We start from the raw sequence: 229,973 nt of genomic DNA, 5'->3' as shown, positions 1-229,973 counted from the left end.
CGCCGTGATGTCGCGCATGGCGATTTCCAGGGCGGGGGGACCGATCGGATCGGCGGTGTCGCCGGCGGTGCGCAGCGCCAGCATGATCGCTTCGTCGAACTCGTGGGACTCGCCCTCAAGCACCTCGTCGACGATCTCCGCGAAGCCCCACAGTCCGGCGGCCACCACGAACAGCGCGGCCAGCATCACGAATTCGTTCCATCCGAAGCGGGTGCGCAGCAGCGCAATCGCCTCGCCGAAGGACCTCGGAAGTCTGGATGGCGGCGGAGAAGTGTGCGACATGGAGCCTCGTCGAGCGCTGGCGGCAATATCGATCGTCTACAGACACTTGAGCCGCGATCCAACCCGTGTCCGGCCCCGGGTGGTCACGATCGTCGCACAACGTCTGGAGGAGCACGAACGCCACCATGGCGGACATCGATCAAGAAAGCAGGGTCCGGGTCGATCTGACGGCGGTCGTGATCTCCGTCCACGAGCGGTCCCCCCTCGTCTTGACGGTGGAGCAGGCGCCCGCGCCCGCCCTTCCCTCCGGCCCGCTGCGCTCCGAACACCGCACGCTGCAGGCCGGTCTCAGAAGCTGGGTGGAAAAGCAGACCGGCTACCGGCTCGGCTATGTCGAGCAGCTCTACACCTTCGGGGACCGCACGGCTGCCGGACCCGAGGCGTCCGAGCACTTCGCCCATCGCCGGGTCTCGATCGCCTATCTCGCCCTGGTCCAGAGCCCGGGCAAGCGCGCGCCGATCCAAGGCCAGTGGCGGCCCTGGTACGACTTCCTGCCCTGGGAGGACCGCCGGGACGGCGATCCTCACGCCCTGGACACCGTGATGGCGGAACTCGAGGGCTGGCGCCGCGCCGCCCCCGACCCCTCCCGCGCCGAGCGGATCCGCCTGGCGTTCGCCAGCGAGGGCGGCGCCTGGGACGAGGAGCGCGCGCTGGAGCGCTACGAGCTTCTCTACGAGGCCGGCCTCGTCCGGGAGGCGGCCGCCGACCGCGGTACCGGCGAGCCGGACATGCCGGCCGGCCTGCCGGGGATCGCCATGACCTCCGACCACCGCCGCATCGTTGCGACCGCGGTCAGCCGGCTGCGCGCCAAGATCAAGTACCGGCCGGTCCTGTTCGAGCTGATGCCGCCGAGCTTCACCCTGTCGGAACTGCAGCAGACCGCCGAAGCACTCTCCGGCGTGCCCCTCCACAAGCAGAACTTCAGGCGGCTGGTCGCCGGTCAGGGCCTGGTGGAGGAGACCGGCGAGATCGCCGAGCGCACAGGCGGCCGTCCCGCCCGGCTGGTCCGCTTCCGCAAGGACGTGATGCTGGAGCGCCCCGCCCCGGGCGTCCGCGTGACCGCGAGCCGGCGGGCGAGCTACCCGTGACAGCCAGAGGCGTCGGAGCGCGCATTGATTGCGGACGGACGCTGTACTAACCAGACCCCACCGCGGCCCGTTTTGGCCGCCCTTCCCTCAAGAACCGGACACGAAGCCCCGCCATGACCATCCGTCTGCACGACCAGGACCTGCCCGAGCCGCTCACGGCGCCGAGTGTCGCGGTCGACACGGAGACGATGGGCCTCAATCCGGTGCGCGACCGGCTCTGCCTGGTCCAGATGTCTGTGGGAGACGGCAACGCCGAGCTCGTCCAGATCCGGCAGGGACAGGAAAGCGCGGCCCACCTCACCGCGCTCATGGCCGATCCGAACGTGGTCAAGATCTTCCACTATGCGCGCTTCGACATGGGCACGATCTACAAGACCTTCGGCGTTATGCCGGCGCCGGTGTTCTGCACCAAGATCGCCTCCCGTCTCGTGCGCACCTACACCGACCGCCATGGCCTGAAGGACCTGGCCCGGGAACTGGCCGAGGTCGACATCTCCAAGCAGCAGCAGAGCTCCGACTGGGGCGCTGACACGCTCAGCGACGCCCAGATGGCCTACGCGGCGTCCGACGTCCTCTACCTCCACCGGCTCAAGGAGCGGCTCGAGGTGCTCCTGGAACGCGAAGGCCGCGCGGAATTCGCCCAGGCCTGTTTCGAGTTCCTGCCGACCCGCGTGAAGCTCGACCTGGCCGGCTTCGCCGAAGACGATCTGTTCGCGCATTCGTGACTGCGCATGCGGCGTCCGGAAGCCCTGAGAACGGCGCCGACCGCCGTCCGGCGCAACGTGATCGTCGCAATCCGGGTCGATAGATCGTAGAAGAGTTCCTATCTCGGACGGAACGGGTCGGGCGGATCGCGCCCGAAGGTCCGCTGTGGTCCGCCCGCCCTTTTGCCGCCCTATCCCGGCTATAGGTCCGCCGGGTGACCGGTGCGGCCGTCGATCGGGCAGACCGGCCGGAGATCTCGAGCGCATCCGCCCCGGCGGCTGCGGCTCCAGGGAAGGAACGATGACGACGACCGATATGCGGTTTCTGGAGCACGATGCCGACGCGGAAGCGGAGGATCGCATCCGCGCGCGCGCTTCCGCGCGCCGGCATACACGCTTCGTCAAGACGCTCCGTGTCTTGCTGCCCCTCGGCGGCATGGCAATCGTCGCCCTGATTTTCGGGACCGCCATCGTGAAGTCGTTCCTCCCGGTGGGGGTCGGCACGCTCAACGTGACCAGCGAAGGCCTGGAGATGAACGACCCCAACCTCGCCGGACGGCTCAACGACGGACGCGCCTACAAGGTCAGCGCCGCCAGGGCCATGCAGAGCTTTTCCGACACCTCCCGCATCACGCTCACGGACCTCGTGGCCACCCTGAAGGCGAGCGAGGATCAGGACATCACCGTGAACAGCCGCGGCGGCCTGTTCGACACCGACGACGAGTGGCTCACGCTCTCCGACGGCATCGTCCTGACCACGACGGACGGCTACCGGGCCGATCTGTCGAGCGCTCGATTGGACTTCCGCAACGGCAGCATGGTCAGCGATGAGCCGGTCGCAATCGGATCGGAGAAGTTCGATCTGACCGCCAACAGCCTTGACGTCCAGGAAGAAGGCAAGGTCGTCCGCTTCGTCGGAGACGTCCACCTCACCCTCCACCGCGGACCGGAGACCAGCAGCCAATGATCTTTCGCCGACTGACGCTTCTCCTCGCCGGCCTGCTCCTTCTGGCAGGTCCGGCCTTCGCCCAGTCCACCTTCGAGACCGGCTTCGGCGGTCTCGGCGGCGAGTCGGACGAGCCCATCGAGATCGAATCGGACGAGCTGGAGGTCCGCGACCAGGAGGGCCTCGCGATCTTCATCGGCAACGTGGTCGTGGTCCAGGGCGAGTCGCGGATGAAGACGGCGCAGCTCACGGTTCACTACGACACCGAGAACCAGGAGACAGAGGACGCCGCGCCGGCTGCGCAGGGTCCGGGCGGCAGCCAGCAGATTTCCAAGCTTGTGGCCACCGGCGGCGTCGTGGTCACCACCAAGGAGCAGACCGCGACCGGCAATACCGGCACCGTCGACATGAAGACAAATATGCTCGAGCTGGACGGCGACGTGACGCTGACCCAGGGTCAGAACGTGGTCAACGGCAACAAGCTGATCGTCAACCTCGACACCGGCCACGCCCGGGTGCTGTCCGATTCCCGGGTCCGCGTGCTCCTCGTCCCCAACAGCGCCAACCAGAACTGAGCGGGGGACCGGCGCTCAGGATCCGGGTATCGGAACGCGCGGCGCGTCCTTGACCTTGCGGATGGTGAGCGCGGTGCGGACCGTATCGACGTTGTCGGCGGCGACGAGTTCCTTCAGGACGAAATCGTGAAAGACGGTGACAGTCTCCGCGACGCATTCGAGCATGAAATCGATGTCGCCGGCCATGATCCAGGCATGACGGACGATCTCCCAGCGGGAGACGCTTTCCTCGAACGCGCGCAGGTCCGCCTCGCTCTGCCGGGCGAGGCTGATCATGGCGAAGGCGGAGATGTCGAACCCCAGCTTCTGCTCGTCGAGCAACGCCCGATAGGCCCGGATCGCGCCGCTTTCCTCCAGCGCGCGCACCCGCCTCAGACAGGGCGGTGCGGTGATCCCGACGCGGCGGGCCAGTTCGACATTGGTAATTCGCCCATCGGACTGGAGCTCCTTGAGGATTTTCCAGTCGACGCCATCCAGTCGCAGGGTCATTGTGCTCTTTCCGATCCAGCACGCACCACAAACCCTACCGGCGCGTGCTCCGCAAGGCCGTCACGGCACCATCCGGCGCGCGCGCACGGCAGGCAGGGCGGCACGTCGTGCCGAAAGGCGGAGTGGCACCGGCGCAGCCCGCCTGTCCAAAACCCTTTCCCCTGAGCGCTCCGAATGACGCAGCCCCCCGAAACACTGGTGGTCGTTCCGTCCGGCAAGGTCGGACACGAGGTGCAGTGCCTCGGCGTGGCCGAGGCCCTCGGCGCGTCTGCGGAGATCGCGCGGATCAAGCTGCGCCGTCCCTGGTCGTGGCTCGCCCCGCACGGCCCGCCGCAACCGGACCAGCGGCCCCTTGTGCATACCAACGCCGACCTCGTCCTCGCCTCCGGGCGCCAGGCGATCCCGCTCGCCCGCGCCATCGCCCGCCGCAAGGGACCCCGCCCGCTGGTGGTGGCGATCCAGGCGCCGCGGGCCGATGTCGGCGCGTTCGATCTCGTCTGGGCCAACAGCCACGACCGGCTCACCGGGCCGAACGTCATCCAGACCGTCACCAGTCCCAACCGCCTCACGGAGGCGCGGCTGGCGGAAGCGGCCGCCGCCCTGCGCGCGCGCCTGCCGGACCTGTCCGACCCCTGGACCGGCGTTCTCGTCGGCGGCGCCAGCGGCAGCTACCGGTTCGGTCTCGACGATGCCCGCTCCCTGGGTGAAGCGCTCGCCGCGTTTTCCCGGCGCCATGGGGCGAGCCTGCTGATCACGCCGTCGCGGCGCACCGGTGCGGAGAACGTCGCCGCGATCGCCGCGGCCCTGTCGGACACGCCCCACTGGATCTGGCAGGGCGACGGCGAGAACCCGCTTCTCGGCATCTACGGAGCCGCCGAGGCTTTCGTCGTCACCTGCGATTCCGTCAACATGCTCGGCGAGGCCGCCTTCACCGGCAAGCCGGTCCTTGCCTGGCCGATGCCGGGAGGCCGACGAAAATTTGATCGCTTTCACGCCGCATTGGTTTCCCATGGTGCAATGCACTGGTTCGATGGCAGCCTGCCGAAAGCCAGCTATGCGCCTATGGACGCCACTCGTGAGATCGCGACGGCGATCCGACAGAAACTCGCCGCACCGACCGCGTGACCTGTGGACGCAGTCGGGCCGGCACGGCGGCCACCGGTAGCGTGGGGCGACTTGACAATGCGGTTCGGGCAAAGTCATTCGGGCGGCTTCGGATTGCATACCTATATTGGACGAAGCGCTTGGGCGTGGTGCCGGCAATGAGGTCGGCGATCCGTCCGCACACCACCCCCTTCAGGGAGATCGAGCGATGGGCGACGCGCTCCACACGAAGCTTCTGATCGTCGGGTCCGGCCCCGCCGGCTATACCGCAGCCATCTACGGCGCGCGCGCCATGCTGGAGCCGGTGATCGTGGCCGGCATCCAGCCGGGCGGACAGATGACGATTACGACGGACGTGGAGAACTATCCCGGCTTCGCCGACGTCATCCAGGGCCCCTGGCTCATGGAGCAGATGCGCGAGCAGGCCGAGCACGTCGGCACCAAGATCGTCTACGACCTGATCACCTCGGCCGACCTGTCGAAGCGTCCGTTCACGCTGCAGAGCGATTCCGGGACCGTCTACACCTGCGACGCCCTGGTCGTGGCCACCGGCGCCCAGGCGAAGTGGCTCGGCCTGGAATCGGAATCGATCTTCAAGGGCTTCGGGGTTTCCGCCTGCGCCACCTGCGACGGCTTCTTCTATCGGGAGAAGGAGGTCCTGGTGATCGGCGGCGGCAACACCGCGGTCGAAGAGGCGCTGTACCTGACGAACCACGCCAGCAAGGTGACCCTCGTCCATCGACGCGACTTCCTGCGCGCGGAAAAGATCCTGCAGGACCGCCTGTTCAACCATCCGAAGATCGAGGTGGTCTGGGACACGGTGCTCGACGAGGTGCTCGGCAGCGGCGCCCCGCCCTCGGTCACGGGCGCGCGTCTGAAGAACGTGAAGACCGGCGAGACCCGCGAGATCGCCGTCGACGGCGTCTTCGTGGCGATCGGCCATCAGCCGGCGACGGAGGTCTTCAAGGACCAGCTTCAGCTGAAGCCCTCCGGCTATCTCTGGACCGCGCCGGATTCCACGGCGACCAACATTCCCGGCGTGTTTGCCGCCGGCGACGTCACCGATGAAACCTATCGCCAGGCCGTCACGGCGGCCGGAATGGGATGCATGGCCGCCCTCGAGGCCGAGCGCTTCATCGCCGAACACGCAACCGACGCCGCCGCAGCGGCATGATGCCGGCCGGCGCGCCGCTCAGCGGCCTGCCGGCCCAATAGCAACGACGCAGGGACGAGCGCCGGAAGCAACCGGCGCCCGACGGGGCCGATGGACTGGGACAAACTCAAGGTTTTCCACGCCGCCGCTCAGGCCGGCAGCTTCACCCACGCGGGCGAAGCGCTGAACATGAGCCAGTCCGCGGTCAGTCGGCAGGTTTCCGCGCTCGAGCAGGAACTCGGCGTACCGCTGTTTCACCGCCACGCCCGCGGGCTGGTGCTGACAGAACAGGGCGAGCATCTGTTCCGCACGGCCCGCGAAGTCGTGATGAAGCTCGACGCCGTCCAGGCGCGGCTCACCGATTCCCGCGACCTGCCCACCGGCGTCCTGCGCGTCACCACCACCATGGGCCTCGGGGCGTCGTGGCTCGCGGCCCGCATCAACGAGTTCGTCGACCTCTATCCCGAGGTCCAGCTCCATCTGCTGCTGGACGACGACGAGCTGAACCTCAACATGCGCGAGGCGGACGTGGCGATCCGGCTGCGCCAGCCGGTCCAGCCCGACCTGATCCAGCGGCGCCTGTTCACCGTCCACCTGCACCTCTACGCGTCCCCGGCCTATCTGAAGCGGTTCGGCAATCTGGAAACGCTGGAGGACCTCGACAACCACCGCATCGTCACCTTCGGCGACAGCGGGCCTGCCTATCTGCGCGAACTGAACTGGCTGGAGACTGCCGGCCGCGCCTCGGAACAGCCGCGCAAGCCGATCCTGAAGGTCAACAACGTCATCGCCATCAAGCGCGCGGTCCAGCGCGGCGTCGGCCTGGCCCTTCTTCCGGACTATCTGATCGAGCCGGATTCCGGTCTCGTCCGCCTGCTGCCGGAAGAGATGCTGCCCAGCTATCAGACCTATTTCGTCTATCCGGCCGAGCTGAAGACCACCGCACGGGTGCGTGCGTTCCGTGACTTTCTGGTCGCGAAGGCCGAGGCCTGGACCTACTAGCAAGGCCGGGACAAGGCGAAACCGGCTTTCCTCACGGACACGCGGCACAACAATGACGCGGATCCGGCCGTTGTCTGGCGACAGGCCGCCCGGATCTGGACGCGTTCTCCCACGGAGCGTAGAGGTCAGCCATGGAGCCCGAGACCGAAGACGAGAAAGAGACCGGCACCGAGGCTGAGGGCAAGACCGAGGCTGACACGACGGCCGAGTCTGAGGCTGACACGAACGCTGAGGCTGAGGCGGAGACCGAGGCCGCGCCGATGGCCGAAGCCGGGCCCGAGGACGACGACGCCGAAGCGGTCCCGACGCCGTCCCCGTTGTCCTCCGGGCGCATCGACCTTCTCGACATGGTGCGCGGCATCGCGATCCTGGCGATGGTCGTCTACCACTTCTCCTGGGACCTGAGCTTCTATCAGCTCGTCTCATGGCCGGTTGAGACCAATGCCGGCTGGCAGTGGTTCGCCCGCCTGATCGCCGGCAGCTTCCTCACCGTCGTCGGCGTGAGCCTCGTGGTGGCGCACCAGAACGGCTACCGCTGGAAGGGCTTCCTGATCCGGCTGGGCATCATCGTCGCCGCCGCCGCCGCGATCTCGGGCGCGACCTACTTCGCCTTCCCCAACGCCTGGATCTATTTCGGCATCCTGCACTGCATCGCAGCCGCAAGCCTGCTCGCCGTCCTCACCGTCCGGCTGCCGATCGCCGTTCCGGCCGTGCTGGCCGTCGTCTTCTTCGCCCTGCCCCAGTTCGTGCGCGCCGACATTTTCAACGAGCCCTTCCTGGTCTGGGTCGGGCTCGGCACCCTGCCGCCGCCGCGCGCCAACGACTACGTGCCGATCTTCCCCTGGGTGGGCTGCACCTTTGCCGGCGTGGCCCTCGCCCGGCTGGCGCTCCGCTTCCGCGCCCGGGAAGCCTGGGCCGCCTGGCGCGCCCGCACCAAAGTCACCCGGGCCGTCGCCTGGTCGGGCCGGCAGTCGCTGTGGATCTATCTCGCCCACCAGCCGATCTTGCTGGGGCTCCTGTGGGGCGTGGCGTTCGCGCTCGGCACCGGCGGTGCGACCCCGGCGGCGACCGACGCCCAGCGGGCGAGCTTCATGCGGGCCTGCGTGGATCAGTGCACCCCCCGTGTCGGCGATGCCGGGTCCTGCGAGGCGATCTGCGGCTGTTCGGCCGACAACGTCGAGCAGGCCGGGCTGTGGGAGCGCATGATCACCCAGAACCTGACCTCCGACGACCAGGCGCAGGTGGACGCGATCGTGCGGTCGTGCGGCATGGAAGCCCGGCGCGAAGCGCCCCAGCCCTGACCGTCGGAGCGCCCCGGCCCTGACCTTCGGCCGGACCGCGCATCACCGCTGACGGGACCTGTCAGCATCGGCGGTCGCGGCCCTTCCATCGCCGCGATCATCGGCCCATATTCGGCCCCATGGCCGCACGCTCCTCCTCCCCCCGCCGCTCCAAGTCCGACGCCCCGAACCAGGCCGACACCGCCGCGCCGCCGGAGGAAACCGGCTTCGGCGAGGCGCCTCAGTCCGCGTTCGACGCAGGCGAGGCGTTCACCGGCCCGGTCGGCGACTGGGCCCGCCAGATCGAAGAGCTGGCCGACCGGGAGGCCTCGGCGGAGCCGCCCGATCCCGAGCGCGCGCCCGCCCCGAAACCGAAGGCTCGCGGCAAGTCCGCTGCAAAGAAATCCGACGGCGCCACCAAGACCGCCCGCGGCACCTCCATGGGCGGCAAAGCCACGGCCAAAGAGCGTGCCGCCGGCGGGCTCAATCCCGTCGCCGGCATGGACATCGGCCTGGAAGAGGCCGAGGCGCTTCCCGAATCCGCCGCCACCAAGTCCGTCGCCGCGCTGGAGGAGCTGATCCAGACCGGCCGGCCGGAATTCCAGGACGGCACCTGGATGCCGCACCGCCCGCCCCGCCCGGAAAAGTCCGAGGGCGGCGTGCCCTTGGTGGTGAAATCCGAATACGAGCCGAAGGGCGACCAGCCGACCGCCATCAGGGAGCTGGTCGAAGGCGTCACCGAGCACGAGCGCATGCAGGTGCTGCTCGGCGTCACCGGCTCCGGCAAGACCTACACCATGGCCAAGGTGATCGAGGCGACCCAGCGCCCGGCCCTGATCCTCGCCCCCAACAAGACGCTGGCGGCCCAGCTCTACGGCGAGTTCAAGAGCTTCTTCCCGGACAACGCGGTGGAGTATTTCGTCTCCTACTACGACTACTACCAGCCGGAGGCCTACGTCCCGCGCACCGACACCTATATCGAGAAGGAATCGTCGATCAACGAGCAGATCGACCGGATGCGCCACTCCGCCACCCGCGCCCTGCTGGAGCGCGACGACGTGGTCATCGTCGCCTCTGTCTCCTGCATCTACGGTATCGGCTCGGTGGAGACCTACACGGCGATGACCTTCGCCATCCAGGTCGGCGACAAGCTCGACCAGCGCCAGCTCCTGGCCGATCTGGTGGCGCTCCAGTACAAGCGCGCCGACATCAACTTCGTCCGCGGCACCTTCCGGGTGCGCGGCGACACCATCGAGATCTTCCCCGCCCACTACGAGGACCGCGGCTGGCGCGTCTCGCTGTTCGGCGACGAGGTGGAATCCATCACCGAGTTCGACCCGCTCACCGGCCACAAGTCCGACGAGCTGGAGTTCGTGAAGGTCTACGCCAACTCCCACTACGTCACGCCGAAGCCGACCCTCAACCAGGCCACCAAGTCCATCAAGGCGGAGCTGAAGGCGCGGCTCGCCGAGCTCAACGACGCCGGCCGCCTGCTCGAGGCCCAGCGGCTGGAGCAGCGCACCCGCTACGACCTGGAGATGATGGAGGCCACCGGCTCCTGCCCGGGCATCGAGAACTATTCGCGCTATCTCACCGGCCGCAAGCCGGGCGAGCCGCCGCCGACCCTGTTCGAATATCTGCCCGACAACGCCCTCGTCTTCGTCGACGAGAGCCACGTCACCATTCCCCAGATCGGCGGCATGTACCGGGGCGACTTCCGCCGCAAGGCGACGCTGGCCGAGTTCGGCTTCCGCCTGCCGTCGTGCATGGACAACCGGCCGCTGCGCTTCGAGGAATGGGACGCCATGCGGCCCCAGTCGGTCGCCGTCTCCGCCACCCCCGGCTCCTGGGAGATGGAGGAGGCCGGCGGCGTCTTCGTGGAGCAGGTCATCCGCCCGACCGGGCTGATCGACCCGCCGGTGGAGATCCGCCCGGCCCGCCACCAGGTCGACGACCTGCTCGGCGAGGTCCGCGACGTGGCCCAGGCCGGCTACCGCGCCCTGGTCACGGTGCTGACCAAGCGCATGGCCGAGGACCTGACCGAGTATCTCCACGAGCAGGGCGTGCGGGTGCGCTACATGCACTCCGACATCGACACCCTGGAGCGCATCGAGATCATCCGCGACCTGCGCCTCGGCGCCTTCGACGTGCTGGTCGGCATCAACCTTCTGCGCGAGGGCCTCGATATCCCCGAGTGCGGGCTGGTCGCCATTCTCGACGCCGACAAGGAGGGCTTCCTGCGCTCCGAGACGTCGCTGATCCAGACCATCGGCCGCGCCGCGCGCAATGTCGACGGCAAGGTGATCCTCTATGCCGACCGCACCACCGGCTCCATGGAGCGGGCGCTGGCGGAGACCACCCGCCGGCGCGAAAAGCAGCTCGCCTACAACGAGGAGCACGGCATCACGCCGGAATCGGTGAAGCGCTCCATCGGCGACATTCTGGATTCCGTCTACGAGCGCGACCACGTCCGGGTCGACACCGGCTTCGCCGAGGACGGCTCCCGCATCGGCCACAATCTGGAGGCCACCGTCGAGGATCTGGAGAAGCGGATGCGCGACGCCGCCGCCAACCTGGAGTTCGAGGAGGCCGCCCGTATCCGCGACGAGATCAAGCGGCTGCAGGACCAGGCGCTGGCCTATGCCGACGATCCCGGCACCACGAAGACGTCCAGGGGCGCCAAGGCCGGCGCGCGCGGCGGGTCCGGCGGCGGCTCAGGCCCGGGCGGCGGCGCCGATGCGCCGAAGACCCGCGCCCGGAAGAACACGCTCGACGAGATGACGGTGGGCCGGACAGAAAAGCCGAAGCGCCGGGGCCCGTTGCCGAAGAAGGAGCGGTAGGGGGTAACTCTTACTCCAGCTCTAGATTTTCATTAAACGCCTTGCTCTGCCGCCGAATAAGATAAACACTTACTGCGGAGGCTACCGTAACAACGAGTTCAGCGTCTTCAAATGTGAGCGATCCGCCTTCTCGAACGTGCCTACCTTGTTGTGAGGCGAACCCCCAAAGCTTGTGAAGCGCCCTATCGAGAGGCGGCGTTAGCTTCAGGTTTGGAATAATACTCCCAAGTGTATCACTTGTTTTTCCAATCTCTCTTGCGACGCATTCAAGGGCCGCCATACCGTGTTGCACGGCACCCGTGAGGTCGGCTTCTGGCCTGCGAGACATATCACGTAGCGCCTCGTGGATTTCGTTTGCAGCAATAGGCATCTCAGCGTCTTGCATGACCGATCTTGCCTCTTGAGTGACCAGATCGAAACTCTCCGCCCCCCTGACGGTAATCTCTCCGCCTTTCATTTCCCAGCCGACACCATACTCGCGAAAAAGCTGATTGAGCCTCTTTGCATAAGCATCCTGCTTTTCGCCTGTAACATCATCCGCACCAACCTCGATCCAAAGCTGTTCAGCGATGTCATAAACCTTATACCAGTTAGTATTGTGAATCAGAGAATACACTTCACTTTTGATATTTCCTGCTGACCAATTGTTGGGGTCTGGATGTATAAGGAGGACGTTAGATATGGCACCGCGAACTGCGCCCGGGCTCAACCCCAATGAATAGGCTAACATCAACACGCCATCACGAATTGAGGCAGGAGCATCCTCTCGAATTGTGATTTCGGCGGACGGTCCGCGAAAACCGTATCGATCTGAAAAGCTACTATCTCCGCCCATGTTCAATCCTCATCGTGACTAAAATATCGTTTTTAGAACCTTATCTGACCCCGACAACAAATCTTCGATCTGATCGGCCGTGGGATCCTTCTTTTTTGAGTGATCGCATATATTTCTTATGTCAGACAAATGCTGAATAAATCGCCATTGCGGCAACGAAATAATATCCGCCTCCTTTAGAAGTTCATTAAAATCGGCTATTCCGGGATTTTTCCTTCTTGTACCAAGACCATGCACGCTGCACACTTGGGAAAGATGCTTTTCAAGAACCACGCCACAAATCGCTCCAGCAGCCCTCAAGTAACCCGATTTTGCAAGAGCTCTCGCACTATCAATCTCAGAATCAAATAGATCCGCTTGTACTATGCCTTTAATGTCGACCAGAGAACTTTCAAGCGCCTCTTTAGCTGCCACTACAATCTGCAATTGCTGAACAAAGTCCGGTATAGCCGCCTTACCATCCGCAATCAAACTGCCTCCTCGCCGAACTACAAGCCCCTGAAGATAATCTTTTATCATATAATTCTGAAAATCTATTTCCTTTCGAACCCTTGGGTACTCATAGTACGAAATAAAATCTGAAATCCTATCGGGAATAATTTGCTTAACTAAGGATAAAGATCTCGAGTACCAAGATTGATAACTATTCGTGAACTTCGGCAGTGAATCCAGGAGTTTTTTGGCCTCTTCCTTTCCCAATGCCCCTTCAACGCTATCCCTAAACGCCGTAGGATGTGCTTCATATTGCATTGCCATATGAAGCATTTCGCCAAACTTAACCAGCTCTTCTACTTCCTCTGAGATCTTATCAAACTTTTCAGACATTTAAATTCCCCCTCCTCGCTTCGACGAACTCCGGTAAACTCAAGCTTCAGATAGATGCAATTTAAAGCAAGGGGCGAGGAGATTCACTGAGGCGTCATCCGCCGAGTCAAAACGCTGGATTTATCGAGAAAAGCCCAATGGATTCCCGCTTGCGCGGGATGAGCGGAGATTGGAGGTTGGCGCCGCAGGTGCCCTCGTACCGCAGGTCCATGTATGGTCAGACAACCTCGGCCATGCCGTATTTCTCCCACCAGCCGACGACTGTCGGCCGGCCGGAGGCCGCGCCCGCGCAGCGGCGACCGAAGGAAGCTCGCGTGAGCGCATATAGAACCGGCCGCCCTCGCGGAGCGGTCAGCGCAGCAAACCCGCGTGAGCGGCAAACAAACCGCCCCAAACTCCGCCTGCGCGCCTCCCACCTTCCCCCAACTTATCCCCGCCCCGGAATCCTCCCGTACAGTTCCCGTGTCGCTTGATCCGCGGGGAGCCGTGCCGGACCGTCCGCCACGTGGGTCGAGGATCTGACGGCTTGGCTGCGGCCCGTGTAACGGACGGGCGGGCTGGGTGGGCCGATGGCGTGTGGTGTCTGCCGGGACCAAAGGCGGGCAGCGCCGCGCATGCCCTCGAAGACGCGGTTGTCGCAAACCGCCCCAGTAGAGGTGCGCTGCGATGTGCGCGGCGTCCGCTGCCCGGTGGAGGAGCGGAAGGTCCTAGCCCTTCCCGCTCTCGGAAGAAGGGTGGCTGCATCGGTTCGAACGTCAGGGTGGGGCGCCGAAGGGCGACCGCACACTATAAAATCGGATGGCCGCCGTTTCGCGCCCCACCGATCCCTGTTGTGTGACACTCCGGCCCGCCATGCGGGCGCGGGGGTGGTTGAGTATGCCCGGCCCTCTCCACAACCGCTCATTCCGGCGGAAGCCGGAATCCAGGGCCAAGGGCTCAGTCCCGTCGTGGTGCCCTGGACCCCGGCTTTCGCCGGGGTGAGCGGAGACTGGGGTTGACGCCCGGAAAACCAACTTAAGCCGGGCCGGAACGCACCAATCAGCGGACGACCGTCCGCCGGCCATACTTGGCCGCGCCCGCGCAGCCGGCGAGCAAAGCTCGCTCGGCGTGAGCGCAAACAAAGCACAGCGAACTCGCGTGAGCGAAAACAAACCAGGCCACAAGTCCAGGCCCGTCGTGGTGCCCTGGACTCCCGCTTTCGCGGGAGTGAGCGGAGACTGGGGCTGGCGCCGAGAAACAAACCCCAGCCCCACAGCCGTGCTTTCCCCTCCCCTTTTCATCTCCAGTTGCATAATACCCCGCCTCTCGCGCACACTCGCCTCTCGCGATGACGGGAGGCATCGCGCCGCGACCGGCAAAGGAGACGCCGAAGCTCCGTGCGGGGACCGCGGTCACCAATCCCGAGAAGCGATGTCGAACGGTCCGGCCCGCCGGCCGGCCGATTCCATCACCGGACGGCCCGAACGCGGGCCGTCATCCAGAGGAGACACCCATGAAGAAGACGATCCTGGCAGCCTCCGCCTCCATCATGGCGGTCGCGCTCTCGTTCGGCACGGCCAATGCCGACCCGGCCGGCTGCGACGACGGCGAGACCGTGATCAAGTTCAGCCACGTGGTGGCCGACAGCGGCCATCCGAAGGGCGACGCCGCCCAGCTGCTCGCCAAGAACATCAACGAGCAGATGGAGGGCACGGCGTGCATGGAGGTTTTTCCGAACTCCACGCTCTATGACGACGACAAGGTGATGGAGGCCATGCTGCTCGGCGACGTCCAGCTCGCCGCGCCGTCGCTGTCCAAGTTCGAGGCCTACACGAAGAAGCTCCGGCTGTTCGACCTGCCGTTCCTGTTCTCGTCCATCGAGGCGGCCAACGCCTACATGGCCTCGGAGGACGCCCGGGACCTGCTCGCCTCGCTCGAGGACGAAGGCTATGTCGGGCTCGGCTACATCGCCTCGGGGCTGAAGCAGTTTTCCGCCAACAAGCCGCTGATCAAGCCCGAGGATGCCTCCGGTCTGAAGTTCCGCGTGCAGACCTCCGACGTGGCCGTCGCCATGATCGAGGCGCTGAACGCGTCGGCCCAGAAGCTGGCCTTCAAGGAGGTCTACGGCGCGCTGCAGACCGGCGTCGTGGATGGGCAGGAAAACTCCTGGTGCAACATCTACACCCAGAAGTTCTTCGAGGTGCAGGACGGCATCACCCAGACCAACCACCAGCTGCTGGCCTACGGCGTGATCACCAGCCAGGAGTTCCTGGACTCCCTCGACGACGAGACGCGCACCCAGTTCCTCACGATCCTGACCGACACGCTGAAGCAGGCCAACCAGCAGGTCGCGGACAAGGAGGCCGAGTGCCGTCAGTCGATCCTCGACGCCAACTCGACCATCCGCGAGCTCTCGCCGGAGCAGCGCGAGCCCTGGGTCACCGTCATGAAGCCGGTGTGGCAGGAGTTCGAGGGTGATATCGGCGCCGACGTGATCGAGAAGGCGGCGTCCTACAGCGCCACCAACTAGATCCGCGACCGACCGAAACTGCCGCGGCCGACCCGTCCGTTCGGGCCGGCCGCCACCATCACTGCACAACGGGGAAGCTGGGGAGACACCCGATGGAACTGATGGGCATGACGATCACCCTGCTGGTGATCGTGTTCGTGTTGTTCCTGGCCGAACGAAAATTTCCAGCTTCCGTCGATCGCTTCGAGGAAAACGTCATCGCCATCCTGATGGCGGCGATCACGCTGATTTCCTTCGCCCAGGTGGTCGGCCGCTACGGCTTCAACTCCGGCTGGCAGGGCGCCCTGGAGGCGACGCGGATCCTGTTCGCCTGGCTGATCCTGTTCGGCATGGCCTATGGCGTGAAGACCGGCATCCATCTCGGCGTCGACGCCATCATCCGGATGTTTCCGCGCCGTCTGTTCAAGGCTGCCGCGCTGTTCGGCGCGTTCGCCACCTTCGTCTACGCGATGCTGCTTCTGTATTCCGGCTGGCTCGCGTGGTTCGGTGCCGACGTCTCCACCAACTGGCGCCAGAGCGGCGCCATCGGCTACTGGACCTTCATGTTCGATCGCGGCACCGGCCTCGACGAGCTGCGCTATCCGCTCTGGATGCAGGAAACCTTCGGGCTGCAGGACCGGGTCCAGCGCTGGGTCGCCTATCTGATGCTGCCGATCGGTCTGGCGCTACTGGCCTTCCGCGCGCTCCAGGCCATGGTGCAGATCGCCCAGGGCAAGCGCGAGCTGATCGTCGCCGGCCACGAGGCGGAAGACCTCGTCGCGGAAAACCGCAACGCGGTCAGGGACTGAGCCGGCCATGGAAACGGGCTTTCTCTTCATCGTTCTGTTCGGGCTGCTGTTCCTGGGCGTCCCGGTCGCGATCTCGCTGGGCCTCGCGTCGGTCCTGACAATCGCGCTGCATTCGAACGACTCCATGAGTTCGGTGGCGCTGCAGCTCTTCACCGCCAGCCAGAACTACACGCTGCTGGCCATCCCGTTCTTCATCCTGGCGTCGGCCTTCATGTCGACCGGCGGCGTCGCGCGCCGCATCATCCGCCTGGCGATCGCCACCATCGGCCATTTCCGGGGCGGCCTGGCCATGGCGTCGGTGCTGGCCTGCATGCTGTTTGCCGCCCTGTCCGGCTCGTCGCCGGCAACCGTCGTCGCGATCGGCACCATCGCCATCGCCGGCATGCGCCAGGTCGGCTACTCGAAGGAGTTCGCCGCCGGCGTGATCGCCAACGCCGGAACGCTCGGCATCCTGATCCCGCCGTCGATCGTCATGGTGGTCTACGCCGCGGCCGTGAACGTCTCCGTCGGACGCATGTTCCTGGCGGGCATTCTGCCCGGTCTCGTCGCCGGCCTGATGCTGATGATCGCCATCTACATCGTGGCGCGCCGGCGCAACCTGCCGGCGGAGGAGTGGAAGGGCTTCAAGGAAATCATCGAGGGCGGCAAGGAGGCCGGCTGGGGCGTCTTCCTCATCGTCATCATCCTCGGCGGCATCTATGGCGGCGTGTTCACCCCCACCGAGGCCGCCGCCGTCGCCGCGGTCTACTCCGCCTTCATTGCCCTCTTCGTCTACCGGGACATGGGTCCGCTCAAGGGCGTCCCGTGGATCCTGCCGCACCGCGACCAGCGCGAGCGGATCGGCTTCAAGGCCATGGTCTACGCGGTCGCCTTCCTGTTCGTCTGGCTCATCCTGTCCTTCTTCGCCATGGGCGAGGCGGGAGAGTCCACGATCGGCGTCCGGGTCGTGGTGGGCGCCATCGGGGTCGGTCTGATCCTGATCGCCTATCCGCTCTGGCGCGGCGAGGGCGGGATCGCGACCGTACCTAGCACGCTCGTCCAGGGGCTTTCGATCTGGGGACGCAACCTCAAGGCCATCGGCATCGGGTTCTTCCCGGCGCTCACCCATCAGGACACGCGCAAGGTGATGGTCGACGCGTCCAAGACGACGGTGATGCTGATGTTCATCATCGTCAACGCGCTGCTGTTCGCCCACACGCTCACCTCGGAGCGCATTCCCGACGCGATCACCGAGCTGCTGCTGAGCTACGGTTTCAACTGGTTCACCTTCCTGATCGCCGTGAACATCCTGCTTCTGATCGGCGGCCAGTTCATGGAGCCGTCCGGCCTGCTCCTGATCGTCGCGCCGGTGGTTTTCCCGATCGCCATGGAGCTCGGCATCGACCCGATCCATCTCGGCATCATCATGGTGGTGAACATGGAGATCGGCATGATCACGCCACCGATCGGGCTGAACCTGTTCGTCACCTCAGGCATCACCGGGATGAGTCTCGTTCAGGTCGTCAGGGCCGCGGCGCCGTTCGTCGCCGTGCTGTTCCTGTTCCTGATCATCGTCACCTATGCGCCGTTCCTCTCCACGGCGATCCCGAACGCCCTGATGGGACCCGAAATCGTCTCGCGGTGAGGCGCGGAGCGAAGCGACCGGGACATAAAAACCGTCCGCGCCCGCGCAGCGGCGACCGACGGGAGCTCGCGTGAGCGAGAAAGACTCCTTTCCCGCAAAGCCGGACGGAAAACCGGTTCCCACTTTGTCTCGGGCTTTGCTCCTAGCCCGGCAGGTCGTCGCCCATGCTCATCAGCGAGGCATTGCCGCCGGCCGCCGTGGTGTTGATGGAGATCACCCGCTCGCAGGCGAAGCGCGAGAGATAGCGCGGACCGCCGGCCTTGGGGCCGGTGCCGGACAGGCCCTCGCCGCCGAAGGGCTGCACGCCGACCACCGCGCCGATCATGTTGCGGTTGACGTAGAGATTGCCGGCGCCGGCGCGCCGCCGCATCCACTCCACCTCGGTGTCGATCCGGGTGTGCAGACCCATGGTGAGGCCGTAGCCGGTGCCGTTGATGGCATCCATCACCTGGTCGATCTTCTCCGCCTTGTAGCGGACCACGTGCAGGACCGGGCCGAACACCTCCTGGGTGAGCCGGTCGAGACTGTCGATCTCGAAGGCGACCGGCGCAACGAAGGTGCCCTTCTCCATCTGCGCGGTGGAAGGCGCGCGGGCGATCAGCTTCGCCTCCTTCTCCATGCGGGCGATGTGCGCCTCGAGATTCTCCTTGGCCTCCGCATCGATCACCGGGCCGATATCGGTCGAGAGGTCCGACGGATCGCCGACCTTCAGCTCCTTCATGGCCCCGGCCAACATGCCGAGGGTGCGCTTGGCCACGTCCTCCTGCACGAACAGAACGCGGGCGGCGGAGCAGCGCTGGCCGGCCGACTGGAACGCCGACTGACAGAGATCGACGACGACCTGCTCGGTGAGCGCGGTGGAGTCCACGATCATCGCGTTCTGGCCGCCTGTCTCCGCGATCAGCGGCACGATGGCGCCCTCGCGTTCCGCCAGGGCCTTGTTGATGATGTGGGCGGTGGGCACCGAGCCGGTGAAGCAGACGCCCGAGACGCGGGGGTCCGGAATCAGCGCACCGCCGATCGCCGCGCCGTCGCCGGGCAGGAGATGCAGCACGTCGCCGGGAATGCCGGCCTCGTGCATCAGCTCCACGGCTCGGGCAGCCACAAGCGGGGTCTGCTCGGCGGGCTTGGCCAGCACGCAGTTGCCGGCGGCAAGGGCGGCGGAGATCTGGCCGGTGAAGATCGCCAGCGGGAAGTTCCACGGCGAGATGCACAGGAACGTGCCGCGGCCGGCGAGCCAGTACTCGTCGCGCTCGCCGGTCGGTCCGGGCATCACCTCAGGGCCGGCGAAGTCGATCCGGGCGCGATAGGCGTAGTAGCGCAGGAAGTCGACCGCCTCGCGCACCTCGGCCACGGCGTCGGCCATGATCTTGCCGGCCTCGCGGACGCAGATGGCGCAGAGCTCGGCCATGTTCTGCTCGTAGAGATCGGCCGTGCGCTCCAGAAGAGCGGCCCTGTCGGCGGCATGGGTCGCGTCCCAGGCCGGGAAGGCGCGGGTCGCCCGCTCCAGCGCCTGAGTGGCAAGCTCCGGCGTGGCGTCGGTGACGGTGCCGATGACGCGGGAGTGATCTGCTGGATCGCGCACCTCGCGGGCGGTGCCGTCCTTGAGGGCTCCGCCGACCGACGGCTTGCCGTGCCACTTCGTGGCGGCCACCTCGTCCATCCGCTTGGCGACCGGGGCAAGCACCTGCGGGTCGGTCAGGTCCAGGCCGAGGGAGTTCTCCCGGGCGGTGCCATAGAGCGCGCGCGGCAGCGGAATGTTCGGGTTCGGATAGGACGGGAGATTGCGCGACTGCTGGATCGGATCGGCGACAATGGAATCCACCGGGAGCTTCTCGTCCTGGATCCGGTTCACGAAGGAGGAATTGGCACCGTTCTCCAGAAGCCGGCGGACCAGATAGGCAAGCAGGTCCTCGTGGGTGCCGACCGGGGCGTAGATCCGGCACGGCCGGTTCAGCGCCTTCTTGCCCACGATCTGGGTGTAGAGCGCCTCGCCCATCCCGTGCAGGCGCTGGAACTCGAAGTCGTCGCGATTGCCGGCAAGCTCCAGAATGGTCGCGACCGTGTGGGCGTTGTGGGTGGCGAACTGGGGATAGAAGGCGCCGTTGGCGGCGAGCAGCTTCTTGGCGCAGGCGATGTAGGAGACGTCGGTCAGCACCTTGCGGGTGAACACCGGATAGCCGGGAAGGCCGCGCTCCTGGGCCCACTTGATCTCGCTGTCCCAGTAGGCCCCCTTGACCAGCCGCACCGCCAGCCGCCGGTTGGCGCGCTTGGCGAGATCCTCCAGCCAGTCGATCAGGGCGAAGCAGCGCTTCTGGTAGGCCTGGATGGCGAGGCCGTAGCCGTCCCAGCCCTTCAGCCGCGGATCCAGGGCGACGGCCTCGAACACGTCGAGGGAAACGTCAAGCCGGTCGGCCTCCTCGGCATCGACAGTGAAGCCGATGTCGGCCTCCTTCGCCATGACGGCAAGATCGGCGAGCTTCGGCGTCAGTTCATTCATGACGCGATCGCGCTGGGCGAACTCGTAGCGCGGATGCAGCGCGGAGAGCTTCACCGAGATGCCGGGCGCCTCCATGCCGGACCGGTTTTTGGAGGCCGCGCCGATCGCCTTGATGGCGTTGGCGTAGGACTCGAAGTAGCGGTCGGCGTCCTCCATCGTCCGCGCCGCCTCGCCGAGCATGTCGTAGGAGTGGCGGTAGCCGTCCTCCTCGGCGTCCTTCGCCCGCGACAGCGCCTCCTTGATGGTCCGCCCCATCACGAACTGGCGCCCGAGAATGCGCATCGCCTCGCGCACGGCGCGGCGGATCACCGGCTCGCCGGCGCGGTGAACCAGACGGCCGAGCACCGCGCGCGCATCCCGCCCCTCGTTGTCGTCGAGACGCGTCACCCGCCCGGTCAGCATCAGCCCCCAGGTCGAGGCGTTGACGAAGAAGGAGTCGGATTTCCAGAGGTGGCTGTCCCACTCCGCGCCGCCGATCTTGTCGTCGATCAGCTTGTCCACGGTATGGGCGTCCGGGACCCGCAGCATCGCCTCCGCCAGGCACATCAGCACGACGCCCTCCTTGGACGAGAGCTCGTATTCGTGCATGAAGGCATCGATGCCGCCGCGCCCGACACGGCCGGACCGGACCCCGCGCACCAGATTGCGCGCCTGTTCGGCAATCCGGTCGGCCTGCTCGGCAGGGACGGTCGCGGCGTCGATCAGCCGTCTGGCGACAGTGGCCTCGTCGGCACGGATGTCGTCACGGATGCGCCGGCGCAGCGCGTCGGTCTCAGCGAGCGAGGGGTCGATCAGCATGGAAACTCCCGGGAAGGCCAAAAGGTCGAGCGGTTGCCGGCCATGGTGTCCGGTCATGGCCCGCAGTGCAATCCGCAACGACGCCAAACCCGCATGAGCCGGATCGTCACCGTCCTCGTCGTGCTCGCGATGATCGCCCACGTGATCCGGCCGTTCGGACTGCCCGGATTGTCGCGCCGGTCCGATGCCTGGAAGCTGGCGCTGGTCGGGATCGGCATCGTGCTGCTTACTGCAGCGCTTCGGCCGGAGTAGGGCCGCGCGCGGCACGCTTCCGCCTGCCAAATGCGAACCAAACCGGTTTCCGCGGGTTCTCCGGCCGTGAGGGCACTGACAACCGCGCGGGGACGGACATGCTGAATTGGGTGAGCGACAACAGCAGCGCGCTCAGCGTCGTGATCAATCTGGCGATGCTGATCGTCTGGATCTTCTATCTCCAGATCTTCCTGGTCGCCTATCTGCGCCAGCGCAAACCGAAGATCCTGATCAACCGGGGCGGCGGCACGGGTATGAAGGCCCACTGCATCGTCAGCAACATGAGCCAGGAACCGATCTACGTGCAGAGCATCCTGGCCATCCTGAAGACCGATACACGGAGCTGGATGATGGCGGTGACGGACGTAGAAGGCCTCGACGAGGGCACGCCCCGCGCCAGCGAAGCGACCAACCAGGGGCCCCTGTGCCAGGGCGACCACATGGACATCGGCACGCTCGGCAGCCTGGTCGAACGGACGCGGAGATGCACGGACCTGCCCGATACGGACGAAGATCCGAGCACCGTCTTCAAGGAATTCGAGCTTATCGTGGTGGCCGCCCACAGCTCCGACGCCCTGACCATCGGCGCCAAGCGAACCTTCAACTTCAAGCCGGAGGCACCCGGCGACAGCATCGTGCCTGCCACGGTCGAGACGAAACAGATTTCCGCGATCTGGGAACGCCGCCACGTCCAGCGGCTGCTGCAGGAAAATCTCTAGAGATTCACCGGCTCAGCCGGGGCCATCCAGGCGACAGGAAACCTTTATATTTCAATATCTTGAAACCACCAGGCCTGCGTGCAATCGCTAAGCGATGGCCCGGTGCACCGACGCGATCGCCTCGAGGCATTCATCGTCCTCGACGCACCAGCCGCCGAGGATGTTGATATGGGGGAAGCGCGCCAGCACCGCCTTGTAGAAAGCCCCCAGTTCCCTTGGATGGATGCACGTGCGTGCGAATGAACCGGGAGAGCCGGACGAAGCTCGGGCCTTATCGTTGGCGCGTGTCCGCAGTCCCTGTATCCGGGACGTCCAGGGGTCCTGAAGAACGGTCTCGAACTGGTCGGGCCGAACGCAGCTGATCATGTAATAGGCCGGTCCGTCACCGGTGGCGCGATCGATCTTCTCGATCGCGTCGCCCAGAGGTTCTCCCGACGGAAGCCGGCCTTCGGCATCGCTGCTGAGCGACACGGCAATGGGCACCCGCGCGACCTGAGCCGCGGTGGTCATACCGATGACCTCGTCGGCATCCGTCATGTCGACGGCGGTTACCAGGTCCGCGCCTGCGTCCGCGAGCACGCCGATCTGGGGAGCGTGATAGGCCGCCGCTTCGGACGGGATCATCCTGTCCCCGGCAGCCGCCTCCGGCCAGCGCGGTCCGATGCAGCCGCTCACCAGGACCGGGGTGGCCGACGTCTCCAACACCTGCCGGATAGTCAGGAACGCCTCGACCGCGGTGCGGTTGGCGCTTTCCAGGTCGGCGTCGGTCAGGCCGAGTTCTCCGGCGCGGTCGGGGTTCATCTGCCAGGTCGGACCTTCCAGCACCAGACCGGATGCCGCGGCCTCGGCCACATGGGCGTACCGTCGACAGGACGCTTCGATGCCCGCTTTCACCCGGTCCTCGGCGAACAGGTCGAAGAGATCCGGCACCCCCGTCTCGGCCGCAGCCGGCACCGGGAGCGCCGGATCCAGATCGTCTGCAATCAGGAAAGGCGTGCCCTGAAGCTGAGGAAGAGTGCTGCGATACATCGACATTCCGGAGCCCGCCAAATCAGATCGTGTCACCCCAAACGGCCCCGATAGAGGCCCGTTGTCAGCCCTGCGACAAGAGGAGGCGCGCGTCGGTCCGCTGCGGAGATCCCGGCAGCGAACAGGAAGCCCCCCATCGCCAGTTCCGATCCTTGTGCCCAAATGCGCCCAACACGTGGCACGCCGGGCATGGTCGCGACCGACAGCGAGGAGAGCCGAAAGCCCAATGACGGCGTCTCCCGGACGAGAAGAAATATTCAGAAAATCAGATGCTTGATCCGATTTTCGACGATCAGATCAGTGCCGGCCGGGCAGAGGATGGTTTAGACATCGGGCTGCAGCTGCCAAGTGTATTTTTGTTCATGATAAAGCAAATTCGAGGCTTCTTTTAAAAATTTTGAAAAATACTACAGCTATGCTGAATTGTGCATCCCTGTCCGGCGCGAGAGTGAGCCGAACCGGCTCCAAGGGCGGCCGCAGGCATGGAAACGGTCGGAGGACATCATGCGCAGTTCGAATCAGAAGGCGGGCGTCGGGCTGGCGCTGGGGATCGGCGTGGGAACCGCGCTCGGCGTCAGCTTCGGAGAAACGGCGCTCGGCGTCGCGCTCGGGGCCGGCATCGGCACGGCGATCGCGGCAGCGCTGTCGCACAAGGGCTGAGGCTCTGTCGCGGCCGGCGTGCGCGCGGAACGACGCGCCTTTATCCGGTGGCAGCGCTGGGTTCAGGACATACCGCGCCACGTCTTCAGGAACGGCAGAAAGCCGTCGAGAAAGCGGGTCGTGGCCGGCATGAAGTGGCTGCCATGGTGATACATCGGGTCGAGCGCGGTGACGATCAGGGTGCCGTTCGTGCTCGCCCGGTCCTCGTAGAGGATCGAGCCTTCCTCCCCGACATCGATCAGCGAGCGCGCCCCCGGCGGCGGCGCGAAGTGGCCGTGATGATGCCAGGTCGCGTCGTCCAGGGTGATGTGTTTGAACAGCGGATGATCGGGCGCGACACAGCGCAGGCCCAGACTGCCGCCCTCCTTCCACCACCAGAAATTCGTCGGCGTGTCGGTCCAGGTCACCTGATCGAGCCACTGATGCGGCCCGGTCGAGCCCATCGCGACGAGGGTCCCGCCGCCATCCAGGAAACCGGCGAGCTTGCCCCGGTTCGGCACGAGCAGGGACGGATCGGTGCGGCAGGAGACGATAAGGACGTCGATCCCGGACAGGTCGGCGTCGTCCAGCCGCCGGGCATAGACGATCTCGTCGAAGGCATCGCGGTAGCGCGCCTCGTAGAGGGTGCGGTGGTGGTAGTAGGTGCCGCTGTCGAGCGCTGCGATCCGGTTCATGCACCCCCTCCCTCGCCGCCGCTCCGGGCCCATGCGCACAGCTGCGGCACGATCCGCGCGGCCGTCGTGCCGTCGCCCGCATACATCCACAGATCGTTGCCCGCATGCATGAAGATGCGGCCCCCGCGCGGACGCTCATAGATCCAGTCGCAAGGCGCACGATCCGGCCCGAGCCCGATCAGGGGCACCGCGCCCTCCGGCAGCGGGTTGTGGCCGCGGGCATAGAAGCCGGCGACGTTGCGACGATAGGTCAGGTCGGCCATGTCGACGCCCTCGAACACCGGATGCGGGGTCACGCGGTGAACCTGCAGGTGCTCCAGATCGCCCTTCGGCAGCGGCACGAAGGGCGAGAATTCCGGGAGCATCTTCCAGGCCACGTGGCCGTTGAAGACCAGCGTGCCGCCCTGGTCGAGAAAGGCCTCGATGACCGGGGTGATCTCGCCGAGATAGCGCTGGTCGAGATGGGCCGGCAGGAGCAGTGCCGCGTAGCGCGCGAGCTCCGTTTCGTGCAACTCGTAGTGACCGATCTCGTCGGCGTCGTCGACGAAGCCCATGACGCTCGGCAGATCCCCGCCGGCGCCCTTGATGGGCTTCAGGAACAGGCAGCGGCCCATGGACGGACGCTCCTTCTCGTCAATGCATGGAGAAAAGGAGCGAAGGCGGCGTCCGCCTCCGCTCCCTCCGGTCATTCTCCTTTCGAGACGTTCTTGAAATCGAAGAAAAACCCGGACGGATGAACCCGGTATCCGCCGACCTCGTCGGCTGAGGCGACCACGAACACCTTGTGGACGAGCGGCAGGATCGGGGCGTCGTCCTGCAGGATCTGCAGCGCTTCCCGGTAGGTGTCGTCCCAGGCCTCGCCGCGATCGAGCGTGCGGCCGGTGTCGACCAGTTCGTCGAAGCGCGGATTGTTCCAGCCCTGGTAGTTCATCTGCGCCTTGGAATGGAACTGGGACTTCAGATGCAGGTCCGGATGGCCGGTCATTTCCGGCGTCCAGAAGACGACGGAGACGTCGTAGTCGCCCTTGCGGACGAGATCGAGCATGCCCTCCCAGGTGAAGAGCTGAACGTCGCTGGCAATGCCCTGATTGGCGAGCAGCGCGGCGAGCGCCTCGGTGATCGCCGCCATCTCGGTCCGGCTCGAGTAGGAGAGGATCCGCAGGGTCAGCGGCTCGCCGTCCTTCTGCCACTGGCCGTCGGTCTTGGTGTAGCCGGCCTCCTCGAGCAGCGCTGCGGCCTTGTCCGCATCCATCTCGTAGGGCACGACGCCCTCCGGCACCCAGTCGAACTGGGGCGCGAAGAAGCGCCAGGCCGGCTCGCCGACACCGTCCAGCGCGCCTTTCACGAGGATATCGCGATCGACCAGATAGTTGACCGCCCGGCGCACCCGTGCATCCGCCAGCGGCGTGTCGCCCACCGTGTTGAGGGCGCCGTAATAGAGGCCGGCGGTCGGCTCGGCATAGACCGTGAAATCCGGATCGGCATCGAGACGCGACACGTCGGCCGGCGGAAGGTTCGTGGCGAAATCGATCTCGCCGGTTTCCAGCGCCAGGGCCCGGGCGTTGTGGTCGGGGATGTAGCGATAGACGATCCGCTCCAGCTCCGGCTGATCGCCCCAGTAGCCGTCGAAGCGCTCCACGACGGTGCGGTCCTGCTTGACGTAGTCCACGAACTGCCACGGCCCGGTGCCGACCGGCTTCACGAACTCGCCCTGCTCGTTGAAGGAGGACGGCGCGTAGATGACCGTGAACGCGTCCGTGAGCTGGTTCGGCAGCGCCGCGAACGGCTCGGTCGTCTCGATCTCCAGGGTCAGCGGGCCAGCCGCCTCCATGCGCTCGATGTTGAGCAGGTCCGAGGCGTAGGGCAGCAGGTCGACCACGCGCTGCAGCGAGGCTTTCGCCACCTCGGCGGTGAGCTCCGTGCCGTCGTGGAACTCGACCCCGTCGCGTAGCTCGAACCGCCAGACGGTCGGCGAGACCCGCTCCCAGGACGTGGCGAGCCCGGGCACCAGGGCCATGTCGTAGTCGAGCTTGATCAGCGTATCGAGGATCTCGCTTTCGTTGAAGAACCGGCTGCGGCGCGGCGCCATGGCCAGCGGCAGCGATTCCCACATGGTGCCGACCACGAGCGTGTCTGCGCGCGCACCATTGTCCTGGGCAACGGCGGGTCCACCCGCGAGCGCGGCGACAGCGGCCGCCGCGACCATCGTCCGTTTGAGGAAAGTCATGCGGATCGTCCTTTCTTGGGAGTGAGAGCGAGGGCCTGATCGACGCGCCAGCGGTCGCCGAGCGCGTCGCCGAGCAGGTTGACGGCGACCACGAACGCCATGATCGAGAGGCCGGGAGCGAGCACGAGGCGCGGATAGCTGCGCATGTGGCTGCGCGCTTCCGCGATCATGCGGCCCCATTCCGCTGTGCCGGGCTCGACGCCGAGGCCGAGAAAGCTCAGCCCGGCGAAGGCGAGGATCACCCACGACAGCGAATAGGCCCCCAGCACCAGGAGCGGGCCTCCGACATTCGGAAACAGGTGGCGGAAGACGATCGTGCGCCCCGGCGCCCCGATCGCATGGGCGGCCATGACGTAGGGCTTGGCGCGTTCGACGACGGTCATGTTCCGCACCACCCGGGCGTACTCGGTCCAGTGGACCGCCGTCAGCGCCACCAGCACCGACGCTAGGCTGAGCCCCAGCGTGCCGGCGATCACAAGGCTGACGGCGAGCGCCGGCAGGATCGAGACGCCTTCGACCAGGCGCATGACCAGCCTGTCGAGCCAGCCACCCGCATAGCCCGCCGCCAGCCCGATCACCGTGCCGATCGTGGCGGCGACGACGACGACCAGGCAGGCCGCCGAGACCGTGAGCCGCGCGCCATAGAGAAGCCGGCTCAGCAGACAGCGCCCCAGGGCGTCGGTGCCGAGCGGATAGGTCCAGCTCGGCGGCGCCAGCCGGTTCAGGATATCGGCCAGGTTCGGATCGTGGGGGGCGAGCAGCGGCGCCGCGACGAGAAGGAGCGCGAACAGCCCAAGGCCGACGGCCAGCGAGATGGGGCGGGGAAGTGCCGGCCGGCGTCGCGGCAGGGCGACGCCGGCGCGCAGAACGATCGCCATCACACCACCTCCCCGACGCGCGGGTCGACGGCGGAAATCGCCAGGTCCACCAGCAGGTTAGTGAGGACATAGGCGGCCGCGATGACGAGGAAGCAGGCCTGGATCAGCGGGAAGTCCCGGTTGAGGAGAGACTCCACCAGAAGACGGCCGATCCCCGGCCAGCCGAACAGCGTCTCCACGATGATGACGCCGTCGAAGATGCGGGCGAACTGGAGCCCGGCGAGCGTCAGGATCGCCGGCAGCGCGTTCGGCCCGGCATGCCGGACAAGCGCGGAAATCGGCCGCAGCCCCTTCATGGCGGCCGTGCGCATGTACGGCCGGCCGATCTCGTCGATGAGCAGGCTGCGGATATAGCGCGCGCTCACTCCGCATACCGACGTGCCGATGACGATCGTCGGCAGCACGGCATGCTGCCAGCTGCCGTAGCCGGAGGACGGCAGCCAGCCGAGCATCAGCGAGAAGACCAGCGCCAGCAGCAGCGCGTACCAGAAATTCGGGATCGACATGCCGAGCACCGCGACCACCGCGCTGAGACGATCGAAGATGCCTCCCCGGTAGCGCGCCGACATGAAGCCGATGGGAATGGCGATGAGGAGCGACAGCACCAGGGCCGCCCCGGCCAGAAGCAGCGAGTTTCCCAGCCGCAGCATGATCTCCCGGCCGACCGGATCACCCGTGATCAGAGAGGTGCCGAGATCGCCGGTCAGCACGCCGCCCAGCCAGCGCAGATACTGCAGCGGCAGCGGCTCGTCGAAATTGTTCTGGATCTCGAACGTCCGCAGGGCTTCCGCGCTCGGGATCTCGCCGTCCATCTGCGCCATCAGCAGGACCTCGGCGAAGTCGCCGGGCATCAGGCGCAGCAGGCAGAAGCCGAGAACGGAGACCGCAAGAAGCAGTCCGGTGCCGAATGCCAGCCGCCGCACGATCGACGCAGCCACGAAAGGACCCACCCCCGGAATCTGAGCGAACTCTAATCCGGACTTCTATTGTCATGATTTAGGGCTTTGGGCAATCAGCGGAATGAAGAACGCCCGATCCGGACCGGAAACATCCGGCCGGCCGCCTTGGGCTGGCCGATCGCTCCCGGCGCGCGGAAGGCGGAGAAGAGAGGGGAGCCGCAAACCGACACAAGGCCGCGACCGCGGACGGGCTATCGGCCGCCCGGACGAAGTCGATGGACGAAGCGAATTCGGCGTGATCGGGAAATTGGTGGGCCCGGCAGGACTCGAACCTGCAACCAGACCGTTATGAGCGGCCGGCTCTAACCATTGAGCTACAGGCCCTGCCACACCAAGCCGTCCGTTGATACCACGTCGCATTCGCGTCGCAATCCCGTGAGATGCGACGAAAGAAGGTAAAGTCAACGCGATCAGGCCGGCAGCGCGTCGCGACCGGGCGCCGCTGCCCGGACCGGCGTGTCCGCCGGGCCGATCGCAGGATTTGAATGGAGGACCAGCATGCGTCTCGCCCTTGTTGCCGTTCTGGCCGCAGCTCTCGCAACCACGGCCGGACTTCCCGCCCGGGCCGACGACCCGGCGCGGATGACCGTGACCGGCTACGGCGAAGCGGCCGGCAAGCCGGACATGGCGACGGTCCGCTTGGGCACCGTGAGCGAGGCGGATGAAGCGGCCGACGCGCTGGAAGAGAACTCGCGGAATGTTCAGTCCGTGGTGGACGCGATCAAGCAGGCCGGCATCGAGGCGCGCGACATCCAGACTTCCGGCTTTTCCGTCTCGCCGCGCTACGTCAACCGCGAGAACGAGACCGGCGCGCCGACGATCGACGGCTACCGCGTTTCCAACACGATCACGGCGCGCGTGCGCGATCTGGACAAGCTCGGCACGCTCCTCGACACGCTGGTGAAGGCCGGTGCGAACGACATCGGCGGCATCCAGTTCGAGATCACCGACACCTCCAAGCTGGAGGACACCGCCCGCATCGCCGCCATCGCCGACGCCCGGCACAAGGCGGAGATCTTTGCCGAGGCGGCCGGCGTCGAGCTGGGCCAGGTCCGGTCGATCGACGAGGGCGGCGCCGGCTCGCCGCGGCCCCAGCCGATGATGCGCATGGAGGCCATGTCCGCCTCGTCCGTGCCGGTCGAAGCCGGAGAGCAGACGATTTCGGCCCAGGTGCGGATGGTGTTCGAGATCGAGCCCACGGAGGAGTAGCGCGAGCGCTGGTCGGCCGGCCGGCTCAGGCCGAGCCGGCGGCGGCGGGAAACACCACCGTTTCCGGCGGCGGGTCCTTCCGCTCTCCGGAAACGGCGGCGACCGGGTTCGGCTCGGTCACGATCGCGGTTGCGGCTTCCGCCGCCGGTTCGAACACGTAGAGCGGATCCGACAGGCCGCGGGCGGAGTGCCCGCCGAGGGAAGCGAACGCTCCGTCGGCCTCCCCCAGCCCGCCGACGAAGCTCTCCGACGCCAGAAGCGGCCGCTGCAGCACGCTGCAGAGCTGGGAGATCCGGGCGAGCACGTTCACGTCCCGGCCGACGGCGGTGAAATCCAGCCGGTTGCCGGAGCCCACATTGCCGTAGACGGCCTCGCCGAAGTGAAGCCCGATCCCGAACTGGATCGTATGGGGCTCGCCGTCCACCACGACCGGTTCGATCTCCGTCGCCATGGCGGCCTCGGCGGCGCGCAGGGCCCGCGCGCAGGCATCCGGCGCGCCGACCGGTTCGGCCGGGAAAATCGCCAGCACGGCGTCGCCGATGAATTTCAGGACCTCGCCGCCTTCCGCGACGATCGCCGGCACCACCGCGTCGTAGTAGCGGTTCAGAAGATCCGCCGTCTCCTCCACCGGCAGGCGCGTGGACAGGGCGGTGAAGCCGCGCAGGTCGGCCATCATCATCGCTGCATCGATGCGCACGACTTCGCCGCGATGGACCACGCCGTCCATGATCTGGGCGGCCGGCCCGGTGCCGACATAGGTCGCCAGCAGTTCGTCCAGCGTCCGCCTGAGGCGCTTGATCTCCAGCACATTGGCCAGTGCCGGAAGGATCCGCTTGATCAGCGCCTTGTCGGCGTCGGAAAAGCCCTGGGGCGCCTTGGTGGCGAAGCTCAACGAGTTGGGCGGGCCGACGGTGAACCAGAGCGGCACGACCAGATAGTGCCGGATCTCCTCTTCCTTGAGATCCGGAATGATCCCGAAGCGCTCGTCCGGCGTCTGGGCCACGTCGAGCTCGAGCCATTCGCCGGTGTCGTGGACGACCTTGAAGGGGCTGTGCTCGTAAAACCCCTTGTCTCGGTCGGCATAGTCGTAGGTGAAGTAGCCGATCGGCTGGAACGGCCGCCAGACGAACCCGGCCGCCAGCAGGTTCGGGCTGATCATGCGGAGCGAGATCATCATCCGGTCGAGCGGCATGCCGGCGCGGCGCAGGCGCCAGCCGAGACCGTCGATGAAGGCGCCGGCTTCCAGCCGCGGGGCCTCCTCGACCAGCCAGTCGACGATCACCTCCGGGGCGAGCCGGGAAGCGGCCGGCGAGGTTTCGGAAGACGGCGTCTGATCGGTCATGCGGGTCACGATCTACAAGAACTTCGGACGAATGCAGCGGAACGAGCCGGAACCGGGCGGCACTCCGCGCAAGCACGGCCGAACCCGGCGGGTCCCTGCGGACCCGGCCGGCGGCCACGAACAGCCCCACGACGGGGGCTTCCGGTTCATATGGTTTTTCGCCGGCTTGGTTCCAGAGCCCCGGGGCCGCGGATCGCAACCCTGTGACCGGCGGGCCGGCGGGCTGCGATCATCGGCAGGCGATGCCCGGCCCCCTCACCCGTCCGAAATGCGGCGCGCGATGTGCGCCACGCACTCGGAAAAGGCGGTGAGATCGTGAAACAGAGTGTTCCGATCCCCGGCGGGATGGGCGATCACCGCGCCGCCGGTTTCCGCGATGCCGAGCGGCACCATCAGGTTATCGACCAGGCCGAAATTCTCCACCATCCAGCCGCCGTCAACGTGGGCGCCGACGGCCGGGTTCCGCGGCGCGTGATCGGCGACGCGCAGGTGATAGGGCGACGGATCGTTGGTGTAGCCGTAGACCACCGCGCCTTGCGCCGTGAGAAAGCCGATCTCGAAGGCGGTGCCGGCATCGACGGAGACGCCGCGGAACGGGGTCAGGTTGGCGATCGCGAAGCCGCAGCTCGCCATGGCCTCCCGGTTGGCCGCGTAAATCGCCCCGGCCGCATCGGCCGAGCCGTCCATGACTGGGCCGATCTCCGCATCGAGCGGCGAGACGCCCTCCAGCCCGGCCTCCGCGCACACCGCCTTCTTGGCGGCCAGCACGTCCAGCGCGTCGGGCAGAAAGACCTCGGGTCCGGCGAGATAGATGCGGTGGGTGGTCATGCCGCCCTCGATAGCTGAACGGGCCGGTTCAGGAAAGCACGCCCCGGGTGAGCACCCGGACATGCTCGGAGGTCAAAGGCTCGGCCTCACCACCGGCGATCACGCGACGGACGTCGGGCAGATACTCGCCTGATCCTCCGTCCATTCCGGCGAAAGCCGGAATCCAGGGCGAGATTCTCAGGCGGCAGTCGGATCGCCCTGGATCCCTGCTTTCGCGGGGATGAGCGGAGTTTGGGGCAGGCCCCGTGCGGAAAAGAACCGACGTCGCCGGACTATCCCACCAGCGCGCGACTGCGCGCCGGTCGGTCAGGCCGCGCCCGCGCAGCGGTGAGCGAAGCGAACTCGCGTGAGCGGAAAAGAAACCCCGCGGCGCCAAACCGCAGCTTCGGATACCGCCGCCCTGGATCCCCGCTTTCGCGGGGATGAGCGGAGGTTGGGGCAACCACAGAGTGAACCGGCATGAATTCGCCGGACGACACCCACCAGCGCGCGACCGCGCGCCGGCCGGTCAAGAGGCGAGGAGCGAAGCGACCGGGACGAAAGAACAGGCCGCCCCCGCGGAGCCGGGTCGCGGAGCGACCTCGGCGTGAGCGCTAGATAAACCTAGCTATCCAGGAAGCTCCTGAGCTTCCGCGAGCGGCTCGGGTGCTTCAGCTTGCGCAGCGCCTTGGCCTCGATCTGACGGATACGCTCGCGGGTCACCGAGAACTGCTGGCCGACCTCCTCGAGGGTGTGGTCGGTGTTCATGCCGATGCCGAAGCGCATGCGCAGGACGCGCTCCTCGCGCGGCGTGAGCGAGGCGAGCACCCGGGTGGTGGTTTCCCGCAGGTTCGACTGGATCGCCGCGTCGATCGGCAGGACCGCGTTCTTGTCCTCGATGAAGTCGCCGAGGTGGGAGTCCTCCTCGTCACCGATCGGGGTTTCGAGCGAGATCGGCTCCTTGGCGATCTTGAGGACCTTGCGGACCTTCTCCAGCGGCATCTGCAGCTTTTCGGCCAGCTCCTCCGGGGTCGGCTCGCGGCCGATCTCGTGCAGCATCTGGCGCGAGGTCCGCACGATCTTGTTGATCGTCTCGATCATGTGGACCGGGATGCGGATGGTGCGGGCCTGGTCGGCGATCGAGCGGGTGATCGCCTGCCGGATCCACCAGGTGGCGTAGGTGGAGAACTTGTAGCCGCGCCGGTACTCGAACTTGTCCACCGCCTTCATCAGACCGATGTTGCCCTCCTGGATCAGGTCCAGGAACTGCAGGCCGCGGTTGGTGTATTTCTTGGCGATGGAGATCACCAGGCGCAGGTTGGCCTCGACCATCTCCTTCTTGGCGATCCGGGCCTCGCGCTCGCCCTTCTGGACCTTGGCGACGATCTTGCGGAACTCGGTGATCTCCAGGCCGGTCTCGGTGGCCAGCGTGTGGATCTCCTGGCGCAGCTCGCGGATCGTCTCCTTCTCCTTCTGGACGAAGGGGCGCCAGCCGGGGCTGGCCAGGCTCGCCACGCGCCGCACCCAGTTCGGATCGAGCTCGGAGGCCTGGTACTGGCGCAGGAAGTCCTCGCGCTGCACGCCGTAGCTGTCGGCCAGCCGCATCAGACGGCCCTCGTAGCCGATCAGGCGCTTGTTGATGTCGTAGAGCTGCTCGACCAGCGAATCGATGCGGTTCTGGTTGAGCGACAGGCTCTTCACGTCCGTGATGATGTCGTCGCGGAACTTCTTGAAGCGCTTTTCCTGGCTCGGCGACAGGGACTTGTTCTGCTGCAGCCGGATCTCGACCTTCTGGTCCTGCAGACGGCGCAGCTTCTTGTAGTTCTCGGCGATGTTGTCGAAGGTCTCCAGGACCTTCGGCTTCAGCTCGGCTTCCATCGCCGACAGCGAGACGTTGGATTCGAAATCGTCGTCGCTGTCGTCGTCGCTGTCGCTGTCACTCTCGCTGTCGCTGTCACTCTCGCCCTGGGAGCTCTGCTCGCCGGTCTGGGCCTGCGCCCCCTCGCCCGAAGCGGTCGCGTCCGGCGCGCCCTTGCCTTCCGGATCGGCATAGGTCGCTTCCAGATCGATGATGTCGCGCAGCAGGATCTTGCCGTCGTTGAGTTCGTCGCGCCAGATGATGATCGCCTGGAAGGTGAGCGGGCTTTCGCACAGCCCCTCGATCATCGCCTCGCGGCCGGCCTCGATGCGCTTGGCGATGGCGATCTCGCCCTCGCGGGAGAGAAGCTCCACCGAGCCCATCTCGCGCAGATACATGCGCACCGGATCGTCGGTGCGTTCCGCGGGCTCGCGGGTCGTGGTGGTCTTCGCGACGGCCTGGGTGCCGACCTCGACGAGATCGCCGCCCTCCTCGTCCCCACCTTCCTCGGCTTCGGCTTCTTCCTGTTCCACCACATTGATGCCCATGTCGGAGAGCATCGCCATGGTGTCCTCGATCTGCTCCGAGGTCACCTCCTCGGACGGCAGAACCTCGTTCAACTCGTCATAAGTGACGTAACCGCGCTTCTTGGCGGTCTTGATCATCTTCTTGACGGCGGCATCGGACAGATCCAGCAGCGGTCCGTCGCTCGTCTCCGGCTGAGCGTCTTGGGGCGCTTCGGATTCCGTCGTCTTGGTCGCCATGCCGAGTTCTCCTTATCCCAGTCGCGGTGCCGAAAGGCCGGTCGGCCGCTCGCTGCCCGGGTTTGTTAGCGTCGGACGCAGCCTTAATCGCGCCTGGCGCGCGTCCGGCTCGTCGCTCGTCGATCGTTGCTGTGCGTCACGGAAACCGATCGGATCGCAGATGCCCGTCTGCGGCGCAGGCATCTGGTGATGCAAGCAGTGTGCCCCGATTCGGTTTCCGGAATCCCAATATGCCGATCCTCAAGATCCGCCCCCCAACAGGAACCGTTTACATAGCGTCGCTGTTGAATTTCGCAAGCAGAGTGAATCGGTTGACTCGTCTCACCGCGCGAAATTCTCCGCCTGATCCGTGTGCGATCCGGGCGCCGCGCCTTCAGCCGGGCACGGGAAGCGCCGACGTGCTGCGCGCGGCGTCGGCATTCGCGCCGCGGATCTCCTTGGCCTGATCCGCCAGGTCCCGATCTTCCTCCTGAAAGGCCTGCCGCCGCCGCACCAGCTCGCGCGAGAGCGCCAGAATCCGGGCCTCGCCGTCCGCCGTGAGGTCGGGCCCGGCCTGGGCTATGTCGGTCTCCAGATCCGCCTCGAGCGTCTTCAGATCCAGGCGGTCGAGAAAATGCAGCAGGCAGCGCTCCACATAGCCCTCCGGCGGGGCCGCGGCGACCACGGGAAAGCGCGAGACCAACCGGCCGCCCGCGGGCTCGCTCCCATAGACATCGTCGAACAGCCGGGCGAGGCCCGGGTCGAGCCGGGACCGCACCCGCTCGGCCGGCGGCTCGATCTCGTCCACGGCAGCACCCAGGATCGCCTGTTTCAGCCGCTCGTGGGGCGCGAAGGAGAACGCCACGCGCTCCAGCTGCTCCCAGTGCCGATCCACGAAACCCGGAAAGCCGAGGCAGATGCCGAGCACGATGCGTTCCAGCTCGGCGAGATCGGTGTCGATCGCGAACCCGGTGGCCGCGACCGTGTCCATGGCGCCGCCGCTCTCCCGGTTCGGCTTGCGGCCCGGGCCGCGGAACAGATCGCCGAGGCGCCCGCGCATCTCGAAATGATAGCGCCGGCGGACCCGCTGGTCCTGGATCGCCTCCACAAGCTGCTCGATGCGGGCCTCCAGCGCGGCCTTGCGCTCCGGCGTGTCGAGGCGGCCGGCGCGTCGCTCGCGGTCCCAGACCACGTCCACCAGCGGCTTCGCGGCGGCGATCTGGCTCAGAAAGCCGTCGACGCCGGAGGCCGAAATCAGGTCGTCCGGGTCCTTGCCGTCGGGCAGAAAGCAGAAATTGAACGAGCGCCCGCTTTCCAGAAGCGGCAGGATCCGGTCGACGGCGCGGTTGGCCGCGGAAACGCCCGCCTTGTCGCCGTCGAAACAGATCACCGGCTCCGGCGCGAGCTTCCACATGGCGCGGATCTGGTCCTCGGTGAAGGCGGTCCCGAGGCTCGCGACCACGTGGCGGAGGCCGGCCCGGTGGACGGCGATGGCGTCCAGATAGCCTTCCACCACGATCGCCGCGCCCGCCTCGTGGGCGGCCGAGCGAGCCCGATGGGCATTGAACAGGACCGCCCGCTTGTTGAAGAGCGGCGTCTCCGGCGAGTTCAGGTATTTGGGCTCCTGATCGGCGGCGAGCGCCCGGCCGCCGAAGGCGACGATCCGGCCGCGGATGTCGTGGATCGGGATCATCAGACGGTTGCGGAACCGGTCGTAGGCCGCGCGCCCATCGTCCGGTACGATCACCAGACCGGCTTCCGCCATCTGGCCTTCCGATACGCCGCTGGCTGCGAGATGGCGCTTCAGCGCGTCCCTCGTACCCGGCGCGTAGCCGACCTCGAAGGTGGCGAGCGTGTCGCGGTCGAGACCGCGCCGCTCGGCATAGGCCCGGGCCTCGGATCCGGCGGCGCTGCGGAACTGGTCCTGAAAGAAGCGCGAGGCCATGGCGACCACGTCGGCCAGGCTCGCCCGGACCTCGGCGCGGCGGGCGGCGGCCGGGTCGGGCGCCGGCATCGGCACGCCCGCCTGCTCGGCGAGCTGTTCCACGGCCTCCGGAAAACTCAGCCCCTCCGCATCGGTCAGGAAGCGGAGATGATCGCCCGAGGCCCCGCACCCGAAGCAGTGATAGAAGCCCTTGCGGTCGTCGACGTGAAAGGAGGGGGTCTTCTCCTCGTGGAAGGGGCAGCAGGCCCAGTAGTCGCCCTTGGAGAACTGGGACTTGCGCTGATCCCAGGTCACGCGCTTGCCGACCACCTCCGAGAGCGGCAGGCGATTGCGCAGTTCATCCAGGAATTCAGGCGCAAAGCGCATACGCGTGTCGCTCCGAGAATGGGTCCACACCGCGCAACCACCGCAGGCGCGACCCGAACAGTGCGCCAACCCGGCGGCAAGGTCCACTCCAGACAAGAGCACGCCGGCCCGTCAGGCGAACCTCAAATTATCAGTGGAAAACTGCGGGGAAAAACGATCCGCGCCCGATCGGCGGATCAGCGCAGCAGGTCCTTCACGACGCAGCTCGCGCGTCCGAAGTCCATCTGGCCGGGGTAGCGCTGCTTCAGCGCGGTCATGGTGCGGCCCACGTCGCGCAGGCCGTTGGCGCCGATGTCCTCGACCACTTCCGCGCAGGCCGATCGCATGGCGATCTCGTCGAGCTGGGCCGGCAGCAGGGATCTGATGATGGCGATTTCCTCGCGCTCCTGTTCGGCGAGGTCGATGCGGCCGGAGGCCTCGAAATTGCTCACCGACTCGCGGCGCTGCTCGATCATTTTTAGAAGCAGGTCAAAGACTTCGCGGTCGCCGATGCCCTCTTCGCCGCGATCGCGTGCGGCCTGGTCGCGATCCTTGATCGCCGCCTGGATCAGACGAAGCGTACAGGCGCGTCGTTTGTCCTGGTCGTTGACCGCGCATTTGAGCGCCTTGTTGATCTCATCCCGCATGATCGATCTCGTCAGTCCCTGGGGTCGGCTGCGCAGAAACGGCAGCCCGGCGAGGCGACGTCATGTCGCCCGCGTTAAAGCGTTGAAATTTCTCGCGTTTAGAACTCAGATCGCAAGTTGACGCGCGCCTCTTCATGGCCTAGCGTCCTGACCTCGATCGCCTCGACATCGTCGGTGTTCGCGATCCGACCGCGGCTTCCCTGCCGCGTGTCGACGAACGCGGCGCGTGTATCGCGCGCGTTTCAACGATGCAAGAGGTAATTGGTTCATGTCGTCTCGACAAGACAGCGGCTCCGAGAGCTGGGCTGCGCCGACCACAACGGCGCGCCTGATTCTGGCCGACGGCACCGAAATCGCCGGCTACGGCATCGGCGCAACGGGATATGCCGTCGGCGAAGTCTGTTTCAATACCGCGATGACCGGCTACCAGGAGATCCTGACCGATCCCTCTTATGCCGGCCAGATCGTCACCTTCACTTTTCCCCATATCGGCAACGTCGGCACCAACGACGACGATATAGAAACGGTGAACATGGCGGCGCGTTCCGGCGTGCTGGGCTGCGTTCTGCGCGCGCCTGTGACGGAACCGTCGAACTACCGGGCCACGCGCCATCTTGACCGCTGGCTGGCTGCACGCGGCATCATCGGCATCACCGGCATCGACACCCGCGCCCTCACCGCCCGCATCCGGGAACAGGGCATGCCGAACGCCGTCATCGCCCACGACCCGTCCGGCCGCTTCGATCTCGGCGCCCTGATGGCCGAAGTGAAGGCCTGGCCCGGCCTGGAAGGCATGGACCTGACCCGCGACGTGACCGGCGCCCAGAGCTTCAGCTGGGACGAGACCGTCTGGGACTGGACCACGCAATCCTATGGCCATCAGACGAAGCCGCGCTATCACGTGGTCGCCGTCGACTACGGCATCAAACGCACCATCCTGCGTCTTCTAGCCGATCAAGGCTGTCGCGTAACTGTCGTCCCGGCGACCGCCACGGCCGACGACATCCTCATGCACGAGCCCGACGGCGTGTTTCTCTCCAACGGCCCCGGAGATCCGGCCGCAACCGGCGAGTTCGCGCTCCCGGCGATCCGGCAGCTGATCGAGAAGGACGTCCCGGTGTTCGGCATCTGCCTCGGACATCAGCTTCTCGGGCTGGCGCTCGGCGGCAAGACGGCCAAGATGCACCAGGGCCACCACGGCGCGAACCATCCGGTGAAGGACCACACCACAGGGAAGGTCGAGATCACCTCGATGAACCACGGGTTCGCCGTCGATCCGGACACCCTGCCGGACACGGTCGAGCAGACCCACGTCTCGCTCTTCGACGGATCGAACTGCGGCCTGCGCCTCAAGGACCGGCCGGTGTTTTCGGTCCAGTATCACCCGGAAGCCTCCCCCGGCCCCCAGGACAGCCACTATCTGTTCAAGCGCTTCGTCGACTTCATCCGCGAGCGCAAGGGCGAGCCTGCCGAGTCCGAGTAGGCCCGACGTCCGCTGCCGAACGCACGCCGGCCGCAGAGTCATCCTAGCGTTACAGGAAGCTGTTACCGGCGCGTTTTGGTTCGGTGCCCGGGCGGGCGCCGTCGAACCGGAGCGTTCGGTGTTTCGGGTTCGGGCCGACCAATTGCGTCCGCTCGCCAGCGCGCGAAGCAACGGCGGCGCGAGACAGGGATGGGAGAGGGCTGATGGCGGACTATGTGGCGAGCATGATGGATGCCGCGACGGGCGGCGAGAACAAGTACCCGTTCCAGGGGCCCGACGACCTGCTCGACCGGACCCCGGTGCGCATCATTCGCCACTTCATGGAAATCGTCGACAGGGAACTCCTGCCGGCCGAGCAGATCGACTACGAGCTCAACGCCGCCATGAAGAACCGCCAGATCGGCGTCGTCACCGCGATCGGTTCACTGATCCGGGAGAACGGCGGCGAGATCCCGTTCCTGCTGATGATCTCCAAGAAGTCCTGAGCCGCAGCCGACCGCCGACGGCGACCCTCAGGGATCATCTCTGGAAAAGGTGTCGCATCGGGTGACGTCCCCGGTCTCGAACCCGGCCTGGAACCACGCCTGACGGTCGGCGGAACTGCCGTGGTTGAAGGCGTCCGGCACCACCTGCCCCTGGGTTCGCCGCTGGATGGCGTCGTCGCCGACGGCGGCGGCGGCCCCGAGCGCCTCGGCCACGTCCCCCTCCTCCAGCACGCCTCTCTGCCGCTCGAAATAGGCGAAGACCCCGGCGAAGCAGTCGGCCTGCAGCTCCAGGCGGACCGAGAGCGCGTTCGCCTCCCGCTCGCTCAGCGTCTGCCGAAGCTCGTTGTATTTCGGCAGGATGCCGACGAGATTCTGGACGTGGTGGCCGACCTCGTGGGCGATGACATAGGCCTGCGCGAAGTCGCCGGGCGCCTCGAAGCGCTCCCTGAGTTCGCGAAAGAAGCCGAGGTCCAGATAGACCGTGCTGTCGCCGGGACAGTAGAACGGCCCCATCGCCGCGCCGGCGAACCCGCAGGCCGACCTGACCTGATCGGAGAACAGCACCAGGGTCGGCTCGCTGTAGGTCTCGCCGGAGGCGCGGAAGAGCTCGTGCCACACGTCCTCGGTGTCGGCGAGCACCACCGAGACGAACTGCTTCAGCTCGTCCTCGGGCGCCGACGCCTGATTCTGCGCCGATGTCTCGGGCAACCGGGTCCCGGCGGTCTGCCGATCCGGCGAGAGAGTCCCCTGCAGAAGGTCGACCGGATTGACGCCGAGCAGCCACAGGACGGCGACGATGGCGACCAGGCCGATCAGGCCCCGACCACCGATGCCGCCGGACCCGCCGCCGCGTGGAAAGCTAAGTCCGCCCTTCCCGAGGCCGGAGCCGAAGCCGCCCCGGCCGCGCCGGTCTTCCACATTGCTGCTCTGACGCCGCCCCCGCCACCGCATTGCCTGTCATCCTTCGCATGGACGGATCCGGGCACGGTGTCCGTCGGTCAGTCGTCGGGCGTCCACGGCGTCTTCGGCGCAGGATAGGGCGTGTTCATGATCGCGATCTGATTGCCCATGCGCGTCTGCACCGCCGGACTTACCATCGGTGCGCCGTCCGTTCCCTCGATCGGGGAGAACAGCAGGATGTTCAACGAGCCACCGAACAGAAAGTTGCCGAACCGGGTGACGCCCTTGGTTACCCGGGCGCCCTCCGTGACGGTCGCGTCGAAGACCACCGAGCCGACCGTATCGAGCCCGACCGGGATCGAGGCGACATATCCGGTCAGGGTCTCCGGCGTTTTGCCGGGAAGATTGGCGTACTCGACCTCGATCACCACGACGCCGCGCTGGAAGCCCTGGAACTGGCTGAAGTCGGTTCCCGGCCGGCCGACATTGCCGGACAGCGGCACCCAGTTCGGCCAGTCGCTGTAGCCGTAGGTGCCATAGGCGCCGGGGCTGCCGGCTTCGACGATCTCCGCATAGCGGATCACCCCGTCCACCGGACTGTGGAAGTGGTGGTAGGTGTTCGGCATCAAAACGCAGGACAGCCCGGTCGCCCCGGCGAACTTCGCCTTCAGATCCTCCGGCGCGTCGGCCAGAAGATCCGTCACCGAGATCGGGATGCCCTTCACGTCGAGGACCGTGTCCAGCTGGAGCGGATTGTCGACCAGCTTGCGGGTGACCGGCCCCGGATCCAGCTTCACCGCCTGAACCAGCGGATTCATGATGCAGTCGGTCGGCGACACGATCACATAGTCCCGATCGGGCATTGTCACCGGGCGCGCCGGATAGCCTTCGCTCGAAGAGCCCTTGAGCGCGCGCGCGAAGAAGGCGTTCCAGCTCTTGTACTGATCGGCCTTCTGAAACTCATAGTCCTCGATCTCGAGCCGGGGATCGGCGACCCAGTCGGCCACCGGGCCGGTGGAAGCGGGGCTGTTCATGAAGGCCTTGTAGTCGTCTCCGAACCGGATCAGGAACGTCTTGAGGGTGTCGAGGGGCCGATCGGGATCGGTCGGATCGATCCCCTTGACCATCCGGATGCCGGCCTCGTTGCGGAAATAGAGCCAGGCGAAATACTGGATGGAGTCCAGCGCGTTGTCGTTGGTGCCGACGATCTGCGGCACCAGCGTGCAGACTTCCCGGTAGAACGCGCCGACGGCTTTCGCCAGCCCCTCCCCGCTCCCGGCGCTCGTCCAGGGATTGTCGGTCGATCCGCCATAGGCATAGCCCGGCGGCAGCGGCTGCAGTCCCTCGTACACCGCGTCGAACGCCGCGCGTGTCGCCGCATCGCTGTCATACTGCTGCGACAGATAGTCGAGCGATGACTGACACGGAGAGTCGTTTGCCAGCGCAAGACCGGTGGAGGCCGCCAGAATGGACACAACACCCGCTGCCCGCACACACCATCCCATCGTCGTCTCCCATCCCCTGGTCCAAAGCCTTCTGCCGAGCAAACACGCTTGCCGCGCGAACTGCAATCCGCCGATGGGCACCACGCTGGTGAGCCGGCAATCCGGGCACCGCACGCGGCACGCCATTGCGCTGAGCTTCACACCCGCCCCACGAAGTCGGCCGGACCGAAAAGAGACACTACCGCATCCTGAAAAGATGGATTAGAGGTATCGAAAAGTGCGCTGTGTGCGCATGATCAGAGCCGGAATGGAAGCCGAAACGGTCTGACGAAATGAGGTCACATCGGAACACCGTCTGAGGGTCGGCCGATTCCTTTCTCCGCGGGGCGTCGCGACAGCCAAGCACCCCGGCGGCGGCAGAGGCGGACGCTGGTTCCTGCAACGGGAAGCCTCTTCGCCGGCCCACGCGCGTGTTCAACGATCAGCTTTGAGTACCGGGTGCGCGTTTCATGACAGGATGTGCGCACCTCCTGCATTGGCTCAACGCGCAGGCGCAATTCATGCGCTTCAGTAAGGAGTGAGTTTTGTGACTGACCTGAAGACGAAGGAAATCGACGAAGCCTTCGAGATGGGCCCGGAGGAGTTCCGGGCCTGGCGCAAGTCGTTGGGTCTGAAGCAAAAAGAGGCGGCCGACCGGCTCGGTCTCAAGAAGCGGATGATCCAGTACTACGAGAAGGGCAACCGGGACGGAAAGGCGGTCAAGATTCCCAAGACCGTTCGCCTCGCCTGTTACGCCCTGTCTCACCGCATTCTCGACTTCGACGGCAAGCGGGTCTCCAGCGGCCCCGTCGTGCCCGGAGACGGCCCCGTGATCCTGCAGGCGATCGAGGGCGGCGCAGGCGAAGCCGAAGCGCCCGCGGCCGAGTGACATCCGGGGCCGCTCCGAGCGCCCGGCGGCCCGATGGCGGCGGGAAGCGGGAGACGGCCCTTTCCTGGGCTTGAGAAGTCTTCTATAAGCCCGCGAGTTTAGGGTCGGACCTCCGGCTGCCGGCATGCCGCGCGGACTTGAATTCGGTCGAGTTTGCGCGGCGGGCGGACGTCGAAAGCCCGACCCTTCGGGGTTTCGGTCGTGAACCAGAAACCTGCCCACAGTTTCCCGCAACCGATCGACCGACCGGACCACCCGCGTGTCTCCGGAGGTCGGCCTGCGAGCCCGGATGCCCAAGCGAACCGATCTCCACACCATTCTCATCATCGGGGCCGGCCCGATCATCATCGGCCAGGCCTGCGAGTTCGACTATTCGGGCGCGCAGGCCGTCAAAGCGTTGAAGGAAGAGGGCTATCGGATCGTCCTGGTCAACTCGAACCCGGCGACGATCATGACCGATCCGGAGCTGGCCGACGCGACCTACATCGAGCCGATCACGCCGGAAGTGGTCGCCAAGATCATCGAGAAGGAGCGGCCCGATGCCCTCCTGCCGACGATGGGCGGCCAGACGGCGCTGAACACCGCCCTTTCCCTGAACCGCGACGGCGTTCTGGAGAAGTTCGGCGTCGAGATGATCGGCGCCCGCGCCGAGGCCATCGACATGGCGGAGGATCGCGAGCTCTTCCGCGAGGCGATGGCGCGGATCGGCCTGGAAACCCCGAAGGCGAGCTTCGTCAACACGACCGAGCTGAAGCAGCGCTTCAAGCAGGAATACCTGGCCGCCCGCAAGGAGGTTGAGGACCGTCACCCGGACCCGGTCGAGCGCAAGGCGGCCGTCGCGGCCTTCGACCGGACCTGGAGCGAATCGGAGCGGATGCGCCGCGAGGAGCACCGTCTGACCGCCCAGACCCAGGCGCTCAACGCCTCCAAGGTGACCGGCCTGCCGGCCATCATCCGGCCCTCGTTCACGCTGGGCGGCACCGGCGGCGGCGTCGCCTACACGCTGGAGGAGCTCTACGACCTGGTGCTCTCCGGCATCGAAGCGTCGCCGACGAACGAGGTCCTGATCGAGCAGTCGGTGCTCGGCTGGAAAGAGTTCGAGATGGAGGTCGTCCGCGACAAGGACGACAACTGCATCATCATCTGCTCCATCGAGAACATCGATCCGATGGGCGTGCACACCGGTGACTCCATCACCGTCGCGCCGGCACTGACGCTGACCGACAAGGAATATCAGCGCATGCGCGATGCCTCGATCGCGGTGCTGCGCGAGATCGGGGTGGAGACCGGCGGATCGAACGTCCAGTTCGCGATCAATCCGGTCGACGGCCGCATGGTCGTCATCGAGATGAACCCGCGCGTGTCGCGCTCGTCGGCGCTGGCCTCCAAGGCGACGGGCTTCCCGATCGCCAAGGTCGCCGCCAAGCTCGCCGTCGGCTACACCCTGGACGAACTTGAGAACGACATCACCGGCGGCGTGACGCCGGCGTCGTTCGAGCCGACCATCGACTACGTCGTCACCAAGATCCCCCGCTTCGCCTTCGAGAAGTTCCCGGGTGCGGATTCGGTGCTGACCACCTCGATGAAGTCCGTCGGCGAGGTCATGGCGGTCGGCCGGACCTTCGCGGAATCCCTGCAGAAGGCCCTGCGCGGCCTGGAAACCGAGCTGACCGGTCTCGACGACATCGAGATCGACGGTCTCTCCGTCGGCGACGACCGCAACGCAATCCGCGCGGCCCTCGGCACCCCGACGCCGAACCGGCTGCTCCAGGTAGCCCAGGCGCTGCGCCTCGGCTTCAGCCCGGAAGAGATCCACGACGTCTGCCGGATCGACCCCTGGTTCATCGAGCAGATCGCCGGGATCGTCGCGCTGGAGGACAAGGTTCGCCGTCTCGGCCTGCCCCAGGACGCGGAGGCGCTGCGCCATCTCAAGTCGATGGGCTTCTCCGACGCCCGTCTGGCCAAGCTCGCCGACACCGACGAGGACGCCGTCCGCGCGCTCCGCAACCGCCTCAACGTGCGCCCGGTCTTCAAGCGCATCGACACGTGCGCGGCGGAGTTCGCGGCGCCGACGGCCTACATGTATTCGACCTACGAGCCCGCCATGGCCGGCGCGCTGCACGATGAAGCGGCGCCCTCGGAGCGCAACAAGGTCGTCATTCTCGGCGGCGGCCCGAACCGGATCGGCCAGGGCATCGAGTTCGACTACTGCTGCTGCCATGCCGCCTTCGCGCTCCGCGACGCGGACTTTGAAGCGATCATGGTCAACTGCAACCCGGAAACGGTGTCGACCGACTACGACACCTCCGACCGGCTCTATTTCGAGCCGCTGACGGTCGAGGACGTGCTTGCCATCCTCGAGGTCGAGCAGACCCGCGGCACCCTGCACGGCGTGATCGTGCAGTATGGCGGCCAGACCCCGCTGAAGCTCGCCCAGGGCTTGAAGGCCGCCGGCATCCCGATCCTGGGAACCGATCCGGACAAGATCGACCTGGCGGAGGACCGGGACCGGTTCCAGGGCCTTCTGCACAAGCTCGATCTCAAGCAGCCGAAGAACGGCATCGCCCGCTCGCTGGACGAGGCCCGGGCGATCGTCGCCTCCATCGGCTATCCGGTCGTGGTGCGTCCGTCCTATGTCCTCGGCGGCCGCGCCATGGAGATCGTCCGCGACGAGTCCCAGTTCGAGCGCTACGTCACCCAGGCCGTCGTGGTCTCCGGCAAGAGCCCGGTCCTGATCGACGGCTATCTCGCCGACGCCATCGAGGTCGATGTCGACGCGATCTCCGACGGCGAGGACGTGTTCGTCTGCGGGATCATGGAGCACATCGAGGAAGCCGGCATCCATTCCGGCGACTCCGCCTGCTCGCTGCCGGCCCACTCCCTGTCCGATGCGGCCATCGAGGCGCTGGAGGAGCAGACCCGCAAGCTCGCGCTCGGGCTCGGCGTGGTCGGGCTGATGAACGTGCAGTTCGCCATCCGCAAGGGCGAGATCTACGTGCTGGAGGTCAATCCCCGCGCCTCCCGCACGGTGCCGTTCGTGGCGAAGACCATCGGCGTCCAGATCGCGAAGATCGCCGCCCGGGTCATGGCCGGCGAGAAGCTGGCCGGCTTCGGGCTGAAGCGGCCGCAGCTCGACCACGTCGCGGTCAAGGAAGCCGTGTTCCCGTTCGCGCGCTTCCCCGGCGTGGATACGATCCTGGGACCGGAGATGCGCTCCACCGGCGAGGTCATGGGCATCGACAGCGCGTTCGCGATCGCGTTCGCCAAGTCCCAGCTCGGCTCGAGCACCCGCGTGCCCACCAGCGGCACGGTGTTCATTTCCGTGCGCGACGACGACAAGGCCAAGATCCTGGAGACCGCGCGCCGCCTGACCGATCTCGGCTTCTCGATCATCGCGACGTCGGGAACGCAGCGCTATCTGGCCGAGAACGGCATCGCCGCGCGCAAGATCAACAAGGTGCTTGAAGGTCGTCCGCACATCGTTGATGCTATCAAGAACGGTGAGGTTCAGCTGGTCTTCAACACGACGGAAGGCGCTCAGGCCCTCACCGACAGCCGGTCATTGCGGCGCGCCGCGCTGCTTCAGAAGGTGCCCTACTATACGACGGTGGCTGGCGCCATTGCAGCCTCCAAGGGGATCGAGGCCTACAGCACCGGCGTTCTGGAAGTGCGCCCGCTGCAATCCTATTTCACTCCGGCTGAGTGACGATTGGACGGAGCACGGTCGGCGGGAACGCAGTCCGGGCCGCCGGAGTTGTGTGTGTCGATCGGACCCGGACCCGTGTCCGGCACGAAGAAGGTTTTGATATCGATGGAAAAAGTTCCGATGACCGCTGAGGGATACGCCGCGCTCGAAGCCGAGCTGAAGCGGCGGACGTCCGAAGAACGCCCGCGGATCATCCAGGCGATTTCCGAGGCCCGCGCGCACGGCGATCTTTCGGAGAACGCGGAGTATCACGCGGCGAAGGAAGCCCAGAGCCACAACGAAGGCCGGATCGTCGAGCTCGAGGACCAGATCTCCCGGGCCGAGGTGATCGACGTCACCAAGCTCACCGGCGACACCGTCAAGTTCGGCGCGACCGTCACCCTGGTCGACGAGGACACCGAAGAGGAAAAGACCTACAAGATCGTGGGCGATGCGGAAGCCGACGCCAAGCAGGGCAAGGTTTCCATTTCGTCGCCGATCGCCCGGGCGCTCATCGGCAAGAGCGTTGGCGACACGGTCGAGGTCAGCGCCCCCGGCGGCGCGCGCTCCTACGAGATCCTCACGGTCCGCTTCCTCGCCTGAATCGCGTCCCTGAAAAACGTCAATTGCGTCCTGGTCCCCGTCGTACGACAGTGCGGCGGGGATCTGCTCGTCTGGGGCCGTTTCTTATCGTTCGGATTGGACCAATCCGAACGGGAAATGCTCTGGAGCAGACCCTTTTCAGGGAGGACACCATGATCAGATCCATCGTTGTCGCAGGCTTCGCCATCGCCCTGTCGACGGGCGCGGTGCTCGCCCAGTCCGGACCCCAATCCGAGGCGATCCGTTCGGCCTGCAAGGACGACGTGGAGCGTCTGTGCAGCACGGTCGAGCCGATCGCAGTGCCGGAATGCCTGCGCGAACACGTCGACGAGGTCTCCGACGGCTGCAAGAGCACGATCGCCGAGGTCCAGCGGGAGGACGAGGCGGGCCACGACTGACCCTTGTCGGACCTCCGTCTGCCCCAATCGCGCTTCGTTGTCCGGCAGGTGTCCGGGAAAGCAAGGATTGCGACCGGCCGGCTTCCGCGCCACAGTCTCCGTCCTGACAGGCGCCGCCGGCTGCGATCCTGAGCCGGCGTCGCGTCCGATCCCTCTCTAACCAAGAACAAGGGGCTGAACTCATGAAATCCTTTGCCGTCGCAACACTTACGCTCGCCCTCTCCGCCGGCATGGCGCTGGCCCAGTCAGGACCCCAGGTCCAGGAGATGCGGGCCGCCTGCAAGGAAGACGTAGAAAAGCTGTGCAGCAACGTCCAGCCGATCGAGGTGCAGGAATGCCTGATGGAGCACATCGACGAGGTTTCGGAGGGCTGCAAGGCCACCGTCGCCCGTGTGGGCGAACAGGACACGATGGGTCACGACTGAGCCGATCGGCCGACAGGACTTCACCGGTGGCGGACCGCCCGGCCCGTCGCCAGCACAACGTTGAGGCATGACCAATGATCAGAGTGCTTGCCGCCACCGCCGCGATCGCCGTCCTGACCGCCGGCAGCGCCATGGCCCAGTCGCCGGAGCTGATGGAAAGCGTCCGGGCCGCCTGCAGGGAGGACGCCGAACGCCTCTGCCAGAGTTCCGATCCGACCGCGGTGATGGGCTGCCTGCAGGCCGAGGAAAGCGAGCTCTCCGAGGGCTGCCGGAACGTCATCCGCGAAGAGGAACTCAACGTGGAAGACGGCAACGACTGAGCCATGTCCCGTTCAGACCGATCTGGCCTGAACGGGAATGACATGCCCGAGCCAGCGATATCCCGCCGCCCGGATCGCTCTGAACGCGTGGACGCGTCTTCCGCGATACGTCCCGCCTACTTGATCAGCTGATAGGCCGACAGGGTCAGGAACGGGTCCAGATCGTCCGCCGTCGAGAGCGTCCGGAACAGCTCGATGGCCTCGTCGAAGCGGCCGGCATCGTAGGCCTCCGGACCGATTTCCTTGCGAACCCCGGCCATTTCCTCCTCGAGAAGCTGGAGAAAAAGCGGCTCGGTCACCGACTGGCCGTCCTCGAGCTGGGCGCCGAAGGTCAGCCACTGCCAGATCTGCGAGCGGGAGATCTCCGCGGTCGCCGCGTCCTCCATCAGGTTGTAGAGCGGAACCGCGCCGCGGCCGCGCAGCCAGGCCTCGATATACTGGACACCGACGCGGATGTTGTCGCGCAGCCCCTCGATCGAGCGGGTGCCGGGATGCACCTCCAGGAGCTCGCGCTGGCCCACCAGCACGTCGTCGCGCTGGCGATCGATCTGATTGGGCGCGGGCATCAGGCGGTCGAACACCTCCATCGCGACGGGCACGAGATCGGGATGGGCGACCCAGGTCCCGTCGTGACCGTCGCCGGCCTCCCGCTCCTTGTCGGCCTTGACCTTTTCCAGCGCCGCGGCGTTCGCCTCCGGGTCGCGCCGGTTCGGGATCTGCGCCGCCATGCCGCCCATCGCGAAGGCGCCGCGCCGGTGGCACGTCTTGATGAGAAGCAGGGAATAGGCCCGCAGGAACGCCTTGCCCATCACCACCTGGGACCGGTCCGGCAGCACGTAGCCCTGGTTCCGGCGCAGGGTCTTGATGAAGGAGAAGATGTAATCCCAGCGGCCGGCGTTGCAGCCGACGATGTGGTCCTTCAGCTCGTAGAGGATCTCGTCCATCTCGAACGCGGCCGGCAGCGTCTCGATCAGAACCGTCACCTTGATCGATCCCTGCGGGATGCCGAGGGCATTCTGGGCGAAGACGAACACGTCGTTCCAGAGCCGTGCCTCCAGATGGCTCTCCATCTTCGGCAGGTAGAAATAGGGACCCGTCCCCTTTTCCAGCAGCGTCCTGGCGTTGTGGAAGAAATAGAGCCCGAAATCGACGAATGCGCCTGCGATCGGCGTCCCGTCGACCTCGATGTGGGCCTCGGGAAGATGCCAGCCGCGCGGACGCACCTTCAGGACCGCCGGCTTTTCGCCGAGCGCATAGCGCTTGCCACTGGCCTCGTCGGTGAAGTCGAGGGTGCCGGCCCACCGGCTCTTCAGATTGATCTGACCTTCGATCACGTTCGCCCACGTCGGCGCCGTCGCGTCCTCGAAATCGGCCATGAAGACCTTTGCGCCGGAGTTGAGCGCGTTGACCACCATCTTGCGGTCCACCGGGCCGGTGATTTCGACGCGTCGATCCTTCAGGTCCTCCGGAATGCCGGCGATGGACCAGGTCCCCTCCCGCACGTCCTTCGTGTCCGGCAGGAAATCGGGCAGCGTTCCGCCGTCGAATTCCCGCTGACGGACCTGGCGGGCCTGCAGCCGTTCCTGGCGCTGCTTGTCGAAGTTGCGATGGAGGTCGGCCAGGAAGGACAAGGCTTCCGGCGTCAGGATTTCGTCGTAGCCGGGGCCGAGGGCCGCCTTGATCTCCACACCCTCGACCGATCCGGCCGGTCCTGCGTTGGGCTCCGCCATCGTTGCCTCCTGCGATTTTCTCTGATCCATCGTTCTGAAGCAGGACTAGCATTCCTGACCGGCCGAAAGCAGAACCCAATTGCCGAAAAAACGGAAAAGGTCTTTTGACCGAGCCGACAGGGTGACCGCCGACGACCTTCCGCCGGTGGAAAGGTGCCGGCGGGGCCCCATCTGAACGGAGGCGGGATGCGGCGGCGCCGCCCCACCGCTGGCAACCAGGGACGTCGCGCTCTCGAGCAGGGGACGACCGCATCGCCAGACCGATCGAGGAAGGACAATCGACCCATGGGATGGGACATCCATCTGAGACCGGCCCGCGAAGGCCTCTGCTGTCCGCAGGCGGGCGTCTACATCGATCCGGTGCGGCCGGTGGAGACCGCCATCATCACCCACGGCCATGCCGACCACGCCCGTGCCGGCCACGGCACCGTCTATGCGACCCCGGAAACCCTGGCGATCATGGCGGCGCGATACGGCGCGAACTTCGCCGAGGATCCGCGGCCGCTTCCCTACGGCGAAACCGTCACGATCGGCCCCTACCGCTACTGTCTCCATCCGGCAGGGCACGTGCTCGGGTCCGCCCAGGTGCTGATGGAGACCGACAATGGCCGGGCCGTCGTCTCGGGCGACTACAAGCGGCAGGCCGACCCGACCTGTGCACCGTTCGAGCTGGTGCCCTGCGACCTGTTCGTGACCGAGGCGACCTTCGCCCTGCCGGTCTTCCGCCATCCCGAAGCCCGCGACGAGATCGAGAAGCTCCGCCATTCTTTGTCGCTGTTTCCCGAGCGCAGCCACCTGGTCGGCGCCTATTCGCTCGGCAAGGCCCAGCGGGTGATCGCCCTGTTGCGGGAAGCCGGGCACGACCGGCCGATCTACCTCCACGGCGCGATGGAAAAGCTGTGCGCGCTCTACGAGGACCATGGCGTGGCGCTCGGTCCGCTGCTGCCGGTGAAGGAGGCCGAACGTGATGCGCTCGCCGGCGAGATCATCCTGTGTCCGCCGGGCGCACTCGCCGATCTCTGGTCGCGCCGGTTCGGCGATCCGGTCGCCGCGTTCGCGTCCGGATGGATGCGGGTCCGGGCGCGCGCCCGCCAGCGCGGCGTGGAACTCCCGCTGGTCATTTCCGACCACGGCGACTGGGAGGATCTGTGCACGACGATCGTGGAGACCGGGGCGTCGGAGGTTTGGGTCACCCACGGCCAGGAGGACGCGCTGGTCCACTGGTGCCAGACCCAAGGCATTGCCGCGAAACCGTTGCGGATGGTGGGCTACGGCGACGAGGACGAGGCGGCGGCCTGACCTTTACCCGGTCGCGCATCGACGACGGATACGCGATCAGACGGAGGCGGGCCGAGCGCGCAGCGCGGCCCAGGCGAGCGCCAGCCAGCCGGCGAGAAACGCCGTCCCACCGACGGGCGTGAGCATCACCAATGCCCGACTGCCGGTGAAGCCGAGACTGTAGAGGCTGCCGGAGAAGAGCAGGATGCCGACAAGAAACAGCCACCCCGCCGCACTCACACCCCGGTGCCTCAGGTGCAGCGCCGCCAGTCCCACGACCACCATCGCCACAGCGTGCACCAGATGATAGTGGGCGCCGGTCTGGAAGATGGTCAGATCCGCATCGGGCACCCGGCCCCTCAAGCCATGGGCGGCGAACGCCCCGAACGCCACGGCCAGGAACCCGTTGAGGGCGCCGGCAATGATCCAGATGCGCATGAAAGTCTCCTTCGAAAGCAAAGCCGGGTGACGGGCGGCATGCGACGCGGCCGATCGAACCCGATTCCATCAGACCGCGTTCCAAAACCAAGGTGGCGCGCCGTCGCGGGGATCGGCCGCACCCCTCGCCACGCGCGACCCCAGCCCCTACCTTAGGTCAGCCGGACCGTCGCTCCCCTCCCACCCTATCGGCACGCATGCAGGCTTTCGCGCATCTTCTGGACCGCCTCTCCTACGAACCGCGCCGGCTCGGCAAGCTGCGCCTCATGGAGGCCTATTTCCGCGAGACGCCCGATCCCGAGCGGGGCTACGGCCTCGCCGCGCTCACCGGCGCGCTGAGCTTCCGCCACGCCAAGGCCGGGGTGATCCGGGCGCTTGCCGCCGAACGCACCGATCCCGAACTCTTCGCGCTTTCCTACGACTATGTCGGCGACCTGTCGGAAACGGTCGCGCTGATGTGGCCGACCAGCGCCCAGGCCCATGGCCGCAACGAACCGCCGCCGACCCTGTCGGAGGTGGTCGCCGCTCTCGACACGCTGTCGAAGTCGGACCTTCCCGGCCAGATCGCGCGGTGGCTCGACGAGCTGGACGAGATCGGCCGCTGGGCACTCCTGAAGCTGATCACCGGCGGGCTCCGGGTCGGGGTGTCCGCCCGGCTCGCCAAGACCGCCGTCGCGCGGCTGGGCGACGAGGAGGTCAACGCGGTCGAGGAAGTCTGGCATGGCCTCGCGGCGCCCTACGAGCCCCTGTTCGACTGGCTGGAGGGACGCGGTCCCGTGCCCGCCTTCGAGGATCCGGCCCCGTTCCGGCCGGCCATGCTCGCCCATCCGATCGAGGAGGCCGACTTTTCCGGGCTGGACCCGGCCGACTTCCTGATCGAGTGGAAATGGGACGGCATCCGGGTCCAGGCCGCAGCCGGGACGGACAGCGACGGCCGGCATGTGGCGCGGCTTTATTCGCGCACCGGGGAAGACATCTCCGCGGCCTTTCCCGACCTGCTGGAGGCGCTGTCCTTCGAGGGGTCGGTGGACGGGGAGCTGCTGATCGTCCGGGAGGGCCGCGTACAGCCCTTCAACGTCCTGCAGCAGCGGCTCAACCGAAAGGCCGTCACGCCGAAGATGCAGGCGGAGTTTCCGCCCGTCATCCGGCTCTACGATGCGCTGGTGCTGGAGGGCGAGGATCTGAGGACCGAGCCCTTCGCCGAACGCCGGCGCCGGCTGGAAAGCTTCGTCGGCTCTCTTTCCGACGACCGGATCGACCTGTCGCCGCTGGTGCCCGCATCGAGCTGGCAGGCGGTCGCCGACGCGCGCGGCGATCCGGCTTCGGCCGGGGCGGGAGACGACGCCGACGCGGTTGAAGGCGTGATGATCAAGCGTGCCGACAGCGTTTACGTTCCCGGCCGGCCGAAGGGGCTGTGGTTCAAGTGGAAGCGCGATCCGTTCAGCGTCGACGCCGTGCTGATGTACGCCCAGCGCGGCCACGGCAAGCGCTCATCCTTCTATTCCGACTACACGTTCGGGGTCTGGCGCGAAGCCGAAGAGGGCGGCGACGAACTCGTGCCCGTGGGCAAGGCCTATTTCGGGTTCACCGACGCCGAACTGAAGCAGATCGACGCGTTCGTCCGCCGCAACACGCTGAACCGGTTCGGTCCGGTGCGGGAGGTCGTCCACGACGCCGCCGAAGGGCTGGTGCTCGAGATCGCCTTCGAAGGGCTCAACCGCTCCACCCGGCACAAGTCCGGCCTCGCGATGCGCTTTCCCCGGGTGGCGCGGCTCAGATGGGACAAGCCGCCCGGCGAGGCGGACCGGATCGAGACGCTGGAGGCGCTGCTGCCGAAGGCGTGACGGAAGACGGCCCCGTTGGTCCGCTCAACCCGAGCGGTGAGCGCGGCGAAGCCAGCGCGCGACCACGCGCCGGCCGGCCAAGAGGCGCGGAGCGCAGCGACCGGGATGAAAGAACCGGTCGTGCCCGCGCAGCCGTCGCGCAAAGCGCGACTCGGGTGAGCGAAAAAATCACAACTCCAGCGCGTCGAGGCCGGCTTCGAGATGGTCCGCCAGAAGCGGCATCGACATCAGATAGTGGGAGGTCGAACCTTCGGCGCGCTCCATGGCCTCCGTCCGGGCCTGGTCGAATTCCGCGGCCTCGAAATCCCCCCGGCCGATCCAGGTGACGGCAACGAGGTCGGCGGCTTCGTCGACATTGAGATCGTCGATCAGCTCCTTCAGCTCCTCCTCGGTCAGGTTGCCCTCTTCTTCCTCCTCCAGACCGTCGTGGGCATGACTGCGCTCGAGGGTGTCGGGGTCGAACTCGGTGTCGTGCTCGCCGCCGTCGGTGTAGGTGTCGGTGACCTCGGCGGAGATCGTCCGGGCCTTCTCGACAAGGCTGCGGATGGTATCTGGGGAAATGGTCAGCTCGACGGCCATCTCGGTGTCCTTTCTCGGCTCGACGGTCTGGATCGTCCGACAGATTGCAGGCCGGCGGCGCACTGGCAAGATGGTGCGCCACCCGGGGGCGTGGACGGGCGGAGCGGCAGGTCGCCGCGGCTCAGCTTGACCGCGCCCAACGAAAGGGCTACCTAACCGGTTCCACCGATCCTGAGCGATCACCAAGACGAAGCCGACCCGGGCCGGATCCGGGAGGCCACCACCCGCCAGCGAGTTTCGCCCGCGGGTGCGTTTTGCGTTGGTCGGTCGACGATCTTCACCGATCGGTCGGGGAGCGAACGGAGCGAGGACCGATGTTCGATAGCCTGAGCGACCGCCTGAGCGGCATATTCGACCGGCTGACCCGGCGCGGCTCGCTGTCGGCCGAGGACGTCGACGCGGCGCTGCGCGAGATCCGCCGCGCGCTGCTGGAAGCCGACGTCGCGCTGGAAGTGGTGCGCCCGTTCGTGGAGCGCATCAAGGAGAAGGCCGTCGGCGTCGAGATCATCCGCTCGGTGACGCCCGGCCAGATGGTCGTGAAGATCGTCCACGACGAACTCGTCGCCACCCTCGGCGAAGAGGCCGTGCCGATCGATCTCCATGCGACCCCGCCGGTCGCGGTGATGATGGTCGGCCTGCAGGGTTCCGGTAAGACCACCACCACCGCCAAGATCGCCAGGCGCTTCACCACCCGCGACAAGCGCAAGGTCCTGATGGCTTCGCTGGACACCCGCCGCCCGGCGGCGATGGAACAGCTCAAGGTGCTCGGCGAGGAAAACGGCATCGAGACGCTCAAGATCGTGCCGGGCCAGACCCCGACCCAGATCGCCGAGCGCGCCATGACCGCCGGCCGCCTCGGCGGCTACGACGTGGTCATCCTCGACACCGCCGGCCGGCTGCATGTCGACGAAGCGCTGATGCACGAGATGGCCGACATCAAGCGCATCGCGGATCCCCACGAGATCCTGCTGGTGGCCGACGCGCTCACCGGTCAGGACGCCGTCAAGGTGGCGCGCTCCTTCGACGAGCGCGTCGGCGTCACCGGCATCGTGCTGACCCGTGTCGACGGCGACGGCCGCGGCGGCGCAGCACTCTCCATGCGCGCCGTCACCGGCAAGCCGATCAAGCTGATCGGTGTCGGCGAGCGCGCCGACGCGCTGGAGGATTTCTATCCCAAGCGCATCGCCGACCGCATCCTGGGCATGGGCGACATCGTCTCGCTGGTGGAGAAGGCGGCCGCCAACATCGACCAGGAACAGGCCGAGGCGATGGCCAAGAAGCTGCAGAAGGGCAGCTTCGACCTGGAAGATCTCAAGAGCCAGCTCCAGCAGATGGAGAAGCTCGGCGGCCTCTCCGGGCTGATGGGCATGATGCCCGGCGTCGGCAAGGCGCGGAAGCAGATGGAAGCCGCCGGTGTGGACGACAGGATCGTCAAGCGCCAGGTCGCCATCATCAATTCCATGACCCCGAAGGAACGGCGCAAGCCGGAGCTGATGAAGGCCAGCCGCAAGAAGCGCGTGGCGGCCGGCTCGGGCACCCGGGTCGAGGAGGTCAACAAGCTCCTCAAGATGCACCGCCAGATGGCGGACATGATGAAGTCCATGGGCAAGAAGAAGGGCGGCCTTGCGGGCATGCTCGGCGGCATGGGCGGAATGGGCGGTGGCGGCGGCGCCCCGCAGATGGATCCGGCGGAGCTGGAGAAGCTGGCCAGGCAGGGTGGCATGCCCGGCGGCGGCGGCCTGCCCCCCGGCATGCCGAAGCTTCCCGGCGGCGGCTTTCCCGGCGCTCCGGGCGGCCTTCCGGGACTTCCCGGCGCGGGCGGCGGCCGCTTCAAGCAGAAGAAGCGCTGACCCCGGCTCCCGACGCCTGACGATTTGAATTCAACCGATCCACAGACAGACAGACCATAGAAAAGGACGAACCATGTCTCTCAAGATCCGACTTTCCCGCGGCGGCGCCAAGAAGCGCCCGTACTACCGTATCGTCGTTGCCGACGCCCGCGCCCCGCGCGACGGCCGCTTCATCGAGAAGGTCGGCACCTTCAATCCGCTGCTTCCGAAGGACAGCACCGAGCGCTTCACTCTCGTGGAAGAGCGCGTGAAGCACTGGCTCGATGCCGGCGCGGAACCCACCGACCGCGTGTTGCGCCTGCTCGACGCCGCCGGCATCAGGTCGCGCCCGTCGCGCAACAACCCGAACAAGGGTCAGCCGGGCAAGAAGGCCCAGGAGCGCAACGAGGCGCGCCGTCAGGCCGAAGCTGCCGCCGCCGAAGCTGCCGCTGAGCCGGCGGCCGAGCCGGCCGGCGAGGAAGCCGCCGCCGAATAAGGCGGCTTTCGCCCGCCGATCCGCGCGAGGCCGACACGATGGGCAAGCGGCGCCCCCAGCGTCCTGCAGACGGGCCGGCGGCCAATCCGGCGGCCTACGTGGCGCTCGCCGAGATCGGCGCGGCCCACGGAGTGCGGGGTGCCGCCCGCATCCGCATCTTCGCGGAAGACCCGGACCTCCTGACGGAGTGCGGACCGCTGCGGCTGGCCGACGGCCGGCCGCTCGCGATCGCCGCCATCGAGGCCCAGGGCAACAAGATCGTCGCCCGCTTCGAAGGCGTCGCCGATCGCACCGAAGTGGAAGCCCTGCGCAACCAGACCCTCTATCTCGCACGCGAGATGCTGCCCGACCTCGACGACGAGGACACGTTCTACCACGTCGATCTGATCGGCCTTGACGTGGTCGATACCGACGGCACCGCGCTTGGTCGGGTGCGCACGGTGCAGGATTTCGGTGCCGGCGACCTGATCGAGGTCGAACGAACGGAGGGCAAGAGCGTCTTCGTGCCGTTCACGCTGGCCTGCGTGCCGACCGTCGATCTGGCGGCCGGCCGCATCGTCGTCGAGCCACCGGTCGGCCTGCTCGAGGATGGCGGCGACGCGGACGAGGACGCGGAGACGGAGGACGACGCGTGAGCTTCCGCGCCACGGTGCTCACGCTCTACCCGGACATGTTCCCCGGTCCGCTCGGCGTCTCGCTCGCCGGGCGCGCGCTCGCCGAAGGCACCTGGGCGCTGGACGCGGTCGATATAAGGGACTTCGCGACCGACCGGCACCGCAGCGTCGACGACACCCCCGCCGGCGGCGGTCCCGGCATGGTCATGCGTGCCGACGTGCTGGCCCGTGCGATCGACGCCGCACCGGCCGCGACCGATCACCCGCGCCTGCTGATGAGCCCGCGCGGCAAGCCGCTCACCCAGGACGACGTCAAGCGCTACGCCGGCGGCTCCGGCGTGACCATCCTCTGCGGCCGCTTCGAAGGCGTCGACGAGCGGGTCATCGAGGCGCGCGGCCTCACCGAAGTCTCCATCGGCGACTACGTGCTGTCCGGCGGCGAGATCGCCGCCATGGTCCTGCTCGACGCCGTCGTCCGTCTGCTGCCCGGCGTCATGGGTGCGGCCGATTCCGCCCACGAGGAGAGCTTCGAGGACGGGCTGCTGGAATATCCCCAGTACACCCGCCCGGCCGAGTGGGAAGGCCGGAGCATCCCGCCCGTCCTGCTCTCCGGCGATCACGGCAAGGTCGCCCGCTGGCGCCGGGAACAGGCGGAAGTGCTGACCCGCGCCCGCCGGCCGGACCTGATCGAGCGCGCCTCCCGCTCTGACGGGCGTTCGCGGGACTGACCCCCCGTCGCGGCTCCCGAGCACCCCGGCTCCTTCCGCTTGAACGCCGCCCCGGCTTTTCCCATATTTCCAATCAGGCGCGGACGCCGCAGTCGGGTCCGCTCCAGGAGTCGCTTTGTCGAAAGGACTTGAACGCCATGTCGCGTTTGACGACGTTTTCGAGCCCGTTCCTGCTCGGGTTCGACGATATCGAGCGCGTGCTCGACCGGGTGTCGAAAGCCGCCAATGACGGCTATCCGCCCTACAACATCGAACGTCTTCCCGACGGCGACGACCGGGGAGACATCCTGCGCATCACGCTCGCAGTCGCCGGCTTCCGGCGCGACCAGCTGGACGTGACGCTGGAGGAGAATCAGCTCGTCATTCGCGGCCGTCAGATCGACGACGACAGCGGCCGGGAGTTCCTCCACCGCGGCATCGCGGCCCGCCAGTTCCAGCGCACGTTCGTCCTCGCAGAGGGGATCGAGATCCGCAGCGCGGAACTGAAGGACGGGCTCCTGTCGATCGACCTCATCCGCCCGGAGCCGGAGCGGATCGTGCGCAAGATCGACATCACCGCCCACGACTGACGCGCGCTTGCGCTCACCGACGATTTCGGCCCGATCCGGGCCGCGACCTGGTCTCCCGGACCCTGCCGCAACCGCGCGCAGCACCGGGCTACCGTGCCCGCCGCATGACGGGGGCAGCGCCGAGCCGGTCTCATGAGACGGCGGCGCCATTTTGGAAGGAGTAACGGTATGAACCGCACGTTTGACACCACAGACGACACCAAGGCGGCCCTCTCCCAGGAAGCCCTCGCCGAGCTGGGCGGCGGCCAGGTGGCCTACATGAAGCCGCTGAACGGCGACGAGGTGAGATCGCTGTTCCCGGATGCGCCCCAGCTCTCCCACGACCACAAGCTCTGGGCGCTCCTGTCGGCTGACGGCACGCCGATCATGCTGTCGGATTCCCGCGAGGCGGTCATCGCCAACGCCCAGCAGAACGACCTGCACATGGCGACGGTGCACTGACATCGGTTACGAACGGGGAGCTCACCCTTCCTTTTTGTTCGACGCAACCCCCATCTCGACGCCGCCGGCTTTCCGGCGGCGTTTTTTTTGTGCGCGACCCGGCCGACCCTTGGCACGCGGAGCCGGTTCAAGATCGCATGCCCAGCAAGAGAACACGCGATAAGGGAATTATAATGAAATAATACAACTAATACGGTATACTTTCCTATCTCGCCGCGACGGCGCCGGTAGGGACATCTCCCCGGCGACGCCACCATGGCGGGACAGGGAGGGGCTGATGATCGCTGTCGCCGTACTCGTGTTCGTACTCGCCGCCCTGCTCGGCTGCTCCGGCTTCTACCTGGTCCGTCAGGTGCGGCGCGACATGCCCGGTCTGCTGAAGCCGTCCAAGACGCTGTTGGCCCTGGCCACCGTCGTGTTTGCCGGGCTCCTGCTGGCCACCGTCGCCGGCTTCCTGTTCCAGCTCCATCCGCGGATCGGCGGGCATTTCTGGTACATGTACCTGTTCGCGGATTCCGACATCGGATACGCGCTCTATCTCGGCCTTCTTTTCGGCATTGCCTTCGGCTTCTGGTCCGCCTTCCTGCTCGTTCCTCCGCAGACGCGGGACGACATCGACATTCGGGCCCACGACAGGTGGCGGACAGGCCTCATTGTGATCCTCGTGGCCACGTTCGTCGCGCCGGCGGCGGGTCAGGTCCTGGACCGGATCACCCAGATCGGCTCGCCCACCCTCGGCGTATCGATCGCCATGGCGCCGAGCCGGCAGGAAACCCGCCGCGAGCTCTCTTCGGTGCTGCCGGCCGGCACGGACACGAGCGAATTCCGGATGTCGCCGCTCAGCCGCGCCCATCACTACGCCGACAGCATGATTCCCCTGATTCCGCAGACCATACGGAGTGATCCGTTCTATATTTATCTGCTGACCGGCAAGATCACGCACAATCAGCTCTTCGAAGCCAGTATCGACCGGAACCGAAATGAACAGATCGGGAAGTGTATTTCCCACCTGGTCCATCTGACGTCGGATCCGACAGAAGTACACGATGCCTTCGGCGACCTACTGCATCGGCTCCGTCACCGACTTATGGACGCCAATGGCATCCTCGATGATGGGATCGGCGAGTGGATCTTTAACCCGCCAGCGATCCACGTCACCAACGCCGCCGCTCGGAGAAAAGAAGCCTTCGGGAAACTGGATGCCGCCGACGCCCACACCACCCGTGAGACATGCCGGCGCTACGCGCAGGGAGCCTTCACCCGGTGGCCGTTCCGGGCTCAGTCCGTAAGCACCCACGCAGCGACGAGCCTCTATCAGACCATGCTGATCGCGTTCGCGCTCAGCACCACAGGCGCCCACGAAGCCGCAATTCGGACCATGGCCGAATGGATCAAGGCAGCGACGGAGAATGGGCGCGATGATGATCTTTCACGGGACTGGGCGCTGGTGCGGGCAAAACAGTATCTCTATGTCAGCCTCGCCTCCGATGAGTTCGAGGCAGCCAGCTTCAAACTGCTGAAAGATCTTCTGGTCGATATCGAGCGCCTGTTGGCGGCCAGTCCCTATTATCCGGCCGGCCGCTTTCTGAGCAATCAGGAACTCTGGACATCGGACACCGCCTGCCGGACTTTGGAAGGCATCGAGAGCGCGTTTGAAGAACAAGACGGAAAGGCTCGGTCCGCATGGGTCGAACTTGAAGCCGGTGGGGCGGCTCCGTTCTTGCCGCAGCAGGCGGCCGCGCGTCTCGTCCTCAGCTATATCAGTTTCTCCAACCTGTACGTCATGAGCGCCTTTTCGGAAGACGTGCTCGATGCGTCAGCGCTCGGGCAGGCTCGTCGGAATGCCGCCCTGCCGGACTGCTTCTACAAGATCGCGCTGACCAATCCGCAACTGGCCGCCCCGCTACGGGGGAAGATCCACCGGATCTACGGTTACATCCTGCTTCAGCTTGCGGAAAAGCCGGGTCAGCTGCTGCATGGCGCGACGACATCAAGAAAGCAGGCAATCAGAGAGGCGTTCCGCCAGCTGTCGCTGGCGCGTGAGCATTTGGAACTGGCTCAGACGATTGCCGAAAGCCGAGCAAAACGCTCGTCCGACAAAGAGGAACCCCCGGAGTGGTACCGGATGGTGGTCCGGAACGAAGGCGATTACAAACTCGAAATCGACCGGCTGGACAGCCTCATCGCCCTGGTCAACGACGAAATCAACTGATCCTGCCGGACGTCCGGGGCCAGCGCGTATTCAGGCGCACCGCTTCGGGCAACCCGGGCCCGGGCGCTCAGCCACTTGAGGATTTCGATTTAGAGCCGCTCTTTGGCGCTCGGGTGAGTGCATCCGAGCTGTATGGGCGTCAGGACCGAAAGGCTCCAGAGCCGATGCCCGCCCTCGTTCCCGTCCAGATCGGACCGGATCTGGACGGGCAGTGCGCGCGCAAGCCCCTTTCCAGAGGCCCCGCTGAGAAGAGCGTTGGTGAGTGCGGAGGACCTGAACGGGCCCCCCCGGGGCCGCGGCATCATGCCGAAGCCCAATCGCTGGGCCCCCCCGCGCGTCACCCGGACGGCTCTCATAAGGGCGGGTCAGAATATCTGGCGCTTGAGAGAAACGCCCCGCCCTACGGCAGAACGGCGGTCGCCAGGGCGGCGGTCGTCGGGGCGAAAAGAGCGGCGGCGACGGCAACGAACAGAACCAGGCGCATCTCATCTCTCCATTCGCTCGCACGGCGCGCCAGGGCAGCCACCGCCGAGCAGTGTCAACGGAAAGAGGCAGTCCACCTCGCCACTTGGCCACGCAAGCGCGGAGGTGAACGACGCTAACTCCGTCGATATGAACACAATTCCATATACGTCATCCGAACCGTCAACGCAACCATTGCAGGCAGTTACCACAACCTAACACAACCCATAAGAGCGGAACCTGACGCGCGGCTGGCCTCGCTGCCGCTGCGGCCCATATGCACGTCGTCCGTTATCCGGAAACGGCGCCACCCGACGCAGACATCACCGCCCGCGCGGCCCTTACGCCGCCGCGCTCTCCCCGGCCGCCACGATCTTCACGATCTGGCGCATGATTTCCGACAGCTGGAAATCCTTCGGGGTGTAGACCGCCGCCACGCCGCGGGCCTTCAGGGTTTCTGCGTCTTCCGCCGGGATGATGCCGCCGACCACGACCGGAACGTCGTCGAGGCCGGCCTTGCGCATCCGGTCCATCACCTCGCCGACCAGCGCCAGGTGCGAGCCCGACAGCACCGACAGCCCGACCACGTGGACGCCCTCCTCCAGGGCTGCGTTCACGATCTCCGCCGGGGTCAGCCGGATGCCCTCGTAGACCACCTCCATCCCGCAGTCGCGGGCGCGCATGGCGATCTGCTCGGCGCCGTTGGAATGGCCGTCGAGCCCCGGCTTGCCGACCAGGAATTTCAGCCGCCGGCCGAGCCGCTCGGACACGGCATCGACCTCGGCGCGGATGTCGGCGAGCTCCGCACTTGTCGTGCGCGCCGCCTGGCCCACACCCGTCGGTGCCCGGTACTCGCCGAAGACGCGCCTGAGCCGCTCGCCCCATTCGCCGGTGGTGACGCCGGCTTTGGCGCAGGCCACCGACGGCTCCATGATGTTGCTATCCTCCCGGGCCGCCGCCTCCAGGTCGGCAAGCGCCCGGGCCACCGCCACCTCGTCGCGGCTCTCGCGCCAGGCGTTGAGGCTGTCGATCGCCTCCGCCTCGACGGTCTCCGGCACGGTCATCACCGCTCCCGCGCCGGTGGTCAGCGGCGAAGGCTCGCTCTCGGTGTAGCGGTTGACGCCCACGACCACCTGCTCGCCGGCCTCGATGGAGGCGAGCCGGCGGCCGTTGGATTCCACCAGCTGTTGCTTCATGTAGCTGGATTCGATCGCCGCGACTGCGCCGCCCATCGCCTCGATGCGGGCCAGTTCCTCCTTCGCCGCCGCCTTCAGCTCGTCGACCTTGGCCTCGACCACCACGGAGCCGTCGAACAGGTCGCCATACTCCAGAAGGTCGGTCTCCAGCGCCAGGATCTGCTGGGCGCGCAGGCTCCACTGCTGATCGAACGGACGCGGCAGCCCGAGCGCCTCATTCCAGGCCGGCAGCTGGACGGCACGGGCCCGGGCGGTCTTGGACAGCGTCACCGCCAGCATCTCGATCAGGATGCGGTAAACGTTGTTCTCCGGCTGGCTCTCCGTCAGCCCGAGCGAATTGACCTGCACCCCGTAGCGGAACCGGCGGTATTTGGGATCCTCGACCCCGTAGCGGGTCTCGCAGATCTCGTCCCAGAGCTCCACGAACGCCCGCATCTTGCAGACCTCGGTCACGAAGCGCAGTCCGGCGTTGACGAAGAAGGAGATCCGGCCGACCGCCTGGGGAAACTCCTCCGGAGGGATCGCACCGGAGTCCCGCGCGGCATCCAGCACGGCGATCGCGGTGGCCAGCGCGAAAGCCAGCTCCTGGGTCGGCGTCGCGCCGGCCTCCTGCAGATGGTAGGAGCAGACGTTGATCGGGTTCCATTTCGGCGCCTCGCGCCCGGTCCAGGCGATCACGTCGGTGATCAGGCGCAGCGACGGCGCCGGCGGAAACACGTAGGTCCCGCGCGAGAGATATTCCTTGATGATGTCGTTCTGGGTCGTGCCGGTCAGTTTCGTCCGGTCCGCGCCGGTCTCGTCGGCGACGGCGACATAGAGCGCCAGCAGCCACGCCGCCGTGGCGTTGATCGTCATCGACGTGTTCATCTGGTCGAGCGGGATCTGATCGAACAGCGCCCGCATGTCGCCGATGTGCGCGATCGACACGCCGACCTTGCCGACCTCCCCCCTGGCCAGCGCGTGATCCGGATCGTAGCCGGTCTGGGTCGGCAGGTCGAAGGCGACCGACAATCCCGTCTGCCCCTTGGCCAGATTGGACCGGTACAGCTCGTTGGACGCCTTCGCCGAGGAATGGCCGGCATAGGTCCGGAAAATCCACGGCTTGTCCCGGGTCCCCGCCTGGCTGGCATTGCCACTCATCGCACACCTCCCCTTGTGTCCGTACCGCACCGGCCGGATCTCGATACCCGAGTACCCCAGACCACTGTGCGGCGCATCAAATCTTGGGACAACCCACCTTCCGGCGCAACATGAGCGCGACTGCTCATGGTCGATTCGGGCCTTGGTTGCCGGCACCCGCTCGTGCCACGATCCTGGGAAGAAGAAAAAACCACCACTGGACACGGGAATATTGCACTGCAATATAAACGTGATGCAGTCGACAGGGAGGAACATGATGTCGATCGCTGAGGCGAACGCCCACAAAGACCTGTACGAGATCGGAGAGATCCCGCCGCTCGGCCACGTGCCGGAAAAGATGTACGCCTGGACGATCCGAAGGGAGCGTCACGGCCCGCCGGACACCTCCATGCAGATCGAGGTGGTTCCGACCTGGGAGCTGGACAGCCACGACGTCCTGATCCTGGTGATGGCCGCCGGCGTGAACTACAACGGCATCTGGGCGGCGCTCGGCCAGCCGATCTCGCCCTTCGACGGCCACAAGCAGCCCTATCACATCGCCGGGTCGGACGCGTCCGGCATCGTCTGGGCGGTCGGCTCCAGGGTCACCCGCTGGAAGGTGGGCGACGAGGTCGTGGTTCACTGCAACCAGGACGACGGCGACGACGAGGAGTGCAACGGCGGCGATCCGATGTTCTCGCCGTCCCAGCGCATCTGGGGCTACGAGACGCCGGACGGCGGCTTCGCCCAGTTCGCGCGGGTGCAGTCGCGCCAGCTCATGCCCCGCCCCCGGCATCTCACCTGGGAGGAGTCGGCCTGCTACACGCTGACGCTGGCCACCGCCTACCGGATGCTCTACGGCCACGCGCCGCACACCCTCAAGCCGGGCGACAACGTCCTGGTCTGGGGCGCCTCCGGAGGTCTCGGCGTGTTCGGTGTGCAGCTGTGCGCGGCCGCCGGCGCCAACGCCATCGGCGTGATCTCCGACGAGGACAAGCGCGATTACGTTCTGAGCCTGGGCGCGCGCGGCGTGATCAACCGCAAGGAGTTCAACTGCTGGGGCCAGCTGCCGAAGGTGGGCAGCGAGGAATACGGCGAGTGGGCCAAGGAGGCGCGGCGCTTCGGCAAGGCGATCTGGGACATCACCGGCAAGGGCAACAACGTCGACATCGTGTTCGAACATCCCGGCGAGGCCACGTTCCCGATCTCCACGTTCGTGGTGAGGCGCGGCGGCATGGTCGTGTTCTGCGCCGGTACCAGCGGGTTCAACATCACCTTCGACGCCCGCTATGTCTGGATGCACCAGAAGCGCATCCAGGGCTCGCACTTCGCGCATCTGAAGCAGGCCACCGAGGCGAACCGGTTCGTGATCGGCCAGCGCGTCGACCCGTGCATGAGCGAGGTCTTCCCCTGGGCCCAGATCCCGCGGGCCCACACCAAGATGTGGAAGAACGAGCACGCCCCCGGCAACATGGCCGTTCTGGTCAACGCGCCGACCACGGGCCTTCGCACCTTCGACGACGTCCTGGAGGCGGGCCGGCAGGCGGCGTGACCATCGTCCCGGCGAAGGCCCCCTCCTCGAGGACCGGGCCGGGTCGATCAGGTGTTTCCACCTGATCGCAAATGGCTTTACGCTCGCGCTATCGCCGGGACGGTTTCCCTATGACGCCGTCTCGCGCCGTTCGATCGCCGTATCCGACGACAGCCGAACAGGACCCCGCATCATGACCAGCCCCTCTTCCGCCCTTGCGCTCGCCGGCGCAATCGCCCTGTCATCGCTCGCGCTTGGCCCGGCCAGCGCGGCCGACGGAACCTGCGAGCTCGACCGGCCGGTCATGTTCGCCGGCCTCGACTACCAGTCCGCCGCCTTCCATACCGAGGTCGCCAAGTTCATCACCGAGCACGGCTACGACTGTGCCGTGGACGATCTTCCCGGCTCGACCATTCCGCTGATCAACGGCATGGCCCGCGGCGACATCGACATCGTGATGGAGATCTGGACCGCCAATCCGGCCCAGGCCTGGGTCGACGCCCAGGAACGCGGCGAAGTCGTCGCTCTCGGCACCACCTTCCCCGACGCCGAAGAGGGTTGGTACGTCCCGACCTATCTCGTCGAAGGCGGGGAGGCTCCCGCTCCGAACCTGAAGCGGGCGTCCGATCTCCCCGAATACGCCGCCATGTTCGAGGACCCGGAGGAGCCGAGCAAGGGCCGCTTCTATAACTGCCCGGCCGGCTGGCAGTGCGAGATCGTCAACACCAAGAAGCTCACCGCCTACGGGCTGACGTCGTCCTACACCAATTTCCGCCCCGGCACCGGCGCCGCCCTCGTCGCGGCCGTGGAATCGGCCTATCTGCGCAAGAACCCGATCCTGTTCTACTACTGGACGCCCACCGCGCTGATGGGCAAGTACGACTTCGTCAAGCTTCAGGAGCCGGAGTTCAACCAGGAGATCTGGGACGAGATGCTGGAAAGCGACGACCCGGACGCGGCAACCGCCTATCCGGTCAGCAAGGTGATCATCGGGGCCAACAAGACCTTTGCCGAGAGCGCGCCGGAGCTGGCCAAGTTCCTGACCGCCTATTCGATGACCAGCAAGATGACCAGCGCCGCGCTGGCCGACATGGAAGACAACGGCGGCGATGCGGCGGTCGCCGCCGAAGCGTTCCTCAAGGCGAACGAGGACGTGTGGAGCGGATGGGTCCCGCAGGCCGTCGCCGACAAGGTCAAGGCGGCGCTTTAGCGCAACCGACCAGACCGACGTCCCAGATGGCCCCGGCTGGCCCGTGCCGATCGGCGCGGGCCTTTCGGAGTTTCGGACGAGGGCTCCCCGGCCTCGACGCATGACTTCACATGCGGACGCACGGCCATATACTCTTTCCACGCAACCTGCGCGGACATCGCGCCTTCGATCGGGCCGGCCGCGGGCCGATGCCGCGGCGGACGGGCGGTCGGTCCTCGCGCCGACCGTTCCGGTGCTGCCGAAAGGAGATTGCCGTGCTGAAACAAGCTCTCGCGACCGCTCTCGTCGCGGCCCCGTTCGGCCTTCTCGCTGCCGGCACCGCCTCCGCCCAGACGCCGGTCTGCGAGGTCGACCGGCCCGTGGTCTTTGCCGGCCTCGACTGGGATTCCAGCTACTTTCACAACGCCGTCGCCGGGTTCATCCTCGAGCACGGCTACGGCTGCGGCACCGAGACCAGCCCCGGCTCCACCATCCCGCTCCTGAACGCCATGGCCCGCGGCGCCGTCGACATCACCATGGAGATGTGGATCCCGAACGTCCGCGACGTCTGGGATCAGGCTGTGGCGCGCGGACGGGTCGTGGAGGTCGGCGTCAATTTCCCCGACGCCACCCAGAAATGGTACGTCCCGAAATATCTGGTCGAGGGCGACGACGCCCCGGCCGCCGGGCTGACCTCCGTCGAGGACCTGGCGAAGTACAAGGACGTCTTCGCCGACCCGGAAGAGCCGGACAAGGGGCGCTTTTTCAACTGCATTCTCGGCTGGGGGTGCGAGGTCATCAACACCAAGAAGCTGCACGCCTACGGCCTGGACGACAGCTATACCAACGTCCGGCCGGGCACGGGCGCGGCCCTGTCCGCGGCGATCGAGAGCCATATCCAGCGCAACCAGCCGATCGTCTTCTACTACTGGGGGCCCACCTGGGTGCTCGGCAAGTTCGCCGACCGGATCGTCGCGCTGGATGAGCCCGACTACGATCCGAAAATCTGGAGCGCGCTGATAGCCGCCTCGAATCCGGAGGACGTGGACAAAGCCACGGCCTATCCGCTTGTCGAGGTCTCCATCGCCGTCAGCACGGAGTTTCAGGAAGTCGCGCCGAAGATCGTGGAATTCCTGTCCAACTACCAGACCACCAACGAGATGGTCTCCGAGGCGCTCGCCTATATGCGCGACAACAACGCCACCGCCGACGAAGCCGCGATCCATTTCCTGCAGCAGAACCCCGACATCTGGACGGGCTGGGTGCCGGACGAGGTGGCGGCGACGGTGAAGACCGCCCTGGAACAGACCTGAGCATCGCCGCAGGCAACGGGCACCCGACCCGCAGGGGTCTGGCCGCAGCCGGCCCCTGTTTTCGTATCCGAACCGCCGCAGTGCCTCCTGCCAACCTCCGACGGATGTGATCCATGAACCAGGAAGCCTTCTTTCTCGGCGAGAATGTCGGCCGCACGATCCGGCAGGCGACCAACGATCTCGTCACCTTTCTGGTGGTGAACTACGGCGACTTCTTCGAGGCGATCTCCGATTCGCTGCTGACCGTTCTGGTCGCGCTGGAGCAGGTGCTGCGCACGTCGCCGGCCTGGCTGGTGATCCTGGTGATCGGCTGCATCGCCTACGCCGCCAGCCGCCGCCTTCTTCTCTCCGTCGCCATGATGGCCATGATGTGGTTCATCGGCACGCTGGGCCTGTGGGAGCAGGCGATGCAGACGGTCGCCATCATGCTGGTCTCGGTCGGGCTCGGCATCCTCATCGGCGTCCCGCTCGGCGTGCTGTCGGCGCGCTCCGACGCGATGCGGACAGTGCTCAACCCGCTCCTCGACCTGATGCAGACGATCCCGAGCTTCGTCTACCTGATCCCGGCCGCCATGCTGTTCGGGCTCGGCAAGGTGCCGGCGATCCTGGCCACGGTCATCTACGCCACTCCGCCCCTGATCCGGCTAACCGACCTCGGCATCCGCATGGTCGACAGCGAAGTGATCGAGGCCAGCCGGGCGTTCGGCGCGACCCGGTGGCAGATGCTGCGCGGCGTCCAGATCCCGCTGGCCCTTCCCTCCATCATGCAGGGCATCAACCAGACCACCATGATGGCGCTGGCGATGGTGGTCATCGCCTCGATGATCGGCGCGCGCGGGGTCGGCGAGACTGTGCTGGTCGGGCTGCAGCGCAACGATTCCGGCCAGGGCCTCGTCGGCGGGCTCGCCATCGTCATCCTGGCCGTGGTCTTCGACCGGATCAGCCAGTCGATCGGCGCCCGGGCCCAGGCCTATCGGAATGTGGCCGGCGGCTAGGCCATGCACAGAGGCCCGTCCCTCCCCGTCTCCACCCCGACACGGCTCACCGACGAAGAGACAAGGCCGGCCCCATGGCGCTGATCGAAGTCGAGCACATCACCAAGATCTTCGGCCCGAACCCGAAGCAGGCGCTTGCCCGGGTCAGGCAGGGTCTCGGCAAGGACGCGCTTCTCGCCGAGACCGGCCACACGCTCGGGATCGACGACGTGTCGCTGTCGATCGAACGCGGCCAGATCTTCGTCATCATGGGCCTTTCCGGCTCGGGCAAGTCGACGCTGATCAGGCATTTCAACCGGCTGATCGATCCGACCGACGGCACGATCCTCGTCGACGGCAAGGACGTCATGGCCCTCGGCAACCGGGAATTGGAGGATTTCCGTCGCCGACGCATGAGCATGGTGTTTCAGCGCTTCGGGCTGATGCCCCACCGCACCGTCCTCCAGAACGTCGCCTACGGGCTGGAGGTGCGCGGCCTCGGCCGGGCGGAGCGGCAGCGTCAGGCGAAGGAATGGGTCGAAGCCGTCGGCCTGTCCGGCTTCGAGAACCAGTTTCCGAGCCAACTGTCCGGCGGCATGCAGCAACGCGTCGGGCTCGCCCGCGCGCTCGCCACCGACGCCGACATCCTTCTGATGGACGAGGCCTTCTCCGCCCTCGATCCGCTGATCCGCAGCCAGATGCAGGACCAGCTCGTCGCCCTTCAGGCCAGGCTCGGCAAGACCATCGTCTTCATCACCCACGATCTGGACGAGGCGCTCAAGATCGGCGACCGGATCGCCATCCTCAAGGACGGCCAACTGTCCCAGGTCGGTCGGCCCGCCGAGATCCTGCTTAGCCCCGCCGACGACTATGTCCGCGCCTTCGTGCGCGACGTGAACCGGGCGCGCGTTCTGACCGTCGACGTGGTGATGAAACCGCCGCAGCATCGCATCACCGAGGAAAACCTGGAGCGCGCCCTCGCCGACATGCGCCGGATGGGGGCGGACTACGGCTATGCGGTCGACGGCGACAGCTATCGCGGCATCGTCACCCAGGATGCGGTCAAAGCCGCGATCGACGAGCCGAACGGCGCCCGGACCACATGGGACGTGGCCCAGGGCCACCCCGTCCTCAACCAGACCGATCCTCTGGAAGTCGCGCTGCCCACGACGCTCGAGGCCGCCTACCCGGTCGCCGTCGTCGACGAGGCCGGACACCTGAGGGGCGTCGTCTCCTCGGCGAACATGTCGGATGTCCTCGCCCCACCCGAAGATGACGTCCCGCCGGAACCCGTCGCCCCCGGCGGTACGGCGGGCTCTGCCGCGATGCGGACCGGCTGACCCCTGCCGACCGGTCCGTTGTCCTGAATCCGGGCCGCGCGAAACGCCTGCGGGCGCCTGGCGATGCCATATCCCCGCCGCGTTCTGTTGCACATTGCCCGCCGGTTCGCGGAAGATCCGCACCTGGGGATTCGGATTGCCTGGCCCGCGCGGTTGCGGTCACCGTCTCCCCGCCCGCCGCGCCTCGGGTTGAGGAACCCAGGCCTACAGAGCCGGACGGTCGGTCTTCACGACGGCCCAAGCTTGGATTGTGTCATGCGCTCGAGCCTTCGCAGCCTGTCGGGCCTTTTCCTCGTCTGCGCGGTGCTCGGGTCGTGGTCCGTCGCCGCACTCGCCCAGGGCAGTTCGCCGGTAACCCAGGCGCCCGACCAGGTGCCCCAGGTCCTCTCGCCGCTCAACCAGTCCGAGCCATCGGGCCAGGCCGACCAGGCGGCGGAGACCGGGGACGCCGGGAACGGCACGACGACGCCGGCCACGCCCCATCCCGGCACCCAGGGCGGCGAGCCGGTCGCTCCCGCAAATGTCGATCCGGCCGACCAGGCCCTGGTCGACAGCTGGCGCACGCAGCTCGACCAGATCGGCTCGAGCCTTAACAACAGCAATCTCAGCGACGAGGCGCTCGTCGACCTGCGCCGGACAGCAGCCACCCTGCGCGACCAGATCACCCCGCTGATAGACAGGCTGCAGCCGCGGGCGAACGCCCTGCAGGCGCGGCTGGACGAACTCAACCTGCCGGCGGAGCAGAGCGCCCTGGAGCCGGAGACGCTGCGCAACGAACGCGAAGCCCAGACCCGTCTCCTGGTCGCTCTCGAGGCGATCCTGAAGCAGGCCTATGCGACGCGGCTGCGCGCGGACGAACTGATTGCGACGATCGAGGACCGCCGCCGCCAGCAGTTCGCCGAACGCATCGGCGAACGGCGCCGCAGCATGCTGGACCTCACGCTCTGGCAGGACATCATCGTCGAGACCCCACGCGCGCTGACGAGCCTGAGATATCTGTTCGAAGACTGGAAAGGCCTGGTTCAGGCCCGCAGCGGCTGGCAGCTGGCACTGGCGTCGACCGGCCTTCTGATCTTCGCCATCGTCCTTGCCTGGCCGGTGCGCCGCTACCTCTACCGGATCACCAACCGGGATCCCACGCTGACCAGCGTCTCCAAGCTGTCCATGGCCACCCATGCGGCCGCGATCGCCTCGGTCAATTTCGGCGTCGTGGTGGCCGTGATGCTCGCCCTGTTCGCGATGCTGGAAGGCTTCCAGATGTCGGCCCAGCGCATCGACCAGATGCTGCTTGCCGCGCTTCAGTCGCTTGCGTTGTTCGCGGCGATCCGGGGATTGGCGGTGGCGATCGTGGCCCCGAACCGGCCGGCATGGCGCTTCCTGCCGGTGGCGGATTCGTTCGCCGAGAAGATCATGCACTGGGTGATCCTCTACGGCAGCGTGTTCACGCTCGGCCATTTCATGGTCGCGATGTCCAACGTGCTGGCGCTGCCGCTGCCGGTGGTGCAGGGCGTGCAGGGTCTGTTCGCGGTGCTCACGGCAGCCGCGTCGATGGGCACGCTCCATGCCATCGCGCGCGGTCTGAACCACGATTCCGAAAGCCCGGACGGCGGGTCGATCGCGGTCTGGCGCTGGCTGCTTCCGCCGGCCTGGCTGACGGCGATCGTAGCGCTCCTCGCGCCGTTCGGCGGATACCTGACACTCGGCTGGTTCCTGGTCGGCCAGGTGGTCTGGATCGCGCTCGTCCTCAGCATCCTCTATCTCGCACTGGTCCTCGTTGACGAATTCCTGACGGCGGCATTCCGGCCGGGCACGGCAATCGGCGGCGTCCTGCTGCGCAACCTGCGGCTCAGGCCGGCAACAATCGAGCAGATCGGCGCGATCCTGTCGGGCATCGGCCGCCTCCTGATGATCGCCACCGCGGGGGCACTGCTGCTGACCCCGTTCGGCGTGACGGGCGCCGACCTGATCGGAACCTTCCGGCGCTCCGTCACCGGGCTCAGCATCGGCTCCGTCACCATCTCGCCGGCGGCGATCGTCACGGCGCTCCTGGTGTTCGCGATCGGAATGGTCGCCACCCGCGCCCTGCAGCGATGGCTCGACACGCGCTTCCTGCCGCACACCCGCATGGATGTCGGCCTGAAGACCTCCGTGCGCACGGGTCTCGGCTATCTCGGCGTGATCATGGCCGGCGTGATCGCCTTCTCGGTTGCCGGCTTCAACCTGCAGAACGTCGCGATCATCGCCGGTGCGCTTTCCGTCGGTGTCGGTTTCGGCCTGCAGTCCATCGTCAACAACTTCGTCTCCGGCCTGATCCTTCTGGCCGAACGCCCGATCAAGGCCGGCGACTGGATCGTCGTCGGCGCCGAACAGGGCTACGTGAAGCGCATCAACGTGCGCTCGACCGAGATCGAGACCTTCGACCGGTCGACGGTGATCGTCCCGAACTCCGACCTGATCTCCGGCGTCGTGAAGAACTGGATGCACACCGACACGTCGGGGCGCGTCATCATCGACGTCCGGGTGCCGTTCGATTCCGATCCCGACAAGGTCCACGACCTGCTGCTGGAGGTGGCCGAGACCCATCCGAATGTGCTGGCCTACCCGGAGGCCAAGGTTTACCTGTCCAATTTCGGCGAGTCCGCGCTGGAGTTCCAGATCTTCTGCTATCTCGGCAACGTGGACTACATGCTGAGCGCCAAGTCGGAACTGAGGATGGCCGCCTTCCGCACGCTCAGGGAAAACGGCATCGAGATCCCCTACACAAGGCGGGATCTGCACATACTCGATCTGGAGACGCTGAAGCACCTCATGAAGCCCGAGGACGCCGACGCGGAGGAGGACGAGCCGCCGCGTCAATCGCGCCCGCGCAAGCGCCGCCGCAAGCCGCGCCAGACGCCGCCCGACAGCAGCCAGCCGGCCGAGCCGCTGGACCTGCCCGACGGGGACGGAGATGGCGGCGGCGACGCCGTGTAGCTCAAGACAGCGCAAGCCCGGAGAAAGCCAGGGACGCTTTGATGCGGCCATCCGCACAATCGGGCCGGGATGGTTTTCATGCGCGCATCGACGAAGATCCATAGGGCCGCGCGTCGCGCCGTCGCCGGTGCCGCGATCGCGCTGACGATAGCCGCGACCCCGGCGCTTGCCTGGCCCACCACCGCACCCGCCGATACCGGCGCATCGGCCTCGACAGGACCTGACATCCTGCTGGTCGGCGACGCCTGGGGCGCCCGGCCGGGTCCGGCCTATGGTCCGCCCCGGCCCGGACACCGTCCCCCCGGACCGCCGCCGCCGAACTGGCGGCCGGACCGTCCGGGCTGGTCGATGTACGACAAGCGCGGCGCGGCCGACTGGGGTGCGGCGGTCGCCGCCGGCGCCGTCGGGCTCGATGCGATCGACAACTGGTCGATGCAGAATTCCGGACCGCCGCCCGGCTACTACGATCAGTTGCCCTCATCCTATTCGTCTGAGCCGGACCCGAACGAACTCGGCCCGTCCCACCCCTGGCAGCAGCCCGGCGCGGACGCGATCGGCCCGCCGTCGCCGACGCAGCAGGTGCCCGAACAGAGCGGCTGCTACACCTCCGGCCCGCAGCTCATCTGCCCGAACTACTGACCCGCACCGCCGATCGGCCCACCCGCCCGGTCCGCACGCGCACGTCGCGCGATTTCCGTTCCGGCGCGCCCGCGATTCGGATAATGCTGGCGTCCATCCGATCGGGGACGGCCCGCGCCGCCTCGCTCGCGCCTTCGGGAAGGATCCTCGCATGAATTTCGGCCGCGCCTGCCGTCTTCTGATCGCCGCCACCGGCGTCGCCCTTCTGGCGGCCTGCGCGCAGCCGCCCGAAAAGCCGGCCTTCTATCGCGACCTGGGCACGTCGACCGCCCAGGTGGACGCCGCCTCGGCGCTCGGGCTGATCAACAGCTACCGCACCAACAACGGCCTGGCGCCGCTGACCCTCGATCCGGCCCTCAGCGCGATCGCCCAGGACCAGGCCGACCTTCTGGCCGAGCGCGATAGCATCCAGCTGTCCCTCGCCGGCGAGCGGGCGATCGACGCCCGGCTGAAGGCGGCCGGCTACAGCGCCGCCTCGTCGGTGGAAAGTGTCAGCGCCGGCTACCGGACGGTCGCCGAAGCCTTCTCCGGCTGGCGCGAACTCAAGTCCCACAACGCCAACATGCTGAACCCCGAGGCGACCCGGTTCGGCATCGCCACCGCCTATGCGCCGGCCAGCAAGTACAAGGTCTTCTGGGCGGCGATCTTCGCCGGCCCGCCGGCCGCGCAGCAATAGGCTCGAGATCGCCGATTGCACGCGGAGGACGGACTTTCCATAGTGGATGCCGTGCCATCCGCCTTGTGTCCGATGCCTCCGGGGGCAGAGTCCTGAGAGCCGGATCGCGGGCGAACGACAACAAGAAGAGCGTGCCCGTGACCCTTCTCCCGAACGCGCCGGACTATGACACGCTGGTAGCCCGCTTCCGGTGGCAGGTGCCTGAGGCCTACAACATCGCGGAGGACGTCTGCGACCAGTGGGCGGCCTCCGAGCCCGACCGGACCGCCCTGATCGAGGTCGGCGCCGACGGGTCGCAGCGCAAGGTGTCCTATCTCACCCTGATGCGGCTTTCGAACCGGCTGGCGAACGGTCTCGCCGCCAGCGGCGTGGGAGCGGGCGACCGGGTGGCGGTGTTTCTGCCTCAGGGCCTTGAGGTCGCCGTCAGCCACATCGCCATTTACAAGCTCGGTGCGATCGCGCTGCCGCTGGCCAACGTCTTCGGGCCGGAGGCTATCTCCTTCCGGCTGGCGAACGCCGGCGTCCGGGCAATCGTCACCGACGGCTTCGGGGCGGCGAAGGTCGAGACCATTCGGGAGGGACTGCCGGATCTGGCGCTGGTGATCTCCACCGACGGTGCCGGGCCGGGCAACGCCATCGACTTTGCCGCACTCGTGGATCAGGCCTCGGACCGGTTCGCGACCGCCGGGACCTCGGCCGACGATCCGGCCATGATGATCTACACCTCCGGCACCACCGGTCCGCCGAAGGGCGCCCTGCACGGCCACCGCGTCCTGCTCGGCCACATCCCGGGCGTGCAGATGCACCACGATTTCCTGCCCCGGCCCGGCGACCGTCTGTGGACGCCGGCCGACTGGGCGTGGGCCGGTGGCCTGCTCAACGTGCTGCTGCCCGCCCTGAAGCTCGGCGTTCCCGTGATCGCGCGGCGGTTCGACCGGTTCGATCCCGACGAGGCGTGGCGGCTGATGGTGGATGCGGAGATCCGCAACGCCTTCATTCCGCCGACGGCCCTGCGCATGCTGAAGGCCGGCTCCAGGCCGCCGGAGGCGCTCAATCTCAGGTCCGTCGGGTCCGGCGGCGAGGCCCTCGGCCAGAGCACCTTCGACTGGGGTCACGAGGCCCTCGGGCTCACCATCAACGAGTTCTACGGCCAGACCGAATGCAATCTCGTTCTGTCGTCCTGCGCAGCACTCGGGATCAATCGGGCCGGCGCGATCGGACGGGCCGTTCCCGGCCACCGGGTCGCCATCGTCGACGACGACGGGACCGAACTTCCCCCAGGCAGCCAGGGGACCATCGCGGTTCAGGCGCCGGATCCGGTGATGTTCCTCTCCTACTGGGGCAGTCCCGAGGCAACCCGCGACAAGTTCCGCGGCGACTGGCTGCTCACCGGCGACCAGGGCGTGATGGACAAAGACGGCTATGTCCGCTTCGTCGGCCGCGACGACGACGTGATCACCTCATCGGGCTACCGGATCGGACCGGGCGAGATCGAGGACTGCCTGATCGGCCATCCCGCCGTGTCGCTTGCCGCCGTGGTCGGCAAGCCGGACCCGGTCCGCACGGAGATCGTGAAGGCCTTCGTCCAGCTCCGACCGGGCATGACCGCCGACGAGACGCTCGTCACCGACATCCAGACCTTCGTGCGCGAGCGGCTGTCGGCGCACGAATATCCCCGCGAGATCGAATTCGTCGACGAGATGCCCCTGACCACCACGGGCAAGGTCATCCGCCGCGCCTTCCGCGATCGGGTCCGGTCTCCCGGCACCGATGACGGCGGCGGCGACGGCTGAGCGCGGCGCGCACGGACCCGATGATCCGCATCGCCACTTTCAACATGGAATCCTTCGGCGGCGACCGGCCGGGCCGCGACGCCACCCTGGAGCGCATCCCGGTCCTGAGGGCGCGCCTGACGTCGCTGGACGCCGACATTTACTGCCTGCAGGAGGTGAACGCTCAGCGCGAGCCGGGAGCGGAGAGCCGGGACCTGTCGGACCTGGACGCCCTTGTCGCCGGCACGCCCCTTGCCGATTTCCACCATGCCGCGGCCGGACCCGGCGACGGGCTCGCCGACCGGCACAATCTGGTCATCCTCTCCCGTCACCCGATCGACCAGTCGGCGACCCTGATGCACGATCGCGTCCCACCGTGGAGGCTGGAGCTGCCGATGCAGGCCGGGCCCGCCGAGGTGCGGTTCGACCGGCCGGTCCTGAAGGCGCGGATCGCACTGCCCTCCGGCCGGCCCCTCCATGTCTTCAACGCCCATCTGCGCGCGCCGCTCGCCGCCCCGATCGAAGGCGAGAAGCTGTCGGCGCACACCTGGCGGACGGCCGGCGGATGGGCTGCCGGGCTCTCCCTCGCCGCTCTCAAGCGAATGGGTCAGGCACTGGAACTCCGGCTCGCGGTCGACGCGATACTGGACGCCGATCCGGACGCGCTGGTCGCGGTCGCCGGCGATCTCAACGCCGAGACGACCGAAACGCCGCTGCGCATGCTCATGGCCCTGCCGGAGGATACGGAGACCGACGCCCTCGCGGCCCGGGCCCTTAAGCCCGTTGCCGACCGGATCGATCCCGACCAGCGCTTCAGCGCCTCGCATCTGGGCCGCCGGCACCTGCCGGATCATATCCTGACGAGCGAAGCGCTTGCCGCGCGCCTGATCGACGTGCGGATCGACAACGAGGCCGTGCTCGACGACGCGTCCGTACCGGCCGCGTTCCGGGGCTCGCTGCACGCGCCCCTATCGGCCCGGTTCGACCTCTGACGTCGGAATGGCGGTGGTCTCCGCGTCCGGGATCTCGGCATCTTCCGGCGGACGGCCGCCCCAGCGCGAGATCACCGAGCGATGACGGTCGACCACCCGTGGCACCGTCAGCTCGGCAGGGGTGGCGAACAGGCCCACTCGGGCGGCGGACAGTCCACTTCGGGGCGTGGCGCTCGCATAGATCACCAGCGGCGCCAGCACCATCGGGACCCCGACCGGCAGCAGCCACGGCAGAAGCTCCGGGGTCGCCACGCCGGCGACCGTGAGGGTCAGGATGCCGATCGCCGACATCCACCAGCTTCCGCTCCAGGCCTCGCCCAGCGAGACCCCTTCGTCGCGGGCGGAGACCGGCCAGCCGCCGTCGGCGCCCGTCACGATCTGAAGCACCGCCCGGCTCTGGAAGAGGAGCATGATCGGCGCCATGACGCTGGACCACAGCACCTCCACGATCGTCGACCAGGCGACCGAAGCCGTCCCGGAAAACCCCCGGTCGGAGGCCTGGCCGGACGCGCGCGCCAGGATCAGCAGCCGCGGCAGGATCAGAAGGGCCGCGACCGTGGCCAGCAGCATCAGCGCCTTGGACGTGTCGACATGGGGGAACCGGGGAAACAGCATTCCCTGCTCGGGAAAGTAGACCGGGCCGGTGGCGAAGAAGGGCGCCATGATGCTGGTCACCAGGAAGGCGAGCCAGAGCGGCGAAGCCAGATAGGCCATGATGCCCTGAAGCAGGAAGTAGCGGCTCCAGAGCGGCAGGCCCGGCGCGATCAGAAGCCGGATGTGCTGCAGGTTGCCCTGGCACCAGCGCCGGTCGCGCTTGGCGAACGCCATCAGGTCGTCGGGCGCCTCCTCGTAGGAGCCCTCCAGATCGGTGTCGAGGCGCAGCTTCCAGCCGCCGCGCGACAGAAGCACGGCTTCCACGTAGTCGTGGCTCAGAATGTCGCCGCCGAACGGCGGCTTGCCCGACAGGCGCGGAAGCCCGCAGCAGGCGGCGAACGCCTCGGTGCGGATGATGGCGTTGTGGCCCCAGAACGCGCCGGTTCCGCCCTGCACCGCCGCGAGACCGCGCGAAAAGGCCGGCGCGAAGAACCACGAGGCGAACTGCATGGACCGGCCGAACAGCGATTTGGCGTTGATGACCTTCGGCAGGGTCTGGATCAGTCCGACGTCGGGCGCTGCCTCCATGCGGCGCGCCAGCTCGACCATCGTCTCGCCTTCCACGAGACTGTCGGCATCGAGGACCAGAAGAAAATCGTAAGCTGCGCCCGATCGGCGCACGAAGTCGGCGATGTTGCCCGCCTTGCGCCCGTGATTGACCGGCCGGCGGCGATAGAACATGCGCCCTTTGCCGCGCCGCTCCTCCACCAGGCGCAGGAAGTAGGCTTCCTCTTCCGCGGCGATGTCGTCGTTGCGCGTGTCCGACAGGACGACGAAATCGAACACGTCCTCCGCCCCCGTCGTCACCAGGCTCTCGTCCATGGCGGAGATCCGGGAAAACGTCGCGAACGGGTCCTCGTTGTAGATCGGCACCAGAACCGCCGTGCGCTTGGTCGGCAGACCCGGCAGCGTCGGGGCTTTCGGGGCTCCCGCAAACAGACCGCTGAAGGCGAGCGACGCCCCCCACGCGATGCCGAACGACGTCACCGCCAGAAGCGCGACCCGGATCAGATCGAGCACTTCCAGATCATCGGAGGCGACATAGTCGAAGAACAGCGAAGCCGCGAGGAAGGTCAGGAGCAGGCTCGCCGCGAGCGTGAGGAGGCGGTAGTAATAGACCATTCACAGGATTTCCGTAGGCGCAGGTCAGCGCCGGGCCAGGACGGCCTGCGGCATCGCCGGCGTCATTGCGGTCACCACGCTGCGCCCGAACCAGGACGCCTCCAGCACCTGCTGCGGCATGGACATCGGCGCGTGAGCGGGCGCGAACGCGTCGATGCTCGCAGCACCCCGGTGGGAGTGCTCGGCCGGTTTCAGATCAGTCGCGTCGGTTCTCATCACCACGCCTCCATTGATAGAGCCAGGTTTCGGTCAGTGGGCGGTCTGCAACAGTCAAACGAACGGCCATCTCGACAGGTCGTTCCCCTTCCGGACGAATATCGATGGCAAAACGCCAGAGACCGTCCTCGACGCGGGCGAGCGACGACGTCACCACCTCGCCGCCGCCCACATAGGTGGCCGGGGTGACGGGCGCGTCGGGCCGCAATCCGCGGAGCATGCCGCCGGAAAAATCCACCACGAACTTCCGGATGCTGTCGTCCCGGCTGCCGGACGTGCCGCCGATGCCGGTTCGCGTCGAGACGGCCAGCGCCAGCGTGCTCTCTTCCGAACCCGCGTCTCCCCAGACCATCCGGTAGGCATATTCGGGCGATGCGCCGGCCTGGATCGGGTCGGCCGGCGTCCAGAACGCCACGATGTTGTCCATGTGATCGGCGTCGGCGGGAATTTCAACGAGCTGCACGTGGCCTTTCTCGAAGCCGTGCCGGGGTTCGACCCGCAGCGACGGCCGCTTGTCGTAGCGCGCTTCCGCATCCTCGTAGTCGGCGAACGCCCTGTGACGCTGGTTCAGCGCAAAGGAGACCGGATTCTCCTCGCCGAAGAAGGAGTTCGCCAGGACGCGCGGATTGTTCAGATGGCGCCAGATCTCGTCGCCATTGTTGCGGACGATCCGCAGCCCCTCGCTGTCGTGCACCCGGGCCCGGTAGTCGTCGAACGTGGCCCGGTTGTTCTCGCCATAAAGGAACATGGACGTCATCGGTGCCACGCCGAGCCGCTGCACGTCGTTGCGGAAGAACAGGCGCGCCGTCACGTCGGTGATCGTGTCGCGGCCGGGCGTGACGGTGAAGGCGTAGGCACCGGTCACGCTCTCGCTGTCGAGGGCCGCATAGATGCGGATCTGGCGGGACTGCGGGGTCGGCCGCTCGATGTAGAATTCGGTAAAGCGCGGAAACTCCTCCTCCCGCGAGGAGGCGGTGTCGATGGCAAGCCCGCGGGCGCTGATACCGTAGACGTTGCCATAGCCCACGGCGCGGAAATAGCTCGCCCCCTGGAACGCGATCACCTCGTCGAACACGTCGGCGCGGTTGAGCGGAAAATGCACCCGGAAGCCCGCCACGCCCGGCAGTTCGGTGTTCCGGAACGTCTCGGCGTCGAGCGGCGGCCGGTACTCGAAATCCTCCGTCGAGAACGTCAGTTCGCGCGCCTCGCCGTCGACCACCTCGAACAGCCGCACCGGTTCGTTGAACAGCCAGCCCGTATGGAACGCCTGGAGCCGGAACGGCAGGTCCGTTCCTTCCCAGATAGCCCGGTCCGGACGAAACGCCACCTGCTTGTAGGCTTCGTAGTCGAGCTGCCGGATGTGATCGGGAACGCTTGACGACGGCGGCGTGTAGGCTTCCGCGGCGCGCGCCTTCATCCGCTCGGTCAGTGCGTCGAAGGAAAACGCGTTTGAATTGGGATCGGCTGAAGGCTCCGCCGCCGTGTCCTGGGCACGGGCGGATCCGATCAGGGCGCTGGACGCAATTGCCCCTGACAGTCCACCGATCACCGATCGACGCGTGATCATCATTCCTCCGGATACCTTGTCTCGGGGCAAGCGCGTGTGCGCTGCGGAAAACGGGCGGCGTTACCAGCCAGGTGCTACTGAAACAGCTTCGCCGCGATCTCGTTCCCTTCTCCGGTCACATGATTGTCAGCGCCATCGTGACCTTCTTATGGCCGGGTTATGCCATTCGCATGGCAGCGTTTTTTCCGAGGCGAAGGAGCAGGCGACGTGTGACGGGGCAGGAGGCGATCGGCGGCAGGCGCGGATCGATCTTATAGATGCGCTGCAGCAAAACAGAAGCCACCTGCGGCGGTGGGCCACCACCACAGCGGGCGGTCCTGCGACCGCCGGATCAGGTGCCACCGCCGGCGCGCGAACAGCGCACCGGGGCAGCGGGTCGCGCGGGTCAGCCCGCGAAGTCGAACGGCAGGTACTGGTACATCCAGGTCTCCGTCAGAACCTGATCGCCGAGCTTCAGGTAGCAGCGCAGCTCGACGGGATCGCTTCCCGACGCCTCCAGATCGAACACGGCGCGCCAGCGGTCGGTCCCCACCACCTTCACCACGTAGCTGCCTGAGACCTCGCCCCGCGAGGCGTCGACGACCGCATCGATGTCGAACCGCTGTTCCATGCCGTCGAGCGGGCCGCCGGTGAAGTCGATCGCGAATTTCTTTCCGTCGGAGCGTTCCTGCCCGGGCACGCCGGCCCGGCCGATCCGCGTGGCCACCACGTGGGCGACCGGCTCCGGCGGATACGGCTCTTTTGAGACCCAGTGCAGCCGGTAGGCGAAATGAAGCGCATCGCCGGACCGCACCGGCTGTGCCGGTTTCCAGTAGGCGGCGATGTTGTCGTAGATCTCGTCGTCGGTCGGGATCTCGACCAGTTGGACCTCGCCCTCGCCCCAGTCGGAAAGCGGTTCGACCCAGAGGCCGGGGCGCTTGTCGTAGAACGCCCCGTCGTCCTCGTAGTGGCCGAAGACGCGGTCGCGCTGCAGAAGTCCGAAGCCTTTCGGGTCGGCATCGGTGAACGTGCTGGTGCGGACCACTTTCGGATTGTTCAGCGGCCGCCAGATCCGCTCGCCGCTTCCGGTCCACAGCGCCAGCCCGTCGCTGTCGTGGACTTCCGGCCGCCAGTCGGTCGCCTGATGGCGGTTGGCCTCGGAGTACCAGAACATGCTGGTCAGCGGCGCGACGCCGAGCCGCTCGACGTCCTTGCGCACATAGAGATAGGCATCGACGTCCATCAGGATCGCATCGGGCGTGGAGACCTTGAACCGGTAGGCCCCGGTGACGCTCTCGCTTTCCAGAAGCGCGTCGATGACGAACGGCTCCCCCTCCGCCCCGGCATGCAGCCAGAAGGCGGAGAAGCGGGGAAACTCCTCCGGCCGGGAAAGTCCCGTATCGATCGCGAGCCCCCGCGCCGACAGTCCGTACTGGCCCTCCGGGCCGGACGAGCGGAAGTAGCTGGAGCCGAGGAAGGCGAGGAAATCGGTCCGGCCGTCCGGGTTCATCAGCCGGAAGCCGGCATAGCCCAGATCGTCGGGCAGCTTCGCCTCCAGGTCCGGGTCGTCGTAGCCGAAGGCGTCGTGGTGGTAGGCGATCTCGCGCTCGCGGTCGCCCTCGACCAGATAGAGCCGGACCGGGGTCTTGAAGTAGCGGCCGAGATGAAACAGCCGGACCGGGTCCGGCGTCTCCTCGACCGTCATCGACGGCTTGAACGTGATCGTCTGGTAGGCGTCGAAGTCGACCGTCTCCAGAAGCTCCGAATGGGGCACGGGCGGGGCGACGTAGGGCGAGGAAGCCAGCCTGCGCGCCCGCGTCCTGAGCGCGTCGAAGCTGTAGGGCTGGGCCGCCTCCATAGGCAGCCCACCCTGCGCCCGCGCCGCCGTCGCCAGCGCCGGCAGTCCGAGCGCCGCCAAAAGGCTCGCGGCCCCGGTCAGCATCTGCCGCCGATCCATCCGCAGTCCGTCCGTCCGATCCATCATGCGCGCCCTCAACGTCCATTGAACCTGAACACGTCCCGTTCGCTCGAACCGAGTGGGACGAGCGCTAGGCCAACACAACAATTGCGGTGAAATTCTGCGCGGACCGCTCAGGAATGGCGGGAACGGATCCGGAGGCTGTCTTGTACAAGCGTCCAAACTCCATGGACCGGCGGCCGAAACCACGCTAGGTTTCAACGGCGACATTCCTGCGCGTCCGTGAGCACTTTGGTGTCCCGTCCCGATACAAGAACCGCCATTCTGGAAGCCGCCGAGGACCTGTTCGCCGAGCGCGGATTCGGGTCGGCGCCCCTGCGCGAGATCGCCCGCTCCGCCGGCGTCAACGTCGGCAGCGTCACCTATCATTTCGGCGACAAGCTCGGCCTCCTGGAGGCGATCTACTCCGCCCACACGACGCCCATGAACGCCCGCCGTCTGGAGCTGATCGGCGAGGCCATGCGCATTCGCGACGACGACCAGCGGCTGATGGCGGTCCTGCGCGCCTACGTCCTGCCGGCCTTCGTCGCCTCCCACGACGACGCCGGCGGCGGAGCGCGCTTCACCCGGGTCCGGGCCGTGCTGTCGGCCGAAGGCAATCCGGAGGCCCGCCAGATCATCGCCCGCGCCTTCGACGCCACCACCCGTGCCTTCATCGACGCGGTCGCCGGCTGCCTGCCCGGCGCCGACCGCGATGCCATCGTCTGGCGCAGCCAGTTCCTGCTCGGCTCGCTCTACTACACCCTGATCAATCCCGAGCGGATCACCCGGCTGTCCGACGGACGAACCGACGGCGCCGACCATCAGCGCGCCATCGACGAACTCGTCGCAACAAGCTTCGCAAGCCTCAGGGCGCTGACCGAACCGAACGCGGGGCACACCGCGGCACGGACGTCGCTTCAGTCCGCGTGATCCGATCGCCGGCCGAGCCGGAGGACCGACGCGCGACGCACGGTTTTCGGAACCGCCGGCACCGATCCGGTGATCCGACAGAGAGCCGGACAACAGGCTCCGCAGATCCGGACCGGTTCCCCGGGCGCAGTCGCGCCGGGACCCGCAACCGGCCGAACGTCAAAAACAGAGGGAGGACGATACATGAAGCACGTCAATCTGAGCATCGCGCTGGCAACGGGCGCCTGCGTCGCCGCTTTCACGGCCGCGCCGGCCTTTGCCGAAACCCTGAAACTCGCCCATTTCGTGCCGCCGGCCCACGTGGTCACCGGATCGGTCGTCGAGCCGCTGGTCGAAGGCGTCTCCGCCGACACCAACGGCGAACTGACGATCCAGGTCTATCCCGGCGGCGAGCTGGGGGCCGGCCCGATGGAGCAGTATGTGCGCGCGCTCCAGGGCGTCGCCGACATCACCTGGGGCCTGCCGGGCTACACTTCGTCCCAGTTCCCCAAATCCATGATCGTGGAGATGCCGAACGCGATCCCCGACGGCATGACCGGTTACGACATGCTGTGGAACGCCTATGACGCGGGCCATCTCGACAGCGAGTTCCCGGGCACCAGGCCGCTGGCGATCTGGGCCTCGGAACCGAGCGTGTTCATCATGAAGGATCACGAGATCCGCTCGCCGGAAGATCTTCAGGGGCTGAAGGTGCGGGTGTCTGGCTCGGTTCCGGGCGCCATGATAACCGCCCTTGGCGGAACTCCGGTGCAGATGCCGGCCGGCGAGATCTACAACGCGCTGCAGACCGGGCTGATCGACGGCGTCGTCACCGGCATGAGTGCGGTGGCCGACTTCAAGCTCGACGAGGTGGCGAACTCCTACACCGTCGGCGCGCCGCTCGGGCACATCATGTTCTATCTGGTGATGAACCAGGGCGCCTACGACGCCCTGCCGGAAGACCAGAAGGCGGCCATCGACAACAACAGCGGCCGTGGCCTCTCCCGGAGCGGCGAGGAAGGCTGGAACGCCCGCGCCCGGGAGACGCTGGAAAAGGTCTCCGCCGACCCGGACAACACCGTCATCCGGCTGAGCGAGGAGGAGATCGCGCCCTTCGACACCGTCGCGACGGAGACCCGCGATCGGCTGATCCAGGAGATGGGCGGCGAGGACGTCTACGCCGCGATGAAGGGCGGGAACTGACCGGGGCCTTGTCCGCATGACCCTTCTCAGAAAGGCCGTGGACGGGCTGATCGACCTGTCCACGGCGATCGGAGCGGCCGCACTCATCCTCGTCGCCCTGAACATCCTGATCGACGTGGTCGGCCGTTATTTCGGCGCGCCGCTGGCCGGCGCCCAGGACATCTCGCAGATGCTGATGGTGCTGATCGTGTTCGGCGGCATGGCCGTGTGCGACCGCAACGGCGGGCACGTCTCCATGGACGTGTTCGAGCACTGGTTTCCCGATCGCATGAACGCCTGGCTGGACGTGCTGTCGGCGCTGGTGGGCGCGGCGATCTTCGCCGGCATCGCCTGGACGGTCTACGAATCCTCGAAGATCTCGCTGATGCTCAATCTCGCCACCAACATCATCTCCCTGCCGAAAGCCTGGTTCCAGTGGGCGCTGTCGGCGTTCGCCGCACTCACGTCGCTCTCCATGCTCCTCAAGGCGATCCGTCTCGCCCTCGCCCCGGCCGGACGCGCCGGTGAGCACACCGAGGAGATCCTATGAGCTCGGCTCTGATCGGCGGTCTGGGCCTTGCCGGCCTGATCGTCCTGCTCGTCCTCCGGGTGCCGGTGGCCTTCGCCATGTTCGCGGTCGGCTTCGTGGGCGTGTCGGTGCTCGGCAGTGTCGATTCCGCGCTGAGCCTGCTCGCCAGCGAGACCTTCACCCTCTCCTCCAGCGCGGAGCTGGTGGTGATTCCGCTGTTCATCCTGATGGGCAACATCGCCACCGTCACCGGCCTCAGCCGCAAGCTCTACGACGCGGCCTACGCCATCGTCGGCCAGGTGCGCGGCGGCCTCGCCTCCGCCACCGTGGTCGGATGCGGCGGCTTCGCCGCGCTGTGCGGATCGTCCGTGGCCTCGGCGCTGACCATGGGCAAGGTGTCGCTGGCCGAGATGGAGCGGTTCCGCTACGACCCCCGGCTTTCCACCGGATCGGTCGCCGCCGGCGGGACGCTCGGCATCCTGATCCCGCCCTCGACGGGCTTCGTCGTCTACGCGATCCTGACCCAGCAATCGATCGGGCGCCTGTTCCTGGCCGGCGTCCTGCCGGGGATCCTGCTGGCGCTCCTCTTCATCCTTTTGATCACCGTGATCTCCACCCTGCGGCCGGACCTCGGACCCGTCGGCCCGCGCACCAGCCTGCGCGAAAAGGCGCGCGCGCTCGTCGCCGCGCTGCCGATCATCCTGATCATCCTGATGACCATCGGCGGGATCTATGGCGGGATCTTCTCGCCGGTGGAGGCGGCCGCCGTCGGTGCCGCCCTGGTCATCCTCACCGGACTGATCACCCGCAGGCTGTCGCTCGCCGACTTCTGGACCGCGGTCCGCGATTCCGTGATGACGACCGCCACCGTGATGCTGATCCTGATCTCCGCGCACCTTCTGAACCCGTTCCTGGCGCTCAGCCATATTCCGCAGATGGTCGGAGGCTTCCTCACCGGCCTCGACATTGGCCCCTACGGCATCCTTGCGCTGATCCTCGCCTGCTACATCGTGCTCGGCTGTTTCCTGGAAGGCTTCGCCATGCTGGTGCTGACGATGCCGATCTTCTTTCCGGTCATCACCGGGCTCGGCTTCGACCCGATCTGGTTCGGGGTGCTGGTGGTGCTCAGCCTGGAGATGGGCCTGATCAGTCCGCCGGTGGGCGTAAACTGCTTCATCGTGAAGTCGGTCGCTCCCAGCGTTCCGCTGCGCACCGTCTTCATCGGCATCCTGCCGTTCTGGGCGATGATGCTGGTCGCCCTGGTGCTTCTTGTGATGTTCCCCGAGATCGCGCTCATTCTGCCGGATTCCATGATCGGCTAGAGCCGATTTCAGAGATGTCCCGCGCGGCCTTGCCCGGCCTTTGGACAGCCGAGGCGGATGATTTGTACACTCGTACAAAATGCATGGACAGACGACCGAAGCCGCGTTAGGAGTCGGGTGACTGGCGATCCGCACCCCTGTCGAAGAGCACTTTGGTGTCCCGTCCCGATACAAGAACCGCCATTCTGGAAGCCGCCGAGGACCTGTTCGCCGAGCGCGGATTCGGGTCGGCGCCCCTGCGCGAGATCGCCCGCTCCGCCGGCGTCAACGTCGGCAGCGTCACCTATCATTTCGGCGACAAGCTCGGCCTCCTGGAGGCGATCTACTCCGCCCATACGACGCCCATGAACGCCCGCCGTCTGGAGCTGATCGGCGAGGCCATGCGCATTCGCGACGACGACCAGCGGCTGATGGCGGTGCTGCGCGCCTACGTCCTGCCGGCCTTCGTCGCCTCCCACGACGACGCCGGCGGCGGAGCGCGCTTCACCCGGGTCCGGGCCGTGCTGTCGGCCGAAGGCAATCCGGAGGCCCGCCAGATCATCGCACGCGCCTTCGACGCCACCACCCGCGCCTTCATCGATGCGGTGGCCGACTGCCTGCCCGGCGCCGACCGCGACGCCATCGTCTGGCGCAGCCAGTTCCTGCTCGGTTCGCTCTACTACACCCTGATCAACCCGGAGCGGATCACCCGGCTTTCCGACGGACGCACCGACGGCGCGGACCACCAGCGCGCCATCGACGAACTCGTCGCAACAAGCTTCGCAAGCCTCAGGGCGCTGGACCGGCGGGACGCTGGTGCGGCCCCTGTTGCTGAGTCTGCCTAGAGCCTTTTCCGCTCGGACGGAAACGTCGGGGCGCCAGGAAATGGCTCCAGGTTCAATAGCTTGAGCATGGCCGTATCGTTCAAACCGGTTCGGTTTGAACGGGCCATGCTGAGTTCCCGATCAACCTGGTTCTACAAGGGAGGAAACCACGTGAAACTCACCCACGCACTCACGGCCCTCGCCCTCGGATCGGCGCTCGTCGCGTCGCCCGCCGTGGCGCAGGAGCGCATCGCCATCGGCACCGGCGGCACCGGCGGCCTGTTCTACGTCATCGGCGCCGGCATGGCCGATGTGCTCAACAAGCACATGGACAACACCACGGCGCGCGCCGAGGTGACCGGTGCCTCGATCGAGAACATCCGTCGCGTCTCTGCCGAGCAGATGGATTTCGGCTTCTCTTCGTCCTCCACCCTCTACGAGGCGAAGAACGGTGAAGGCGCATTCGACGGCGATCCCCAGCCCGTCGCCGCGATGGCCTACCTCTACCCGGCCGTCCTGCAGATCGCGACGACCGCTGACACCGGCATCCAGTCGATCGAGGACCTCGAGGGCAAGTCGGTCAACCTGGGCCCGCCAGGCTCGAACTCCGCCGTCCTCGCCCGGCGCCTCCTGGAGGCCTACGGCGTCTTCGATCCGTCGACCGCCCAGTTCCTGTCCTACACCGAAGGCACGAACGCGCTCATGAACGGCTCGGTCCAGGCCACCGCCGCTCTTGCCGGCGCGCCCACGGCGGCCCTCATCGACCTGGACGCCCAGGAGGACATGGTGCTCCTGTCGGTCGACGCGGAGAAGGTGAAGGGGATGCTCGAGGAGTACCCGTTCTACCAGCTCTACGACATCCCGGCCGGCACCTATCCCGACCAGACCGAAGCGGTCACCGTGATCAACGATCCGGCCACGCTCTTCACCAAGGCCGACGCCGACGAAGAGCGGATCTACGTGATCACCGAGACGCTGTTCGGCAATCTCGGCGAACTCGGCGAGATCCATCCCAAGGCGAAGGAGATCTCGCTCGACACGGCGACCAACACGCCGATCGACCTGCATCCGGGCGCCAAGCGCTACTTCGACGAAGCGAAGTGACGGGCGGAGCCTGACCAAGATGCCTTTCGGTCTCGAACAGTTGCGCCTGCAGGCGCCGGACACACGCTCGGCACCGGAGACGGCCGTCGTCTCCGGGCTCTTCGTGGCGCTCGCCATCGGGGCGACGGCGCTGGTGATCAACGGAGCCTATTTCGGCCTGATCACCGCGCTGATCCTGCGCTCGGCGTTCTTCTCGCTGGTGTCGTCGGCAGGGCTTCTGTTCGTGGGCCTGAGGGCCAGAAACAGCGGCGTGCGGTGGGCGTGCTATGCGCTCGCCGCCGTCGCCCTCGTGCCGGGTGTCCATCTCTGGCAGTCCTATATCGACATCGTCATGCGCGGCGCCATGGCGACCGAGCCGGACCTGTGGATCTTCGTCGGGCTCATGGCCGTCGTGCTCGTGCTGGTGCGCATGGCGCTTGGCTGGGCGCTGGTCATCCTCGTCGTCGCTGCGCTGGCCTACGCCTGGTTCGGCGACCTCATTCCCGGCAAGTACGGCCACGGCGGCTACGATCTCCGCCGCCTCACCTCGACGCTTATGCTCTCCACCGAAGGCATCTACGGCCTGCCGATGGGGGTGGCGGTCGAGTACATCTTCCTGTTCGCGCTCCTCGGCACCCTGCTCATGCGCATCGGCACCGGCTCGGTGTTCGTCGACCTGGCGCGCGGGCTGACCGGACGCGTGCAGGGCGGACCCGGGCTTTCGGCCGCGCTCTCCAGCTCGCTCCTGGGCACCATCAACGGCAGCGCGGTGGCCAACGTCGTCACCACCGGCACGTTCACGATCCCGCTGATGAAGCGCGTCGGCTACACCCCCAACCTCGCCGGCGCGATCGAGGCCGCGGCGTCCTCGGCGGGCCAGATCCTGCCGCCGGTGATGGGCGCCGCCGCCTTCCTGATGGCCGAAATCCTGGGTGTCCCCTACCAGCAGATCGCACTGGCGGCCCTCGTGCCCGGGCTGCTCTACGTGGCCGCGCTCCTGGTCGCCGTTCGACTCGAGGCGGGACGGCTCGACCTCGCCCGCGACACCACCGCCGGCCTGGCGCTTCTGCGCGAAACCGTTCTGAAACGCGGCTACCTGCTGGTGCCGCTGATCGCCCTGATCGTCTTCCTGGTGCTCGGCTACACGCCGACCCAGGCCGCCGTCATCTGCATCGTGTTCGGCCTGCTGATTTCGCCGTGGCGGAAGTCCACGCGCATCGGCCCGGTCGGCCTCGCCATGGTGTGCCGCGACACCCTCGTGGCCACGCTGCCGATCGTCGCCGCCGTGGCGGCCGCCGGCGCGGTGATCGGCGTGCTCAACCTCACCGGCCTCGGGCTCATGCTGTCGAGCCTCATCGTCGAGACCGGCGGCCAGCAGTTGTGGGCGATCCTGCTCCTGACGGCGCTTGCCTCCTTCGTTCTGGGCATGGGCCTGCCGACCTCGGCAGCCTATCTGCTGCTCGCGGTGCTGGTCGCGCCGGCGCTGACGAAGCTCGGCCTCCCGCCGATCGTGGCCCACATGTTCATCTTCTATTACGGCCTCGTCTCCGCCATCACGCCGCCCGTGGCGCTTGCGGCCTACGCGGCCGCCTCGATCTCCGGCGGCGATGCCAACAAGACGGCGATGGAATCGGTGCGGCTCGGCTTCGTGAAGCTCTTGGTGCCGTTCCTGTTCGTCACCATGCCGGGGCTCCTGATGCTCGGCTCCGGTCTTCAGATCGCGCTGTCGATCGTCTTCGCCGGCATCGGCGTCGTCGGTCTGACCATCTCCTTCGCCGGCTGGCTCGGCCGGTCCATGTCCGTCGTGGAGCGCCTCGCCATGGCGGCCGGCTGCCTGCTCGTGCTGTGGCCCACCGACGTTGCCGCCTTCGATCCGGTCACCCTCGGCGCCCGCGCGGTCGGTCTCCTCGTCGTCGGCTTCACAATCTGGCGGCCGCTTGCCGACCGCCGCCCTGTCCCCGCAACCGAAGAAGCAGGTACCAAGGCCTGATGTCGTCGACCTATCTGCCGTTCCATCCGTCCCCGAAGAGCCCGGACATCACCCTGCCGGCCGGCGCCTGCGACGCCCATTGCCACGTGTTCGGCCCCGCCGCCGCGTTCCCCTTCGCGCCCGAGCGCACCTACACGCCCGTCGACGCGCCGAAGGAGAAGCTGTTCGAGCTGCACCGGCATCTGGGCATCGAGCGGTCGGTGATCGTGCAGGCGAGCTGCCACGGCACCGACAACGCGGCCATGCTCGACGCCATCGCCCACGGCAACGGCAACTATCGCGGCATCGCCATGGTGAAGCCCGACATCAGCGAGGACGAGCTGCGCGCGCTCGACGCCGGCGGCGTCCGGGGCGTGCGCTTCAACTTCGTCAGCCATCTCGGCAAGGACGCCGACATCGACGCCGTCCGGACCACGATCGAGAAGATCATCCCCTTCGGCTGGCACGCGGTCGTGCATTTCGAGGCGAACCGGCTGGAGACGCTGGCGCCGGTGCTGAAGCAGCTTCCGCTCACGATGGTGATCGACCATATGGGCCGACCGGACGCGAGCCTCGGCACCGACCAGCCGGCCTTCCGGATGCTGCTCGATCTGATGGAGGACGAGCGCTTCTGGGTGAAGGTCTGTGGCTCCGAACGCATTTCCCGCGCCGGCCCGCCCTTTACCGACGCCGTCCCCTTCGGCCGCATGCTGGTCGAGCGCTTCCCCGACAGGGTGCTGTGGGGAACCGACTGGCCGCACCCGAACATCAAGAAGCACATGCCCGACGACGGCCATCTGGTCGACCTGCTCCAGATGATCGCGCCGGACGATGCCCATTTGAAGCGGCTGCTTGTCGACAATCCCACGCGCCTTTATTGGCCGGAGAGTCTTTGAGCAGAAACCGAATCCAAGCCAATCGGGGAATCACGGCATGAGCGAACCCTGTTTCGACGTCGCCCATCTCGGCCACGTGGAGATGCTGACCGACAAGCCGGAGGAGACCCTCGACTTCTTCGTCAACGTCTACGGCCTGACCGAAAGCGGCCGCGATGACACGTCAATCTATCTCCGTGCCTGGGACGACTACGAGTTCCACACCCTGAAGCTCACCGCCTCCGACACCACCGGTCTCGGCCACGTGGCCTATCGCGCCTCGTCCCAGGCCGCCCTGGAGCGCCGGGTCGCGGTGATCGAATCCATGGGGTGCGGCATCGGCTGGGTCGACGGCGATCTGGGCCACGGCCGCGCCTACCGGTTCAAGAGCCCGGACGGACACGTCTTCGAGCTCTACTACGACACGAAGCGCTACGAGGCGCCGGAGGGCGAGAAGCCGGCGCTGAAGAACATCGCCCAGCGCTATCACGGCCGCGGCGTCGCCGTGCGCCGGCTCGACCATCTGAACCTCCTGGCCGCCGACGTCTCCGCCATCCGCGACTTCATGGTCCAGGCGCTCGGCAGCCGGGTGACGGAGATGATCCAGCTCAACAACGGCCGCATCGGCGGCTGCTGGTTCACCGTCAACAACAAGGGCTACGACGTCGCCTTCACCGAGGAGCACGCGAACGCCCACGCCCGGTTCCATCACGTGACCTACGCCGTGGACCAGCGCGAGGACGTGCTCAGGGCCGCCGACATCTTCCTGGAGCACGGCGTGTTCATCGAGACCGGACCGCACAAGCACGCGATCCAGGGCACCTTCTTCCTCTATGTCTACGAGCCGGCCGGCAACCGGGTCGAGGTCGCCAACGCCGGCGCGCGGCTGATCCTCGCCCCCGACTGGGAGCCGGTCGTGTGGACGGAAGAGGAGCGCAAGAAGGGCCAGGCCTGGGGCCTCAAGACCATCGAGAGCTTCCACACCCACGGTACGCCGCCGATCGGCGAGACCATCATCGAGTAGCGAAGACCGCAACCGGACGGGATCCCATGAAGATCGCATTCATCGGCTTCGGCGAGGCGGCTCGGGCCTTCCGCGAAAGCCTCGCCGAGACGGACCCGGCGCTCGTCTTCTCCGCCTACGACATCCTGTTTTCCTCCGAAGGGACGGCTGGTGTCACCGCGGAGACCGCGCGGACCGCGGGTGTCGAGGTGGCTTCAGGCCCCGCCGAGGCGGTCGCCGACGCCGACTGGGTGATCTCCGCGGTCACCGCCAGCTCCAGCCTGGACGCGGCCCGGTCCGTCGCCGATGCGCTAAAGGCCGGCCAGGTGTTTGTCGACATCAACTCCGTCTCGCCCGCCCGCAAGCAGGCGACGGCGGAACTCGTCGCCGGCAACGGCGCCGTCTATGTCGACATGGCGGTGATGGCGCCGGTCCATCCCCGCCGTCACCGCACGCCGGTGCTTGTGGCCGGCAGCCTCCCCGATCCGCTCGTCGACGCGATCCGGCGTCTCGACTTCGCCTTCGAGATCGTCGGCGAGGACGTCGGATCCGCCACAGCGATCAAGATGGTCCGCAGCCAGTTCGTGAAGGGGCTGGAGGCGATCACGGTGGAGACGCTTCTGGCCGCCGCCGCTTCGGGCTGCTTCGACCGGGTGCTGAGCTCGCTGTCGGCCTCCTATCCCGGCCTCGACCTGAAGACGCTGGCCCCCTACCAGTTCGAGCGCACCCTGAAGCACGGCGTCCGGCGGGCGGCGGAAATGCGCGAGAGCGCAACGACCGTCAACGAACTCGGTCTCGAAGGCGCGCTCGGCGAGGCCATTGCCGACATCCAGCAGCGCATGGGCGACCTTCCCGCCACCGACGTCGATGCCGACGATCTCGAGGCCAGCCTGAAGCGCCTCCTGGACGAGATCCGGCGCTAGTTTTTGGCCGGCCAGGCGCGGGCGGCGACGGCCGCGCCTGCGGCGGCGAGCGGCACCCAGCCCTGCCATGTCCCCATGGTCAGAAGCGTCGCCGCACTCGCCAGGCACCAGGCCACCGGCACGACCATCGCCAGCGCGACCAGACGCGACCGCGGCCAGAGACACAGCACACCCAGCGTGAAGACCGCCGTTGCGTCCGGCGCGATCCCGACCACTTCGGCGCCGGCGATCGGCCGGCCGGAGAGCGGCGCGAACAGCGGATAGAGAGCGAGACCGCCGACAGCCAGCGCGGCTCCGGCGGTGGAGGCGATCCGCCCCGACCCGTCTCCGCGGCCCGACCCACCCGCGAACCCGAGCCCCAGGAGCAGAAGCGCCTCGACCAGGAAGGCCGGCACCGCATAGGACGCCGCCCAGTTGACCGGCACATAGCGTACCCAGAGGAACTGCCAGGCTGACAGCGCCCACCCCACCGACAGCAGCGCGCCGACGAACGCGAACGCCCCCGGTCGGCCGCGCATCCCGAGCCAGACGATCACAGACCCGAGAACCAGCGCGATCAGCGGAAGCGGGAAGAGCGCCGCGTTGGCCAGCTCGAAAAGGCGCCAGTAGACCGACGGCGAAAACAGCAGGAAGTCCTGTGGCCGGTAGGTCCACCAGGGTCCCATCAGGTCATGAACTCATAAATCCGGATGGTCCGGACAGAGCCGATTTGCTCGAATTCCGGGAGCATGACCTAGAGCTCCTGCAGATAGGTGACGATCCGCTCGCGCATCGCCCGGTCCGGCAGTGGCCCGGAGGCAGCTGCGACATTCTCGCGCGCGTGCTCGGCCTTCGTCGTCGCCGGGATCGCCACGGTGACGGCCGGCTCGGCGAGAATGAACTTCAGCAGCACCTGGGCCCAGGTCGACGCCCCGATCTCGTCCGCGAAACCGGGCAGCGGCCGACCTTCCAGCCAGCGCGTCAGCCGGTCCTGCTGGAACGGACGGTTGACGATCACGGCGATGCCGCGGTCGCGGGCGAGCGGCAGGATGCGCTCCTCCACCTCCCGGTTGGCGACGTTGTAGCTGACCTGCACGAAATCGAGCGGCTGACTGCGCATGATGTCCTCGAAGGCGTCGTGACGGCGTCCTTCGGAGGTGCTGATGCCGACATAGCGGATCTCGCCCGCCGCCTTCCTGTCGAACAGCATGGGCAGGTGCGCCTGCCAGGCCCTGAGATTGTGGACCTGCATCAGGTCGAAGCCGGACACGCCCCATTTCCGCTCGGAGGCGGCGATCTGGTCCGGCCCCGCCGCTTTTGAGGAGGTCCACACCTTGTCAGCGGCAAACAGTCCGTCCGGACGGCCGACCCTGTCCAGCGCATAGCCCAGCACGTCCTGGGACGAGCCGTACATCGGCGACGAATCGATGACCCGGCCGCCGGCCTCCAGGAAGGCCGCCGTCACCCCCGCCCGATCCGCGCGCAGCGCGGGGTCGGTGCCGACATTGAACGTGATCCATGTCCCCATGCCGACCGCTGGCACCGCTTCGCCGGTGGACGGGATGGTCCGCGTGAGCAGCTGCGGCTGCGCGGACGCGGGCCATGCCGGCAGGCTCGCCGCGCCGGCAAGCACTGCGGTGGCGGCGAGAAAGTCGCGTCGGGTCGGATATCCGTCGGCCAAGCCTGTCTCCCGGCCGATCGGGGCCGGTCCCTGTGTGCGTCGGACGCCTGTGTCCGGCGCCCTTCGTCTATCTGGCGCCCGTTCTCCGATCGGCAACCGCCACACCGGCGCCGGGGTTCCCGCACTTGCGCATCGCGCCCGTCGGCCACATGGTTGGCGTACTGACCGTTTCGTCCCTCCCCCTCCTCCTCCCGGGTACTCGTCCATGTCCGTCCGCATCGGTCGCTCCGAATTCCGTCTCGAAGACACGCCGCTCGTCACCGGCAACGGCCGCTACACGGCAGACGAGACGCTGCCGGGCGAGGCCGCGCTCGTGTTCCTGCGCTCGCCCGTCGCCAGCGGCTCCATCCGCACCCTCGACGTGGCGGCGGCCCGTGCCGCGCCGGGCGTGCTCGCGGTCCTGACGGCGGCCGATCTGCCGGAGACGTTCCGCCCGATCCTGCCCGCCCTGTTCCATCCCGGCCCCGACGGCCGCGACATGCACGTGCCGCCCTATCGGGCCCTCGCGGACGGGACCGTCCGCTATGTGGGCGACCTGGTGGCCGCGGTCGTGGCCGAAACACGCGCCGCCGCCGAAGACGCGCTGGAGCTGATCGAGTTCGACATCGACGAGGCCGAACCGGTCATCGACCCGGTGGCCGCACGCTCGAGCGGCTCACCGGCGGTCTGGCCGGACTGTCCCGACAACATCTGCTTCCGGGTCGTCACGGGCGATCCCCAGGCCGTGCGACAGGCGATCGCGGCGGCACCCAACGTGGTGCGCGAGCGCTTCGAGATCACCCGCGTGACCGCCGCCCCGATGGAGGTGCGCGGCGCACGCGGCACGTTCGATCCCGACAGCGGCCGCTACACGCTCCATGTGGGCACCCAGGCGCCGCACCGTCTGGCCGAGAGCGTCGCGGAGATGATGTCTCTCGCCCCTGGGAGCGTCCACGTGACCAGCCGCGACACCGGCGGCTCGTTCGGCATGAAGAACGCCCACTACCCCGAATATCCGGTGATCCTGCACGCCGCCGAGACCACCGGGCGGCCGATCCGCTGGGAGCCGGCGCGCACGGAATCCCTTCTCGCCGACAGCCACAGCCGCGAGCAGGTGGTGCAGGCCGCCCTCGCCCTCGACGACGACGGCCGCTTCCTGGCTCTTGAGGTGGAGATCTGCGCTGCGGTCGGCGCCTATCTCGGTCCGATGTCGGTGCATCCGATGGTCGCCAATGTCGGCTCGCTGTCCGGCGTCTACACGACCCCGCAGATCGCCGCGACGGTCGACGGCGTCTTCACCAACACCCAGAACATGGCGCCCTATCGCGGCGCCGGCCGGCCCGAAGCCATCTACATCATCGAGCGCATGGCCGACGTCGCCGCCCGCCGGCTCGGCATCGACCCCGCCGTAATCCGGCGACGCAACATGATCCCGGCCGAAGCGATGCCGTACGACACGGGCTTCGTGTTCACCTATGACAGCGGCGACTTCCCCACGATTTTCGACGAAGCACTGCGGCGCGCCGACTGGGCGGGCTTCGAGGCCAGGCGCCGCGAGGCGGAAGCGCGCGGCCGACTGAGCGGGATCGGCCTCACCTACGCGATCGAGATCGCCGGCGGACCGCCCGCGAAGCCGATGCCGGAATATGCCCGCATCGAAGTCGAGGCGGACGGAACCGTCGCGCTGGGGATCGGCGGCGGCGACACCGGCATGGGGCACCGCACCACCTATGCCGGCATTCTCTCCGAGCGGATCGGCGTCGACCCGGAAAAAATCCGCTTCGCCACCGGCGATACCGACGCGGTGGCCCGCGGCACCGGCAGCTTCGGATCGCGCACCACCGCCGCCGTCGGCACCGCGATGCTGCGCGCCTTCGACGTGCTGGTGGAGAAGGCGCGCGCCCGGACCGCGGAAGCGCTCGAGGTCGCCGAGGCCGACGTGGAGTTCACCGACGGCGCCTTCACCATCGTCGGCACCGATCGCCGGATCACCCTGCCGGACGTCGCCCGCCATTTCGGCGAAGGCTTCGAGGCCGACGACTTCTCAGCCGCCGACAACGCGAATTTTCCCAACGGCTGCCATGTCTGCGAGGTCGAGGTGGACCCGGAGACCGGCCTGGTGGAGATCCTCCGCTACACCGTCGTCGACGATGTCGGGACGGTCCTGAACGAGGCCCTCGTCTACGGCCAGATCCATGGCGGGATCGTGCAGGGGGCTGGCCAGGCGCTGATGGAGCGGATGGTCTATGACCGCGACAGCGGTCAGCCGCTGACCGCCTCGTTCCTGGACTATGCGATGCCGCGGGCGGGCGAGTTCCCGTTGTTCGACATCAGCTGCCATCCGGTCCCGACCACGACCAATGCGCTCGGGGCGAAGGGGGCCGGCGAGGCCGGCGTGGTCGGCTCGCTGCCGGCGCTTGTCAACGCGGTCGTCGACGCGCTCGTGCCGTACGGCATCGACCATATCGACATGCCGCTGACGCCGGACCGGGTGTGGGAGGCGATCCGGTCCGCGAGCCGATAGACAGAGAACGATCAAGGGGGGACTTCAGATGACCATTCACGCCTTCATGGCGGCCTACAAGCGCGTGTGGGAGGGCCAGGATTCGGAAGGGTTCGCCGCGTTCTTCAAACCGGACGGGCGCTATCACAACACCCCGTTCCAGGTGCAGGACACGCCCCAGGCGCGCGCGGACTACTGGGACCGCATCAAGCTGCAGCAGGACATTGAGGTGTCCTACGAGGTTCTGGCGGAGACGGAGACCGGCGGCATCGCCCACTGGACCGTCACCTATCAGGTGGCGTCGGAGGAGCTGTTCCAGATCTGGGCCAAATCCACCGGAACCGGTCTTCCCGACCGCAAGCCCGGCGATCCGCTGCCGCGGATGGAGCTCGATGGCGTTCTGGTGGCGCAGCTGGCGCCGGACGGACTGGCGGAGGAGGTGCGCATCTGGTGGCACTCGAGAGCCTTTTCCGCTCAGACGGATATGTCTGAGCGATAGAAATGGCTCAGGTTTCAATAGCTTGAGCATATCCTTTTCGTTCAGACCCATCCGGTCTGAACGGGACATGCTCCGTGCCGCGGCCGGTCGAAGAGAGTTAGTCGGTCGGAAGCCGGCCGGCGCAGCTGTGCGCAGGCCGGCTCTCCGGTCGTTGCTCAGGCCCGGCCGAGTGCGATCTTGGGGGCCATGTAATCCAGGCCGAGGCTCTCCGCGACCGCCTTGTTGGTGACGTGGCCGCGATGCACGTTCAGCCCGTCGCACAGGTGCGGGTCCTCGGTGAGCGCCTTCAGCCCCTTGTTGGCCAGCGCCAGCCCGAACGGCAGCGTCGCGTTGTTGAGCGCCGCCGCCGACGTCATCGGGACCGCGCCCGGCATGTTCGCCACGCAGTAGTGCAGGATCCCGTCGACCTCGAAGATCGGGTCCTCGTGGGTGGTCGGATGGGAGGTCTCGAAGCAGCCGCCCTGGTCGATGGCCACGTCGACGAGCACAGCCCCCGGCTTCATTGCCTTGAGCATGTCGCGCCGCACCAGCTTCGGCGCGGCCGCGCCGGGTACGAGCACGGCGCCGATGACCACGTCGGCCGCCACCACTTCGCTTTCCAGCGCTTCGGTCGTTGCGAACAGGGTGCGCGCGCGGCCCTCGAACAGATCGTCGAGATAGCGCAGGCGCGCCAGCGACTTGTCGAGAATGGAGACGTCCGCGCCGAGGCCCGCGGCCATGCGGGCGGCATGGGTGCCGACCACGCCACCGCCGATCACGGCGACCCGGGCCGGCGCGACGCCCGGCACGCCGCCGAGCAGCAGCCCGCGCCCGCCCAGATTGCGGCGCAGGGTCGAGCAGGCGGCCTCGATCGACAGCCGGCCGGCGACCTCGCTCATCGGCGCCAGAAGCGGACGGCCGCCCTGATTGTCGCTGACCGTCTCGTAGGCGACGCCGGTCACGCCGGACTCCAGAAGCCCCTTGGTCTGCTCCGGATCGGGCGCCAGATGGAGATAGGTGAACAGGATCTGGCCTTCGCGCAGCCGGACCCATTCGGTCGGCTGGGGCTCCTTCACCTTCACGATCATCTCGGCATCGGAGAACACCGTGGCGGCATCCGGCGCGATCTCCGCGCCTGCGGCCCGGTAGGCCTCGTCGTCGGCGTGGATGCCGGCGCCCGCGCCGGTCTCGACCATCACACTGTGGCCGGCGGCCACATATTCACGAACCGCCGCCGGGACCAGTCCGACCCGATATTCCTGCGGCTTGATTTCCTTCGGCACACCGACACGCATGGCTGAACCCTCCCTCGGTTCCAATCGTCCTCGATGCACTCTCATCTAAGAAGATCCGCGCGCAATTTCCGCGCGAATTTTCGTCTGTTCAGGATAAACGGCACACGATACGATCGGAATGTTCGAGCCGGACGCGGGATTCATGCGCGAAACGACTGTAGACAGCCTGGATCTGAAGTTGCTCCGGGCGCTTGCCGAGGACGGACGGGCCAGCCACGTGGTGCTGGGCGACCGGATCGGCCTCTCGGCCTCCGCGGTGGCGCGCCGTCAGCGCAGCCTGGAGGAGAGCGGCCTGATCGCCGGCTACCGCGCCGTGATCGGCCTCAAGGCGCTCGGTCTCGGCACCACCGTCATCGTCCGCATCACCCTCGACAGCCAATCGGAGGAGGCGCTGTCGGCGTTCGAGACGGCGGTCGCCCGATGTCCTTCGGTGATCCGCTGCTTCCTGATGGCGGCGGCCGATGACTATCTGGTCCTGGTCGCCGCCCGCGACATCGCCGACTACGAGCGCATCCACACCGTGGAGCTGTCCCGGCTGCCCCACGTGGCGCGGCTGCAGTCGAGCTTCGCCCTGCGCGAGGTGGTCGACCGGCCGATGCCGATCGACGCGCTTACGCGGTAGCGCAAATCCCAGGAAAAGTGGGAAGCGGTTTTCCGCCGCGAATGTGACGTTCTGCCTATCCGGTTCCACCCCATCAGCGGACGACCGTCCGCCGGCCGGAGGCCGCCCACCCGGAGCCGGTGAGCGCAAGCGAACTCGGCGTGAGGGCAAAGGAACAACCTCAAACCCCGGCCCTCGACGCCGGCGCGCGGTCGCGCGCTGACTAGCAACGCCAGGAAAAGTGCGAAGCGGTTTTCCGCCCGGGCGTTGCGCAGGAAAAGACAGATCCCAGGAAAGGTGGGAACCGGTTTCCGGTTCAAAGCGGAGCGCGCACCCTAAGGATTGAAGACCAGGACCAGATAGGCAAGGAACACGACCAGGTGCGCCGCCCCCTGGAGCATGTTGGTCTTCACCCCGCCGAAGGTCAGCATCGACATCCCGAGCGTCAGGATGAGCAGCGCCATTTCGGCAGGCCCCACGCCCAGGATGATGTCTTCGGCTGTGACGAGGCTGATCACCATCACGGCCGGCACCGTCAGGCTGATGGTCGCCAGCGCCGAGCCGAGACAGATGTTCACCGAACGCTGCAACCGGTTCTTGCCGGCCGCTTCCAGGGCGGCGAGGCCTTCCGGTGCCAGGACCAGGATCGCGACGAGGATACCGCCGAGGGCGGCCGGCGCGCCGAGGCTCTCGATGCCGAACTCCACCAGCACGGCAAGCTTCTTGGACAGGATCACGATCGGGACCAGCGTCAGGATCAGCATGATCGCGTGATAGGGCGTCGAGACGGTCGGATGGCCGTGTCCGTGGTTCTCCTCCTCGCCGGTCTCCGTCTGCCTCAAATCGGCCGGCTCCATGAAGAAGGACCGGTGCCGAACCGTCTGAATGGCGAGAAAGGTGGCGTAGAGCAGGATCGTGAAGGTCGCGAACATGACCTCCTGAAACGGGGTGAGGGTCGCGTCCGCGGTCGACTGGGTGAAGCGCGGCAGGATCATCGACATGGTGGCCAGCGGCAGGAGCACGCCCAGATAGGCGCGCGCACCCTGAAGGTTGAACTCCTGTTCGCCATGCCGCCCGCCGCCGATCAGGAGCGCCAGCCCGATCATCAGGTTGAGCACGATCATGATCACCGCGAGCATGGTGTCGCGGGCGAGCGTCGGGTTGTTCTCCCCCGCCAGCATGACGGCGGAGATGAGGGCGACCTCGATGGTGATCACCGCCACCGTCAGGATCAGCGTGCCGTAAGGTTCGCCCAGAAGATCGGCCAGGCAGTCGGCGTGGCGGACGACGCCGAACGCGCCCCACAGCATCGCCGCGAAGACCCAGACGAAGATCAGCCCGGAGATCCAGGGATTGGAGAGATCGGCGAGCCAGCCCTTCCCGTAGAGCAGGAACAGCACCATCGTGACGGCGCCGGCGAAGAACGGTCCTTCCTTGCGCGCAAGGGAAAGCCAGCTCTCTGATTTCGTCGCTTCCATTCCGATCCGTCCTGTCTCGGGCGCTGCGGCACGTGGGTCGCCGGCTCCGCCTTGGGTTACCCAATGGGGACCGACAGGCACAAGGGACGATCGGCAATAAGGACGGGTTAATTCCTCAATCGGGTCCCATTTTTGCCGCCGAAGCACCGCCCCGGGTCTCCAGCCAGGCCACCACCCTGACCGCCGGCCACAGGATGATGAGGTAGATGATGGCTGCCGCGATCAGCGGGCTCGGATTGGCCATCAGCGCCTGGGCGTCGGTCGCCTGCTTGAGCAGGTCCGGCATCGCCACCACGGAGGCAAGCGAGGTGTCCTTGGCGATCGCGATGCAGTTGCTGGTCTGGGGCGGGGTCGCGATCTTCAGGGCCTGGGGGATGATCACCTTGTAGAGGGTGATGGGAAACGGAATCCCCAGTGCCCGGGCGGCCTCGAACTGGCCGGCGGGGATCGACATGATGCCGGCGCGAAAAACCTCGGCCGTGAAGGCGGCCAGCACCAGCGACAGGGCGATCACCGCCGACGTGAAGGAATCGAAGCGAACCCCCACGAACGGCAGGGCGTAGTAGATGACGATCAGCACCACCAGCACCGGCAGCGCCCGGAAGATGTCGATGAACCCCACCGCCAGGTAGCGGACCGGCTTGGGGGCATAGAGCCGGGCGATGCAGATCAGCACGCCGGCGAAGCTTCCGATCAGGACTGACGCGACGGTCAGATAGGCCGTGTTGATCAGCCCGCGCATCAGCATGGGCAGAGCCCGCAGCATGACCTCGGAATTGAAGAAGGTATCGATCAGGCTGGGCACGGCGACCTCGAACCGGTGGACATGACGGGAGACGGCGCGGTCCCGGCGCGGCCGGATCGAAGCGCGGATGTCCCGCAGGGCCTCCCGGTCCGCACCGCCGCACAAGCGTCACGCCCGGGCCGTGCCGGCGCGGGCGTGAGATCACGATCGCCCGGCGGACGCGCGCCGGGCTGCCCGGGCGATTATTTCGCCTGCGGGATGTCCATCACGGTGACGGTCGCCGTTCCGGGATCCGCGTCGGCTCCGAGCCACTTCTTGTGGAGAGCGGCCATCGTGCCGTCCTTCTTGATCTCGGTGATCGCGTTGTTGACCGGTTCCAGCAGCGGCGAGCCCTTGCGCATCATGATGGCGAAGCGGTCGCCGGTGCCGATGCGCTCGACCACGTGCATGGCCGGCATCTGCTGGAAGGCGTACTGGAAGCCGGCGATGTCGCCCACGGCACCCGCGACCCGTCCGGCCTGGGTGTCCAGGAGCAGATCCTGCTGGGTGTTGTAGCCCTTGTAGTCGCCGAACCCGTACTCCTCGCCGTTCTCCTTGATCCAGGCCTCGCCGGTGGAGGTCGAGATCGCGCCGACCGGCTTGCCCTTCATGTCGGCCATGCTGCCGATTCCGGACTCCTTGTTGGAGACCAGCGCCAGGTCGGAATCGTAGTAGCCCTGGGTGAAGGACTGGTTCTGCAGCCGGTCGTCGGTGATCGTGATCGACGAGATCGCCATGTCGATCCGGCCGGAGCTGGTCGCGGCGAACAGCGCCTGGAAGCCGAGATCCTTGAACTCGACCTCGTCGCCGAGGCGCTTGGCGATCTCCTTGACGAGATCGACCTCGAAGCCCTCGAAGGAGCCGTCCTCGGTCTTGTTCTCCCACGGCGGATTGGCCGGATAGGCACCCACCACCAGCGTGTCCGCGCTGGCCGAAGTCGCCACTCCCGCCGCCATCACGGCGGCCAGTGCCGCCATTGCGATCGTCTTCAGCTTCATTCCCCTCTCCTTTTATCTGGATCCGCCGCGTTCCCGGGCGGACCGAAGCACCCGTGGTCCAATCGGAGCCGTCAGGCGGGCTCCCCCAGCATCCGGGCAATGCGCCCGCCGGCTTCCGCGATCTGGGCCGTGTCGCGGCAGATGCACATGCGCAGGAAGGCCTTCGATGCGTCTCCGAAAAGCCATCCCGGCGCCAGGCCGACCCGCGCCTCCTCCAGGAGCCGCGTGCAGGCCTCCCGGGAATCCGCCTCGTCGGCGAGCGCGAAGGTGACGTACATGCCGCCCTCCGGCTTTTCGGGCAGGATCACGCTGTTCAATCCCGCCAGCGCGTCATAGGCGGCGTCGACGCCCGCGCGGCAGCGCGCGCGCACCTCGCCCACGAACGTCTCGCCCTCTTTAAGCGCCGCCAGACCGCCGGCCTGGACGAAGGCCGCCGTGCCGCTGTTGACGTACTGGGTCATCGCCGAAAGCGGGCTCGCCAGGGATTTCGGATGGGTGAGCCAGCCGAGCCGCCAGCCGGTCATCGCCCAGGCCTTGGAAAACCCGTTGATGCTGATGACCAGATCCTCGTCTTCGGCCAGTTGCAGCACCGAAGGCGCCCGGTCACCCGAGAAATGCAGGCGGTTGTAGATCTCGTCGCTCAGGATCCAGATGCCGGTCCGCCGGCTGAAATCGATGAGCGCCTGAAGCTCTTCCGGTGACGCCGTCCAGCCGAGCGGGTTGGAGGGCGTGGAGAACATGATGGCCTTGGTGCGCGCATCGCAGCGCTCGAAGACACGGTCCAGATCGAGCTGCCAGCTGCCGTCGCGGAAATCGAGGGAAACCGGGCGCGGCTCGCCGCCCGCGACGTGGATGGCGTGCTTGATGTTCGGCCACTGGGGCTCAACGAACACCACGTTGTCGCCGCGCTCGACGATCAGTTCCAGCGCCAGGAACACCGCCTGCATGCCGCCCGGCGTGATGGTCGAGCGCTCGACCGCGATCTCGCGTCCGTGCAGGCGGGTCAGATAGGAAGAGAGTTCACGGGTCAGGGCCGGAAGGCCGCGCATGTCCGGAACGTAGAAGGTCTGGCCGGCGTCGAGCGCCTCCTTCGCCGCCTCGCGGATGAAGGACGGCGTGACCAGATCCCCCTCACCGTACCACAGCGTGATCACGTCGGTGAGCGACTGGGCCCGGACCGCGAGTTCCGCGATGTTCTCGGTTTCCAGATCCATGATCTGGGGCCGGATGCGATCATAGGCCCGCGGTTCGGCAAGACGATCGAAAACCGGCATCGCAATCCCATTCCCGAGAACTGGCGCCATGATGAAGCGCCGACTGGACGCGGTCGCGGGCGGTCGTGCCTGGTTCGGCCGCCGCAACCATCGTCCAGCTTCAGCGAAAACTGTATCCACTTCAAGTTTGAAATTTTCTCCGGACCCGGCGACGATTGGTGCCGGGAGGCGGCCGTACGGCCGGGGCGGCAGGGTCGCCGGCGCCCGACAAAGAAGGAACCAGCTCGTGGGTCGGAAGCCTCCATCGCATAACCCGTCACCGCTCTCCGGGGGCGGGACCACGGCCAGCCTCCGGGCGCAGATCTACACGGACGTGCGGGGCAAGCTGCAGCGCGCCGAGTTCCGCCCCGGCGACCGACTGGTCGACACGGAACTCGCCACCCAGTATCGCACGTCCCGCATGCCGGCGCGCGAAGCTCTGATGGCCCTCGCCTCACAGGGCTTCCTGCGGCCGACCACGCGCGGCTTCGCGGTGCCGGAACTGTCGAGCCAGGACGTGCGCGACATCTTCGCGGTTCGCCGGCTCCTGGAACCCGAAGCCGCCGCCGCCGCGGCCCGCAACCTGGATGCGGACGGCCTGGCGGCCCTGATCGCCGCCCGGGATCTGGCCCGCGAGGCCGTCGAGACCGACGCGCCCGAAGCGCTGATGGAGGCGAACATCGCGTTCCGCGGCACGTGGCTGTCGGCCGTCGGAAACCGGCGCCTGATCGACACCATCGAGAGCTTCCGCGACCACATCCAGACCGTCCGCATCGCAACCCTGCACAATGCCGGGACCCGCGTGATCGTCCTGACCGGGATCGAGGCCCTGTCGAGCGCCTTCGTCTCGCGCGACGAGGAGGCCGTGCGCCGGGAGATGCGCGCCTTCATGGCAGCCGCGGAAGCGGAATTCTTCGCAGCCGTCAGCGTCGAGGAGGCCGACCGGGACGCCAGCCCGGCCTGATCAGACATTCTCGCTGTCGATGTCGCCGAGAGCGCGCTTGAGTTCGCAGAGCGCCATCCGCTTGTAGGCATCCACCACGCGGCGGCCCTCATCGGCCGACCCGGCGATCGCAAGGCGCATGGCCGCCTCGCCGAGGGACATGACGGTGAACGCCGACGCGCGCAGCTCCGGGTCGGCCTCCCGCTTCCCGATCCGCGCCAGCGTGTCCGCGAGAAGATCGCCGTTTTCCCAGCAGTTCAGGAGATCCACGTCCGCCAGCGCCTTGTCGGCCTGGGTGCCGGACCAGACGTCCCGGATCGCGGGGTCCTCCAGAAACAGCTGGTAGTAGATCTCGATCAGCCCGTCGAAGGCGTCCTCGAACGCCGCCGGCGTGTCCACCGGGTCCAGCTTCTCGGCGATGCAGGCCCGGCTCTCCGCGTGGTAGCGCTCGGCCAGCGCCCCCAGGATCGCGCTCTTGTCCGGAAAGTACTGGTAGAGCGAGCCGATCGAGATGCCGCTGCGCTCGGCGAGCGCGCTCATCTTCATGGCGTCGCTGCCCGCCTCGGAGATCAGCTCCACCGCCGCATTCAGGATCCGCTCCATCCGCTCCCGGCTGCGCTTCTGGGTCGGTACGATCCGCGGTGCGGGACGCGCGGTGCGGGCCGCGCCGTGCTCTCCCCCGGCAGGCTGATGCTTCGGCATATATGAGTATCTCTCACTTTTATGTTGACTCCCTGAATATGAGGGATTATCGCTTTCTACACAACATGAGCATTCCTCACATTCAGGAGCCTTCAATGTCCGACCCGATCGACAATCCCGTCCTCGTCATCGGCGGAACCGGCAAGACCGGCCGCCGCGTCGCCGACCGCCTGACAGCGCACGACATCCCGGTGCGCATCGGCTCGCGCCAGGCCGATCCGCCCTTCGACTGGTCCGACCGCTCGACCTGGGCTGCGGCTCTCGAAGGCGCACGCGCCGCCTACATCACCTATTATCCCGACATCGCGCTGCCCGGCGCCGTCGAGACCATCGAGGCCCTCGTCACGACCGCGATGGCGCACGGCGTCGACCGGCTCGTCCTCCTGACCGGGCGTGGCGAGGAGGAGGCCGAGCGGGCCGAGGAGGTGCTGAAGGCGTCGGGCGCGCGCTGGACGATCGTCCGGGCCTCCTGGTTCGCCCAGAATTTCTCCGAAAACTTCTTCGCGGACGGGATCGCGGCCGGCGAAGTGGTCTTCCCGAGCCACGATGTCGGCGAACCCTTCGTCGACGCCGACGACATCGCCGACGTGGTCACCGCGGCGCTGACCGAGGACGGCCATGTCGGAAATCTCTACGAGGTCACAGGCCCGCGTCTCCTGACCTTCCCCGAGGCCGTCGCCGAAATCGCCCGGGCCTCCGGCCGCGACATAAGCTACGTGCCGGTTTCGGTGGACGACTACATCGCAACTTTGAAGGATCTGCAGATCCCGCCGGAGTTCGTCGATCTGCTCGATATCCTCACCCGCCAGGTGCTCGACGGGCGCAACAGCTCGATCGCCGACGGGGTGGAGCGCGCTCTCGGCCGGCCGCCTCGGGACTTCTCCGTCTATGCGGCGGAAACGGCCCGCTCCGGGGTCTGGGCGCAGGCCGCCTGACGTGCGTGGTGGAGCGGTTGATGGCGGACGGGTTTTCCGTCCGCCTTTTCCCGTCCACGACTACGAGGCGAACCCGATGCCGAGCCGGTCGAGCCCGCGCAGGAACAGCGAGCGCCGGCCGGTGAGGTCCTCCGCAGCCAGATCCCGCTGTGCCCACCGAACCGCGAGCGAGCGCAGTGGCTCCGGCGGAAACGGCACCGCGAAGCTCCGGAGCATGCGCAGCTCGGTGCGCTCGGTCTTTCGGCCTTCCAGCATGTCCAGCATGGCGAGCGCGGCGAACCGCGACGCCGACACCCCCTGCCCGGTGAAGCCGAGCGCATAGGCGACCACGCCGCCAAGCGCCGTGCCGGCAAAGAACGTCGTCCGCGCCGAGGTGTCGATGATCCCGCCCCAGGCGTGGGTGAAGGGCACGTCGGCAAGCGCCGGAAAGGCTTCGTTGAAGGTCGCCGCCAGCCGGGCATAGGTCTCCGGCCGGTGGAGCAGCGCCGGGTCCCGGCTGCTTCCGTAGTGATAGATCGCGTCGAACCCGCCCCAGAGGATGCGGTTGTCGGCGGTCTTGCGGAAATAGTGGAACTGGTTGCCGCTGTCGGCGATGCCATGCCGGCCGCGCCATCCGATCGTGTCGAGCTGGGCGTCGGTCAAAGGCGCGGTCAGGAGCGAATAGTCGAAGATCGGCAGGATCGCCATGCGGAAGCGCCGGATCAGAGAGACCGCCGCATTGGTCGCCATGACCGCCTGCTTCGCCGACACCACCGCCGCCTCCAGGCTCAGCCGGACGCCCGCCCCGTCCCGCGCGATCGCCGTCACCGGAGCCTCTTCGTGGATTTCGACGCCCGCCTTGAGGCAGGCTCGCTTGAGGCCCTCCACCAGCATGGCCGGATTGACCAGCGCATAATTCGGCTCGAACAGGCCCGCCGGATATTTCGGGCTGTCGAACCGCTCCTTCAGCGCGTCGCCTTCCAGAAGCGTGCAGTCGATCCCGAAGCGGGCATAGCTGTCGCGCATGGCCTTGAGGCCGTCCGCCTGCCAGGGCGTGGCGGCCACGGTGAGCTTGCCCGCCCGTTCGAACTGGCCGTCGATGCCGTAGGTGTCGAGATCGGCCGCCATCCGGTCGAGATTCTCGCGGCCGAGCCAGATCAGGGTCTCCGCCTCTTTCGGCCACCGGGCGACCGCGTTGCCGACCCCGTGGGAGATCGACGGCGCGGTGAAGCCGCCGTTGCGCCCGCTGGCGGCGTTGCCGCAGGTGCCGGCCTCCAGCAGCACGATGCGCGCGTCCGGCCACCGCTCCCGCGCCTTGAGCGCCGCCCACAACCCGGTGAAGCCGCCGCCGATGATCGCGAGATCGCAGGCGATGTCGCCCGCCGGCGGCGGACACGGCGCCGCATCGGGCACCGTCTCCCGCCAGTAGGGCGTGCGGACTGCCGTCTCGAAGCTGAGGGTCGCGCTCATGCCGGCCGTCTTCCGAAGCTCTGCCGATCGACCCGGGTCAGCCCTGGTCGCCGGTCAGATACCAGCCCCAGTCCTCGTCCCGGTCGAAGCGGGTGACCTGCTTGGTCTCCAGATAGCTGTCGAAGCCGTGCTCGCCGAGTTCGCGGCCGATGCCGGAGCTCTTGTAGCCGCCCCACGGAACCTGGGTGAAGGTCGGCTGGGAACAGTTGATCCAGATGATGCCGGCGCGGAGCTTCGCGGCCACCCGGTCGCAGCGCTCCAGATCCCGCGACATCACCGCCCCGGCGAGCCCGTACGGGCTGTCGTTGGCGAGCCGCAGGGCTTCCTCCTCGGTGTCGAACGGATTGACGCAGACCACCGGCCCGAAGATCTCTTCGCGCCAGATCTCCGCATCGAGCGGCACGTCGGCATAGACCGTCGGCGCGATATAGTAGCCGGTGTCGAAGCCCTCCGGCCGTCCGCCGCCGGTGACGAGCCGGGCGCCGCTGTCCTTCGCCCGCTCGAGAAAGCCCATCACCTTGTCGTACTGGCTCTTGGCGACCACCGGGCCGAGCTTCACGCCGTCGGCGTCGCCGGGCCCGATCCGGATCTTCTCCGCCTCTTGCTTGAGACGCTCCAGAAGCTTCGGATAGAGGCTGCGCTCGACGAGAATGCGCGACGTGGCGGAACAGATCTCACCCTTGTTCCAGAAGATGCCGAACAGGATCCATTCGACCGCCTTGTCGACGTCGCTGTCGCCGAAGACGAGAAACGGCGACTTGCCGCCGAGCTCCAGGGCGACGGTGCGGATGCCGGCGGAAGCCGCCTGCATCACCCTGCGGCCGGTCGGCACCGATCCGGTGAAGGCGACCTTGTCGGCGAGCGGGTGCTCGGACAGCGGCGCACCGGCCTCCGGTCCCGTACCCGTCACCAGATTGAAGACGCCGGCGGGAAGCCCGGCTTCGTCGATGATGCGGGCCATCTCGTAACAGGTCATCGAGCAGAGTTCGGATGGTTTCAGCACAATGGTGCAGCCCGCTGCCAGCGCCGGCGCGACCTTCCACACCCCCATCAGCATCGGGAAGTTCCACGGCGTGATCGCGGCCACGACGCCGACCGGCTCGCGCCAGATGCGGGCATCGAAGCGTGCGTCGCCCAGATCGACCGTCTTCTCGGGCTGCGCCGCGCGCGCCTCGGCGAGGTCCGCGTAGTAGTCGAAGCAGTCGGCCGCGTCGCCGATGTCCCACTCCGCTTCCGGCATTGGCTTGCCGTTGTCCCGGGTCTCCAGCGCGGCGAGTTCAGGCAGCCGGGCGCGGATGCCCTCGGCGACCTTGCGCAGCGCGTCGGCGCGCGCCTTTGCGGAGAGCCCCGACCAGCGGCCGTCGTCGAACGCGGCCCGGGCCGCCCGGACGGCCGCATCGACATCGTCCGCCGTGCCCGCCGCCACCTGGTCGAAGGCCTGCTCGGTCGCCGGATCGATGGCCGGGAAGCTGCCGCCCGCCTTCGGCGCCACGAACGCGCCGTCGATATAGAGCATCGTCGTCATCGTGAACTCTCCTCTCAGACGTGCTTGCGCCCGCCGGCTTCCAGGAACCAGTCGTCGGGATAGGGGTACCACCAGTCGTGCCGCACCGGCTTGTGGTCAAGAATGACCATCTTGGTGCGACGAAAGGCGTCGAGCCCGTACCGGCCCAGCTCCCGGCCCAGCCCGGAGTTCTTCCACCCGCCGAACGGCAGCGCGTCGTTGTCGATCATCGGATTGTTGATCCACACCATGCCGGCCTCGAACCGCTCCGACGCCTCGTGCGCCTCGGCCAGATCGGTGGTGAAGATCGACGCGCCGAGCCCGAACCGGCTGTCGTTGGCGGCCTCAAGCGCGGCCTCGAAATCCGGCACCCGGACGATCGCGGCGACCGGGCCGAACACCTCCTCGTGCAGGATGTCCATCTCGTCGGTGCAGCCGGTGAGGATGGTCGGCTCGTAGAACCAGCCCGGCCCGGCGCCGTCCGGCACCTTGCCGCCGCAGACCACCGTCGCGCCCTTGGCCACCGCGTCGTCGACCAACCGGATCACCTTGTCGCGCGCCGCCTCGCTGACCAGCGGGCCGATCTCCGACTTTTCCAGCCCGTTGCCGATCCTGAGCCGGTTCGTTTCCGCGGCGAACGCCTCCACGAACGCGTCGTGGACGCTGTCGACCACATAGAACCGCTCCGTGGAGGTGCACACCTGGCCCGACATGTGGAAGGCGCCGGTCACCGCGCCGGCCGCCGCAATCTCCAGCGGCGCGTGGGCGGTGATCACCATCGGATCGGACCCGCCGGCCTCGATGATGGCCGGCTTCAGCCGGGACGCCGCGGCCGACGCCACCGCCTGGCCCGCCGGCACCGACCCGGTGAAGGCGACGGCATGGGTCTTTTCGCTCGCAATGAGCGCCTTGCCGACGTCCGGACCGCCGGGAAGGCAGGCGACCAGATCGTCCGGCAGCGCATCGAACAGCTCCATGAAGGCGAGGGTCGACAGGGTCGTCGCCTCGGCCGGCTTGATCACGCAGCCGTTGCCGGCGGCAAGCGACGCCGCCACGGTCCAGCACATCAGCAGGATCGGGAAGTTGAACGGCATGATGTGGACCGAGACGCCGTACGGCGCATAGGTCGCGTACTGCAGCGAGCCGGCCTGGGTCGTGCCGGCCACCTTGCCCGCCTCGTCACGCGCCAGTTCGGCATAGTAGCGGAACACCGGAGCGCAGTTCGCCACCTCGCCGATCGCCTCGGGATAGGGCTTGCCCATCTCGCGGCTCATCAGGATCGCGCACTCCGTCACGTCGGCCGCCTCGATCCGGTTGGCAAGCCGGTGCAGCGTCTGCGCGCGGGACTTGGCATCGAGCCGCGCCCACTCCTTCTGGGCAGCATTCACCCGCTCCAGAACGTCCTCGATCTCAGCCTCGGTGACCGACACGCGCCCGCCCACAGTTTCAAGCGTTGCGGGATCGATCACCGGCGAGACGGATCCGGCGCTTTCCCAATAGTCCGGCAGTAGAAAATAGCGGGGCGAGGTTGAATCAGACACGGATCGGTCCTTTCAGAATGTCGGCGTCGGTTCCGAGCTCGGAGCCGTGCTGTCGCCACTCGGGCAGCTCGGCGGCCAGGAACGCGCGGATGTCGGTCAGTCCGGCGTCATCGAGCGCCGTTTCCAATTGGCGGAGCACCCGCGGCAGGAAGGCCAGATAGCGCGGCTTGCCATCCCGGCGGCTCAGCCGCACGAACACGCCCGCGATCCGGGCATGGCGCTGCGCGCCAAGAAGCGCATAGCGCTGACGGATCTCGTCGGCCGGGCCGAGATGGGCCGGCGCTCCGGCGACGTAGCGCTGAAGCATGGCCGCTTCGAGACCGGGCGCCAGATCGCGGCGGGCGTCCTGCAGCAGCGAGACGAGATCGTATTCGCACGGGCCCAGAACCCCATCCTGGAAATCGAGCAAGCCGCATCGCGCCACGCCGGTCCGCCCCTCCAGAAGCATCAGGTTGTCGACGTGGAAGTCGCGGAGAACCAGCGTCTCCCGCCGCTCGCCGATGGGCGCGAGCGCGGCCGCCCACAGCTCCCGGAACCGGCGCGCGAAGCCTGACGGGTCGAACCCGGACGGCGCCACGGCCGGCGCGAACCAGTCGGAGAAGACGTCGAGTTCGGTGAGATAGGTGTCCAGATCGAACGCCGGCTGGGAAACCGCCGCGCCGCGCGGCTCGTGATGCAGGTGAAGCAGCGCGTCAACCGCCAGCTCGTAGAGCGCGCGTTCGTCGTGGCCGGCAGCCAGGCACGCGGTGTAGGTGCTTGTGCCGAAATCCTCCACCAGCGCCAGCCCGTGGGAGGGATCGGCGCCCTGGACCCGCGGCGCCGACAGCCCCAGCGCGCAAAGATGCCGCGACAGCCGCAGATAGGCCGCGAACCCGACCGGGTCCTGCCGGTCCTCCATCAGCAGCAGCCCCCGGTCCGGCAGGCGCACATAGCGCCGGGTCGACGCGTCCGCCGTCAGCGGAACGAGCGTCTCGCCGGCCAGACCGTGCCGAGCCAGGAAGGTTGCCGCCGGTGGATCGAGGGGAAGCGGCGGCACCGCGGGAAGCGCGGTCATCGGATCATGTAGACCTTCTTCACCGTCTCGTGGACCGTGCACACGCCCTTCCAGTCCTTCGGGAAGAACGCGGCCGTGTCCGGCGTGATCTCGATCACGTCGCCGCTTTCGTGGACGTAGGTGCAGCGGCCTTCCAGGAAGTGGCAGAACTCGTCCTTGGTGACGTGGCACTCCCATTTCCCGGGCGTGCAGATCCACAGGCCGCATTCGCTCTCGCCGTTATCGCCCTTGTGGATCAGCTTGCCGGAGGTGTGGGAGGACCCTTCGATCATGGTCGGGATCTCGCCCCAGTCGACGGTGTCGGTGACCTCGAGGGGCTTGTGCATGACGGGTGTTTTCATCGGGTGCGCTTCAACTCAGCATGTAGATGTTGCGGATCGTCTCGTGGATTTCGGCCTCGCCTTCCCAGCCGGCGGGGAACAGCACGCAGGTGCCGGGCGTGACCTCGATCGTCTCGCCGGCATCGGAGCGGTAGACCGCGCGGCCGGCCACGAAGTGGCAGAATTCGTCGCGCGGAACCGACAGCCGCCAGCGCCCGGGCGTGCACACCCAGATGCCGGTCTCCGGCGAGTTGCCCGGCCCCTTGAACAGGAGCCGGCCGGTGGAGTGGGACTGCCCTTCGATGGCATCGGGCTGCGCGCCCCAGTCCACCAGATCGTCGGTGACAGAGGCGTCGTGGATGTGCGGGGCGGTGGACTCCAGACCGCTCATCACTGCTCCTCGGCCAGTTTGACCAGCAGGCGCGCGGCCTTCTCCTGGCCGTTGGCGGACTGCATGTGCGCCGAGGTTTCCTTCAGCCGGGCGGCCATCGCCTCGTCGGTCAGGCAGGCCTCGATCTTCTCGATCAGCTCCGCATCGGTCCACTCGTACCGGTCGGAGCGGAAGCCGTGACCGGTCTCCTGAACGCGCATGGCGTTGTCGTGGCCGTCCCAGACATAGGCCATGATGATCGCGGGCTTGCCGAAATAGAGGCACTCGGTGAACGAGTTGTTGCCGCCGTGATGGATCACCGCGTCGACCTGCGGGATCACCGAGGGCTGCGGAAACCAGCTGTCGATGATCACGTTGTCGGGGATGTCGGAATAAGAGTCCTTGTAGTCGCCGACATTGACGATCGCCCGGTAGCGGGTCTTGCCGACCAGCTCGATCAGCCGCTTCAGGAGATCGGTGTCACCGGCGCCCAGCGACCCGAACGAGATGTAGAGCAGCGGGCCGTCGTTGTTCTTCTTGAAGGTCGGCACCTGATACGGCTTGTCCTGGCGCACGCAGCCTTCGAGATACTGGAACCTCGCCGGATCGAGCGGGACCGCACGGTCGTAGGTCACCGGCTCCGGATAGAGCAGCAGGTTCAGATAGGGCGACGGCTCGAAGAACTGCCCGAGCGGATAGGGCTCCTCGCCGGTCGACTTCAGGAACTCGTTGAAGTCGTCGTGGATCGGCTTGATGACCTCGTTGAACTTCGCCCGGAACGCGGCGTGGCCTTCGGTGTCGTTTTCCGACATGCCGGAGAGATGCGGCGGGATCGCATCGTCCTCGATCTCGTTCTCCGAGCACGAGATGATCCGCACCCACGGCACGCCGAAATGCTTGATCGCCGGGAACAGCACGACGTTGTCGACGGAAATGACGTCCGGCTTGATCTTGGCAAGGATCGCCGGGAGATCCTCTTCCGCCCATTTGGCGCTGTCGACGATCGCCTCCCAGCACTCCTTCACGTAGTTGTCGATCTGGTCGATCGGCGCCTTGCGGAAGTTCGGGATGTGGCTGTTGATGAAGTCTTCCCAGAACTTGGCCATCTGCTCCGGCGGCATCGGCTCGGAGAGGTTCACCGGATGGGCCTCGAAGCCGTAACCCTCGTAGACCTCCACGAAGCCGGGATCGGAGAGGAACACCGCCTTGTGGCCCATCCGCTCCACGGCCTGGGCGATGCCGACGGAGTTGAGCGCCGGGCCGAAGGCGGCTTCCGGGAAGAAGGCGAAAGTCTTCTGCGCCATGTCCTGTCTCCTCTGGTGGGCGGACCGGTTCGTCCGGCCCCGCCTCGGGTCTTGGTTTGTGTGTGTCAGGCCGGGAAGACGCGGGTGTCGGCCGCCGACCAGCCGACGGTGACCTCCTCGCCCTCGGCGTAGCGATGCCCCTCCGCCGCATCGGCGGTCAGCCGGACGAGCACCGGCTTCGGCGCGTTGGGCGTTTCCAGATGAAGCTGGAGGTCGAGGCCGTGATAGGCCGTGGCCGTCACCCGGCCGGTCAGGCTGTTCTCGCCGTCCGACGCGCCGAGCCGCAGCCGTTCCGGCCGCACCGCCACCACCGCCGCGTCCCCCTCGCCGAGCCCGTCCGGGATCGGACCGGCGAACACCCGGCCGTCGTCGGCCTCAAGCCGGCCGTTCCGCAGATGCACCGGCAGGAAGTTCATCACCCCGATGAAGTCGGCGGCGAACCGGCTTTCCGGCTGTTCGTAGATCTCGTGGGGCGTTCCGCACTGAAGCAGCAGGCCGTCCTTGAGGATGGCGATGCGGTCGGCCATCACCAGCGCCTCTTCCTGATCGTGGGTGACCACGATGAAGGTGATCTTGAACTCGTCCTGGATCCGCTTCAGCTCCAGTTGCATCTCGCCCCTCAGCTTCTTGTCGAGGGCGCCGAGCGGCTCGTCGAGAAGCAGCACCCGCGGGCGCTTGACCAGGGCGCGGGCAAGCGCGACGCGCTGGCGCTGGCCGCCGGAGAGCTGCTCCGGCTTGCGGTCGGCCAGGTGCGAAAGCTGGATCACCTCCAGCATCTCGCCCACCCGGGAGCGGATCTCGGTGCGGCCCATCCGGTCCATTTCCAGCCCGTAGGCGATGTTCTGCGCCACCGTCATGTGCGGGAACAGCGCGTAGGACTGGAACATGAGGTTCACGGGCCGCAGGTTCGGCGGCACCCTGGAGACGTCCTTGCCGTCCAGCAGGATCTCGCCGGCCGTCGGCGTCTCGAACCCGGCCAGCATCCGCAGCAGGGTCGTCTTGCCGCTGCCCGACGCGCCCAGAAGCGCGAAGAACTCGTTTTCCCGGATGTCGAGCGACACGCCGCCGACGGCCTCCAGCCGGCCGAAGGACTTCCTGACGTCGCGGATCGACAGAAGAACGTCACTCATTGACCGGCAAGCTTTCCGCTGTTCAGGCGCTGGGAGAGGGCGAGCGCGACGACGGAGACCGTCATCACGATGGTGGCGAGCGCGTTGATCTCGGGGGTCACGCCGAAGCGGATCATGGCGAAGATCTGCATGGGCAGCGTGATGGACTCCCGCCCGGCGCCCGCCGTGAAGAAGGCGATGATGAACTCGTCGACGGAGAGCGTGAACGCCAGCAGCGCGCCGGCGATCACCGCCGGCATCAGCACCGGCAGCACCACCCGCCACAGCGTCGTGATGGTGGAAGCGCCGAGGTCGGTGGAGGCCTCCACGATGGTCCAGTCGAAGGTCTTCAGCCGGGCGCGCACCACCGCGCAGACGAAGGCCAGGTTGAAGACCACGTGGCTGACGATGATCGTGCGCAGCCCCAGCGTCACCTCCAGCATGGAAAAGAAGCTCAGGAGCGCGATCGCCAGCACGATGTCCGGGATGATCATCGGCGCGAAGATCACCGTTTCCAGGACCCGGCCCTTGCGGCGGCGAATCTCCACGCCGACGGCCAGCAGCGAGCCGAGGATGGTGGCGATGAAGGTGGAGGAGACGGCGACGATGAGCGTGTTCAGCGCCGCGCCCATGATGTCCTTGTTGGAGATTAGCTCGCCGTACCACTTGGTGGAAAACCCGGTCCACGCCGTCGGCAGCCCGCCCTCGTTGAACGACAGCGCGACCAGCACGGAGATCGGCACGTAAAGGAAGGCGAACACCGCCGCCAGGATGAGGAGCATCAGGCGCTGGGTCGAGCGGTCGGCCATCCTCACGCCTCCTTGGTGCGCGCCCCGGACGCGCGCTCGGAGACGAAGGTCTGCAGGGTCAGGAGCCCCATCATCACCGCGATCAGCACCATCGACAGCGCGGCGCCGAACGGCCAGTCGTTGGCGGTCAGGAACTGGGCGTAGACCAGGTTGCCGATCATCTGGAACTGGCCGCCGCCGAGCAGCGCCGGCGTCACGAAGTTGCCGATCGACAGCACGAAAACGAACACGAAGCCGGTGGCGATGCCCGGCGCCGTCATCGGCAGCGTGATGCGCCGGAAGGTGGTCCAGGCCGAGCCGCCGAGATCGCGCGAGGCCTCGGCAATCTCCGGGTTGAGCCGGGAGAGCGGCGCGTAGCAGGCGAGGATGACGAACGGCAGATAGTTGTAGACCAGGCCGATGACGACGGCACTCTCGGTGTAGAGCATCCGGGGCATCTCGCCGTCATAGCCGAGATAGCGGGCGAGCGCCGTGATCAAACCTTCGCGGTTGAGGAGCACGATCCAGGCATAGGTCCGCACCAGATAGTTCGACCAGAACGGCAGCACCGCGAAGAAGAGAAGCAGCGGCTGGCGCCGGGCCGGCATGGCGGCGATCGCGTAGGCCGCCGAATAGCCGATGACCGAGGCGATCAAACCGGCAAGCCCGGCGATCAGGGCCGACTTGATGAAGATGCTCGCATAGAGCGGATCGAAGACGAGCGCGATCGTCTCCAGGGTGAACGTATACTCGATGCCGCCGTAGATGCCCCGCCGGAAGAAGGCGAGCGCCAGGACCAGCAGGCACGGCACCACCATGAACGCGGTGAGCCAGGCCAGCGCCGGGGTCATCAGATAAAGGGGTTTGCGGTCGGCCATCGGATGCCTGGGAACTCAACCCGTTGAACTGGCGGCAGGCAGGAGGGCCCGGCGGACGCGCTGCCGCCGGGCCTGGTCGCAGGGGCCTCAGTTGGCGGCCTTGATCTCCGAGACGATGCGCGAATAGGTCCGCTGGTCCTCGCCGACGTCGCGCAGCTGCTCGTACTGCATGAGCGCGTCCGGGCTCATCGCCATGTTCGGATAGGTCTCCAGCATCTCCTCGGAGAGGCTCGCCATGGCGGGCTCGTTGGGCACCTTGTAAAGGATGTTCTCGGCCGCCCAGCCGTGGTTCTCCGGGTCGAGCATGAAGTTCACGAACTCGTAGGCGGCTTCCTTGTTCTCGGCGTTCTTCAGGATCACCATGGTGTCGACCCACAGGTCGGAGCCCTCTTCCGGCACCACGTACTTGATGTCGGCGTTCTCGGCGATGCCGTAGTTGCACCAGCCGTCCCAGGCCTGAACCAGCTCCGCCTCGCCGGAGACCAGCTTGGCGTAGAAGGTGGTGTCGTCGTAGGCGAGCAGGGTCTTCTTGGCCTCGATCAGGAGATCGCGCACTTCCTGCAGCTTCTCCGGATCGGTCTCGTTGACCGAATAACCCTTGGCGAGCAGGCCGGCGGCGAGCAGCCAGCGGTCGGTGGCGAGCATGGTCGTCTTGCCGGTGACCTCGTCGCTCGGATCGAGCAGCGCCATCCAGCTCGTCGGCTCTTCTTCGAGGAGGTCGGAGCGGTAGCACAGCCCGGTCGTGCCCCAGGCATAGGGCACCGAGAAGGTGTTGCCCGGATCGTGCTTCAGCTCCTGGGCCTGGGCGTAGAGATTGTCCAGGTTCGGGATCTTGTCGTGGTCCAGCTCCTCGGCGAGGCCGAGATTGTGCAGCACCTCGGCGAACGGCGACGACACGAAGACCACGTCGTAGCCCCGCCCCTTGGAGGCGATCAGCTTGCCCATGATCTCTTCGTTGGTGGCGTGGAGCACCAGTTCGGCGTCGTTGCCGGTCGCCTCGTTGAAGGCCTCGATGGCGTCGGGGGCCATGTAGCCGTCCCAGTTCGAGACCACGAGTTCCTCGGCCTGGACCGGGGCGGTCATTCCGGCCACGCCGGCGGCTCCCAAAAGTGCGCACACGGCGACTGTCTGTTTGAGCATTCTCGTTCTCCGTACCTCTGGTGGGCCATCGCCGCCGAACCGGAGCTCGGCCCGAAAGCGATGAGTGTTCTTTTGTGGCCGGCGCTTGCCGACGGATGTTTTTTCCAGTCTTAATGATCTAAATAATACGTCAATATGTATTCGCTGTTCTTTTGACACGGAGCACCGCGTGCGCACCCTCCCGACGCCGGGATCCGGAGAGCCATGATCGAACCGCGCCGCAGCATCCGGCAGAACCACCTCGCCCTTGGCCAGCAGATCCTGACCATTGCGATGGAGCGCGGCATGCGCCCCGGCGACCACCTGCCCGAGCAGGCCTTTTCGGAAGCCTGCGGGGTCTCGCGAACACCCATTCGCTCGGCCTTCAAGCTTCTGGAGCAGAACGAGATTCTCAGCTGGCGCGAGGAAGAAGGCTACTTCCTGGCGATCGGCAGCGCCGAGGAACTGGCCGACGCCGTCCAGAAGCTCGAGGATCTGGAGAACTCGCTCGCCCAGCGCATCCTGGCCGATCGCGCGGAACGGCGGATCGGCGACGTGCAGTCCGTGCGCGCGCTCATGCAGCGCTACAGCGCATCGCGAAGCAGTGTATTAATTGCGCTAAAAGTACTGTCACGGGACGGGATCGTCACCCAGATGCCGGGTCAGGCGTGGGTGTTCCAGCCGATCCTCGATTCCCCGAAATCCATCGACGAGAGCCTGTCCTTCCGCCTCACGCTCGAGCCCCAGGCCATCCTGGCTCCCGGGTTCGGGGTCGATCTCAAGCGGGCCGGCCTGCTGCGCGCCCAGATGACCGACCTGATGGAAAGCCGCTCCGGCACCATCAGCGCCGCCCGCTTCCACCGCATCGACACCGACTTCCACTCCTTCATCGCCGAATGTTCGGGGAACCGGTTCGTCCGCGGCGCGCTGCTCGCCCATCACAGATTGCGCCGCAGCACCCAGAAGGATACCTCCATCCCCGACTTCCGCCTGCGTCAGTCCCTCCAAGAGCATCTCGACATTTTGGACAGCGTTGAAAGTGCCCAGTACGACCTGGCCGCCGATCAGATGACCCTGCACCTCAGGCGCTCGCGCATCCGCCGGCCGGAAGCGGCCAACCGGGGCACGCCGCCGCTGATGCGGGCGCCTCGGTCATGAGCCGATCGCCCCTCGTCGCCCTGTTTCCCGAGGCCAGCTTCGGCGCCGCGCTGAACTGCGTCGGCATTGCCCAGAAGCTGAGGCAGATGGGCGCCACCCCCGTCTTCATCTGCCATTCCGGCTTCACCGGCGTGTTCGCGGAGTACGGCTTCAAGGAGTACCACCTGCCGCCGCCGGAAAGGCGCAGCAGCGACGCGATCGAGGACTACTGGCAGGGCTTCATTACCACCCACCTGCCCCATTTCGATCTCGACCCGATGGCGCAGCTGCCGACCTATGTCGCGCCCACCTGGCAGGCGATCGTGGACACCGTGGTCGCCGCGGAGGACGGCCTGACCGCGCTCCTGGACCGGATCCGGCCCGACGCGATCCTGCTCGACAACGTCATCATGTTCCCGGCCGTCGCCAATGCCGGCTGCCCCTGGGTGCGGGTGGTATCGTGCGCGGAAACGGAGATCCCGGACCCGAACGTGCCGCCCTATCTCTCCGGCCTTTCGCCCGACGACACGGCGGGTCGCGAGCGCTTCGAGAAGGCCTACCTGACCCACACCCGCGCGGCCCAAAAGCGCTACAACGACTTCCGCAAGGCCCACGGGCTGTCCGCGCTCCCCGCCGGACTGTTTCTGGAATCCTCGCCGACCCTCAACCTCCTGCTCGCCCCCTCCGCCGCGCGCTACGAGCGCGCCGATCCGCTGCCGAAGGACCGGTTCGTCTATCTGGAAGGCTGCGTGCGCGAGGAAACCCGCTTCGACGCGCCGTTCATGCCGGTCGACCACGCACCGCTCGTCTATATGAGCTTCGGCAGCCTCGGCTCCATCGACACCGACCTGATCGGCCGGATGATCGACGTCTTCGCCACCCTGCCGGTGCGCTTCCTCGTCAATGTCGGCGGATTTCTCGAGGCCTACAGCCGGGTGCCCGACAACGTCTATCTCGGCAGCTGGTTTCCCCAGCCCTCGGTGGTCGCGGAGTCCGACCTCTTCATCCACCACGGCGGCAACAACAGCTTCTGCGAGGCGCTCTATTACGGCGTCCCGTCGCTGGTCATGCCCTATTGCTGGGACGGCCACGACAACGCCCAGCGCACCGACGCGCTCGGCTTCGGCCGCCGGTTTGACCGCAGCGCCTGGAGCCCGGACGAGCTCCGTTCGGCCATCATCGCGCTTCTGGACGATGCGGCGATGCGGCAGCGGCTGGCGGAGATCGCACGCGGGATGCAGGCAGAGCCCGGCACCGAGCGGGCCGCCCGGGCGGTCATGGATGCACTGGAAGCAGGACGCCCGATGGCCTGAGCCGGACGGACCAGAGCGAGCGCCGACGCCGGAGCGCGCGGCGCACCCGCGAGCGGTAAGGGCAAAGGAGCTAATATTTCAAGGAAATCAGTCGGGTAGCCAATGAATGGCACCCCCAAGGGGACTCGAACCCCTGTTTCCGCCGTGAGAGGGCGGCGTCCTGGACCGCTAGACGATGGGGGCTTCACGGCGCCGGGGCGCCGGAAACAGAGCGCGGATATAGCGTCTCGCCGCGGGCGACGCAAGGTGCCTGACACCCTCGTTCGCAGAAAAGCGAAAGCGTCTGGGCGCCCCCGAACAGGAAGCGCGGGACGCCTGCGTGTGCCGGGTCCCGCCTACTGCGCGGTCGGTGCGGCGGGAGCGCCGGTCCCGACGGTGACGGTCTGCAGCCGGGCGCCGCTGCCGGCGTCGAAAACGTGAACGGAGGTCTTGCCGTCCGGCCCCTCAACGACCAAGGTGATCCGGTCGCCGGTCGCGGCTGCCGAGCGGACCGTGGCGCCCGACGGAATCTCGACCGCGAGCTCGGTGGCCGGAGCTGCGGCATCGTCCTGCGAAATCCTGTAGAAGATGGCGGCAAACACGGCCACGAAGCCCGCCACCATGATCAGGCTGGAGACCAGCAGCAGCTTTCTGAGCTTGCGCTGGACCCGCTCCATCATCGGATCGAGCGGCGGCTCGGGCCCGTCGTCGAGTGCGGATGAATTCATGGATAGTGCCGCCTTCGTTTCCTCGTCAGAGCCGCTCGCCGTCGTCGCCGACGAGACCGATGCGGGCCAGCGTCTCGACGTGGTCCTCGCCCGTCGCGTTCCGGATCTCTCCCGGGCGCGGCTGCAGGGGCTTATAAAGTCGGGTCAGGTGCATGTCGACGGGGCTCCGGAAACGGAACCCAAACGCAAGCTGCGCCCGGGCGAGGCGATCGCAATCACCCTGCCGCCGCCGGAGCCGGCGACCGCCCGGCCCCAGGCGATCCCGCTTGATATTGTGTTCGAGGATGACCATCTCATCGTGGTCGACAAGCCTGCCGGGCTGGTGGTCCATCCCGCAGCCGGCCATGCCGACGGAACCCTCGTCAACGCCCTGCTTGCCCATTGCGGATCCGATCTCTCCGGGATCGGCGGCGTCGCCCGTCCCGGCATCGTCCACCGTCTCGACAAGGAAACCTCCGGCCTTCTGGTCGTGGCCAAGTCCGACGCCGCCCACAAGGGGCTGGCGCTGCAGTTCGCCGATCATGGCCGCAGCGGTCCGCTGGAGCGGGTCTACAAGGCGCTTGTCTGGGGCACCCCGCAACCGCTGCGTGGAACCATCGACGCACCGCTCGGCCGCGCGCCGAACCAGCGCCAGCGCTTTGCCGTGGTGTCGAACGGCAAGCCGGCGATCACCCACTATGCGGTCGAGCGCGGCTTTCCGGCGGCCGAGCCCCTGGCGAGCCTGGTGTCCTGCCGGCTGGAGACCGGCCGGACCCATCAGATCCGCGTGCACATGGCCCATATCGGCCATCCGCTGCTCGGAGATCCGCTCTACGGGGCGGGCTTCAAGACCAAGGCCAACCGCCTGCCCGACGCCGTCCGCTCGGCGCTCGCCGGGCTCTCCGGTCAGGCGCTCCACGCCGCCGTGCTCGGGTTCGCCCACCCGGTGACGGGCGAGACGGTCCGGTTCGAAAGCCCGATGCCGGCGCCGCTGGCTCTGCTCACGGAAGAGCTCACGAAACTGGGACGGTAGCGGCCCCTGTTTTGACCCAATTTGGGTTAGGATTTCGGATTCGCGGGCCCGGCACTCGGGACGCGGACCTCACGTCTCGCCGCATCCGGGAGACGTGCGCAACGTGGAACCCGGCAGCCACCCTGTCGCGTTCCCCCTGCAACCGTGCGCCGCCGCCAGGGTGCGGCCGGCGATTTGAACCTAAGGAGGGCGCATACTCATGGCCCAACCGATGCTTCCCGCGATCACGTCCGGTGACACCGGCCTGTCGCACTATCTGGAAGAAATCCGGCGGTTTCCGATGCTGGAGCCGCAGGAAGAGTACATGCTCGCCAAGCGCTATCACGAGCATGACGACCCCGACGCCGCCCAGCGCCTGGTCACTTCCCATTTGCGTCTCGTTGCCAAGATTGCAATGGGCTACCGCGGCTACGGCCTGCCGATCGGCGAGGTGATTTCCGAAGGCAACGTCGGTCTGATGCAGGCCGTCAAGCGCTTCGATCCCGACCGTGGCTTCCGTCTCGCCACCTATGCGATGTGGTGGATCAAGGCCGCGATCCAGGAGTACATCCTTCGGTCCTGGAGCCTGGTGAAGATGGGCACGACGGCCAACCAGAAGCGGCTGTTCTTCAACCTGCGCAAGGTGAAGGGCCAGATCCAGGCCCTGGACGAGGGCGATCTGCGTCCGGAGCACGTGGCGGAAATCGCCGAACGCCTCGGCGTGACCGAGGAAGACGTGATCTCCATGAACCGCCGGCTGTCCGGCGACAGCTCGCTCAACTCGCCGATCCGTCAGGAAGCCGATTCCGGGGAATGGCAGGACTGGCTCGTCGACGACAGCCAGACCCAGGAGCAGACGCTCGCCGACACCGAGGAACTGGACAATCGCCGCCAGCTCCTGAAGGACGCCATGGGCGTCCTGAACGATCGCGAACGGCGGATCTTCGAGGCCCGCCGGCTGTCGGAAGACCCGATCACGCTGGAAACCCTGTCGGAGGAGTTCGGCGTCTCCCGCGAGCGTGTCCGCCAGATCGAGGTTCGGGCGTTCGAGAAGGTCCAGAAGGCCGTCCAGAAGGCCTCCCGCGACATGGAGCGGCCGCGCGCCGAGGCCTGACGCAAGAACGCGACGGCGTTGGCCGGGCAACCAGCCAACGCCGACCTGGCCGCCGCATTCCGATCCCTCATACCGTTCCGCCAAAGATCGCGGGCGGACCTCCCCCCCTCGGAACTGTTTTAATTGGTTGGGTGTTTGTTCCCTGATGGAATAGGCTCCGGGCGCAGCGACCCTGCTTATTTCTTGAGCTGCTCGATCAGGAAATAGCGTGGATGGGCCGCTCGGGTTGGGGGCGTGCGCCTTGACGCTTTCTTCGGGGCGCGGCAAGACGAGATGTGTGATCACATTTTAGCGATCCCATTGCCTTCTGGCTTGCGCAGCGAGCCCCTCCGGGAAGGGGTACTATGTTGATTGATATGCAGATTGATCTGGCCGAGCGCGCGGACTTCGTCGCGTCGCTGCTGTCCGCCCTGGCCAATCAGAAGCGTCTCCTGGTTCTCTGCAATCTGATTGAGGGAGAAAAGTCGGTCACAACCCTCGCCGACGCGGTCGGACTCAGCCAGTCGGCCATGTCCCAGCACCTGGCAAAGATGCGGGCTCTTGGTCTGGTGTCAGGTCGGCGCGAGGCCCAGACCATCTACTATTCCATCGCGTCGGAGGAACTGCGGCTGCTGATGGACCGGCTGTCGGAACTCTACTGCCAGCCGGGCGGGATAGATCCAACCATCGCGGCCGGCGAGATCCCCGGCCCGGGTGAGTAGGCCCATGAAGCTGCCGGGCCGGAGCGGACGGCGGAGGCTGAGTTTCGGCCTGCAGACCGTTCTCGGCATCGCCGAGAAGGGCTTCTTCATTCCGCACCGCCACGCGCCGCTCGCCCGTCCAGTGGCGGCGCGGCCCTACGACGCGCTGGAGCGCATCTTCGAAGCGCGGAACGCGGCCCTTTCCGAATTCATCGACGACATCGACCGCCATGCGGACGACCTTGAGGCCATATCCGGCCTCTCCCCGCCGGAGCCGCGGTTCGAGCAGGACTGGTTTCCCCGGCTGGATGCGGCCGCACTCTACACCTTCGTCCGCACCCGCCGCCCCCGCCGGATCCTCGAAGTCGGCTCCGGCCATTCCACCCGGTTCCTGGCCCGCGCCGTCCGGGACGGCGGACTGGACACGCACATCGGGGCCATCGACCCGCAGCCCCGCGCCGACATCTCCAGACTTCCCGTGACGCTGGATCTGCGTCCGCTTCAGGAGGCCGGCGATCAGGTCGGCTCCGATCTCGAAGCCGGCGATTTCCTGTTCTGCGATTCCAGCCACGTGCTGATGCCGGGCACCGATGTCGACATCGTGGTCAACCGGCTCCTGCCGGCGCTGCCCGAAGGCGCCTATGTCGGCTTTCACGACATCTTCCTGCCGGCGCCCTATCCCGACGCCTGGCCGTTCACGACCTACAACGAACAGCTCGCCATCGCCGCTCTCCTGCAGGGCGGTTACGAGATCGAGTTCGCCAGCGCCTATGCCCGGGCCGCACTCGACGACCGGCTCTCGGCCTCGGTCGTCGCACGGCTGCCGATCCAGCCCGGCGCCCGGGAATCCCTGATCATCCTGCGGAAGACCCGCCCAACCGGCTGACGTCCCGGGCCGCTCACGCCCGGCACGGACGCCCTCTAGTCGGCCCCGTCGCTCTTCAGGCTCTCGATATAGGCAACGATATCGGCGATCTCCGAGCGGGAGAGATCCATGTCCGGCATCACCGGATGCGGATCGGCCAGAAAGACCGAGAGGCTTTCGGTGGTCAGCGCCTCGGAGTTTGCGATGGCGGTAAAGGGCGGAACGTCGGCGCTGGCGGTTGCCTGGGCGTCATCCACCACGTGACAGTTCGCGCACCACAGCAACGCAAGTCGGTGCCCTTCCTCGGCGTCGCCGGCGGCATGGGCACCGCCGAGTGACGCAAGCAGCGTCCCGACAGCCACGAACAGGCGGAGCGGTTGAAGGCCGGTCACATACATCTCCCGTCGTCGAAAGGGGAAGGCGGACTTCGACCGGAACGGCGAATCCGCGAGGCCCGCATTGTGACCGCAGAGCTGGAACCGGATCAATTCCAATGTGAAGACGGCGGAAACGAGACCACCCGGATCGGCCGATCCGGGGGGCTCTTGTCGTGACGGATTGCGCTGGTCTCGGTGCCGCCGGATGGCCGCCGCCGATCAACTCGCGGCCATCTCGCCGGCGAGCGCCTTGGCCTGATCGACCCAGCCGTCCCGCTGGATGCGGCCGGGGAAGGCCAGCTCCTTGTCGATCTCGGCGATCGCCGCCGCATCGAGCGCGGCCAGCTGGCTGAAATGGTAGATCCCGAGGGCGTTGAGCCGCTCGGCCAGGCGCGGTCCGACGCCGCTGATCCGGGTCAGGTCGTCCGCCGTCCCGTTCGGCGCCTCCAACCGGACCGCCGCGAGGCCCTTCTTCGCCCGCGGCTTCTTCGCGGCAGCGGCCGGAGAAGTCTGCTTCGCCTTCGGGGCCGGCTTCGGGGTTTCGGCAGCCGTCGCGGGGTTGGAGGCCTTCGCCGGCTCTGCGGTCTGAGGCGCCCTGGCCGGCTTTGCCGGCTCTGCGGGCTTGGTCTCAGCGCCCTTGGCGTTGGCGACCTTGGGCTCGGCCTTGGCTTCCGGCGCCTTGGCTTCCGCTTCCGGCGCCTTGGCTTCGGCAGCCTTCGGTGCGGCGGCGGGCGCCGCCTGCTGCGCGGCCGGCTTCGGACGGGCCGGCGCCGTCGCGGTCTCGGGACCGTCGTGGCTCAGGATGAAGTCGCGGATGCGCGGGCAGATTTCCGAGCGGAAGCGCGAGCCGTTGAACACGCCGTAGTGGCCGACGCCCGGCTGCATGTAGTGGGCGCGCTTGTCCTCGGGCAGGTTCTTGGCGAGCCGGTGCGCCGCCTCGGTCTGCTTCAGGCCGGAGATGTCGTCCTTCTCGCCTTCCACCGTCATCAGCGCCGTCCGCCGGATCGTTTCCGGCTTCACCAGCCGCCCGCGATGGCGGAACTCGCCGTTCGGCAGATGGTGGTTGATAAACACACGGTCGAGCGTCTGAAGATAGAACTCCGCGGTCAGGTCCATGACGGCCATGTACTCGTCATAGAACTCGCGGTGCTTCTCCGCGGAATCACCGTCGCCCTGAACGAGATGGCCGAAGAAGTCGCGATGGGCGGACATGTGCCGGTCAAGATTCATGCTCATGAACCCGGTCAGCTGCAGGAAGCCCGGATAGACCTCGCGCATGAAGCCCGGCAGCGGGAACGGCACCCGCATGATCACGTTGCGGCGGAACCAGTCCAGATCGTGCTGCTTGGCCAGATCGTTGACCCCGGTCGGATTGCACTGGGTGTCGATCGGGCCGCCCATCAGGGTCATGGAGCGCGGCGCATAGGCGTCCTGGTCTTCTTCCATCAGCGCCACGGCCGCGAACACCGGCACCGCCGGCTGGCAGACCGCGATCACGTGGGTGTCGCCGCCCAGCACGTGCAGCAGCGAGATCACGTAGTCGATATAGTCGTCGAGATCGAACTGGCCGTCCGCCAGCGGCACCATGCGCGCGTCGGTCCAGTCGGTGATGTAGACGTCGTGGTTCGGCAAGAGCGCCTCGACCGTGCCGCGCAGAAGCGTCGCGTAGTGGCCCGACATCGGCGCCACTACGAGCACCTTCGGGTCGGCCTTGCGGCCGCGCGGCAGATCCCGGGAGAAATGCAGCAGCCGGCAGAACGGCCGCTCCCAGACGGTCTCCACATGGACCGGCACCTTGACGCCGCCCACCGTGGTCTCGGTCAGACCGAACTCGGGCTTGCCGTAGCGCCGGGTCATGCGCTCGAACACTTCGCCCGCCGCCGCCATGCTGCGGCCGTAGAGCGTATGGCTGAGCGGATTGAGCGGATTCTTGAAATAGAGCCGCGTCGCGTCTGCGACTGCCCGAAAGGGACTCACGGCCGCATGATTCAGTTCGTAGAGTTGATAGTACACGGGCCAACCGTCCTGGTCTCGAAACACATGTCGCGCAGTTTGTTTGCACTGCACAAAAAGATAAGGGGGCAGGGCCCCGGTCCGCAAGCGGTGGAACAAAAACTCCCACACCGCCGAGAAGTTGTGCACGATCAGACTGATGCGGGAATTTCCTGCAGAAAAGTTGGGCAGACGCCCATCAATTACGGCAACTTTGTGGCAAAAGTCGCGCTCATTCGCCGAGGGCCAGCAGCGACCCGGCCGACCGGGACGCGTTGAACAGGGCCACGAAGAGCACGCTCGCGCCGGTGATCAGGACTGCGTTGAGACCCAGCGCCCAGATCATCAGATCGGCCCGGAACACGCCGTCGATGAGGACGGCCCGCATGCCTTCGAACACGTAGGTCGGCGGCAGCATCCAGGCGATCGTCTGCAGCCACTCCGGCAGCACCGCCACCGGATAGTAGACACAGGTCAGCGGCAGGAGCAGGAAGGTCAGCGACCAGGCCAGCGTCTCCGCGCCCAGCCCCTGGCGCAGCACCAGCCCGGACACGGCGATGCCGATCGCCCAGCTGGTCAGGATCAGGTTCGCGAAGAACGCCACCAGAACCAGACCCAGCGACCACAGATTGAAGGAGAAGAAGGCGTAGGCCATCGCCGTCACCGGCACCAGTCCGATCGCCAGCCGGATCACACTCATGCCCATCAGCGCGGCGATGAACTCCGCCGGCCTGAGCGGCGTCATCATCAGGTTGCCGATGTTGCGCGCCCACATCTCCTCCAGGAAGGAGATCGAGAAGCCGAGCTGGCCGCGGAACAGGATGTCCCAGAGCAGCACCGAGCCGATGAACACGCTGCCCGCCCCGGCGATGAAACCGGACTGCTCGTTGAGATAGAGCTGCAGGAAGCCCCACATCAGCATCTGCACGGTCGGCCAGTAGATCAGCTCCAGCACCCGGGGCCAGGACGAGCGCAGCAGATAGGTGTAGCGCTGGATCATGGCGAAGGTCCGCGCCGGGGAGATCGAGCGGTATTCGGGAATTCCGGCGCCGGTGCGCGAATAGAGCATGTCTGACCCTTCTTCTTGTTCCTTCAGCCGGCTGCGAGCCGGGTCACGATCCGGTTGCGGCCGCCGCCCGCGCGCCTGCCCTCAGGACGCCGGCCGGTCGGCGTCTGGCACCTCCGCACTCGACCGGCCGCGGGCGACGTCGAGAAACACGTCCTCCATGGTCGTCCGTCCGTAGCGGCCGATCAGCTCCTGGGGCGCCCCGCGATCCACGACCTCGCCCTTGCGCATCATGATCACGTCGTCGCACATCCGCTCCACCTCCGCCATGTTGTGGGAGGCCAGCAGGATCGTCGCGCCGCGCTCCCGGCGGTAGTCTTCCAGCCGCGACCGGATCCAGTCGGCCGTGTCGGGATCGAGCGATGCCGTCGGCTCGTCCAGAAGCAGCAGCTCCGGCGTGTTGATCAGCGCCTTGGCGAGACTCACCCGCGTCTTCTGGCCCGCCGACAGCCGCCCGGACGGCCGGTCGAGCACCTCCGTCAGCTCCAGCGCCTCGGCAAGCTCCACCACCCGCGCCCGCACCCGGCTCACCCCATAGAGGTTGGCGAACACCGTCAGGTTCTGGCGCACGGTCAGGCGCATCGGCATTTCCACATAGGGGCTTTCGAAATTGACCCGGTGCAGCACCTTGTGGCGCTCGCGCAGCATGTCGTGGCCGAGCACGCGGATCGAGCCGGCGGTGGGCAGCACGAGCCCCATGATCATGGCGATCGTCGTGGTCTTGCCCGCCCCGTTGCCGCCCAGCAGGCCCGTCACCGAGCCGCGCCGGATGGCGAAGTCGATCTCGCCCACCGCGCGGTTTCCGTCATAGTCCTTGACCACGCCGTCCAGGGCGATCGCCGGATCGGTCATCGCCTCGCGGGGTGCGACGGTCGTATCCATGGGGTGTCCATCATCCATTCTGTAGAAACCATCCGGGCCCGGCATGCGTAGCCGGTGGGAAGCGGACCGCCGGATTGACGGTGCGCGGCACCCGGCGATGGCGTACGTAACGCGTCGATACCGACACCGGCGACGGGCTCCGCCGGTCCCGCACCGATGTTCCACACCCTCGCCTTGACGAGACGATGGCCATGACCGCTCCCATGAATCTGGATCACGCCCCCGCCTTCGGCCAGCGCAACGTGCGCCTCGACACGCTGATCCGGCTGCGATGGCTCGCCGTCGGCGGCCAGACGGCCACCGTGCTCGTGGTCGGTCTGGTCTTCGGCTTTCCGCTTCCGGTTCCGGCCTGCTTCGGCCTGATCGCGGCCTCGGCCCTGTTGAATGTCGTCCTGCGTCTCAGGTTCTCGTCCAGCCGGCGGCTGTCGGAACCGAACACCGCGATGCTGCTCGGATTCGACATTCTCCAGCTCGCCGCGCTTCTCTACCTGACCGGCGGCCTGGTCAATCCTTTCGCGTTCCTGATGATCGCGCCGGTGATGATTTCCGCAACCGCCCTGCCGCCCCAGAAGACCCTGCTTCTGGCAAGCCTGGTGCTGATCGCGGCCACCTTTCTCGCGATCCATCACCTGCCGCTGCCCTGGTACGAGGGCGAGGTCCTGGAGCTGCCGCTTCTCTATATCGGGGCGGTGTGGCTGGCGCTCACCTGCAGCCTCGGCCTTATGGGCGTGTTCACCTTCCGGGTCGCCGACGAGGCCCGGCAGCTGTCCGACGCACTCGCCGCAACCGAACTCGTGCTCGCCCGCGAGCAGCACCTGAGCGCGCTCGACGGCCTTGCCGCCGCCGCTGCCCACGAGCTCGGCACGCCGCTGGCCACCATCGCCCTCGTCTCCAAGGAACTGGAACGGGAGATCGAAGCCGGCTCGCCCCACGCCGAGGACGTGCGCCTCCTGCGCACCCAGACCGACCGGTGCCGCGACATCCTGCGCAAGCTCACCACCCTGGCCAACGAGCCGGACGGCCACTTCGACCGCATGAGCCTCGCCCAGCTCATCGAGGAGGTCGTGGCGCCCACCCGGGATTTCGGCATCGACGTCCACGTGCTGCGCGAGGGCAGCACCCCGGACGAGCCGATCGTCGCGCGCAGCCCGGCGATCCTCTACGGGCTGGGCAATCTTCTTGAGAACGCCGTCGACTTCGCCGAGACCGACGTCCACGTCACGGCGCGCTGGTCCGACGACCGGGTGACGATCGAGATCGAGGACGACGGACGCGGCTTTTCCGAAACCGTCCTCGACCGGCTCGGCGACCCCTATGTCACCAGCCGGGCGACGCGCTCGGCCGGCGGCGGACTGGGCCTCGGCGTCTTCATCGCCAAGACGCTGCTGGAACGCTCCGGCGCCCGGCTGACGTTCGCGAACCGGCGTCCGCCGAAGCGCGGCGCCTGCGTGGAGGCGGAATGGGAGCGCGCCGCCATCGACCTCTCGCGCAGCCCGGACGCCGGTCCGTCGTTCCCGGCATAGCCCGGATGCCCGAACGACATGGCCGCTGCGCTTTGCCGAACGGCCCCGGGCTCCTATAAACATTACAGAGAAGAGTGAGCCCCGCGCCGCGCTCCCATCGATGCGGCGCCCCCGACGCGACAAGACGCGTATGAAACATGACAGTGACCGACACGAGTACCCAGGACGAGATCACCCTTCCCGACGGCGAGGTCACGCTGCTGATCGTCGATGACGATCACGCATTCGTGCAGCGCCTCGCCCGGGCCATGGAGAAGCGCGGCTTCGAGACCGAGACGTCCGAAACCATCGAGGACGCGATCGCCCGGATCGAGAGCAACCCGCCGGCCTATGCCGTGGTCGACATGCGGCTGGGCGACGGCAACGGTCTCGATGTGGTCGACAGGCTGCGGCAGGTCCGCCCCGACGCCCGCAGCGTCGTGCTGACCGGCTACGGCAACATCGCCACCGCGGTGACCGCCGTGAAGCTCGGTGCGATGGACTATCTGTCGAAACCGGCCGATGCGGACGACGTGGTGACCGCCCTGCTGCGCAATCCGGAAGACCGGGCGGCGCCGCCGGACAATCCCATGTCGGCCGATCGGGTGCGCTGGGAACACATCCAGCGGATCTACGAGCTGTGCGACCGCAATGTCTCGGAGACGGCACGGCGGCTGAACATGCACCGCCGGACCCTGCAGCGCATCCTCGCCAAGCGCGCCCCGCGCTGACGTCCCGTCCGCTCCGAGGCAGGTCTCTTCACCGGAGATCCGATACACTGGCGCGATGCGAATCGGATGCCGATTCGCATGAGCCCCGGAGCCTGACATGAAACGCGTCCTGATCGCCCTGGCCACGCTCTGCGTGATCGTGGTCGGCACCCTTGCCGCCCTGCCGCTGTTCATCTCGACCCAATGGGTGCGGGACACGGTGGTGGGTCAGCTCAGCCGGGCCACCGGGCTCGCGATCGCGATTGACGGCGATGTCGGGCTGCGCGCGTTTCCGACGGTCGGGCTGTCGGCGGAATCGGTGCGCGTGCGCGCGCCGGATGGCGCGGATGTCATGTCGCTCGACACCCTGCGCGCCGATCTCGGCCTGCTGCCGCTCCTGTCGGGCAACATCCGCGTCAACGAGATCGTGCTCGACGGGCTCCGGCTCGCGCTCATCCGTCAGGAGGACGGCACCATCACCCTGCCGGGCCTGCGTGCGGCCTCCGCGTCCGCGGCGGACGGCGCGGCGGAGACGACCGGCTCGGACGGCCTGCGCGACGTGGTCGCGATCCTGGAACGGCTTTCGGTCGGCCGGTTCGATATTCGCAACGGCGTCGTCGTGGTGGAAGACGTCGGCACGGGGCTGCGCGAAACCGTGGACCAGCTCGCCCTGCGCCTGCGGCTGCCGGACATCGACGCGACCGCCCATGCCGAGGGAAGCCTGCGCTTCCGCGACCGGCCCCTGTCGTTCACCGCCGACATCGAAACCCCGCGCTCGCTGACGTCCACCGCGCCGACGGCGGTCAGCCTTGCCATCGAGGAAGGTCCGATGACCGCCGACCTCGACGGCACGGCGATCCTCGCCGATACGGTCAGCTTCGACGGCCGCATCGCGTTCGCCAGCGACGACCTCTCGGACGCCGTCGCATGGGCCAGCGGCAGCGCGCCGGGCGTCGACATCGGCTCGGTGTCGGTGGAGGCCACCGCGGTCATGACACCGCTCGCGCTGGCGCTCACCGACATCGGTGGTCAGATCGGCGGTAGTGTGATCACGGGTGAGATCACACTACCGACGGCCACCGAGATCCCCCAGATCCGCGGCACGCTCGCCGCCGACACCATCGATCTGGCGGAGTTCCTACCCCAGACGACCGCCGATGACGCGGCGCCGGCTGCCCCGGACGACGGCAGCCTCGACCTCTCCGGCCTGAATGCGGTCGACGTCGATCTGTCCGTCACCGTCGGCGAACTGGCGACACCCCAGGCGACGCTTCGCGATGCCCGGGCCCGCATCCTTCTCCAGGCCGGCGATCTCAGCATCGACGTTCCCAGCGCCGGGCTCGACGGCGGCACCCTCGCCCTGTCGATCCGGGCGCGCGACGACGCCGGAACCGCCGCCGTCGACGGCCGCTTCCGGGCAGCCGACGTGCCGCTGGCGACGCTGCTCGCGGTCGCCCCGCAGCCCTACGAGGCTTCGGGAACGGCCACGGCCAATGTCGGTTTCGAGGGCCGGGGCACCACTGTCGACGCCCTTCTCGACGCAGCCAATGTCACAGGGACCGTCGGCCTGCGCGATGCGCGCGTCACCGGCCTCCCGCTCGCCGACGCCGTGCCCGGCGACAGCGCCGCCGGCACCCTGGAGGCCATCAATCTCGATGCCGAGTTCGCCGGGACCACCGGCCCGGTCTCGCTGGCGGGCGGCGTCACCTGGCGCGGCACCCCGTTCCGGGTCGACGGGTCGATGGGCGCGCCCGGCACCCTGCTCTCCGGCGCCCCGACGGATTTCCGCGTCGGCCTCGCCTCCGACCGGGTGTCGGCCAGCTACAGCGGCACCGTGACCCTTGCCGGCGATCTCTCCGGACGGATCGGGCTCGCCACCCCGTCGCTGCGGACCCTGCTCGCCTGGCTCGACCGTCCCGTGGGCAGCGGCGACGGTCTGGCGGCCGCCTCCATCGAGGGGGTGCTCACCGCCGGCGCGTCCAGCGTATCCCTGTCGGAGGCCGTGGTCTCGCTCGACGCCAGCTCCGCCCGCGGCGGCGTGTCCGTGGCGCTTGCCGGCGAGCGGCCGGTCATCAACGCCGATCTTGCCTTCGGCCGGCTCGATCTCACCCCTTACGTCTCCGGCCAGTCGACCGCCGCCGACGCCCCTCCGGCCAGCGACGAGGGCTGGAGCCGCGAGCCTCTCGACCTCGCCAGCCTCCGGGCCGTCGACGCCTCCCTGTCGTTGACGGCGGAGACCATCACCATCGACGCCCTGAAGACCGGGGCCGCCACCCTCGGCGTCACGCTGGAGAACGGCACCCTCGACGCCCTCCTCAGCCAGTTCGAGCTCTATTCCGGCTCCGGCACGGGCCGCGTCCAGATCAGCGACCGCTCCGGCGCGACCGCCAGCGCCGAATTCGCGCTGGACGGCGTCGACGTCCACCGGCTGCTCAAGGACGGCGCGGACTTCGGCGCGCTTGCCGGCACCGGCCGCATTGCGCTCAACGTCGCCGGATCCGGCGACAGCGCCTATGCGCTGATCCGCGCGATGGACGGCTCCGCCTCCTTCCAGATCGCCAACGGCGCCATCCTCGGCGTCAACATCCCGCGCCTGGTCCGTCGGCTGTCCACCTCCGTTCTCACCGGCTGGCAGTCCGACCCGGCGGAGAAGACGGACTTCACCGCCTTCGGCAGCTCGTTCGCGATCTCCGATGGCGTGGCCACCACCGACGACCTCTCCCTGATCGGGCCGCTGGTGCGGATGAGCGGCGAAGGCAGCGCCGACCTCGCCGACAAGACCCTCGACTTCCGGGTCGATCCGCGCGTGGTCGCCAGCCTGGAAGGCCAGGGGAGCGAGGCCGATCTGAAGGGCCTCGGCGTGCCCATCGTCATCAACGGTCCCTGGTCCGATCCGCGCATCTATCCCGATATCAGAGGCATTCTCCAGAATCCGCAGGCGGCGCTAGAGCAGCTCAAATCGGTGAGCGGCCAGTTCGAGGATCTGGCCGACCTCGGTGCCACCGGCGCCCTGGTCGGACAGGTCGCCTCCGGCGACACCGGCGGCGCGCTCAGCAATCTCATCACCCAGCAACTCGGCCAGATCGGCGGGGGCGGCGGCTCCGGCGGCGGCGACCTTCAAAACGCGCTCTCCTCGATCGCCCGCCAGCAGCTCGCAGGCGGCCGGGACAGCGGCAATGCCGGGGCCGACGGCTCCGGCTCGGCCGACGACCTGATCGGCTCGGCGATCGGCCAGCTCGCCGGCGGTCTCGCCGGCCAGCAGCAGGCCCCGCCTCAGCAGGTGCAGACCACCGAGGTCGCGCCCGCCGAGGCTCCGGCCGAGAGCCAGCCGATCGCGCCCCAGGCGCCGTCGCCACCGCCCGACACGGCCCAGGTGGTTTCCGGCGTGATCGGCAGCCTCACCGGCCAGCAGCAGCAGGGCCAGCAGCAGCCCCGTCCCGAACAGGTGGTCGGAGGGCTGGTCGGCGGGCTCCTCGGCCAGGCCGCTCCCACGGACCCGAGCGCCCAGGCCGCCGCCTCGCTCCTGAGCGGCGTCTTCGGTGCCCGCCCGGCGCAACAGCCGGCACAACAGCCCGCGCCCCAGGCGGTTCAGCAGCCGGCGCCGCAGCAGGCCCAGCCGGTCCAGGCGGTCCCGGTCACCGTCGTGCCGCGCCCCAATCCGCGGCGCTGATCAGGTCGCCCGACCGGTCAAAAGGCGCCTGCGGGTGCCCTGAAACGCACCACTTGCGCATCCCGCCGCAAAAGCAGACGCGACGGCCGATCGGGCCTGTACTTCGCCCGGAATCCGCGCCAAGACAGGCCCACCTCAGGCGCTGGGACACGGAGCCTCCTTCATGCAGGATCGCCCCGAGACGGAAACCGACGTCGTCGCGAGCGGCAGCGCTGCCGAAGTCTTCCGCGTCTTCCTCGTCCTCGGGCTGACCTCGTTCGGCGGCCCGATCGCGCATCTGGGCTATTTCCGCTCCGCCGTCGTGGAACGCCGCAAGTGGCTCTCCGAAGCCGCCTACGCCGACCTCATCGCGCTCTGCCAGTTCCTGCCGGGTCCTGCCTCGAGCCAGGTCGGCATGGGGATCGGCCTGAAACGGGCCGGCTATCTCGGCATGGCCGCCGCGTGGACCGCCTTCACCCTTCCCTCCGCCATCGCCCTGGTCGTGTTCGCCTATGGGCTGACCGCCCTGGGCGACACCGAAGGCGCCGGCTGGATCGCCGGCCTGAAGGCCGCCGCCGTCGCGGTCGTTGCCCAGGCGCTCCTCGGCATGGCCGGCTCGCTTGCCCCCGACGCACGGCGCGCCACCATCGCGGCAGCCGCCATGATCGCGCTCCTGATCCTGCCGACCACCTGGGCCCAGGTGCTGGTCATCGCCCTCGGCGCCGCCATCGGTCTGGTGGTTCTGCCGCGCCCCGAGGACGGAGCCGGCGAAGGCGGGCTCGACGTGAAGGTCTCCCGGCCGGTCGCGCTGACCGCGCTCGCCGTGTTCTTCGTGCTGCTCGCCGGCCTGCCGCTCGCGGCCGCCATCTCCGACAGCTTCGCGCTGACGATCCTCGACACGTTCTACCGCGCCGGCAGCCTCGTGTTCGGCGGCGGCCACGTGGTGCTGCCGCTCCTGGAACAGTCGGTGGTCGGGCCGGGGCTCGTCCCCGACAGCGCCTTCCTCGCCGGCTACGGCGCGGCCCAGGCGGTACCCGGCCCGCTGTTCACCTTCGCCGCCTTCCTGGGCGCCGTCCTCAACGGGCCGGTGAGCGGGATCGCGGGCGCGGTCCTCGCGCTTCTCGCGATCTTCCTGCCCTCCGCGCTGCTGGTGATCGGCACCCTGCCCTTCTGGGCGGCGCTCCGGCATCGCCCGAACGCCCGGCGCGCGCTGATGGGGGTGAACGCCGCCGTGATCGGCCTGCTCGCCGCCGCCCTCTACGACCCGGTGTTCACCCGCGGCATCACCTCGCCCATGGCGCTGGCCATCGCGGTTGCCGCCTATGTCGCGCTCAGCCAGTGGAAGGCGCCGCCCTGGGCGGTGGTGGTCGCCTCCGGCGTGGTCGGCGGGGTCGTGCTTTAAGCCGGGACCTGCCTATCCGGCCTCGCCCTCGCCCGCTTCTCCGCCGTCGCTGCCGTCCGATGGCCCCGCCTTGCCCGGTCCGATCGCGTTGCCGAGCGGTTTGCCCCTGCTGTCGGTCGCGCCGGGGCCGCGCGGCGTGTCGTCGGCCTCTTCGACCTGCGGCTTGCCGTCCTCGTCCGGCGGCAGAAACCGATCCGGCTTGCCTTCCGGCAGGCTCTCCACGTAGAGCGAGGTGGAGGGAAAGGCGAAACTGGAGCCGGCCCCGTAGACGATGTCCATCAGCTTGTAGGCAAGCCGCTCCTTGGCCGCCAGCCACTCCGCCCAGATCGTCGTCTTGGTGAAGCAATAGACCATGATGTTGATCGACGACGCCCCGAAGGAGTCGATCCGGACGAAGGTCGACATCTCCTTCGGCGACACGAAGTCCCCGGAGTCGAGGATGTACGCCTCGATCCCGTCGCGGATCTCCCTGAGCTGATCGACGGTGGTCGAGTAGGGCACGCCGATCGTCCAGTAGATCCGGCGCCGGCGCATGGCGGAGTAGTTCGTCACCGCCTTGTCGGACAGGTCGGTGTTCGGCACCTGGACCAGCGTGTCGTCGAAGTTGCGCACCTTGGTGGAGCGGAAGCCGATATATTCCACGGTGCCGTCGACGACCCCGTCGACCTTGACCCAGTCGCCGTACTGGAAGCGCTTTTCCGCCAGGATGAGAATGCCGGCGATCAGGTTCTTGAACAGGTCCTGGGCGCCCAGCGCGACGGCCGCACCCGCGATTCCCATGCCGGCCAGGAGCGGACCGACCTGGACGCCCCATTCCTGCAGGATCGCGGCCCCGCCGAGAAAGGCGACGAGGCTCGCCAGAATGCGGCGGATCCAGTCGATCATCGACTGGGTCAGCCCGCCGGAATAGGGCCGGAGCGATTCCACGAGCGGCGTGACCAGGCCGAACAGCGCCCAGAACACCGCTGCCAGCACCAGGCTCGCCACCACATGGGCGGAAATCACCGCGATCTGGCCGCCCTCGTCGGCGCGGACGATCTCGAACGCGAAATAGGCGCCCAGCGCGACGGGCAGAAGCCCGATGGGACCACGCAGCGCCTCGATCACCTGGTCGCGCTGCTTCGTGGCGGTCAGTCCGATGAGCCGCGTCAACAGGAGCAGGACGAGGGACCGCAGCGGTCGCCGCAGGATGTAGAACAGCAGAAAGACGACCACCGCGAGCAGGATGCGGTCCAGCGGAAAGCCGAGCGTGTCCTGTCCGATGGCGCCCTCAACCGTCTGCCAGGCCGACCGGATCTGCGGAAACCGGCCCGTCAGATCGGCCGCGAGCTCGTCTGGATTCACCTGCCCCACTCCCTCTGTTCGCCTGAGAGCATGTCCCGTTTGCTCAACCCATTGAATCTGGAGCCATGTCTTATCGATCGGGTGTTTCCACCTGATCGGAGAAGGCTCTAGCCCGTCTTATCGCCTCGCTGGTGCGCGTGCGAAACCGAAAATCGCGTGCCGCGACGAAGAGGTGAACCGGACGGCTTTCCGGGTGTTGATCCAGAAAGCACTGGCCAGGCCCGGCCCGACGCCCCAGACTCACGGCCTCAGCCGTTTGCCCCAGAGGAGCCGCCGATGATCCCGCCGCTCGTCCGCCTCTCGACCGTCCTCGTTGCCGTCCTGTCGGTCTCCGCCGCCGGGGCCCAGGACGGCGCCATCGTCTCGTCGCAGTCCCGCTTTCATCCGGTGATCGCCCAGACCGGCATGGTCTCCAGCCAGGAGGCGCTCGCGACCACCGTCGGCGTCGACATTCTGCGCGCCGGCGGCAACGCGGTGGACGCGGCGGTGGCCGTCGGCTTCGCGCTTGCCGTGACGCTCCCGCGCGCGGGCAATATCGGCGGCGGCGGGTTCATGATCGTCCACGACGCCGACGCCCACGAGACCATGGCCATCGACTACCGGGAGACGGCACCGGCAGCGGCGACGGAGGACATGTTCCTCAACGACGCCGGCGATGCCGATCCGGTCAAGTCCCGCTTTTCCGGGCTGGGCGTCGGGGTGCCGGGAACCGTGCGCGGGCTTGCGCTCGCCCATGAACGGTTCGGCTCCGGCAATCTTTCCTGGGCCGACCTCATCGCGCCCGCGATCACGCTGGCCCGCGACGGATTTCCCGTGAGCCAGGATCTCTCCAGCTCGCTCTCATCGAACTGGGTACGGCTTCACCTGGCCCGCGACCAGGAAGCCTACGGGATCTTCTACGGCCCCAGCGACGGGACCCCTGAGCCCGGCTTCATCATGACCCGGCCGGATCTCGCCGACACGCTGGAGGCGATCGCCCTGGACGGACCGGACGCCTTTTATGAGGGCCCGATCGCCAAGGCCATCGTGGACAAGGTGAATGCGACCGGCGGCCGGATGAGTCTCGCCGATCTGGCCGGCTACGAGGCCAAGCTGCGCGCGCCGGTGCTGGGGAGCTACCAGGGCTACACCGTCGCCTCCATGCCGCCGCCGAGTTCCGGCGGCATCCACCTCATCCAGATCCTGAACATCCTGGACGGGCTGCCGATCGCCGAGCACGGCCTCAATTCCGCCCGCACCATCCATCTCATGAGCGAGGCGATGAGCCGGGCCTACGCCGACCGCTCCGCCCACCTCGGCGATCCCGACTTCGTCGACGTGCCCGACCGTTGGCTGATTTCGGAAGACTACGCCGACGAGGTGCGTGCCGGGATCGATCCGGACCGGGCAACCCCGTCGTCCGAGATCCGGCCCGGCACGCCTCCGGCGCCGACGGAGAGCCCCGAAACCACCCACTATTCGGTGGTCGATGCCGACGGGAACGCCGTCTCCAACACCTACACGCTGAATTTTTCCTACGGGGTGGGTCTGGTCGCCGACGGCACCGGCATCCTGCTCAACAACGAGCTCGACGACTTCTCCGCCAAGCCCGGCGTGCCCAACGCCTACGGGCTGATCGGGGGCGACGCCAATGCCGTGGCCGGCAACAAGCGGCCGCTGTCGTCGATGACGCCGACCATCGTCTTCAAGGACGACAAGGTGTTTCTGGTGACCGGCTCGCCCGGCGGCAGCCGGATCATCACGACCGTGCTGCAGATCATCGTCAACGTGATCGACCACGGCCTCAACGTCGCCAGCGCCACGGCGGCGCCGCGCATCCACGATCAGTGGCTGCCCGACGAGATCCGCATCGAGCGCGGCATCAGCCCCGACACGATCGAGAAGCTGGAGGAGATGGGCCACACCGTCGCCCTCAAGGACGCGATGGGGTCGACCCAGTCGATCCTGGTGACCCCGGACGGCACCCTTCAGGGTGCGGCCGATCCCCGCCGCGCGGGCGCGCTCGCGGCGGGGTATTGAGCAATCCTAGGAAAAGTGCTCTTGCGGTTTTCCGCCCGGGGATTGCGCCCGAAACAACCGCGCCTCACGCCGAACTCGCTTGCGCTCGCCGGCTCCGCGAGGGCGGCCGGTTCTTTCGGTCCAGTCCCGTCGCTCTTCTGCACTTGATTCAGCGGCATGCGGTCGCGCGCTGCCAGGTGACGTCCGGCGAGGGGAGGATGTTTAACTCAAGTGCCAACCCCACTCTCCGCTCATCCCCGCGAAAGCGGGGATCCATAGGGCCTCACCGTCAGAGCTGAAGCGTTTCGTAGAGATCGCGCCATTCCCCGTTCTCCTGAAGAACCAGGGCAATCTTCCACTCCCGACGCCATTTCTTGATCTGCCGCTCGCGGACGAAGGCAGCTTCCCGGTTCTCGTGGACCTCGTACCAGACGAGTTTCTTGATCCGATGTCTCCGGGTGAAGCCTGGTAGGGCGCCAGTCTGGTGCTCGTGGATGCGCCGCGCGAGGTCGTCGGTCATCCCCACATAGAAAGTGCCGTTTCGCCGGCTCGCGAGCATGTAGACGTAAAAGGCCATGGCGAGAGGATAGTTCGAATTTCCCTCTCATCCTGCCTGAATCTGGCGCCGCCTCCCTATGGATCCCCGCTTTCGCGGGGATGAGCGGAGTGTGGGGTTGGCGCTTGAGACAGACATCCCTGTCTCCCCGAACTGCATCCGCCGGCGCGCCTACTGGTCAAGAGGCGCGGAGCGAAGCGACCGGGACGAAAGAACCGCCCGCGCAGCGACGACCGAAATGAGTTCGCATGAGCGCACTTAAATCGCCCACGCCCACCCAAAGCCGGTGCGCGTCAGCGCACTCGGCGTGAGAAAAACATCCGGCTCGCGGGCGGAGCGGACAGAGTTACGCCGCCTCGATGGCCAGCGCGATGCCCTGACCGACGCCGATGCACATGGTGGCCAGCGCCTTCTTGCCGCCGCGCCGCTGCATCTCGCGCATGGCGGTGCCCACGATGCGGGCTCCGGACATGCCGAGCGGATGGCCCAGCGCGATCGCCCCGCCGTTCGGATTGACGTGCTCGCCGTCGTCGGGAAGGCCGAGCTGGCGCAGCACCGCGAGGCCCTGGCTGGCGAACGCCTCGTTCAGCTCGACCACGTCGAAATCGCTGATCTTGAGACCGGTCCGCTCCATCAGCTTTTTGGTCGCCGGCGCCGGACCGATGCCCATGATGCGCGGCGGAACGCCTGCCGTTGCTGCGCCAATCACCTTGGCGATCGGGGTTAGGCCGTACTTCTCGACCGCCTCGGCCGACGCCAGGAGCAGACCCGCCGCGCCGTCGTTGACGCCCGACGCGTTGCCCGCCGTCACCGAGCCGTTCTCCCGGAACGGGGTCGGCAGCTTGGCGAGCTTTTCAACCGTGGTGCCGGCGCGCGGATGCTCGTCCTTGTCGACCACGATCGGATCGCCCTTGCGCTGGGGGATCGTGACCGGGACGATCTCCTCGCCCAGCCGGCCCGCCTCCTGGGCGGCGACGGCGCGCTCCTGGGAGCGCACGGCGAAGGCGTCCTGGTCGGCCCGGCTGACCTGAAACTCCTCGGCGACGTTCTCGCCGGTCTCCGGCATGGAATCGATGCCGTACTGCTTCTTCATCAGCGGGTTCACGAACCGCCAGCCGATGGTGGTGTCGTGGATCTCCGCCTTGCGGGAAAACGCCGTGTCCGCCTTCGGCATGACGAACGGCGCCCGCGACATGGACTCCACGCCGCCGGAGATCACCAGGTCCGCCTCGCCGGTCTTGATCATCCGCGCCGCCATCGCGGTCGCGTCCATGCCGGAGCCGCACAGCCGGTTGACCGTCGTTCCGGTCACGACTTCGGGCAGCCCGGCCAGCAGGACCGCCATGCGGGCGACGTTGCGGTTGTCCTCGCCGGCCTGGTTGGCGCAGCCGAAGATCACGTCGTCGACGGCGGAAAAGTCCACCGAGGCGTTGCGCTCCACCAGCGCCCTGATCGGGAGCGCGCCGAGATCGTCCGCGCGCACGGCGGACAGCGCTCCGCCGAAACGGCCGATCGGGGTGCGGATATAGTCGACGATGTAGGCGTCGCGCATGGAGCGTTCCTTCCTTCACTGGGCCGCGATCGGCCGAAACACGGGGCGCCGCCGGATCTTGGCACCGCTGGATACGCAGCGCGCGCCACCGGCATCCGCCTCTTGCCTGAGATAAGACCGGTCGTTCCGGATCCACAGGGCCGGCGTGCCACGGTCGCGCTGGTCGCGCCGTTTTGACCTCTGGGCACGGGCTGTCAAGACCCGAACCGCGCGGCCGGCCGGCCGATGTCATCAAGAATTTGCGCTGTGATGGGACCGAGAGGCGCTTCCGTCGGGTCCCCTGGGGATGCTAAAGGCTAGGCTTCCGCAATTTTCGCGGGCTGGAGTTCTGGAGGGGTTGGAATGGTGCATTCCCGCGTCGAGCGCGGTGGGCCGCGGCGCATCTTGTCACTGGTTGCGAGCGCCGGCTTTCTCGGCCTGGCGGCATCATCGGCGATGGCGCAGGCACCCGGCGGCGGAAATTCCGCGCCTCCCGCGGTCGTCGTGACGGCGATCCAGAACGAGAACGTCGCCGCCTCCCAACAGTTCCTCGGCCGCATCCAGGCGATCCAGCAGGTGGACATCGTCGCCCGCGTGGAAGGCTTCCTCGATCAGGTGGCCTTCCAGGAGGGCGCCTTCGTCGACAAGGGCCAGCTGCTCTACCAGATCGAGAAGGACCAGTATCAGGCGCAGCTCGATGCGGCGAACGCCCAGCTCGCCACCGCCAAGGCCCAGAAGTCCGGCGCGGAAGCCCAGCTCAAGAACGCCCAGGCCAATCTGAACCGGCAGCAGACCCTGCTCGAGCGGCAGACGGTCTCCCAGGCCGTCGTCGACCAGGCCCAGGCCCAGCGCGACGAGGCCGCCGCCAGCGTGCAGAGCGGACAGGCGGCGATCGAGCAGGCCAACGCCCAGATCGAGACCGCCAAGATCAATCTCGGCTACACGACCATCAATTCGCCGATCAAGGGCCGCATCGGCGCGACCAACGTCACCCAGGGCAACCTGGTCAATACCCAGTCCGGCACGCTCGCGACCGTGGTCCAGCTCGATCCGATCCGGATGGTGTTCTCCATCCCGGAGACCTACTGGATCCAGTTCGCCCAGGAGAAGGGCATCAACGCGGCCTCGGCCGAGGGCGTGTCGTTCGTTCCCACCATCGAGCTGCCCACCGGCAAGACCTACGAACCCCAGGGCAAGATCGCGTTCGTGTCCAACGAGGTCGACCAGACCACCGGCACGATCGCCATCTACACCGACTTCCCGAACCCCGACGGCGCCCTGCTGCCCGGCGGCTTCGTGACGGCGATCGTGCGCCAGGCCCAGCAGCAGAACCTGCCGGTCGTGCCGCTCTCCGCCGTCCAGCAGGACCGCCAGGGCCGCTACGTCTTCGTTCTGGGAACCGACAACAAGGTTTCCGAGCGGCGGATCGAAACGTCCGTCCAGGTCCAGGACGGCTGGGCGGTCACCTCCGGACTCCAGTCCGGCGAGACGGTCGTCGTCCAGGGCGTCCAGAAGATCCAGCCGGGCATGACGGTCAGTCCCACCTCCGTGTCGTTCCAGAACGCCTCCCAGGCGGGCCAGGCCGATCCGAGCCAGGGCCAGTCGTCTGGCAACGGCGGCTCGTCCGGTTCCCAGACGTCGGGCAGCGACAATTCAGGCACCAGCGGTTCCGGCTCGGACAGCACTTCTTCTGGATCTGGCAGCAGCGGTTCGAGCGGAAGCGGGTCGTCCAGCGCTCCGGCGTCCGGCAGCTCGTCGGGGACCGGTGGCTCGGGCTCCGACGCATCGTCGTCCGGCTCATCGACCGGCGGCTCGTCGGGCTCGTCCTCCTCCGGCTCCGGGAACTGATCGATGATCTCCGAGATCTGCGTCCGCAGGCCGCGTCTCGCCGCGGTCATCTCGATCGTCCTGACCGTGGCCGGCATCCTGGCGATCTACTCCATTCCGATCGCCCAGTATCCCGACATCACCCCGCCGGTGGTGCAGGTCACCGCCACCTATCCGGGCGCCGACGCCTCGACGATCGCCGACACCGTGGGCGGCCCGATCGAGGAGCAGGTCAACGGCGTCGAGGACATGATCTACATGTCCTCCGTCTCCTCCTCCGCCGGCACCTACACCCTGAGCGTCTCGTTCGAGATCGGCACCGATCCGGACATCGCCCAGGTGAACGTCCAGAACCGGGTGTCCCAGGCCCAGTCGAAGCTGCCCTCCACCGTGCTCAGCCAGGGCGTGGTGGTGCAGGCCCAGTCGACCAACATGCTTCTGGTCGTCAACGTCTTCTCGCCGGACAACTCCTACGACCCGATCTTCCTGTCGAACTACGCCTCGATCAACATCCGCGACCCGCTCGCCCGCGTTGAGGGCGTCGGCGCGGCCAACCTGCTCGGCGAGCTCGACTACTCCATGCGGATCTGGCTCGACCCGGACAAGATGTCGGCGATCGGGATCTCCCCGTCCGACGTCATGAATGCGATCGAGGACCAGAACATCGAGGCCGCGCTCGGCCAGATCGGCGGCCCGCCCATCGGCGACGATCAGGTCAACCAGTACACGATCACCGCCGTCGGCCAGCTCGATAATCCGGCGGATTTCGAGCAGATCATCGTGCGCACCGGTCAGGACGGCGCCGTCGTCCGCATCGGCGACATCGCCCGGGTGGAACTCGGCGCACAGACCTATTCCTCGGTCTCCCAGCTGAACGGCAGCCCCGCCGCAACCATCGCCATCTATCAGGCTCCGGGCGCCAACGCGCTCGCCGTCGCCGAAGGGGTGAAGGCGGAGCTGGAGCGCCTGAAGGGCCGGTTCCCCCAGGGCGTCGATGCCCAGGTCGTCTACGATTCCACCCTGTTCGTCTCCGCCTCGATCGAGGAAATCACCTACACGCTCGCGATCACCGGCGTGATCGTGCTGATCGTCGTGTTCATCTTCCTGGAAAATCTCCGGGCGACGATCATTCCGGCCGTCACCATCCCGGTCTCGCTGGTCGGCGTGTTCGTCTTCCTGCTGCTGTTCGGCTTTTCGCTGAACACCATCTCCATGTTCGCGATCGTGCTGGCGATCGGCCTCGTGGTCGACGACGCCATCGTCGTCGTGGAGAACGTCACCCGCGTGATGGAGGAGGAAGGCCTCGACCGGCGCGAAGCCACCATCAAGGCGATGAACCAGGTCACCGGCCCGATCGTCTCCACGACGATGGTGCTGTTCGCCGTGTTCGGCCCGGTGTCGTTCTTCCCCGGCATCGTCGGCGAGCTGTTCCGCCAGTTCTCCGTCACCATCTCCATGGCCGTGTTCATCTCCATGGTGAACGCCCTGACACTGTCGCCGGCCCTCTGCTCGCTGGTACTGACGCCGCCGAAGACGAAGAAGCGCGGCTTCTTCAAGTACTTCAACATCGTGCTCGACCGCTCGCGGAACGGCTATGTGAGCGCGGTCGGCATGATCGCCCGGCGTTCGGCGCTCGCCGGCATCCTGATCGTCATCATCGGCGGGGTGGCGTTCGGGCTGATGAGCCGGCTTCCCGGCGGCTTCATCCCGAACGAGGACCAGGGCGCGCTGTTCGTCGACGTGTCGCTGGAATCCAGCGCGGCGCTGCCCCAGACCCAGAAGATCATGGACGAGGTCGAGCGGATCGCGAAGGCCCAGGACGGGGTGGCCAACGTCATCACCGTCTCCGGCTACAGCCTCCTGTCCGGCGCGCCGGGCTCCAATTCGGGCCTCGCCATCGTCGTCATGAACCCCTGGGACGAGCGCACCACGCCCGAGACCTCGCTCAAGGGCATCTACGAATCGCTGTCCCAGAAATATGCGGCCATTCCGGCGGCCAACGTCTTCGCGTTCCCGCCGCCGCCGATCCCGGGCCTCGGCACCGCGGCCGGCTTCGACTACCGGCTCGAGGCGCTTGGGGGGCAGTCGGCGAACGACCTCTCGTCGACGCTACGGGCGCTCCTGGTGGCGGCCAACGGCGATCCGCGGATCGCGTCGGCCTATTCCAGCTACAATGCCGACGTGCCCCGGGTCTTCGTGGATGTCGACCGCACCAAGGCCGAGGCGCTCAACGTCCCGGTGTCGGCGCTCTACAACACGCTCCAGGCCCAGCTCGGCTCGGCCTTCGTGAACAACTTCACCTATCTCGGACGCGTGTTCCAGGTGAACATCCAGGCCGACCAGCAGTTCCGCAACAGGATCGACGACATCGACCGGCTCTATGTGCGCTCCACCACGGGCGACATGGTGCCGGTCTCCACCCTCACCACGACACGCTTCGACTTCGGTCCGAGCACCGCCTATCGCTACAACCAGTTCCTGGCGGCCAACGTGAACGGCTCGGCCGCACCCGGCTACTCGTCGGGCGAGGCGATGCAGGCCATGGCGGAGATTTCCCAGAAGACGCTGCCGGAAGGCTACGCGTTCGACTGGTCCAGCATGTCCTATCAGGAGGCGAGCCAGTCCGGCTCAATCGGAGCCCTGTTCGGCCTCGCCCTCCTGTTCGGCTATCTGTTCCTGGTGGCCCAGTATGAAAGCTGGGCGATCCCGTTCGCGGTGCTGACCTCCGTGGCGGTCGCGACGCTGGGCGCTGTGGCCGCGGTGACGATCTTCGGCATCGACCTCAACGTCTATGTTCAGATCGGTCTCGTCCTGCTCATAGGACTGGCGGCGAAGAACGCGATCCTGATCGTGGAGTTCTCCAAGGAGCAGCGGGAGGCGGGCCACACCCGCTATGCCGCCGCGCTCCAGGGCGCCCACATGCGGTTCCGCGCCGTGTTGATGACGGCGTTCGCCTTCATCTTCGGCCTGATCCCGCTGGTCACCGCCACTGGCGCCGGCGCCGTCAGCCGCATCGTGCTGGGCATCACGGTGCTCGGCGGCATGCTCGCGGCCACCGTCGTCGGCATCATCCTGATCCCGGGCCTCTACGTGATGTTCCAGTGGATCGGCGACACGCTCGACGGCAAGCGCAAGGACCATCCGGAGCCCGAGGGCGGCCATCTGCCCGGCACGCACGGCTAAAGCAACGCCAGGAAAAGTGGGAACCGGTTTTCCGTCCGGCGTTGCGACGGGAAGAATCACCGCCAGGAAAAGTGCTCTTGCGGTTTTCCGTCCGGCGGTGGGATAGAAAAACAAGCGCTCACGCCGAGCTCGCGTCGCTCACCGGCTCCGCGTGGGCGGCCTGACCGGCCGGCGTGCAGTTGCGCGCTGGCCCAGCACTGCCAGGAAAAGTGGACACCACTTTTCCTGGCAGTGCGGTGAAGAAAGCCACCGTCGGGAAAATCGGGAACCGGTTTTCCGTCCGGATCAGCGCCGCCCTCCTCCGCTCATTCCGGCGAAAGCCGGAATCCAGGGCCGCACGACGGGTCCGGGCGACCGGTTCTTTTTTTGTCCCGGTCGCTGCGCTCCGCGCCTCTTGACCGGCCGGCGGCAGACCACCCGGGCAATACCCGCCCAGGTCACAATCCCGGGCATTTTTCGCCCGTTGTTCGGAAACGGTTAAGAACCGCCGGTTTATGGTCAGCCTATCCCGAGCTGAGTATCGACGCGTCGATCCGGCAACGACCGGATCGTGTCACGGGATGCAGATGGTGGTGGCGCGTCAGGCCCTCGAACAGCCTGACGCGCCCTCGCCGTGCCTGCAATTCGGCGGTGCGCCCCGCGCTACTGATCCCTGAGCACGCCCGTCGGCTTCTCGCCCAGCGCCCGCCAGGTGCCGATCAGGCCGAGCCCCACCGTGACCGCCAGCGCAATCACCACCGCGCCCGCCGCCGTCAGCGGCAGCAGCGCGAACTCGATCTCCATGATCTCCGTCAGCACGTACCAGGCCGCCACGGAGCCTGCCAGGATGGCGAAGATCGCGGTGGCCGCCCCGATGATCGCGTATTCCAGCGCGAACGCGCCGACCAGCCGGCCCCGTGTCGCGCCCAGCGTCTTCAGCACCACGGCATCGTAGATCCGCGAGCGGTGGCTTGCCGCCAGCGCGCCACCGAGCACCAGCATCGACGCGATCAGCGTCACGCTGGCAGCGGCCCGGATCGCCAGCGCGATGTCGGCGACCACGGAATTCACCGAATCGAGCGCGTCCTTCACCCGGATCGCCGTCACCGTCGGATAGGCATCGGCGAGCATCCTCAACAGCGCCACTTCGCGCTCCGTCGTCCCCCCGTCCGGATAGGTCAGCGTCGCCAGATGGGCGTGGGGCGCGCCGGCGAAGGTGTTGGGCGAGAAGATCATCACGAAATTGATCGAGAGGCTCTCCCAGGCGACCGTGCGCAGATTGGCGACCTCGGTCTCGATGGTGCGGCCGAGCACGTTCACCGTCACCGGATCGCCGACGGAGAGCCCCAGCTCCTGCGCCAGTTCGGCGGCAAACGAGACCTGCGGCGTGCCGTCATAGTCCTCAGGCCACCAGGCGCCCTCCACGATCGTGGAGTTCTCCGGCTTGTCCGCCGCATAGGTGATGCCGCGGTCGCCGCGCAGCACCCATTCCGCTTCCGGCGCGTCGTAGTCGGCCGCCGCGATCCCCTTCAGCGAGACGATCCGGCCGCGCAGCATCGGCTGCATCTCGATCACCGCGTCCGGCGCCTCCTCCTCGAGCGTCGCCAGGAAGCCGTCCCGTTCCCGGTCCTGGATGTCGACGAAGAAGAAGCTCGGCGCCCGCTCCGGCAGTTGCGCCGTCAGCGTGTTGCGCAGGTTGCCGTCGATCAGCGCCAGCGTCACCAGAAGCGCCAGCCCGAGGCCGAGGGACAGGACCACCGTCGGTGTCAGCGCGCCCCGGCGGTGAATGTTGCCGAGCGCCAGACGCGCCCCTGTTGCACGCGGATGTGGCGCGATCCGGGCGAGCGCCATGATCCCCCACGCCACGACCCGCAGGAGCAGGAACGCCGCGACCACCGCCACCACGTAGACGAACGCCAGGAACCGATCATGGGCGAGCGCGACGGCCACCACGACCAGCAGCCCGGTGACCGCCGCCGACGCTGCCAGATAGCGCCGCTTCGGCAGTCCGGCCGAACTCGCCTCGCGTCCCCGGAACAGCGCCGTCGGCGGAACGTCGTGGGCCCGCCCCAGCGGCCACAGCGCGAAGGCGAGCGCCGTCAGGAGCCCGTACAGGATCGAGAGAACCAGCTCGCCCGGATAGATGCCGCCGAGGGTGGAGACCGGCAGAATACCCACCAGAAGGACCGCGGCGAGCGGCGGGATCACCGCCCCGAAGGCGAGCCCGATGGCGATGCCGATCCCGGCCAGCATCACGATCTGGGCCAGATAGACGGTGAACACGAACGTGCCGTCGGCGCCCAGGCAGCGGAACGTCGCGATCACCGCCCGCTTGCGGTCGAGATAGGCCCGCACCGCGTTGGCCACCCCCACGCCGCCGACGACCAGCGCCGTCAGCCCGACAAGCGTCAGGAACTGGGCGAAGCGTTCGATGGAATCCCTGAGGCCCGGCGCGGCCTCGGTGCGCGCGCGGATGCGCCAGCCGGCGTCGGGAAAGTCGGCGGTCGCCGCCTCGGCGACGGCCGACAGGCGCGCATCGGACATCGATCCGCTCTCGCCCGCGACCCGGTAATGCCAGCGCACGAGACTGCCGGGCTGCACCAGCCCGCTTTCCTCAAGCGTGTCGACGGAGACCATCAGGCGCGGGCCGAACTCCACCCCGCCGGAGAGCTTGTCCGGCTCCGCCTCGATGGTGTCGACCAGGGTGATGCGGATGCGCCCGAGCGACAGCGTGTCGCCCGGCTCCACGTCGAGCCGCGCCAGCAGTGCCGGATCGGCGAGCGCCGGATGCTCCGCGTCGCCCGCCAACGCGTCATCGAGGCTCCGGCCCGAGGACAGCTCGACGGTGCCGTAGAGCGGATAGGCGTCGTCCACGGCCTTGATTTCGACCAGCGCCTGGTCGGACGCGTCGGGCTTGCGCACCATGGCCCTAAGTGTCGCCACTTCCGACAGCCGCCCCTGCTCGTCGAGAAAGGCCCGTTCCACCGCGCTCGCCTGCCGGTGGATCAGCGACACGTCGAGGTCGCCGCCCAGAATGGTCTGGCCTTCCGCGACGATGCCTTCGCTGAGCGCCTTGGCCAGCGAGCCGACGCCGGCGATCGTGCCCACACCGATGGCGATGCAGGCGATGAACACATAGAACCCCTTCAGCCCGCCGCGCATCTCCCGCAGCGCGAAGCGGAGCGCCGTCCCGAAGCCCGGCCCGCCGGACCGCGATCCGCCCGCCATGCTCAAAGGGCCTCGACGCGGGCGGCGGCCGGCCGCGCCGGTTCGATCTCACCGGCCCGCATGCGCACGGTCCGGTCGCAGCGGCTGGCAAGCTCCGGATCGTGGGTCACGATCACCAGCGTCATGCCGCGGCTGCGGCTCGCCTCGAACATCAGGTCGACGATCGGCGCGCCGGTGTCCTCGTCGAGATTGCCGGTGGGCTCGTCGGCTAGAAGCAGCGCCGGGGCCGGTGCCAGCGCCCGGGCGATCGCCACGCGCTGCTGCTCGCCGCCCGACAGTGTGCCGGGATAATGGTTGATGCGATCGGCGAGCCCGACCTGCTCAAGCTCGTGCCGGGCCCGGTCGAACGCGTCGCGCGCGCCGGCCAGTTCCAGCGGAACCGCGACGTTCTCCAGCGCCGTCATGGTCGGAATGAGGTGGAACGACTGGAACACGATACCGACGGAGCGGCCGCGGAAGCGGGCGAGATCGTCCTCGCCGAGCCCGGTGAGTTCGCTGCCGGCCACGCGCACGCTGCCGCCGGCGACCCGTTCCAGTCCGCCCAGAACCATCAGCAGCGTCGACTTGCCCGACCCGGACGGGCCGACCACGCCAACCGATTCGCCGTGCGCAATATCCAGTGAAACGCCCTTGAGGATATGGACGCGGCCGGCTCCGCTCCCCAGACTCAGATGCACGTCCTTGAGGGCGATCGCGGATTCGGCCACGGGATGAACTCCTTCGATCAGACATTCCCGGCAAAGAGGGCGGGATGGCTGGGTGTACGCACCGATTTGTGCAGCGCAATGCTCCTTGGGCCATATGGGCCGTAACGACTTCAGATCCAGATGAGGCGGACGATTGATGCGCGCGTTACTGTTTGGGCTGGTTCTCCTCCTGGCGGCTCCGACCGCCGGCTTCGCCCAGGATCCGATTAAGCTGGTCGCGTTCGGCGACAGCCTGACCGCCGGCTATCAGCTCGGCCCCGACGAGGGCTTCGCCGAGGTTCTTCAGGCCCGGCTGAGGGAACAGGGCCACGACGTCGAGGTGGTCAATGCGGGCGTCTCCGGCGACACCACCTCCGGCGGCCTGTCGCGGCTCGACTGGTCCGTTCCCGACGACACCGACGGCGTGATCCTGGAACTCGGCGGCAATGACGCGCTGCGCGGCATCGACCCGTCGGTCACCAGGGACAATCTCGATGCCATGCTGACCACGCTCGGCGAGCGGGACATTCCCGTGCTGCTTGCCGGGATGCTCGCGCCGCCGAACATGGGCCCGGCCTATCAGGAGGCGTTCAATCCGATCTTCGGCGAGCTCGCCGAAACCCACGACGCGTTCTACTATCCCTTCTTCCTGGAGGGCGTGGCCGGCGAACCGCAATACGGGCTCGGTGACGGCATCCATCCGAACGCCGAAGGCGTGGAGATCATCGTCGACAACATCCTGCCCGTCGTGGAAGATCTCATCGCCGAAGCCGAGCGGCGCGCGCCGTCCTGACCGCCGCCGTCCTCGGTGTTCTTTCGATCGGCCGGCGTCTCCGGTCCGGCCGACCCCCGCCCTGACGCCTGCCGGCCGCCGGTCTCCACGAGGACAGAGGATTGGATTTCGTCGCCCTGCTGACGCCCGACGGGCTTGCGCCGTGGGCGGCCGTGCTTCTGATCGCCGTGGCCGGCTTCACCTCCGCCATGACGGCCGCCTTCGGCATCGGCGGCGGGCTTCTCCTGATCGCCGTCATGATCCCGCTGGTGCCGATCTCCGCGCTGGTCCCGGTCCACGGCGTGGTCCAGCTCGGCTCCAACACCGGCCGCCTCGTGCTCCAGGCGCGCCACCTCCGGCTCGACATTCTGACCTGGTTCACGCTCGGGGCGATCGGCGGCGGCGTCGCCGGCGGCCTCCTCGTCGTCGACCTGCCGGAGACCGCCCTCAAGCTCGGCGTCGGCCTGTTCGTGCTGTGGTCGGTGTGGGGAAAGATGCCGAAGATCGGCGCGGAAAGCCGTCTCCTGCTCGGCGTGGGCGGGGCGGCCTCCACGCTTCTGACCATGTTCGTCGGCGCCACCGGTCCGTTCGTGATGGCGCTCTATACCGGCGCGGCGCTTACCAAGAACGAGCTGGTCGCGCTCTTCGCCGGCTCCATGTTCGTCCAGCATCTTCTCAAGATCGTGGTGTTCGGCGCGCTGGGCTTCGCCTTCGCCGAGTGGCTGCCGCTGGCGCTCGCCATGGTGCTGGCCGGGTTCGCCGGCACGGTCGTCGGCACCCGGGTCCTCAGCCTGCTGCCTGAGAAGGTGTTCCGCACCGGTCTCAAGGCCCTTCTGACCCTGATCGGGCTGCACCTGGTCCTCTCGGCGGGCGCCACCCTCATCGACTGACGGGGCTGACCCGTTCCGCAGCCGCGAAAATCCGGCTAGACCACGGTCGCCTCTCAGAATTTCCGCGCCGAATGCGAAAGGTCCTTTCATGTCTGCGTCCCCCTCCCCCGCCGTCGCCCGCGCCGATATCGAAGCCGCCTACGCCCGGATCTCAGGCCATATCCGCGAGACGCCGGTGATCGCTCCCGGCCGGGGCGCCTTCGGGCTCGATCTGGACCTCTCCCTGAAGCTCGAATGCCTGCAGCACACCGGCTCCTTCAAGCCGCGCGGCGCGTTCAACTCGCTGCTGTCGGCCGACGACGCCACCGCGGACGTGGCCGCTGCCTCCGGCGGCAATCACGGCGCGGCCGTCGCTTTCGCCGCCTCGCAGCTCGGCCGCCGGGCGACCATCTTCGTTCCGGAGATCGCAAGCCCCGTGAAGGTCGCCAAGATCCGCCAGGCCGGCGCCGACGTCCGCATCGGCGGCGCGCGCTATGCCGACGCGGCCGACGCCTGCGCGGCGTTCCGGGCGGAGACCGGCGCCATCGACATCCATCCCTACGACACGCCCGCCACCATCGCCGGTCAGGGCACGGTCGGGCTGGAATGGGAGCGCGCCGTCCCGGAGCTGGACACCGTGCTCGTCGCCGTCGGCGGCGGCGGGCTGATGGCCGGCATCGCCACCTGGTACGAGCAGCGCGGGAAGATCGTCGCCGTCGAACCGGACACCTCCCATTGCCTGAAGGCGGCGCGCGACGCCGGCCACCCGGTCGACGTGGACGTCTCCGGCGTGGCAGCCGATTCCCTCGGCGCCCGCCGGGTGGGCGATCTCGTCTTCGCCCAGGCCCGGGCCTTTCTCGACGACGCCGTGACCGTGCCGGACGCCGCCATCCGCACCGCCCAGGCCCGGCTCTGGCGCGAGCTGGGGATCGCCGCGGAGCCCGGCGGCGCCACGGCGCTCGCAGCCCTGCTTGCCGGCGCCTACCGCCCCGAACCGGGCGAACGGGTGGGTGTGCTGGTGTGCGGCTGCAACGTCGACTTGACCACCCTCGCCGACATCGAGGACTGACCGCCCGCCCGCCATATTGCCATCGGTCCGGCAAGCCGTTAGGCACCAGTCAACACTGGCAACAAGAGCCGAGGATCGCCCGCCATGACCACCCATTCGCTTCTGCTTCTGCCCGGTGACGGCATCGGACCGGAAATCATGGCCTCGGCCGGCGAAGTGATCGACTGGTTCAACCGCCGTGCCGGCGGCAAGCTGTTCACCACCGAGACCGATCTGGTGGGTGGCGCGGCCTACGACGCCCATGGCGCGGCCATCTCCGAAGAGACGATGCAGAAGGCGCTCGCGGCCGACGCGGTGCTGTTCGGCGCCGTCGGCGGACCGAAGTGGGACGACGTGCCCTACGACGTCCGCCCCGAGGCCGGCCTTCTGCGGCTGCGCAAGGATCTGCAGCTCTTCGCCAATCTGCGCCCGGCGATCTGCTATGCCGCGCTCGCCGACGCCTCGAGCCTGAAGAAGGAGCTTGTCGAAGGTCTGGACATCCTGATCGTCCGCGAGCTCACCGGCGGCGTCTATTTCGGCGAGCCGAAGGAAATCCGGGATCTCGGCAACGGCCAGAAGCGGGCCGTCGACACCCAGGTCTACGACACCTTCGAGATCGAGCGCATCGCCCGCGTCGCCTTCGACCTGGCGCGAACCCGGCGCAACAAGGTGACGTCGTCGGAAAAGCGCAACGTCATGAAGTCCGGCGTGCTGTGGAAGGAAGTCGTGGAGCGCGTCCGCGAAGCCGACTATCCGGACGTGGAGCTGGAGCACATGCTCGCCGACAACTGCGGCATGCAGCTCGTCCGCCGTCCGAAGCAGTTCGACGTGATCGTCTGCGACAACCTGTTCGGCGACATGCTGTCCGACGTGGCGGCGATGCTGACCGGCTCGCTCGGCATGCTGCCGTCCGCCTCGCTCGGCGCCCCGGACCCGACCACCGGCCGTCGCAAGGCGCTCTACGAGCCCGTCCACGGCTCCGCCCCGGACATCACCGGCACCGGCCGCGCCAATCCGATCGCGATGATCGCCTCGTTCGCGATGGCGCTGCGCTATTCGTTCGGGCTGGTCGAGGAAGCCGATCTGCTGGACAAGGCGATCGCAACCGCGCTCGACAGCGGCGCGCGCACCGCCGACATCGCCCCGGACGGGGCCGACACCGTCGGCACCGAGGAGATGACGGCCGCCATCATCGCCGCGCTGGACAACCTGGCGGCCTGAGCAAAGCCACGCGAAGCGGGAGCCGGTTGTTGGCCCGTCCGGCATTGCGAGTCGATACCAGGCGTCCGCGCCAGTCCTTGCGAGAGAATGCGAAAAGGGGCCGCACGGCCCCTTTTTGTCGAAGGATGACGCCGCCGCGCGGACGCACGGCAGCAAGCCGTGCTAGATTGGTCGGCATGACCAGACTGATGGAAGAAGCCATCCGCGCCCTGTCCGACCTGCCCGCCGAGCGGCAGGATGCCTTGGCGCGCCTGATTCTTGATCAGATCGGTGACGGAAACCCGCTGGTTCTCGGCCCGGACGAACGGCGGGCGGTGGAAGCCGGTATCGCAGACACCGACGCGGGCCGAACGGCGGACGACGACGCTCTCGCCCGGCACCTGGCCCGACTGCGTTCGGCATGAAGGCCCGGCTCAGCCGGCGAGCCGATCAGGAACTGAGCGACGCTGTTGACTATCTGCTGTCTGAAAATCCGGCCGCCGCCCGGGGTTTCGCTGACGCTCTGGAGATGGCCGTGCGCAGCCTCGAGCGCTATCCGCGCATCGGTCGGGCGACAGATATACTCGGGGTCTACGTCTTCACGCTGACGGCGTTCCGGTACCGGATCTTCTACCGGATTCTGGGAGACACCCTCAGCATCGAGAGCATCTTCCACACGTCGCGCGACCCGGGGACGTCTCTCGGGCCGGAGTAGGGCGAACTCGGCCCGACTGATCCCTGTAGCCGCTGTCCCAGACGGAAAACCGGTTCCCATTCTCGCTGGCTTTGCTTGTCAGCGCGCGACCGCGCGCCGGCCGGTCAAGAGGCGCGGAGCGAAGCGACCGGGAAAAGGACCAGCTGGCGCGGAGCGAAGCGGTCGGGACGAAAGAACCGGCCGCGCCCGCGCAGCGGCGAACGAAGTGAGTTCGCGTGGGCGAAACAGAACCCGGATTCGCTCAGACCCAGGGGCGGTCCTTGGAGACCTGGTCCTCGTACCCCGTGATCGCCGGATCCTTCTCCAGCGTGAGCGCGATGTCGTCGAGCCCGTTCAGCAGGCAGTGCTTGGTCCACGGATCGATGTCGAACTTGACCACGCCGCCGTCGGGGCCGCGGATCTCCTGGGCCTCAAGGTCGACGGTGATCTTGGCGTTGGAGCCGCGCTCGGCGTCGTCCATCAGAAGGGCCAGCTCGTCTTCCGACACCTTGATCGCCAGGATGCCGTTCTTGGCGCAGTTGTTGAAGAAGATGTCGGCGAACGAGGTGGAGATCACGCAGCGGATGCCGAAATCCATGAGCGCCCACGGCGCATGCTCGCGGCTCGACCCGCAGCCGAAATTGTCCCCGGCGACCAGGATCTCGGCGTTGCGGTAGGCCGGCTGGTTGAGCACGAACTCGGGGTTCTCGCTGCCGTCCTCGTTGTAGCGCAGCTCGGAGAAAAGCCCGGTCCCGAGCCCCGTCCGCTTGATCGTCTTCAGATACTGCTTCGGAATGATCATGTCGGTGTCGACATTGATCATCGGCAGCGGCGCGGCGACACCGGTGAGGACGGTGAACTTCTCCATGGCGTTTATCCAGAACCTGTCAAAAGAGGGCTACTGGTAGCCCCGACCGGCGGCTGAGGGCAAGCCGGAATGCGTGGCCGGCAGCCATGCGGCGTCCACCGCATGGCCGACCGGCGGTGGGCAACCTACTGGGCGTCCCAGGCGTCGAGCGCCTGGTTGATCGCCTCGGTGCCGTCGGGGCCCTTGTTGAACGTGAGGATCGCGCGGCCGCCGTTCTCGTAGAGCAGCGGTATGTCGATCCAGCTCCGGTCCCTGAGGAGCCGCAGATTGTTCTCCTCGTCCTCCGGCGTCGCCGACAGGGCGATCCAGAACAGATTGTCGGAGACCTTGGCCGACGCCCCCATCAGGGCGTTGCCCTGGGCCTGCTCGCTGGTCTTCATGATCAGGCCGGGCACGTTGGCGATGGCCTCGCCCGGGAAATCCGACGGCAGCTCGAACGACACCTCGATCAGGTGGCTGGCGGGCAGCGCCTGGTCGTCGTTCTTGCGGAACAGGAGCGTGGTGATCATGTCGCGGCCCGGAATGGCGAGCTTGGCGCGCACCACCGGCTCCGGCGGCTGGCCGCCGATCGATTCCTCGACGAACTCCCAGTCGATGGAGCCGCGCAGCGCGTTGCCGCCCTGGGAGCTGTTGCCCTCCTCGTAGAGCACGGCCTCGAAGTCGCCGCTCGGACGCTCCAGTCCGTCCGGCCGGTCCGCCTGTCCGGCGGCGGGAGCGGTGCCCTCGGCCGGGCTCGCCGTCTCCGGCGCGGTCCCCGGCAGCGGCGTCTGGCCGTTCTGGGACGCCGGCTGCGATGCGGAGCCGTCCGGGTTGCGCGGCGTCACGACCCGCGTCGTGCGCACAGACCGGGCGTCGGGTGCGACGACCTCCGAATCGGATTCCTCTCCGGCGGCACCGTTCAGCCGGTCGGAGATCTTGTCGGATTCCGGATCGGGCGTGGCCGCGGGCGTGCTGGCCGTCTCGGTCTGATCGCCGGACGGCGACATCATCGCCATGATCGCATCGCGCTGGCTGTAGAGCGCGAACGCGCCGATAGCCAGAATCAGCAGAATGACCAGCGGCGCGACGAGCCAGCGGAAGCTGCGCTTGCGGCTCCGGTCGTCCTCTTCCTCGTAATAGTCGTCGTAATCCTCGTCCGCGTAGTCGTCGGCATCGACGTACCCGTCGTCGGCGTAGCCGTCATCGGGATAGTCGTCCTCCTCGCGGGCATCATAGGCATCCGCCGGTTCCGCCTCGGCCATCTCCGGCTCGTCGGCGGCGTCCTTCCGCGATCCGCGCCGGCGCAGCCATCCGCGCCGGTCGGCCGTCGACGGGACGCGCTGGATCTCGGGGCTCTCGGCTTCCGCCGCGGCCGCCTCGATCTCCTCCTCGCTGAGGTCGTCCTCGTCTCGGTATTGCGGCACGTCGCGGGACGACACCCGGCGGAACGGTCCGGCCGGATCCGGCGCCTGGGGCGTCGCGCGCGGACCATCGGTTACCTCGCCGCCCTCCTCGGGTTCCAGGGGTGCCGGGTTCGCGGCGGACGGGGTCGGGGCAGCGGGAGCGGCCGGCCGCCGGAGCGTCGGCTCGCGCCGGCGCGCAGGAGCCTCCCCGGAGGCGGGAGACGGGGACCCGCCGGCCGGGGTGTCGGGACCGTCCGCATCCTCCTGGGCCGGACGCTGGGGCGCGGCCGGGCGCGGCGCGGCGGGGCTGCGCAGCGAGGGACCCGCCCCGGACGACGGGGCCCGGGGAGCCGACGGGAACGTCGGGCGCGACACGCGCGGCGCCGGCGGGGTCTCGTCGGCCTCCGGCTCGGGGGCCTCGTCCTCGGCGGCCGGGGACGGCGGGGGCGGCGGCGGAGCCTGCGTGGTGGTCGGCGCGCGCGGACGCGGCGGCGGAGGCGCGGTCGGGCGTGCGGGCGGGGCGCTGCCGGCTGCCGGCGCGTCGCCGGTCTGGCCGCGCTGGGCCCGGGCGATTTCGGCCTCGACCTTGCGAATCGCGTCCTCGAGCGACAGGCGCTGCTGTGTCACCTCTTGCGCCGGCAACGGCGGATCGAGGCCCTGCAGCTGCTTCAGAAGCGCCTTGCGTGCCTTGTCGTAGACGGCCCTGCGATTCGGCCCGCTCTGATCGGGCAACGCCGCAACCGCCCGTTTCAGGACCGTGTGAAAATCCGCCATCGCGCGCGTAGGGTCCTATTGCTGTGACTTTTCGGAGACTTAGCCCCGAAACGGGTCTTCCACAAGGATTGTGTCGTCCCGTTCCGGGCTCGTCGACAATAGCGCAACCGGCGCGCCAACCAACTCCTCGACGTGACGGACATATTTGACCGCCTGTGCGGGAAGGTCAGCCCACTTTCTTGCGCCTTTGGTTGTTTCTTTCCAGCCGGGGATCGTCTCGTAGATCGGCTCGACCCGGGCCTGCGCCGTTTGTGAGGCAGGAAGATGATCGAGTTCCTTGCCGTCCAGCCGATATCCGACACAGATCTTCAACTCGTCGAGACCGTCCAGAACGTCGAGTTTGGTCAGCGCCAGCCCGGTGATGCCGCCGGTCGCCACCGCCTGGCGGACCAGCACCGCATCGAACCAGCCGCAGCGCCGCTTGCGCCCGGTGACGGTGCCGAATTCCCGCCCGCGCTCGCCCAGGAACTCGCCGATCTCGTTGGACTGTTCGGTCGGAAACGGGCCGGAGCCGACGCGCGTCGTGTAGGCCTTGGTGATGCCCAGCACGTAGCCGAGGGTCGACGGACCCGTGCCCGAGCCGGCCGCCGCCTGTCCGGCCACCGTGTTCGACGACGTCACGAACGGATAGGTGCCGTGGTCGATGTCGAGAAGCGTGCCCTGGGCGCCTTCGAACAGCACCCGGCTGCCCTCCTTGCGCGCCTGGTCGAGCGAGCGCCAGGTGGCATCGACGAATGGAAGGATCTTCGGCGCCACGGAGGTCAGATCGTCGTGCAGCGCGCGCGGATCGATCAGCTCGACGCCGAGCCCGGCACGGAGCGCGTTGTGGTGGGTCAGGATGCGCTCGATCTTGTCGGAGAGCGTGTCGGGATCGGCCAGATCCAGCACGCGAATGGCGCGCCGACCGACCTTGTCCTCGTAGGCCGGACCGATGCCGCGCCCGGTGGTGCCGATCTTGCCGGCGCCGCTGGCGGCCTCGCGGAAGCGGTCGAGCTCCCGGTGCAGCGACAGGATCAGCGCCGCGTTCTCGGCGATCTTCAGGCTGTCGGGGCCGATCTCGACGCCCTGGCCGGTCAGCCGGTCGATCTCCTCCACCAGCGCGTGGGGGTCGAGAACCACGCCGTTGCCGATGATCGACAGCTTGCCGGGACGCACGACGCCGGACGGCAGCAGGCTCAGCTTGTAGGTCTGATTGCCGACGACGAGCGTATGGCCGGCATTGTGACCGCCCTGGAAGCGCACGACGATGTCGGCCCGTTCCGACAGCCAGTCGACGATCTTCCCCTTGCCTTCGTCACCCCATTGCGAGCCGACTACGACGACGTTGGCCATCAGACGATGTATCCCCTGGAAATTGGATGCGGAGCGCGTCGGGCAGGTCCGGGATGCCGGGAGGCTCCGCCGAACCCGTCGCGAAGCGCCGGACTATAGCGAGCGCATTCATGGCTGGCGAAGCGCCCGCTTGCAAGGTGCGCGGCGAGATGCAATCGCCCTGATCCCATCCGCGTTGCGGTCCGCGCCGTTTCCGATCAGGTTGGGCGCCGCCCGAGCGGCGAACGGTACAAACGAGGAATTTCGGCAATGTCGGCTCTGGGCCGCTGGATCTACGGTCAGCCCTATCTGCTTCTGACGGTCACGGCCATGATGTGGGGCGGCAACATCGTGGTCGGCCGGTTTGCAGTGGGCAAGGTGCCGCCGGTGGCGCTGGCGGAGTATCGCTGGACCGGCGCCTTCCTGATCGTGCTGCCCTTCGCGCTGCAGGCGATTCGCCGCGACTGGGGCCGGATCGTGCGCCATCTGCCGATCCTGGTGGTGCTCGCGCTCTCCGGCATCACCTTCTACAACGCCCTCATCTATTACGGGCTGGAATCGACCGAGGCGATCAACGGCGCGCTCCTGCAGTCGGTCCAGCCGATCATGATCGCCCTGTTCGCCCTTCTCCTCTACGGCGACCGGCTCAACCGCTTCCAGATCGCCGGCATCGCCGTCTCCTTCGTCGGGGTCGTGCTGATCGTCTCGGCCGGCAATCCGGTCACGCTGCTGGAACTGGAGATCAACCACGGCGACGCGATCATCGTCGGCGCGATCGTCATCTACGGATTCTATTCGGCGCTTCTGAAGTCGCGCCCGCCGCTCCATCCGATGACGTTCCTCGCCGTCGTCTTCTTCCTCGGCGCCCTGCTTCTGACGCCCGCTTTTCTGGTCGAATACGCCTCCGGCGCGCGCATGGAGAACACCGCCGGCGCCTGGTTCTCCGTGGTCTATGTCGCGCTCTTCCCCTCCCTCGTCGCCAATTTCTGCTTCAACCGGGGCGTCGAGCTGGTCGGTCCCAATCGCGCCGGGCCCTTCTTCCATCTGGTCCCGGTGTTCGGCTCGCTCGCCGCGATCGTCTTTCTCGGCGAGGAACCGGCCTGGTATCACGGGGTCGGCTGGGCGCTGATTGCCAGCGGCATCGTTGTCTCCCAGCGGATGCGGGCACGATGACGAAAGCCGGATCCGAAATCGGGTGGCGGCGCACGAAGCGGGACGTCACGGTGCGGCCATGACATCTCCGTCCACTGCCGCCCCCGCACCCGCCCCGCTGCAGCTCACCGCCCGGGACTGGTGCCTCCTCGTCGCCCTGTCGGTCCTGTGGGGGAGCTCGTTCTTCTTCGCCAAGATCGCGGTCACCGAAATCCCGCCGCTGACGCTGGTGGCGCTGAGGGTCGGGATCGCCGGCCTCGCCCTCCAGATCGTGCTGATCGCCCAGGGCCACGGCTCGCCGGTCACCGACCGCCGCTTTCCCGCGCTGTTCGTGCTCGGGGTCGTCAACAACGTGATCCCGTTCTCGCTCCTGTTCTGGGCCCAGCAGACGCTTCCGGCCGGGCTCGCGGCCATCTTCAACGCGACGACGCCGATCTTCACCATGATGCTCGCCACCGTCTTCACCGCCGACGACAAGGCGACCTGGCTCAAGATCGCCGGCATCGGCCTGGGCTTTTCCGGTGTCGTGCTGATGCTCGGAACGGGCCTGTCCGCCGGCGCCACGGGCCATCTCCTGGCCGAGCTCGCCTGCCTCGGCGCGGCGCTGTCCTACGGCGTCTCCGCCCTCATCGCCCGCCGGCTCGCCGCCGCGCCGCCGGTGTTTCTCGCCACCGGCCAGTTCACCGGCGCCACGATGGTGATCGTGCCGCTCGCCCTGATCGTCGACGCGCCGTGGACGCTGCCGGCCCCCAGCCTGCCGGCGATCGGCGCGGTGCTGGCGCTCGCGCTCGCCTCGTCCGCCTTCGGCTACCTGCTCTATTTCGCGATCATCCGCTCCGCCGGCGCCACCAACGCCTCGCTGGTCACCTATCTGGTGCCGATGACGGCGATCCTGCTCGGCGCCCTCTTCCTGGGCGAACGGCTCGGCCTGTTTGAATATGCCGGCATGGTCCTGATCATCGGCGGGGTCGCGCTGGCCCAGGGCCGCCTGCGCCGGCTCCGCCGGACGGCCGCCACCAATCCCCCGGGAGGAACGGGATGACCCGGACACCCACACACGCCGCCGGCCCGGTCGCCGAGCGCATCGCCGCCATCGACTGGGACGCCGTGCGCACAACGCTGGACGCCTATGGCGCGGCCTCCCTCGGCCCGATCCTGATGCCGGAAGAGTGCGCCGGCATCGCCGCCCTCTACGCCGACCCGGACCGCTTCCGCTCGAAGGTGGTGATGGAGCGCGTCGGCTTCGGACAGGGCGAGTACCAGTATTTCGACCGGCCGCTGCCGGATCTGGTCGAGGCCCTCCGCCAGTCGGTCTATCCGCATCTGGTCCCGACCGCCAACGCCTGGGCGGAGGCGCTCGGCCGTCCTGAGCGCTTCCCCGACACCCTCGACGCCTTTCTCGACACCTGCCATGCCGCCGGCCAGACGCGGCCGACCCCGCTGGTGCTCACCTACCGGGAGGGCGACTACAACCGCCTGCACCAGGACCTTTACGGCGAGATCCATTTCCCGCTGCAGATGGTGATCCTGCTGAGCCGGCCCGGCGTCGATTTCGAGGGCGGCGCCTTCGTGATGACGGAACAGAAGCCCCGCGCCCAGTCCCGGGCTGAGGTGCTGACGCCGGTCCAGGGCGAGGCGATCGTGTTCGGCGTCAACCACCGGCCGGGCTGGGGCAAGAACGGCGCCTACCGGCTCGTCATGCGCCACGGGGTCAGCCGGCTGACCTCCGGCGCGCGCACCACGCTCGGCATCATCTTCCACGACGCGACCTGACCCGCCGCCTTTCCGAACTTTAACGCCACGGCCGCGTGTTTCGGGCATGATGGGGCAAACGGGTGCCGCCCGGCTCTGAGCCGATCCGGACGATGGACCCATGACCCTTTCGGGCTGAGGAGGACACCATGGCACGCCCCGACAAGCGCCGTCCCGGCGACTGGCTGTCGACGGACCACGAGGCGATCCGCAAATGGATCGAGAACCTCAAGGCGAAGGCGGCCGGAACCGATCCGGGCTCCTACATCCAGCCGATCAAGGACCTGCAGCAGGTGGTCGCCCGCAACGGCCTTCTGACCGCGGCGACCGAGGCCATGTTCGTGGAGGCCATCGCCTACGCCAGGGACCAGCCGACCGGCGCCCCCGCCGTCACGAGCTGGGACGAATTCCTCAAGCTCCTGAACGCGGTGATGACCACGTCGCCGGAGTTCATGGTCGACAAGGGCAGCGACGAGGCCCAGGGGCTGGTCGGCTTCCCGATCAACGCGCTCCTCGACTGGCCGATGGGCACGGCGGCCGGCGTCACCGTCTTCCAGGACGCCGAGTTCAACGCCGCCTTCAAGAAGGTGCTGACCCACTGGGGACAGTTCCTGACCACGGAGCCCTCCCGCTACGTGCTGGCCGAGGGCGATCCGTCGTCCGACCCGCCGACCATCGCGTGGCTCAGCGAGCCGGCCCGCAAGCAGATGATCGCGGTCGCCCAGCAGCCCTTCTCCGATCCGCCGAAGGATCAGACCCTGGAGAACATCTTCGCCGTCCCCGATCCGTCCGACACGGCCTATCTCGGCTACACCTCGTGGGACGATTTCTTCACCCGGGTGTTCAAGGAGGGCCAGCGTCCCGTCGGCGACGCGCCGGTCGTGAACGCCTGCGAATCCGCGCCGCTGCAGGTGAAGACCGGCGTGGAGCTGGAGGACAACATCTGGGCCAAGGGCCAGCCCTATTCGCTCACCGACATGCTGAACGGCGATCCGCTCGCGCAAGAATTCGCCGGCGGCACGGTCTACCAGGCCTTCCTGAGCGCGCTCAGCTATCACCGCTGGCACAGCCCGGTGGACGGCACGATCGAGAAGGTCGTGAACGTCGACGGCAGCTACTATCTGGAAAGCCCGTGGGAGGGCATCTACTCCGACGATCCCGACCCGTCGGCGCCCAACGCTTCCCAGCCCTTCATCACCTCGGTCGCCACCCGGGCGATCATCTTCATCCGCGCCGCCGATCCGGCGATCGGGCTGATGGCCATGGTGCCGGTCGGCATGGCGGAGGTGTCGAGCTGCGAGGTCACGGTGACCGCCGGCGACAGCGTGAAGCGCGGCGATCCCGTCGGCATGTTCCATTTCGGCGGCTCGACCCACTGCCTCGTCTTCCGGCCGGGCGTGGAACTGGACTTCCACGTCCCCGTCACCGACGCGCCGAACCTCAACGCCACCAACGTGGCGGTGCGATCGGATCTGGCGAGTTTGAAGGGGAGCTGAGGTCGCGGCGCCCGCCCCACTCTCCGCTCATTCCGGCGAAAGCCTGAATCCAGAGCATCGCTGCAAGCGCTTTCGATGTGGCTCTGCATCTCGAGTTGATGCCGGGATCTTAATTTCGGCCGGGCCGCCTCACTACCGAGTTTATGTCAATTCCGGTCACCCTATACAAATAATAAAATCATTCGACACATAAAATCCAAACCAAAAAATCGTTGATCAAAAGATAATAAATTTTCTTAAACAAAATCCGGAACTAAATCGATGACTATACTAAGCGTCACTGGGTTATTGCTCGACTTAGTTGGAGTTCTGATGCTCGGTGTGGATTTGGTACGGATCCAGAAGAATTTGAGACGCACCGCTGAGAATCGGCAAGCCGCCCTCAGCGAGGTAGTGGACGAGTCGGGGAGTATAGAATCCTTCGTTCGAGAAATATCCGCTGATTTTCGCGAAAACTATTACGACGAGGGCCTCTCAATCCCAATTCGCGGCACATTTGATTACGAGGCTGCTGAGTACAGCCATAATGAAATGAAGGGCGCTATTAGTAACGTGGCCGACAACCTTGTTGTTGTCGCGCGACTGATGGCGGCTTCTATAGAGGAAGATCGCAAAACAGCCAGCATGTCCCTTATTATCAGCTACACCGGCCTCGCTTTGATCATTGTCGGCTTTGCGTTACAGATCGCCAGTTACTTCGCGTGAAGGACGGCTGGATCACTTCCCCCTCACGCCGAGTGCGCTTGGTTTTCTTCCCGCTCACGCGAACTCGCTCCGCTCGCCGCTGCGCGGTGCGCGCCCTGACCGGGCGGCGCGCAGTCGCGCGCTGGTGAGTGCTATCCGGCGACGCTGAGGTCTTGCCCTCCGCCACCGACTCCAATCTCCGCTCATTCCGGCGAAAGCCGGAATCCAGGGCTGCACGCCGCAGCTTCGGAATTTGACCGCCCTGGACCCCGGCTTTCGCCGAGGTGAGCGGCTGAGGGCAGGTCAGTCGGACAGAAACGAAAAACGGCGAGCCCGAAGGCCCGCCGTCTTCCAAATCAAAAATCGTCCGCGCCCGCGCAGCCGCGAGCGTGAGCTCGCTGGCGTGAGCGCTTAGTTTTTCTTGACGCAAATCCGGACGGAAAACCGGTTCCCACTTTTCCTGGATTTGCTCAGAACGCCAGCGCCTTCACCTGGGTCACCAGCGGCAGCGCGTTCACCGCCTTGAGCACGTCCTGGCTCGCCGGCTCGTCGATCTCCACCAGGCAGATCGCCTCGCCGCCGCGGGTGTCGCGGCCGAGGTTGAAGGTGGCGATGTTGACGCCCGCCTCACCCAGCGTGGTGCCCAGGCGGCCGATGAAGCCCGGCTTGTCCTCGTTGGTGACATAGAGCATGTGGGTGCCGAGCTCGGCTTCCATGTTGATGCCCTTCACCTGGATGACGCGCGGCTTGCCGTCGGTGAAGACGGTGCCGGCGACCGAGCGCTCCTGGCGTTCGGTGATGACCGTCAGCCGGATGTAGTTCTCGTAGGCGCCGCGCTGCTCGCGGCGGACTTCCTCGACATTGATGCCGCGCTCGCGGGCGATCGCAGGCGCCGAGACCGCGTTCACGTCCTGCAGCAGCGGGCGCATCAGGCCGGTCAGCGCGGCAGAGGTCAGCGCCCGGGTGTTCATCTCCGCGACGTCGCCCTCGTATTCCAGCCGCACGCCCTTGAGGCCGCTTTCGGTGAGCTGGCCGGCGAACGAGCCGAGCTGCTCGGCGAGCTTGGCGAACGGGGTGAGCCGCGGCGCCTCTTCCGCCGAGATCGACGGCATGTTGAGGGCGTTGGTGACCGCGCCGGTCAGCAGATAGTCGGCCATCTGCTCGGCGACCTGCAGGGCGACGTTCTCCTGGGCCTCGCTGGTGGCGGCACCCAGATGCGGCGTGCAGACCAGGTTCGGCGCGCCGAACAGCACGTTGTCCTTGGCCGGTTCCTCGACGAACACGTCCACGCCCGCGCCCGCAACCTTGCCGGAATCGAGTGCCGCGCGCAGGTCTTCCTCGACGACGAGACCGCCGCGGGCGCAGTTGATGATGATCACCCCGTCCTTCATCTTCGCGATCGCGGCCGCGTCGACGATGTTGCGGGTCTTCTCCGTCAGCGGCGTGTGCATGGTGATCACGTCGGCGCGGCGGAACAGCTCGTCGAGCTCGACCTTCTCAACGCCCAGCTCCAGCGCCCGGTCGACCGACAGGAACGGATCGAACGCAACCACGCGCATGGACAGGCCGATGCCCCGGGCGGCCACGATCGAGCCGATGTTACCGCAGCCGATCACACCCAGCGTCTTGCTGGTGATCTCGGTGCCCATGAACTTGTTCTTCTCCCACTTGCCGGCCTGGGTGGAGACGTCGGCGGCGGGGATCTGGCGGGCGACGGCGAACATCATCGCGATCGCATGTTCGGCGGTCGTGATGGAGTTGCCGAACGGCGTGTTCATCACGATCACGCCCTTCTTGGTCGCGGTCGGCACGTCGACATTGTCGACGCCGATGCCGGCGCGGCCGATGACCTTCAGGTTGTCGGCCTTCTCCAGAAGCTTGTCGGTGACCTTGGTGGCGGAGCGGATGGCGAGGCCGTCGAACTGGCCGATCATCTCAGCCAGCTTGTCCTTGTCCTTGCCGAGATCCGGCTCGTAGGTGACCTCGATGCCGCGATTCTTGAAGATGTCGACGGCAGTGGGCGAAAGCTTGTCGGAAATCAGGACCTTGGGAGCCATGTCGGGCGTCCTTTCATGTGCGTGCGCAGCGGAGGCCGGGCGGAAAGGCCCGGTCGCGCGAGGGAGATGAACTGTCGGAGAAAGGGCCGCCGGCGAACCGGCGGCCGGAGAAAGTCCGCTCAGGCGGCCTTCTGGAACTCGGCCTTCTCGGCCTCGAACGCCCAGTCGAGCCAGTGGGTCAGCGCCTGGAGATCGGCGGCCTCGACGGTGGCGCCGGCCCAGATCCTGAGACCCGCAGGCGCGTCGCGGTAGGCGCCGATGTCGTAGGCGACGCCTTCCTTGTCGAGCCGCGAGACGATCGCCTTGGCGAAGGCGCCCTGCTCGTCCTCGGAGCGCCCGGCGATCGCCGGATCGACGATCTTGAGGCAGACCGAGGTGTTGGAGCGGATCGCCGGATCGGCGGCCAGGAAGTCGACCCAGTCGGTCCTGGCGACCCAGTCGGCCAGCACCGCGGCGTTCTTGTCGGCGCGGGCGAACAGGCCCTCCTTGCCGCCGATCGAGCGCGACCAGGCGAGCGCGTCGAGATAGTCCTCCACGCACAGCATCGAGGGCGTGTTGATGGTCTCGCCCTTGAAGATGCCTTCGTTGAGCTTGCCGCCCTTGGTCATGCGGAAGATCTTCGGCAGCGGCCGCGGCGGCGTGTAGTTTTCCAGCCGTTCCACCGCCCGGGGCGACAGGATCAGCATGCCGTGGGCCGCTTCGCCGCCGAGCACCTTCTGCCAGGAGAAGGTCACCACATCGAGCTTGTCGAAGGGGAGGTCCTGGGCGAACGCCGCGGAGGTGGCGTCACAGATGGTGAGGCCGGCGCGGTTGGCCGGGATCGCGTCGCCGTTCGGCACGCGGACGCCGGAGGTGGTGCCGTTCCAGGTGAACACCACGTCGCGGTCGAAATCGATCTCGGAGAAGTCGACGATCTCGCCGTAGCCCGCCTTCAGGACCCGGCAGTCGTCCAGCTTCAGCTGCTTCTGGGCGTCGGTGACCCAGCCTTCGCCGAAGGATTCCCAGGCGACCATGTCCACGCCGCGCTCGCCGAGCACGGACCACATGACCATCTCCACGGCGCCGGTGTCGGACGCCGGGACGATGCCTACTCGATAGTCGGCCGGCACGCCGAGAATCTCGCGCGTGTCTTCGATCGCCTGAAGGAGTTTGGATTTCCCGATCTTGGCGCGATGCGAGCGCCCGAGGGCCGCATCTTTGAGAGCTTCGAGCGACCAACCAGGCCGCTTGGCGCAAGGACCGGACGAAAAATTCGGATTGGCCGGACGCACGTCCGGCTTCTGCATTGTGCTCATTTTGGAGCTACCCTTCCAGATAGTCGCCCCTCGTTGGGGAGGGGTGTCCCGCCGATGGGGATACTGGAAGTCGGGGGCCTCTGCAAGCCGCTTCGCGGCCGCCACGCCAGCCAGGGGCAAGCCCGTCCGGCCCAAGCCGTTGATGCGTCGGAAGGAATGTCAGATCCAGGAATCGAAGTGATAGATCGCCCAGATCACCTCCAGGATCAGGGCGAAGCCCACATAGATCATGTGATAGGTGCGGCTGCGGATCCACACGGCCGCCACCGCGCCGGCGGCGAGCATGGCCTGGCGCAGGGGATAGATCGGCCCCAGCGAGCGGAAATAGTCCGCCCCCTTCAGGTTGGTGTCGATCACGTCGATCACGAACAGAAGCGCCAGCAGGCTGAAGAACCATTTCTGCCGCGAATGAAAGTAGGTTTCGAAATCCTCGTAGTCGTGCAGTTCGTCAGGATCGAGCAGCGCCGCGAGAAAGAAATAGATGCAGGCATACAGGATCAGGAAGAAATAGACGGCGAACGTCCACCGGTCGAGCCAGGAGAAGCGGAACTCGAACCACCAGAAATGGACCACCGCGAGGATCAGGAAGAACGACCACGCGATGTGGACGGAATAGATGTCGTCACGGTTCGGATGCTGCACGAAGCGGGCGAGACGGTTGAGGATGCGCGCGACGGACAGGCCGACCACCATGCCCATGATGATGCGCACATGGCTGTAGTATTCGGGATGAAATCCGGTCGCTTCCAACAGCCTTCCTTCCGGATTCGTCCCCCCTCCGGCGGCGCGCGAGGTGTCCCCGCTACTGGAGCGGGGTCGGGGTCTCGCGCCGGTCGGCCCAGATCTCCTCGTCGATCTGTCCGGCGAGTTCGGGATAGGACGCCGCGTGGAACCGGGGGACCTGGCCCTCCCGCTTCTGGGCGAAATAGTCCCGTGTCAGCTTCACCACGGTCCCGGACAGGAGCAAGATCGCGATCAGGTTGATCGTGGCCATCAGCCCCATGGAGGCGTCGGCTGCGTTGAACACGGTCGCGACGCTCTGCACGGCGCCCCAGATCACCATCGCCAGCACCGCCAGCCGCAGCACCGACAGCGGCACCTTGTGGCCGAGACCGAGGAAGGTCATGGCGTTCTCGGCATAGGAGTAGTTGCCGATGATCGAGGTGAAGGCGAAGAAGAAGATCGCGATGGCGATGAAATAGTTACCGAACGCGCCGACCTGCGAGGCCATCGCGTCCTGGGTGAGCTCCGTCCCGGTGATCCCCGAACCGGGCTCCAGCACGCCCGACAACAGGATCATGATTGCCGTCGCGGTGCAGATCAGGATCGTGTCGATGAACACGCCCAGCGCCTGGACGAAGCCCTGCGAGGACGGATGGTGCGGGTCCGGCGTGGCGACGGCGGCGATATTCGGGGCCGAGCCCATGCCCGCCTCGTTGGAGAAAAGGCCCCGCTTCACGCCGTTCAGAAGTGCGGCCATGACGCCGCCGGTGACGCCGCCCGCGGCCTCTTCCAGCCCGAAGGCACTGGCGATGATCGTCCACAGCGCGTCCGGCACGGCCGAGTAATTCATGACCAGGATGACGATCGCCATCAGCAGATAGGCCGCCGCCATGAACGGCACGATGATTTCCGCGACCCGGGCGATCTGGCGGATGCCGCCGAAGATCACGATCCCCGAAATCGCCGCGATCACGACGCCGACCCCGAGCTTCGGCACGTTGAAGGCACCTTCCATGGCCTCGGCGATCGAGTTCGCCTGGACCGCGTTGAAGACCAGGCCGAACGACAGGATCAGGCAGACCGAGAAGATCGCGCCGGCCCACGGAACGCGCAGCCCCCGGGCGAGATAGAAGGCCGGTCCGCCGCGATACTGTCCCTCGTCGTTGCGGATCTTGTAGAGCTGGGCGAGCGTCGATTCCGAATAGGCGGTCGCCATGCCGACCAGCGCCACCATCCACATCCAGAAGATCGCGCCCGGGCCGCCGAGGGTCAGCGCGACGGCGACGCCGGCGAGATTGCCGGTGCCGACCCGCGAGGCGAGGCTGGTGCACAGCGCCTGGAACGGCGTGATGCCCGACTTGTCGCTCTCGCCGGTGCCCAGCACCGCCCGGAACATCTCCGGAAAATGCAGGAACTGGACGAAGCCCAGCCGGATCGTGAAGAAGACCCCGACGGCCAGAAGCCCGTAGACCAGGACATAGCCCCAGAGGATCGAGTTCACGAAGTCGATGATGGCTGACATGCGTCGGTCCTCTTGCGCGGGAAATCGGTCAGGCGCGGAGAGGCTGCATCATCGGGAGGGCTGTGGACCGGTCCCGCGCGCGATCCCGCGCAAACCGTCTCCCCCCAAGGACGTCGACCCGAACTCCGATCCCGAGCCTAACCCTGCCGGGCGAAGACTGCCAAGACCTTTGACCAATTGAGGAAAAGGAAACGGGAACCGGGTCCGTCAGGGATCGGTTCGGCGATCGATTACGTGAGCAATGTCTTGCGTTCGGACCGGGGCCGGCCCTAACGGAACAGGAACCGCACGCCCAGCCGGAATTCGTGATCCTCCAGCCGGTCCAGGGAGATGTGGCTTCCGTCGGCGGCGCGTCCGCTTTCCGCCGAGCCGAGATTGACGTAGCGGTAGCCGGCGTCCAGCTCGATCCGCTCCGACACGTCCATGGTCACGCCGGCGGCCAGAGACCAGGCGAAGCCCCACTGGGACCGGTCGGGATAGGACTGCCCCCCGCCGCCCGCGGCAAGCCCGCTGACGGACTCGACCGACACGTTGGCGATGCCCAGACCGCCGCCGGCATAGGGGCGGATCCAGCTTTCCGGCACGAACTCGGCATAGGCGTTGGCGAGCACGGCGGTCGTCGACGTCGATCCGGACACGGTACCTGCCGCTCCGGCGCCGTCGGTCGCCGCCGCGCTGAAATTCCGGCCCGGCGTGTGGCTGACGGTCACGTCGCTGCGGAACCAGTTGGAAAACCGGTAGCCGACGCCGCCGCCGAAGGTGACCTGGCCGTCGATGGAGCCGCCCTCGGTGGCGGTGAGCCCGGCCGGCGCGGCCACGATCGACACGCCCGGAGACGGCGAGAAGGCCCCGCCCACGTCGAGGCGGACATAGGCGCCGCGGCGTTCCACCTCGTCGGGCAGGATGTCGTCGGTATGCTGCAGACCGGTCTCGGCCGTCTGGTCCGCGTCGGCGGCCCAGGCCGGCGATGCGAGCACGGCGAGACCGAGCGCGATCGGGCCCAGATACTGATACGAGCGGCGGTGCATCACGCCTCCTTCACCCACCGGCGGAGTTTCCGGACGCATGTCCAGGCCAGGCGGAAACCGGTTGGCCGTCCGGACATGCGCCGAAACAAAGGGTCCAGCGGCGATCCCCGAATCGCGCTGTCACCAGTCACTTTGGCGAGGAGGGCGTTAAGCGAGCGTTAACCGTGTCCGTTAACCACGATGGACGGGGATCGACGGCGGACGGGCGCCGACACCCGGACCGCTCCGGACGCAAAAACGGCCCGGCTGGGCTGCCGGGCCGATCGATCGGCGCACTCGGTTGGAAGGCCGGTGGACCCGTCGCTACGCCGCCTGGGTCACGGCCGTGGCGATGTCGTCGACCACCGACTGGACCAGGATGGCGTCGTCGCCCTCGCCCATCACCCGGATCAGCGGTTCGGTGCCGGACGGGCGGATCACCAGCCGGCCGCCGTTGCCGAGCCGGCCGCGGCCCTGGTCGATCGCCTTGATGACGATCTCGTCCTCCAGAGGCTTGCCGCCGTTGTAGCGCACGTTCTTGAGGATCTGCGGCACCGGCTCGAAGCGGTGGCAGACCTCCGACACCGGCTTGCCCGTCGCCGCCACCACCGACAGGATCTCGAGCGCCGCCAGCAGGCCGTCGCCGGTGGTCGAATAGTCGGCCAGCACGATGTGGCCGGACTGCTCGCCGCCGAGATTGTAGCCGTTGGCCCGCATGTGCTCGACCACGTAGCGGTCGCCGACCTTGGTGCGGGCGAGCGACAGGCCGAGCCCGTCCAGATAGCGCTCCAGGCCGAGATTCGACATCACCGTTGCCACGACGCCTGGCGCGGCGAGCCGGTTGGCGTCCTTCCAGGACGCGCCCAGCACCGCCAGAAGCTGGTCGCCGTCCACCGGGCGCCCCTTCTCGTCGATGACGATCAGCCGGTCGGCGTCGCCGTCCAGCGCGATGCCGATGTCGGCGCGGACCTCCGCCACCTTCGCCCGCACCTGGGCGAGCGAGGTCGAGCCGCAATCCAGGTTGATGTTGGTGCCGTTCGGCTGGTTGCCGATGGCGACCACCTCGGCACCGAGTTCCCACAGCACTTCCGGCGCGACCTTGTAGCCGGCGCCGTTGGCGCAATCGACCACCACGCGCACGCCGTCGAGGTCGAGTTCGCGCGGGAAGGTGCGCTTGATGTACTCGATATAGCGGTCGTGCACGCCGTCGAGGCGCTGGGCCCGGCCGATATCGGCGCCGGTGGCGAGCCGCCGCGACAGATCCTGCTGCATCAGCTCCTCGATCTGCTTTTCCGCGTTGTCGGAGAGCTTGTAGCCGTCGGGGCCGAAGATCTTGATGCCGTTGTCGTCGAAGGCGTTGTGGGAGGCGGAGATCATCACGCCGATGTCGGCCCGCAGCGACCGCGTCAGCATCGCCACCGCCGGGGTCGGCATCGGCCCGAGCAGGAAGACGTCGACGCCGACGGCGGTGAAGCCGGCCACCAGGGCATTCTCGATCATGTAGCAGGACAGCCGCGTGTCCTTGCCGATCACCACCCGGTGCTGCTGGTCGCCGTTGGAGAGCGCGAGGCCGGTCGCCATGCCGACCTTGAGCGCGACGTCGGGGGTCATCGGCCAGCGGTTGGCCTGTCCGCGAATGCCATCGGTGCCGAAGTAGGTACGCATATGCTCAGACTTCCTGTGTCCCACTTGAAACGTGGCGCGCCAATCGGGCGGCGGGGCAATGGATATCGCGAGAGAGCGGCGAATGTCTTGCCGCGCGCTTCAAAATTTGTGGGCGAATGTTACAGGACGGTTACGCGTCTGGCGACAGTCGGCGCCCGGCGGGCGCTGACCCGCAACGAAAAAGGCCGGGCTTCTACCCGGCCTTTCGCATTTCATGTCGTAGCGCGTGGAGCCCGCTCAGCCCTGCGGCTGGGGCTCCAGGCCGCCGGGCTCCTCGCCCCGGTCGCGGTCGTCCTTCTCCTTGGAGCCGCCGGTCGTCGGCACCGTGGCGACGCGCGGGCCCTTCGGCGTGTCGTCCATGCCTTCGCGCACGGGCGGCTTGCCGTTGAGCAGGTCGCGGATCTCGTCGCCCGACAGGGTCTCGTACTCCAGGAGGCCCTTGGCGACGATGTGCAGCTCGTCCAGGTGCGACTTCAGCACGGACTGGGCCGTCTCGTAGCCGTCGTTGACGAACCGCTTCACCTCGCTGTCGACCCGCTGCTGGGTCTCGTCGGAGACGTGCTGGGAGCGGGCGACGGAGTGGCCGAGGAAGACCTCCTCCTCGTTCTCGCCATACATCAGCGGTCCGAGCTCGTCGGACATGCCGTACTGGGTGGCCATCGCCCGCGACAGCTTGGTCGCCATGCGGATGTCGGCGGAGGCGCCCGACGTCACCTTCTCGTGGCCGAAGATCAGCTCCTCGGCGACGCGTCCGCCCATGGCCACGGCCAGATCGGCCTTGCACTTGGCCCGGGTCAGCGAGAGCTGGTCGCGCTCGGGAAGCCGCATCACCATGCCCAGCGCCCGGCCGCGCGGGATGATCGTCGCCTTGTGGATCGGATCGGAGGCCGGCATGTGCAGCGCGACGAGGGCGTGGCCCGCCTCGTGATAGGCGGTCAGCTTCTTCTCTTCCTCGGTCATGACCAGGGTGCGGCGCTCCGCGCCCATCATGACCTTGTCCTTGGCGTCCTCGAATTCCTGCATGGTGACCAGACGCTTGTTGCGCCGCGCCGCCATCAGGGCCGCCTCGTTGACCAGGTTCATCAGGTCGGCGCCCGCGAAGCCCGGGGTGCCGCGCGCGACCGTCTTCAGGTCCACGTCGGGGGCCAGCGGCACCTTGCGCACGTGCACCTTCAGGATCTTCTCGCGGCCGACGATGTCCGGGTTCGGCACCACGATCTGCCGGTCGAACCGGCCCGGGCGCAGCAGCGCCGGGTCGAGCACGTCCGGACGGTTGGTGGCGGCGATCAGGATGATGCCCTCATTCGGCTCGAAGCCGTCCATCTCCACCAGGAGCTGGTTGAGGGTCTGCTCGCGCTCGTCGTTGCCGCCGCCCAGACCGGCGCCGCGATGGCGGCCGACCGCGTCGATCTCGTCGATGAAGATGATGCAGGGCGCGTTCTTCTTGGCCTGCTCGAACATGTCGCGGACGCGGCTGGCACCCACGCCGACGAACATCTCCACGAAGTCGGAGCCGGAGATGGTGAAGAACGGCACGTTGGCCTCGCCGGCGATGGCGCGGGCGAGCAGCGTCTTACCGGTGCCGGGAGGGCCGACCAGGAGCACGCCGCGCGGGATCCGGCCGCCGAGCCGCTGGAAGCGCTGGGGATCGCGCAGGAAGTCGACGATCTCCTGCAGGTCTTCCTTGGCCTCGTCGACGCCGGCCACGTCCTCGAACAGGACGCGCCCGTGGGCCTCGGTCAGGAGCTTGGCCTTCGACTTGCCGAAGCCCATGGCCTTGCCGCCGGCACCGCCCTGCATCTGGCGCATCAGGAACAGCCAGATGCCGAGGATCAGGAGCATCGGGAACCAGGTCGCGAGAATGCCGAGCAGCGAGAAGCCGTCATTGGCGGGCTTCGCGGTGATCGCGACGCCGCTGGTCTCCAGCTTGTCGATGTAGTTGGCGTCGTTCGGCGCGTAGGTCTGGAACGATCCGCCGTGATTGTACTGGCCGCTGATCTGCTGGTCCGTGATCGTGACCGACCGCACGTTGCCCTGGTTCACTTCGTCCAGGAACTGCGAGAAGGCGATCTCGGACGAATTGGTGCGCTGGCCCGGGCTCTGGAAGAGCTGGAACAGGGCGATCAGCAGCAAGCCGATGATCACCCAAAGCGCGAAATTGCGAAACGTATTGTTCATCACGGCCCTTTCGAAGCCCACGGCCAGTCTTCAGGTCGCGGCTGGGATCAGATCCGGACCGGCCGCCTACCAGCCCGGAAGATAGGGTTCCGGCCGCCCGGTGCCAAGCCGGATCGCCGTTTATCGATGCGTCATGCCCGCACGGGGTCCAGCCTTAACCCCCGAACCACGCCCCGAGATCCCGATCGCCGACGATCTTCGGACAAGATAGGCGCGCCCCCGGCTCCGTCTATAGCCGCCGGCCCGGCGGCGGCGACGCGAAGCCCGTGGCGATCGATCCGGCCCAGCGTGGATCGGCAAAGTGGCCGAACGCGGGCACGGCGACGGCTTCGTCTCCGCCGGCATAGACCGCGGGGACCGCCGCGAGCGCGGCCGCAGGCACACGGCCATCGTAGCCTCGCCCGCCGAGCTTGCGCCAGGCCGTCCCGACGGGCGCGACCGTCACCGCGTCCGGCGCGTCCGGCGCGAGCGCGATCCGGAACCGGCCATCCCAGACCAGCGAGCCGCCGGGCGCCACATGGTCGCGCGGCAGACCGGCCCGTCCCGCCTCGCGGAAGACGAACACGCGGTCGCGGCGCCGCACAAGACGGGTGCCGGCCAGCGTCATCCGCGCCACCGGATCGCCGATGATCCGGGCCATCGCGCGCTCCGCCGCCTCCAGGCGCGGCCCGTAGACGCCACCGCCGACCCAGCCGAGCGCCGCGACGAGAAGGCGCAGCCGGACCTCCTCCTCCGCCTCGGTGAGCACCGCGACGGGACACGACAGGAATCCACCTTCGTGCACCTCCACATGGGTCGCGGCGAGCCGTTCGACCATGGCATCGACGGCCCGGTCGGCGCGGGCGAGCCGGGCCGCGGTGTCGGCCAGCCGTTTGGCATCCAGACCTTCTGAGGCGAGCGCCGGCATAAGGGCGCGCATCCGCACCCGGGCAAAGCGGGTGTTCCCGTTGGACGGATCGTCGCGAAAGCCGATCCCGGCCTCGTGCAGCGTCGCGCGCAGACGGTCGCGACCGACGCCCAGCAGCGGGCGCACCAGCTCGACGCCGCCGAGATCACGGGTGGCGGGCATGGCCGACAGCCCCTTCAGGCCGGATCCGCGCGCAAGCCGCATCAGGAAGGTCTCCGCCTGGTCATCACGCGTGTGGGCGGTGAGGATGGCCGTCGCGCCCTGTTCGCTCGCCGCCTCCCTCAGGATCCGGTAGCGGGCCTCGCGGGCCGCGGCCTGAATGTCGGAGCCGGGCTTGTCGCCCGTCCAGCGGCGCACGATCGCGGAGAAGCCGAGCCGCTCGGCCGCGTCGACGACGAACCCTGCGTCCTCGGCCGAGCCGGCTCTCAGATCGTGATCGACGGTGACGACGACCGCGTCGGGCGCTTCCGGGGTGATGCTGCGATGACGCCCGTAGAGCGCCATCAGGGCCATGGAGTCCGAGCCGCCGGAGACGGCCAGCACGATCCGCTCGTGCGGCGTCAGGCCGGCGAACACACGCGCGGTTTCGTCGACGGAAACCGGCTCAGGCGCAGCCGGCACGCTGGCGCTCCTGGCGCGCCCGGTCGAGAAGCGACGGATCCGCGCTCGGATAGCTGGACAGAAGCTCGGAGAAGGACGAGCAGGCCGCCTGGCCCTCGCCCATGCCGGACAGCGCCATGCCGAGCTTCAAGAGGCTGTCGGGCGCCTTGTCGCTGTCGGGATGGTCCGTGTAGCTCTTCAGGAAGGCTTCTGCGGCCTGCCGGTGCTGGCCGGACTGGAGCAGCGATTCCCCGATCCAGAACTGGGCGTCGCCAGCGCGCGGATCGTTCGGATAAAGCTGCAGGAAGGAGCGGAACGCCGCCTCGGCGCCGGCATAGTCGCCGGCGAGGATGTAGTCGTAGGCCGCCTCGTAGGTCTCGGTCGCCGCCGAGCTCGGCCGGCTGTCCTGCGAGGGGGAGGGAGACGTCGACAGCGACGGCGCCGACTGCTCGATGGCGCTGCCGATCGCGTCGCCCCGGGCAAGCGCAGACAGGTCGAGCGGACCGCCGTCACCGATCGAGCCGGTGGACCCGGTGGTTGCCGGATCGCCGGCATTGGCATCGCGCTGGGGCGCGGGCCCGGTCGCCGGCTGTTCCAGGTTCTGGCGGCGCGGCTGGCCGCCCTCCAACTGCTGCAGGCGGTACTCGGTGTCCTCCTGCATGCGCTGCATCTGGTCCTGCATCTGCCGCAACTGATGCGAGAGCTGCTCGATTTGGCCGTTCATCCGCCGCAGCTGTTCCTCCAGCTGGCCGATCCTGACCTGGGCGTCGGCCTGCTGCCGGTTGTTGCCGAACCCGAACTGGACCGGCCGGACGAGACCGTCCGACAGGGCGAGCGCCGGTCCGGCCGGGGCAAATCCCATCCCGGCTGCGACGACGGCAGCGAGGAGGCGTCTGGATGTGATCCGCATCTTCAATTCCCCCGATGGCGATCGATCGGGCGCCGTTTGGCCTCAGCGTCGACACCGTCGGCAGCCGGCCCCGCCTGCGATCGGGCGGGACCATACGCCAACTCCGCCGGCCGCCAAAGCGTCGCGGCGGCCGGAGACGCGGCCGGCCGCTATCAGCTGCCGGCGTTGTCGAGGACGGTGACCGAGCGGCGGTTCTGCGACCAGCAGGATTCGTTGTCGCAGACCGCAACCGGGCGCTCCTTGCCGTAGGAAATGGTCTTGGTGCGGTTCGGCGCAACACCCTGGGCCACAAGATAGTTGCGGACCGCGCTGGCGCGGCGGGCGCCGAGCGCCAGGTTGTACTCCCGCGTGCCGCGCTCGTCGGCGTGGCCCTCGATGGTCACGGTGTAGCGGTTGTAGCGCTGCAGCCACTGGGCCTGCTTGTCGAGGGTCGCTTGGGCCGTCGACGAGAGTTCGGAACTGTTGACCGGGAAATAGACACGGTCGCCGACATTGACGACGAAGTCCTGGGCGGACCCCGGCGTCGCCTGCCCGTCGAGCTGCTCCTGCTTCTGGGCACAGGCGGCGACGAAGCCGACCATGAGGAAGACGAGCACCGCGCGGCTCAGCCGCGCCAGACCCGAGTTGATGACCATGTCCATTTGCTCCTCAATCCCCCGAGCCGCGCAAGCGATGACGCGCGGGACGCTATGGCCCGGTGGTAAATACGGCGTTCCGAAAGACGGTTAACGCTGACGATTCGATCGAAATTGGTAGTGGTTCGATAAGCCCGTTGAAAGGCCGCTCTCCCCGTTCAGTCCGGCTCTTGGGGCATAGCAGCGTGGCCGTCGTGTGGCAAAATTCTTGCCTGAATGGTCCAAACGGAAAAAACCGCGCCGGTCTTTGCCGTTGAATGCCCCCGGCCCCCGCGAAGGACCGATATGACCGCTCCCGACGTCCTGTTCACGCCGCTGACGCTTCCCTGCGGTCAGGTTCTCAAGAACCGGCTGGTGAAGGCCGCCATGTCGGACAGCCTCGGCGACGGGCGCGGCAATCCGACCGATCCCCAGATCCGCCTCTATGAGCGCTGGGCGGAGGGCGGTGCCGCCGCCGCGCTGGTCGGCGAGGTCCAGGCCAGTCCGCGATTTGCCGAAAAACCCGGCAATCTGGTGCTGGCCCCCGGCTCCGATCCCGACCGGTTCCGCGCGCTCGCCCGCCGGGGAACGGCCCGCGGGTGTCGGCTCTGGCTGCAGCTCGGCCACGCCGGCGCCATGGCCTATCCGCCGATCAGCGCCGCGAAGGGGCCGAGCGCCCTCGATCTGCCCGGTCTCAGCTGCGGTGCCCTTTCGTCCCAGGAGATCGCGGCACTCCCCGCCCGGTTCGCGGCGACGGCGGAGTTGGCGAAGGCGCTCGGGTTCTCCGGCGTGGAAGTCCATGCCGCCCACGGCTTCCTGCTCAGCCAGTTCCTGTCGCCCCTCTTCAACCGGCGGGACGACGACTACGGCGGCAGCCTGGAGAACCGGTCCCGGCTCATGATGGAGGTGATCGACGCGGTGCGCACAGCGGTCGGGCCGGACTATCCGGTGATCGTGAAGCTCAACGCCACCGATCAGCTCGAGGGCGGGCTGGAGGAGGACGAGGCGCTCGACGTGGTCGCCGCCCTCGACAGCCGGGCCGTCGACCTGATCGACATCAGCGGCGGCACTTATTTTCCCGGCGCGAAATCGGCGTCGGACCGGGCCGGCGGTGGCCCCTATTTCGCCGACTTCGCCCGCCGCGCCCGGACGCGGACCCGGCATCCGCTGATGGCCACCGGCGGCTTCAAGACGATGGAGGACGCGGTGGAGGCGATCGAGAGCGGCGCGGTCGATGCGGTCGGGCTGGCCCGGGCCTTCGTTCTGGAGCCGGACCTTGCCGAGAAGTGGCGGTCGGGGCGGACTGGCCCGCCCGCCTTTCCGCGCTTCCGATCGCCGCCGGAGGGCGGGGTGACCGCCTGGTACACCATGCGGATCACCGAACTGGCGGAGGACCGGGAAGGTCGCGACCCGCCGGACCTGGACCGGGCCCTTGCCCTCTATGAAGAGCGGGACCGGGCACGGGCCGCCATCTGGACGGCCCATTTCGGGCCGCCCGCTTAGGTCGAAGGCCTATCAGTCCAGCAGCGGCGACCAGGCCGGGTCGGAGGCGAACGTGTCGGTCGGCACGCGCATCTCGTTCTGGCCGGTGACGTCGACGGTCCACATGGACGGACCGCCCTGGGCCCCGCCGGTTTCCCGGAAGAACATCAGCACGCGGCCGTTCGGCGCCCAGGTCGGGCCCTCGTTGTGGTAGCCCTCGGTCAGGATGCGCTCGCTGGAGCCGTCCGGCTTCATCACGCCGATGGCGAAGCGGCCGCCATGCTGCTTGGTGAAGGCGATCAGGTCGCCGCGCGGCGACCACACGGGGGTGGAGTAGCTGCCCTGGCCGAACGAGATCCGCTTCGCGCCGGACCCGTCCGCCCCCATCACATAGAGCTGCTGCGACCCACCGCGATCGGATTCGAACACGATCTGGCGGCCGTCCGGGGAATAGGACGGCGATGTGTCGATCGAGGGCGAGTTGGTCAGCCGCGTCGTGCGCCGCGAGCCGAGATCCATGGTGTAGATGTTGGCGTTGCCGTCCTGCTGCAGGCTCATCACCACCTGGCGGCCATCGGGCGAGAAGCGCGGCGCGAACGTCATGCCCGGGAAGTTGCCGAGGATCTCGCGCTCGCCGGTCTCGATGTTGAGCAGGTACACCCGGGGTCCAGCGTCGCCGTAGGACATGTAGGTGATGTCCTGGCTCGACGGCGAGAAGCGCGGGGTGAGCACCAGTCCGTCGCCGCGGGTGAGATAGCGCACATTGGCGCCGTCCTGGTCCATGATGGCGAGCCGCTTGGTGCGGTCGTTCTTCGGACCGGTCTCGGAGACGAACACCACGCGGGTGTCGAAATAGCCCTTCTCGCCGGTCAGCCGCTCGTAGATGGAATCGGCGATGATGTGGGCGAGACGGCGCCAGTTGTCCGGCTGGGTATAGAACTGCTGGCCGGTCATCTGCTCGCCGGCGAACACGTCCCACAGCCGGAACTCCGCCTTGAGGCGGCCGTCGCCTTCCCGCGACAGGGTGCCCGCGACCAGCGCCTGGGCGTCGATCGCCCGCCAGTTGGCGAAGTTCGGCACCGACGCAGCGTTGATGTTCTGGTCGATGAAGGCCTGCTGATCCAGCGGCTTGAACAGGCCGGAGCGCTTCAGGTCGTTGGTGATGACTTCGGTGATCTGACGGGCCAGATCGGCCTCGCCGCCGGTCGCCCCGAAGGTCGGCAGCGCGATCGGCAGCGGCTCGATCGTCCCCTGGGTGATGTCGATCTGCACGAGCGCCTGCGCCGGCGCGGACAAGCCGACGACGGCGACTGCAAGCGCGGCGAGGCGTCGGAACCAGCCGGGCATCGCGATCCCCCGGGCGGGGGCCTGAAGCAGACGGTCAAGGGCCATGAGCGGGTATATCCTCTCGGTCGGGGCATCGCCTTCGGGCGACAGCCTCAGAAAAGATCTCTCGGATCGAAGGTGACGCGCACTTGGCGCCAGGTCTCGTACTTCTCTGCGGGCAGGTTGTAGGGCTGGCACCGCAGGACGGCGCGCCGCGCACTGTCGGCGGCGGCCTGGAAGAAGGGGTTGGCGCTGGAGTTCAGCACCTCGGGCGAGCCCACGACGCTGCCGTCCGGATTGAGCCGCATCTCGACCCGGACCAGAAGGTCGTCCGCGCCGCGCGCGCCGATCGGCGGGTTCCAGCACTGCTGGATCTGCGAGCGGAGCGCGTCGAGCTCGGTCATCGTCATGCGTGCATCGGTTCCCCCGGAGCGGATGCCGGCCGAGGCCTGGGACTGTCCGGTGCCGCCGCCTGACGGCTCCACCTTGTTCAGAAGCGACGAGATCCGGTCCGCGTCGAAGCTCTCCTGGGACCGGCTCGCCGTCGCCTGGTTCGGCTGGGAACGCTGGGGCGGCGGATTCGGTTTCGAGCGCGGCACCACGTTGGTGGTCGGCGTCGGCTGCGGCTCCGTCTCCTGCTCCTGTTCGGGCGCGGGTTCGGGCTCGGCCTGGGCCTCGGCCTGCTGCTCCGGCGCGGGAACCGGCTCCGGTTCGGCCTCTGCCTCTGCTTCGGCCGCCTCGGTGTCCGGCGCCTCCGGCTCGGCGGCGGGCTCGGGAGCCGCCGATTCCGCCTCAGACGGGTTCTCGCGCTCGGCCGGGCTGTCGGACGGGGTCTCCGTCTCGCCGGCCTGGTCGGCTTCCGCCTCGCTCTCAACGGTCTCGCGGTCGGGCTCCGGTTCCGGCTCGACTTCGGCCGTGGGCGAGCCGCGGGAAATGTCCGTGACCTCGCCGATCGTCACCAGTTCGACCGGCAGCGCCTCGATCGGGCGGGCCGCGAACGACTCCGCGTCCGGCCACGCCACCACACTCCACAGGAGGATGGCGCCGTGCGCTGCCAAGGAGACGATGAGGCCGACACGCATGATCGTGAGGTCTTGTACCTTCGGCTAGTCGGGGTCCGGATGGCGTTGGCCAGTGACCGGTCGATCCCGCCCTAGGTCTGTGGTTCCTGCTCGGTGACGAGACCGATGCGCCGGAAGCCGGCCGCATTCAGACGCCCCATCACGCGCATGATCGCGCCATATCCGGCGTCCTGATCGCCGCGCACGTAGATCCGCTCGTCGTAACCGTTCGCCGCGATCGCGGTGAGCCGCGGCACCAGGTCGTCCAGCGCGATCTCGCTGTCCTGGAGGAACACCTGGCCGTCGGCCGTCACCGAGACGGTCAGCGGCTCGGTGTCACCTTCCATCGGGTTCGCACGCGATTGCGGCAGATCGATGGGGACGCCCACCGTCAGGAGCGGCGCCGACACCATGAACACGATAAGCAGCACCAGCATGACGTCGACGAACGGCGTCACGTTGATCTCGCTCATCGGCTGGTAGCGCGGCGCCCGGCGGCGGCTGCGCCCGGAGGCCGGCCTGGAGAGCTGGGCACCCATCAGTAGCGCTCCCCTTCCATCCGCTCGTCGATCTCCCGCGACAGGATCGCAAGGAATTCGTCGGCGAAGCCGTCCATCCGCGAGATCAGCTTGGTGACGTCACCCGTGAGCTTGTTGAAGAAGATCACGGCCGGAATCGCGGCGAGCAGGCCGAGGGCGGTGGCGAACAGCGCTTCCGCGATGCCCGGCGCGACGACGGCCAGGTTGGTGCTCTCGGAGACGGCGATCGCCTGGAACGAGGTCATGATGCCCCAGACCGTGCCGAACAGGCCGATGAACGGGCCCGCGGAGCCGACCGAGGCGAGGACGGCCAGCCGGCTCTCCAGCCGCTCGCCCTCCCGCGAGATCGTCATCGTCATGACCCGGTCGAGGCGCTGGCCGAGGGTGGCGATCGCCGGATGGTTGCCCTCGTGGCTGCGCTTCCATTCGGTCATGGCCGCCACGAACACGGCGGCGAGCCCGGTGTTGGTCCGGCTCGACAGGGAGCGGAACAGGTCCTCAAGCGACTGGCCCGACCAGAACGCGTCCTCGAACCGGTCCATCTGGCGGCGGGTGCGGCGATAGGCGAGCCACTTGTCCACGATGATCGCCCAGCACCAGACGGAGGCTGAGATCAGCCCCAGCATCACGAGCTTGACGACGATGTGGGCTTCCCAAAACAGCCCGAGCAACGAGAAGTCACCGGCCTGGGCTGCGAGCTCGGCTCCGGCAACCGCGACGTTGGATTCCATGCTTCGTCCCGACTTGGCTACGGCCTCCGATACGGGGCCATGCGGATCGATTGAGTGGCGAGAAAAGACACCGAACAGGGTGATCACCCGTACGGGACGCCCCCGCCGGTCGGCGCCTCTGTCGTTCCAGAGTTTGTCAAAACTGCGACTCTTCCGGGAAATCCGGGCGTGATCACACTTCGCCGATCATGGTGAACAGTCGGTTAATTTTCCGGGTCCGGCCCGGAGATCTCCGCCGGCTGGACATAGGGGCCGACCAGGGCGGCGACCTCCCGGGGGATCCGCCTCGGACGGCCTTCCGGCGAAATCAGCACGGCTTCGACCTCGGCGGAGACCAGCACGGCCTCGTCCAGCAGGATCGTCTGGAGAAGGGTCATCCGGGCGCCGGACATGCCCGTCAGGCGGGTTGCCACCTCCAGCACGTCGTCGATCCGGGCCGGCGCCCTGAAGTCGAGGGTCATCCGCCGGATCGCGAACGCCACGGGCGACCCGTGGGCGCCTTCCGACATGGCGCGGTGGTGAACCCCGATCAGGCGCAGGAAGTCGGACCGGCCCCGCTCGAAGAACTGTACGTAGGTGCCGTGATAGACGACGCCGGAGAAATCGGTGTCGGCGTAGTAGATCCGGATCGGCAGCCGGTGGATGCGGCCGTCGAGCCGGCCGTCGAGATCGGGCCAGGATGTCATCATCAAAATTCCGGGATCGGTGAGAGCGATCGGGAGCCGACCCTGCCCCTCTCGGGGCCGTCACGCAAACGGGAAGCGCGCACCGCGCGCACGCCCGCTGCTTGCGCTTTATTCCTATGCGCGCGCATGCGCGCAAACCGGTGCGCTATCTGCGCGAGAACAGCCGCTCGATGTCGGCGAGTTTCAGCTCCACGAAGGTGGGCCGGCCGTGGTTGCACTGGCCGGCCTTCGGCGTCGCTTCCATGTCGCGCAGGAGCGCGTCCATCTCTTCCGGCTTCAGGCGCCGCCCGGTCCGGACCGAGCCGTGGCAGGCGATCGTCGCGGCCAGATGATCGAGCTTGTCGGCGAGCCGGGAGGTGGTGTCCCATTCGGCGAGATCGTCCACCAGATCGCGGACGAGACCGGCGATGTCGAGCCGGTCGGCCAGAACCGCCGGCACTTCCCGCACTGCGATCGCGCCCGGCCCGAACGCCTCCAGCACCAGCCCGGTCTCCGCCAGATCGTCGGCTGCGGCAGAAAGTCGCGCCACGTCCTCGGCCGGCAGATCGATGATCTCCGGCACCAGCAGCATCTGGCGGGCGACGCCCGACCGGGCGCGCTCATCTTTCAGCCGCTCATAGACCAGTCGCTCGTGGGCGGCGTGGGCGTCCACGATCACGAGCCCGTCCCGGGTCTGGGCGAGGATGTAGTTCTCGTGGATCTGGGCGCGGGCGGCCCCCAGCGGCCGTTCGAGGCCGGCGTCGGCGTCGGGACGGGCCCAGGCCCGTGTCTCGGCGGACGGCGCATCGAATCCGGCAAGGCCCGACTGAGCCTCTTCGGCAAAGCCTGCAACCGGAGCGGCGCCGGTCCGCAGATAGGCCGGGGCGCCTGCGGCGGGAGCCGCCTGCGTCCGGTACCAGCCGTCGGCCGGTCGCGGCGCGCCCCCGATGCCCGCATCGGCGAAGGCTGGCGCCCGGTCCGGTTCGCGCTGGAAGGCGGCAAGGGCGGCCCTGGCCGAGGTGGTGGTCGCCGACAGGCCGGCGCGCTGAAGCTCGGCCTTGATGGCGCCGACCAGAAGCCCGCGCACCAGCCCCGGATCGCGGAAGCGCACGTCGGCCTTGGCCGGATGCACGTTGACGTCCACCTCGGCCGGATCAATCGAGATGAACAGGGCGGCGACCGGATGGCGGTCGCGGGCCATCACATCGGAAAACGCCCCCTTCAGCGCTCCGAGAAGCAGCTTGTCACGGACCGGACGGCCGTTGACGAACAGGAACTGGTGCTGGGTGTTGGCCCGGTTGAAGGTCGGCCGGCCGACCAGACCCGACAGTCCGACACCCTCCCGACCCGCCTCGATCGCAAGCGCGTTGTCAATGAAGTCCGCACCCAGCACGTCGGCGATGCGCGCGGCCCGTCCGTCCTCTCCGGTCCTTGCCGGATAGTCGGTGCGGCTGCGGTCGGAACCGGTCAGCACGAAGCGGATGTGCTGATGGGCGAGCGCGAGGCGCCGGACGACGTCGGTGATGGCGGTCGCCTCGGCACGGTCGGACTTCAGGAATTTCAGCCGGGCCGGGGTCGCGAAGAACAGGTCGCGGACGTCCACCACGGTGCCGGCGGTGAGCGCCGCGGGACGGGCCTCGTCCACCCGGCCGCCTTCGACCGACAGCGCCCAGCCGGTGTCGGCGTCGACTGTGCGGCTGGTGAGCGACAGACGGGCCACGGCCCCGATCGAGGGCAGCGCCTCGCCGCGGAAGCCGAGGGTGTCGATGGCGAAGAGGTTGTCCTCGTCGAGCTTGGAGGTGCAATGGCGCTCCACCGCCAGGCGGAGATCCTCCGGTCCCATGCCCGAGCCGTCATCGGTGACCCGGATCAGGGTCTTGCCGCCGGCGGCCGTGACGATCTCGATGCTTCCCGCACCCGCGTCGATGGCGTTCTCGACAAGCTCCTTCACCACGCTCGCCGGGCGCTCGACGACCTCGCCCGCGGCAATGCGGTTGATGACCTCGCTGGCAAGCTGTCGAACGACCATTCGGCTTCACGATTCGCTGGGAACGGAACCCCACAATGCCGGATTCGGGGCCGGGCGTCAGGCCCCGACGGCCGGCCATCCACCGCCGGCCCGGATCGGCCCGGCCATTTTTCGCGCCGCAACATCTTGACCCGGAGGGCGGTCGGGGCGATGCCGATGTCCATGAAAGCTGCGCGACCCGATTTTCCTTATGGCCTCGCCGCCCTCGCGGGCGAGTATGACGGCCTCCTCGTCGACGTCTGGGGCGTCATCCACAACGGCGTGACCGCCTTCGAGGCGGCCAGCGACGCACTGGTGCGGTTCCGGCGCGAGACCGGCGGCGCGGTCGTCCTGGTCACCAACGCGCCGCGGCCCTATCCGCCGATCGAGCAGCAACTGGCCGAGCTGGGCGTGCCGGACGAGGCGTTCGATGCCGTCGTGACCTCCGGCGACGTCACCCGCGACCTTCTGGCCGACCTCGGGCCCAAGGCGCTCTATCACATCGGGCCGGAGCGCGATCTCTCGCTCTATGACGGGCTGAAGGCACGGCTGGTCGAACCGGACAAGGCGCAGGCGATCTCCTGCACCGGGCTGTTCGACGACACGGTCGAGACCCCCGAACACTACCGGGATCAGCTGGGTGCCTTCGCCACGCGCGGGCTGCCGTTCATCTCAGCCAACCCGGACATCGTCGTGCAGCGCGGGGACAGCCGCATCTTCTGCGCCGGCAGCCTTGCCGAACTCTACGAAGAACTCGGCGGCACGGTGCACCAGGCCGGCAAGCCGCACCCGCCGATCTATCGTCTCGCCCTGAAGCGCCTCGCCGCCCGCCTCGGCCGGGAGATCCCGACCGAGCGGGTTCTGGCCATCGGCGACGGCCTCAACACCGACATCCGCGGCGCGGTCGGCCAGGGCCTTTCGGCACTGCTGATCACCGCCGGCATCCACGAGGCGGAGTTCGGCCCGCCCGGCGCGCCGGATCCCGACAGGGTCGGGGCCCGGCTTGCGGCCGAGGGTCTGGCCGCGCGCGCGGCCATGCCGCGGCTGGCCTGGTAGGCGCGCGCAATCGGCCGAACGATCACCAAGAGCCCGAAGGGCCGGGGGACAACAGGGAGGAACGTGCCGATGACGTTGATGCTGCAGACGCTCTATTTCGAGGATCTGTCGGTGGGAATGCGGGATTCCTTCGACAAGGAGGTGATGGCCTCCGACGTGGTCGGCTTCGCGGAGGTCTCCGGCGACCGCAATCCGATCCATCTCTCGGAACACTTCGCCGCCAAGACCCCGTTCAAGACCCGCATCGCCCACGGTCTCTATACGGCCAGCCTGATCTCCGCCCTGCTCGGCACCCGGCTGCCCGGTCCCGGCGCGATCTACCTGTCCCAGAGCCTGAACTTCCGCGCGCCGGTGAAGATCGGCGACACGGTGACCGTGTCTGTCGAGGTGACCGACCTGATCCCGGAAAAGAACCGGGCCCGGCTCGCCTGCGAGTGCCGAGTGGACGACACCATCGTGCTCGACGGCGAGGCGCTGGTGAAGGTTCCAAGCCGCGCCGAGATCGATGTGGCTTGAGGACGGCGTGCGGGCCGATGCGCTTGACCGGACCGGAGGCGCCCGTCAGCCTTGCCGGGCCTTCGGGATCGGCCGATGTCGGGATCAACATGGACCGCGTGAATGACCGCCGCCTCCTTTCCTGAACGTTCCGCCCCCTTCCGCACCGCCACCATCGACGCCGTGCCTCCCGAGCTTCGCGGCGGGGTTGCCGCGATCGGCAATTTCGACGGCGTCCACCGGGGCCATCAGGAGGTGCTGGCGGCGGCCCAGACCCTGGCGCGGGACGAAGAAGGTCCCGCCGTCGTGCTGACGTTCGAGCCGCATCCGCGCACCTTCTTCCGGCCCGATCCGCCGGTGTTCCGGCTGACGCCGCCGGCCGAACGCGCCGTGGTTCTCGAGGCGCTCGGCCTCGACGGCATGGTCCTGGTGCCCTTCGACGAGGCGCTCGCCGCGACGGAACCCGACGCCTTCGTCGACACGATCCTGCGCGACCGGCTCGGCGTGACCGGCGCCGTGGTCGGCTACAATTTCCATTTCGGGCACAAGCGACGGGGCACGCCGGACTTCCTGACGGCGCGGGGCGAGGCCGACGGCTTCGACGTCGCCGTGATCGAGCCGGGCGTGGACGCTCACGGCGAACCGATCTCGTCGACCCGGATCCGCACCGCGCTGGAAGCCGGGTCGCCGCACATCGCGGCCGAGCTTCTGGGCTATCGCTGGCTGGTGATGGGCGCCGTCGCCCACGGCGACAAGCGCGGGCGCACGCTTGGCTACCCCACGGCGAACATCAAGCTGGACCCATCGTGCGAGCTGAAGCACGGCGTCTACGCGGTGCGGGTCTTCGTTGACGGCGAGCGCTTCGACGGGGTGGCGAGCTTCGGGCGCCGGCCGATGTTCGACGACGGCGCACCGCTGTTCGAGACCTTCCTGTTCGACTTTTCCGGCGATCTCTACGGCAAGGAGCTGCGCATCTCGGTGTTCGAGTTCCTGCGGCCGGAGCTGAAGTTCGACAGTGTCGAGGCGTTGATCCAGCAGATGGACGCCGACAGCGCCCAGGCCCGGCGCCATCTGGACGCGGCCACGCCGCTGTCCGATCTCGACGCCGCGCTCTCCTTCCCGCGCTGAGGGACACGCGAAGAGCACTCTATTTCTTGCCGGAAGTCTCCTCGTCCATCCGAATGGACGGAATGGCGGTGTGGCTGGTGAGCGTGTCGATCAGGTCGCAGACCGTCTGCCGGAGCCGGTCGAGTTCTTCCGGATCGGCCTTGTAGCCGGCCAGCATCGTGGCCGGAACCTCCGCCGCATCGGCACGCAGCGCCGCCCCCTTCTCCGTCAGGTCGACGAGAACCCGGCGCTCGTCCTCGGGGTCACGCCGGCGGCTCACGAGGCCGGCCTGCTCGAGGCGCTTGAGAAGCGGCGTCAGGGTGCCGCTGTCCAGATAGAGTTTTTCGCCGAGGCCGCCGACGCTCTGGGGGGCGGCCTCCCAGAGCACCAGCATCACCAGATATTGCGGATAGGTCAGCCCGAGCTTCGCCAGCACGGGCCGATAGAGCCGGGTGATCAGGTTGGTGGCGGCATAGAGCGGGAAGCAGACCTGCCGGTCGAGCCGCAATAGATCGTCGTCGTCCGGCATGGCAGGTTCCCGCATCGGCTCACCGTGCCGTCACCTTGAGGCCGACGTCAACATTGCCCCGCACGGCATTCGAATAGGGGCAGGTCTGGTGGGCCTTTTCCACGATTTCCTCCGCCGTTCCCTGGTCAACGCCGGCGATGGTCACCGAAAGATCCACCGACAGCGCGAATCCGCCGCCCGCGCCGGCATTGAGGCCGACGGTGGCCTCGACGGTGACGGCGTCGTCTTCCAGCTTGTGCGGGCCGCTGCGCGCGGTGTGGATCACCGCACTGCCGAAACAGGCAGCGTAGCCGGCGGCAAAGAGCTGCTCGGGGTTGGTGGCGCCGCCGGCCCCGCCGAGGCTTTTCGGCATCGCCACGGAAAGATCGAGAATCCCGTCGTCGCTGCGGGCGGTTCCGTTACGGCCGCCGTGGGCGGTGACGGTGGTGGAATAAAGCGCACTCATGGTCAGCTCCTTTGCCTTCGCTTAATTGCTTACAATTATATTGTGCGCAATTTAATGGGCGCAAGAGGGAATTTGCAGCGAACATCAGGAGGGAACGCTGGCAGCCCGGGCGGATCGCCCCGGAGCCGCCAAAGAAAATCCCGTTCAGACGGCATCTGCCTGAACGGGATCTGTTCATGTTCACGGTACCGAGACCGTGTGCCCTCGCCCGGATGGCTTAATCCGAGCGGAACGGGCGACTACTCGCCCGGGTTCAGCGGCACTTCGGTCCAGTCGTCCGCGATTTCGGCCTGGAAGGCCGCGTCCGGCACGGTCTCCTCGCTGAAGCTGCGGAAGTTGGTGACCATTTCCGGATGCCCGGTTTCGCGAATGTAGGTGGTGACCAGCCGCTCCGGCAGCGGCGCGTCCCCGTCCGCGATCCAGAACTGCCGCACGGTATCGACCGTCTCGATCCGGACCACCCGGGTCGTCTCGTCGCCGAGCGTCCGCTCGCCGATGAAATCGGCCGCGATCGCGTTCTCCTCGAGCCGGGCGAACGGGTCGGAAATGGCGAAGGCGAGCGGCGGCACGACCATGGACAGCCGGCTCTCCACCGCATCGACCAGTCCGTCGATGTCGCCGTCGAAGGGCAACTCGATGTAGGTTTTCGCCGAGACATTGGCGAGGGTGACGGTGGTGCCGTCGAACCAGAGCTTGCGCTCGGAGCCGTCGTCGAACGTCGCCGTCATCGCCAGCTTGTTCGGTCGTTTCACAGCGAGATGAAACGCGCTCGCGCGCTTGTCCGGCGTTCCCGACACGGCCGGCTCGTCGAACAGGGTGGCGGCTTCGAACTCGAAGCTCGAAAGGCCGCCTATATAGTCCGACATCCTGGAGATTTCGGCGAGACCGGCATCGGCCGCGGCTTCGGCGGTTTCACCGGCGGCGGCGCCGGACTGCGACCCGGTCTCCGGGTCCTGGGCGAGCGCCGGGGTCGCGCAGAAGACCAGCGCGGCAAGCCACGGCGCGAGGCCGCGGGCGAACAGACGGGTTAGGGCCATGACGATCGGCTCCGGTTTGGGTCACGTCCCGTTCAGACAGAATTGGTCTGAACGAAAAGAACCTGATCAAGTGATTGAGCGGGATTTAGACGGGCGGGCGACGGCTACCAGCGCCGGTCGACCCTGCGGGTGGTGCGCCGCGCGGTCCGGCGGGCGACGCCGCGGGTGCCGGCCACGCCGGCGACCGGTGCGGCATAGGCCGGCGCCGGCACGTAGGCCGGATGGGCCGGATAGACCCAGTAGGGCGCGCCGGCCACCGTGTAATACATCGTCGGCTGGGTGATGGTGTTGGTGTCGATCACCACCTTCGCGCCGGCCTTGGTGTAGACCGTCACTTCGGCGGCTGCGGCGATGTCGGCGCCGACCAGCGACACGGCGGCGGCGAGCGCAAGGACGCGTCCATAGCGCCGGATGGCCACGGTGGCCCGTTTCTCTTCCTTCATGGTCCCCTCCTGTCGGGTGCTTGAGAACGCCGACCGTCTCGGCGCTCGCGGCTTGAACGCACGGGGGACCGCCGATCCGACGGCCCACCGGACCGCGATACGGCAAACGCCCCCTCTTCGCCCCACTTGGACGGGGACTATGGAGGCGAAAGCGTAACCGCACAATGAAGGCATTTGAGGGGGAGAAACGGCCCGCCTACTGGAACGCCACCTCCTCGAACGAGCGCAGTTTCCGGGAATGGAGCCGTTCGCGGGGCATGGCGCGCAGGCTCTCCAGCGCCTTGATCCCGATCGCCAGATGCTGGTCGACCTGGCGGCGATAGAAGGCGCTCGCCATCCCCGGCAGCTTGATCTCCCCGTGCAGCGGCTTGTCGGACACGCACAGAAGCGTTCCGTAGGGCACCCGGAAGCGGAATCCGTTGGCGGCGATGGTCGCCGATTCCATGTCCAGCGCGATCGCCCGGGACTGGGAGAACCGCCTGAGCGGCTCGCGATGGTCGCGCAGTTCCCAGTTTCGGTCGTCGATGGTGGCGACGGTGCCGGTGCGCATCACCCGCTTGAGCTCGTAGCCCGAAAGCCCGGTGACCTCCGCGACCGCCTCTTCCATCGCCACCTGAACCTCCGCCAGCGGCGGGATCGGCACCCAGGTCGGCAGGTCGTCGTCGAGGACGTGATCCTCCCGGACGTAACCATGGGCGAGCACGTAGTCGCCGAGGCGCTGGGTATTCCTGAGGCCCGCGCAGTGGCCGAGCATCAGCCAGGCATGCGGACGCAGCACGGCCACATGGTCGGTGATCGTCTTGGCGTTGGAGGGGCCGACGCCGATGTTCACCAGCGTGATCCCGGAATGATCGCCGCGCACCAGATGATAGGCCGGCATCTGCGGCATGCGCTCGGGCGTCTGGCCGTCGGCCGGGGCGGATGCACCCGCAGGCGTCACCAGATCGCCGGGCTCCACGAAGGCGTCGTATCCACCGCCGCCCGCCTCCATCAGCGCCCGGCCGTGGGCAATGAAGGCGTCCACGTAGAACGCGTAGTTGGTGAACAGCACGTAGTTCTGGAAATGATGCGCGCTTGTCGCCGAATAGTGGCGCAGACGGTGGAGCGAGTAGTCGCTGCGCGGGCCGGTGAAGGGCGCCAGCGGCCGCGGCGCGCCGGGGACCCGCTCCAGCGCGCCGTTGACGATGGCGTCGTCCATGTGGGTCAGGTCGGGTACGTCGAACCGGTCGCGGAGCGGCCACGTCATGTGCGGACCGAGCGCGCCTTCCACGTTCATGCCCTCCGGATAGGCGAAGTGCAGCGGGATCGGCGTGGTCGATTCGCCGATGGTGACCGCGCAGCCGTGATTGGCGATCAACAGGCCGATCTGCTCGGCGAGATAGTCATGAAAGAGATCCGGGCGGGTGATCGTGGTCTGGTAGGTGCCCGGCCCCGGGACGAAGCCGTAGGCGAGCCGCGAATCGACCCGCTCGAACGACTGGGTGGAGACCTTCACTTCCGGATAGCAGGCCCGCACGGGGCGCTCGGGCACACCGCCGCCGGCCACGACCGCCTCGAACCGGTCGCGCAGGAAGCGGGTGTTGCGATCATAGATCGCCTCCAGCCGGGCGACGGCGGCGGCGGCATCGCGGAAGGCTTCCGACGGCCAGGCCGGCGGAAGATCGAAGCCGCTCGAGGTGGGCGGCGCGGACCGCGGCTCGAAACGGGTCATCCCGACACCTTTCCAGAGACACCGGCCGCCGGGCCACGCACACGTCCGGCCGGGAGCCGCACAGCCGGTCCAGGGACAGGTAAGGAACAGTTAACCATTTGAATTAACCTAGTTTTTACATCATCCGGTGGATAACGGGTCCTGCCAATTGCGTAGGGTATTGCGTCGCAATGAAGAGCGTCAAAACCGGGGCGTCCGCCCGGGCGTCCCGGTCCTCCTCTCTTTCGAACTGTCTCGACCGCGTTCTCGTCGGTGAAGCCGTCGATGTGCTCGAGCAGATCCCCGAAGCCTCGGTGGACGTGGTCTTCGCGGACCCACCGTACAACCTGCAGCTCGACCACCAGCTGACACGGCCCGACCAGTCGCGGGTCGACGGGGTCGACGCGGCCTGGGATCAGTTCGATTCCTTCGCCGCCTACGACGCCTTCACGAAGGCCTGGCTGTCGGCGGCGAAACGGGCGCTCAAGCCCGGCGGCACGCTGTGGGTGATCGGCTCCTATCACAACATCTTCCGCGTCGGCAGCACGCTGCAGGACCTCGACTACTGGATCCTGAACGACGTGGTGTGGGTGAAATCGAACCCGATGCCGAACTTCCGCGGCCGGCGCTTCACCAACGCCCACGAGACGCTGATCTGGGCGCTGAGGGACCGCGACGACAACGGTTACACCTTCAATTACGAGGCGCTGAAGGCGTTCAATGACGGCGTTCAGATGCGCTCCGACTGGACCATGCCGCTGTGCACCGGCCAGGAGCGGCTGAAGAACGACGACGGCCACAAGCTGCATCCGACCCAGAAGCCGGAAGCGCTGCTCTACCGGGCGCTGCTGGCCAGCTCCAATCCCGGCGACGTGGTCCTCGATCCGTTTCTCGGCACCGGCACCACCGCCGCCGTCGCCAAGGCGCTCGGCCGCCACTTCATCGGCATCGAGCGGGAAGAGGAATATGCCGAGGCCGCACGGGAACGCATCGCCGCCGTCCGCACCGCGCCGGCCCACGGACTGCGCACCGTTCTCGGCAAGCGCGCCCTGCCGCGGGTTCCCTTCGGGGCCGTTCTGGAAGCCGGACTGATCCGCCCCGGCGAGGTGCTGACCTGCCCGAAGAGCCGCCACGAGGCCATCGTGCGCGCCGATGCCACGCTGGAAGCCGGCGGCCATGTCGGCTCGATCCACAAGGTCGGCGCCGCCGTCCAGGGCCTCGACGCCTGCAACGGCTGGACGTTCTGGCACTTCGAGCAGCAGGGCAACCGGATGCCGATCGACGCGCTGCGCGAAACCATCCGCGCAACTACGGGCGCGCAGGCGGCTTAGTGTGGCGGTCTCTGAACAAGGCCCAATGTCCGCCTCACAAACGGCTCATAATCAGCTTTTGCAAAATACTTTTTAATTACTTTAGAATCAAATTGTCGCGCGCTATAAACATAGCTCAAAGCTTGCCTCATAATTTTCCTATTCAGATCACGCAAAAGCAGGCGGTCTGAAAGATCATAAAGGCACTCAACCACTCTCGCACTTGGAGAGCAAAAGAATAATTTATCGGGACTGATGGGCAGTAGAACATGTGCAGACTCCCCCATCAACCCGTTTGTCATGATCACAGGCCTGTCTGACGTTAGAAGCTGCTTTCCGCGGACTGAAAGCTCGCGCACGCCCCAATGCATGCTTGACAGTAATCTTGAAAAATTCTCATCCTGTATCAGATTACAAAACACCTCATAAACAGCAACCTTCCAATAATCCGGGGCGACAATTTTCTCATATTCAGAAAAAGAATCCGGATATCCGGGCCTCCACAAAGTGGCCTTATACCTCTCCTCGATATCAGGGATCTTTTTGTCCCAATCCCTAGAAAACTGTTTCTTAAATAGCCCCAGCTCTTGTGGGTTTCTTATCACAAGAGAAAATATTAGATTCGCGAATTCCACCCTCTCTTCACTAGATAACCCCCACATTTGCGAAGAGAGAATTTTCTGAAAAACTATCGCCGCACGAGAATCAACCATACCCATAAATTTCTTTTCGACATCATATGCATAATCACCCGCTAATACCTCTATTTTATATAGATCCCAAACGAAGCCTGTACGCTTTGGAGTGACAAGCCGCACTCGAATTTCATTTTTCCTCCCCAAGGAATACTCAAATACTTTTCCCTCAGAATGAGCCCAGCTCTCTAAATAAAACCTAGGTATGTAGTGGTGTCTCTGACGCTTCATTGACGCGCCTCCGAGCATTAGAATTTCAATATGTGAATATATAGGTCGGTTCCGCTAGACGAAAAAATTGGGGTCCCTCACCCCTCCAGCGCGGACGCGACCACCTTGCGCATGACCGCGGGCAGCGCCTCGCCGTCGAGCCGGTCGGGCGCGGACCACCAGGCATCGGCTGGCGCGGCGATCTCGCGGCCGACCCGGGCCCGGTAGACGTCGAGCACCAGATGGAAATGGGTGAAGGTGTGCCGGACCGGCGCGGGAAGCCGCACCCAGTCGGCCCTGAGCGGCGGCCCCTCGGCCTCTTCCCCGCCCGACTTCGTCGCCCAGCCCTCGTTGGGCACCTCCGCCATGCCGCCGAGAAGCCCCTTCTCCGCCCGCCGGCGGAGGAGCACCGCCCCGTCGGCGCGCACCGCGACATAGGCGGTGCCGGTGCGGGTGGGCTTTTCCTTCTTCGGCGCCTTCACCGGAAAGCGCTCCGGATCGCCCTCGGCGTGGGCCGCGCAGCTCTCGTTGACGGGGCAGAGCGCGCAGGTCGGCCGCTTCGGCGTGCAGATCGTGGCGCCCAGATCCATCATCGCCTGGGCGAAGCAGCCCGGCCGCGTTTCCGGCGTGATGCCGGCGACCCGGGCCCGGACCTCGGTCTTGGCCTTCGGCAGCGGCGTCTCGATCCGGTAGAGGCGGGTGACGACGCGCTCGACGTTGCCGTCGACCACCGGCGCCGGCTCGTCGAAGGCGATGGCGGCGATCGCGGCGGCCGTATAGGGGCCGATGCCCGGCAGGGTCGCCAGTTCGTCGGACGTTTCGGGAAAGCGCCCGCCGTGCTCGGACGCGACGATCTCGGCGCAGCGCTTCAGGTTGCGCGCCCGGCTGTAGTAGCCGAGCCCGGCCCATTCCTGCATGACATGATCGGTTTCGGCGGCGGCGAGGTCCGCGACACCCGGCCACCGGGTCACGAAGCGGTCGAAGTAGGGACCGACCGCCGCCACCGTGGTCTGCTGCAGCATGATCTCCGACAGCCAGACCCGGTAGGGGTCCGGCCGCTCGCCGTCGCGGCGCCGCTGCGGGCCGATCCGCCAGGGCAGCCGGCGCGCGTGCCGGTCGTACCAGGCAAGCAGCGCCACGGAATTGCTGGGATCGGAGGCGATCATGGTGTCCATCGCCGCTCTGTGACCCGGCGCCGTGGCCAGATCAAGCCTCGCGGGCGAACGCGCGACATATTAGGATCAGGCTTCGACGACGACCGCATGCCGACGGGAAACATTTCTGATGGCCGTCACCCCACGCCAAGACCCGCGCCGCCGCAAGGCGTCCCGGCGCGCCGTTCCGCTGGCCGATCTCATCGGCGACGCCCTGACGCCGGCGGCCCGCAAGCGCGGGTTCGCCTCCGCAGCCCTGCTCACCCAATGGGACTCGATCGTCGACGAGAAGATCGCGCGCGGCTCCGTTCCCGAAAGATTGATCTGGCCGCGCCGGGCGAAGGACGATCCCGATCACGCCGGCGGGGCGACCCTCGTGCTGGCCGCCGATGCCGGCGCGGCGCTGATCGTCCAGCACACCACGCCACAGCTGATCGAACGCCTGAACGCGTTCTTCGGATGGCGCGCCATCGAGCGCATCAAGATCGTCCAGCGCCCGATCCCGGCCCGGAAAGCCGCGCCGAAGCCGCCCGTCGCCCTGTCGGCAGAGCAGGAGACTGCGCTCGCCGAGCAGCTCGCCGTGATGCCGGACTCGCCGCTGAAGACGGCGCTTGCCCGGCTGGGACGCGGCGTGATGGCGGCCGGCGCGACGGACGCGGACGGGCAACGCGCCCCGTTCTCCGGCCGCGCCACGGAGACCTGAGAACAGGTCTTCACGCTTGCCATGTTTGGCCACGTTCTCCAGTTAGGGGTCGGACGATCGCCGGACAGGAGATCGCCCGGAAGCTCAGGGGCCGGCGGATCGGCTCCCCGGATTTTTCATGCCGCGTTTGCGGACGGCAGAGGCGAAGCCCGCCGCGTCCCGGAAACGCTCTAGGAGGATATGATCGTGAGGCTTTTCCGCAGGTCCCTCGTCGCCGCCGGCGCCAGCGCGCTGATGCTCGTCGGCCTTTCCGGCGCCCCGGCTCTTGCCCAGAACCAGGACGTGACCGTCGACACCGACGAACTGATGGCGGAAGGCCCGCTGCCGGAGATGGCGCTGGGCGAGGAAGACGCGCCGGTGACCATCGTCGAGTATGCCTCGATGACCTGCCCGCACTGCGCCACCTTCCACGAGGCGACCTATCCGGACCTTAAGGAGAAGTACATCGACACCGGCAAGGTGCGGTTCGTGTTCCGGGAATTTCCGCTGGATCCGCTCGCAGCCGCCGGCTTCATGCTCGCCCGCTGCGCTCCGGAAGAGCAGTATTTCGACATGGTCGACCTTCTGTTCGAAAAGCAGCGCCAGTGGGCCTATTCCCAGGATCCGGTGACCGAGCTCCTCAATCTGTCGAAGCAGGCCGGTTTCACACAGGAAAGCTTCGAGGCCTGCTTGACGAATCAGGAGCTCCTCGACGGAGTGAACGAGGTGAAGGATCGCGGGGCGCGCGATTTCAGCGTGACCTCGACCCCGACCTTCTTCGTCAACGGCCGCATGGTGCGGGGAGCGCGCGGGATTGAGGAGTTCTCCGAAATCATCGATTCCGAGCTCGGCAGCTGACCGGGCGGTCGGCGCGCGCACGATCCGGCCCAGGGCGCACGCGGGGGCTCGATGAAGTTCACCCGCCTGCGCCTCACCGGTTTCAAATCGTTCGTCGACCCGACGGATTTCGTCATCGAGCCCGGGCTGACCGGCGTGGTCGGCCCGAACGGCTGCGGCAAGTCGAATCTCGTCGAGGCCCTGCGCTGGGTGATGGGCGAAAGCTCCTACAAGTCCATGCGCGCCTCGGGCATGGACGACGTGATCTTTGCCGGGTCGGGCAAGCGTCCGGCCCGCAACGTGGCCGAAGTGTCGGTCGTTCTCGACAACACCGACCGCACCGCACCGGCCGGCTTCAACGGCGACGACAGCCTGGAAATCAGCCGCCGGATCGAACGCGAGACCGGATCGGCCTACCGGGTCAACGGCCGCGAGGTCCGCGCCCGCGACGTCCAGCTCCTGTTCGCCGACGCCTCCACCGGCTCCCGGTCGCCGTCGATGGTCCGCCAGGGCCAGATCGGCGAGCTGATCAACGCCAAGCCGACCTCCCGCCGCCAGATCCTCGAGGAAGCCGCCGGCATTTCGGGCCTGCACGCCCGCCGCCACGAGGCGGAGCTGCGGCTGCGCGCGGCGGAACAGAATCTCGACCGGGTGGAGGACGTGGTCGGCGAGATCGGCTCGCAGCTGGAAAGCCTCAAGCGGCAGGCCCGGCAGGCGACCCGGTATCGCCATCTCTCATCCGAAATCCGTAAGATCGAAGCGCTGGTGCTGCATCTGCGCTGGCGCACCGCCACGGCAGCGACCAGAACCGCCGACGCCACGCTCGGCGAGGCCAAGCAGGCCGTCGCCGCCGCCTCGGACGCCCAGACGGGCGCCGCACGCGACCAGGCCGTTGCCTCCAGCAAGCTGCCGGAGCTGCGCGACGCGGAGGCGGCTGCCGGCGCGACCCTGCAGCGGCTGAAGCACGCCGCGACCGCCCTCGAGGACGAAGAGCGCCGCATGCGCGAGCGGCTCGGCGAACTGGAGCGGCGGATCGGTCAGGTGAGCGCCGATATCGAACGCGAGGCGGCCGTTCTGAGCGACGCGGAGGAAGCGCTGGCCCGGCTCGACGAGGAGGCCAAGCGCCTCGACGCCGACGAGGCGGAAGCCGGCGAGCGCCGGGCGGACGCGGAAACCCGGCTGGCCGACGAGCAGGCTGCGCTCGCCCGGGCGGAAACCGCCCAGGCCGAGGCCACCCGCGCGGAGGCGGGTGCCGCCGCCGAACGGCGCCGGCTCGAGCAGGAGCGTCAGCGCACCGAGACGGACGTGGCGCGCTATGTGAGCGAGCGCGACAAGGTGCGGCGCGATCTGGAGGCCGTTCAGGCCGAGCTGGACCGGACCAGCGGCGTCGCCACGGCGCGGGCGGATCTCGAAGCCGCCGAGACGGCCGAGCAGGATGCGATCCGCACCGCGGAGAGCGCGGCCACGGCGGCCGCGGACGCCCGCGAGGCGGTGGATCGGGCGCTGGAACCCGTCGGCGCGCGCGAAAAGGAAATCTCCGCGCTGGAGACGGAGGCGCGGACGCTAGAGGCGGTGCTGGCCACGGCCGGCGACGACCGGTTTCCGCCGGTGGTCGACAACCTCTCGGTCGAGGCCGGCTACGAGGTGGCCCTGGGCGCCGCGCTCGGCGACGATCTCGACGCAGCCCTCGACCCGGACGCGCCGATCTTCTGGGCCGAACTTGCCGCAGCCGGCGACGACCCTGCCCTGCCGGAGGGCGCGGAACCGCTGACGGCGCGGGTCACCGCACCGGCCGCACTGGCGCGCTGCCTCGCGCAGATCGGGGTGGTCGAGGCTTCCGACGGTCCGGCGCTGCAGACAAAGTTGCGGCCCGGCCAGCGCCTGGTCTCGAAGGACGGCGCCCTGTGGCGCTGGGACGGGCTAACGGCGGCGGCCGACGCGCCCACGGCAGCGGCCCAGCGTCTCGCCCAGAAGAATCGTCTCGAGGCGCTCGCCGGCGAACTCGACACGGCCCGCCAGGCCCTCGCCCGCGAGCAGGAGGCACTCGCCGCCGCCCGGACCCGCTCGAGCGAGGCGGTGGAGGCGGAAAAGGCCGCCCGGGAGCGGTCGCGGCTGGCGGCCCAGGCGAGCCGCGAGGCGCGCACGGCGCTCGCGGCAGCGGAAAAGCAGGCCGCCCAGCTGGAGCAGCGCCGCAGCGCGCTGGCGGAAGCGGAAAACCGGACGCAGGCCGCGCTCTCCAATGCCGAGGAGGCGCACAAGGCAGCACTTGAGGCCTGCGAATCAGCGCCCGACCTCACCGAACTGGCCGCAACCCGGGAGGCGGCGGACGCCCAGGTCGCCGAGTTGCGCAAATCTGCCTCCGAAGCCCGGGCACGGCTCGACGGCGAGCGCCGCGAGCGGGAACTGCGGGTCAACCGCAAGGCCGCGATCGAGCGGGAGACGGCCGGCTGGCGCAAGCGCGTGGAGACGGCAGCCACCCATCGTCAGGACCTGGACAGCCGCAAGGCGGAAGCCGAAGCCGAACGCGCCCGGCTGCTCGACATGCCGGAGGATCACGAGCGCAAGCGCCGGTCGCTCGCCAACGAGATCGCCGAGGCGGAAAAGACGCTGGCGGCCGCATCGGATTCGCGCAGCCAGGCCGAATCCACCCTCGCCGAGGCGGACCGGGCGGCCAAGGCAGCCCTGGAAGGCCTGAGTGCTGCGCGCGAGGCCTTGGCCCGCGCCGAGGAACGGCTGACCGCCGCGAAGGAGCGCGAGGCCGCCCTTGTCGCGGAAATCGACGAGGTTCTGGAGTGCTCGCCCCAGGAGGCCGGCCGTATCGGCGGCGTGGACGGCGACGCCCCCCTCCCCGACATGGCCGGCGCCGAATCCCGTCTCGACCGGCTCAAGACGGAGCGGGAGCGGCTGGGCGGCGTGAACCTCAGGGCCGACGAGGAGCTGCGCGAGCTGGAAGAGCGCCGCGACACCTTGACGCGCGAGCGCGACGACATCATCACGGCGATCGGCCAGTTCCGGCAGGCGATTTCGAGCCTCAACCGGGAGGCGCGCGAGCGGCTGACCGGCGCGTTCGACACGGTGAACACCCATTTCAAGACGCTGTTCACCCACCTGTTCGGCGGCGGCGAGGCGGAACTGACGCTGGTGGAGGCCGACGATCCGCTTGAGGCCGGGCTGGAGATCATCGCGCGGCCGCCGGGCAAGAAACCCCAGGTGCTGAGCCTGCTTTCGGGCGGCGAGCAGGCGCTGACCGCCATGGCCCTGATCTTCGCGGTGTTTCTCACCAACCCGGCGCCGATCTGCGTGCTCGACGAGGTCGACGCGCCGCTGGACGACGCCAACGTGGAGCGGTTCTGCGATCTCGTCGACGAGATGACCCGGCGCACCGAGACGCGGTTCATGATCATCACCCACAACCCGATCACGATGGCGCGGATGCACCGCCTGTTCGGCGTCACCATGGCCGAACGGGGCGTTTCCCAGCTCGTCTCGGTGGATCTGGAGACGGCGGAACGCTTTCTCGAAGCGGTCTGACGCCTGCGGCCGGCCTCAAGCCGTTGCAGTTAATCGAGAAATCCTCGTTATCCCCTCTCCTGTCAGCGCGCTTGACTCTCTCTTTCGGCACTGCATAACGTGCGCGCAACCAAACAGGGGTGGTGGTGGCCTTCGATCCGTGTCCTCGAAGCGAGTGTGGACACACGTTGGGTTGCGCCGGCATCGTCCGGCGGGATCCTAAAGCGTCGGGCGGACATGACGGGCGAAGACGACCATTCCTCCAGAGCCTCCGGCTCGGGCGATCTTTCCGCCAGGATGCGTGAGCTTTCCGGAAAGATCGATGCACAGCGCGCGAGCCAACGCGGACATGCACGCGGCGGGTCGGCGACTGGCAGTGGCGGGTACGCCGGCATCGGACACGCGCTCAAGCTGAGCTCGGAGTTCGTTGGCGGAATCGTCGTGGGAGCCGGTCTCGGCTGGCTTCTCGACGAATGGCTCGGCACCACGCCGTGGGGCCTCATAGGCTTTCTGATGCTCGGCTTCGCGGCCGGCGTTTTGAACGTGTTGCGATCGGCGGGGTTGATCCAGACCCCGGAACCCGGCAAAAGGCGGGTCGACGAAGACGGGGGCGACGACCGATAGACGGTCGACGCCGACAACCAGGAGAACGGTGCCGGTGGCGGAACAAGGCTCGCTCGATCCGATCCATCAGTTCGAAGTGTATTCGCTTCTCGACATCCAGGTGGGCGGCGTCGATCTGTCGTTCACGAATGTCTCCCTCTTCATGGTGATGACCACCGTGGTGGTCGTCGCTTTCCTCATCCTGTCGACGGGCGGTCGCGGACTGGTCCCCAGCCGCTGGCAGTCGATGGCGGAGATGAGCTACGAATTTTCCGCGTCGATGCTGCGAAGTTCGGCCGGAAGCGAGGGCATGCGCTTCTTCCCGCTGGTGTTCTCGCTGTTCATGTTCATCCTGATCGCGAACCTGATCGGCATGTTCCCGTACTTCTACACGGTGACCAGCCAGCTGATCGTCACGTTCGCCTTCTCGATGATCGTCATCCTGACGGTGGTGATCGCCGGCATTCGCGGCCACGGACTGCGCTTCTTCAAGCTGTTCGTGCCCGACGGCGTGCCGCTGGCGATCCTGCCCCTGGTCAGCATGATCGAGGTGATCTCCTTCATCTCGCGTCCTGTCAGCCTGGCCGTTCGTCTGTTCGCGAACATGCTCGCCGGACACATCACGCTGAAAGTGTTCGCGGCATTCGTCAGCGCGCTCGGCGCGCTTGGCTTCATCGGCATCGTCGGCGCGATCCTGCCTCTGATCATGACCGTCGCGATCACGATGCTGGAGTTCCTGGTGGCGGCGCTTCAGGCCTACGTGTTCGCCGTTCTCACCTGCCTCTATCTGAACGACGCGCTGCACCCGTCGCACTGACGGTCGGCGCTGCCTTTCCCCTCTGTTGTCACTCTAAGGAGCTAACCTCATGGACGCTGAAGCTGCGAAGTTGATCGGTGCCGGTATCGCTTGTATCGGCCTGGGTGGCGCTGGCATTGGCCTCGGCCAGATCTTCGGTAACTACCTGGCCGGCGCTCTGCGCAATCCCTCGGCCGCTGACGGCCAGTTCGGCCGCCTGATCTTCGGCTTCGCCGTGACGGAAGCGCTGGGCATCTTCTCGCTTCTGATCGCGCTTCTGCTTCTGTTCGCCGTCTAATCCAGCCGGACGGCCTGACGGAAACGAAGACGGCCGGCGTTCATGCGGACGCCGGCGAAAGAGGACGTAAGCGATGGCGAGCGAAAACGTGGTGAACGAGGCCATGCACTCCGCTCCCGAATCGGTGCAGGCACCGATCGGGCACGAAAGTGCATTTCCTGCGTTCGACGCTGCGCAGTTTCCATCTCACCTGTTCTGGCTGGCGATTTCGTTCGGTATTCTCTACTTCCTGATGGTCCGGGTCATCGTGCCCCGGCTCGGCGGGATCCTGGAGGACCGGCGCGACCGGATCGCAGGCGACCTCGGCGAGGCAGAGCGGCTTCGGGAAGAAACCGACGCGGCGGTGGAAGCCTACGAGACCGAGCTGGCGGAAGCCCGAAAGAAGGCCCATGCGATCGCCCAGGAGCGGCGTGAGCAGATCAAGGCCGACAACGATGCGCGCCGCCGCAAGGCGGAAGAGGATCTGAGCGGAAAGATTGCCGCTGCCGAATCCCAGATCGCCGACATCAAGGCGAAGGCGCTCGGCGAGGTCGAGACCATTGCCACCGACGCCGCCGAGGCGGTTCTCGAAACGATCCAGGCGGTCTCCGTCGAGCGGTCGGAAGTCGAGAGCGCCGTCCGGACCGTGAAGGAGTAGGATCCATGTCGCTGGACGCCAGTTTCTGGGCTCTCGTCGGCCTGATCATCTTCTTCGTGATCATGATCTATTACGGCGTACCGGGGATGATCACCCGGTCGCTGGACGGCCGCGCCGAGCGCATCCAGAAGGAACTCGACGAGGCGCGTCAGCTTCGCGAGGAAGCCCAGGCCCTTCTCGCCGAGTATCAGCGCAAGCGGCGCGAGGCGGAGGAAGAGGCCGAGCAGATCGTCTCCGACGCCAAGGCGGAAGCCGAGCGCATGACCGAGGAGGCGAACGCCAAGCTCGAGGACATGATCGCGCGACGGACCAAGGCCGCCGAGGACAAGATCTCCCAGGCCGAGAACCAGGCGATCGCCGAGGTTCGCGCCAAGGCCGCCGATCTGGCGATCGCCGCGTCCGAACGGATCCTGAGCGAAAAGGTGAAGGGCCAGGTCGCCAACGATCTGATCGCCCGCAGCCTCGACGACGTCAAGGCGCGCCTGAACTGATCCTCCCGGTCAACCGACCGCGACCGGAACGAAACAGAGCCGATCCGCGGCGTGGCGGGTCGGCTCTTTTTTCTGGCTCGGAACGCATCTCATCCTTCGGGGCGCGACCGAAGCGGGGGCGGCGGATCACTGCACCTTGGGCGGGCCGCCCATGCCCATCTCCTCAAGAACCGGCGCCACGAGATCGCGATCGAGAAGGGTCCCGCGCCCGGCCCAAAGAGCCGCACGGACGTCGTCCAGGCTCATGGCTTCCTTGTAGGGCCGCAGCGACAGCATCGCATCGGCGATGTCCACAATGGTGAGCAGCCGCGCGCCGTCGCAGATCTCGTCCCCCCGCAGCCCCTTGGGATAGCCGCTTCCATCGACCCGCTCGTGATGTTCGCGGACGATCCGGCGCATCGAAGGGGGGAACGCGAACGCCTTCAGGATCTGGTCGCCGAATTCGACGTGCTGGCGCATGGCCTCCTGCTCCAACTCGGTCAGGGCGCCGGGCTTGCGCATAAGGTCCCGTGAAATCGCGATCTTTCCGATGTCGTGCAGCAGGGCCGCAAACCGGGTCCGTCTGACCTTGGGGTCCGGCCAGCCGAGCTTCCGGGCCACCGCCTCCACCACCGCGGCGGTCCGCCGGAGATGGTCCACGGTGTCCGGCTCCCGATGCCACAACGCCTCGAGCAGAATTTCCGCCCGTTCCGCCGCCCGGTCGGACCTCAGGCTGACGAGGGGCTCCAGATCACCTTCGGAAGTCGCCGGCCCGACACCCGGAATCAGCCCGCCCGCCGATGGATCGACGCGGTGACGCCATTCCGGATTTTCGCCGTCATCAGCCATTTCGACACCGACACGGCCCCGCTCCCGCTCCGAAGGAGGCAGCCAGCTCACATCGTCCACCCCACGCACACATCGACCGCCTTACGGCCTGCCCTACCGGTCCCCTTGCCGAACGGGACGATAAACCCGGCCTAAGCCTTTCGGCACAGGCAGTCCCCTTCGATCGAAGATCAAGGGTTCGATAATACGGCCCGGAGTTGCCGGATCAGGAGCCCCCGGCCAATCAGCCGAACCCCGGCAACCCGTTCCAGACCGGAAGCGCTGCCCGGACCCAAGCCCGCGCAGCACTAAAGACCCGAGCCGCCGTCGAGCGAGGCTCGTGGACGCAAATCGGATGCGCTCCCTGTAAGGAGCGATCAAATTAGACTCTGGTAATGTGGTCTTTCGGCGACGCGCGACCAGACCTGAACGGTGCTTTGGTTAACATTATCCCGGAGCGACAGCGCTCCGAGCAGCGGGGCGGGCCATAACGGCAGACGCCCAGCCCCGGCACTGGTCCGGAGGAGCCGTTCAGGCAGGCCTGCGCCGGCTGAGGGCCCGCACCCGCGCGGCAAGGCTCGGCGCCCCCTGGTCGGGCGCGCCGATCGGCGACAGCGAGCCGGGTGTGCCGGGCCCGTCCGCCGCTGCCGCTGCCCGGTCTCTCGCGGCAACGACCGCAATTTCCGCCGCCAGGTCCTGCAGCCGTTCGCGCAGCACCGCGGTCTCAAGACGGTCGACGTCGCCGTGGCCGTCCGCATAGCGGGCAAGGGCCGCGTTTTCCGCGCGCAGCCGCTCGAGCTCATGGCGGAGATCGGTGAGGTCCGCCTCCTTGGAAGAGGCTTCGGCCCCGGCGGAGCCGGCATGGTCGACCATCGATTGCGCCGTCATCGCGACACGGTCGAACGCATCGGAGCTGTCGGCCCCGTTTGCGCGCGCCGGAGGGGACGCGACGGAGGTCGTCCCGCCTGCCGCGGCCTGGGCCGCCGCGGCGGCCGACGCGGCGTCGGCAAGTTCGCGGCGCAGCCGCTCCGCCTCGCTTTCCAGTCCCATGCGCCGGCTCTTTTCCGCAGCCAGCGCATTGTTGGCCTCGTTCAGGCTGCGGCGAAGCTGCTCGCTGGCATCCGCCGCCTCCGGGGCACCTTCAGTCGGAGCCGCCGGCGCCGGCGCCGTTGCCTGAGGCGCATGCATCGCCTGCTCCAGCCGACTTTCCAGCTCGAGCCGGCGGCCGCGCTCGGAGGCGAGCGCTTCGTTGGCTTCCGCAAGGCTGGTCTTGAGCGCCGCCGCCTCGTCGCCGCTGACACGGGCCGAGCGGAGATCCGTCAGTTCCTGGGACAGAAGATCGATCCGGGCCTTGGCGGAGGCGGCCATGACCCGGTCCTGATCGCCTTTCGCGAGGTAGTCGTTGAGCCGGCGTTCGGCATCCGCCCGCGCCTGTTCCGCCTGGCGCAGGGCCTCCGCCTTCTCCGCAAGCGCCTTGGCCTTGTCAGCCGCGGCGGTATCGGCCTCCGCCGCCCGCCGTTCGGCCTCGCGCAGGGCGGCCGCCTTGTCGGAAAGCTCCCTGTCGCGCTCGGCGAGGGTGCGCTCCGCCGTCGTCCGCCCGGACTTTTCGGCTGCCGCCGCCTCGTTGGCCCGGTTCAGGCTTGTGCGCAGCGCCTCGACTTCCTCGCCGCTGATCTGGGCAGAGCGCAGATCCTCCAGCTGCTGGGAGAGCGCCGTGATCCGGGTCTGGGCCGTCTCCGCCTCTTCGCGGCGGCTGTCCAGCGCAGCCCGCGCTTCGCTCAGCGCGGCCTCGGTCTCACCGAGCTTGGTGCGCAGTTCCTGCGCCGCGCGCTCGGCTTCCGCCAGACGTCCGGCCTGGGTCGCCGTGTCGCCCTCGCGCGCCGTGAGATCGGCCTTCAGGGCCTCAAGACGGGACCGTTCGTCGGAAAGCTCGCGCTCGAGCCGTGACTTCGCCGATTCCGCCTCGACGGCACGCTCCAAGGCCCTGGCAAGGTCGTACTGAAGCTTGTTGTCCCTGGCCGCCGCCAGCCGCGCCTTGGCGAGCGCCTCCCGGGCCTCCTCCAGGCGCTGCTCCAGCCCGCGGACCTCGACGGCGTATTCGGCGCGATAGACGTCGCGCTCGGCGCGCGCTTCCGCCATGGCCAGAGGCCGCGCCCGCTCCGCCCGGGTCCGCGCGCGGCGGGCCGAGCGCCGCCAGTACCATGCCAGCAGCAGCGCCAGGACGAGAGCGACATAGGGTCCGTAAGTCACTGCGAGCGACAGCCGATCGTCCACTTCGTCCCTCCACTCGGGGCAATGGTCCGACCGGGTGCACCGGGCCGGACGAAAAAAGCCTACACCGCGCGCGCAATCGCGTGGACGGCCGCGGGCGGAAACAAACTGCGGCGGCCGGGCCGTCTCCGGCGGCCTCGCCCTGCCGGCTCGAGCCGACAGGCGGTCCTGTCCCGCAGACCCCGGCCTTCAGCCACCCTTCTTATCGCGAACCAAAGCGATGCGACAATTGACGAAAACGAGGGGGCGGCCGCCGCCGCGCGGCAACGCCCCCAGACGCTGTGACCCGGGTCAGGTCAGAATGGGTTCCAGGTCGGCCGGCGGGTGAACTTGAGATAGCCCAGATTGATGCCGAGCCGCGCCCCGACGCCGGAGCGGACAGGGATGATGTAGGTCGTGTCGGCCGCCAGCAGCGTCATCCCGAAGCCGCCCACCAGATAGGCCGACCCGTTGACCCCGACATAGCGCTGGAAGATCGCCTCGACCGACGGCAGGTCGTAGACCAGCGTCATGACCCGGGCGCCGTCGCCGCCGAAGTCCCAGCCGAGCGACGGCCCCTGCCAGTAGACCTTGGTCTGGGTGCCCCGGGTGTAGAGCGTGCCCTCGCCGTAGCGCAGCCCGCCGACCAGCGCGCCGGAGGCCTCTTCGCCGAGGATGTATCCGTTCGGCGGCCCGTAGCTGGAGAACGCCCGCTCGATGATGGTGGCGAGCCCGCCCGACACCTCGCCGAAGAACTGATGGCCCGCCTGGGCGATCTCTTCGGGGCTGTATTCGTCGGAGCCCACCGCTCCGTAGGAATTGGACTGGGGCTGGCCCGTCTGGGCGGGGGCACCCTGCTGATAGGAGGGCGCCGGCGTCAGGTCCTGCTGCGCGTGCGCCGCTCCCAGCGCGCCGGTGCCGGACAACACAGCCGCAAGCGCAAGCCGGACGCTCGCGCGGCGACATGTCCGGACGATCTCAGAGATCATTCCACTTCTCCCATGGCGACACGGCCGCAACGCCGGAGCGTCCGGCAGATGGTTGGCACTGTCCCTGCCCGCGTGTAACCCTGCGGCATTCGATTCGCCCGCATTTCCTGCGGCGTCCGTTCCCGAAAAAGAGGATTCCGGTTCCGTGTCATCCGCACAGCTTTCCGGTGCCATCGAGTTGGCCAGCCTCCTGGCGAGCCGCATCTGCCACGACGTCGTCGGACCGGTCGGCGCCATCGCCAACGGGATCGAGATGCTCGAAAGCGACGACTCGGAAGAAAACCGGGAACTCGCCCTGCAGCTGATGGGACGCAGCGCCCGGCAGGCGTCCGCGTCCCTGCAGCTGATGCGGATGGCCTTCGGGGCGGGGTCGTCGGCCGGCTCGGTGATCGATCTCAACGACGCGGCCAGGCTGCTCAGGGAGTATTTCGATTTCGAGCGCGCCGACCTGGAGCTCGAGCTGCCCAGCGCCGTGGCGCCGCGGCCGGTCGTCCGCGTCCTGCTCAATCTCGTGATCTTCGCGGTCCGCGCCATTCCAAGGGGCGGCGTGATCCGGGTGCGCGCGGACCTCGACGGGGAGGCGATGGCCATCGCGATCGAGGCCGAAGGCCCCAAGGCCCGGGTGCCCGACGTGACGCCGCTGGTGACCGGCGGCGATGGCGATCCCACTCTCGATCCGCATTCGATCCAACCTCATCTGACCGGACTGCTGCTGCAGGCGGCCGGCATGACGGCGGCGACCGACCTGGACGGCGAACGCTTCACGATCACGGCTCGCTAGCCGGCGCCGTCCGCTCCGACGCAAGCGCCCCGGAGCATGTCTCATTGCTGCCCCTGCTCGACGGGCAGGACCCGCTCGATTCATTGAAGCGGCGGAAGGCCTGAAACAGCGACGGACGGGCCGGGGCCCGACCGGCCCGCGCCCGACATCATCGCTGGACGATAGCGACCAGCCCGAGCGCGCCGGGCCGGCGAATGATCGCCTCAGGCCGATTCCTGCGCGATTTCCTCGTCGAGCTCGCGCAGCACGTAGCCACGCCCCCAGACGGTCTCGATGTAGTTCGTCCCGCCGGTCGCGGCCGAGAGCTTCTTGCGCAGCTTGCAGATGAAGACGTCGATGATCTTCAGCTCCGGCTCGTCCATGCCGCCGTAGAGATGGTTCAGGAACATCTCCTTGGTCAGCGTGGTGCCCTTGCGCAGGGAGAGGAGCTCCAGCATCTGGTACTCCTTGCCGGTCAGGTGCACACGCTGACCGCCGACCTCGACCGTCTTGGTGTCGAGATTGACCGCGAGTTCGCCCGTGCGGATCACCGACTGCGCATGGCCCTTGGACCGGCGGACGATGGCGTTGATGCGGGCGACCAGCTCGTCCTTGTGGAACGGCTTGGTCATGTAGTCGTCGGCGCCGACGCCGAGACCGCGCACCTTGTCCTCGATGTTGCCGAGACCCGACAGGATCAGGATCGGCGTCGACACCTTGGCCACCCGCAGCGTCCGCAGGACTTCATAGCCCGACACGTCCGGCAGGTTCAGATCGAGCAGAATGATGTCGTAATCGTACAACTTTCCGAGATCGATGCCCTCTTCACCCAGATCGGTGATGTAGACATTGAACTTTTCGGAGTTCAGCATCAGCTCGATGCTTTGCGCCGTGGCGCGATCATCTTCGATTAGCAATACGCGCATGCCAATCCCCTCGTGCCACCCGCCTGCGGTCGCGCTGTCTTCACCGGAAAATTGCCAACCGGCTGTGACGTGGTCTGTGTCCCGATTCGGAAGACTGACCCGTAATGGTTAACAAATGCCGAATCCCGACAGAAGAGGGCTTCGGCGCTTAATTCACGGCTTCTCGCAACGCTCTGCAAAAACGGCATGTTTCACCAGCCAATCGATGAGCCGACGCGGTTAACGAAGCGGCGGCCTTTTCGAATTCATCGACCCGCGGATCTGCTGGATGAACCGATCCGGGGCGAAAGCCATGGTGAACAAGAGCCGTAAACGATCGGTTACCGAAACGGCGTTCGCGTCCAAACCCGAAGAATCAGTAGCGCCGATCGCCCCAATCGGCGGTTTCGCGCCAACTCTTTGGCAACGTTCTCCGGCTATGGTGCCCGCCGGTATGGGGAGTAAGGCGTCATGAAACCGCGCGAAAGCTCAGTTAAATCCAAGGAATTCGAGGTCCGCGAACTGGAGCGGCAGCTCGCGCAATCCGACATGATGATTGCCGACTTCCAGCGCATCGCCGACGACCTCGATGCCCAGATCGAAGCCGAAGAACGGCGGACCGGCATCTCCGATCCGAACCACTTCGCCTATTCCACGGCGGCGCGCGCCGCGCGCCAGCGGCGGGACAAGCTGACCTCGTCCATCGACGATCTGGAAGAGCGGCGGGCGGCGACGGCCGAGGAGCTCCGCCAGGTGCGGGAGGTCTACGATTCCATGGTGCACGCGATCGACGCCGCCTGACGCCGGGGCCGACGGCCCCGCAAGCAGTTCCCAGACGGGCCATCGCAAATGAAAAAGGCCGCGCCGGAAAACCGGCGCGGCCTTTTCTTGTCGGTAGACCCCCGGTCTACTCGGCGGGCGTGGCCGCCTGACTGGAGCGCGGTTCGCTCATCAGGCCCTTGACCAGGGCGACGGCGCCCAGAAGGAGCACGAAGACGAAGGGCAGGCCGGTGGATACGGCGGCCGCCTGCAGCGCGGTCAAGCCGCCCCCGAGCAGCAGCACGATCGCCACCAGGCCCTCGAACGTGGCCCAGAAGATGCGCTGGGGCACCGGGGCATTCACCTTGCCGCCCGCCGTGATGGTGTCGATCACCAGCGAGCCGGAGTCCGACGACGTCACGAAGAACACGATCACCAGGATGATCGCGATGAACGACGTGATCGCGGCCAGCGGCAGCGCGTCGAGCATGACGAACAGCTTCAGCTCGAGATCGGCATCGGCGATCGCCTGATAGCCGTCGTTGAGCATGGTGATCGCGGTTCCGCCGAATGCCGTCATCCACAGCACCGAGACCAGCGACGGGACGAGCAGCACGCAGAAGATGAACTCGCGCACCGTCCGGCCGCGGCTGACGCGGGCGATGAACATGCCCACGAACGGCGACCAGGAGATCCACCAGGCCCAGTAGAACGACGTCCAGCCCTGGCTGAAGTTGGTGTCCGTCCGTCCGAACGGGTTCGCCAGCTCCGGCAGGTACTCGGCATATGCGAGAAGGTTGCCGAAGAAGCCGGTCGCGATGGCGACGGTCGGGCCCACCAGGATCACGAAGGCGAGCAGCAGCGCCGCCAGGACCATGTTGATCTCCGACAGCCGCTTCACGCCGGCGTCGAGGCCGGCAACCACCGAGACCAGCGCCACGCAGGTGATCGCCGCGATCAGAATGACCATCGACAGTTCGGTCTGCGGGATGCCGAACAGGAACTCGAGGCCGGCGTTGGCCTGCTGGGCGCCGATGCCGAGCGACGTGGCCAGGCCGAACAACGTGGCGAACACCGCCAGGATATCGATGATGTGGCCGGTCCAGCCCCACACACGCTCGCCGAACAGCGGATAGAACATCGAGCGGACCGAGAGCGGCAGGCCCTTGTTGTAGGCGAAGATGGCCAGCGACAGTCCGACGATGGCGTAGATCGCCCAGGGATGCAGGCCCCAGTGGAAGATGGTCGCGGCCATGCTGAGGCGGCGGGCTTCCATTTCAACGCCGGCGGCCCCCGCGAGGGGTGCCCAGCTCTCCGGTGAGCCAGCGTCTGCGGCCAGCGATGACGTATAGTGCGAGATCGGCTCCGAAACGCCGAAGAACATCAGGCCGATGCCCATACCGGCGGCAAACAGCATCGCGAACCAGCCGGTGTACGAATAGTCCGGCGTTGCCTCCGTGCCGCCGATCCGCACCTTGCCGAGCGGAGACACCATGAGAACCAGCGCCAGGACGACGAAAATGTCGCCGGCGGTCAGAAACAGGACGTCGAACGTCTCCGTCAGCGTCGGGCGGAGCCAGCCGAACAGGGTCCCGGCCTGCTCCGGCGCGGCGATCGCGAAGATCACGAACGCAACGATGGTCAGGCCCGAGATCATGAAGACCGGGTTGTGGATATCGAATCCGACGGGACCGATGCTCGGCTGAATGTTGTCCTGACCGATCGTGTAGTCGGTCTCGATCAGGTTGGCCTCCCCGTCGGGGCTGGCAACGGCTTCTTCTTCGGCGGTCGCGCTCTCATCGGTCACGACGGTGTCCTTTCCTTCTTATCTTGCCTCTCCGGATCGCGGGCGGCTTTAACGCACGACCATTACCGACATCGGCGCGTGGGACGCCATGTGGCCGCCATGGGATGCGAAGAAGTGCTCCGGGAAGCCGGGCACATGGGAGGCCATGACGACCAGATCGGCCCCGACTTCGGCGGCCGCGCCCATCAGCGTCTTGTCCAGGTCCACCGAGGGATCGTGGGCGGCATAGGCCACCGACTCGATCGGCAGCCCCTGGTGCTCCGAGAGCTCGGACGCGAACCGCTGGAGCTTCTGGGCGAATTCGTCCGGGTTGTGGGCAACCGCGGAGGGGGCCTCTGTGGTGACGCCCACGAGGCACACCGTGCTTTCGTAAAGCCGCGCCAGGTCGATCCCGACCTGCACGGCCTTCTCGAGCTGTTCGACGTGCTCGAGATCGATCGGCAACATTATTTTCTTGAACATGGACCGTTCCGTGTCTGGTTTCGCCGCATCATCCGGGTGTGCCCGCCGCCCGGCCGGCAGCCTCCGTGGGTGGCGGCGCCGCATCGCGGTCGGAGAGCGTCTGACGTTGGAACTCGAGATCCGGAAACAGCGACCCGTTCTCACGGATCAGTCACGCCTGCCGCCCCCGAGCCATACCTCTCACAAACCTGTCAGCGCAGATAATGAAAGTCAATTCAGCGACCGCCACGCCCCAGGCGCCCGCGCGCACCCTGTCCTAGAAGATTTCTCCGCCGCACATTCACCTAAAACAAGTGTATATATTTCGCATATACTTTGAATTTGGGCCAGAAATACATACCGACTCCAAATACGACCAAAGGAACAAATCAGGAAAATAAATGATTAACCATAAGGTTCGGTCGCGTCGCGGGCATGACGCGCACCCCCTGCCGGCCGACCCAAGCGGGCGCTTTTGCGGGGTTCGCTCGCCGAAAGACGCGCGCAGGCAGCGTCGTGACAGGTTTGCCGCCCTATAATCGGAATCGTCACGATCTACTAACCTTGGCCGGCCTGGTCGCTTGAACCCGCCGCCTCCCCATGAAACAACACCTCCGAACGGGGGCGAAGGTGGTGCGTTAGCAGGCGTCTGGATGGTCGGCCGAACGAACGAGACAGAGACGTGAGGTGCTCCTTCCGGGCACGCTCACTCGCGGCCCTTTGGGTCTTCGGCGTGGTCACGGCCACCGCGCCGACCCCGGCTGCTGCCTTCGAGCTGTTCGGGTTCAAGTTCTTCGGACGGGACGACGCCGACGAGACCGACACGGTGATCGGGGAGCCCCAGCCCTACACGGTCGAATTCGAAGTCTCCGGCGACACGGGCGACGAGGGCCGACTGAAGGCCGCATCGAGCCTGTGGAAGGAACGCGACCGCCCCGCGTCCGGCGCAGCCGGGCTGATCGCGCGGGCGCGCGGCGACTACCGCAACCTGGTTTACGCGCTCTATGCCAGCGCCCGCTATGGCGGCACGGTCTCCATCACCATCGACGGCCGTCAGGCGGCCGACATTCCGCCGGACGCGCCGCTTTCGGAAACGGCCGAGGTCAAGATTGCCGTCGATCCGGGCCCGCTCTTCCTGTTCGACCAGACACTGATCCGCAATCGGGCGCCCTACCCGACGGACCGCAAGGACACGGTGCCGACCCCGGAAAGTGGTGGTTTCGAGCCCGGTCAGCCGGCCCGCTCCACGGTGATCCTTCAGGCGGAAAGCCGCGCCGTGGAAGCCTGGCGGCAGCAGGGCTATGCCAAGGCCAAGGCCGGTCCCCGCAGCGTCACCGCCAACCATCCCAACGAGACCGTTGACGCGACGCTGGAGATGCAGCCCGGACGCAAGGCCCATTTCGGCCCGACCGACGTCACCGGGACCGAGCGCATGGACCCGCGCTTCGTCGCCTACATGGCCGGCCTCAAGCCCGGCGAAGAGTTCGATCCGGACGCCGTGAAGCGGGCGAGCACGCGGCTCGCCCGTCTCGACGTGTTCTCCTCGCTGAGGATCGTGGAGGACGAGACGATCGGGCCGGACGGCAGCCTGCCGATGCACATCCTGGTCAGCGAGCGCAAGCTGCACCGGATCGGCGTCGGCGGCAGCTTCTCGACCATCGACGGGCTCGGGCTGGAGGCTTACTGGCTGCACCGCAACCTGTTCGGCCGCGCCGAGCAGCTGCGCATCGAAGGCCGCGTGTCCAATTTCGACAACAAGACCAATCCGGAAGACTTCACCTACCGGGCCGGCGCCACCTTCACCAAGCCCGGCGTCGGCACCCCGGATTCCAATTTCAGCGCGTCGGCCTATGCCGAGCGCGAAGTGCTGGACACCTACACCAAGACCGGCGTGAGCGGGCAGGCGGGCTTCACCCACCAGTTCTCCGAAGCCCTCCAGGCCCGGGCCTATCTGACCGGGCAGCACGCCCAGTTCGAGGACGACGTCTACGGGACCCGGGACTTTACCACCGGCGGCTTCCTGGGCGCGTTCACCTACGACACCCGCAACAACATCGGCAATCCGAGCCGCGGCCATTATGTCGACGTGACCGCACTGCCCTTCTACGAGTTCAACTACGCCAATGCCGCCGCGCGCTTCACCGCCGAGGCCCGCACCTATTACGGGGTCGGAGGCGACAACCGGCTGATCCTCGCCGGCCGCGCCAAGATCGGCACGCTGTTCGGCCCCTCGATCGCCCAGCTTCCGCCCGACCAGGTCTTCTTCACCGGCGGCGGCGGATCCGTGCGCGGCTATCCGTACCGGTCGATCGGCGTCGAGGTCGGCAACAATGTCGTCGGCGGCAAGTCGCTGGTCGAGGGCAACGTGGAGCTGCGCGGCCGCATCACCGAGACCATCGGCGCCGTCGCTTTCCTGGATGCCGGCGCGGTCGGAGCCAATTCCACCCCCGACTTCGACCAGAACGTGAAGTTCGGCGCCGGTGTCGGCCTGCGCTATTTTACCAGCGTCGGCCCGATCCGGTTCGACGTGGCGGTGCCCCTGGAAAAGCGTGACGGCGATCCGGACTTCGCCTTCTATGTCGGCATAGGACAAGCGTTTTGACCCGGCTGATCCTCGCCCTCCTCGTCTTTCTGACCGCGCTTCCGGCGTTCGCGCAGGACAGCAGCGAGGAAGACGACCGCTCGTTCCTGACCCGGTTCATTTCCGAGCAGCTCTCGGCGCCGAACCGGCAGATCCGCCTGTCGGGCATCCAGGGCGCGCTGTCGTCGAACGCGACGATCGCGGAGATCTCCGTGGCCGACGACGAGGGCGTCTGGCTGCGCATCGTCAACGCCTCCATCCAGTGGAACCGGACCGCCCTGTTCCGCCGCAGGCTGCAGATCGACCGTCTCGCCGCCGACCGCATCGAGATGACGCGGCGGCCGCTGGCCGACGAGAGCCTGCCCTCGCCCGAAGCGACGCCGTTCCAGGTGCCGGAGCTTCCGGTCGCCGTGATTCTGAACGAGCTGGACGTGCCGCAGGTGACGTTCGGCGAGCCCGTCTTCGGACTGGCCTCGGAACTGTCGGTGACCGGCAGCCTGCGCCTGCAATCGGGCGAACTGGAAACGGATCTCGACATCAAGCGCCAGGACGGACCGGGCGGCGAACTGACCCTTCAGGCAAGTTTTTCCAACGAGACCCGCCGCCTCGCCCTCGATCTGGACCTGTCGGAGCCCGCCGACGGCGTCGTCGCCAACCTCCTGAAGCTCGAGGGCGAACCGCCCATCGACCTGAAGGTCCAGGGCGAAGGACCGCTCGACAACCTCGACATCACCATGAGCCTGGACGCCGACGGCGACCGGCTGGTGAGCGGTGCCGTCCGCCTGCGCGAGCGGACCGAGGGACTTGGCTTCGAGGCGCGGCTGGAAGGCTCGATCGGAGAACTGATCGCCCCGGAACACCGCGAGGCCTTCGCGGGCGACGGGCTTGTGACCCTATCGGGCGTGTCCCGCACCGAAGGCGGGTTCGCCATCGACAGTCTCGACGTGCGCACCGACGTCCTGACACTCACCGCATCGGCCGCGACCACGTCGGACGGGTTCCTCCGCCGGCTGACCGTCGACGGCGAGCTGAACGACCCCGACGACGGGCGGCTCAGTCTTCCGGGCGCTCCGGACGCCACGCTCCAGAACGGCCGCATCTCCATCGCCTACGGCGAAGCCGACCGGCAGGATTGGAACGGCGTTGTCGAACTGACCGGCATCGAAACGGATGCCGTGACGGTCCAGACCGTGCGCCTCGTTCTCGGCGGACTTGCGGAGAACCTGGACGATCCCGAGGCGCGACGCGTCACCTTCGGCGTCGACGGCGAGGTGTCCGGCATCAGCTCCGACGATCCGGGCATCGAGAAGGCCTTCGGCGGCGCGATCCGACTCGACGTCGATGGATCCTGGCAGGCCAACCGGCCGATCACGCTGACCCGGGCGGCCCTGTCCGGCAACGGGCTCTCCGCCAGTCTCAGCGGCACCATTCAGGACGCAGCCTTCCGCGGCACCATCGCCGTGGATGCGGCGGACCTCGCGCCCTTCTCCGACGTCGCGGACCGGGACCTCGCCGGCGCCCTCAACATGCGGGCAAACGGTTCGGTCCAGCCGATTTCCGGGATGTTCGACCTGACCCTGGACGGCACTGCCGACGGGCTGCAGATCGGCATGGAGCCGGCGGATCAGCTTCTTGCCGGCAGCACCCGCATCACCGGCCGCGTCGCCCGCGACGAAAACGGTCTCCGGACGGATACTCTGCGAGTGGAAAGCCGGAACCTGGCCCTGGAGGCCAATGGCGGGATCTCCAGCGAGACGGCCGACTTCCGCTTCGACCTCGCCCTCGCCGACCTGCAGCTTCTGACGCCAGAGGCCTCCGGCCGGCTCACCGCCCGGGGCACCGCGCGTGGACAGGAGGGCGTCATCGACCTCTCGTTCGACGCCGACGTTCCTTCCGGAACCCTGTCCGGACGCCCGCTGCGCGACGGGGAGCTCGCCTTCACCGGGACCCTGCGCGAGGGCGATCTCACCGGCACCGTTTCGGGGAGCGCCTTCCTGGACGGCCATCGGGTGAGCCTCGCCTCGGATATCGCCACCCAGGGCGACCGGCGCAGCCTGACCGGCCTGGAATTCGTCGCCGGCGGGACCACGCTCACCGGCGACCTGACCCAGACGGAAGCCGGCCTGTTCCAGGGAACGCTGGATCTGAAGGCCCCGGACGTATCGCTCGCGGCGGCGCTTTTCCTGGCGGAAGCGAGCGGCTCGGTCGACGCCCACATCGAGCTGTCCAATACCGGCGAGCGGCAGGACGCCTCGGTCGAGGCCCAGGTTCGCGATCTCGTGGTCGAGGCGGCGCAGATCGCGTCGGCCGACATCCAGGCGGAGATCGAGGACCTGCTCGGCGTGCCGACGGTGGAGGGAACGATCGACGGGCGCGACATCGTCGCCGCCGGCTACACCGTCACCACCCTTCAGGCGAGCGCCAACCGGGACGGCGAAAGCACGGACTTCACCGCAGACGCGGCTTTGTCGATCGGCACCACGATCGCTGCGGCCGGCCGGCTGACACCCATCGACGGCGGCTTCCGGCTGCAGCTCTCCAAGGCCGACCTGGCCCAGGGCGATCTGGCGGCCCGGCTGACACGGACCGCCTCGCTGCAGATCGCCGGCCAGACCATCACCATCGACGGCCTCGCCCTCGATGTCGGTGGCGGCCGGGTCAGCGCCAACGGCACCATCGCCGACACACTCGACCTGACGGTCGACCTTGCGTCGGTCCCGCTGTCCATCGCCAACACGATCCAGCCGGAGCTCGGTCTCGGCGGCACCCTGACGGGGACGGCGAACGTCGGCGGCTCCCGCGACAACCCGGACGTGACGTTCTCCGTCGACGGCCGCGAGATCTCCGCCGCCCAGCTCCGCGACGCCGGCCTGTCGGCGCTCAACGTCTCGGCGCGCGGCACGTCCAGCGCCAACCGGCTCCAGATCGACGCCACCGTGACCAGTCCCGACGGCTTCCGCACAACGGCACGCGGCTCCGTTCCGCTCGGAGACGGCAATCTCGACCTGACCATCGCCCTGGAACGGTTCCCGCTGAGCGTCCTCAACGCCGCCGCGCCCGGCCAGGACCTGGCCGGCGCCATCACGGGCGAGGCGCGGGTCACGGGGCCCCTCGCCAACCCGGCGGCCGACTTCACGCTTTCCGGCTCCGGCCTGTCGGCCGCGCCGCTCAACGACTTCGGGGCGGCCCCGCTCGAACTCAGGGCGAGCGGAAGCTACGCCAACCAGATCCTGTCGCTCCAGAGCACAGAAGTGGGCGGTCCCCAGGGGCTCTCGCTCAGCGCGTCCGGCCGCGTGCCGCTCTCCGGCGGCGGGCTGGATCTCGCCGTGCGCGGCGCCGTTCCGCTGTCGCTGGCGAACCGGCAGCTCGCCGATCGCGGGACCCAGGTTGCCGGAACGCTTTCGTTCGAAACCCGGATCAGCGGACCGCTGACCGATCCCCGGTTCAACGGCAGCTTCTCCACCGCCGGTGCCGAGGTCGTCGACCCGGAAACCAGCGTCCGGCTGACCGATATCGTGATCAACGGCTCCATCGACGGCGACCGGATCACGCTCGGCACCGTCCGCGCCGCGGTGGCTGGCGGAGGCGGCATCAGCGCATCCGGCACCATTTCCATCGACCCGCGCGCCGGTTTCCCGGCCGATATCCGCGTGAACCTCGACCAGGCCCGCTACGTCGACGAGGATTTCGTCGTGGCGACGGTGAGCGGTTCGCTTGCGATGACGGGCCAGCTGACCCGGGATCCCCTGGTCTCCGGCGAGATCCGCATCGAGCGGGCCGAGATCATGATCCCGGATTCCATCGGCGGCGGCGCACCGCCGATCGACGTGACCCATATCGATCCACCCGCCGCCGTGGTCACCACGCTCAAGCGTGCCAAGATGATCGGCGGGACGCCGGTGCCGACCAGCCGTCCGAGCGTCGTCCAGCTCGACATCCGCATCAGCGCGCCCAACCAGATCTTCGTCCGCGGGCGCGGCCTCGATGCCGAACTGGGCGGCGAGGTTCGCCTGACCGGGCCGCTGACCAACGTCCAGCCCGTTGGCGGCTTCCGGCTCATCCGCGGCCACCTGTCCATCGTCGGCCAGCGGATCAATTTCGACGAAGGCACCGTGACCCTGATCGGCGATCTGGACCCGTTCATCGATTTCTCCGCCACCACCCAGGGCAACGGGATCACCGTGACCGTCTCGGTGCGCGGCCGCGTCTCTAATCCGGAGATCAGCTTTTCCTCCCAGCCGGAACTGCCGGAGGACGAGGTTCTGGCTCAGCTCATCTTCAAGCGCAGCCTGAGCGAACTGTCGGCGACCCAGATCGCCCAGCTCGCGGCGGCGGCCGCAGAGCTCGCAGGCGGCGGCAACACCTCGCTTTTGAACAACCTCCGGCAGGCCACCGGTCTCGATGAGCTCGACATCGTCACCGATTCCGAGGGCAACGCGGCGGTGCAGGCCGGCCGGTACATCAACGAGAACATCTATCTGGGTGTCGAAGCCGGAGCCGCCGGCACCACCCGCGGCACCGTGAATCTGGACATCACCCCGAGCCTCAAGGCCAAGGGCAGCATCGGCTCCGATGGCGATTCCAGCCTCGGCCTGTTCTTCGAACGGGACTACTGAGTCAGCCGGGTCCGGCGGTTGCGCGCGGCCGGAGACGCCGGAGGCCCTGCATCGGCCGTCCACAGGCGCACCTCGCCGGCGGATCGGTCCCTTTCCATTCGCTGAATATGCGCACATATTGCACATAGAGAGCGCGAAGGTCCCGGGTGGGCGACTCCGGTCGACCCAGCCAGGGACCGCTCAGGGCAACCGTGGGGGAGACGGGAATTGACGCATTTCAGCGGACGCGTGGTCGTGGTCGGCTTCGGAACGATCGGCCAGTGTGCGCTGCCGTTGCTGCTCGACAGGCTGAAGCTGCCTGCCTCTGCCGTCACCGTCGTCGATCGGGACTCCGAGGCCGATTTCCGGGGCGGCCCGGAGACCGGCGAAGTCGCCTACCACCAGATGACGCTGACCCCCGACACGCTGGACGCGCTGACGGATCTGGTCGGACCCGGCGATCTCGTCGCCAACCTCTCCGTCGGGATCTCCTCGCTCGACCTGGCCGCCTGGTGTCAGGCCCGCGGCGCGCTCTACATCGACACCGCCATCGAGCCCTGGGAGGGCTTCGTCGAGAATGCGTCCGTGCCGGTGGCGGAGCGGACGGAATACGCGTTTCATCAGGCCGCCCGAGAGGCCGGTGCGGCGTGGCCGGAGGGCAGTCCGACCGCCCTGTTCACCCACGGCGCCAACCCGGGGCTCGTCAGCCATTTCGCCAAGGCCGGGCTGATGGACGTGGCCGAGCGGATGGGGCTCGAGACGCCGGTACCGGCCGACCGGCGCGGCTGGGCCGAGCTCGCCGCGCGCACCGGAACCAAGGTGATCCACATTTCCGAGCGCGACACCCAGATCGCGGAATATGCGAAGCGACCCTGGGAGTTCGTCAACACGTGGAGCATCGACGGCTTCATCGAGGAGGCGATGATGCCGGTGGAGCTGGGCTGGGGGACCCACGAACGCCGGATGCCGGCCGATGCCAGGGAGCACCGGAGCGGGCCACGCAACACCATCTATCTGGAAGTGCCGGCGGCGACCTATTACCTGTATTCCTGGGTGCCGGGCCACGGTCAGATCCTGGGTCTCGCGCTGCCCCACAGCGAGACGGTCACGCTCTCCGACCTGCTGACGCTGACCGACGAAAGCGGGACCGTGACGTACCGCCCGACCGTCGGCTTCGTCTATCTGCCCTGCGACGACGCGCTCACGAGCCTGCACGAGGTGCTGATGAGCGGCTGGCAGATGCCGGAGCGCCAGCGCATCCTGACCTCGGAGATCGTGGAGGGCGCCGACGAGCTGGGCACGCTGCTTCTGGGCCACGGCCTCGGCGGCTGGTGGCACGGCTCGCGCCTCGATATCGAGCAGGCGCGGCGGATCGTACCCCATTCCAATCCGACCGCGCTGCAGGTGGCCGCCGGCGTTGTGTCCGGTGCGATGTGGGTCGTGCGCAATCCGGCAGAGGGCTTCTGCGAACCGGAGGACCTTCCCTTCGACGAGGTCCTCGCCGATGCCCGCCCCTATCTCGGGGACGTCTTCGGCGTCGGAACCGACTGGACGCCGCTCGACAGCCGCGGCGGCCTTTACTCGGCCCCCCCAGCGCCGGACGCCCCGTGGCAGTTCGCCAATTTCAGGATCTGAGCGCGTCGGCGATCGCGGCACCGACCCCGGCTTCGTGATGGTCCGGGGCGGACCGGGGCACGATGGCGCGGACGGCTTTCGGCGCGATGCCGAAGCGGGCCGGCGTGGTGGTGAGCAGATCGCCATCGGCGCTGACGTCGTGGGAGTGGCGCGTTTCCAGGGTGACCTCGGTCGTGGAGAAGGTGCGCACGTTCTTCCAGTGTTTCTGGGTCCCGCGATAGAGCGACGGCACCAGCGCGATCAGCTCCGTCCAGTGGCGGACCTCCAGCGAGTAGACGTCGAGGCGGCCATCGTCCGGTTCGGCCGTGTCGTCGACGGTCAGCCCACCCCCATAGTGCCGGCCGTTGCCCACCGTGACCTGAATCGTCCGGACGCTCTCGGTGATGCCGTCGTGGTGAATGGTCACCGTATGGGTGCGGCTCTGGGCCGCCAGGCGCACAGCTGAAATGGCATAGCCCAGCACGCCCCAGCGCTTCTTCGCCTCCGAGGTCAGCAGACGCGCAAGCGTGGCGCTGAAACCGATGCTGGCGACATTGAAGAAATACAGGTCGTTGACGATGCCGAGGTCCAGCCTGCGCTCGCGGCCGTCGATGATGACTTCGGCAGCCTCGCGGATGGAAAACGGAATCTGCAGGGTGCGCGCCAGATCGTTCGCGGTGCCGAGGGGCAGGATGCCGAACGGGAGCCCGGTGCGCGCCAGGCCGGCAGCGGCCTTGTTCAGGCTTCCGTCGCCGCCGCCGATGATCACCAGATCCACGTCGGACGCATGGGCCTCGATTGCCTCGGCGCTTCCGGGATAGTCCTGCACGGACGCTTCAACCAGCTCGATACCGTTCCGGCGAAACAGCGCGAGGGCCTCGTCCACCGAGTCCGATCCCTTGCGGGCCTTCGGGTTGAGCAGGAGGAGCGCCCGCCGGTTCCGTTCGCTCGCCGGCGGTGTGCTGAGCGCCTCGTCCATCGACAACCTCTTTCCCGCGGGACACGGCGTACGCGGACCCGTCCGACGTTGCATAGCGCACAAAGGACCGCTTGCGTTCCCCTTTCCGACAAACGCGGTCTGCGAGGGGCAACTGAGGACGGTCGCCGATTCCGTCGGGGCCGGGACGCCTTCAGTTCAGTGTCGGCTGCTCGTCGGGGATGTCGAGGGAGAAGGCGGGGATCGACACCCGGAACCGGGAGCCGTCGACGGTTTCCATCTCGTAGGCGCCGACCATGATGCCGGACGACGTGGCCAGCGGGCATCCCGATGTGTAGGTGTAGGCTTCGCCCGGGCTCAGCACGGGCTGTTCGCCGACGACGCCCGGTCCGCGCACTTCCTGGACCTGGCCCCGCGCATCGGTGATGTGCCAGTAGCGGTTGATCAGCTGGACGATCTCGTCGCCTTCGTTGCAGATCTCCACGGTGTAGGCCCAGATATACCGCCCCTTCTCCGGAGCCGACTCGTCCTCCAGATAGTGCGGGTCAACCGTGACCCTCAGATTTCGCGTGACTGCTTCATACATCGTGAATCTCAATCGGTTTGCAGCGGCTGCAGATCAGCCTGCGCCGCATGCGCATTGACACAGATTAAACACCTCAGGCTTGCCTGGCGCTCGTTTCCGGGCAGCCCGATGACGATCGCTCCCGCCAAGCCTATGGCAGAATTGAAGAAATTATTTCCGCCGATCCTTCGGGCCTAAAATACACCGCCCGTCGGCTACCAAAACGCCGGGAATTTCGATCACAATTGTGTTTTCCCTGTGCCAATCGCTTCGACCGGGCGTAACGGGTTCGTTTCATCAGGAATCCACGATGGTCTATGTCTCGATAACCGGCCTGCGAATCAAGTCCCCGCTTCATGCCCTGCGCTTCTGGTGGCATGCGGTGGCGAGCATGGCGCAGGCGCGCGGCGCGGACGGAAACGTCTCGGCCGAAGCGCGCTCCATCGAGGGCGTGCAGCACACACTTTCGGTCTGGCGGGACCGGGATGCGATGATCGCCTACCGCAATTCCGGCGCACACCTGAAGGCAATGCGGGTCTTCCCGCGGATCGCCAGCGGCCATACGCTCGGGTTCGAATCCGATCGCGCGCCCGACTGGAGCACTGCGCGCGATCTCTGGCTCGCCGAAGAGGATCGGCGGCGGTCAGGATAGGGAGGAAGAGCCGGGCGACCCCCGATCCAGCACCTCCGACGCCGGGTGCATCTGCAAGCGCTCGACCGGAATCTGTCTTCCGCGCCGACGCGGTCGTCCTTTTCACCGCAGCCGAAAACGCACTACAGATGTCCGAAACTGGATCTGACGGTCAAGCAAGCGGCCGTCCGCGCAGCTCCATCAAGCGGTTCCCATGTTCGACGCCCGCCTGAGGCCCCTGATCGATCCTCCGCTCGACGCCATCGGGCGCCGCCTTGCCCGCATCGGCATGTCCGCGGACGGCATGACGATGCTCGGCTTCGCCTTCGGGCTCGCGGCTGCGCTTTCGATCGCCAACGGATATTTCCTGGCCGGCCTGGTGCTGCTGGCCATCAACCGCTTCGCCGACGGGCTCGACGGCGCGGTGGCACGCGCCACCGGCCGCACGGATCGGGGCGGCTATCTCGACATCGTGCTTGATTTCTTCATCTACGGCGCCATTCCGTTCGCGTTCGCAGTGGCCGATCCGGCCCGCAACGCGCTGCCGGCGGCCGCCCTGCTGCTCGCCTTCTATGCCAACGGGAGCGCGTTCCTGGCGTTTGCCGTCTACGCCCAGAAACGCGGGCTCGAGACCCGCGCCCAGGGGGCCAAGTCGCTCTATTTCCTGGGCGGCCTGGCCGAAGGCGCGGAGACCATCCTGGCCTTCGCGCTGATGTGCCTGCTGCCGGAGGCGTTTCCGCTGATCGCGCTGCTCTTCGCCGTCATCTGCGGCCTGTCCGCCGCAGCCCGGGTGACGCTCGCCACCCGGATGCTGCGCTCACCCGACTGAGGCAGCTGCCTTCGCGCCGACGCTGTCAAAGGCACGGGTCAGATCCGCGATCAGATCGTCGGTGTCCTCCAGCCCGATCGACAGCCGCAGCAGGCCCGGACCGATGTTCAGCTCCGCGCGCTGCTCGTCGGTCAGGCGCTGGTGGGTGGTGCTGGCCGGATGGGTGATCAGGCTCTTGGCGTCGCCGAGATTGTTGGAGATCTTGACCACGCGCAGGGCGTTGGACGCGGCAAAGGCGGCATCGCGGCCGCCCTCCACCTCGATCGCGATCAGGGTGCCGCCGCCGGTCATCTGGCGCCGGGCGATCTCCGCCTGGGGATGATCGTCACGACCCGGATAGATCACGCGCCGCACGGCGGGATGACCGGCGAGCGCATCGGCGACGGCCGCCGCGGACGCGGTCTGCTGGCGCACGCGCAGCGGGAAGGTTTCCAGCGATTTCAGCATGATCCAGGCATTGAAGGGCGACAGGGCCGGCCCCGTCTGACGCAGAAGCCCGTCGAGCTTCTCCGTGACCCATTCCTCGTCGGACACGATGACGCCGCCGAGGCATCGGCCCTGTCCGTCGACGTGCTTGGTGGCGGAATAGACCACCACGTCGGCGCCGAGCTTGAGCGGCGCCTGATGCAGCGCGGTGGCGAAGACGTTGTCCACCACCAGCCGGGCGCCCACGGAATGGGCAATTTCGGCCACGGCGGGCAGATCGACCAGCGACAGGGTCGGGTTGGCCGGCGTCTCTGTGAAGAGCGCCGTCGTGTTGGGCCGGACCGCCGCCTCCCAGGCCGACAGGTCGGTGCCGTCGACCAGCGTCGACTCGACGCCGAAGCGCGGCAGCAGGTCTTCCACGATGTACCGACACCCGCCGAAGAGCGCCTTGGAGGCAACCACATGGTCACCCGCCTTGACGCAGGCGATCATCGCGGCGGTGACGGCGGCCATGCCGCTCGCCGTCGCGCGTGCGGCTTCCGCGCCTTCCAGAAGCGCCATGCGGTCCTGAAACATCTGGACGGTCGGGTTGCCGTAGCGGGAATAGACGAAGCCGTCCGCTTCGCCGGCGAACCGGGCCTCCGCATCCTCGGCCGTCTCGTAGACGAAGCCCTGGGTGAGGAAGAGCGCCTCCGCCGTCTCGCCGAACTGCGAGCGCATCGTTCCTCCGTGAACGAGGCGGGTTGCGGGTCCGCAATCAGCGGGGAGCGACGAAGACGACATGGCAGGTCCTTTCGACTGACTCGGCCTTCGCCAAGAAGCGAAGGGAAAGCTGGGCGGGAAGGCGTGGACTTCCGACACCAAGCACGGACCGGGCCGAAGGGCGCTCAGGCACAAAAAAACCCGTTCGAACGGCGACCGGGGTGTTCCTTCACCCGGCCTCTTTAGCGACTTCTTTAACGTGGCTGCAAGCCGGCCGGCTCAAATGACCACGGGACAATCGGTGTTTACGCCCGGCTTTCCTTGGCGTCAATGCAGTCTTCGGGTTAGGTCATGGAGGGGGCGCACCCCAACCAGGCGCCAGGACGCATCGGGGACGGAACGGTTGTGACGAACGGGTCGGCGGGCATACTTCCAAGACAGGCGATCGACGCGATGGCGCAGACGGGCGCGATCGCGAGCGGCGAGGCCTTCGACGCCGACCAGATCCAGCCGGCAAGCCTCGATCTGCGTCTCGGTCGCGTCGCCCACCGCATTCGCGCAAGCTTCCTGCCCGGGCCGGACGTGTCGGTCGCCGACAAGCTGGAAGACGTCACCCTGCACACGATCGACCTGACCAGGGGCGCGGTGCTGGAAACCGGCTGCGTCTATGTCGTTCCGCTGATGGAGGCGCTCGACCTTCCGGCGGACGTGGCGGCGTCCACCAACCCGAAGAGCTCGACCGGCCGGCTCGACATCTTCACCCGGGTGATCGCCGATCGCGCCGGCGCCTTCGACCGGGTCCCCGCCGGCTATCGCGGCCCGCTCTATGCCGAAATCAGCCCGCGCACGTTTCCCGCCCTCGTCCGCACCGGATCGCGGCTGAGCCAGATCCGGTTCCGGCGCGGCGCGGCCACCCTGAGCGACGCCGAATTGACGGCCCTGCACCGCGCCGAGCCGCTGGTATCACCAGGCAACGCGGTGATCGACGCAGGCCTCCACCTCTCCATCGACCTGGAGACCAGCGACCCGAGCGGCGTCATCGGCTATCGCGGCAAGCGGCATACCGGCGTCATCGACGTCGACCGCAAGGACGGCTACGACGTCGCAGATTTCTGGGAGCCGGTGACCGTGCGGCCCGGCCGCGGCCTCATTCTTGATCCGAACGAATTCTACATCCTGGTTTCCCGGGAAGCGGTGCAGGTTCCGCCGTCGTGTGCCGCCGAGATGGTGCCGTTCGACCCGCTCGTCGGCGAATTCCGGGTGCACTATGCCGGCTTCTTCGATCCCGGCTTCGGCCATGGCGCGGCGGGCGCCGGCGCCCGCGCCGTCCTGGAGGTGCGCAGCCACGAGGTGCCGTTCATCCTCGACCACGGCCAGGTCGTCGGGCGGCTGGTCTACGAGCGGATGGCGGAGGCGCCCGACACGCTCTACGGATCGGGGCTCCGGTCGAACTATCAGGCCCAGCGGCTGAAACTCTCCAAGCACTTCCGCGCCGCCTGAGGCGGGTCTATCCGGCGGACGTGCCGGCGTCCTCCGTCGCCTTCCGCAGCTCGCCCCTCAGCTCGCCGATCTCGCCGCGGAGCTTTCGCATTTCCTCCGCGATCGAGGCCTGCTCGTCGTGCAGGAGCTGGCGTTCGGCATCCAGCGTGGCCTCGTGCTCCTGCTGCATCGCCGACACGATGATACCGATGAACAGGTTCAGCACCGTGAAGGCCGTCGCCATGATGAACGGCACGAAGAAGGCCCATGCGTACGGATATTCCGCCATGACCGGACGGACGATGCCCATGGACCAGGATTCCAGCGTCATGATCTGGAACAGGGTGTAGGCGGACGCGCCGATCGTGCCGAACCAGTCCGGAAAGGTCTGACCGTAGAGATTCGTCGCCATCACGGCGAAGACGTAGAAGATGATCGCCATCAAGAGCACGATGGAGCCCATTCCAGGCAGGGCGGCGATCAGCCCGCCAACCACGCGGCGGAGCGTCGGCACCACGCTGATCAGCCGCAGGACCCGGAGGATCCGCAGCGCACGCAGCACGGACGCGCCGTGCTGGCTGGGGAACACCGCGATCGCCACCACCACGAAATCGAAGATGCTCCAGGGGTCGCGGAAGAATTTCAGCCGGTGGACGTAGAGCCGAAGACCGATTTCCACAACGAACACCGCGATCACGGCGAGGTCGAGCGCGACGAGCGCGGGCCCGATGGCATCCATCACGGTGGGGCTGGTCATCAGGCCCAGAATGGCCGCGTTGAAGACGATCAGCCCGGCGATCGTCCACTCCCATCGGGAACTCTGAATAAGGGCGCGCACGCGGTCTCGTGTCGTCAAAGGCCTTCTCGCAATCACCGTTCGGGATGGACGGCAGGCCCCGGGGAGGACCCGGATGCCGGCACGGCACATTTAGGCGATTGTTTCGGCAAAACGAGAGGGACGTGTCAAATCCGCGGAGCGGATTTCAGGCCGGTGCGCGGCGCAGCCTGACGCGGTCTGCCCGGATCCTGCGCATCCGAGGTCCGACGCGGTCACCGGCGATGCCCGCCGGCCGCCGAAGGCGCTTGACAGCGCCGGTCGGGAGCGCTCTTTTCGGGACGAGCGCGGGCGTAGTTCAGTGGTAGAACGTCAGCTTCCCAAGCTGAATGTCGTCGGTTCGATCCCGATCGCCCGCTCCAGCCTTTCCTCCATGCCCCCGGGTCGCTTTTCGGGACCGCTGCCGTGAGCGGACCGCGGTCTACGCGACTTTCTTGATGTGCTGCAGGAAGGTGTTCATCTCCCGGCGCAGTTCCCGAAGAACCTCTTCCTGGGCGGCCAGATCCTGGGACGACTGAAGCACCCGCGATGCGGCCTGTTCGGTTTCGTTGGTGGCTTCGGACACCCGCGTGACGCTCTGGGCCATGTCGTCGGTGCCGCTGGCGGCTTCGTCGACGTTGCGCGCGATTTCCCGCGTCGCAGCGCTCTGCTGCTCGACGGCGGCGGCGATCGTCGTGGAAATGTCGCTGACCGTCCCGATCGCGGAATTGATCTCGTGATTGGCGGCCACGCTGCTGGCAACGGCGGCCTGGATGTCGGCGATCTGGCTCGAAATCTCCTCCGTCGCCTTGGCGGTCTGCTGGGAGAGCGTCTTCACCTCGGCAGCGACGATGGCGAAGCCCTTGCCCGCCTCGCCCGCGCGCGCCGCCTCGATCGTCGCGTTCAGCGCGAGGAGGTTGGTCTGGGATGCGACGGCATTGATGAGGCGAACGACCTCGCCGATCTTCTGGGACGCAGCCGACAGACTGTCCATCTGATCGCTCATGGAGCGGGACATCTCGACCGCATTGGCGGTGATCTTCGCAGCTTCGGCAACCCGTGTGTTGATCTCGTCGATCGAGGCGGTGAGTTCCTCGGTCGCGCTGGCCACGCTCTGCATGTTCGCAGAAGCCGTTTCCGCTCCCGAGACCGCATGGGTCGCCTGACCGCGGGCGCCGGCCGACAGGCTGGTCACCGACTTGGACACCGAGACCAGATCGTTGACCGAGGCGGAAACGGACTCCACCACCTGCGCCATCTGGGTCTCAAAGTTGTTCGCAACCTGCGAGAATTCGGCGTTGCGCTCCTCGATCAGCTCCGTCGCATGATTAATCGACTGGGAGGCTTCGAGGAAGGAGCCGACCATTCCCGTTTCGACGATCTTCCGGAAGTACTGGTTCCGGCAGACATAATCGAGACTGGCCTTGGATTCGCGGAGATAGGCGTCGGAGCGATCGATCAGGAGATTGATCGCATGCATAAGACGCCCGAGATCACCCGTATCGGTGATCCCGATAATGCGCGCCTCCATGTCGCCCTGGGCGACGGCTTCACAGACGGCAAGCGCTTTCTTGATGTCAGCGCTCGAATTGTTCCAAGGGTGCCACATTGGACTGACTGTACCAGTAAAAACTAAGCTGCGGTGCGCACGGAAGGCTGCGGG

General features: G+C 67.4%; 196 protein-coding genes, 3 tRNA genes and 1 riboswitch (2 of these 200 running past the window's edge). Of the genes, 104 read left to right on the top strand and 95 right to left on the bottom strand.

What is annotated here, in order from left to right; translation table 11 throughout:
* Positions 1-282 carry the beginning of a phosphatase PAP2 family protein gene (locus J2S73_RS02805; RefSeq protein ID WP_306883900.1) on the bottom strand. Its footprint begins 480 nt before the window's first position, so only the first 282 of its 762 coding nucleotides appear in the window; the start codon lies at positions 280-282; its stop codon lies beyond the left edge, outside the window.
* Between the two features lie 125 nt (positions 283-407).
* On the opposite strand from J2S73_RS02805, the gene J2S73_RS02800 reads away from it, so the two are divergent.
* From J2S73_RS02800 to J2S73_RS02785, 4 genes are all read left to right on the top strand, one after another.
* Positions 408-1,370 carry an NUDIX hydrolase gene (locus J2S73_RS02800; RefSeq protein ID WP_306883899.1) on the top strand — a complete coding sequence of 321 codons (963 nt, stop codon included), beginning with the start codon at positions 408-410 and terminating at the stop codon, positions 1,368-1,370.
* 113 nt (positions 1,371-1,483) lie between these two features.
* A complete protein-coding gene (locus tag J2S73_RS02795; protein WP_306883898.1) occupies positions 1,484-2,095 on the top strand; it encodes a ribonuclease D in 612 nt (203 codons plus the stop codon).
* A gap of 280 nt (positions 2,096-2,375) precedes the next feature.
* Positions 2,376-3,041 (top strand): LPS export ABC transporter periplasmic protein LptC, encoded by a 666-nt coding sequence (gene lptC, locus J2S73_RS02790; RefSeq protein WP_306883897.1) that lies wholly within the window; start codon positions 2,376-2,378, stop codon positions 3,039-3,041.
* On the top strand, positions 3,038-3,595 hold the full coding sequence (locus tag J2S73_RS02785) for an LptA/OstA family protein (protein WP_306883896.1): 558 nt from the start codon (positions 3,038-3,040) through the stop codon (positions 3,593-3,595). Before lptC ends, J2S73_RS02785 begins: the two co-directional genes overlap by 4 nt.
* A gap of 15 nt (positions 3,596-3,610) precedes the next feature.
* On the opposite strand, the gene J2S73_RS02780 is transcribed toward J2S73_RS02785, so the two are convergent.
* Complete coding sequence (locus J2S73_RS02780) at positions 3,611-4,084, bottom strand: Lrp/AsnC family transcriptional regulator (protein WP_306883895.1); 474 nt, start codon at positions 4,082-4,084, stop codon at positions 3,611-3,613.
* A gap of 174 nt (positions 4,085-4,258) precedes the next feature.
* Here J2S73_RS02780 and J2S73_RS02775 point away from each other — a divergent pair, with 174 nt between their 5' ends.
* The 5 genes from J2S73_RS02775 (at position 4,259) to uvrB (ending at position 11,463) form a co-directional block, all read left to right on the top strand.
* On the top strand, positions 4,259-5,209 hold the full coding sequence (locus J2S73_RS02775; protein ID WP_306883894.1) for a mitochondrial fission ELM1 family protein: 951 nt from the start codon (positions 4,259-4,261) through the stop codon (positions 5,207-5,209).
* Positions 5,210-5,396: 187 nt separating this feature from the next.
* Positions 5,397-6,362: a thioredoxin-disulfide reductase gene (gene trxB, locus J2S73_RS02770; protein WP_306883893.1), complete on the top strand. Its 966-nt coding sequence runs from the start codon at positions 5,397-5,399 to the stop codon at positions 6,360-6,362.
* Between the two features lie 90 nt (positions 6,363-6,452).
* Positions 6,453-7,343 (top strand): LysR family transcriptional regulator, encoded by an 891-nt coding sequence (locus J2S73_RS02765; RefSeq protein WP_306883892.1) that lies wholly within the window; start codon positions 6,453-6,455, stop codon positions 7,341-7,343.
* 131 nt (positions 7,344-7,474) lie between these two features.
* Positions 7,475-8,644 (top strand): heparan-alpha-glucosaminide N-acetyltransferase, encoded by a 1,170-nt coding sequence (locus J2S73_RS02760; protein ID WP_306883891.1) that lies wholly within the window; start codon positions 7,475-7,477, stop codon positions 8,642-8,644.
* Between the two features lie 119 nt (positions 8,645-8,763).
* Complete coding sequence (gene uvrB / locus J2S73_RS02755; protein ID WP_306883890.1) at positions 8,764-11,463, top strand: excinuclease ABC subunit UvrB; 2,700 nt, start codon at positions 8,764-8,766, stop codon at positions 11,461-11,463.
* Between the two features lie 10 nt (positions 11,464-11,473).
* Here the strand turns inward: uvrB and J2S73_RS02750 are convergent, their stop codons facing one another.
* Both J2S73_RS02750 and J2S73_RS02745 read right to left on the bottom strand, forming a co-directional pair.
* Positions 11,474-12,298: an AbiJ-NTD4 domain-containing protein gene (locus J2S73_RS02750; RefSeq protein ID WP_306883889.1), complete on the bottom strand. Its 825-nt coding sequence runs from the start codon at positions 12,296-12,298 to the stop codon at positions 11,474-11,476.
* 18 nt (positions 12,299-12,316) lie between these two features.
* Positions 12,317-13,123: a hypothetical protein gene (locus tag J2S73_RS02745; RefSeq protein ID WP_306883888.1), complete on the bottom strand. Its 807-nt coding sequence runs from the start codon at positions 13,121-13,123 to the stop codon at positions 12,317-12,319.
* A gap of 1,492 nt (positions 13,124-14,615) precedes the next feature.
* Here J2S73_RS02745 and J2S73_RS02740 point away from each other — a divergent pair.
* The 3 genes from J2S73_RS02740 to J2S73_RS02730 all read left to right on the top strand — a co-directional run bounded on the left by J2S73_RS02740 (position 14,616) and on the right by J2S73_RS02730 (position 18,044).
* Positions 14,616-15,632, top strand: a complete 1,017-nt coding sequence (locus J2S73_RS02740) for a DctP family TRAP transporter solute-binding subunit (protein ID WP_306883887.1) — start codon at positions 14,616-14,618, stop codon at positions 15,630-15,632.
* Positions 15,633-15,724: 92 nt separating this feature from the next.
* Entirely contained in the window at positions 15,725-16,420 is a 696-nt protein-coding gene (locus J2S73_RS02735; RefSeq protein WP_306883886.1) for a TRAP transporter small permease, read from the top strand.
* A 7-nt stretch (positions 16,421-16,427) separates the two neighbouring features.
* Complete coding sequence (locus tag J2S73_RS02730) at positions 16,428-18,044, top strand: TRAP transporter large permease (protein WP_306883885.1); 1,617 nt, start codon at positions 16,428-16,430, stop codon at positions 18,042-18,044.
* A 142-nt stretch (positions 18,045-18,186) separates the two neighbouring features.
* On the opposite strand, the gene putA is transcribed toward J2S73_RS02730, so the two are convergent.
* Positions 18,187-21,342: a bifunctional proline dehydrogenase/L-glutamate gamma-semialdehyde dehydrogenase PutA gene (putA, locus tag J2S73_RS02725; protein WP_306883884.1), complete on the bottom strand. Its 3,156-nt coding sequence runs from the start codon at positions 21,340-21,342 to the stop codon at positions 18,187-18,189.
* Positions 21,343-21,435: 93 nt separating this feature from the next.
* Here putA and J2S73_RS02720 point away from each other — a divergent pair, with 93 nt between their 5' ends.
* Entirely contained in the window at positions 21,436-21,594 is a 159-nt protein-coding gene (locus J2S73_RS02720; protein WP_306883883.1) for a hypothetical protein, read from the top strand.
* Positions 21,595-21,692: 98 nt separating this feature from the next.
* Positions 21,693-22,313, top strand: coding sequence for a hypothetical protein (locus J2S73_RS02715; protein ID WP_306883882.1), 621 nt, complete (start codon positions 21,693-21,695; stop codon positions 22,311-22,313).
* A gap of 87 nt (positions 22,314-22,400) precedes the next feature.
* On the opposite strand, the gene J2S73_RS02710 is transcribed toward J2S73_RS02715, so the two are convergent.
* Complete coding sequence (locus J2S73_RS02710) at positions 22,401-23,342, bottom strand: homocysteine S-methyltransferase family protein (protein ID WP_306883881.1); 942 nt, start codon at positions 23,340-23,342, stop codon at positions 22,401-22,403.
* A 504-nt stretch (positions 23,343-23,846) separates the two neighbouring features.
* On the opposite strand from J2S73_RS02710, the gene J2S73_RS02705 reads away from it, so the two are divergent.
* Positions 23,847-24,002, top strand: coding sequence for a glycine zipper domain-containing protein (locus J2S73_RS02705; protein ID WP_306883880.1), 156 nt, complete (start codon positions 23,847-23,849; stop codon positions 24,000-24,002).
* 62 nt (positions 24,003-24,064) lie between these two features.
* On the opposite strand, the gene J2S73_RS02700 is transcribed toward J2S73_RS02705, so the two are convergent.
* From J2S73_RS02700 to J2S73_RS02675, 6 genes are all read right to left on the bottom strand, one after another.
* The gene (locus J2S73_RS02700) at positions 24,065-24,676 is read right to left on the bottom strand and encodes a hypothetical protein (protein ID WP_306883879.1); all 612 of its coding nucleotides are present in this window, start codon (positions 24,674-24,676) and stop codon (positions 24,065-24,067) included.
* Positions 24,673-25,290 (bottom strand): hypothetical protein, encoded by a 618-nt coding sequence (locus tag J2S73_RS02695; RefSeq protein WP_306883878.1) that lies wholly within the window; start codon positions 25,288-25,290, stop codon positions 24,673-24,675. The genes J2S73_RS02700 and J2S73_RS02695 overlap by 4 nt, the downstream gene beginning before the upstream one ends.
* Positions 25,291-25,361: 71 nt before the next feature.
* Positions 25,362-26,903, bottom strand: coding sequence for an ABC transporter substrate-binding protein (locus tag J2S73_RS02690; RefSeq protein WP_306883877.1), 1,542 nt, complete (start codon positions 26,901-26,903; stop codon positions 25,362-25,364).
* A complete protein-coding gene (locus J2S73_RS02685) occupies positions 26,900-27,781 on the bottom strand; it encodes an ABC transporter permease (RefSeq protein WP_306883876.1) in 882 nt (293 codons plus the stop codon). The genes J2S73_RS02690 and J2S73_RS02685 overlap by 4 nt, the downstream gene beginning before the upstream one ends.
* Complete coding sequence (locus tag J2S73_RS02680) at positions 27,781-28,719, bottom strand: ABC transporter permease (protein WP_306883875.1); 939 nt, start codon at positions 28,717-28,719, stop codon at positions 27,781-27,783. The genes J2S73_RS02685 and J2S73_RS02680 overlap by 1 nt, the downstream gene beginning before the upstream one ends.
* 269 nt (positions 28,720-28,988) lie before the next feature.
* Positions 28,989-29,064: transfer RNA gene (locus tag J2S73_RS02675), tRNA-Ile, on the bottom strand.
* 174 nt (positions 29,065-29,238) lie between these two features.
* On the opposite strand from J2S73_RS02675, the gene J2S73_RS02670 reads away from it, so the two are divergent.
* Positions 29,239-29,949 carry an SIMPL domain-containing protein gene (locus J2S73_RS02670; RefSeq protein ID WP_306883874.1) on the top strand — a complete coding sequence of 237 codons (711 nt, stop codon included), beginning with the start codon at positions 29,239-29,241 and terminating at the stop codon, positions 29,947-29,949.
* A 25-nt stretch (positions 29,950-29,974) separates the two neighbouring features.
* On the opposite strand, the gene J2S73_RS02665 is transcribed toward J2S73_RS02670, so the two are convergent.
* The 5 genes from J2S73_RS02665 to J2S73_RS02645 form a co-directional block, all read right to left on the bottom strand.
* Positions 29,975-31,291 (bottom strand): adenylate/guanylate cyclase domain-containing protein, encoded by a 1,317-nt coding sequence (locus J2S73_RS02665; RefSeq protein WP_306883873.1) that lies wholly within the window; start codon positions 31,289-31,291, stop codon positions 29,975-29,977.
* A 255-nt stretch (positions 31,292-31,546) separates the two neighbouring features.
* Entirely contained in the window at positions 31,547-32,119 is a 573-nt protein-coding gene (locus J2S73_RS02660) for a nucleoside 2-deoxyribosyltransferase (protein ID WP_306883872.1), read from the bottom strand.
* Between the two features lie 603 nt (positions 32,120-32,722).
* A complete protein-coding gene (rpoD, locus tag J2S73_RS02655) occupies positions 32,723-34,720 on the bottom strand; it encodes an RNA polymerase sigma factor RpoD (RefSeq protein WP_306883871.1) in 1,998 nt (665 codons plus the stop codon).
* 373 nt (positions 34,721-35,093) lie between these two features.
* On the bottom strand, positions 35,094-37,010 hold the full coding sequence (dnaG, locus tag J2S73_RS02650) for a DNA primase (protein ID WP_306883870.1): 1,917 nt from the start codon (positions 37,008-37,010) through the stop codon (positions 35,094-35,096).
* A 176-nt stretch (positions 37,011-37,186) separates the two neighbouring features.
* Positions 37,187-37,636 (bottom strand): GatB/YqeY domain-containing protein, encoded by a 450-nt coding sequence (locus J2S73_RS02645; protein ID WP_306883869.1) that lies wholly within the window; start codon positions 37,634-37,636, stop codon positions 37,187-37,189.
* 268 nt (positions 37,637-37,904) lie between these two features.
* Here J2S73_RS02645 and carA point away from each other — a divergent pair, with 268 nt between their 5' ends.
* Positions 37,905-39,119: a glutamine-hydrolyzing carbamoyl-phosphate synthase small subunit gene (carA, locus tag J2S73_RS02640; RefSeq protein ID WP_306883868.1), complete on the top strand. Its 1,215-nt coding sequence runs from the start codon at positions 37,905-37,907 to the stop codon at positions 39,117-39,119.
* Between the two features lie 203 nt (positions 39,120-39,322).
* Positions 39,323-39,604, top strand: coding sequence for a hypothetical protein (locus J2S73_RS02635; RefSeq protein ID WP_306883867.1), 282 nt, complete (start codon positions 39,323-39,325; stop codon positions 39,602-39,604).
* Positions 39,605-39,631: 27 nt separating this feature from the next.
* On the opposite strand, the gene ypfJ is transcribed toward J2S73_RS02635, so the two are convergent.
* Positions 39,632-40,555, bottom strand: coding sequence for a KPN_02809 family neutral zinc metallopeptidase (gene ypfJ / locus J2S73_RS02630; RefSeq protein WP_306883866.1), 924 nt, complete (start codon positions 40,553-40,555; stop codon positions 39,632-39,634).
* Between the two features lie 47 nt (positions 40,556-40,602).
* Positions 40,603-42,009 (bottom strand): phosphatidylserine decarboxylase, encoded by a 1,407-nt coding sequence (locus J2S73_RS02625; protein WP_306883865.1) that lies wholly within the window; start codon positions 42,007-42,009, stop codon positions 40,603-40,605.
* Between the two features lie 526 nt (positions 42,010-42,535).
* Between J2S73_RS02625 and J2S73_RS02620 the strand changes: the two genes are divergently transcribed.
* From J2S73_RS02620 to J2S73_RS02595, 6 genes are all read left to right on the top strand, one after another.
* On the top strand, positions 42,536-42,877 hold the full coding sequence (locus tag J2S73_RS02620) for a helix-turn-helix domain-containing protein (protein WP_306883864.1): 342 nt from the start codon (positions 42,536-42,538) through the stop codon (positions 42,875-42,877).
* Positions 42,878-43,166: 289 nt separating this feature from the next.
* On the top strand, positions 43,167-46,583 hold the full coding sequence (gene carB / locus J2S73_RS02615; RefSeq protein ID WP_306883863.1) for a carbamoyl-phosphate synthase large subunit: 3,417 nt from the start codon (positions 43,167-43,169) through the stop codon (positions 46,581-46,583).
* A gap of 105 nt (positions 46,584-46,688) precedes the next feature.
* The gene (gene greA / locus J2S73_RS02610; RefSeq protein WP_306883862.1) at positions 46,689-47,165 is read left to right on the top strand and encodes a transcription elongation factor GreA; all 477 of its coding nucleotides are present in this window, start codon (positions 46,689-46,691) and stop codon (positions 47,163-47,165) included.
* A 152-nt stretch (positions 47,166-47,317) separates the two neighbouring features.
* Entirely contained in the window at positions 47,318-47,563 is a 246-nt protein-coding gene (locus J2S73_RS02605) for a cysteine rich repeat-containing protein (RefSeq protein WP_306883861.1), read from the top strand.
* Between the two features lie 182 nt (positions 47,564-47,745).
* Positions 47,746-47,988 (top strand): cysteine rich repeat-containing protein, encoded by a 243-nt coding sequence (locus J2S73_RS02600; RefSeq protein WP_306883860.1) that lies wholly within the window; start codon positions 47,746-47,748, stop codon positions 47,986-47,988.
* Positions 47,989-48,062: 74 nt separating this feature from the next.
* Positions 48,063-48,308 carry a hypothetical protein gene (locus J2S73_RS02595; protein ID WP_306883859.1) on the top strand — a complete coding sequence of 82 codons (246 nt, stop codon included), beginning with the start codon at positions 48,063-48,065 and terminating at the stop codon, positions 48,306-48,308.
* A 116-nt stretch (positions 48,309-48,424) separates the two neighbouring features.
* On the opposite strand, the gene aceB is transcribed toward J2S73_RS02595, so the two are convergent.
* Entirely contained in the window at positions 48,425-50,038 is a 1,614-nt protein-coding gene (gene aceB / locus J2S73_RS02590) for a malate synthase A (RefSeq protein ID WP_306883858.1), read from the bottom strand.
* A gap of 285 nt (positions 50,039-50,323) precedes the next feature.
* Between aceB and J2S73_RS02585 the strand changes: the two genes are divergently transcribed.
* Positions 50,324-51,337: a ligase-associated DNA damage response exonuclease gene (locus tag J2S73_RS02585; RefSeq protein WP_306883857.1), complete on the top strand. Its 1,014-nt coding sequence runs from the start codon at positions 50,324-50,326 to the stop codon at positions 51,335-51,337.
* A 36-nt stretch (positions 51,338-51,373) separates the two neighbouring features.
* On the opposite strand, the gene J2S73_RS02580 is transcribed toward J2S73_RS02585, so the two are convergent.
* The gene (locus tag J2S73_RS02580; RefSeq protein WP_306883856.1) at positions 51,374-51,754 is read right to left on the bottom strand and encodes a DUF423 domain-containing protein; all 381 of its coding nucleotides are present in this window, start codon (positions 51,752-51,754) and stop codon (positions 51,374-51,376) included.
* A 197-nt stretch (positions 51,755-51,951) separates the two neighbouring features.
* On the opposite strand from J2S73_RS02580, the gene J2S73_RS02575 reads away from it, so the two are divergent.
* Positions 51,952-53,598, top strand: coding sequence for a cisplatin damage response ATP-dependent DNA ligase (locus tag J2S73_RS02575; RefSeq protein ID WP_306883855.1), 1,647 nt, complete (start codon positions 51,952-51,954; stop codon positions 53,596-53,598).
* A gap of 168 nt (positions 53,599-53,766) precedes the next feature.
* On the opposite strand, the gene J2S73_RS02570 is transcribed toward J2S73_RS02575, so the two are convergent.
* On the bottom strand, positions 53,767-54,177 hold the full coding sequence (locus J2S73_RS02570) for a DUF3775 domain-containing protein (RefSeq protein WP_306883854.1): 411 nt from the start codon (positions 54,175-54,177) through the stop codon (positions 53,767-53,769).
* Between the two features lie 314 nt (positions 54,178-54,491).
* Between J2S73_RS02570 and ffh the strand changes: the two genes are divergently transcribed.
* The 7 genes from ffh to J2S73_RS02535 all read left to right on the top strand — a co-directional run bounded on the left by ffh (position 54,492) and on the right by J2S73_RS02535 (position 61,066).
* The gene (ffh, locus tag J2S73_RS02565; RefSeq protein WP_306883853.1) at positions 54,492-56,027 is read left to right on the top strand and encodes a signal recognition particle protein; all 1,536 of its coding nucleotides are present in this window, start codon (positions 54,492-54,494) and stop codon (positions 56,025-56,027) included.
* A gap of 73 nt (positions 56,028-56,100) precedes the next feature.
* The gene (gene rpsP / locus J2S73_RS02560) at positions 56,101-56,502 is read left to right on the top strand and encodes a 30S ribosomal protein S16 (protein ID WP_306883852.1); all 402 of its coding nucleotides are present in this window, start codon (positions 56,101-56,103) and stop codon (positions 56,500-56,502) included.
* A gap of 38 nt (positions 56,503-56,540) precedes the next feature.
* On the top strand, positions 56,541-57,137 hold the full coding sequence (rimM, locus tag J2S73_RS02555; RefSeq protein ID WP_306883851.1) for a ribosome maturation factor RimM: 597 nt from the start codon (positions 56,541-56,543) through the stop codon (positions 57,135-57,137).
* Complete coding sequence (gene trmD / locus J2S73_RS02550; protein ID WP_306883850.1) at positions 57,134-57,844, top strand: tRNA (guanosine(37)-N1)-methyltransferase TrmD; 711 nt, start codon at positions 57,134-57,136, stop codon at positions 57,842-57,844. The genes rimM and trmD overlap by 4 nt, the downstream gene beginning before the upstream one ends.
* 137 nt (positions 57,845-57,981) lie before the next feature.
* Positions 57,982-58,413: an Hsp20 family protein gene (locus J2S73_RS02545; protein ID WP_306883849.1), complete on the top strand. Its 432-nt coding sequence runs from the start codon at positions 57,982-57,984 to the stop codon at positions 58,411-58,413.
* 168 nt (positions 58,414-58,581) lie between these two features.
* Entirely contained in the window at positions 58,582-58,854 is a 273-nt protein-coding gene (locus J2S73_RS02540) for a BQ00720 family protein (protein WP_306883848.1), read from the top strand.
* A gap of 277 nt (positions 58,855-59,131) precedes the next feature.
* Positions 59,132-61,066 (top strand): hypothetical protein, encoded by a 1,935-nt coding sequence (locus tag J2S73_RS02535; protein ID WP_306883847.1) that lies wholly within the window; start codon positions 59,132-59,134, stop codon positions 61,064-61,066.
* A gap of 803 nt (positions 61,067-61,869) precedes the next feature.
* Here the strand turns inward: J2S73_RS02535 and J2S73_RS02530 are convergent.
* Positions 61,870-63,864, bottom strand: coding sequence for an ethylmalonyl-CoA mutase (locus tag J2S73_RS02530; protein ID WP_306883846.1), 1,995 nt, complete (start codon positions 63,862-63,864; stop codon positions 61,870-61,872).
* Between the two features lie 253 nt (positions 63,865-64,117).
* Between J2S73_RS02530 and ccrA the strand changes: the two genes are divergently transcribed.
* The 10 genes from ccrA (at position 64,118) to J2S73_RS02480 (ending at position 77,242) form a co-directional block, all read left to right on the top strand.
* Complete coding sequence (ccrA, locus tag J2S73_RS02525; RefSeq protein WP_306883845.1) at positions 64,118-65,395, top strand: crotonyl-CoA carboxylase/reductase; 1,278 nt, start codon at positions 64,118-64,120, stop codon at positions 65,393-65,395.
* A 172-nt stretch (positions 65,396-65,567) separates the two neighbouring features.
* Positions 65,568-66,584 carry an ABC transporter substrate-binding protein gene (locus J2S73_RS02520; RefSeq protein ID WP_306883844.1) on the top strand — a complete coding sequence of 339 codons (1,017 nt, stop codon included), beginning with the start codon at positions 65,568-65,570 and terminating at the stop codon, positions 66,582-66,584.
* 254 nt (positions 66,585-66,838) lie between these two features.
* Entirely contained in the window at positions 66,839-67,876 is a 1,038-nt protein-coding gene (locus J2S73_RS02515; protein ID WP_306883843.1) for an ABC transporter substrate-binding protein, read from the top strand.
* Between the two features lie 113 nt (positions 67,877-67,989).
* The gene (locus J2S73_RS02510) at positions 67,990-68,871 is read left to right on the top strand and encodes an ABC transporter permease (protein ID WP_306883842.1); all 882 of its coding nucleotides are present in this window, start codon (positions 67,990-67,992) and stop codon (positions 68,869-68,871) included.
* A gap of 74 nt (positions 68,872-68,945) precedes the next feature.
* Positions 68,946-70,190 (top strand): quaternary amine ABC transporter ATP-binding protein, encoded by a 1,245-nt coding sequence (locus J2S73_RS02505; RefSeq protein ID WP_306883841.1) that lies wholly within the window; start codon positions 68,946-68,948, stop codon positions 70,188-70,190.
* 255 nt (positions 70,191-70,445) lie between these two features.
* Positions 70,446-73,163, top strand: a complete 2,718-nt coding sequence (locus J2S73_RS02500) for a DUF3772 domain-containing protein (protein ID WP_306883840.1) — start codon at positions 70,446-70,448, stop codon at positions 73,161-73,163.
* A 78-nt stretch (positions 73,164-73,241) separates the two neighbouring features.
* A complete protein-coding gene (locus tag J2S73_RS02495; RefSeq protein WP_306883839.1) occupies positions 73,242-73,802 on the top strand; it encodes a hypothetical protein in 561 nt (186 codons plus the stop codon).
* Between the two features lie 151 nt (positions 73,803-73,953).
* Positions 73,954-74,478: a CAP domain-containing protein gene (locus J2S73_RS02490; RefSeq protein WP_306883838.1), complete on the top strand. Its 525-nt coding sequence runs from the start codon at positions 73,954-73,956 to the stop codon at positions 74,476-74,478.
* Positions 74,479-74,615: 137 nt separating this feature from the next.
* Positions 74,616-76,271 (top strand): AMP-binding protein, encoded by a 1,656-nt coding sequence (locus J2S73_RS02485; protein ID WP_306883837.1) that lies wholly within the window; start codon positions 74,616-74,618, stop codon positions 76,269-76,271.
* Positions 76,272-76,291: 20 nt separating this feature from the next.
* Positions 76,292-77,242, top strand: coding sequence for an endonuclease/exonuclease/phosphatase family protein (locus J2S73_RS02480; RefSeq protein ID WP_306883836.1), 951 nt, complete (start codon positions 76,292-76,294; stop codon positions 77,240-77,242).
* On the opposite strand, the gene mdoH is transcribed toward J2S73_RS02480, so the two are convergent.
* The 4 genes from mdoH to J2S73_RS02460 all read right to left on the bottom strand — a co-directional run bounded on the left by mdoH (position 77,219) and on the right by J2S73_RS02460 (position 82,764).
* Entirely contained in the window at positions 77,219-79,018 is a 1,800-nt protein-coding gene (gene mdoH, locus J2S73_RS02475; protein WP_306883835.1) for a glucans biosynthesis glucosyltransferase MdoH, read from the bottom strand. The two genes, J2S73_RS02480 and mdoH, sit on opposite strands and share 24 nt — an antisense overlap.
* Before the next feature lie 24 nt (positions 79,019-79,042).
* Entirely contained in the window at positions 79,043-79,234 is a 192-nt protein-coding gene (locus tag J2S73_RS02470; protein ID WP_306883834.1) for a hypothetical protein, read from the bottom strand.
* Positions 79,215-80,801, bottom strand: coding sequence for an OpgD/OpgG family glucan biosynthesis protein (locus J2S73_RS02465; RefSeq protein ID WP_306883833.1), 1,587 nt, complete (start codon positions 80,799-80,801; stop codon positions 79,215-79,217). The genes J2S73_RS02470 and J2S73_RS02465 overlap by 20 nt, the downstream gene beginning before the upstream one ends.
* Before the next feature lie 385 nt (positions 80,802-81,186).
* Positions 81,187-82,764: an OpgD/OpgG family glucan biosynthesis protein gene (locus J2S73_RS02460; protein WP_306883832.1), complete on the bottom strand. Its 1,578-nt coding sequence runs from the start codon at positions 82,762-82,764 to the stop codon at positions 81,187-81,189.
* A gap of 228 nt (positions 82,765-82,992) precedes the next feature.
* On the opposite strand from J2S73_RS02460, the gene J2S73_RS02455 reads away from it, so the two are divergent.
* From J2S73_RS02455 to J2S73_RS02410, 10 genes are all read left to right on the top strand, one after another.
* Positions 82,993-83,670, top strand: a complete 678-nt coding sequence (locus J2S73_RS02455) for a TetR/AcrR family transcriptional regulator (protein ID WP_306883831.1) — start codon at positions 82,993-82,995, stop codon at positions 83,668-83,670.
* Positions 83,671-83,853: 183 nt separating this feature from the next.
* A complete protein-coding gene (locus J2S73_RS02450; protein ID WP_306883830.1) occupies positions 83,854-84,852 on the top strand; it encodes a TRAP transporter substrate-binding protein in 999 nt (332 codons plus the stop codon).
* Positions 84,853-84,868: 16 nt separating this feature from the next.
* On the top strand, positions 84,869-85,381 hold the full coding sequence (locus tag J2S73_RS02445) for a TRAP transporter small permease (RefSeq protein WP_306883829.1): 513 nt from the start codon (positions 84,869-84,871) through the stop codon (positions 85,379-85,381).
* Complete coding sequence (locus J2S73_RS02440) at positions 85,378-86,682, top strand: TRAP transporter large permease (protein ID WP_306883828.1); 1,305 nt, start codon at positions 85,378-85,380, stop codon at positions 86,680-86,682. Before J2S73_RS02445 ends, J2S73_RS02440 begins: the two co-directional genes overlap by 4 nt.
* 155 nt (positions 86,683-86,837) lie before the next feature.
* Positions 86,838-87,506: a TetR/AcrR family transcriptional regulator gene (locus tag J2S73_RS02435; protein WP_306883827.1), complete on the top strand. Its 669-nt coding sequence runs from the start codon at positions 86,838-86,840 to the stop codon at positions 87,504-87,506.
* Between the two features lie 150 nt (positions 87,507-87,656).
* Positions 87,657-88,589, top strand: a complete 933-nt coding sequence (locus J2S73_RS02430) for a TAXI family TRAP transporter solute-binding subunit (protein WP_306883826.1) — start codon at positions 87,657-87,659, stop codon at positions 88,587-88,589.
* A 19-nt stretch (positions 88,590-88,608) separates the two neighbouring features.
* Positions 88,609-90,558, top strand: a complete 1,950-nt coding sequence (locus J2S73_RS02425; protein WP_306883825.1) for a TRAP transporter permease — start codon at positions 88,609-88,611, stop codon at positions 90,556-90,558.
* On the top strand, positions 90,558-91,433 hold the full coding sequence (locus J2S73_RS02420; protein WP_306883824.1) for an amidohydrolase family protein: 876 nt from the start codon (positions 90,558-90,560) through the stop codon (positions 91,431-91,433). The genes J2S73_RS02425 and J2S73_RS02420 overlap by 1 nt, the downstream gene beginning before the upstream one ends.
* A gap of 37 nt (positions 91,434-91,470) precedes the next feature.
* Positions 91,471-92,436, top strand: coding sequence for a catechol 2,3-dioxygenase (locus J2S73_RS02415; RefSeq protein ID WP_306883823.1), 966 nt, complete (start codon positions 91,471-91,473; stop codon positions 92,434-92,436).
* Positions 92,437-92,462: 26 nt separating this feature from the next.
* Positions 92,463-93,338 (top strand): NAD(P)-dependent oxidoreductase, encoded by an 876-nt coding sequence (locus J2S73_RS02410; protein ID WP_306883822.1) that lies wholly within the window; start codon positions 92,463-92,465, stop codon positions 93,336-93,338.
* On the opposite strand, the gene J2S73_RS02405 is transcribed toward J2S73_RS02410, so the two are convergent.
* Together J2S73_RS02405 and J2S73_RS02400 are read right to left on the bottom strand one after the other, a co-directional pair.
* Positions 93,335-94,003, bottom strand: coding sequence for a DUF6064 family protein (locus J2S73_RS02405; protein ID WP_306883821.1), 669 nt, complete (start codon positions 94,001-94,003; stop codon positions 93,335-93,337). The two genes, J2S73_RS02410 and J2S73_RS02405, sit on opposite strands and share 4 nt — an antisense overlap.
* Positions 94,004-94,071: 68 nt before the next feature.
* Positions 94,072-94,998, bottom strand: a complete 927-nt coding sequence (locus J2S73_RS02400) for an aldo/keto reductase (protein ID WP_370874380.1) — start codon at positions 94,996-94,998, stop codon at positions 94,072-94,074.
* Between the two features lie 205 nt (positions 94,999-95,203).
* Here J2S73_RS02400 and J2S73_RS02395 point away from each other — a divergent pair, with 205 nt between their 5' ends.
* Complete coding sequence (locus J2S73_RS02395) at positions 95,204-97,501, top strand: xanthine dehydrogenase family protein molybdopterin-binding subunit (protein ID WP_306883820.1); 2,298 nt, start codon at positions 95,204-95,206, stop codon at positions 97,499-97,501.
* A gap of 28 nt (positions 97,502-97,529) precedes the next feature.
* Positions 97,530-97,979, top strand: coding sequence for a nuclear transport factor 2 family protein (locus J2S73_RS02390; RefSeq protein ID WP_306883819.1), 450 nt, complete (start codon positions 97,530-97,532; stop codon positions 97,977-97,979).
* 155 nt (positions 97,980-98,134) lie between these two features.
* Here the strand turns inward: J2S73_RS02390 and ald are convergent, their stop codons facing one another.
* Positions 98,135-99,253, bottom strand: coding sequence for an alanine dehydrogenase (gene ald / locus J2S73_RS02385; protein ID WP_306883818.1), 1,119 nt, complete (start codon positions 99,251-99,253; stop codon positions 98,135-98,137).
* A gap of 142 nt (positions 99,254-99,395) precedes the next feature.
* Here ald and J2S73_RS02380 point away from each other — a divergent pair, with 142 nt between their 5' ends.
* A complete protein-coding gene (locus J2S73_RS02380) occupies positions 99,396-99,875 on the top strand; it encodes an Lrp/AsnC family transcriptional regulator (protein WP_306883817.1) in 480 nt (159 codons plus the stop codon).
* A 314-nt stretch (positions 99,876-100,189) separates the two neighbouring features.
* On the opposite strand, the gene J2S73_RS02375 is transcribed toward J2S73_RS02380, so the two are convergent.
* The 4 genes from J2S73_RS02375 to J2S73_RS02360 form a co-directional block, all read right to left on the bottom strand.
* On the bottom strand, positions 100,190-101,332 hold the full coding sequence (locus tag J2S73_RS02375; protein ID WP_306883816.1) for a calcium:cation antiporter: 1,143 nt from the start codon (positions 101,330-101,332) through the stop codon (positions 100,190-100,192).
* A 115-nt stretch (positions 101,333-101,447) separates the two neighbouring features.
* Positions 101,448-102,098, bottom strand: coding sequence for an amino acid ABC transporter permease (locus J2S73_RS02370; RefSeq protein WP_306884929.1), 651 nt, complete (start codon positions 102,096-102,098; stop codon positions 101,448-101,450).
* A gap of 221 nt (positions 102,099-102,319) precedes the next feature.
* On the bottom strand, positions 102,320-103,114 hold the full coding sequence (locus tag J2S73_RS02365) for an ABC transporter substrate-binding protein (RefSeq protein WP_306883815.1): 795 nt from the start codon (positions 103,112-103,114) through the stop codon (positions 102,320-102,322).
* Between the two features lie 71 nt (positions 103,115-103,185).
* Positions 103,186-104,388 (bottom strand): pyridoxal phosphate-dependent aminotransferase, encoded by a 1,203-nt coding sequence (locus J2S73_RS02360; RefSeq protein WP_306883814.1) that lies wholly within the window; start codon positions 104,386-104,388, stop codon positions 103,186-103,188.
* Between the two features lie 226 nt (positions 104,389-104,614).
* Between J2S73_RS02360 and J2S73_RS02355 the strand changes: the two genes are divergently transcribed.
* Positions 104,615-105,331 carry a GntR family transcriptional regulator gene (locus J2S73_RS02355; RefSeq protein ID WP_306883813.1) on the top strand — a complete coding sequence of 239 codons (717 nt, stop codon included), beginning with the start codon at positions 104,615-104,617 and terminating at the stop codon, positions 105,329-105,331.
* Here the strand turns inward: J2S73_RS02355 and J2S73_RS02350 are convergent, their stop codons facing one another.
* Positions 105,332-106,012 carry a TetR/AcrR family transcriptional regulator gene (locus tag J2S73_RS02350; RefSeq protein WP_306883812.1) on the bottom strand — a complete coding sequence of 227 codons (681 nt, stop codon included), beginning with the start codon at positions 106,010-106,012 and terminating at the stop codon, positions 105,332-105,334.
* Positions 106,013-106,107: 95 nt separating this feature from the next.
* Here J2S73_RS02350 and J2S73_RS02345 point away from each other — a divergent pair, with 95 nt between their 5' ends.
* Entirely contained in the window at positions 106,108-106,947 is an 840-nt protein-coding gene (locus J2S73_RS02345; RefSeq protein ID WP_306883811.1) for an NAD(P)H-binding protein, read from the top strand.
* A gap of 60 nt (positions 106,948-107,007) precedes the next feature.
* Here J2S73_RS02345 and J2S73_RS02340 read toward each other — a convergent pair whose 3' ends face one another.
* From J2S73_RS02340 to J2S73_RS02290, 11 genes are all read right to left on the bottom strand, one after another.
* Complete coding sequence (locus J2S73_RS02340; RefSeq protein ID WP_306883810.1) at positions 107,008-108,396, bottom strand: NAD(P)/FAD-dependent oxidoreductase; 1,389 nt, start codon at positions 108,394-108,396, stop codon at positions 107,008-107,010.
* 37 nt (positions 108,397-108,433) lie between these two features.
* Positions 108,434-109,921: an aldehyde dehydrogenase family protein gene (locus J2S73_RS02335; RefSeq protein ID WP_306883809.1), complete on the bottom strand. Its 1,488-nt coding sequence runs from the start codon at positions 109,919-109,921 to the stop codon at positions 108,434-108,436.
* Between the two features lie 14 nt (positions 109,922-109,935).
* Positions 109,936-111,441 carry an aldehyde dehydrogenase family protein gene (locus tag J2S73_RS02330; RefSeq protein WP_306883808.1) on the bottom strand — a complete coding sequence of 502 codons (1,506 nt, stop codon included), beginning with the start codon at positions 111,439-111,441 and terminating at the stop codon, positions 109,936-109,938.
* Positions 111,434-112,495, bottom strand: a complete 1,062-nt coding sequence (locus tag J2S73_RS02325) for an aminoglycoside phosphotransferase family protein (RefSeq protein WP_306883807.1) — start codon at positions 112,493-112,495, stop codon at positions 111,434-111,436. The genes J2S73_RS02330 and J2S73_RS02325 overlap by 8 nt, the downstream gene beginning before the upstream one ends.
* Positions 112,492-112,836, bottom strand: coding sequence for a cupin domain-containing protein (locus J2S73_RS02320; protein WP_306883806.1), 345 nt, complete (start codon positions 112,834-112,836; stop codon positions 112,492-112,494). The genes J2S73_RS02325 and J2S73_RS02320 overlap by 4 nt, the downstream gene beginning before the upstream one ends.
* A 10-nt stretch (positions 112,837-112,846) precedes the next feature.
* Positions 112,847-113,206 carry a cupin domain-containing protein gene (locus tag J2S73_RS02315; RefSeq protein ID WP_370874379.1) on the bottom strand — a complete coding sequence of 120 codons (360 nt, stop codon included), beginning with the start codon at positions 113,204-113,206 and terminating at the stop codon, positions 112,847-112,849.
* Positions 113,206-114,489, bottom strand: a complete 1,284-nt coding sequence (locus tag J2S73_RS02310) for a nucleotide disphospho-sugar-binding domain-containing protein (protein ID WP_306883805.1) — start codon at positions 114,487-114,489, stop codon at positions 113,206-113,208. The genes J2S73_RS02315 and J2S73_RS02310 overlap by 1 nt, the downstream gene beginning before the upstream one ends.
* 65 nt (positions 114,490-114,554) lie before the next feature.
* Positions 114,555-115,619 carry an ABC transporter ATP-binding protein gene (locus tag J2S73_RS02305; protein WP_306883804.1) on the bottom strand — a complete coding sequence of 355 codons (1,065 nt, stop codon included), beginning with the start codon at positions 115,617-115,619 and terminating at the stop codon, positions 114,555-114,557.
* Positions 115,616-116,407 carry an ABC transporter permease gene (locus J2S73_RS02300; RefSeq protein ID WP_306883803.1) on the bottom strand — a complete coding sequence of 264 codons (792 nt, stop codon included), beginning with the start codon at positions 116,405-116,407 and terminating at the stop codon, positions 115,616-115,618. The genes J2S73_RS02305 and J2S73_RS02300 overlap by 4 nt, the downstream gene beginning before the upstream one ends.
* Before the next feature lie 2 nt (positions 116,408-116,409).
* Positions 116,410-117,264 carry an ABC transporter permease gene (locus J2S73_RS02295; protein WP_306883802.1) on the bottom strand — a complete coding sequence of 285 codons (855 nt, stop codon included), beginning with the start codon at positions 117,262-117,264 and terminating at the stop codon, positions 116,410-116,412.
* An 87-nt stretch (positions 117,265-117,351) separates the two neighbouring features.
* Entirely contained in the window at positions 117,352-118,404 is a 1,053-nt protein-coding gene (locus J2S73_RS02290; protein ID WP_306883801.1) for a polyamine ABC transporter substrate-binding protein, read from the bottom strand.
* Positions 118,405-118,608: 204 nt separating this feature from the next.
* Between J2S73_RS02290 and J2S73_RS02285 the strand changes: the two genes are divergently transcribed.
* Positions 118,609-119,541 carry a GntR family transcriptional regulator gene (locus J2S73_RS02285; protein ID WP_306883800.1) on the top strand — a complete coding sequence of 311 codons (933 nt, stop codon included), beginning with the start codon at positions 118,609-118,611 and terminating at the stop codon, positions 119,539-119,541.
* Positions 119,538-120,833, top strand: a complete 1,296-nt coding sequence (locus J2S73_RS02280; RefSeq protein WP_306883799.1) for a nucleotide disphospho-sugar-binding domain-containing protein — start codon at positions 119,538-119,540, stop codon at positions 120,831-120,833. The genes J2S73_RS02285 and J2S73_RS02280 overlap by 4 nt, the downstream gene beginning before the upstream one ends.
* Positions 120,834-120,940: 107 nt before the next feature.
* Here J2S73_RS02280 and J2S73_RS02275 read toward each other — a convergent pair.
* Together J2S73_RS02275 and J2S73_RS02270 are read right to left on the bottom strand one after the other, a co-directional pair.
* Positions 120,941-121,016: transfer RNA gene (locus J2S73_RS02275), tRNA-Glu, on the bottom strand.
* Positions 121,017-121,168: 152 nt separating this feature from the next.
* Positions 121,169-121,540 carry a DUF6476 family protein gene (locus J2S73_RS02270; protein WP_306883798.1) on the bottom strand — a complete coding sequence of 124 codons (372 nt, stop codon included), beginning with the start codon at positions 121,538-121,540 and terminating at the stop codon, positions 121,169-121,171.
* Between J2S73_RS02270 and J2S73_RS02265 the strand changes: the two genes are divergently transcribed.
* The 4 genes from J2S73_RS02265 to J2S73_RS02250 all read left to right on the top strand — a co-directional run bounded on the left by J2S73_RS02265 (position 121,539) and on the right by J2S73_RS02250 (position 125,211).
* On the top strand, positions 121,539-122,552 hold the full coding sequence (locus J2S73_RS02265) for an RluA family pseudouridine synthase (protein ID WP_306883797.1): 1,014 nt from the start codon (positions 121,539-121,541) through the stop codon (positions 122,550-122,552). The genes J2S73_RS02270 and J2S73_RS02265 overlap by 2 nt on opposite strands.
* A gap of 199 nt (positions 122,553-122,751) precedes the next feature.
* Positions 122,752-123,645 (top strand): RNA polymerase sigma factor RpoH, encoded by an 894-nt coding sequence (rpoH, locus tag J2S73_RS02260; RefSeq protein WP_306883796.1) that lies wholly within the window; start codon positions 122,752-122,754, stop codon positions 123,643-123,645.
* A 344-nt stretch (positions 123,646-123,989) separates the two neighbouring features.
* Positions 123,990-124,346: an ArsR/SmtB family transcription factor gene (locus J2S73_RS02255; RefSeq protein ID WP_306883795.1), complete on the top strand. Its 357-nt coding sequence runs from the start codon at positions 123,990-123,992 to the stop codon at positions 124,344-124,346.
* Between the two features lie 4 nt (positions 124,347-124,350).
* On the top strand, positions 124,351-125,211 hold the full coding sequence (locus J2S73_RS02250; protein ID WP_306883794.1) for a class I SAM-dependent methyltransferase: 861 nt from the start codon (positions 124,351-124,353) through the stop codon (positions 125,209-125,211).
* A 35-nt stretch (positions 125,212-125,246) separates the two neighbouring features.
* Here J2S73_RS02250 and J2S73_RS02245 read toward each other — a convergent pair whose 3' ends face one another.
* The 4 genes from J2S73_RS02245 to J2S73_RS02230 all read right to left on the bottom strand — a co-directional run bounded on the left by J2S73_RS02245 (position 125,247) and on the right by J2S73_RS02230 (position 129,507).
* Entirely contained in the window at positions 125,247-125,582 is a 336-nt protein-coding gene (locus J2S73_RS02245) for a c-type cytochrome (RefSeq protein ID WP_306883793.1), read from the bottom strand.
* Positions 125,583-125,786: 204 nt separating this feature from the next.
* Complete coding sequence (locus tag J2S73_RS02240) at positions 125,787-127,580, bottom strand: polyhydroxyalkanoate depolymerase (protein WP_306883792.1); 1,794 nt, start codon at positions 127,578-127,580, stop codon at positions 125,787-125,789.
* 211 nt (positions 127,581-127,791) lie between these two features.
* Positions 127,792-128,628 carry an ABC transporter permease gene (locus J2S73_RS02235; protein ID WP_306883791.1) on the bottom strand — a complete coding sequence of 279 codons (837 nt, stop codon included), beginning with the start codon at positions 128,626-128,628 and terminating at the stop codon, positions 127,792-127,794.
* 81 nt (positions 128,629-128,709) lie between these two features.
* The gene (locus J2S73_RS02230; RefSeq protein ID WP_306883790.1) at positions 128,710-129,507 is read right to left on the bottom strand and encodes an ABC transporter ATP-binding protein; all 798 of its coding nucleotides are present in this window, start codon (positions 129,505-129,507) and stop codon (positions 128,710-128,712) included.
* A 191-nt stretch (positions 129,508-129,698) separates the two neighbouring features.
* Between J2S73_RS02230 and J2S73_RS02225 the strand changes: the two genes are divergently transcribed.
* The 4 genes from J2S73_RS02225 to chrA all read left to right on the top strand — a co-directional run bounded on the left by J2S73_RS02225 (position 129,699) and on the right by chrA (position 136,770).
* A complete protein-coding gene (locus J2S73_RS02225; protein WP_306883789.1) occupies positions 129,699-131,030 on the top strand; it encodes an ActS/PrrB/RegB family redox-sensitive histidine kinase in 1,332 nt (443 codons plus the stop codon).
* A 137-nt stretch (positions 131,031-131,167) separates the two neighbouring features.
* Positions 131,168-131,740, top strand: a complete 573-nt coding sequence (locus J2S73_RS02220) for an ActR/PrrA/RegA family redox response regulator transcription factor (protein WP_370874378.1) — start codon at positions 131,168-131,170, stop codon at positions 131,738-131,740.
* A gap of 97 nt (positions 131,741-131,837) precedes the next feature.
* A complete protein-coding gene (locus J2S73_RS02215) occupies positions 131,838-135,389 on the top strand; it encodes an AsmA family protein (RefSeq protein WP_306883787.1) in 3,552 nt (1,183 codons plus the stop codon).
* Between the two features lie 163 nt (positions 135,390-135,552).
* Complete coding sequence (gene chrA / locus J2S73_RS02210; RefSeq protein WP_306883786.1) at positions 135,553-136,770, top strand: chromate efflux transporter; 1,218 nt, start codon at positions 135,553-135,555, stop codon at positions 136,768-136,770.
* Positions 136,771-136,782: 12 nt separating this feature from the next.
* Here the strand turns inward: chrA and J2S73_RS02205 are convergent, their stop codons facing one another.
* Complete coding sequence (locus tag J2S73_RS02205) at positions 136,783-138,114, bottom strand: mechanosensitive ion channel family protein (RefSeq protein ID WP_306883785.1); 1,332 nt, start codon at positions 138,112-138,114, stop codon at positions 136,783-136,785.
* A 276-nt stretch (positions 138,115-138,390) separates the two neighbouring features.
* Between J2S73_RS02205 and ggt the strand changes: the two genes are divergently transcribed.
* Complete coding sequence (gene ggt, locus J2S73_RS02200) at positions 138,391-140,133, top strand: gamma-glutamyltransferase (RefSeq protein WP_306883784.1); 1,743 nt, start codon at positions 138,391-138,393, stop codon at positions 140,131-140,133.
* 268 nt (positions 140,134-140,401) lie between these two features.
* Here the strand turns inward: ggt and J2S73_RS02195 are convergent, their stop codons facing one another.
* On the bottom strand, positions 140,402-140,689 hold the full coding sequence (locus J2S73_RS02195; RefSeq protein ID WP_306883783.1) for a GIY-YIG nuclease family protein: 288 nt from the start codon (positions 140,687-140,689) through the stop codon (positions 140,402-140,404).
* Positions 140,690-141,014: 325 nt separating this feature from the next.
* A complete protein-coding gene (pcaF, locus tag J2S73_RS02190) occupies positions 141,015-142,220 on the bottom strand; it encodes a 3-oxoadipyl-CoA thiolase (RefSeq protein ID WP_306883782.1) in 1,206 nt (401 codons plus the stop codon).
* 342 nt (positions 142,221-142,562) lie between these two features.
* On the opposite strand from pcaF, the gene J2S73_RS02185 reads away from it, so the two are divergent.
* Positions 142,563-144,047, top strand: coding sequence for an efflux RND transporter periplasmic adaptor subunit (locus J2S73_RS02185; RefSeq protein WP_306883781.1), 1,485 nt, complete (start codon positions 142,563-142,565; stop codon positions 144,045-144,047).
* A 3-nt stretch (positions 144,048-144,050) separates the two neighbouring features.
* Positions 144,051-147,209 carry an efflux RND transporter permease subunit gene (locus tag J2S73_RS02180; protein WP_306883780.1) on the top strand — a complete coding sequence of 1,053 codons (3,159 nt, stop codon included), beginning with the start codon at positions 144,051-144,053 and terminating at the stop codon, positions 147,207-147,209.
* A 642-nt stretch (positions 147,210-147,851) separates the two neighbouring features.
* Here the strand turns inward: J2S73_RS02180 and J2S73_RS02175 are convergent.
* Positions 147,852-150,416: an ABC transporter permease gene (locus tag J2S73_RS02175; RefSeq protein ID WP_306883779.1), complete on the bottom strand. Its 2,565-nt coding sequence runs from the start codon at positions 150,414-150,416 to the stop codon at positions 147,852-147,854.
* Between the two features lie 2 nt (positions 150,417-150,418).
* Positions 150,419-151,123 (bottom strand): ABC transporter ATP-binding protein, encoded by a 705-nt coding sequence (locus J2S73_RS02170; protein WP_306883778.1) that lies wholly within the window; start codon positions 151,121-151,123, stop codon positions 150,419-150,421.
* Between the two features lie 136 nt (positions 151,124-151,259).
* On the opposite strand from J2S73_RS02170, the gene J2S73_RS02165 reads away from it, so the two are divergent.
* The 6 genes from J2S73_RS02165 to J2S73_RS02140 all read left to right on the top strand — a co-directional run bounded on the left by J2S73_RS02165 (position 151,260) and on the right by J2S73_RS02140 (position 155,706).
* Positions 151,260-151,895: an arylesterase gene (locus tag J2S73_RS02165; RefSeq protein WP_306883777.1), complete on the top strand. Its 636-nt coding sequence runs from the start codon at positions 151,260-151,262 to the stop codon at positions 151,893-151,895.
* A gap of 101 nt (positions 151,896-151,996) precedes the next feature.
* Positions 151,997-152,764, top strand: coding sequence for a sulfite exporter TauE/SafE family protein (locus J2S73_RS02160; protein WP_306883776.1), 768 nt, complete (start codon positions 151,997-151,999; stop codon positions 152,762-152,764).
* 88 nt (positions 152,765-152,852) lie between these two features.
* Positions 152,853-153,812, top strand: a complete 960-nt coding sequence (locus J2S73_RS02155; RefSeq protein ID WP_306883775.1) for a threonine/serine dehydratase — start codon at positions 152,853-152,855, stop codon at positions 153,810-153,812.
* Positions 153,813-153,896: 84 nt separating this feature from the next.
* Complete coding sequence (leuB, locus tag J2S73_RS02150; RefSeq protein WP_306883774.1) at positions 153,897-155,012, top strand: 3-isopropylmalate dehydrogenase; 1,116 nt, start codon at positions 153,897-153,899, stop codon at positions 155,010-155,012.
* A gap of 188 nt (positions 155,013-155,200) precedes the next feature.
* Positions 155,201-155,416, top strand: coding sequence for a hypothetical protein (locus J2S73_RS02145; protein ID WP_306883773.1), 216 nt, complete (start codon positions 155,201-155,203; stop codon positions 155,414-155,416).
* Positions 155,413-155,706 carry a type II toxin-antitoxin system RelE/ParE family toxin gene (locus tag J2S73_RS02140; protein ID WP_306883772.1) on the top strand — a complete coding sequence of 98 codons (294 nt, stop codon included), beginning with the start codon at positions 155,413-155,415 and terminating at the stop codon, positions 155,704-155,706. The genes J2S73_RS02145 and J2S73_RS02140 overlap by 4 nt, the downstream gene beginning before the upstream one ends.
* 241 nt (positions 155,707-155,947) lie before the next feature.
* Here the strand turns inward: J2S73_RS02140 and leuD are convergent, their stop codons facing one another.
* The 3 genes from leuD to J2S73_RS02125 all read right to left on the bottom strand — a co-directional run bounded on the left by leuD (position 155,948) and on the right by J2S73_RS02125 (position 160,041).
* Positions 155,948-156,553 carry a 3-isopropylmalate dehydratase small subunit gene (gene leuD, locus J2S73_RS02135; RefSeq protein WP_306883771.1) on the bottom strand — a complete coding sequence of 202 codons (606 nt, stop codon included), beginning with the start codon at positions 156,551-156,553 and terminating at the stop codon, positions 155,948-155,950.
* A gap of 125 nt (positions 156,554-156,678) precedes the next feature.
* Positions 156,679-158,709 (bottom strand): hypothetical protein, encoded by a 2,031-nt coding sequence (locus J2S73_RS02130; RefSeq protein ID WP_306883770.1) that lies wholly within the window; start codon positions 158,707-158,709, stop codon positions 156,679-156,681.
* A gap of 39 nt (positions 158,710-158,748) precedes the next feature.
* Positions 158,749-160,041, bottom strand: a complete 1,293-nt coding sequence (locus J2S73_RS02125) for an adenylosuccinate synthase (protein WP_306883769.1) — start codon at positions 160,039-160,041, stop codon at positions 158,749-158,751.
* Positions 160,042-160,290: 249 nt separating this feature from the next.
* On the opposite strand from J2S73_RS02125, the gene J2S73_RS02120 reads away from it, so the two are divergent.
* The 5 genes from J2S73_RS02120 (at position 160,291) to J2S73_RS02100 (ending at position 165,125) form a co-directional block, all read left to right on the top strand.
* Positions 160,291-161,193, top strand: coding sequence for a DMT family transporter (locus tag J2S73_RS02120; RefSeq protein WP_306883768.1), 903 nt, complete (start codon positions 160,291-160,293; stop codon positions 161,191-161,193).
* 58 nt (positions 161,194-161,251) lie between these two features.
* Entirely contained in the window at positions 161,252-162,214 is a 963-nt protein-coding gene (locus J2S73_RS02115; protein WP_306883767.1) for a DMT family transporter, read from the top strand.
* On the top strand, positions 162,211-162,945 hold the full coding sequence (locus J2S73_RS02110; protein WP_306883766.1) for a 2OG-Fe(II) oxygenase: 735 nt from the start codon (positions 162,211-162,213) through the stop codon (positions 162,943-162,945). Before J2S73_RS02115 ends, J2S73_RS02110 begins: the two co-directional genes overlap by 4 nt.
* A 128-nt stretch (positions 162,946-163,073) precedes the next feature.
* The gene (locus J2S73_RS02105) at positions 163,074-164,420 is read left to right on the top strand and encodes a phosphatidylserine decarboxylase family protein (protein WP_306883765.1); all 1,347 of its coding nucleotides are present in this window, start codon (positions 163,074-163,076) and stop codon (positions 164,418-164,420) included.
* A 312-nt stretch (positions 164,421-164,732) separates the two neighbouring features.
* Entirely contained in the window at positions 164,733-165,125 is a 393-nt protein-coding gene (locus J2S73_RS02100; protein WP_306883764.1) for a hypothetical protein, read from the top strand.
* 449 nt (positions 165,126-165,574) lie between these two features.
* Here J2S73_RS02100 and serA read toward each other — a convergent pair whose 3' ends face one another.
* From serA to pal, 10 genes are all read right to left on the bottom strand, one after another.
* Complete coding sequence (gene serA, locus J2S73_RS02095) at positions 165,575-167,161, bottom strand: phosphoglycerate dehydrogenase (RefSeq protein ID WP_306883763.1); 1,587 nt, start codon at positions 167,159-167,161, stop codon at positions 165,575-165,577.
* 119 nt (positions 167,162-167,280) lie between these two features.
* Positions 167,281-168,456 (bottom strand): phosphoserine transaminase, encoded by a 1,176-nt coding sequence (locus J2S73_RS02090; RefSeq protein WP_306883762.1) that lies wholly within the window; start codon positions 168,454-168,456, stop codon positions 167,281-167,283.
* 159 nt (positions 168,457-168,615) lie between these two features.
* On the bottom strand, positions 168,616-169,206 hold the full coding sequence (locus J2S73_RS02085; protein WP_306883761.1) for a hypothetical protein: 591 nt from the start codon (positions 169,204-169,206) through the stop codon (positions 168,616-168,618).
* Between the two features lie 52 nt (positions 169,207-169,258).
* A complete protein-coding gene (locus J2S73_RS02080) occupies positions 169,259-170,701 on the bottom strand; it encodes an alanine/glycine:cation symporter family protein (RefSeq protein ID WP_306883760.1) in 1,443 nt (480 codons plus the stop codon).
* A 269-nt stretch (positions 170,702-170,970) separates the two neighbouring features.
* The gene (locus J2S73_RS02075) at positions 170,971-171,729 is read right to left on the bottom strand and encodes an outer membrane protein (RefSeq protein ID WP_306883759.1); all 759 of its coding nucleotides are present in this window, start codon (positions 171,727-171,729) and stop codon (positions 170,971-170,973) included.
* A 303-nt stretch (positions 171,730-172,032) separates the two neighbouring features.
* A complete protein-coding gene (glmM, locus tag J2S73_RS02070; protein ID WP_306883758.1) occupies positions 172,033-173,373 on the bottom strand; it encodes a phosphoglucosamine mutase in 1,341 nt (446 codons plus the stop codon).
* Positions 173,374-173,610: 237 nt separating this feature from the next.
* Positions 173,611-175,551: an ATP-dependent zinc metalloprotease FtsH gene (gene ftsH / locus J2S73_RS02065; protein WP_306883757.1), complete on the bottom strand. Its 1,941-nt coding sequence runs from the start codon at positions 175,549-175,551 to the stop codon at positions 173,611-173,613.
* Positions 175,552-175,780: 229 nt separating this feature from the next.
* Entirely contained in the window at positions 175,781-177,079 is a 1,299-nt protein-coding gene (tilS, locus tag J2S73_RS02060; protein WP_306883756.1) for a tRNA lysidine(34) synthetase TilS, read from the bottom strand.
* Complete coding sequence (gene ybgF / locus J2S73_RS02055; protein ID WP_306883755.1) at positions 177,063-177,968, bottom strand: tol-pal system protein YbgF; 906 nt, start codon at positions 177,966-177,968, stop codon at positions 177,063-177,065. Before ybgF ends, tilS begins: the two co-directional genes overlap by 17 nt.
* Positions 177,969-178,120: 152 nt before the next feature.
* Positions 178,121-178,603 (bottom strand): peptidoglycan-associated lipoprotein Pal, encoded by a 483-nt coding sequence (gene pal / locus J2S73_RS02050; protein WP_306883754.1) that lies wholly within the window; start codon positions 178,601-178,603, stop codon positions 178,121-178,123.
* Between the two features lie 285 nt (positions 178,604-178,888).
* On the opposite strand from pal, the gene J2S73_RS02045 reads away from it, so the two are divergent.
* Positions 178,889-180,085, top strand: coding sequence for an oxidoreductase (locus J2S73_RS02045; protein ID WP_306883753.1), 1,197 nt, complete (start codon positions 178,889-178,891; stop codon positions 180,083-180,085).
* Between the two features lie 12 nt (positions 180,086-180,097).
* On the opposite strand, the gene tolB is transcribed toward J2S73_RS02045, so the two are convergent.
* From tolB to mutL, 6 genes are all read right to left on the bottom strand, one after another.
* Positions 180,098-181,411, bottom strand: a complete 1,314-nt coding sequence (gene tolB, locus J2S73_RS02040) for a Tol-Pal system beta propeller repeat protein TolB (protein ID WP_306884927.1) — start codon at positions 181,409-181,411, stop codon at positions 180,098-180,100.
* A gap of 92 nt (positions 181,412-181,503) precedes the next feature.
* Entirely contained in the window at positions 181,504-182,472 is a 969-nt protein-coding gene (tolA, locus tag J2S73_RS02035; protein ID WP_306883752.1) for a cell envelope integrity protein TolA, read from the bottom strand.
* A 71-nt stretch (positions 182,473-182,543) separates the two neighbouring features.
* Entirely contained in the window at positions 182,544-182,990 is a 447-nt protein-coding gene (gene tolR, locus J2S73_RS02030; protein WP_306883751.1) for a protein TolR, read from the bottom strand.
* Positions 182,990-183,721, bottom strand: a complete 732-nt coding sequence (tolQ, locus tag J2S73_RS02025) for a protein TolQ (RefSeq protein WP_306883750.1) — start codon at positions 183,719-183,721, stop codon at positions 182,990-182,992. Before tolQ ends, tolR begins: the two co-directional genes overlap by 1 nt.
* A gap of 203 nt (positions 183,722-183,924) precedes the next feature.
* Positions 183,925-184,410, bottom strand: a complete 486-nt coding sequence (locus tag J2S73_RS02020; protein ID WP_306883749.1) for a YbgC/FadM family acyl-CoA thioesterase — start codon at positions 184,408-184,410, stop codon at positions 183,925-183,927.
* Between the two features lie 142 nt (positions 184,411-184,552).
* Positions 184,553-186,415 (bottom strand): DNA mismatch repair endonuclease MutL, encoded by a 1,863-nt coding sequence (gene mutL, locus J2S73_RS02015; RefSeq protein ID WP_306883748.1) that lies wholly within the window; start codon positions 186,413-186,415, stop codon positions 184,553-184,555.
* A 156-nt stretch (positions 186,416-186,571) separates the two neighbouring features.
* On the opposite strand from mutL, the gene J2S73_RS02010 reads away from it, so the two are divergent.
* From J2S73_RS02010 to J2S73_RS02000, 3 genes are all read left to right on the top strand, one after another.
* Complete coding sequence (locus tag J2S73_RS02010) at positions 186,572-187,450, top strand: TIGR01459 family HAD-type hydrolase (protein WP_306883747.1); 879 nt, start codon at positions 186,572-186,574, stop codon at positions 187,448-187,450.
* A 69-nt stretch (positions 187,451-187,519) separates the two neighbouring features.
* Positions 187,520-187,966 carry a MaoC family dehydratase gene (locus J2S73_RS02005; RefSeq protein ID WP_306883746.1) on the top strand — a complete coding sequence of 149 codons (447 nt, stop codon included), beginning with the start codon at positions 187,520-187,522 and terminating at the stop codon, positions 187,964-187,966.
* 102 nt (positions 187,967-188,068) lie between these two features.
* Positions 188,069-189,073 carry a bifunctional riboflavin kinase/FAD synthetase gene (locus J2S73_RS02000; RefSeq protein WP_306883745.1) on the top strand — a complete coding sequence of 335 codons (1,005 nt, stop codon included), beginning with the start codon at positions 188,069-188,071 and terminating at the stop codon, positions 189,071-189,073.
* 19 nt (positions 189,074-189,092) lie between these two features.
* Here J2S73_RS02000 and J2S73_RS01995 read toward each other — a convergent pair whose 3' ends face one another.
* The 5 genes from J2S73_RS01995 to J2S73_RS01975 form a co-directional block, all read right to left on the bottom strand.
* On the bottom strand, positions 189,093-189,581 hold the full coding sequence (locus tag J2S73_RS01995; RefSeq protein WP_306883744.1) for a MarR family winged helix-turn-helix transcriptional regulator: 489 nt from the start codon (positions 189,579-189,581) through the stop codon (positions 189,093-189,095).
* 19 nt (positions 189,582-189,600) lie between these two features.
* Positions 189,601-190,026: an organic hydroperoxide resistance protein gene (locus tag J2S73_RS01990; RefSeq protein ID WP_306883743.1), complete on the bottom strand. Its 426-nt coding sequence runs from the start codon at positions 190,024-190,026 to the stop codon at positions 189,601-189,603.
* 239 nt (positions 190,027-190,265) lie between these two features.
* Positions 190,266-191,063, bottom strand: a complete 798-nt coding sequence (locus J2S73_RS01985; protein ID WP_306883742.1) for a DUF2092 domain-containing protein — start codon at positions 191,061-191,063, stop codon at positions 190,266-190,268.
* 104 nt (positions 191,064-191,167) lie between these two features.
* Complete coding sequence (locus tag J2S73_RS01980; protein ID WP_306883741.1) at positions 191,168-191,506, bottom strand: hypothetical protein; 339 nt, start codon at positions 191,504-191,506, stop codon at positions 191,168-191,170.
* 196 nt (positions 191,507-191,702) lie between these two features.
* Positions 191,703-193,217 carry an AMP nucleosidase gene (locus J2S73_RS01975; RefSeq protein WP_306883740.1) on the bottom strand — a complete coding sequence of 505 codons (1,515 nt, stop codon included), beginning with the start codon at positions 193,215-193,217 and terminating at the stop codon, positions 191,703-191,705.
* 170 nt (positions 193,218-193,387) lie between these two features.
* Here J2S73_RS01975 and J2S73_RS01970 point away from each other — a divergent pair, with 170 nt between their 5' ends.
* A complete protein-coding gene (locus tag J2S73_RS01970) occupies positions 193,388-194,527 on the top strand; it encodes a site-specific DNA-methyltransferase (protein WP_306883739.1) in 1,140 nt (379 codons plus the stop codon).
* Here the strand turns inward: J2S73_RS01970 and J2S73_RS01965 are convergent.
* Both J2S73_RS01965 and mutY read right to left on the bottom strand, forming a co-directional pair.
* Positions 194,524-195,432 carry a DUF4238 domain-containing protein gene (locus J2S73_RS01965; RefSeq protein WP_306883738.1) on the bottom strand — a complete coding sequence of 303 codons (909 nt, stop codon included), beginning with the start codon at positions 195,430-195,432 and terminating at the stop codon, positions 194,524-194,526. The genes J2S73_RS01970 and J2S73_RS01965 overlap by 4 nt on opposite strands.
* A 77-nt stretch (positions 195,433-195,509) precedes the next feature.
* Positions 195,510-196,586 carry an A/G-specific adenine glycosylase gene (gene mutY, locus J2S73_RS01960; protein ID WP_370874377.1) on the bottom strand — a complete coding sequence of 359 codons (1,077 nt, stop codon included), beginning with the start codon at positions 196,584-196,586 and terminating at the stop codon, positions 195,510-195,512.
* A gap of 109 nt (positions 196,587-196,695) precedes the next feature.
* Here mutY and J2S73_RS01955 point away from each other — a divergent pair, with 109 nt between their 5' ends.
* The 8 genes from J2S73_RS01955 (at position 196,696) to J2S73_RS01920 (ending at position 204,419) form a co-directional block, all read left to right on the top strand.
* Positions 196,696-197,268, top strand: a complete 573-nt coding sequence (locus J2S73_RS01955; RefSeq protein ID WP_306883737.1) for a DUF721 domain-containing protein — start codon at positions 196,696-196,698, stop codon at positions 197,266-197,268.
* 180 nt (positions 197,269-197,448) lie between these two features.
* Positions 197,449-198,105, top strand: a complete 657-nt coding sequence (locus J2S73_RS01950) for a DsbA family protein (RefSeq protein ID WP_370874376.1) — start codon at positions 197,449-197,451, stop codon at positions 198,103-198,105.
* Between the two features lie 51 nt (positions 198,106-198,156).
* Entirely contained in the window at positions 198,157-201,615 is a 3,459-nt protein-coding gene (gene smc, locus J2S73_RS01945; protein WP_306883735.1) for a chromosome segregation protein SMC, read from the top strand.
* 216 nt (positions 201,616-201,831) lie between these two features.
* Positions 201,832-202,218 (top strand): AtpZ/AtpI family protein, encoded by a 387-nt coding sequence (locus J2S73_RS01940; protein ID WP_306883734.1) that lies wholly within the window; start codon positions 201,832-201,834, stop codon positions 202,216-202,218.
* 34 nt (positions 202,219-202,252) lie between these two features.
* Positions 202,253-203,014, top strand: a complete 762-nt coding sequence (locus tag J2S73_RS01935; protein ID WP_306883733.1) for a F0F1 ATP synthase subunit A — start codon at positions 202,253-202,255, stop codon at positions 203,012-203,014.
* A gap of 49 nt (positions 203,015-203,063) precedes the next feature.
* A complete protein-coding gene (locus tag J2S73_RS01930; RefSeq protein WP_306883732.1) occupies positions 203,064-203,291 on the top strand; it encodes a F0F1 ATP synthase subunit C in 228 nt (75 codons plus the stop codon).
* 73 nt (positions 203,292-203,364) lie between these two features.
* Complete coding sequence (locus J2S73_RS01925; protein WP_306883731.1) at positions 203,365-203,928, top strand: F0F1 ATP synthase subunit B; 564 nt, start codon at positions 203,365-203,367, stop codon at positions 203,926-203,928.
* Between the two features lie 5 nt (positions 203,929-203,933).
* Positions 203,934-204,419: a F0F1 ATP synthase subunit B gene (locus J2S73_RS01920; RefSeq protein WP_306883730.1), complete on the top strand. Its 486-nt coding sequence runs from the start codon at positions 203,934-203,936 to the stop codon at positions 204,417-204,419.
* A gap of 126 nt (positions 204,420-204,545) precedes the next feature.
* Here J2S73_RS01920 and J2S73_RS01915 read toward each other — a convergent pair whose 3' ends face one another.
* The 3 genes from J2S73_RS01915 to J2S73_RS01905 all read right to left on the bottom strand — a co-directional run bounded on the left by J2S73_RS01915 (position 204,546) and on the right by J2S73_RS01905 (position 208,465).
* The gene (locus tag J2S73_RS01915; protein WP_306883729.1) at positions 204,546-205,247 is read right to left on the bottom strand and encodes an HD-GYP domain-containing protein; all 702 of its coding nucleotides are present in this window, start codon (positions 205,245-205,247) and stop codon (positions 204,546-204,548) included.
* Positions 205,248-205,757: 510 nt separating this feature from the next.
* The gene (locus J2S73_RS01910; RefSeq protein WP_306883728.1) at positions 205,758-207,500 is read right to left on the bottom strand and encodes a coiled-coil domain-containing protein; all 1,743 of its coding nucleotides are present in this window, start codon (positions 207,498-207,500) and stop codon (positions 205,758-205,760) included.
* Positions 207,501-207,793: 293 nt separating this feature from the next.
* Positions 207,794-208,465, bottom strand: a complete 672-nt coding sequence (locus tag J2S73_RS01905) for a DUF1134 domain-containing protein (protein ID WP_306883727.1) — start codon at positions 208,463-208,465, stop codon at positions 207,794-207,796.
* Between the two features lie 145 nt (positions 208,466-208,610).
* Between J2S73_RS01905 and J2S73_RS01900 the strand changes: the two genes are divergently transcribed.
* Complete coding sequence (locus J2S73_RS01900; protein ID WP_306883726.1) at positions 208,611-209,246, top strand: histidine phosphotransferase family protein; 636 nt, start codon at positions 208,611-208,613, stop codon at positions 209,244-209,246.
* Positions 209,247-209,449: 203 nt separating this feature from the next.
* Here the strand turns inward: J2S73_RS01900 and ctrA are convergent, their stop codons facing one another.
* Positions 209,450-210,151: a response regulator transcription factor CtrA gene (ctrA, locus tag J2S73_RS01895; RefSeq protein ID WP_306883725.1), complete on the bottom strand. Its 702-nt coding sequence runs from the start codon at positions 210,149-210,151 to the stop codon at positions 209,450-209,452.
* A 450-nt stretch (positions 210,152-210,601) separates the two neighbouring features.
* Here ctrA and J2S73_RS01890 point away from each other — a divergent pair, with 450 nt between their 5' ends.
* Positions 210,602-210,931 carry a hypothetical protein gene (locus tag J2S73_RS01890; RefSeq protein ID WP_306883724.1) on the top strand — a complete coding sequence of 110 codons (330 nt, stop codon included), beginning with the start codon at positions 210,602-210,604 and terminating at the stop codon, positions 210,929-210,931.
* A 106-nt stretch (positions 210,932-211,037) separates the two neighbouring features.
* Here J2S73_RS01890 and J2S73_RS01885 read toward each other — a convergent pair whose 3' ends face one another.
* Together J2S73_RS01885 and J2S73_RS01880 are read right to left on the bottom strand one after the other, a co-directional pair.
* Entirely contained in the window at positions 211,038-212,696 is a 1,659-nt protein-coding gene (locus tag J2S73_RS01885; RefSeq protein ID WP_306883723.1) for a BCCT family transporter, read from the bottom strand.
* 48 nt (positions 212,697-212,744) lie between these two features.
* Positions 212,745-213,158, bottom strand: a complete 414-nt coding sequence (locus J2S73_RS01880; RefSeq protein WP_306883722.1) for a universal stress protein — start codon at positions 213,156-213,158, stop codon at positions 212,745-212,747.
* Between the two features lie 661 nt (positions 213,159-213,819).
* On the opposite strand from J2S73_RS01880, the gene J2S73_RS01875 reads away from it, so the two are divergent.
* From J2S73_RS01875 to J2S73_RS01865, 3 genes are all read left to right on the top strand, one after another.
* A complete protein-coding gene (locus tag J2S73_RS01875; RefSeq protein WP_306883721.1) occupies positions 213,820-215,739 on the top strand; it encodes an autotransporter assembly complex protein TamA in 1,920 nt (639 codons plus the stop codon).
* The gene (locus tag J2S73_RS01870) at positions 215,736-220,334 is read left to right on the top strand and encodes a translocation/assembly module TamB domain-containing protein (RefSeq protein ID WP_306883720.1); all 4,599 of its coding nucleotides are present in this window, start codon (positions 215,736-215,738) and stop codon (positions 220,332-220,334) included. Before J2S73_RS01875 ends, J2S73_RS01870 begins: the two co-directional genes overlap by 4 nt.
* Before the next feature lie 207 nt (positions 220,335-220,541).
* Positions 220,542-221,948, top strand: a complete 1,407-nt coding sequence (locus tag J2S73_RS01865) for a saccharopine dehydrogenase C-terminal domain-containing protein (RefSeq protein ID WP_306883719.1) — start codon at positions 220,542-220,544, stop codon at positions 221,946-221,948.
* Here the strand turns inward: J2S73_RS01865 and J2S73_RS01860 are convergent.
* Together J2S73_RS01860 and apaG are read right to left on the bottom strand one after the other, a co-directional pair.
* Positions 221,938-222,906, bottom strand: coding sequence for a lipid kinase (locus J2S73_RS01860; RefSeq protein WP_306883718.1), 969 nt, complete (start codon positions 222,904-222,906; stop codon positions 221,938-221,940). The two genes, J2S73_RS01865 and J2S73_RS01860, sit on opposite strands and share 11 nt — an antisense overlap.
* A 151-nt stretch (positions 222,907-223,057) precedes the next feature.
* Positions 223,058-223,450 carry a Co2+/Mg2+ efflux facilitator ApaG/CorD gene (apaG, locus tag J2S73_RS01855; protein WP_306883717.1) on the bottom strand — a complete coding sequence of 131 codons (393 nt, stop codon included), beginning with the start codon at positions 223,448-223,450 and terminating at the stop codon, positions 223,058-223,060.
* Between the two features lie 289 nt (positions 223,451-223,739).
* On the opposite strand from apaG, the gene J2S73_RS01850 reads away from it, so the two are divergent.
* Together J2S73_RS01850 and J2S73_RS01845 are read left to right on the top strand one after the other, a co-directional pair.
* Positions 223,740-224,081 carry a hypothetical protein gene (locus J2S73_RS01850; RefSeq protein ID WP_306883716.1) on the top strand — a complete coding sequence of 114 codons (342 nt, stop codon included), beginning with the start codon at positions 223,740-223,742 and terminating at the stop codon, positions 224,079-224,081.
* A 193-nt stretch (positions 224,082-224,274) separates the two neighbouring features.
* On the top strand, positions 224,275-224,889 hold the full coding sequence (locus J2S73_RS01845) for a CDP-alcohol phosphatidyltransferase family protein (RefSeq protein ID WP_306883715.1): 615 nt from the start codon (positions 224,275-224,277) through the stop codon (positions 224,887-224,889).
* Here J2S73_RS01845 and J2S73_RS01840 read toward each other — a convergent pair.
* Positions 224,878-226,098, bottom strand: a complete 1,221-nt coding sequence (locus J2S73_RS01840) for an O-succinylhomoserine sulfhydrylase (protein WP_306883714.1) — start codon at positions 226,096-226,098, stop codon at positions 224,878-224,880. The two genes, J2S73_RS01845 and J2S73_RS01840, sit on opposite strands and share 12 nt — an antisense overlap.
* Positions 226,099-226,238: 140 nt before the next feature.
* Positions 226,239-226,318: riboswitch (SAM riboswitch) on the bottom strand.
* A 104-nt stretch (positions 226,319-226,422) separates the two neighbouring features.
* Between J2S73_RS01840 and J2S73_RS01835 the strand changes: the two genes are divergently transcribed.
* On the top strand, positions 226,423-227,517 hold the full coding sequence (locus tag J2S73_RS01835) for a 2'-deoxycytidine 5'-triphosphate deaminase (RefSeq protein WP_306883713.1): 1,095 nt from the start codon (positions 226,423-226,425) through the stop codon (positions 227,515-227,517).
* 7 nt (positions 227,518-227,524) lie between these two features.
* On the opposite strand, the gene J2S73_RS01830 is transcribed toward J2S73_RS01835, so the two are convergent.
* On the bottom strand, positions 227,525-228,334 hold the full coding sequence (locus J2S73_RS01830; RefSeq protein WP_306883712.1) for an ion transporter: 810 nt from the start codon (positions 228,332-228,334) through the stop codon (positions 227,525-227,527).
* 284 nt (positions 228,335-228,618) lie between these two features.
* Between J2S73_RS01830 and J2S73_RS01825 the strand changes: the two genes are divergently transcribed.
* A tRNA-Gly gene (locus J2S73_RS01825) sits at positions 228,619-228,693 on the top strand.
* Positions 228,694-228,752: 59 nt separating this feature from the next.
* Here J2S73_RS01825 and J2S73_RS01820 read toward each other — a convergent pair.
* Together J2S73_RS01820 and J2S73_RS01815 are read right to left on the bottom strand one after the other, a co-directional pair.
* Positions 228,753-229,919, bottom strand: coding sequence for a methyl-accepting chemotaxis protein (locus J2S73_RS01820; protein ID WP_306883711.1), 1,167 nt, complete (start codon positions 229,917-229,919; stop codon positions 228,753-228,755).
* 23 nt (positions 229,920-229,942) lie between these two features.
* Positions 229,943-229,973, bottom strand: the 3' end of a protein-coding gene (locus tag J2S73_RS01815) for a PAS domain-containing protein (protein WP_306883710.1). 566 nt of this gene lie beyond the right edge of the window; 31 of the gene's 597 nt are visible here — the last part of the coding sequence; the start codon falls outside the window, past its right edge — the gene reads right to left on this strand; its stop codon occupies positions 229,943-229,945.

The organism is Amorphus orientalis, assembly GCF_030814015.1.
Taxonomy (GTDB): domain Bacteria; phylum Pseudomonadota; class Alphaproteobacteria; order Rhizobiales; family Amorphaceae; genus Amorphus; species Amorphus orientalis.
This window is presented reverse-complemented; position numbering and strand designations above follow the sequence as displayed.

Coding starts and splice junctions, on each gene's coding strand:
- J2S73_RS02800 (WP_306883899.1), top strand. CDS start 408: ATGGCGGACATCGATCAAGAAAGCAGGGTCCGGGTCGATCTGACGGCG.
- J2S73_RS02795 (WP_306883898.1), top strand. CDS start 1,484: ATGACCATCCGTCTGCACGACCAGGACCTGCCCGAGCCGCTCACGGCG.
- lptC (WP_306883897.1), top strand. CDS start 2,376: ATGACGACGACCGATATGCGGTTTCTGGAGCACGATGCCGACGCGGAA.
- J2S73_RS02785 (WP_306883896.1), top strand. CDS start 3,038: ATGATCTTTCGCCGACTGACGCTTCTCCTCGCCGGCCTGCTCCTTCTG.
- J2S73_RS02780 (WP_306883895.1), bottom strand. CDS start 4,084: ATGACCCTGCGACTGGATGGCGTCGACTGGAAAATCCTCAAGGAGCTC.
- J2S73_RS02775 (WP_306883894.1), top strand. CDS start 4,259: ATGACGCAGCCCCCCGAAACACTGGTGGTCGTTCCGTCCGGCAAGGTC.
- trxB (WP_306883893.1), top strand. CDS start 5,397: ATGGGCGACGCGCTCCACACGAAGCTTCTGATCGTCGGGTCCGGCCCC.
- J2S73_RS02765 (WP_306883892.1), top strand. CDS start 6,453: ATGGACTGGGACAAACTCAAGGTTTTCCACGCCGCCGCTCAGGCCGGC.
- J2S73_RS02760 (WP_306883891.1), top strand. CDS start 7,475: ATGGAGCCCGAGACCGAAGACGAGAAAGAGACCGGCACCGAGGCTGAG.
- uvrB (WP_306883890.1), top strand. CDS start 8,764: ATGGCCGCACGCTCCTCCTCCCCCCGCCGCTCCAAGTCCGACGCCCCG.
- J2S73_RS02750 (WP_306883889.1), bottom strand. CDS start 12,298: ATGGGCGGAGATAGTAGCTTTTCAGATCGATACGGTTTTCGCGGACCG.
- J2S73_RS02745 (WP_306883888.1), bottom strand. CDS start 13,123: ATGTCTGAAAAGTTTGATAAGATCTCAGAGGAAGTAGAAGAGCTGGTT.
- J2S73_RS02740 (WP_306883887.1), top strand. CDS start 14,616: ATGAAGAAGACGATCCTGGCAGCCTCCGCCTCCATCATGGCGGTCGCG.
- J2S73_RS02735 (WP_306883886.1), top strand. CDS start 15,725: ATGGAACTGATGGGCATGACGATCACCCTGCTGGTGATCGTGTTCGTG.
- J2S73_RS02730 (WP_306883885.1), top strand. CDS start 16,428: ATGGAAACGGGCTTTCTCTTCATCGTTCTGTTCGGGCTGCTGTTCCTG.
- putA (WP_306883884.1), bottom strand. CDS start 21,342: ATGCTGATCGACCCCTCGCTCGCTGAGACCGACGCGCTGCGCCGGCGC.
- J2S73_RS02720 (WP_306883883.1), top strand. CDS start 21,436: ATGAGCCGGATCGTCACCGTCCTCGTCGTGCTCGCGATGATCGCCCAC.
- J2S73_RS02715 (WP_306883882.1), top strand. CDS start 21,693: ATGCTGAATTGGGTGAGCGACAACAGCAGCGCGCTCAGCGTCGTGATC.
- J2S73_RS02710 (WP_306883881.1), bottom strand. CDS start 23,342: ATGTATCGCAGCACTCTTCCTCAGCTTCAGGGCACGCCTTTCCTGATT.
- J2S73_RS02705 (WP_306883880.1), top strand. CDS start 23,847: ATGCGCAGTTCGAATCAGAAGGCGGGCGTCGGGCTGGCGCTGGGGATC.
- J2S73_RS02700 (WP_306883879.1), bottom strand. CDS start 24,676: ATGAACCGGATCGCAGCGCTCGACAGCGGCACCTACTACCACCACCGC.
- J2S73_RS02695 (WP_306883878.1), bottom strand. CDS start 25,290: ATGGGCCGCTGCCTGTTCCTGAAGCCCATCAAGGGCGCCGGCGGGGAT.
- J2S73_RS02690 (WP_306883877.1), bottom strand. CDS start 26,903: ATGACTTTCCTCAAACGGACGATGGTCGCGGCGGCCGCTGTCGCCGCG.
- J2S73_RS02685 (WP_306883876.1), bottom strand. CDS start 27,781: ATGGCGATCGTTCTGCGCGCCGGCGTCGCCCTGCCGCGACGCCGGCCG.
- J2S73_RS02670 (WP_306883874.1), top strand. CDS start 29,239: ATGCGTCTCGCCCTTGTTGCCGTTCTGGCCGCAGCTCTCGCAACCACG.
- J2S73_RS02665 (WP_306883873.1), bottom strand. CDS start 31,291: ATGACCGATCAGACGCCGTCTTCCGAAACCTCGCCGGCCGCTTCCCGG.
- J2S73_RS02660 (WP_306883872.1), bottom strand. CDS start 32,119: ATGACCACCCACCGCATCTATCTCGCCGGACCCGAGGTCTTTCTGCCC.
- rpoD (WP_306883871.1), bottom strand. CDS start 34,720: ATGGCGACCAAGACGACGGAATCCGAAGCGCCCCAAGACGCTCAGCCG.
- dnaG (WP_306883870.1), bottom strand. CDS start 37,010: ATGCGCTTTGCGCCTGAATTCCTGGATGAACTGCGCAATCGCCTGCCG.
- J2S73_RS02645 (WP_306883869.1), bottom strand. CDS start 37,636: ATGCGGGATGAGATCAACAAGGCGCTCAAATGCGCGGTCAACGACCAG.
- carA (WP_306883868.1), top strand. CDS start 37,905: ATGTCGTCTCGACAAGACAGCGGCTCCGAGAGCTGGGCTGCGCCGACC.
- J2S73_RS02635 (WP_306883867.1), top strand. CDS start 39,323: ATGGCGGACTATGTGGCGAGCATGATGGATGCCGCGACGGGCGGCGAG.
- ypfJ (WP_306883866.1), bottom strand. CDS start 40,555: ATGCGGTGGCGGGGGCGGCGTCAGAGCAGCAATGTGGAAGACCGGCGC.
- J2S73_RS02625 (WP_306883865.1), bottom strand. CDS start 42,009: ATGGGATGGTGTGTGCGGGCAGCGGGTGTTGTGTCCATTCTGGCGGCC.
- carB (WP_306883863.1), top strand. CDS start 43,167: ATGCCCAAGCGAACCGATCTCCACACCATTCTCATCATCGGGGCCGGC.
- greA (WP_306883862.1), top strand. CDS start 46,689: ATGGAAAAAGTTCCGATGACCGCTGAGGGATACGCCGCGCTCGAAGCC.
- J2S73_RS02605 (WP_306883861.1), top strand. CDS start 47,318: ATGATCAGATCCATCGTTGTCGCAGGCTTCGCCATCGCCCTGTCGACG.
- J2S73_RS02600 (WP_306883860.1), top strand. CDS start 47,746: ATGAAATCCTTTGCCGTCGCAACACTTACGCTCGCCCTCTCCGCCGGC.
- J2S73_RS02595 (WP_306883859.1), top strand. CDS start 48,063: ATGATCAGAGTGCTTGCCGCCACCGCCGCGATCGCCGTCCTGACCGCC.
- aceB (WP_306883858.1), bottom strand. CDS start 50,038: ATGGCGGAGCCCAACGCAGGACCGGCCGGATCGGTCGAGGGTGTGGAG.
- J2S73_RS02585 (WP_306883857.1), top strand. CDS start 50,324: ATGGGATGGGACATCCATCTGAGACCGGCCCGCGAAGGCCTCTGCTGT.
- J2S73_RS02580 (WP_306883856.1), bottom strand. CDS start 51,754: ATGCGCATCTGGATCATTGCCGGCGCCCTCAACGGGTTCCTGGCCGTG.
- J2S73_RS02575 (WP_306883855.1), top strand. CDS start 51,952: ATGCAGGCTTTCGCGCATCTTCTGGACCGCCTCTCCTACGAACCGCGC.
- J2S73_RS02570 (WP_306883854.1), bottom strand. CDS start 54,177: ATGGCCGTCGAGCTGACCATTTCCCCAGATACCATCCGCAGCCTTGTC.
- ffh (WP_306883853.1), top strand. CDS start 54,492: ATGTTCGATAGCCTGAGCGACCGCCTGAGCGGCATATTCGACCGGCTG.
- rpsP (WP_306883852.1), top strand. CDS start 56,101: ATGTCTCTCAAGATCCGACTTTCCCGCGGCGGCGCCAAGAAGCGCCCG.
- rimM (WP_306883851.1), top strand. CDS start 56,541: ATGGGCAAGCGGCGCCCCCAGCGTCCTGCAGACGGGCCGGCGGCCAAT.
- J2S73_RS02545 (WP_306883849.1), top strand. CDS start 57,982: ATGTCGCGTTTGACGACGTTTTCGAGCCCGTTCCTGCTCGGGTTCGAC.
- J2S73_RS02540 (WP_306883848.1), top strand. CDS start 58,582: ATGAACCGCACGTTTGACACCACAGACGACACCAAGGCGGCCCTCTCC.
- J2S73_RS02535 (WP_306883847.1), top strand. CDS start 59,132: ATGATCGCTGTCGCCGTACTCGTGTTCGTACTCGCCGCCCTGCTCGGC.
- J2S73_RS02530 (WP_306883846.1), bottom strand. CDS start 63,864: ATGAGTGGCAATGCCAGCCAGGCGGGGACCCGGGACAAGCCGTGGATT.
- ccrA (WP_306883845.1), top strand. CDS start 64,118: ATGATGTCGATCGCTGAGGCGAACGCCCACAAAGACCTGTACGAGATC.
- J2S73_RS02520 (WP_306883844.1), top strand. CDS start 65,568: ATGACCAGCCCCTCTTCCGCCCTTGCGCTCGCCGGCGCAATCGCCCTG.
- J2S73_RS02510 (WP_306883842.1), top strand. CDS start 67,990: ATGAACCAGGAAGCCTTCTTTCTCGGCGAGAATGTCGGCCGCACGATC.
- J2S73_RS02505 (WP_306883841.1), top strand. CDS start 68,946: ATGGCGCTGATCGAAGTCGAGCACATCACCAAGATCTTCGGCCCGAAC.
- J2S73_RS02500 (WP_306883840.1), top strand. CDS start 70,446: ATGCGCTCGAGCCTTCGCAGCCTGTCGGGCCTTTTCCTCGTCTGCGCG.
- J2S73_RS02495 (WP_306883839.1), top strand. CDS start 73,242: ATGCGCGCATCGACGAAGATCCATAGGGCCGCGCGTCGCGCCGTCGCC.
- J2S73_RS02490 (WP_306883838.1), top strand. CDS start 73,954: ATGAATTTCGGCCGCGCCTGCCGTCTTCTGATCGCCGCCACCGGCGTC.
- J2S73_RS02480 (WP_306883836.1), top strand. CDS start 76,292: ATGATCCGCATCGCCACTTTCAACATGGAATCCTTCGGCGGCGACCGG.
- mdoH (WP_306883835.1), bottom strand. CDS start 79,018: ATGGTCTATTACTACCGCCTCCTCACGCTCGCGGCGAGCCTGCTCCTG.
- J2S73_RS02470 (WP_306883834.1), bottom strand. CDS start 79,234: ATGAGAACCGACGCGACTGATCTGAAACCGGCCGAGCACTCCCACCGG.
- J2S73_RS02465 (WP_306883833.1), bottom strand. CDS start 80,801: ATGATCACGCGTCGATCGGTGATCGGTGGACTGTCAGGGGCAATTGCG.
- J2S73_RS02460 (WP_306883832.1), bottom strand. CDS start 82,764: ATGATGGATCGGACGGACGGACTGCGGATGGATCGGCGGCAGATGCTG.
- J2S73_RS02450 (WP_306883830.1), top strand. CDS start 83,854: ATGAAGCACGTCAATCTGAGCATCGCGCTGGCAACGGGCGCCTGCGTC.
- J2S73_RS02445 (WP_306883829.1), top strand. CDS start 84,869: ATGACCCTTCTCAGAAAGGCCGTGGACGGGCTGATCGACCTGTCCACG.
- J2S73_RS02440 (WP_306883828.1), top strand. CDS start 85,378: ATGAGCTCGGCTCTGATCGGCGGTCTGGGCCTTGCCGGCCTGATCGTC.
- J2S73_RS02425 (WP_306883825.1), top strand. CDS start 88,609: ATGCCTTTCGGTCTCGAACAGTTGCGCCTGCAGGCGCCGGACACACGC.
- J2S73_RS02420 (WP_306883824.1), top strand. CDS start 90,558: ATGTCGTCGACCTATCTGCCGTTCCATCCGTCCCCGAAGAGCCCGGAC.
- J2S73_RS02415 (WP_306883823.1), top strand. CDS start 91,471: ATGAGCGAACCCTGTTTCGACGTCGCCCATCTCGGCCACGTGGAGATG.
- J2S73_RS02410 (WP_306883822.1), top strand. CDS start 92,463: ATGAAGATCGCATTCATCGGCTTCGGCGAGGCGGCTCGGGCCTTCCGC.
- J2S73_RS02405 (WP_306883821.1), bottom strand. CDS start 94,003: ATGGGACCCTGGTGGACCTACCGGCCACAGGACTTCCTGCTGTTTTCG.
- J2S73_RS02395 (WP_306883820.1), top strand. CDS start 95,204: ATGTCCGTCCGCATCGGTCGCTCCGAATTCCGTCTCGAAGACACGCCG.
- J2S73_RS02390 (WP_306883819.1), top strand. CDS start 97,530: ATGACCATTCACGCCTTCATGGCGGCCTACAAGCGCGTGTGGGAGGGC.
- ald (WP_306883818.1), bottom strand. CDS start 99,253: ATGCGTGTCGGTGTGCCGAAGGAAATCAAGCCGCAGGAATATCGGGTC.
- J2S73_RS02380 (WP_306883817.1), top strand. CDS start 99,396: ATGCGCGAAACGACTGTAGACAGCCTGGATCTGAAGTTGCTCCGGGCG.
- J2S73_RS02375 (WP_306883816.1), bottom strand. CDS start 101,332: ATGGAAGCGACGAAATCAGAGAGCTGGCTTTCCCTTGCGCGCAAGGAA.
- J2S73_RS02370 (WP_306884929.1), bottom strand. CDS start 102,098: ATGCTGCGGGCTCTGCCCATGCTGATGCGCGGGCTGATCAACACGGCC.
- J2S73_RS02365 (WP_306883815.1), bottom strand. CDS start 103,114: ATGAAGCTGAAGACGATCGCAATGGCGGCACTGGCCGCCGTGATGGCG.
- J2S73_RS02360 (WP_306883814.1), bottom strand. CDS start 104,388: ATGCCGGTTTTCGATCGTCTTGCCGAACCGCGGGCCTATGATCGCATC.
- J2S73_RS02350 (WP_306883812.1), bottom strand. CDS start 106,012: ATGCCGAAGCATCAGCCTGCCGGGGGAGAGCACGGCGCGGCCCGCACC.
- J2S73_RS02345 (WP_306883811.1), top strand. CDS start 106,108: ATGTCCGACCCGATCGACAATCCCGTCCTCGTCATCGGCGGAACCGGC.
- J2S73_RS02340 (WP_306883810.1), bottom strand. CDS start 108,396: ATGAGCGCGACCCTCAGCTTCGAGACGGCAGTCCGCACGCCCTACTGG.
- J2S73_RS02335 (WP_306883809.1), bottom strand. CDS start 109,921: ATGACGACGATGCTCTATATCGACGGCGCGTTCGTGGCGCCGAAGGCG.
- J2S73_RS02325 (WP_306883807.1), bottom strand. CDS start 112,495: ATGACCGCGCTTCCCGCGGTGCCGCCGCTTCCCCTCGATCCACCGGCG.
- J2S73_RS02320 (WP_306883806.1), bottom strand. CDS start 112,836: ATGAAAACACCCGTCATGCACAAGCCCCTCGAGGTCACCGACACCGTC.
- J2S73_RS02315 (WP_370874379.1), bottom strand. CDS start 113,206: ATGAGCGGTCTGGAGTCCACCGCCCCGCACATCCACGACGCCTCTGTC.
- J2S73_RS02310 (WP_306883805.1), bottom strand. CDS start 114,489: ATGGCGCAGAAGACTTTCGCCTTCTTCCCGGAAGCCGCCTTCGGCCCG.
- J2S73_RS02305 (WP_306883804.1), bottom strand. CDS start 115,619: ATGAGTGACGTTCTTCTGTCGATCCGCGACGTCAGGAAGTCCTTCGGC.
- J2S73_RS02300 (WP_306883803.1), bottom strand. CDS start 116,407: ATGGCCGACCGCTCGACCCAGCGCCTGATGCTCCTCATCCTGGCGGCG.
- J2S73_RS02295 (WP_306883802.1), bottom strand. CDS start 117,264: ATGGCCGACCGCAAACCCCTTTATCTGATGACCCCGGCGCTGGCCTGG.
- J2S73_RS02290 (WP_306883801.1), bottom strand. CDS start 118,404: ATGCTCAAACAGACAGTCGCCGTGTGCGCACTTTTGGGAGCCGCCGGC.
- J2S73_RS02285 (WP_306883800.1), top strand. CDS start 118,609: ATGATCGAACCGCGCCGCAGCATCCGGCAGAACCACCTCGCCCTTGGC.
- J2S73_RS02280 (WP_306883799.1), top strand. CDS start 119,538: ATGAGCCGATCGCCCCTCGTCGCCCTGTTTCCCGAGGCCAGCTTCGGC.
- J2S73_RS02265 (WP_306883797.1), top strand. CDS start 121,539: ATGGATAGTGCCGCCTTCGTTTCCTCGTCAGAGCCGCTCGCCGTCGTC.
- J2S73_RS02270 (WP_306883798.1), bottom strand. CDS start 121,540: ATGAATTCATCCGCACTCGACGACGGGCCCGAGCCGCCGCTCGATCCG.
- rpoH (WP_306883796.1), top strand. CDS start 122,752: ATGGCCCAACCGATGCTTCCCGCGATCACGTCCGGTGACACCGGCCTG.
- J2S73_RS02255 (WP_306883795.1), top strand. CDS start 123,990: ATGTTGATTGATATGCAGATTGATCTGGCCGAGCGCGCGGACTTCGTC.
- J2S73_RS02250 (WP_306883794.1), top strand. CDS start 124,351: ATGAAGCTGCCGGGCCGGAGCGGACGGCGGAGGCTGAGTTTCGGCCTG.
- J2S73_RS02235 (WP_306883791.1), bottom strand. CDS start 128,628: ATGCTCTATTCGCGCACCGGCGCCGGAATTCCCGAATACCGCTCGATC.
- J2S73_RS02230 (WP_306883790.1), bottom strand. CDS start 129,507: ATGGATACGACCGTCGCACCCCGCGAGGCGATGACCGATCCGGCGATC.
- J2S73_RS02225 (WP_306883789.1), top strand. CDS start 129,699: ATGACCGCTCCCATGAATCTGGATCACGCCCCCGCCTTCGGCCAGCGC.
- J2S73_RS02220 (WP_370874378.1), top strand. CDS start 131,168: ATGACAGTGACCGACACGAGTACCCAGGACGAGATCACCCTTCCCGAC.
- J2S73_RS02215 (WP_306883787.1), top strand. CDS start 131,838: ATGAAACGCGTCCTGATCGCCCTGGCCACGCTCTGCGTGATCGTGGTC.
- chrA (WP_306883786.1), top strand. CDS start 135,553: ATGCAGGATCGCCCCGAGACGGAAACCGACGTCGTCGCGAGCGGCAGC.
- ggt (WP_306883784.1), top strand. CDS start 138,391: ATGATCCCGCCGCTCGTCCGCCTCTCGACCGTCCTCGTTGCCGTCCTG.
- J2S73_RS02195 (WP_306883783.1), bottom strand. CDS start 140,689: ATGGCCTTTTACGTCTACATGCTCGCGAGCCGGCGAAACGGCACTTTC.
- pcaF (WP_306883782.1), bottom strand. CDS start 142,220: ATGCGCGACGCCTACATCGTCGACTATATCCGCACCCCGATCGGCCGT.
- J2S73_RS02185 (WP_306883781.1), top strand. CDS start 142,563: ATGGTGCATTCCCGCGTCGAGCGCGGTGGGCCGCGGCGCATCTTGTCA.
- J2S73_RS02180 (WP_306883780.1), top strand. CDS start 144,051: ATGATCTCCGAGATCTGCGTCCGCAGGCCGCGTCTCGCCGCGGTCATC.
- J2S73_RS02175 (WP_306883779.1), bottom strand. CDS start 150,416: ATGGCGGGCGGATCGCGGTCCGGCGGGCCGGGCTTCGGGACGGCGCTC.
- J2S73_RS02165 (WP_306883777.1), top strand. CDS start 151,260: ATGCGCGCGTTACTGTTTGGGCTGGTTCTCCTCCTGGCGGCTCCGACC.
- J2S73_RS02155 (WP_306883775.1), top strand. CDS start 152,853: ATGTCTGCGTCCCCCTCCCCCGCCGTCGCCCGCGCCGATATCGAAGCC.
- leuB (WP_306883774.1), top strand. CDS start 153,897: ATGACCACCCATTCGCTTCTGCTTCTGCCCGGTGACGGCATCGGACCG.
- J2S73_RS02145 (WP_306883773.1), top strand. CDS start 155,201: ATGGAAGAAGCCATCCGCGCCCTGTCCGACCTGCCCGCCGAGCGGCAG.
- J2S73_RS02140 (WP_306883772.1), top strand. CDS start 155,413: ATGAAGGCCCGGCTCAGCCGGCGAGCCGATCAGGAACTGAGCGACGCT.
- leuD (WP_306883771.1), bottom strand. CDS start 156,553: ATGGAGAAGTTCACCGTCCTCACCGGTGTCGCCGCGCCGCTGCCGATG.
- J2S73_RS02130 (WP_306883770.1), bottom strand. CDS start 158,709: ATGGCGGATTTTCACACGGTCCTGAAACGGGCGGTTGCGGCGTTGCCC.
- J2S73_RS02125 (WP_306883769.1), bottom strand. CDS start 160,041: ATGGCCAACGTCGTCGTAGTCGGCTCGCAATGGGGTGACGAAGGCAAG.
- J2S73_RS02120 (WP_306883768.1), top strand. CDS start 160,291: ATGTCGGCTCTGGGCCGCTGGATCTACGGTCAGCCCTATCTGCTTCTG.
- J2S73_RS02115 (WP_306883767.1), top strand. CDS start 161,252: ATGACATCTCCGTCCACTGCCGCCCCCGCACCCGCCCCGCTGCAGCTC.
- J2S73_RS02110 (WP_306883766.1), top strand. CDS start 162,211: ATGACCCGGACACCCACACACGCCGCCGGCCCGGTCGCCGAGCGCATC.
- J2S73_RS02105 (WP_306883765.1), top strand. CDS start 163,074: ATGGCACGCCCCGACAAGCGCCGTCCCGGCGACTGGCTGTCGACGGAC.
- J2S73_RS02100 (WP_306883764.1), top strand. CDS start 164,733: ATGCTCGGTGTGGATTTGGTACGGATCCAGAAGAATTTGAGACGCACC.
- serA (WP_306883763.1), bottom strand. CDS start 167,161: ATGGCTCCCAAGGTCCTGATTTCCGACAAGCTTTCGCCCACTGCCGTC.
- J2S73_RS02090 (WP_306883762.1), bottom strand. CDS start 168,456: ATGAGCACAATGCAGAAGCCGGACGTGCGTCCGGCCAATCCGAATTTT.
- J2S73_RS02080 (WP_306883760.1), bottom strand. CDS start 170,701: ATGTCAGCCATCATCGACTTCGTGAACTCGATCCTCTGGGGCTATGTC.
- J2S73_RS02075 (WP_306883759.1), bottom strand. CDS start 171,729: ATGCACCGCCGCTCGTATCAGTATCTGGGCCCGATCGCGCTCGGTCTC.
- glmM (WP_306883758.1), bottom strand. CDS start 173,373: ATGCGTACCTACTTCGGCACCGATGGCATTCGCGGACAGGCCAACCGC.
- ftsH (WP_306883757.1), bottom strand. CDS start 175,551: ATGAACAATACGTTTCGCAATTTCGCGCTTTGGGTGATCATCGGCTTG.
- ybgF (WP_306883755.1), bottom strand. CDS start 177,968: ATGCGGATCACATCCAGACGCCTCCTCGCTGCCGTCGTCGCAGCCGGG.
- pal (WP_306883754.1), bottom strand. CDS start 178,603: ATGGTCATCAACTCGGGTCTGGCGCGGCTGAGCCGCGCGGTGCTCGTC.
- J2S73_RS02045 (WP_306883753.1), top strand. CDS start 178,889: ATGACCGCTCCCGACGTCCTGTTCACGCCGCTGACGCTTCCCTGCGGT.
- tolB (WP_306884927.1), bottom strand. CDS start 181,411: ATGCCCGGCTGGTTCCGACGCCTCGCCGCGCTTGCAGTCGCCGTCGTC.
- tolA (WP_306883752.1), bottom strand. CDS start 182,472: ATGCGTGTCGGCCTCATCGTCTCCTTGGCAGCGCACGGCGCCATCCTC.
- tolR (WP_306883751.1), bottom strand. CDS start 182,990: ATGGGTGCCCAGCTCTCCAGGCCGGCCTCCGGGCGCAGCCGCCGCCGG.
- tolQ (WP_306883750.1), bottom strand. CDS start 183,721: ATGGAATCCAACGTCGCGGTTGCCGGAGCCGAGCTCGCAGCCCAGGCC.
- J2S73_RS02020 (WP_306883749.1), bottom strand. CDS start 184,410: ATGATGACATCCTGGCCCGATCTCGACGGCCGGCTCGACGGCCGCATC.
- mutL (WP_306883748.1), bottom strand. CDS start 186,415: ATGGTCGTTCGACAGCTTGCCAGCGAGGTCATCAACCGCATTGCCGCG.
- J2S73_RS02010 (WP_306883747.1), top strand. CDS start 186,572: ATGTCCATGAAAGCTGCGCGACCCGATTTTCCTTATGGCCTCGCCGCC.
- J2S73_RS02005 (WP_306883746.1), top strand. CDS start 187,520: ATGACGTTGATGCTGCAGACGCTCTATTTCGAGGATCTGTCGGTGGGA.
- J2S73_RS02000 (WP_306883745.1), top strand. CDS start 188,069: ATGACCGCCGCCTCCTTTCCTGAACGTTCCGCCCCCTTCCGCACCGCC.
- J2S73_RS01995 (WP_306883744.1), bottom strand. CDS start 189,581: ATGCCGGACGACGACGATCTATTGCGGCTCGACCGGCAGGTCTGCTTC.
- J2S73_RS01990 (WP_306883743.1), bottom strand. CDS start 190,026: ATGAGTGCGCTTTATTCCACCACCGTCACCGCCCACGGCGGCCGTAAC.
- J2S73_RS01985 (WP_306883742.1), bottom strand. CDS start 191,063: ATGGCCCTAACCCGTCTGTTCGCCCGCGGCCTCGCGCCGTGGCTTGCC.
- J2S73_RS01980 (WP_306883741.1), bottom strand. CDS start 191,506: ATGAAGGAAGAGAAACGGGCCACCGTGGCCATCCGGCGCTATGGACGC.
- J2S73_RS01975 (WP_306883740.1), bottom strand. CDS start 193,217: ATGACCCGTTTCGAGCCGCGGTCCGCGCCGCCCACCTCGAGCGGCTTC.
- J2S73_RS01970 (WP_306883739.1), top strand. CDS start 193,388: ATGAAGAGCGTCAAAACCGGGGCGTCCGCCCGGGCGTCCCGGTCCTCC.
- J2S73_RS01965 (WP_306883738.1), bottom strand. CDS start 195,432: ATGAAGCGTCAGAGACACCACTACATACCTAGGTTTTATTTAGAGAGC.
- mutY (WP_370874377.1), bottom strand. CDS start 196,586: ATGGACACCATGATCGCCTCCGATCCCAGCAATTCCGTGGCGCTGCTT.
- J2S73_RS01955 (WP_306883737.1), top strand. CDS start 196,696: ATGGCCGTCACCCCACGCCAAGACCCGCGCCGCCGCAAGGCGTCCCGG.
- J2S73_RS01950 (WP_370874376.1), top strand. CDS start 197,449: ATGATCGTGAGGCTTTTCCGCAGGTCCCTCGTCGCCGCCGGCGCCAGC.
- smc (WP_306883735.1), top strand. CDS start 198,157: ATGAAGTTCACCCGCCTGCGCCTCACCGGTTTCAAATCGTTCGTCGAC.
- J2S73_RS01940 (WP_306883734.1), top strand. CDS start 201,832: ATGACGGGCGAAGACGACCATTCCTCCAGAGCCTCCGGCTCGGGCGAT.
- J2S73_RS01930 (WP_306883732.1), top strand. CDS start 203,064: ATGGACGCTGAAGCTGCGAAGTTGATCGGTGCCGGTATCGCTTGTATC.
- J2S73_RS01925 (WP_306883731.1), top strand. CDS start 203,365: ATGGCGAGCGAAAACGTGGTGAACGAGGCCATGCACTCCGCTCCCGAA.
- J2S73_RS01920 (WP_306883730.1), top strand. CDS start 203,934: ATGTCGCTGGACGCCAGTTTCTGGGCTCTCGTCGGCCTGATCATCTTC.
- J2S73_RS01915 (WP_306883729.1), bottom strand. CDS start 205,247: ATGGCTGATGACGGCGAAAATCCGGAATGGCGTCACCGCGTCGATCCA.
- J2S73_RS01905 (WP_306883727.1), bottom strand. CDS start 208,465: ATGATCTCTGAGATCGTCCGGACATGTCGCCGCGCGAGCGTCCGGCTT.
- ctrA (WP_306883725.1), bottom strand. CDS start 210,151: ATGCGCGTATTGCTAATCGAAGATGATCGCGCCACGGCGCAAAGCATC.
- J2S73_RS01890 (WP_306883724.1), top strand. CDS start 210,602: ATGAAACCGCGCGAAAGCTCAGTTAAATCCAAGGAATTCGAGGTCCGC.
- J2S73_RS01880 (WP_306883722.1), bottom strand. CDS start 213,158: ATGTTCAAGAAAATAATGTTGCCGATCGATCTCGAGCACGTCGAACAG.
- J2S73_RS01860 (WP_306883718.1), bottom strand. CDS start 222,906: ATGGACGAGGCGCTCAGCACACCGCCGGCGAGCGAACGGAACCGGCGG.
- apaG (WP_306883717.1), bottom strand. CDS start 223,450: ATGTATGAAGCAGTCACGCGAAATCTGAGGGTCACGGTTGACCCGCAC.
- J2S73_RS01850 (WP_306883716.1), top strand. CDS start 223,740: ATGGTCTATGTCTCGATAACCGGCCTGCGAATCAAGTCCCCGCTTCAT.
- J2S73_RS01845 (WP_306883715.1), top strand. CDS start 224,275: ATGTTCGACGCCCGCCTGAGGCCCCTGATCGATCCTCCGCTCGACGCC.
- J2S73_RS01840 (WP_306883714.1), bottom strand. CDS start 226,098: ATGTCGTCTTCGTCGCTCCCCGCTGATTGCGGACCCGCAACCCGCCTC.
- J2S73_RS01820 (WP_306883711.1), bottom strand. CDS start 229,919: ATGTGGCACCCTTGGAACAATTCGAGCGCTGACATCAAGAAAGCGCTT.